This is a genomic window from Streptomyces sp. NPDC101165 (assembly GCF_044768135.1).
Taxonomy (GTDB): Bacteria; Actinomycetota; Actinomycetes; order Streptomycetales; family Streptomycetaceae; genus Streptomyces.
This window is the reverse complement of sequence record NZ_JBIWPG010000003.1, coordinates 208,806-436,875: the sequence shown is the minus strand read 5'-3', so window position 1 is coordinate 436,875 and position 228,070 is coordinate 208,806. Positions and strand designations below refer to the sequence as shown.

Sequence of the window (228,070 nt, the reverse complement as noted above, 5' to 3'; positions counted from 1 at the left end):
GCCGGGGCTTGATGTGCGCCGGCTTCAGCGGCTCGGTCAGCAGCGGGTTGGCCATGAGATAGATCTGGCCCGCCGCGAGGTAGTTGGCGGCGCGCCAGTGCGCGTCCAGGGTGCGCAGTTCCTCGTCGGTCGGTGCGGGGGCGTCCGGGTGGGCAGCCTGGGGCATGAGGACTCCGGAGATCATCGTCGGTTGATCGGCAAGTCTGCCGGGAATGTCAGGAAAGTTCGGGTACCACGGCGACCGGGCATGCCGCGTGGTGCAGCACCCCGTGGGCGACCCGGCCGAGCTGCGGGCCGAAGTGCCCCGGGCGGCGCCGGGCGCCCACGACCAGCAGGGCGGCATCGCGGGAGGCGGCCAGCAGGGCGTCGCGGGGACGGCCGGAGACGGTGCGCCGCAGCACCTCCAGGCCGATCGGGACGTCCCTCAGCGCCTCGTCCAGCGCCGGCGCGGCGTCCGACTCCCGCTCGCCGCTCCTGAGCAGGGTGCCGGTGACCCCATGGCGTGACACGTGGACGGCCTCCAGGGGTATCCCGCGCAGGCCGGCCTCCTCCGCGGCGAACCGCAGGGCCGCCGAACCCGCGGGCTTCTCGTCGACACCCAGGACGATCCGGCCGGGGGTCCCGGGGCGGACCTGGTCGTCGTCCCCGCAGCGCAGCACCACGACCGGGCAGTGCGCGTGCTCGGCCACCGTGACGCCGACCGAGCCGAGGATCGCCTCGGTCATGCCGCTGCGGCCTCGGTGCCCCAGGACCACCGCGAGCGCGGAGTGGCTCTCCCGCACCAGCGCCTGTTCCGGTTCCTCGGGCAGCACGTCGGTGCTGACGTGCACATCCGGTTGTCTGCGGTGGGCGCGCCGCTCGGCGGTCTCCACGATGTCCTCGGCCATCACCTGTTCGGACGGCCGCTCGGCGTTCCGGCCGAGGGAGGCGCCCTCGTAGCGTTCCCAGAGGGACGCGTACACCAGCCGCAGCGGTGTACGGCGCAGGGCCGCGTTGTCGGCCGCCCAGTCCACGGCCCTCAGGCTCGATTCGGAACCGTCCACGCCGACGACGAGGCGCATGGCCGCCACCTCCAGGTGAGGGGAATCGGATTCCAGCGTGGCCATGTGGGGCACGCGGGTGCAAGGGCCATTCGGCCCCCGCCGGTTCCCGAACGACCCTCGCGCGCGGGTCCGGCGGCCGGGCCGCCGGACCGGGCGGCCCCTGGCCGACGGCTCGGCGCCGGCACACGCTGGGAGTGGCAGGACCGTCCGCACGAGCCCGAGGGGAGTCACCATGTACGGCACCCCGTACATCGTCAGCGATGTCATGACCCACACGGTCGCCGCCGTCGGCCGGCGGGCCCCGTTCAAGGAGATCGTGCAGCTGATGCGGGACTGGCGGGTCAGCGCCCTGCCGGTGCTGGAGGGAGAGGGCCGGGTCGTCGGTGTGGTCTCCGAGGCCGACCTGCTGCCCAAGGAGGAGTTCCGGGACACTCCGGACGAGGGGTACGTCCGGCTGCGCCGCCCCTCCGACGTGGCCAAGGCCGACGCGCTCACCGCGGACGACCTGATGTCCTCCCCCGCGGTCACCGTCCGGCCGGGCGCCACGCTCGCCGAGGCCGCGCACGTGATGGCGCGGGCCGGGGTCAAACGGCTGCCCGTGGTGGACGAGGTCGGACTCCTCGAGGGTGTCGTCAGCCGCGCCGACCTGCTCAAGGTCTTCCTGCGGGCGGACGAGGAGATCGCCGAGCAGGTGCGGCACGAGGTCGTGTCCGAGCTGTTCCCGCCGCCGGGATCGGCCCTGCACGTGGAGGTGGAGGACGGCGTCGTGACGCTCGTCGGCCGCGTGCGGGACCCGGAGCTGGTTCCCGTGGCCGCGCGCCTGGTGCGGGCCGTCGAAGGGGTGGTGGACGTGGGGTTCGACCTGGCTCCCGACCGGGAGCACCGCACGAGTTCGCCCTGACCGCGCCCCGGCCTCAGGCCGTCCCGGGGCGCACGATCACCACCGGGCAGGTGGCGTGGTGCGTCACGTGCGAGCTGACGGAACCGAGCAGGGCGCGGGCGAAACCGCCCCGCCCCCGGCTCCCGACGACCAGGCACTCGGCACCCTCCGCGGCCCTGAGCAGGACGTCCGTGGGATTGCCGTGCACCACCAGCGGCCGCACCGAGGCGGCCGCCTCCGCGCCGAGTGCCTCGGTCAGTTCCCGCGTCATCCGCTGCCGGGCGTCATCCTCGTCGACGTCCATGTCCACCGCGGGCCCCGACCAGCCGTACAGGCCCGGCAGCTCCCAGGCGGCCACCGCGTCCACGGTGCCGTCGATCAGCCCGGCGTAGCGCACCGCCCAGCGCAGGGCCGCGTACGAGGACGGCGACCCGTCGACACCGGCCACGATCCGGGGCCGGGATTCCTCCGTGTCCATGCGTCCCACCTCTCTCGTGGCCAGAGCACCGGCCTCGCGCTTGGATCCCCCATGCCCCACGCTGCGGGAGGTCGCGCCGCACCGCCACAGCAGAGCAGCCGGGGGCATGACGGCCTCAGGGCAGCAGCCGCTGTTCCTTGGCCACCGCCACGGCGCCCGCCCGGGTGTCCACGCCGAGCTTGTCGTAGATGCGGCGCAGATGGGTCTTGACCGTGGCCTCGCTGATGTACAGGGCGCGGGCGATGGCGTGGTTGGGCAGGCCCTGGGCGAGGTGGGCGAGGATGTCGCGTTCGCGCGGGGTGAGGGCGGGACGGGGGTTGCGCAGACGGGACATGACGCGGTCGGCGACCGGCGGTGAGAGGGCGGGGCGGCCCTGGGCGGAGGCGTGGATCGCGGTGAAGAGGTCCTCGGCGCGCTCCGCCTTGAGCAGGTAGCCGGTGGCTCCGGCCTCGATGGCGCGGGTGACGTCCGCGTCGGTGTCGTACGTCGTCAGGACCAGGACGTGCGGGGCGGGGGTGAGGGCGCGCAGCCGACGGGTGGCCTCCACGCCGTCCATGCCCTCACCCAGCTGCAGGTCCATGAGCACCACGTCCGGCGTCGTCTTGCGGGCCAGCGCCAGCACCTCCTCGCCGCTGCCGGCCTCGCCGACGACCTCGATGTCCGGGGCGCTGTGCAGGAGGGCGAGCAGTCCGGCGCGTACGACGGCGTGGTCGTCGCAGACGAGGATACGGACGGGCGCCTTGGGGGCGGTCTCGGGTGTCCCGGTCATCTGGGCTCCAGCGGGATCGCGGCGGACAGGGCCGTACCCTCGCCCGGTGCCGACTCGATGGTCAGGGTGCCGCCCAGCTGGCGCAGGCGGGCGTGGATGGCGGGAAGGCCGTGGCCGCGGCCCTCGGCTTCCTGGACCGTCCCGGTGTCGAAGCCCCGGCCGTCGTCGGTCACGTCCAGGACGATCTGGTCGTCCAGACAGGTGAGGGTGAGGGTCGCCGTCGTGGCGGCCGCGTGTTCACGGACGTTGGCCAGGGCTCCCTGGGCGATGCGGAGCAGGGCGGACTCCACGGGGGCGGGCAGTGCCGCGGGCGGAGCGCCCTCCGTGTGGACGCGGACGGTGAGCGCCGGCGTCGTCTCGCGCTCGGCGACCGCGCGCAGCGCCTGGAGCAGGCCGCCGCCCTCGGCCAGGTCGGCCGGGGTCAGGTCGTGGACGAAGCGGCGGGCCTCGGCGAGGTTGCGTTCGGCGATCGACGCGGCCGTGCGGACGTGGTCGCGGGCGGTGTCCGGGGAGATGTCCCAGAGGCGGTCCGCGGCCTGCAGGAGCATGCGCTGGCTGGACAGGCCCTGGGCGAGGGTGTCGTGGATCTCCCGGGCCAGCCGCTCGCGTTCGGCGAGGGTGCCCTCGCGGCGCTCGGTGGCGGCGAGTTCGCGCCGGGTGCGGACCAGGTCGTCGATCAGGGCGTCGCGGCGGGCGGACTGGCGCTGCATGACCACGTAGACGGTGGTGGCCACGGCGGCCACGGCCGGGGGCGCGAGCAGCACGTTGGGGTCCGGCCAGCCCGCGAGGCTCAGCTGGGCCGCGACGGCCAGCGCGGTCAGCAGCGCCACCAGCGAAATCGCGGCGCGCGCGGGGAGGGTGCGCAGGCCGGTGTAGAAGAGCGGGACCGCGCACCAGGCGAAACTGGGCGCCAGGACCACGAGGAGCGCCCAGGTCGCCACCACCAGGCCCAGCCAGGCCAGTCGGCGCGGGGTGGGGCGGGTGCCGAGGGCCGGGCCGAGCACGTACAGCACCGCCAGCAGGGCGGAGAGCGCGATGATCCAGGGGGTGCGCGGACCCTCGGCGTGCCGGGCCAGGTAGCGGGCGAGGGACGCCGCCAGCAGCACGAAGAACGCGGTGTGCATGACGACGGTGAGGGCGCGGGTGTCGTCACGATCAGGCACGGCCACCGGAGAATCCTCCCTCGTCATCGCGCTGAGCTGGGCAAACACCCTCCATTGTTCCCTGGCCCGGCACGTTGGGGGTCATCCGATCGGATGACCCCCAAGGCAACCGGTCCGTCGACCTCCTCGGCCCGGATCCGGGCCGAGGATCGGTACGGGAGCGACTCCGCCCCCGAATCCGACCGCAGAGAGGCCCTTCCTGATGCCCAGCCGCAAGAAGCCGTCCAGTCGTACCCGCGTCCTCGTCGGCGGCGCCGTCCTCGCCCTGGCCGGTGCCGGTGTCGTCGGTACGGTCGCCGCCAGTGCCGCCGACTCCACGGGCACCACGCCCGCCGCCGCGTCCGCCCGGAGCGGCAATCTCACCGAGACCACGCACCTGACCCTCGACGCGGCCACGAAGGCGGCGCAGGCCGCGGTGGACGCCGCTGAGAAGGACGGCCGGCAGGTGTCGGTGGCCGTCGTCGACCGCAACGGGAACACCCTGGTCACCCTGCGCGGCGACGGCGCCGGACCGCAGTCGTACGAGTCCGCCGAGCGCAAGGCGTTCACCGCGGTGTCCTGGAACGCGCCCACGTCCGAGCTGGCCAAGCGGCTGGAGCAGGCGCCGAACCTGAAGGACATCCCGGGCACGCTGTTCCTCGGGGGCGGCGCCCCGGTGACCGCCAAGGGTGCCCCGGTCGCGGGCATCGGCGTCGCGGGCGCCCCGTCGGGCGACCTGGACGAGCGCTACGCCCAGGCGGGCGTGGCGGCGCTGGGCCGCTGACACACGCCCGGGACACCCGCCGTACGGTGCGGCTAGGGTCCGTGCGGTGAGTGACTACTACGACCTGTTCCTGGCCGTGGATCTCCGGCCGGATCTGCCCGAAGCGTTCCTGCGGGAACTTTCCTGGCTGGTCGGACGGGCCGGCCCGCCGCCGGCCTTCGAGTCGGCGGACTGGGCGGTCTGGGGCGATCCCTGGCAGGTGCTGGCCGGTGGGGAGGCGAGCCACTCCTTCGACGGGGCGGACACCTCCCTGCTGGTCAGGGCCGTGAACAGACAGGATGCGGACGGCGGGGTCCCGTGGGCCCTGACCGTCCGCGTCTGCATTCACGAGGACGAGTTCGGGGTGCTGATGGAGGTCCTGGAGTGGGTGCTCCGGGAGGCGGTCACGGAGGGCTGGGCGGGGTTCCTGCGTGACTCCGGGCCGGGGGACGTCCAGCACATCGTGCGTTCCCGGGCCGGGTTCGAGATCGTGGACATGCGCGCGGCCGGCCGGCAGATTCAGGTGTCCTGGGAGTAGGAACGCCGAAGGCGCCCGGGGCCGGCCCGTGCGGGGCCGGTCCGGACGCCTTCAGGGTTGTTGATCAGACGAGGTCGAACCGGTCGAGGTTCATGACCTTGCCGAACGCGGCCGCGAAGTCCTTGGCGAACTTCTCCTCGGCGTCGTCCGCGGCGTAGACCTCCGCGATGGCGCGCAGCTCGGAGTTCGAGCCGAAGACCAGGTCGGCACGGGTGCCGGTCCACTTGACCTCGCCGGTCGCGTCGTCGCGGCCCTCGAAGGTGGCCTGGTCCTCCGAGACGGACTTCCACGTCGTGCCCAGGTCGAGCAGGTTGACGAAGTAGTCGTTGGTCAGCTTGCCCGGGGCGTCGGTGAGGACGCCGTGCGAGGTCTGCTGGTGGTTGGCGCCGAGGACGCGCAGGCCGCCGACGAGGACGGTCATCTCGGGCGCGCTCAGACCCAGCAGGTTCGCCTTGTCGAGCAGCAGGTACTCGGCCGGCAGGCGGTTGCCCTTGCCCACGTAGTTGCGGAAGCCGTCGGCGGTGGGCTCCAGCGCGGCGAAGGACTCCGCGTCGGTGTGCTCCGCCGTGGCGTCCACACGGCCCGGCGTGAAGGGCACCTCGACGTCGTGACCGGCGTCCTTGGCGGACTTCTCCACGCCGGCGACGCCACCGAGGACGATCAGGTCGGCCAGGGAGACCTTCTTGGCGCCCGAGTTGAACTCCGCCTGGATGCCCTCCAGGACGCGCAGCACCTGGGCGAGCTGGTCGGGCTGGTTGACCTCCCAGCCGGCCTGCGGCTGCAGCCGGATGCGGGCGCCGTTGGCACCGCCGCGCTTGTCGCTGTTGCGGAACGTCGAGGCCGACGCCCAGGCGGTGGACACCAGCTGGGACACCGACAGGCCCGAGTCGAGCAGCTTGGCCTTCAGGGCCGCGACGTCGGCGGCGTCGATGACCTCGCCCTCGGCCTGCGGCAGCGGGTCCTGCCACAGCAGGGTCTCCGCGGGGACCTCCGGGCCGAGGTACAGCGACTTCGGACCCATGTCACGGTGGGTCAGCTTGTACCAGGCGCGGGCGAAGGCGTCCGCGAACTCCTCCGGGTTCTCGTAGAAGCGACGCGAGATCTGCTCGTAGATCGGGTCGAACTTCAGCGAGAGGTCGGTGGTGAGCATCGTCGGGAGGTGCGACTTCGACGCGTCGTGCGCGTCGGGGATGATCGCCTCGGCGTTCTTCGCCACCCACTGGTGGGCACCGGCCGGGCTCTGCGAGAGCTCGTACTCGTACTCGAAGAGGTTCTTGAAGAAGCCGTTGCTCCACCGGGTCGGCGTGGCGGTCCAGGTGACCTCCAGGCCCGACGTGATCGCGTCGCCGCCCTTGCCGGTGCCGTGGGTGCTCGCCCAGCCCAGGCCCTGCTGCTCGATCGGGGCGGCCTCGGGCTCGGGGCCGACGTTCTCGGCCGGGCCGGCGCCGTGGGTCTTGCCGAAGGTGTGCCCACCGGCGATGAGGGCGACGGTCTCCTCGTCGTTCATCGCCATACGGCGGAAGGTCTCACGGATGTCGCGGGCCGCGGCGATCGGGTCCGGGTTGCCGTTCGGGCCCTCCGGGTTGACGTAGATCAGGCCCATCTGGACCGCGCCGAGCGGGTTCTCCAGCTCGCGGTCGCCGGAGTAGCGCTGGTCGTCGAGCCAGATCTGCTCGGGACCCCAGTAGACGTCCTCCTCCGACTCCCACACGTCCGCACGGCCACCGCCGAAGCCGAAGGTCTCGAAGCCCATCGACTCCAGCGCCACGTTTCCGGCGAGGATCATGAGGTCGGCCCAGGACAGGCTCTTGCCGTACTTCTTCTTCACCGGCCACAGCAGACGGCGGGCCTTGTCGAGGTTGCCGTTGTCCGGCCAGCTGTTCAGGGGGGCGAAGCGCTGCTGGCCGGCGCCGGCGCCACCACGGCCGTCACTGATGCGGTACGTACCCGCGCTGTGCCAGGCCATACGGATCATCAGCGGGCCGTAGTTGCCGAAGTCGGCGGGCCACCAGTCCTGGGAGTCGGTGAGCACCTCGGCGATGTCCCGCTTCACGGCGGGGACGTCGAGGCTCTTGAAGGCCTCGGCGTAGTCGAACTCCTCACCGAGCGGGTTGGCCACGGCGGGGTTCTTGGCAAGGATCTTCAGGTTGAGCCGCTCCGGCCACCACTGGCGGTTCCCGCCGCCCTGGGTCGGGTGCGCGGCACGGTCGTGCGCGACCGGGCACTTCGCCTCGGCAGGGGTGTTCTCGGACATGGGGAATCCTTCCGAACTGAGGGGTTCACGGTGCTGCGGTAGCGGCGCTGGAACAGTCGGGGCACAGGCCCCAGTAGATGACCTCGGCCTCGTCGATCGAAAAGCCGCGGTCGTCGGCCGCGGTGAGACAGGGGGCGTGGCCGACCGCGCAGTCGACGTCTGCGACGACGCCGCACGACCGGCACACGAGGTGGTGGTGGTTGTCCCCGACGCGTCCCTCGAACCGGGCCGGGCTGCCGGGCGGTTCGATACGGCGTACGAGTCCGGCCGCGGTGAGCGCGTGGAGCGCCTCGTACACGGCCTGGACGGAGATGTGGCCCACACGGTCGCGTACGCCGGACGTGATCGCCTCGACATCGAGGTGATCGCCGTGGCGGACGGTCTCGAGCAGTGCGACACGCGCGGCCGTCACCCGCAGGCCGGCACCGCGTAGCTCCTCGGCGGTGGTCGGAGTCTGGGATGCGGTCATGACCCCGAACCTACCCTCATAAACACGAGAGATTCAAGAAAACGAACGATGCAATTCTGGCCACGTCTCGTCGGCCGGAGTTCGACCGGCGGGCACGGACGCATCATCCGGCCGCGAGCCCGGCACCGCCGCGCGCCGAGCCGAGGGGTCGCCCGAACGGGTGAGCGCGGTTCCGGAGCCTGTGTGTCAGCCGCGGGCCGCCTCCCTCGCGTACCGGCGGGCCAGGGCGTGGAAGGCCTCCTTGGGTTCCCAGTGCCGCGGGGAGACGGGGTCGAACGGACGGTCCTCGAGGGTCTTGGTGATGGCGTAGGTCGCCAGGTCGAGGTCGTGCCGGGGGTCGCAGGGGCGGTGCGGGGCGTCGAGGGCCACGAACTCGAAGGCCATCGCCGCGTACAGGTTCAGCGAGGAGAAGACGTCGAGGAGCCGCACGAGGTAGTCGGCCTGGGTGCGCTCGCTGCGGACCAGATCGCCCTTGATCTCCTCGGGGTGCTTGTCCTGGTCGATGATGTTCCAGCCCATGCCCCGGGTCTCGGGCGCGCCGACGTAGGCGCAGGTGCCGAACTCGGTGATCGCCAGCGGTTTGCCCCAGCGCAGGTAGCTGCGCAGCTCCCGTACATAGTCGGTACGGCGCGGGAAGTACGAGTAGTAGTCGATGCCGATGATGTCGAAGAGCCGCCAGTCGACCGTGTCCTCCTGGGCGGCCGCGTAGCTGAGCCGGCCGTGGAAGACGGAGCGGCCTACCGCGGCCGCCTTGGCCGTGAAGCGGTCCAGCAGGCGTTGCATCCTGACCGGGTCGACCTTGCCGTCCAGCAGGTTCTGGATGCGTTCGAAGACGGTGTCGCCCGGGACGATGCCGGGCACGAACAGCCAGAACTCGCAGCCCACGCTGAGGTCGACGCTCGCGCCCTGCCGGCGCAGCCGCTCCGCGAACCGGCCGGTCTCGGCGAGGTGGTCCAGGATGTCCCGTTCGGGAACGTCACCGAGGGTCGGCTGCAGCCATACGTGCATGCCTCGCTCGGCCGCCTCCGCGGCGGTGGCCGTGAGCCGCTCCACTCCGTCGCCGGTGACGTCCACGGTGTCCGCGTGCAGCTCGTCGCGGATGGCGCGGACGTCCTTGCGCATCCGCGCCGTACGGAAGCCGGTGGCCGGAGTCTCGCCCTTGCCGACGGTGTAGACGACACCCCGGTGCCGCAGTCCCTGCCGCCTCTCCCCCGCGTGGGCCGAGCCCGCGGTGAGCGCCGTCGCGGCGAGCCCGGCGGACGCCATCCCGGCGAGGAACTGTGCGCGGTTGATCCCTGGTTTCTTCTCCATACGGCCACCCTGTCGGGCGCGCACCCGCCGGCGCCGTCCCCCGATGGTCTACGCCGAGGAGCCGAAGGGAGCGGATCGGTCGGCGAAAGTCGCGGGGTGCGGAGCTTGGTGGCGCTGTCCTCTGTTCGGGGAGGACATGGTCAAGGGCGGCGGCTTCCGGGACCGTGGTGCGGGAGCCGGAGCCGGAAGATCATGCGGTCGACGCCCGGGCCGTCGTGGTCGCGGACGGGGCCGGTGACCGTGAAGCCCATCGCGGTGTGGAAGGCGATGGAGCGCTCGTTCTGCGGAGAGGTGATCGCCTTCACCTCGGTGCGGTGTTCGGCCGCGGCCATGGCGAAGAACCGCTCGTACAGACCGCGGGCCAGCCCTTCCCCGCGGGCCCGTGGCGCCACTCCCACGAAGTGGATGTACGCGGCATCGGGCGCCGACGGGGACAGCAGCCCGACCAGGAATCCGGTCAGACCGTCGCCGTCCTCGGCGACCAGGCTCGTGCGGTGGAAGTGGTCCAGGAACAGCCGGGGCAGAACCGAACGGATCGGTCGTTCCCACCACTCGTCCACCACCGCGACGATGCGGTCGTAGTCCTCGGGTTCGGCCTGCCGGACGTGCGCACCCCCGATCTCGACGCCACCGACTGACGGACGGCCGCCGACGCCGACCGGGCGGCCGCCACGGTGTTCGTCTTCGTCCTCGGCAGCGCCTTGGGCTCCGCCGCACTGGTCTCCCTCACCCGCCGCCTGAACATGGGGCGGCGGGGATGCCGAGGCGCAGCTGGCGGCCGCCATGACCCAGGCCGGCGAGATCGCGAGGGGCTTCCCGCGGCTGCGCGATCGCCTCGGCACGCAGGCCGCCGCCGACTACTCGGCGGCACCCGCGGGCACCTTCGCGTTCGGCCTCCGAAGCATCCTCGACGGCTTCGAGGCCAGCCTCGCCAACCGTACGGACGACACATACAACGCATAAGGCCCACCAGGTGGGAGACTCGGAGTCCGTCACGGGGGGGGCTCGAGGGGGGCTCTGGTGGATCTCGACGCCGTCGCCGACGAGCTGTACGGGCTGCGGCCGGAGGAGTTCGTCGCCGCCCGCGACCGGTATGCCGCGCAGGCCCGTACGTCCGGCGAGCGGGACCTCGCCAAGGAGATCGCCGCGTTGCGGCGCCCGAGCCCGGCCGCGTGGGCCGGCAATCTCCTGGTCCGCAGACTTCCCGGCGAGGTCCAGCCGCTGCTCGGACTCGGTGAGGAGCTGCGCCGGGCGCACCGCGAACTGGACGGTCCGCAGCTGCGCCTGCTCGCCCGCAGGCAGCGTGAGGTGATCGGTGCGCTCGGGCGCCAGGCGCGGCGGCTGGCCGCCGAGGCGGGTCATCCGGTCGGCGAGGGCGTTCAGCGCAAGGTCGAGGAGACCCTGCACGCCGTTCTCGCCGACCCACAGGCCGCCCGGGAGTGGGCGGCGGGCCGGCTGGTGAAGCCGCTCGGTGCCGCGATCGGGTTCCCGGAGGCGGACGAGGCCGCCGCCGGTCGCCGCCCCGCGCCCACGCCGAAGGCGAAGGCGATGCGACGCGGCGGTGGCGAGGAGCGGCGCCGGCAGCTCGCCGAGGCACGCACGGAGGCCCGGGACGCCGAGCGTGAGCTACGTGCCCTGCGGGAGAAGGCGGCGGCCGCCGACGCGGAGGCGGAGGAGGCCGCCCGGCGGTCGGCCGAGGCGGAGGAGCGGCTGCGGGAGCTGCGGGAGGAGGTACTGCGCGTCCAGGACGAGCAGGGGCAGGCCCGCGCCGATGAGCAGAACGCCCGTGAGCGGGCGCGGAGGGCCGACCGGGACGTACGCGAGGCCGGGCGCCGCGCCCGGGCAGCGGCCACCCGGGTCGAACGACTGACCGAGGACGCCGAGGACCAGGAGTCCCACGGCACCGGCTGGAACTCGCCACGCGAGGCGACTAGTTCACCGTGAACCCGCACGGCCCGCACCGATCCACGCGAGGGGCCGGAGCATTCACTCAAAAGGGTGCACAAGGTCCGACCGTCCGTGGCATACCGCGGGTTCCGTCGTTCGGCAGCAGTGTGATGTTTGCAACTTGATGTGATGGAGAGGGGGCGAACGGGCAACGCTCCCCTTCATGCCCCACGCGAACCTCCAGCGGCAGGTGATTGGATGAGCACGGCGACGACCCGGGTGCCCCGGACGCCGTCCGTACGAACCGATGCGTCCACAGCCTCGGCGAGATCCTCCCCGCCCGCCGCCATGTCCTCCCTCCCGTCCCTCACCGGGCTGCGCTGGGTCGCGGCGCTGCTGGTGTTCGGGCTGCACGTGAACAACTTCGGTTACTTCGGGGGCGGCGCCGGTCGCATCGTGACCTGGGCGTTCGGGGCCGGCGCCACGGGCGTGTCGTTCTTCTTCGTGCTGTCCGGTTTCGTGCTGACGTGGTCCGCGCGGCCGCGTGACCGTGCGCTCGCCTTCTGGCGGCGGCGCATCGCGCGGATCTACCCGGTGCACCTGGTCACCCTGGCCGTCGCGTTCGTCATGGCCTACACGCTGGCCCATCAGGCGAAGCCGACGCCCAAACAGGCGCTGGCCAACGTCTTCCTGCTGCACTCCTGGTGGCGCCCCTGGTGGCAGACGCTGAACCCGGTCAGCTGGTCGCTGGCCTGCGAGGCGTTCTTCTACGCGGCCTTCCCGCTGCTGATCCTGCTGCTGCGCCGGCTGGGCGCACGAGGCGCGACGGCGCTGGGCGGACTCTCGGTCGTGGCGGTACTGGTCCTGGCCTGGGCGGACGCACACCACTGGATGGACGAGTCGATCTACTCCCTGCCCGCCGCCCGGCTGCCGGAGTTCGTCCTGGGCGCCGTCACGGCCCGGCTGGTGCTGCTCGGCCGCTGGCGCGGGCCCGGCCTCGAGGCCTCGCTGGCCCTCGCGATCATCGGCTACTTCCTGGTCCCGCAGGTCACGCCCGGCTACTCCGCCACCGTCTGCACCATCGCCGGGTTCACTCTCCTCATCCCGGCCGCGGCGGTCGCGGACGTGTACGGGCTGCCCTCGCTGTGGCGGCACCGTCGGATGGTGCGACTGGGGGAACTGTCGTTCGCCTTCTACATGATTCACCTGCTGGTCCTGCGCGCGGGCACCAACCTGCTCGGCACGAAGCCGCACTTCGGGGTCCTGGCGGGCCTGGCGGTCACCACCGCCGCCTTCGCCCTCTCCCTCGGGCTGTCCTGGCTCCTGTACGAGGCGGTGGAAGGCCCGGCGAGACGCATGCTGTTGCGCCGCCGACGGACCGGCACCGGGTCCGCTTCACAGGGGGACGCTGCACCCTCCGGGCGTGAGGCTCCGGCGGCGCGTGACTGAGCTGGTCCGGACAGCCGTGCGCCGGTCCCTGTGGGAGGGACCGGCGCACGGGTTGGTGTCAGCCGTTGGTGCAGGTGTTGGCGAGGGCCGGGTTCAGCAGCCCGATGATGTCGATGGTGTCGCCGCACAGGTTGGCGTCGAGGTCGAGCGGGATCTGGATGACGTTGCCGGAGAGGACGCCGGGGCTGTCGGTGGCGACGCCGACCGGGTTCGGGTCGGCCGCGTGGGCGGCCGTCGTGCCGGTCAGGGCAAGGGCACCTGCGAGAACTGCTGTGGTAGCAAAGCTGCGGATACGCATGAGTTGCCTCACTGCTTGACGTAGGGACCCTTCCATCTCAGCGGCAGCGGACGACGGCCGCTCGCCCTGGTACGCCGTTCGGGACTACGGGAACTGGGTGACCTTCGAGGGGACGGTGTCCGTGCCCGAGGTGGGGGCTCCCGTGTTGTCGACGACGTGGGCGTACCGGCCCTTGCCGCCGAGGGAGATCACCAGCAGGTCGTGCATCTTGATGCCTGCCGTGGTCGGGACCTGGAAGCCGTGGGCCTGGACTATCGAGGGATCGGCCGTGTAGTTGCAGTAGCTGCCCAGCCCCCATGCCTCGTGCGTGGTGACGGAGTCCGCGACCTTGTAGGCCGCGTAGCCGACGATGCCGTCGTGGGTGATGGCGGCGGCGTTCGGGGCGTCGTACGCCTTCTCGTTCTGGAAGAAGATCGTCCGGCCGCGTTCTCCGTTCCAGTACACGTCGTACGTGTTGAAGTGTTCGACGAACAGGCCCGTGGCGAGGACGTCGTCGCCGTTGACGCGCAGGCCGTAGTCGGCGCGGTTGGTGTCCCAGCCGACGCCGCTGCCGTGGTCGGCGCGCCAGATCCAGGTGTGGTCGATGATGACGTCGTCGCTGTCGACCACCACGGAGTTGGTGGCGAGGCCGGGTCCGGCGCCGCCGATACGGACGAACACGTCCTGCATGGTGGTGGGATTGGCGGAGTGGTCGGCGGTGGAACCGGGGGCGCCGATCCGCAGGAGCGTGTCGGAGTTGACGGGGCCCGCGTCGATCAGGAATCCGGCCAGTCTGACTCCGTCGACGTCGGCCACGTGCATCGCGTCGATGCCGTTGTCCGGGACGAGAGTGGCGAGACCGAGGCCGAGGACGACGGTGTTGGCGCGGGCGACGTCGATGGTCCGGTCGAGGTGGTAGACGCCGGGCGTGAAGAGGAGGTTGAGCCCCTGGGCGAGGGCCTGGTTGACGGTGGCGGCGGTGGCGCCCGGCTTCACGACGTAGAACTGGTCCAGCGGGATCGAGGTGCCCGCGTCGGCCGGCCAGGAGACTCCGCGGACGTCGGTGCGCTTGGCCGGGACGAAGACCTTGTAGGTGGAGCCGTCCAGGTAGAGGAAGGGCTTCTCGCGCGAGACGGGTGTCGTGTCGAGGGTGGTGTACGGGCCGCTGTCGAAGTTGGTCGCCGGTGCGCCCTGGACGCCGGAGAAGGTCATGTTCCACACGCCGTTGGTCCAGCCGCCGACCGAGCTGTCGCGGGTGTACCACTGCTGCTGGGAGTAGGGGCCCACCGTGCCGTCGATCTTCGAGTCGGCGATGTAGCCGCCGGAGGCCCAGCCGTAGCCGTTCGGGGCGAGGTTGAGGCCGCCCTGGACATGAATACGGCGGAAGGGCGCCGCCTGGGCGACCGCCCAGCGGTCCGTGCCGTTGGACGGCTTGATGGCGAGGTTCTCCGCCGAACGCCAGAAGTTCTGGGTGGCGTTGCCGTTGAACCAGCCCGCGTCCACGGTGACGTCGCCGTTGATCTGGGTGTCGTCGGGGTTCAGGCCGAGACCGGAGATCGAGGTGTAGAAGCCCATCTGGGCGTTGATGCCGTTGTAGGTGCCGGGCTTGAGCAGGAACTGGTAGCGCCCGGTGCCGAACTGGCTGGACTCCTGCTGGGCGAAGACGTCGTCGAACTTCTTCTGGAGATCGGGGGTCGAGGGGTCGACGACGATCACGTTCGGGCCGAGGTCGCCGCCGCCCTGGACCGGCGGGGTGCCGGTGGAGCCGGTGTGTACGGCGACCTCCCAGAGCGAGTAGCCGTAGCCGGTGCCGCGTGCGGTGCCGTAGATCCGGACATAGCGGCCCGAGCCGCTGACGTCGTAGGAGGCGGTGCCGCCGCTCGCGCCGGTGACGCTCTTGAGGGTGCTCCAGCTCTGGCCGTCGGAGGAGGCCTGGATCTGGAAGTCCTTGCCGTACGCCGTCTCCCAGTTCAGGTCGACCTTGCACAGGTCCTTGACCGAGCCGAGGTCCACCCGGAGCCACTGCGGGTCGGAGGCCTGGCTGGACCAGCGGGTTCCGGTGTCACCGTCGAAGGCGGCGGAGGCGGGGGTGCCGGCGTTCTCGGTGGAGGAGGCGGTGGCCGGCCTGCCCTGTGCGGCGTTCGCGGTGCCGCAGGTGGGCTGGGTGGTGCCGCTCGTCGAGCCGAACACCTGGAACTCCCAGAGGGAGTAGCCCCATGGGGTCGCGCGGTGCACGCCCAGCATACGGACGTAGCGGCCCTGCCCGGACACGTCGAGGGTGTCGACGCCTCCGTCGGAGCCGGTGACGGACTTCAGGTCGGTCCAGCTGGTCCCGTCCGTGGATATCTGGACCTTGTAGTCCTTGCCGTAGGCGGTCTCCCAGTTCAGGACCACCTGGGTGACCGAGGCGGTGGCGCCCAGGTCGACCTGGAACCACTGGTCGTCGGCGGCGGCCGAGGACCAGCGGGTACCGGTGTCGCCGTCGACGGCCTTGGCCGCGGCGGTGCCCGCGTTCTCGGTGGAGGAGGCGGTGGCCGTCTTCCCCTGTGACAGCGGGGTGTCGGCCGCGGCGGCCGGTGGATGGGTGGTGGGCAGGGCGATCAGCGCTGCCGTGGTGGCGAGCGCGATGCCCAGGGATCTCAGTCTCACGTGGCGGCTCCATGCGGCTGCGGAGGTCAAGAAGCTGACCCCATGGCTTAGTTCATGTTTTGATTTAAGTGATGAACCAACTGGGCGGCAAGCCTTCGGAAGTCAAAACCTCCGAGGGCGTGCCGGGTCGCGCTACGCCTGCTGCCGCGTCTGGTTCCCGACCATCTCCAGCAGTGCGGCGTGCGTCTCCGGGTCGGCGGCCACGATCAGCCCGCCCGCGCCGGTGTGCAGGGGCTGGCCGTGGATGCCGGTGACCGTGCAGCCGGCGGCCCGGCACAGGGCGATGCCGGCGGAGAAGTGCACGCTGTCGCGCAGGTCGCCGTCGGTGACGTACGCGGCCCGGCGGCCGGCGGCCACCCAGGCGACCGCGAGGGTCGTGGAGACCACCCGGGGCCGGAACCGCCGCACGAACCCGGGGTCGGCCAGAAGGCGGACCGCCTGGAAGCCGGGGGCGTTGGGGAACGGCGGGTCGAGATTGACGTCCACCAGCTGCGAGTCGGGCGAGGGCACCAGCTCCTCGTCCCTGCCGTCGTCCCGGACCCGGGCCCGCTCCCCGTCGGTCCAGAACACCTCGCCGTTGAACGGGTCGGCCGTCGCGGCCGCCGTGATCTCGTCGCCCACCCGCAGGGCCACGTTCACCCCCACCAGCATGTTCCGCGCCGCGTAGTTGAGGGTGCCGCAGAGCGGGTCGACGAGCCAGCGGCGCCGCGCCGCCTCGGTGCCGGTGCTGCCGCTCTCCTCCCCCGTGACGGCGTCGTCGGGCCGCGCCTCGCGCAGCACCTCCAGAATGGCCTGCTCCGCCGCGAGGTCGGCCGCCGTCGCGAAGTCGCCGGCGGACTTGTCGAAGCGGGCGAGGGATTTCCCGTACATGTCGCGTACCACGTCCGCGCCCGCCCTGGCGGCCGCCAGGGCCAGGTGGGCGTCGGACACCCCGTTGTCGATCACCATGCGAGCAGGATAGGTCCCGGGCCCGCCGGGTCGGCGGGCCCGGAGTCGATCACCGCGTACGGGCCGGTCCGGTCGGGGTGAGGGACAGGGTCTGTTCGGCCGCGCCGCGGCCGCCACCGACGGAACTGCCGTTCGTGTCCGTCCAGTTGCGTGCCGGAGTGGTCTCGGCACGTCGGCCGGAGGTCCCGGACAGGGCGAGGACGAGACCGCTGTAGCGGTTGACGAGACGGTAGCCGCCGTCGGCGGAGGCGCAGCGGATCAGGAACCACTGCTGGCCGACGGTCGGCCCGCCGGCCGGTGCCGTGGTGACGGTCGGCCGGGCGCCCCAGGCACGGCCGGCGGTCGTGGCGGAGTCGACGCCCAGCAGACGGCCACTGGCGGCGTTGGCGAGGGTGAAGGCGCCGTCGCCGGTGGCGGTGAAGGTCCACGACTCCCGGGCGGAGCCGGTGGGGGACGCCACGGACGTCGTGCCGGCGCCGCCGGACGTCTGGGCGAGGACCCGGCCCGTGCCGCCGGTGATGCGGTAACGGCGGGTGGTGTCCACCGGTGACGCGGCGGGCCGGTCGGAGTCGATGGTGACGTCGACGTACTCGCCGGAGGAGTCGTGGGAGCAGCCGAAGGAGCAGTACGAGCGGAAGGTCCTGCCGACGACGGCGGAGCTGGTCCGGCCCGCCGGGTCGAGGAACCAGCGGTACCAGGACGCGTTGGTGTAGCCGCCGGTGTCGCCGATGAGGCGCCATTTCTGGGAGGCCAGGTCGTCGGTGGCGTAGAAGTACTGCGGTGAGTCGCCGCTCTGGTCGACGGCCTGCGGTTCGCCGATGTAGAGGCCGAGGTGGGCGTCGTAGGCGATGTTCATGACGAACAGCGGCGATGTCGGGGGCATCTTGCCGGCCGCGATCTGCTCGGCGGCGGTGCCGGTGTTGGCCGGGTCGTACTCGGCGGAGACGGGGGTGTAGCCGGTGGGGTGGTCGGCGTCGACGGGCACGATGTTGCTCTCCCGGCCGCCGGTGCCGGGCTGGGACCAGGAGCCATCGTACCACTTGCGCCAGGAGCCGGGCGCCATCTTGGCGGAGATCGGGGCGCGGGCCACGTGTTCGTAGAAGGCCTTCCAGCCGCCCTTCTTGTCCACGATCCGGGAGCCGTAATAGACGTAGAAGTACCCGGAGGCGGTGTCCGCGTAGAGGCGCTGGTCGCCGTCGCCGTAGGAGTACGTCTGGTTCGGGAAGGCCGTCGAGTCCGCGCGCCGCGTGCTGTACGGGGAGGTCAGGACGTGGTCCTTGATGGTCCAGGTGCGGCCGCGGTCGGTGGAGACGGCGTAGTCGATGGCGTCGTAGTGCAGTCCGTCCCCGAAGGGCTGCGGGGTGAACTCGTTGTGCACCAGGCCGTACCAGTCACCGGTGTCGGGGTCGACCCACACCCCGGACAGGTCGCAGTAGTTCTTCTGGGCGTAGCCGGAGCCGCTCGGGGCGTACGTCGCCTCGCGGCCGGTCGGGCTGTTGTTGCACCGCCAGGTGGTGTCGTCGTTGCGGTCGGCGGAGTTGGCCGGGTCGGCGGCCTTGCTCAGCGTCTTGTCGAACTTGGCGGTGTCGAAGTCCTTGCCGGTGTAGAAGTCCCAGGTGCGCGGGTCCTTGGCGCCGTAGAGGGCGGCGGACTGCTGATAGTGGAAGGTGCCGTCCTTGTCGGTGTACGGGGTGGCGGGGGTGTCCGTGGGGTGGGTGAACGGCACCGGTGTCCCGACGCCCACGCTGTAGCTCGCGTCGGTGGACGGGGGCGCGGCGGACGCCGGGGCCGGTGTGCCGCCGCCCAGGGTCAGGGCGGCGGCCGCGGCCAGGGCGCCGCCTGCTCTGCTCAACAGTCGCACGGGTGCTCCTTGTTGCCGAAGGGCCGGTTGCACCGGAACGATCCGGGCCCGGTGGTTGCTCCGGCAATGGACTCCCATGCTCCGCCTCTTGCACTTTCGCGGCGGCGCGCCGCTCAGCGCTCCCCGTCGACGCCGGCCGGGAGCGGTGTCTCCCAGGCCAGTTGGCGGATCAGCGCGTCGTCGACACGTGAGGCGCCGGGTGCCGCGGAATTGGTGCGTGAGGGGGTGTGGGTGCCGCGGGAGATGCCTCCGCTGACGATGATGTTGTGCTCGACGCGCGGGCGGCGGTGCTGCTCGTAGACGGTGAACGCGGTGCGCGGGTCGGGGGTGTCGCGCAGGGCCTTGGCCAGGACGACGGCGTCCTCGAGCGCCATCGAGGCGCCCTGCCCGGTGGCCGGGGAGGCCGCGTGGGCCGCGTCGCCGATGAGGAGTACTCGGCCCACGTGCCAGGGGGTGCCGAGCGGCATCTCGGCGGCGTTGACGACCATCGTGCGGTCGGCGCAGGCCGCGACGATGTCGCCGGCCGGACCGGCGTCCGCGCGCAGCAGGGGGAGCAGTTCCTCGCGCCGCTCGCCGGCCGCGCGGTACGCGGGACGGTCGGCGGGCAGCGGTTCGCCGGCGACGCGGGCGAACCAGTACGTCTCCCCCTCCGGCGAGACCGCGTACCCGAAGGCGGACTTGCTGCCGCGCACCATGGTGATGGCGCCGGTGTCCGCGGTCCCGGGAATGCCGTCCGTGTAGCCGTAGAAGACGCGCTGGCCCGCGTACCGGGGCTGTGCCGCGAGGTCTGCGACATGGCCGCGCACGGCCGAGTTGAGGCCGTCCGCGCCGATCAGCAGGTCTCCGGTGGCGGTGCTGCCGTCCGCGAAGTGCGCGGTGACGCCGTCGGGGCCGTCGTCCACGGACACCAGGCGGGCGCCGTGGACGACGGCCATGCCGCGCCGGGCCGCCTCCGCCTGCAGGACCGCGTTCAGCTCGCCTCGGCGCAGGCAGCGGTAGCGCAGGGCGGGGTCGTCCGCCCCGGCGAGCGGGGCGTGTGTCACCTCGGTGCCCGTGTGGTCGAGCAGGCGCAGCGAAGTCAGCGGAAAACCGACGGTCGTGACGGCGTCCGTGGCGTCGAGCTGGGCCAGGGCACGCATGCCGTTCGTCGCCAGGGTGAGAAAAGCGCCGATGTCCTCCGCGGTGTCGGGGTGCGCCTCGAAGAGGGCGACGTCGTGTCCGGCCTTCTGCAGGCCCAGCGCGGCCGCCGTGCCCGCGATTCCGCCGCCGATCACCAGTGTGCGTGCCATCGGATCCACCCCACCGTTCCGTTCCGGTACCTCGACCGGTGGCACAGGTACGCCATGAACGGCGGGGCGGGCAAGGACGCGGTGTCACATCCGGACGCGTCCTGGGGCCTGACCTGCGCCACGCCCCAACGGCCCGGACTCCTCGCTCACTTGGCGAGCTGCTGGTACATCGACGGGAGGTCCTGCGAGAGGACGGACTTGACCCAGCGGGTGGTGTCGTCGCCGAGCACCTCGTGCGCTCCGGACTCGATGCCGTCGAGGGCGGCCACCGCGATGTCGTGGGCATGCGCCTTCGGGGCGTCGAGTCCGGCCGTCATGTCGGTGTCCACGTACGCCATGTGAAGGCCCGTCACCTGGATACCGCGGGACTGGAGTTCCAGGCGGAGGCTGTTGGTCTGCGACCACAGGGCGGCCTTGGTGGAGCTGTAGCTGCTGCCGTCGGCGAGCCAGGACAGCGCGGAGTGGACGTTCAGGATGTGGCCGCCGCCGTTGCGCTCGATGACCGGCACGAAGGCGCGGGTGAGCAGCAGCGGGCCGTAGTAGTTGATCTCGAACTCGCGGCGCACGTCCTCCAGCGACGAGGTGAGCACCCGGGCGCCGGTCGAGATGCCCGCGTTGTTGATCAGCACGGTCACGTCCGGCGCCTGCTCGGCCAGGGCCGCCACCGAGGCGGGGTCGGTGACCTCCAGGGGCAGCGCGACGGCGTCGGGGTGGGTGACGGTGCGCGGGTCGCGGGCGGTGGCGTACACCTTCCCGGCTCCCCGCTCGTACAGCTCCTCGACGAGGGCCCTTCCGATGCCCCGGCTGCCGCCGGTGACGAGGACGACAGAGTTCTTGAGTGCGGTCACGACAGTCTCCAGACAGGTGAAACCGATCGGTTTCCAGCATCGTAAACCGATCGGTTTCCCGACTCAAGGCGGGACGGCTCAGGGGTGCGGGGTGGGCGACTCCCCGGTCAGGTCCGACAGGAGCCGGGCGACGGTCACCGTGGGGTCGTCCTTGTGGGCGTGCCAGCGGTCGAAGGTCTCGGCCGCGGCTTCGGCGAAGGTGCCGGGCAGTCCGGTGTCCCGCCAGGCCCGGGCGATCTCCCGCATCTCCGGCTCCCAGCGCCAGGCCCGGGGCCCGGCACTCGCCAGATGTTCCGGCCGCGCCAGCGGGGTGCCGGGCAGCAGGTGGGCCGCCAGGTCCAGCAGGTCGTCCAGCACGCCGTGGCCGTCGGCGAGGGCGCAGGCCTGGGCGGCCAGGGCATACGAGATCTTGTTGCAGGCGGCGAAGGCCAGCTTCAGCGCGGAGGCCCGCCCGATGGAGCCGTCCAGCGCGACCGGGGTGAGCAGCGTGCCGTCGAAAAGCGCCGAGACCTCCTCGACAGCCGCCGTGTCTCCCGAGAGGTAGAGCCTGGTCCGCCCGGCCGCACGGGGAGGCGGGCCGGTGATTCCGCCGTCCACCACGGTGACCCCGGCGCCCTGGAACAAGGCGCCGATCTCTGCCGCTGCCCGGGGGCTGATCGCGTTGGCATCGACGTAGATCCCCTGAAAGCCGGCGGCCGCGATCTGCCGGGCCACGTCGAGCGCGGCGGCCGGAGGACACACGCTCAGGACGACGTCGCACGTCGCTGCCAGCTCCGCCAGGCTGCCGGCCGGGCGCAGCCCGGCCTCGGCGGCCCGCTCCCGGGTGGCCGCCGAGCGCCCTTCCGGCACCCACCACACCCTTGCTCCCGCAATCACGGCCTGCGCCGCCACGCCCGCGCCCATGGCGCCCGGGTGCACGATCCCCACGTCTCGCCCAGTCATGCCGGGACCCTAACGCCCTTACGGGGCTTCGCTTTTCTCCAAAGCTCGACGAAATCCACCACCCCGCGTGTAGCGATCACGACCATCACGGGTACGCATGCCCGTATGGCGTTACGTCGATCACGATCGGGACGAACCAGGTTCGCGGCGGTCATCGCCGCTGTGGCACTCATCCTCGCGGGCTGTGAGAGCGCGGGCTCCTCCTCCGATCACGGGCGGCAGGAGCTGACCGTGGCGGCTCTGCCGCTCACCGACTCGGCGGCCCTCTATCTCGCCCGGGACCGGGGACTGTTCGCCAAGGAGGGCCTGGATGTGCGTATCCGGCCCGTCCAGCAGAGCATCCAGGCGCTGCCCGCACTGATCAAGGGCCAGGTGAGCGTGATCGCGAGCGCGAACTACGTCACCTACCTCCAGGCGTACGAGAAGGGCACCCTGGACCTGCGCATCCTCGCCGAGGGCGTCCGGATCGCCCCGCACATGATGGACGTCCTGGTGCCCAGGGACTCGGCGATCAGAACTCCGGCGGACCTCGCGGGCAAGAAGGTCGCCGTCGCCGTCCTCAACAACATCCAGTCGCTGACCCTGAACGCGATCCTCGACGCCAAGGGCGCCGGCCGGCCGGTCTACCGGCAGATCCTCTTCCCACAGATGGGCCCCGCCCTGCAGCAGGGCCAGGTGGACGCCGCCCACGCCGTCGAGCCCTTCGACAACGCGATCCAGGGCGAGTTGGGCGCCAGGGTGCTGCTGGACGGCGACTCACCGCCGGTGCAGGGGCTGCCGGCCAGCGGGTACATCACCACGCGGGACTTCGTGCAGAAGCACCCGAAGGCGGCAGCGGGCTTCAGGCACGCCATCGAGGCGGCCTCGAAGATCGCCGCCCGGGACCCCGGGGCCGTACGCGCCGAGCTGCCGAAGTACACCAAGGTGACCGCCGACCAGGCCAGGTCGATCCACCTGCCGACGTATCCGGTGACCGCGGACCCCGCGCAGCTGCGCCGTCTCGTCCGGCTCATGCGCGACCAGGGCCTGCTGAAGAAGGACGTCGACCCGGCGCCCCTGCTGGCCCGATGACACGGCGTCAGGAGTTCCTGCTCGGTGTCCTCGGCGCGGCTCTGGCCTTCGGCGCCTGCGAGGCGGTCAGCCGGGCCGGGATCGTCCGGCGCAGTTATCTGCCGCCCGCCTCCGAAGTCCTGGCCAGGGCTGCGCAGTTGGCGGGCGACGGGACGTTCCTCGACGGGATCGGGGCCACGCTGCGGGCCTGGGCACTGGGCCTCGGCCTCGCCTGCGCGATCGCCGTACCCCTGGGGCTGCTGCTGGGCACGGTACCGGTCCTGGAGGCCGCCGTGCGCGCGGTCGTGGAGTTCCTGCGGCCGTTGCCGTCCGTCGCCCTGATCCCGTTGGTGTCGCTGCTGCTCGGGTCGGGCACCGGTGCGGAGGTGACGCTGATCGCGTACGCGTCCGTGTGGCCGGTGCTGTTCAACACCGTCTACGGCCTCGCCGAGACCGATCCCCTGGCCAAGGACACCCTGCGGGCCTTCGGATTCGGGCGGTTGGGGGTGCTGCTGCGGGTGGAACTGCCGGGCACTGCCCCGTTCATCGCCGCCGGGGTGCGGATCTCCGCCGCGGTCGCCCTCATCCTGGCCGTCGCCTCGGAGATCCTCTCCGGGTTCGGCGAGGGGCTGGGCATCTTCATCGCCCAGGCGCAGACGGCCACGGACGGCACCCGGGACGTCCTGGCGGGCGTCCTGTGGGCGGGGACCCTCGGGCTGGTGATCAACGGTCTTCTGGTCGGCGCGGAGCGGCGGTTGTTCGCATGGACCCATGAACCCCGGGGCGAACTGCTGCGGTTCGGGACGGGACGGCAAGGGGCCGGCGCATGACGGCGGACGCACAGCTCGGCCGCCGGACCCTGCGCGGCTCGGCGACCCACCGGGCCCGGACCGCCGTCCCGTTCCTGCTGCGCTGGTCGGTACTGCTGCTCGCCGTAGCCTGCTGGGAGGCGGCCGCCCGCGCGCACGGCAGCGTGTACTTCCCGCCCCCGCTCCGCATCGCCCGCCACGCCCACGACCTGTGGTTCTCCGGGCCCGTCGGGCATCTCTTCCTCACCACGGCGGCCGTCGACAACATCCTGCCCAGCCTCGGCCGGATGACGGCCGGCTTCGTGCTCGCCGCCGTCGCCGGAATCCTGCTGGGCATCGCGGTGGGCCGCTCGCGGCGGGCGTACGCGCTGTGCAACCCGGTGCTCCAGTTCGCCCGGGCCGTCCCGCCGCCCGCACTGGTCCCGGTGTTCGCAGTCGTCTTCGACTTCGGTACACCGATGCAGGTGGCGTCGATCGCGTTCAGTGCCGTGTGGCCGGTGCTGGTCAACGCGGCGGAGGGCGCCCGGGCCACGGATCCGCTGCGGCTGGAGGTGGCGGCGGTGCTGCGGCTGACGGGACCGGAGCGGCTGTGGTTCCTCGTCCTGCCGTCCGCGCTGCCGAGGATCTTCGCCGGGCTCCGGCTGAGCCTGTCGCTGTGCCTGATCCTGATGGTCTTCTCGGAGCTGCTGCCGGGCACCGCCGACGGGATCGGCTTCACGCTCACCGACGCCCAGTCGCGTTCCGACCTGCTCACCGTGTGGGCCGCGCTGATGCTGCTCGGCGTCCTCGGGTATCTCCTCAACGCCGGGCTGCTCGCGGTCGAGAGGCGGATCGTCGGTCCAAGGAGGGCTTCGTGACGACAACGGTGCGCGACGCGGTGGTCCGGTTCCTGCGCGAGACCGGCATGACCACCGTCTTCGGCAATCCGGGCTCCACGGAACTGCGCATGTTCCGCGACTGGCCGGACGACTTCACGTATGTGCTCGGCCTGCAGGAGTCGACCGCCGTGGGCATGGCGGCCGGACACGCCCTCGGCACCCGGCGCGCGGCCTTCGTCAGCCTGCACTCGGCCGGCGGGGTGGGGCACGCGCTCGGCGCCGTCTTCAACGCCTTCCGCGACCGGGTGCCCCTGGTCGTCGTGGCGGGTCAGCAGGCCCGCTCACTGATCCAACTGCGGCCGTTCCTCGGCGCCGACGAACCGGCCCTGTTCCCGCGCCCGTACATGAAGTCCGCCCGCCAGCCGGAACGGGCCGAGGACGTGCCGGCCGTACTCGCCGAGGCGTACCGGATCGCGATGACGCCACCACGCGGCCCGGTCTTCGTCTCCGTGCCCGAGGACGACTGGGACCGGCCCGCCGAGCCCGTCGCGCCCCGCACGGTGCACTCCGCGTTCACGGCCGACCCGGACGCCCTCACCGCGCTCGCGGCCCGGCTCGACTCGTGCGCCCGCCCGGCTCTGGTGGTCGGCCCCGGTGTCGACGACGAGGACGCGCTGGAGGAGGTCCGGGCGCTGGCCGAGCGGATCCGCGCCGGGGTGTGGATCAGCCCCCTGTCCGGCCGCTCCGGGTTCCCGGAGTCCCACCCGCTGTTCCAGGGGTTCCTGCCCCCGGTCGCCGGGCCGCTGGCCGCGCGCCTGGCGCCGTACGACGTGGTGGTGGCCCTGGGCGCCCCGGTGTTCACCTACCACGTGACCGACGACGGGCCGCCTCTGGCGCCGGGCACCGACCTGTTCCACCTGGACTGCGATCCGGGCCAGGCGGCCTGGCTGCCCACCGGCACCAGCATCCTGACGACCCTGCGGCCCGCCCTGACCCGGCTCACGGAGCTGCTGAAGGAAACGGACCGCGACCCGCCGCCGCCCCGCCCCGCGCCTCCGGCCGCCCGCGCCGCCGAGCACATCACCCCGGAACTGTTCTTCGACCTGCTCGCCACCCGGCTGCCGCGCGACCGGGTGCTCGTCGAGGAGGCCCCCAGCCACCGCGACGCCCTGCACGCGCGCGTGCCCGTCGACCTGAGCGGCGGCTTCCTCACCACGGGCAGCGGCGCGCTCGGCTGGGGTCTGCCGCTGGCGGTGGGCCGCGCCCTCGCCGACCGGCGCCGGCTGGTGTGCGTGGTCGGTGACGGCTCGGCGCTCTACTCCGTGCAGGCGCTGTGGAGCGCGGCCCGGTACGCGGCGCCGGTCACCTACGTCCTCCTGGACAACGGCGGTTACGCGGCCGTCCGCGCGCTGGGCCGCCGGATCGGTGTGGAGCCCGTCCCCGGCACGGACATCGCCGACATCGACTTCGCGGCCCTCGCCGAGTCGTTCGGCTGCCCGGCGGCCCGCGCCGAGCACCCCGACGAGCTGCCGTCCGCCCTGGACCACGCCCTGGGCCGGGGCGACGACGCGGGCCCGTTCCTGCTCCGCCTGCGGGTGGCCGGCAGCTCGGGCACCCTGTACGAGCCCTGGGCCGGGTGACGGATGCTGCGCCTCGACTCGACGACCCGCCGCTTCGGCGACCATCTCGTGCTGGACCGCGTCGACCTCACCGTGCCCGCCGGCCAACTGCTGTGCGTGGTCGGGCCGTCGGGCTGCGGAAAGTCCACACTGCTGCGGACCATCGCGGGGCTGCTGCCCGCGGACGAGGGCACGATCACGATCGACGGCGCACCGGTGACCGGCGTGCCCGACCGGCTCGCGGTCGTGTTCCAGGAGTACGGCCGCTCGCTGCTGCCCTGGCTCACCGTTCGCGACAACGTGGCCCTGCCGCTGCGGCGCCGTGGCCTCGGCCGGGCCGCGCGGCACGCCGAGGCCGAGGCCATCCTGGAGCGCGTCGGCCTGCACGGGGTGGCCCGCCGGCATCCCCGGCAGCTCTCCGGCGGCATGCAGCAGCGCGTCGCCATCGCCCGCGCGCTGGTCTGCCGCCCCTCCCTGCTGCTCATGGACGAGCCGTTCGGCTCCCTGGACGCCCGAACCCGCGAGGACCTGGAGGACCTGCTCCTCGAAGTGCATCGTGCCGACGGCACGACCATCGTGTTCGTCACCCACGACATCGACGAGAGCGTGTACGTCGGCGACCGTGTCGTCGTCCTCTCCCCCGGCCCCGGCTCCCGCATCGTGCGCGACCTGCCGGTCGACCTGCCCGGCAGGCGCGACCAGATCAGCACGCGGAGCCTGCCCGGGTTCGTGGCGCTGCGCACGGAGGTGGGCCGGGCAGTGCGACAGGGCGACTGAGGCGGGGGCATCCTGGGAGGCGTACCGGGAGGCCGGGAGGTGTGTGGGCATGCGGTGGTGGGCCGGTGGGTGCGTGGTGGCCGCGGTCGTCGTGCTGGCGGGGTGCGGGGCGCCGGCCGGCGACGGGGCGGCGGGTACGGGGGCGTCCGGGAGCGGCTCACCACGGCCGTCCTCCCCGGCACGCGCCTCCGAATTGTCCGGCGGCGCGGCCACACCCACGGCGGCTTCCTCCGCGTCGGCCCGAAACTGCGCCGCCGGGCACGTGGAGGTCACCGTCTCCCCCGGTGACCGGGTCCGAGGGGTGTGTGTACGGCCCGGCACCGTGGTGACGCTGCTTCTGCGACCACGGCTGGACGACAAGCGGTGGACCGGCGTGATGAGTTCTGCGCCAGCCCTCTTCCTGGTCTCGGGCTGGCAGGTGGACCCGGACGGCACCGCGCACGCCACCCTGCGCTGTGCGGGCACCCGGGGCGGTGCCGCCCGGGTCACCGTCTCGGCGAAGGCGCCGGACGTGGCGGGTGCCCCGCGGGGCGTCTTCACGCTGGACGTGAACGTGGTGCCGTACACGCAGAACGGGTGACCCCCAGGGTCAGCGGGGTCACCCGTTCCGTGCTCGTCCGCGCCGCTCAGTCGAGGTCGCGGAGCCTGATGGTGTAGATGCCCCGGCCGTGGGTGGCCGCGTACAGGGTGCCGCCGTCGGGGCTCGTCTTCAGCTGGAGGACGGCGACGGCCGGGAGGTCGCCGACGCGCTGCCACGTCGTACGGCCAGGTGCCCGGTAGACGACGCCGAGGTCGGTGGCCACGGCGAGGCCGCCGTCCGCCGTCACCAGGGCGGAGTCGGTCGGCACGTCCGGGAGGTTCGCCGAGACGTCCTTCCAGGTGGTGCCGCCGTCCGTGGACTCGAAGACATGGCCGACGCCCGCGCCCGGACCCTCGGTCCAGTGCCGGGAGAAGCCGTTGACCGCGAGGAAGACGTGGTCGGCGTTCTTCGGGTCGACGGCGAAGCCGCTGAGGTAGCGGTTGGGTACGGTCCCGTCCACCGGCAGGGTGATGTCGTGCCAGCCGGTGCCGTCAGCGTTGCCTACGGCGATGCCACGGGCGAAGCCCTGGTTGTTGCACGGTCCGCACCAGGCGGCGTAGATCTTCCCGCCGGAGGCGGCGACGGCGGTCGCGACGCGTCCGGCGCCGAAGTCGTGCACGCTCGTCCACTCGGAGCCACTGCGGATGGCGTAGCCGTGGGTCTGCACCCAGATGTGGCGGCCGCCGGCGATCCAGGTGGAGCCGTTCTTCAGGTCCGTCGCGAGCGGGGCGATGAAGCGGGCCTCACTGGTGGCGTTGTCGGGCGGGGCGACGCCGTACGACGTGGCCTTGCTCGCGTCGGTGGTCCAGCTGCCGTCGTTGACCGCGCAGTTCTGGGTGACCTGGACGGCGAGGTACACGTACTCCTGGGCGATGTTGCAGCCGTTGGCGGGATCGGTCAGGGTGTCGCCGCCGTCGCCGCCGAAGTTGGAGCCCATCACCTTGTCATTGCCGCGCAGGACGGACTGGCCGTTGTCCTGCAGGCCGCCGGTGACGGACAAGCCGCCGTGGTCGAGGTCCTTGCCGATGCCGACGGAGTAGTACTGGAGGGTGTCGATGGTGCCGTCGTTGAGCGAGGTCCAGTCGGTGGCGTGGCCGGAGGCGTCCTGGGAGCCGTCGGCCGGGCGCTTGTAGACACCGCCGTCGTTGCCGACGTACACGAAGCTCTTGCCGTGGTAGCGGCCGATCGCGACGCCGTGCTGGTCGGAGTGGGTGGTCTGGTGGCAGTCGCCGGTCTGCTTGGCGGGGTCGATGCTCCAGCAGGAGAAGGTGAAGTTCCAGTACGGGCCGACGGTGGACCAGTTGGCGCCGCCGTCCTTGGTCTCGTAGACCTCCTCGAGACCGGCGTAGACGTGCTGCGGGTCGCTCGGGTCCACGGTGAGGAACTGGTTGTACCAGGCCTGGACGCCCGGCATGTAACCCGCGGAGGTCAGCGCCGAGTTGTCGGCGGCCAGTCCCTTGTAGTCGGCGATCTTCGTCCAGGGGCCGGTCGGAGAGCCGGACTTGGAGACGAAGATGCCTTCCAGACCGCTGTCCGGGTTGGTGTTCAGCTGCTCCGGAGACTGCTCGATGGCGTAGTAGCGGGAGCCGTCGGAGGAGCGGGCGAAGGTGACGTTGCCGACGTTGTCCGCGTCGCCGGGCAGGTCGCCGAGGCCGCCGGTGATCCGCGTCCAGGTGCCACCGGTCTCGGTGTAGAAGCCGTTGTAGTCGTCGCCGCTGCGCCATCCGACGGCCAGGACCACCTTGGACGGGTCCTTGGGGTCGATGGCGATGTCGTTGGCGATGTTCTTGTAGGGGGCGCTCGGGTCGCCGGCCTTGGCACCGCCCGGCAGATAGTCGGGGTTGGGCGCGAACTCCAGCTTCCAGGGGCCGCTCAGCTTCTTCGTGGAGTGGCTCCAGACGCCCTCGCTGGTGGCCGCCCACACCTTGCCGCCGCCGAAGCGCAGCTCGTGGATGGTGGTGCTCTCCAGTTCGTCGCCGCCGACCCGGCGGCGCGGGGAGAACGTGCCGTGGTGCGGGTGGGACAGGACGTAGACGCCGCTGCCGAGGTAGGCGTCCGCGTTGGTGGTGGCCTCGCCGGTGCCCAGCCACAGCCGGCCCGCGCCGTCGAGGGCGAGGGCGCCGGTGGACTGCGCGGGCAGCCGGTCGCTGATGGGCTGCCAGTGGCCGCCTCCGCTGCGCGAGCGCCAGACCCCGCCACCGGCGCTGCCCGCGTAGACGTATCCGCCGTCGTCGGCCGCGATCGCGGCCATCCGGCCGGTCACATTGCCCGAGCCGCCACTGGAGTTGGAGTCGATGTCGCGGTAGCGCGAGTCGTCGGAGTTGTACGGCAGGTCGGTGATGTTGCGCCACCTGCCGTCCGTGCTCGGCAGGTTCCGGAGGCCGCGCCAGGCGGCGCCGTACGCGCCCGGTGCGACGACACCGGGTGACGTGCGGGCCTCCGCGTACTGGTCGGCGCCCTCGGCGATCTCGTCGGCCTCGTTGCCGTCGTCGTCATCGGCCTTGAGGTGCGGCGACATGGCGCCCACCGACTGCACCCGCTCCTTCGCGAGTTGGCCGAGCGTACGGACTCCGAAGGGGCTGACGCCGCCGCGGCCGGAGGCGGCGGACTGGGGTATCGCGACGAGCGCGGCGGACGCGGTGAGCGCACAGACGGTGAACCACCGTCTTCTGCGGGTCGGCAAGGACAACGGGGACCTCCCAGAGGGGCATCGACTGCCGTCGCTGGAGACCCGACCACGCGGACGGGGAATCGTCCGCAACTTGACGCGCTTTTGACAAGAACCTGCCAGTAGATAACTGTCCGGCCCGCGATTTTCCAGCGCGGCGGACGCCGGACGGCGTCCCTCCGCGTCACTCCCCGCGACCTGCCGCGCCGGGCAGAGCCTGGGTACGCAGTCGGCCCGCCGTCTTCAGGAGACGGTCGGCGGGCTCGCGCAGCCGGGGATGGGCCAGGACCGTGTTGCGCAGGCCGCGCACCGGTCTGCGCCACAGCCGCTGCGCCAGGGCCACGGGGTGGGCGCGGGCGGCGAAGCCCTCGCCGACCCGCAGTTCACGGGTCTTGAGCCAGTCCTTGTACTCCTTCTCACCGCGCCCCAGGTCGACCAGGGTCACCCCGTTGCGGGCGGCGGCCTCGGCGGTCCTCAGGTGCATCATCAACCCGGGTGAGTAGTAGTGCAGTTCGGGGTCGTAGGCGGTGAACCAGGCCGCCAGGACCGTGCTGGAGCGCGGGCCGAAGTGGGCGGCGATCGGGCGGTCCCCGGCGTACAGCACGGACAGCACCCCGGTGAAGTGCTCCTCGCGGACATGGAAGAGGTGGTCCACCAGGTCCACGATCCAGGGCCGCGAGAACCGGTCCATGCGTCCCGTCCGGCGGTACTGGGCGGACTTCCACTCCATGAGCGTGCGCAGGGCCCGCGGGTCCCGCTCGTCGAACTCGAAGCGCACCTCGCCGATGTCCCGTCCGAGCCGGCGTTCCTTCTTCAGCGTCGTCTTGGCCAGCCCCGGGTAGGCGCCGCGCAGCCATTCCGCGTAGCCGCCGTCGCCGGGCTTCACATCGATCACCGGTGAGGCGAAGGTGCCGGTGACATGCGGGGCGAACGGCCGTTGTTCCTGGACGAGATGGTCGAACTCGAAGATGCTGAGCCCGCAGGCGCGCAGCAGGTCCGTGGCGTCCCAGGTGACGCCGGGCCGGTGCACCAGGGCCTGGCAGTCGGACAGCCCGAGTCCGATGGCCCGGCCGGTGCCCAAGGGCCCTTTCTCGTACGGGAAGAAGCCGACGGGTTCCCCGTCCTCCCGCAGGATCGCCACCCGCGCCCCGCTCCGCTGACGGCCCACCCCGATGGTGAACTCCGGTGCCAGGAACGGGTTGGCGTACTCGGGCGACTCGTCCATCGCCCGGTGCCAGGCGGCCCGCAGCGCGGAGGTCAGGTCACCGGGTCTGTGGATCGTGATCTCCACGTCAGCTCGACCGCCCTTCCGCCGGCTCCGCGAGTGATCTCTCCTGTACGGCGCAGGCCGGCACGGCGCGTGGAACACCGTGTGGACCATGGCTCATGGATCGCATGGGCGACCGCTCCCCCCATGACGCGCCGGGCGCGTCCTGCCATCTCTTCTGCTGACTCCGACTCCCCGCTGTGCGCCAGTGCTCAAACGTCGCGAAACCGTACGCACACTGTCAAGGGTGCCTCAGGCGACGGATGGTCCGCCATGGGTCCGCGGACATCCGTGACGAGTCAGGACGCATGAGGTGAACTGTGCGCCCCCTTGCCTCGGCCCGGCCGATGCTCCGAACGGTCCGCGCGCGCCGTCATGTCCTGGGTGCCGATCACCGACAGCAGTTCCAGCTGTGCGGCGCCCTCGGTGCCGGGCGGGGCGCTGAACCACAGCAGGCGCTGGCGGCCGTCCTCGCTGAACAGGTTGTGACAGTCGAGTTCGATGACGCCGAGCGCGGGATGGACGATCCGTTTGTGGTCGGTGCGGCGCAGGGCGACGTCCCGCTGCTCCCAGAGCGCGGCGAACTCCTCGCTGCGCAGGCGCAGTGCGGCCACCATGCGGGCGACCTCGGCGTCCTTGGCCCGGCGGGCGGCGACCGCCTGCAGGTCGGCGACGAAGACCCGGGAGTGGTGCGGGTGGTCCTCGACGGGGTAGACGGCGCGGGCGGCGGGGTCGGTGAACCAGCGGTAGACGAAGCTCGCCTCGGGACCCCGGGTGGCCGGGGGCGGGCCTAGGAGCGCCAGGGCGAGCGGGTTCTGGGCGAGGGTCTCGTGCAGGTCGTTGATGATCTGCGCGGGGGTGGTGGTGAGCCGGTCCAGCAGGCCGAGCAGGGCGGGCTGGGCGTGTGCCGCGGTGCTGTGGGCGGTCGGCACGGGCCGCTCGGCTAGGTGGAAGAGATGGTCGCGTTCGTCGCCGCTCAGCCGCAGGGCGCGGGCGAGGGCGGCCAGCACCTGTGCGGAGGGCTGGGCGCCGCGGCCGCGTTCCAGCTCGGTGTAGTAGTCGGCGGAGAGCCCGGCCAGCTGTGCGACCTCCTCGCGCCGCAGCCCGGGGACCCGGCGACGGGGCCCGGCGGGCAGGCCGACGTCGGCGGGACGGACCCGGTCACGGCGGGACTTCAGGAAGGCGGCGAGCTCCGAGTGGTTCACGTCCCCATGGTCACCCCTGCCACGGCGCGGAACCAGGGGTTGCCGACCCCAGGGTGAGGCGAGCCATGGCTGCCGCACGGACCGCGGCCCAGGCTGGAGGAGCAACCAGGAACCACCCCCTCCGGCCCTCAGGAGTTCCCATGTCCACGCAGGAAATCTCAGCCCCTCGTGTCGCCGTCGTCACCGGCGGCTCCCGCGGCATCGGCCGCGAGACGGTGACCCGGCTCGCCGCCGACGGCTACGCCGTGGTGGTCGGGTACGCGGGCAACCGCGACCTGGCCGAAGCCGCCGTCAAGGACGTCACCGCGGCCGGCGGCCGTGCGGTGGCCGTCCGGGCCGACGTCGCCGACGAAGGGCAGGTCGCCGAGCTGTTCGAGACGGCGGCCCGCGAGTTCGGCGGGGTCGACGTCGTGGTGCACGCGGCCGGCCGGATGTACCTCGCGCCGATCGCCGAGCTGGACCTGACGGAACTGGACGCCCTGCACCGCACCAACATCCGCGGCACCTTCGTGGTCGCCCGGCAGGCGGCCCGGACCCTGCGCCGGGGCGGCTCGTTCATCGCCTTCTCCACCTCCGTGGTGGGCCTGTCCTTCCCGGCCTACGGCGCCTACAGCGCCAGCAAGGGCGCGGTCGAGGCGATGACCATGGTGCTGGCCCGGGAGCTGCGCGGCCGGGACGTCACCGTGAACGCCGTCGCCCCCGGGCCCACGGCCACCGATCTGTTCCTGGACGGCAAGGACGAGGAGACCGTCGCCAAGCTGGCCGCCCAGCCCCCGCTGGAGCGGCTCGGCACGCCCGCCGACATCGCCGAGGTGGTGGCCTTCCTGGCCTCCCCGGCCGGTCACTGGGTCAACGGGCAGGTCGTACGCGCCAACGGCGGCATCGTCTGACCGCCCCTCGCCCTCCCCTGCTCTCCCCATCTCTGCGAGGAATCATGACCACCGACACCCCCCTGACCGTCCTGGTCACCGGCGCCTCCAGCGGATTCGGCGCGCTGACCGTGCGCGCGCTCGCCGACGCCGGTCACATCGTCCACGCGGGCATCCGGCAGACGACCACCCGCAACGCGCCTGCCGCGGCCGAACTGCACCGGTACGCAGCCGAGCACGGCGTGGCCCTGCACGCGGTCGACCTCGACGTCACCTCCCAGGACTCCGCCGACGCCGCCGTCGCCCGGGTCCTGGCCGCCGAGGGCCGCCTGGACGTGCTGGTGCACAACGCGGGCCACATGGTCACCGGGCCCGCCGAGGCCTTCACCCCCGAGCAACTGGCCCAGTTGTACGACGTCAACGTGCTCGGCGCGCAACGCGTCAACCGGGCCGCGCTGCCCCACCTGCGGGAGCGCGGCGAGGGCCTGCTGGTGTGGATCGGCAGCTCCAGCACCCGGGGCGGCTGCCCGCCGTTCCTGGCGCCGTACTTCGCCGCGAAGGCGGCGATGGACGCGCTGGCGGTCAGTTACGCCGCCGAGCTGGTCCGGTTCGGCATCGACACCGCGATCGTCGTCCCCGGCGCCTTCACCTCCGGGACCAACCACTTCGTGCACGCGGGCACGCCCGCCGACACCGGGCGCGCCACCGCCTACGACGAGCGCTACGGCTCCCTGCTGGCAGGCCTGGACCAGCGGCTCGGGGCGCTCGTCCCACCGGACGCGGACGTGGCCGAGGTCGCCGAGGCGATCGTACGTCTGGTGGACCTGCCCGCCGGCCGGCGGCCGCTGCGCACCCACGTCGACCCGAGCCGCGACGGCAGCGAGGTCGTGTCCGCAGTCGCCGACCGGATCCGCGTCGACTTCTTCCGCCGCGCCGGACTCGAGGACCTGCTCACCACGGGCAGCTCGCTCTGACACCCCGTCCACCAAGGAGATGCACCATGCCGTTCGCCAACTTCAAGGTCCCCGCCGGAAGCCTGGACGAGAAGCAGAAGGAGCTGATCGTCACCCGCACCACCGAGCTGTACGCCGAGATCTACGGAGAGCGCGCCCGCGCCACCACGATGGTCCTGGTCGAGGAGGTCACCGACGGCGGCTGGGGCATCGGGGGCGGTGTGCTGACCCTGGCCATGATCCAGGAGTCGTCCGAGGACTGACTGGCGCACCCTGCCCGGCGGCACCACAGTGGATCACCGTCCGCAGCACCAAGGCACCCACGAAAGGCGGTACTTCATGTCCCCCTCCGAGCCGGTCGTCCCGAAGCCCGGTGATCTGCTGGCCGTCATGCCGTTCGCGGCCGGGCTGGGCATCGAGCTGCGGGAGGCCACGGCCGAGCGCACCGTCGGGAGCCTGGCCTGGTCGCCGGACGTCTGTACGGCGGGCGGTGCGCTGCACGGCGGAGCGCTGATGGCGCTGGCGGACAGCGTCGGTGCCGTGTGCGCCTACCTCAACCTGCCCGAGGGGGCGTCCGGCACCTCGACGGTGGAGTCCAAGACCAACTTCCTGCGCGCGGTCACCAGCGGCCACGTCCGTGCCACGGCTCGCCCCCTGCACCTCGGCGGCACTCTGCTGGTGGTGCAGACGGACCTGCACGACGACCGGGACCGGCTGGTCGGGCAGACCACGCAGACCCAGATCGTGCTCCGGAAGAACACCGACTGAGCGTCACCGACACGAAGGCCGGCCCCTGCGGATGGCGGGGCCGGCCTTTGCCGTGCCCGGGCGTGATCCGCACCGCCGTATTGACATGAACCTGCGTCAACCCCGAGGCTTCGTGCGTGAAGTTGCTCGATTGAAGCTTGTTTCGAGCGCTTACACGCAGAAAGCGCAAGGACAGTCAATCCACGATGGTGCGATGGGAGCTGTTCCGCCGTGCGAAGAATCCGACACCGTGTGCCGTGGCCGGCCTGGGTTCCGCTGGGGCTGGCGACCGCCCTGGCCGGTACCGTGCTCACCGCCCCGGCACCCGCCGCGGCCGCCGCGGCCGCGGCCGGCGCCGTACTCGACTCCGCCCACAGCAGCGTCGACTGGCGGAGCCCGGTCTACGCCAAGGGCACCGGCGGCGGCCCCGAGAGCTGCCCCGGCGCGGCCGACGACCCCGACAGCAAGGTCTGCGACCGCTTCGACCTGACCGTCTCGGTGCCGGACGGCTACTGGGACGACAACCCCGAGGGCGGGGTACCGCTGTCGATCAAGTGGGAGAAGCCCTCCGACGACTTCGACCTGTACGTCTACGACGACCACGGCAAGCAGGTGGCGTCCAGCGCCGGCACCGCCGACCCCGAGGCCACGGTGATCCCGCGCGCGTCGGGGACGTACCACGTCCTGGTCGTGCCGTACGACGTGCACGACAACTCCTTCACGGGCACCGCCTATCTGCCCGCGACCACGGACGCCGGCGATCTCACGTCCTTCTCCGGCGGCGACGGGAGCTACACGATCGGCGCGGGCGGGCTCACCGCCCGCGCCGACTTCCTGACGGGAGGCCGACTCCGGCTCCAGGCGGACCCGTCGGGTTCGCCGAGCGATCCGGCCGGCACGGCCATCGTGCGCAAGCAGCCCGCGCCGCAGCGGAACACCTCGTCCTTCGACGCGGGCGACTACTACGGCATCCGCTCGCCCGAAGCCGTGCTGCGCGTGTACAAGAAGCCGCTGCGGTTCGGGCTGTACAAACCCGACAACCGCACCCGGATCTGGCAGGAGGACAAGCCCCTGCGCTGGTCCACCGGCGGGATGCGGCAGAGCCTCACGCGAGGTACGGACGAGCAGTTCTTCGGCGGCGGCGAGCAGAACGGCAGCTTCTCGCACCGCGGGCAGACCATGTACGTGGCCAACAGCTTCGACTGGAACGAGGGCGGCTACAACAACTCCCAGCCGTTCTACCTCTCCAGCGCGGGCTACGGCGCCTTCCGCAACACCTTCGCGCCGGGCGTGTACACCTTCGGCTCGCCGGTCACCACCGGGCAGCAGGAACGGCGCCTGGACGCCTACTACTTGCTCGGCGACGCGAAGCAGGTCATCGGGAAGTACACGGAGTTGGTGGGCAAGCCCTTCATGCCTCCGGTCTACGGTCTCGAACCCGGTGACTCGGACTGCTATCTGCACAACGCCAACCGGGGCGAGCGGCACACCCTGGACGCCCTGAAGATCGCCGACGGCTACACCGAGAACCAGATGCCGCTCGGCTGGATGCTGGTCAACGACGGCTACGGCTGCGGGTACGAGAACCTGGAGCAGACCGCCAAGGGTCTGCAGGACCACAACGCCCAGCTCGGCCTGTGGACCCAGGACGGCATCGACAAGCTCGCCGGCCAGGTCAAGGCCGGCCAGCGGGTGGCCAAGCTGGACGTGGCCTGGGTCGGCAACGGCTACAAGTTCGCGCTGGACGCGTGCGACGCGGCGAAGAAGGGGATCGAGGACAACAGCGACGCACGCGGCTTCGTGTGGCTGCCCGTCTCCTGGGCGGGCGCCCAGCGGTGCGGGGTGCTGTGGAGCGGCGACCAGAAGCTGTCCTGGGACTACATCCGCTGGCAGATCCCGACCTACGCCGGGGCGACCATGTCCGGCATCGCCTACAACACCGGTGACGTGGGCAGCATCTACCGGCACGACGCCAAGATGTACGCCCGGGACCTGCAGTGGAAGGCGTTCCTGCCGACCGTCATGACGATGGACGGCTGGGCGAGCGACATCACCACCGGCAAACCCGCCGACCAGCAGCCGTGGCGGGACGGGGAGCCGTACACCTCGGTCAACCGCAAGTACCTGCAGCTGAAGGAGCGGCTGCTGCCGTACATGTACACCCTGTCCGCCGAGGCGGCGAAGACGGGCGTGGGCGCAGTGCGCCCGCTGTGGCTGGAGTATCCGGACGACCCGGACACGCTGGGCGCGCAGGCCAAGTACGAGTTCCTGTCCGGCCGCGACTTCCTCGTCGCCCCGGTCTACCAGGACTCCGACAGGCGTGACGGCATCTACCTGCCCAAGGGCACCTGGACCGACTACTGGACCGGCCGCACCTACCAGGGTCCCACCACCCTGAACGGCTACCACGCGCCGCTCGACACGCTCCCGCTGTTCGTGCGTGAGGGTGCGATCGTCCCCATGTGGCCCAAGGGTACGACGAGTTGGCAGACCCGCGACCGGCACGAGCTGGACTGGGACCTGTATCCGTCCGCCCACGGCACCAGCCGCTACACGCTGTACGAGGACGACGGCGTGACCCGTGGCTTCGCCGAGGGCGCGGCCGCCACCCAGCGGGTGTCGGTGCGCGCCGGCACCAAGGGGACGACCGTCTCGGTCGGCGCGAGCAAGGGCGACTACGCGGGCAAGGTGGACACGCGGACGTACCGGTTCACCGTGCACGGCGACACGGCGCCCGACCACGTCTTCCTCGACGGGCGGCAACTGCCGGACTCCGCCTGGTCGTTCGACAGCGACAGCCGGGTGACGACCGTCCGCACCCCGAGCCTGCCGCTCGGCCGCGGCTTCACCCTTCGCCTCACATGAGGAGTATCGAGTAAAGAACTCGTATGGTCTAGTCCAAAGAGACCCTTTGGACTAGACCAACCCATTGACGTGACCGCATCAGCCCCCGGAGGCTGGGGCCCCTCCCCACCCCACACCCCTCTGGAGGCACGCAGTGAGACGTCTTCGGGCATGCCTGGGAGCGGCGGCCGCCGTCGGACTGGCCGCCGCGGGCACGACCGCGCTCTTCGCGGGCAACGCCTCGGGCGCGACCACCGCACTGAGCAACCGGTGGTACGCCGCAGCCCCATACCTGATGCCGCTGGACAACGACCCGCCGGACGCGGCCGCCATCATGGACGCCACCGACCTCAAGGCCTTCCAACTGGCCTTCATCCTCGCACCCAACGGCGGCGGCTGCTCCCCGACCTGGGGCGGCACGGCCGCGGTCTCCTCCGACACGGCGGTTCAGTCGGTCATCAACACCATCCGCGCCAAGGGCGGCGACGTCTCCGTCTCCATCGGCGGGTACGGCGGCACCAAGCTCGGCCAGGCCTGCTCGGACGCCGCGTCCACGGCGGCCGCGTACCAGCAGGTCATCACCAAGTACGGGCTGCACGCCATCGACTTCGACCTGGAGGAGCCGGAGTACGAGAACAGTGCGGCGATCAGGAACGAGATCGGCGCCGCGAAGATCCTGCAGCAGAACAACCCGGGTCTGTACGTGTCCGTGACCACGGCCGGCACGGCGGACGGCACCGGCTGGTTCGGCAAGCAGATGCTGCTGGAGGCCAAGTCGCAGGGGTTCACCCCGAACAACTTCTCCATCATGCCCTTCGACGGCGGCTTCAACGGTGCGGCGAGCCAGACCGGCGCGCTGACCAACTTCAACTCGATCCTGCAGTCGACCTTCGGCTGGGACCAGGCGACCGCCTACGCCCACGAGGGCTTCTCCGGCATGAACGGCCGCAGCGACACCGGCGAGTACTTCACCCAGGCCGACTTCCAGACCGTGCTGGACTACGCCACCAGTCACCACATGGACCGGTTCACCTTCTGGTCCCTCAACCGCGACCGCCAGTGCACGCCGGCCGACAACGGCGGCCGTACGTCGGGCACTTGCTCCAGCGTGACCCAGAACTCCTGGGACTTCGCGAAGTACTCGGTGAAGTTCGCCGGGGTCACCCCGCCGACCAACACGCCCACACCCACGCCCACTCCGACGCCGACCCCGACGTCCTGCAAGAGCGCCTGGAGTTCGACGGCGGTGTACACCTCCGGGAACGAGGTCTCGTACAACAAGCACAACTGGAAGGCCAAGTGGTGGACCCAGAACGAGGTGCCGGGCGCCTCCGAGTGGGGTCCGTGGCAGGACGAGGGCGCCTGCTGAACCTCTTGACGTGTCTGGTTCAGACCTCTAGGTTCACGGGTCACCGATGACCAAGGATGCGTTCAGCGTTCAGCATGCTGAACGACTCGACGGCTGAACGCCTGAACGCACCCTCCCGGCGGAAGGCCCCCACATGACCCGCTTCCGGCTCCTCGCGGCCACGACCGTCACGGGCTTCGCCCTCACCCTGACCGCCCTCGGCGGCAGCGCCGACGCGGCCGACCCGCACGTCGCACCCGGCGGCAACTTCGACCTGTCCACATGGCAGCTCCAGGAGCCGGTCGGCTCGCCCGGCTCCCCGACGACCGTCCCCTCGTCCCGGCTGCAGGGGGCGAACGGCTACCAGGACGCGTACTTCTACACCGACACCCGCGACGGAGCGATGACCTTCTGGGCGCCCGAGAAGGGCGTGACCACGCCGAACTCGAACTATGCCCGCTCCGAGCTGCGCGAGATGAACCGGGGCGGCAGCCCCGCCGACTGGCCGCTCGGCGGCTCGCACCGGATGAGCGCGACCCTGCGGGTGGTCTCGGTGACCAAGAACGTGTGCGTGGGCCAGATCCACCTCGGCTCCGGCGGCTCGTCCACCAAGCCGCTGCTGGAGCTGTACTACCACGCGAACGGCGACATCGTGCTCGGCACCGAGAACTCGCCGTCCGGCGGTCAGACCCCGCACACCGTGGGACACGTGTCGATCGGCAAGACGTGGAGCTACACCATCGCGATCTCCGGTGGGAACACCATCGAGCTCACCGTCGACGGCACCACCTCCCGCTACGGCATCCCGTCGTCGTTCTCGCCGTACAAGCAGTACTTCAAGGCGGGCTCCTACAACCAGTCCTCCTCGGACAGCACCACGAACGGGGCCCGCGTCGCCTTCTACGGGCTGACCGTCCGGCACGGGTGACACGCGGCGCGACCTGCGCGACTGGTGCAACCGGGCGGACGGTCGTAGCGTCGAGATGCACGCGGTCGGACACGGCACGACGGGTGGGAGCGACCATGCGCGGATCAGTGGTGGGAACGGCGGTCACCCTCGCGGCAGGGGCCCTGCTGACAGCGGCCATGACCACGGCCTCGGCGAGCCCGCCGGCCACGACACCGAAGGCGGATCCTCCGAAGCCCGTGCTGGTCGACTGCTTCTGGAACCGCCACGTCCGCCCGGCCGACTTCATCCTGGCCTGCGGCGACGGCAACAGCCGTCTGCTCGGGCTCCAGTGGTCGCATTGGGGCTCGCAGACGGCCACCGCCGCAGGCTTGAACGCGGTCAACGACTGCAAGCCGTACTGCGCGGCGGGCACCTTCCACTCGTACCGGGTGACCGTCCGGCTGGACCGCCCGCGGCCGTGGACGAAGCACCCGGACACCGAGCACTACACCCGGATGAGCCTCATCTACGAGGGTGCCCGGCCGGAAGGCTTCAAGCAGGTCATGACCTATCCCCTCTGGGACTGACCGCCCACGGCCCGTCACCCGCGCGGGCCGCTCGCGGCACCATGTCGTGGGCCGCGCGGGCGACCCCGCGGCCCGGCTCCCCTTCCCGGTGACCGGCACCCGGCCATCTTTGTGTGACCCCGCACTCCGGCGCCCCGCGCGCCGTACGAAGAGAGGTCACATGCCCCGACTCCCCCGCCCGGCCGGTGCGGCCGCGGCCGCGCTCGCGCTCGGCCTGATCGCGGCGGCGCCCGCCAGCGGCCACGAGCCGACCTTCACCTCGGTACGCGTCGTCGCCCACTTCGGCCTGGCCGCCGGACAGACGCCCGAGAACATCGCGCTCGATCCCGACGGCTCCGCCGACCTCACCTTCGCCCTCGCCCGGCAGGTCGCCCACGTGACGATCGACGGCGACACCCGGATCCTGGCGACCCTGCCGGCCGTGGACCATCCGAACACGCCCGTCGTGCACAGCGCCGTCGTCACCGGCATCGCCCGCGGATACGACGGCACGCTCTACGTCAACTACGCGACCGGCACCCGGGAGACCGGCATCTGGCGGATCCCGGCCGACGGCGGCGCGCCCCGGCAGATCGCCCAACTGCCGCCGGACGGACTGCCCAACGGACTCGCCCTCGACGGGCGCGACGGCATGCTCTACGCCGCCGACTCCGCGCTGGGCACCGTCTGGCGCGTCCCCCAGTCGGGCGGCACTCCCACGGTGTGGGCGCGGGACATGCGACTCGACCCGCGCACGGTGCCGCCCGGCTCCGGATACGGCGTCAACGGCATCAAGGTGCACCGCGGCGCGGTGTGGGTGTCCAACAGCGACCGCGGGACGCTGTTGCGCTTCCCGTTCGCCCCGGACGGCTCCGCGGGCCCGGTCGAGACGCGGGCCACCGGGCTCACCGGCATCGACGACTTCGCGTTCCCCGGGCACGGGAGCAGCGTGCTGGCCGCGCTGAACGGCTCGAGCGAGCTGGTCCTGGCGCGCCGCGACGGCACCCACTCGGTGGTCCTCACCCGTCAGGACGGGCTGTCCAACCCGACCTCGGTGGCCGTGCGCGGCCGGACCGTCTACGTGCCCGGCGCCGCGTACTCGACCAGGCGGGACCCGAATCTGCTCCTGGCCCGTCTGCGGCAGCTCTTCAACCGCTTCTAGCCCGCTGTGCGCTCGCCGCGGCCGGGTGCAGTGCCCCCGGCCGCGGCGAGCGGTGCCTCAGGCGATCTCGACCAGCAGGTCGCCGCCCTCCACCTGCTGGATCCGGTTGATGGCCAGCCGGGACACCCGGCCCGCCTTGGTCGCGGTGATCGTGGCCTCCATCTTCATCGCCTCGATGGTGGCGACCGTCGCGCCGGCCGCGACGTCGTCGCCCTCGGCGACCGCGAGCGTGACCACACCGGCGAACGGCGCCGCCACATGCCCCGGGTTCGCGCGGTCGGCCTTCTCGGTCACCGGCACGTCCGACGCGGCCGCCCGGTCACGGACCTGGATGGGCCGCAGCTGGCCGTTGAGCGAGGACATCACGGTGCGCATGCCGCGCTCGTCGGCCTCGCCGACCGCCTGCAGCTCGATCAGCAGCCGCACGCCCGGCTCCAGGTCGACGGCGTACTCCTTGGCGGGCCGCAGGCCGTAGAAGAAGGCCTTGCTGTCCAGGACGCTGGTGTCGCCGAAGCTCTGGCGGTGGGTGTCGAACTCGCGGGTCGGACCGGGGAACAGCAAACGGTTGAGGGTCGCCCGGGTCTCCTTCGCAAGACCGGCGCGGTCCTCGGCGGACAGTTCCGGGGCAGGCTTGGGCTCGCCGCGGCCCTGGAGGGCCTTGGTGCGGAACGGCTCGGGCCAGCCGCCGGGCGGGGTGCCCAGCTCGCCGCGCAGGAAGCCGATGACCGAGTCGGGGATGTCGAACCGGTCGGGGGTCGACTCGAAGTCCGCCGGGGAGACTCCGGCGCCCACCAGGTGCAGGGCGAGGTCGCCGACCACCTTGGACGACGGGGTGACCTTCACCAGGCGGCCCAGGATGCGGTCGGCGGCGGCATACATGGCCTCGATGTCCTCGAAGCGGTCGCCGAGGCCGAGGGCGACGGCCTGGGTGCGCAGGTTGGAGAGCTGGCCGCCGGGGATCTCGTGGTGGTAGACGCGTCCGGTCGGGGAGGCGAGGCCCGCCTCGAACGGGGCGTAGATCTTCCGGACGCCCTCCCAGTACGGCTCCAGGTCGCCGACGGCCTGGAGGTCGAGCCCGGTGGGCCGCTCGGAGTGGTCGGTGGCGGCGACCAGCGCGGACAGCGACGGCTGTGAGGTCGTACCGGCCATGGAGGCCACCGCGCCGTCCACCGCGTCCGCGCCCGCCTGGATCGCGGCGAGGTAGGTGGCGAGCTGGCCGCCCGCCGTGTCGTGCGTGTGCAGATGCACCGGCAGGTCGAACTCGCGGCGCAGCGCGGACACCAGCTTGGCGGCGGCCGGGGCGCGCAGCAGTCCGGCCATGTCCTTCACGGCGATGACATGGGCGCCGGCCTCGACGATCTGCTCGGCGAGGCGCAGGTAGTAGTCGAGGGTGTACAGCCGCTCGGCGGGGTCGTTGAGGTCGGCGGTGTAGCAGAGGGCGACCTCGGCGATCGCGGTGCCGGTCTCGCGTACGGCGTCGATGGCGGGCCGCATCTGGCCGACGTCGTTGAGGGCGTCGAAGATCCGGAAGATGTCGATGCCGGTGGCGGCGGCCTCCTGCACGAAGGCGTCGGTGACCTCGGTCGGGTACGGCGTGTAGCCGACGGTGTTGCGGCCGCGCAGCAGCATCTGGAGGCAGATGTTGGGGACGGCCTCGCGCAGGGCGGCCAGCCGCTCCCACGGGTCCTCGGCGAGGAAGCGCAGCGCCACGTCGTACGTCGCACCGCCCCAGCACTCCAGGGAGAGCAGCTCGGGCAGGGTGCGGGCGACGACCGGGGCGACGGCGAGCAGGTCCCTGGTGCGTACCCGGGTGGCGAGCAGCGACTGGTGGGCGTCGCGGAAGGTGGTGTCGGTGACGCCGATGGTCGGCGACTCGCGCAGGTGCCGGGCGAAGCCCTCGGGGCCGAGCTCGACCAGCCGCTGCCGGGAGCCGGCCGGGGGCTCGCCGGCGGGCAGCGGCGGCAGCTTGGTGACCGGGTCGAGCAGGTCGGGGCGCTTGCCGTGCGGCTTGTTGACGGTGACGTCGGCGAGGTAGGTGAGCAGCTTGGTGCCGCGGTCGGCGGAGCTGCGGGCGGTCAGCAGGTGCGGGCGCTGCTCGATGAAGGACGTGGTGACCCGCCCGGCCTGGAAGTCGGGGTCGTCCAGGACCGCCTGCAGGAACGGGATGTTGGTGGCCACGCCGCGGATGCGGAACTCGGCGACGGCACGCCGGGCACGCCCGATGGCGGCCCCGAAGTCACGGCCCCGGCAGGTGAGTTTGACCAGCATCGAGTCGAAGTGCGCGCTGATCTCCGTACCCGCGTGGGTGGTGCCGCCGTCGAGGCGGATGCCGGAGCCGCCGGGCGAGCGGTAGGCGCTGATCCGGCCGGTGTCCGGGCGGAAGCCGTTGGCCGGGTCCTCGGTGGTGATCCGGCACTGCAGGGCGGCGCCGCGCAGGGTGACGGTGTCCTGGGACAGGCCGAGGTCGGCGAGGTTCTGGCCGGAGGCGATGCGCAGCTGGGCCTGGACCAGGTCGACGTCGGTGACCTCCTCGGTGACCGTGTGCTCGACCTGGATGCGCGGGTTCATCTCGATGAAGACGTGGTTGCCTTCGGGGTCGAGGAGGAACTCGACGGTGCCCGCGTTGCGGTAGCCGATCTCGCGGGCGAAGCGCACGGCGTCGTCGCAGATCCGGTCCCGGAGCGCCGGGTCGAGGTTGGGTGCTGGCGCCAGTTCGATGACCTTCTGGTGGCGGCGCTGCAGCGAGCAGTCTCGCTCGAAGAGGTGAATGACGTTGCCCTCGCCGTCGGCGAGGATCTGCACCTCGATGTGGCGCGGGTCCACGACGGCCTTCTCCAGGAAGACGGTCGGGTCGCCGAACGCGGACGCTGCCTCGCGGGACGCGGCCTCGATGGACTCGCGCAGCTGGGCGGGGTCCTCCACCCGGCGCATACCGCGCCCGCCGCCGCCCGCGACCGCCTTGACGAAGACGGGGAAGCCGATCTCCTCGGCGGCGCGGACGAGTTCGTCGACGTCGGTGGAGGGCTCGGACGAGCCCAGCACGGGTACACCCGCCGCCCGGGCCGCGGCGACCGCGCGGGCCTTGTTGCCGGTCAGCTCCAGCGTGTGCGCGCTCGGCCCGACGAAGGTGATGCCCGCCTCCTCGCAGGCGCGGGCGAGTTCGGGGTTCTCGGACAGGAATCCGTAACCCGGGTAGACGGCGTCGGCGCCCGCCCGGCGAGCGGCGCCCACGATCTCCTCGACGGAGAGATAGGCCCGCACGGGATGTCCCGGTTCCCCGATCTCGTAGGCCTCGTCGGCTTTCAGCCGGTGCAGCGAGTTGCGGTCCTCGTGCGGGAACACGGCGACCGTGCGCGCACCGAGTTCATAGCCCGCCCGGAACGCGCGGATCGCGATCTCTCCACGGTTGGCGACCAGCACCTTGCGGAACATCCTGGATTCCCTTCAGCTGCCTGCCGGCGACGAACACCATGGTGTCAGCCATGCCTTGCCGTACGTCGCGGCAACATTAGGGGTTGCCCGCACGTGTCGAAGTGCGAAAAGCGTCACATTGACGTGGTCCGGACATGCCCGTGGGGGCCGCGGCCTCCCTCAGCAGGATGGGTCAGTCCAGGTGGCTCCTGTCTCGATGAGCGCCCAATACTCCTCGAAGGGGACGCGGTCCCCTTCCCCCACGGCAGGAAAGGCAACCAGATGTCACGTCGGGCACGTCGGGCGCTGTATCGAGTCCGTGCGGGTATATCCGCTCTCACCGCCGTCACCGCAATGGCGGCCGCGGCCCTGCTCCAGTCGCCGGTCGCGGCCGCGCAGTCCGGCCCGCGCGGTGGGGACGCCGGGCACGGCACGCCCCGGGCGAGCGGTGCCCCGTCGGGCATCAGCACCCTGGCCGACAAGCTGTCGAATCCGTGGGGCCTCTCCTTCCTCCCGAAGACGAAGAACGCGCTGGTGACGGAGCGCTACACGTCCGCGGTGCGGCTCCTCAAGTCCGACGGCTCCAAGAAGAAGGTGGGCACGGTACCGAACACGGTCTGGCCGGACCCCAACCCCGCGATGGCGGACGGCGGACTGCTGGGCGTGGCCCCCTCACCGACCTGGAACGGCACGACGGACAAGGACGTGTTCTTCGTCCACACGGTCGCCGACGGCACCCGGGTCGTGAAGATGCGCTTCGACGGCACTTCGCTCAGTGGCTACACCGTGGTGCTCAGCGGCATCAAGAGGGGCGGGGACCACAACGGCGGCACGATCGCCTTCGGCCCCGACGGATACCTGTACGTCACCACCGGCGATGCCCATCACAACAGCCTTTCGCAGGACAAGAACTCCCTCAACGGGAAGATCCTGCGCATCACCAAGAGCGGTGCCGCGGCGCCCGGCAACCCCTTCGGCAACCGCGTGTACATCTATGGTCTGCGCAACCCCGAGGGCCTCGCGTGGGACGCCCGGGGCAGGCTGTGGGGGGCCGACATCGGCCGTACCAAGTGGGACGAGCTCAACCTCCTCTCGAAAGGCAAGAACTACGGCTGGCCCACCTGCGAGGGAGCCTGCTCCACCGCGGGTATGACCAACCCCAAGAAGGTCTGGAAGCCGGAGGAGGGGGGCGTGCCCGCCCAGGTCGCGATCGTCGACAACGCCATCTACGTCACCACGCTGCTCGGGAAGCGACTGTGGCGGTTGCCGATCGACGCGACCGGCGTGGGCGTCGGCCCCGCGACGTCCTACTACACCGGTGCCTACGGGCGGCTGCGCGCGCTGGCCAAGGTGCCGGGCGCCGACCAGTTGTGGCTGGGCTCCAGCGGCAACGGCGAGAGCGGCGAGAGCAAGGACCGCATCCTCAAGGTCACCATCGGCTGACGTCGGCTCCCGGCACGCCGCCGGCCCGGTGCTCGAGGGCGGTCAGGGCGGCCTCGGGGGCGGGATGCGCCGACCGGGGGCGGTCCGGATGCGCGGGAACCGGTACCGGCGCGGCTTCCGCCGGAGCGGGCTCGGTGGTCCGTGCCACCGGCCACGAGCGCACGAAGGACCGCAGCCGCTCCCGACGGCCGTGCAGGAGGCCCAGCACGATCGAGACGCCCACCGCGATCAGGTGTTCGCGTCCGGCGAGGTTCGGCACCGCGACGGACTCCCACACCATCGAGCCGCCGGTCAGCGTGAACACCACGGGTGCGCGCCGGACGACCGCCAGATAGGTGAACAGGCCCACCACGGCCGCCGAGGGTCCGGTGTCGAGGACCTTGCCGCACTCGGGCGGGAGTCCGAACCCCCACCAGCCCGGGCCGAGCGCGATCATCAGGCGGGCGGCGAGCGTGCCCGCCAGGGTGGTGCCGTGGGCGAGCGCCAGGGTCCGGGCCCGGCCGAGGGCCAGTTCGGCGAGGGCGAAGGCGAGGAAGAGCTGGGTGATGCCCGCCCACACCGGCAGATCGAGCGCCGGGACGTACAGCGACACCGGGGTACGCAGCAGGGAAAGCCACAGCGGCAGGTCGGCCTTGACCCCGCCGAGCCGCTCGACCCACCACGCTCCGGTGGGGTGCTGCGCGACGTCGTGGAAGAAGACGACGCCGAACGCGGCGACGAACGCCAGTGACAGCCCCGACAGTCCGCGCCGGGCGAGCAGGCCCACCGGGTCGACGACGACGGCCTGCCACTCCCCCCGCAGCGTGCGCCAGGTGAACCGGGCGAGGCGTGCGAGCACGGCACGGACCCGGTCCGCGCGACCGGCGGTGCTCCCGTCAGCGCTCATGAGGCACGGCAGCCCGTCGCCCCTCGATCCCCCGTCACCCGCATCGCCCCCTCCACCCCGCTCCCCGCGCCTCGGCCGCGCGGGAATTTTGCCCACTTCCCACCTATTTCAGCCGACATCGCACTGATGTGCGGTTCTACCCTCTCCGCCTGGGCCGCCCCGTTCCGGCCGCTCACAGTTCAGCGAGCCCGCGGCCGGGGGTCAAGATCCCTCCGGCCTGCGCCGCAGTGACAAGAAACAGGCGCGCGCAAGGCAACCTGCCCGACTTCTGAACCATCGCCGACCGGGGAGGGCGGGTGCCCGTGGGGCCCCGATGCACCCGGCACCCGGCACCCGGGTCAACGCACAGGTTCGAGCGCCCACTTCGTGGAAACACACCTGAACCATCCAGATTCGATCACCAACTCTCGTATAGTGACCGCCAGTTCACTCTCGATAGTCGCTCCGCTTCCCGCCCACCCCTGCACGCCCCCTCTGCCGCGAGGACCACACCGGACCGATGACCGTGCCCACGCATCCCGGCGAACGACCTTCCCTCCGTACGCTCACCACCGCCCTCGCCGTGTCCGGCGCGCTGTCGGCGCTCGTGGTTCTCGCGGCCGTGTCGGCCGCGCCGCACTCGGTGCGCGCGCCGCTGGCCTGGGGTGGGGGTACGGCAGCGGTCGTGCTCTGTGCCGCGGTGGCCACGGCCGCCCACACCGGGCGCACCGCGCGCGGCACCCGGCGCAGGCTGGACAGCGCGACCCAGGAGATCGGCCGGCTTCTGCAGCAGCAGGCCCGCACGACCGAGGAGAACCGCCGGGAACAGCAGCGGCTCATCGACGAACTGGCGGCGCAGCAGGCGGAGTTCACAGCAGATCGGACTCGGCTCACCCAGGAGGGCGCGCAGGAGCTGGACCTGGTCCGCGGCGAGAACACCCGGCTGGCCGAGGAGTTGCGGCAGGCTCGGCGCGAGCGGGCCGCCGCGATCTCCGCGACCGCCAACGCGGCAGCCCGGATGCAGGCCCTCGCCACGGCGACCCTCGCCGATCTGCGGGCGATGGAGGACCGGCACACCGACGAGGACGTCCTGGCCGACCTCCTCCACCTGGACCACCGCACGGCCCAGGCCGGCCGGCTCGCCGACTCCGTCGCCGTCCTGACCGGGGCGCGTTCGGGGCGCAGGTGGGCGCGGCCCATAGGGATGGAGTCCCTGCTGCGCGGCGCGCTGGGCCGGATCGCCGGCTACCGGCGGGTGCGGGTCCACTCGGTCAGCGAGACCGCAGTCGCGGGACACGCGGCCGAGGGCGTGATGCACGCGCTCGCCGAACTCCTGGACAACGCGTCGAAGTTCTCGCCGCCGACGGCCGAAGTGCACGTCTATGTCGAGGAGGTGGCGGCCGGGGTCCTCGTGTCCGTGGAGGACAGCGGCCTGGTGATGGGGGACGTGCAGTTGCGTCGGGCCGAGCGGGCGGTCGCCGGTGACGTCGCCGAGCTGGGCGGCCTGACGGGGACCCGACTCGGGCTCGCCGTGGTCGGCCGGCTGGCCCGCAAGCACGGTCTGAAGGTGTCGTTCCGGCCGTCGGCGCGCGGCGGCACCGGCGTGCTGATGCTCATCCCGCAGGAGATCCTCATCGGCCCCGCCACACGTCCGGACGCCGGCCGGCCGGCCGGGCCGACGGTCACCGCGGGGCCCGCCCCGGTCCACGAGTCTCCCGCGCCTGCCGCGGGTGAGGGCCCGACCGGGCTGCCCAGACGGAGCCGCGGCCGCACCCTCGCCGAGGCCGAGGGCTCCCGCCCGGCGCCTCCGAGCACCGCGCCACGCCCCGCACCGGGCACCGACGAGGCCACGACCCGGGCCACCCGCTTCAGTGCCTTCCGGCAGGCCGTCCGCCCCGCTCCCGGGTCGGCCGACGAGCCCGAGCACAGCTCCCCCTCCTCCCACCCGCACGCGCACCCGGAAGGCGACGCCACCTCATGAACGGCCCGAGCACCGCCGACGAGACGCTCACCTGGCTCCTGGAGGGGCTGCTGGAGAGGACACCGGGGGCGCGGCACGCGCTCGTGCTGTCCCGCGACGGGTTAAGGCTGTGCCGGTCGCCGGAGTTGAGCCCGGACCGGGCCGACCAGCTCGCCGCGATCGCCGCCGGCATCCAGTCGCTGTCGCGCGGGGCGTCCGCCGAGTTCGGTGACGGCAGCGGAGGTGTCCGCTCGGCGATGACCGACTTCTACGGGGGCGTACTGTTCATCGTCGAGGCCGGCGCGGGCGCCCACCTGGCCGTCGTGACGACGGAGGAGGCCGACCCCGGGGTCGTCGGGCACCACATGACCGAACTGGTCGAGCAGCTCGGCGAGCACCTGACCGCCCGGCCCCGTACGTCATGAGCCGGCCCGGAAGGGACGACGCCCCAGACCGTCTCTACACCCTCACCCAGGGACGCAGCCGGACCGGCCCCGACAACCCCTTCGATCTGGTCACGCTGGTCGTCGCCGAGTCGGATCCGGTGGCCGGCATGCAGTCGGAGCACGCCGCGATCCTGCGGATGACCGCGTTCCCCGCTTCGGTGGTCGAGATCGCCGCCGAGCTGTGCCTGCCCGTCGGCATCACCAAGGTGCTGCTGTGCGACCTGCTGGCGGCGGGCCGCGTCAGCGCCCGTCATCCACGCCCGCCGGCCGTCACCGACCCCGACATCCTGGAGCAGGTGATCGTTGCACTCCGCAACCTCTGAACAGGAGTCCGTGTGATTCCCGACGCCGTCCCCCTGACGGGCCTCCGCTTCCAGACCGAACCGGCCCGCCTGTACCGGGAGATGCGGCGCGAGCACGGCACCGTGGTCCCCGTGCTGCTCGACGGCGGCGTGCCGGCCTGGCTGGTGCTCGGGTACCGCGAACTGCACCAGGTGACGGGCGACCCGGTGCTGTTCAGCCGGGACTCCGAGCTGTGGAACCAGTGGGCGAACATCCCGGACGACTGGCCGCTGCTGCCGATGATCGGCCACCGGCAGCCGTCGATCCTCTACACCGTCGGCGAACGGCACCGGCAGCGCGCCGCGATGATCAGCGACGCGCTGGAGGCGGTGGATCCCTCCGAACTGCGGGACCACGCCGAGCGGTTCGCGGACGAGCTGATCGACGCGGTCTGCGCCACGGGCGAGACCGATCTGGTCACGCACTACGCGGTGCTGCTGCCGGTACGCGTTCTCGCCCGTCTGTTCGGCTTCCCGGACGAGGACGGTCCGGGTCTGGTCACCGCCCTCAACGACATGATCGACGGGCGCGCACGGGCCCTCGCCGGCCAGGCTCATCTGGCCGCCTCCATGCGGCAGTTGGTCACCGACCGCAGGAAGGAGCCGACGGGTGACGCGGTCTCCCGGATGCTCGCCGACGGCGGCGGCTTCACCGACGAGGAGATCGCGCAGGACCTGATGGTGATGATGGCGGCCGGGCACCAGCCGTCCGCCGACTGGATCGGCAACTCGCTCCGGCTGATGCTCACCGACGACCGGTTCGCCGCCTCCCTGTTCGGCGGGCAGGGCAGCGTCGCCGAGGCGATGAACGAGGTGCTGTGGGAGGACACGCCCATGCAGAACGTGGCCGGCCGCTGGGCCGCTCGCGACACCCACCTCGGCGGCCGCCCGGTCCGGGCCGGCGATCTGCTGCTGCTCGGGCTGCAGGGCGCCAATTCCGATCCCCAGGTCCGTACCGACGCCTCCGCGCTGACCGGCGGGAACAGCGCGCACTTCTCGTTCGGCCACGGCGAGCACCGCTGCCCGTTCCCCGCGCAGGAGATCGCCGAGGTGATCGTGCGCACCGGCATCGAGGTCGTACTGGACCGGCTCCCGGACATCGACCTGGCGGTGCCCGCCGAGTCCCTCACCCGCCGTCACTCGCCCTGGCTCAGGGGACTGACCCGGCTGCCCGTCCGGTTCACGCCGGTACCCACCCTCTGATCCAGCGTCGCCCGGCCGACCCGCTGATCCGCCGGAATCCGCGGGGTGTCCCCGGGACCGGCGCAGTACCCCTGCCCCCTGCCCTGGGAGGCACACCTTGACTTCGCGTGCGCTCCAAGTCATAGCGTCGCAGACATCCCGGCACGCGAAGGTCGCGTCGCCCGGGCTCCCCCACGGGATGCCGGGTGACGGAATCCGTCGCTAGATGGATGAGGGCCTCCGTGCCGTACGGAACGACGATCACATGTGCAGGAAAGGCTGGGACACCTCATGCGACAGCGCAGTCTGCGGGATCTCCAGGTATCGGCCATCGGCCTCGGGTGCATGGGCATGTCGGCCTTCTACGGCACCACGGACCAGGACGAGGGCATCGCGACCATCCGGCGCGCCCTGGAGCTCGGCATCGACTTCCTCGACACCGCGCAGCTCTACGGCCCGCTCACCAACGAGTCGCTGGTCGGCGAGGCGATCCGGGGACACCGCGACGAGTACGTCATCGCCACCAAGTTCAACTACCGGATGGACAACGCCGTGCCGGGGGACATGAGCACGGTGGGCCGGCAGGACGGCTCGGCCGAGCACGTCCGCAGCTCCGTCCACGGGTCGCTGGAGCGGCTCGGCACGGACTACATCGACCTCTACTACCAGCACCGGGTCGACCCCGACGTGCCCATCGAGGAGACGGTCGGCGCCCTGGCCGAGCTGGTCGCCGAGGGCAAGGTGCGGCACATCGGGCTGAGCGAGGCGAGCGCGGACACCCTCCGGCGCGCCCACGCCGTCCACCCGATCACCGCCGTGCAGACCGAGTACTCGCTGTGGACGCGGGACCCCGAGGCCGAGGTGCTGCCGGTCTGCCGTGAACTCGGCATCGGCTTCGTCCCGTACTCCCCGCTCGGCCGCGGCTTCCTGGCCGGCCGTTTCTCCTCCCCCACCGAGCTGGACGAGAACGACTACCGGCGCACCAACCCCCGCTTCACGGACACCAACTTCGAGGCGAACCTCCGGCTGGCCGAGAAGGTGAAGGAGATCGCCGCGGAGAAGGACGTGACGCCCGCGCAGCTGGCCATCGCCTGGGTGCTGGCCCAGGGCGAGGACCTGGTCCCGATCCCGGGCACCAAGCGCCGTACCTACCTGGAGCAGAACGCGGCAGCGGCCGACATCGAACTGACCAAGGAGGACCTCGCCCGTATCGACGCCGAGCTGCCCGAGGCGGCGGGCGCGCGCTACGACGAGGCCGGGATGCGCTCGGTGAACCGCTAGCCGACCCGGCCGGCGGCACCACTGCCGCGGCGGCGCCTGGCGTAGCCGACGGTCAGGACGGCGAGCAGGGGACCCCACAGGATCAGGGGCGTGTAGCAGACGTAGAAGGAGACGGCCTCCCAGCCACCCACCTGGCTGGGGAAGTCGTCGGGGAGCTTCCCGCCCCGGATCGTCCGGCCCATGATCTGTGTGGTGAGGGTCAGCACCGTCCACAGCAGCGTCAGGACGGTGGCGCCGAGTGCGGCCGGGACCACGGCCGCGCTCACCGGGACCCGCCGGCCGCGCAGATACGGCACCCACCTCGGGAACACCTCGCCCCAGCGGGCGATCAACCCGAACGCGGTGAACGCGACGGCCTCGGAGAAGAGCGACAGGAACACGATGTAAACCCGCTCGCCGATCCCGATACCCGGGTCGAACACGGCCGGAAGGCGCCACAGGCCGGCGGGCAGGACGGTCAGTGGCACGGCGCAGGCGACGAGCCGCATCCTCCGGGAGACCCCCTCGACGGGTTCGTGGGCCGCCCGCCACGCGGCGCGGAGGCGTCCCGGGCGGGCTGTCGCGGGTTCGGGCGCGGTCGGTGGCGAGGGCATGCGTGGTCCTCGGGGTCAGGGGCCCGGCGGGCCCGTCCGGTATCGAAGATCGCAGCGGGGGCCCCGTCACGAATCGCGCTGCGGGCCGAACCCGCCTCCGCCGCGCGGCGGACAGGCTCGTCGCACCCGAGAACGAGGGAGCGGGCCGCCGCGGACCGACCGTGTGTCCGTCGTGACGTCCTGTTCCTGCTCCTCCACGTGCCGCGCGGCTCGTCCGGGAGCACGCTGGTAGGCATGAGGCTCCGGCAGAGGGGCGCGGGTGTGCAGCAGTCGTGGCAGTCGACGCATGCGCTGCTGCTGCTCCCCATCATGCTCATCGTGGTGATCACCGTGGTGGACATCCACTCCCCCGAGAACATCCACCTGGGCCCGGCCCTGGTCATCGCCCCGGCCCTCACACCGTCGTTCGCCGGGCCCCGGACCACGGCGTTCGTGGGGGCGCTGGCCCTGGCAGCCCAGACACTGATCGCCTTCCTCCACGGGGGGATCGCCACCTCGAACCACATCGTGCAGCTCGTCACCCTCACCGTGCTCTCGGTGATGTGCGTGGTCTACAGCGCGGTACGAGAGCGCCGCCAGGCCCAGCTGGCGCAGGTGCGCACGGTCGCCGAGGCCGCGCAGCACGTGCTGATGTGGCCGCTGCCCGAGCACATCGGCCCGCTGCGGATCGCCTCCCTCTACCTGGCCGCCGAGGACGAGGCACAGATCGGCGGTGACCTGTACGCGGCGACCCGCTGCGACGGCGCGGTGCGGGTGCTGATCGGCGACGTACGGGGCAAAGGGCTGCCGGCCATCGGAGAGGCGGCCCTGCTGCTCGGCGCGTTCCGGGAGAGCGCCCACCGGCACGTCGCGCTGGCGGACCTGGCCGCCGGTCTCGACCAGAGCATCAGCCGCTACGCCACCGAGCTGGAGACGGAGGAGGAGGCGGGTGAGCGCTTCGCCACCGTCCTGCTGGTGGAGATCCCGGACCAGGATCCGGTCACCCTGATGACCAGCTGCGGCCATCCTCCGCCGCTGCTGCTGAGCCCGGGGCACGCGGTCACGGTGCCGAGCCTGCACCCGTCGCCGCCCCTCGGCGTGCACGGGGACACCGATCACACGCTGGACGTGTTCTCCTTCGAGCCCGGTGACACGCTGCTGCTGTACACCGACGGTGTGGTGGAGGCCCGGGACGCGCGCGGGCGGTTCTATCCGCTGGCGGAGCGGGTCGCGCGGTGGACGGACGACAGTCCGGAAGCGCTGATGCACCATGTGCGGCGCGATCTGCTCGCCCACGTGGGCGGCCGACTCGACGACGACGCCGCCCTCATCGCCCTGCACCGCACACCCGTCGACCGCCGCCGCCACCACGGACGCGAGGGCACACGGCTGCTGACCCACGACTCCTAGGCCCTGCCGAGGTGTCGGTGCCGCACGCGTTCAACAGCCTTTGCGCCAATGTTCAGTTCCGGAGGTGGTCCGCCCCGGCCGGTCGTTGCGAGAATCTCGGGCGCCCCGAGAACAGGGAGTTCCGATGTCCGTACGACACCTGCTCGCCGGCCTCGCCCTGCTGCCGGCGCTCGCGTTCCCGGCCACCGCCGCGCAGGCGGCCCAGGCCGACCCGCCCGAGGCCCGCTTCGACCTCCAGGCCCACCGCGGCGGCATCGGCATGACCACCGAGGAGTCGCTGGAGGGCTTCGGCAAGGCGATGCGGCTCGGGGTGTCCACGCTGGAGCTGGACACCCACGTCACCAAGGACCTGAAGGTGGTCGTCAACCACGACCGGCAGATCAGCGGCGTCAAGTGCCGCGACACGGGCCCGGTCACGCCCGGCGACCCGATGTACCCGTATGTCGGCAAGTACATCAAGGATCTGACGCTGGCTCAGATCAAGACCCTGGACTGCGGCTATCAGCAGCTGCCCGGCTTCCCCGAGCAGGAGGTCGTCAAGGGCTTCCGGATGGTGGAGCTGAAGGACGTCCTGGACCTGGTCAAGAGCTACCACGCCAGGCAGGTCAAGCTGAACATCGAGACCAAGGTGGAGGCGGGCGCGCCCGAACAGACCGCGCCGCGCGAGGTGTTCGTCCGCCGCGTGTACGAGGAGATCCACCGTTCCGGCATCGAGCGGCAGGTCACCATCCAGTCCTTCGACTGGGGCGCGCTGAAGCTGATGCACCGGCTGGCTCCGCGCTGGCCGCTGGTGGCGCTGACGAACTACGACTTCCTGCAGGTGGGTCAACCGGGCGCGTCCCCGTGGCTCGGCGGGATCGACGCCGACGACTACGGCGGTGACTTCGTGAAGGCGGCCGCCACCATCGCCGGGGTCACGACGCTCTCCCCCAACTACGGCTTCCCGCAGAGCGGGAAGGTCGGCGACCCCGGCTTCCGCTTCTACTCGGACGCGGCGATGGTCACCGAGGCGCACGCCCGCGGCCTGAAGGTGGTCCCCTGGACCTGCGACGACCCGGCGACGGTGGCGGCGCTGATGGACTTCGGCGTCGACGGGATCATCACCAACTACCCCAACCACGTGCGGCAGATCATGGCCGACCGCGGGATGCGACTGCCCCGGCCGTACTACCCGCACGGCCGGTCCTGACCGGCCCGGAAAGCCGCGAGCCCCGCCCCGAGTGGGGGCGGGGCGGGACTGCGCCCGGCAGCCGGTCAGCGGGCCGGCTTGAGGTCGGTGATCTTCAGGGTCGTCAGGTCGGACCGGACGTCGATCCTGGTGACCTCGGCGTGGGGACCGTCGCCCCAGGTGAGGGTGACCCTGCTGGTGGCGTGGCCCGCGCCGGAGCCGGTGTAGGCGACCTTCCACTTGACCGGCACGTTCTGCGCGAACAGGATGCCGTCGGCGTGGTTCTTCTTCTCGTACGCGGCGACCTTCTTCTGGGCGGCGGAGGACAGGTAGAAGGCGCGCAGGGCCTTGGCGTCGGGGCCGGCCGCCGGGTCCTCGGTGGCCCAGACGGCGTCGATGTAGGCGCCGTAGAAGTCGGCCACGTGCTGGGTGACGTTGCGCGGGTCGCCCTGGGCGGAGGACACGGCGGCGGCACGCGGGGGGTGGCTCGCGCCGGAGCCGGCCAGGGCGGGCGTCACGGCGGCCAGGGAGAGCCCGGCGGTGAGGGCGACTGCGGTCAGGAGGGTCTTGCGGCGGCTTACGGACATTTTTCTCGTTCCCCCGGTTTCTTCGCGACCGGCCCGATCCCGGCCTTCGACGGACTTTAAGACCGCATTTCTCTCCGCCCGGTTCCGCTTCTCCAGAACTTCCTTCCCCGCATTTTCAGGTGCCTGACCCTTCGGCAAAGGTTGTGCCGAATTCCGGACCGCTTTCCCGTCTTTTTGGCCAGATCCGTTCAGGCCGTCGGCGGATTCCGCTCCTCGACCAGCCGGGCGAGGTGGTCGAGGGCCATCCGGGTGCCGAGTTCGTTGTCCTCGCGGGGAATGTCGTCCGGGATGCCCTCGTGCAGGATCTCGACGTCCGTCGCGCCGTCCGTCGCGGTGAGCGTCGTCGTCATGGTCATGGTGCCGCGCAGGGTCTCGTCGTCCGTCTCGAACGCGAAGACCTCGACGACCTGAACACCGGGGACGAGCCTGGCGAAGTGCCCGCGGTAGGTGTCCGTGCGCCCACCGGACTTGCCGGGGCCGGCCGGGTCGTCGTAGGTGAGGGAGACCCGGAAGGCACCGCCCTCGCGGGCCTCGAAGATGTGGACCCGGGCGGTCATGTTCTCGGGGACCCGCCAGGCGGCGAGGGCGTCCGGATCGACCAGCGCCCGGTAGACGGCCTCCGCCGGCGCCTGCACACGCCGGGTGACTCGCGTGGCGTACATGGCCTCACGCTACCGGCCGGGACGCGGCCCGGCCCGCCGTACGACAGGAACGGGGCCGGGGTCCGGGAGGTGGGTCGGACCCCGGTCCCGGGTCTTTCACGGCTTGCGGGCCACCGCGCCGTACATCGCGATGTCCTCGTCGCGGATGTCCTTCTCGCCGGTGCCGTCGGGGTGCCACTTGTGCACCTGGACGATGCCGGGTTCGACCAGGTCCAGGCCCGCGAAGAACTCGTGGGCCTCGTCGATGGTGCGCAGCCGCATCGGCATGTTGCGGGCCGCGTACTCGCGGGCGACCCGGCCCACCTCGTCGGGGGCGAACTCCGCGGTGCCGATGGACATGGCCAGGTGGCTGCCCGACGGCAGCGGCTCCAGCAGGCGACGGACGACGCCGATCGCGTCGTGCTCGTCCAGCATGAAGTGGACGAGCACGATCACGGTGAGGGCGACGGGCTTGTCCAGGTCGAGGGTGTCGCGCAGTTCCGGGGCCTGGAGGATGGCGGCCGGGTCGCGGAAGTCGGCCTCGATGTACGAGGTCCGACCCTCGGGCGCGCTGGCCAGCAGGCCCTGCGAGAGGGTGAGGACGATCGGGTCGTTGTCGACGTAGACGACCCGGGACTCGGGGGCCACCGTCTGGGCGATCTCGTGCAGGTTGGGCGAGGTCGGGATGCCGGTGCCGATGTCCAGGAACTGGCGCAGGCCCGCCTCCTCGGCGAGCCAGCGCACGGCACGGTTCATGAAGTCGCGGTTGGCGCGCATGTGGACCGGAAGCGCGGGCCACTCCCGGGACATGGCGTCGCCCGCCTCCTGGTCGGCGGGGTAGTAGTCCTTTCCGCCGAGGATGTAGTCGTAGATGCGGGCGGAGTGGGCGTTCTCGGTGTCGATGCGGTCGGCCGGCCATCCGTTGTCGGGCAACGCCGTGTCTCCCATTCGGGTCGGGGGCTACGGCCGCCTTCGAACTGCCGGCCCGGCCGGCGGCGGTCGGCACGGCCCGTCGCGTGCTGCGCGACCTGCTGGCCGCCTGGGGCGTCGCCGAACCCGTCCGGGACGACGCGGTCCTCGTCGCCTCGGAGCTGGTCACCAACGCGCTGGTGCACGCAGCCGGCGAACGGATCGTGTGCCGGGTGCGCGCCGCCGCGGACCGGGTCCGTCTCGAGGTCGAGGACCAGAACCGGGGTCCCGCCCGCCCCGCCCAACGGCAGTCCGGGCCCGACGACCAGAACGGACGCGGGCTCTTCCTGGTCGGCGCACTGAGCGCCGACCGGGGCATGACGCTCGCGCCCGACCGGCCCGCACGCATCGTCTGGGCCGACCTGACGACCACACCCGAACCCCCGGCCCCGGCCGGCCCCACACCATCCGAACCCCTCCCCCGGACCATCCCCCACTCGTCCGAAGGAGCCCCGCCCCATGCCCCTGCCGACCCCTGTCCCTGACCTGTCCGCCGACCCCTCCTGGACCCGGACCCGCCCGAAACCGGGTCCGGACGGCCCGGCCGAACGCCATCAACCGTGGGGAGCCGCATCCCCTCAGCCGTGAGCCGTCGGCCGCAGGCAACCACCCCCACCCGATTCCTCGGTAGATTCGCCCCGATGCGAGCCGTTCGCATCCGTCGGCGGGCCCGGCTCCCGTAAGGGTCCGGACCGTCCGCCACGCAGCGGTTCCATCGGGGGTTCCATGGTCTGGTCGCTCGTCCGCCGGAGCCGGGCCGTGTCCGGGCTCCCCATGCCCGGGCGGTGCGCGTCCGGCCGGCACGTCCTGGCCACCGAGCGGCTGTTGCTGTTCACGCCCCGGACGCACCTCGACGTGGCCGCGGCGCTCGCCGCCAGTGCGGATGCCGAGGCCCAGCGGTGGCTCGGCAACCATGCCGACCGGATCGCTCCCGACCCCGGCACCCGGCGCGCCCTGCTGGAGTGGCGGCCCGCCGGCGACGACGGCCGCCGCGTCCCCCGCGTGCTGGCGAAGCCCTTCACCCCCGACCCCGGCATCCCGGTGTTCCTGGTCTGTGTGCGCAGGGTCGACCTCAGCTATGCCGGAGGACTGCAACTGGAGCACCACACGGGCGAGGTGGGCGGCTGGCTGGCGCCGCGCTGCCGCGGGCAGGGCCTGGGCGCGGAGTTGTTCCGGGCCGGGGCGCTGCTCGCGCACACGCACTTCGGCATGACCCGGGTCCGCGCGGGCGCGGAGACCGGGAACACCGCGAGCCGGCGGGCCCTGACCCGGGCGGGCTTCGTCCCGGACGAGGGCCCGCCCCGGCACACCCTGCCCGACGGGCGCGTGGTCGAGTCCGTCTGGGTCCGCCACGACGCTTCGACGGCCACGCGCTGCGCCTGACCGTCCGGGAGCGTCTGCACCTCGGCCCTCGTCGACGCCGTAAAGGGGAGGCTACCGGGCGCGGGGATCGTCACCCGGCGGTGCGTCGGGCAGTACATGGAACCCGGACAGACCCTCGGGCTCCTCGGCCACGCCCGTGCAGTGGCTCACCCGGGCCGCCGGTGGGCCGTGGGCCGCCCAGCTCGCCATCTCGGCGACGACGTCGGGGCGCCCTTCGAAGACGGCTTCCACGTCGCCGTTGTAGAGGTTGCGCACCCATCCCGCCACTCCCCGTTCCTCGGCGAACCGGCGGCATGTGTCGCGGTAGAACACGCCCTGGACGCGGCCGCTGACGTGCACGTGCTGCCGTACGGTCATGCGTGTGGGCTCCCGTTCTCTCGCCGGCGTGCGGTGATGCGGCGCCGTTCCGGCCAGCGGACGTCGTAGGCCCAGCCGAGGCGCTCGAACCAGCGGATCAGACGGGCGCTGGCGTCGAGCTGGCCGGTGAGCACGCCGTGCCGGGCGCTGGTGGGGTCCGCGTGGTGGAGGTTGTGCCAGGACTCCCCGAAGGACAGCGGGGCCAGCCACCACACGTTGCCCGAGCGGTCCCGGCTGCGGAAGGGCTGGGAACCGGCCGCGTGGCAGATGGAGTTGATGGACCAGGTGACGTGGTGGACGAGGCAGATCCGCACCAGCCCGGCCCAGAAGAACGCGCTGAGCGCCCCCTGCCAGGACCCGGTCAGCGCCGCGCCGAGCACCGCGGGCAGCGCGACGGAGGCCAGGACCACGAGTCCGAAGCGCTTGGAGATCAGCATCAGCGTGCGGTCGCGGACCAGGTCGGGTGCGTAGGTGCGGGGCGAGGCGTGCTCGGTCTCGAACAGCCAGCCCAGGTGGGCGTAGAGCATGCCCTTGGCCAGGGCGCGGGGTGAGCGGCCGTACCGCCAGGGCGAGTGCGGGTCCCCGTCGCGGTCGGAGAAGCGGTGGTGCTTGCGGTGGTCGGCCACCCAGGTGAGCAGCGGGCCCTGTACGGCGAGGCTGCCGGCCAGGGCGAGGGCGATCCTGAGCGGCCGCCTGGCCTTGAAGGAACCGTGGGTGAAGTGCCGGTGGAAGCCGACGGTGACACCGAGTCCGCTGACGAGGTAGAAGACGACGGCGAGCACCAGGTCCGTGGGGCTCAGACCGTGCCGCCAGGCCAGCGGCACGGCGGCGAGGAGCGCCAGGAACGGTACGGCGACGAACACGCCGATCATGAGCTGCTCGCCGCTGGGCCAGGGCCGTGCTCTGCCGGCCAGCGGGGTGGATTCCGAGAACTCCGACAACAGGGGGACCTTTCGGCTCGGGGGCAGGTGCGCAGTGGCTGCTAGTCGACGGCGGTGAAGGCGAGCACGGCGTTCTGGCCGCCGAAGCCGAAGGAGTTGCTGACGGCGGCTCGTATCCGCTGCGGGCGGGGCGCCTTGGTGACGACGTCGAGGTCCATCGCCGGGTCGAGGGTGTCCAGGTTGGCGGTGGGCGGGATCAGCTGGTGGCGCAGGGTGAGCACGGTGCAGGCCGCCTCGATGGCGCCGGCGCCGCCGATGGCGTGCCCGATGGTGCCCTTGACGGCCGTGACGGGCGGGGGCCGGCGGAAGACCTGGTACAGCGCGTTGTGCTCGGCCGTGTCGCCCTGTGGGGTCGAGGTGCCGTGCGCGTTGACGTGGTCGACGTCCTCGGGAGCCAGGCCGGCGTCGGCGAGGGCGCCGCGGATGGCGCGGGCGGCGCCGTCGCCGTCCGGGTGCGGGGCGGTGAAGTGGTGGGCGTCGCAGGACGCGCCGAACCCGGAGAGCAGGGCCGCGGGCCGGGCGCTGCGGGCGCGGGCGTCCTCCACGCGTTCCAGGACGAGCACGGCGGCGCCCTCGCCGAGGACGAAACCGTCGCGGTCGCGGTCGAACGGCCGGGAGGCCTCGTGCGGGCTGTCGGCGCGGCGGGACAGGGCACGCATCTGGGCGAAGCAGGCCGCGGTCATCCGCAGCCGGGCCGACTCGCTGCCCCCGGCGAGGACGAGGTCGCAGGCACCGGACAGCAGCAGGTCCCGGGCCAGTCCGAGCGCGCTGGTGCCGGAGGCGCAGGCGGTGCTCACGACCATGTTGGGGCCCTGCGCACCGAGGTCGAGGGCGATCTCGGCGGCGGCCATGTTGGGGACGCTGCGCGGCAGCGCGAGCGGCGAGACGCGCTCCGGGGTGCTGTGGGCGAGCCGGTCGAACTCGGCCTGCCAGCCCTGCATGGACCCGGTACCGACCCCCATCACGACGCCGACGCGGGCCCCGTCCCAGCCGCCGGGCGTGAGCCGGGCGTCGGCGACGGCCTCCCGGGCGGCGAGCAGCGCGAAGGTGGTGAAGCGGTCCAGGCGGCGACTGAGCCGGTGCCCGAGCAGTCCGGCCGTGTCGAGGTCGGGCACCCGGCAGGAGAAGGCCACGGGCAGCCCGTCGAGGCCGGGGTCGGCGGTCGCGGTGGACTGTCCTGCGCACAGGCCGTCCCACGCCGCGTCGCGGCCGATCCCGGCCGGTGTGACCAGTCCCAGTCCGGTGACGGCCACGGGGGCGCGTCGCGCCGGGACGCGTGCTTTCACAAGCTGCATGAGCCGTGATTATCCGGTCCGAAAGCGGCCGTTCCGGGCTACGACAACTCGTTCGGCCCAGGACGGCGTCCCCTACCACCCGGATGTGCGAACGTCACTGACGAACGGTCACTGCCGGCGTCCGCACCGCGCACGACCAGGTGTCGGCGAGGGCGGTCTCCAGGTCGTCCAGCGGCCGGGGCGAGTCGGCCGGCGGGACGGCGGGGCCGATGTGGACGCGGGGGCGCCGGGCGGGGGCGGTGGCCTATCCGGCCGGCTGCTCGGCGTGCCTTCGGAGGAGACCCGGCGAGCGTCCATGTGCCCGATCGGGATCACCGGGGCCGCTGTACAGGGCGGGGCGGAAGACGCCGGGGTTCAGGAGGTCCGGGCGGGCGGTCGTGCGAGGCGTCGTAGCGGGTCGGGCCGGTCTCCCGGGTGGACGCGCACGCTGCGGCCCGTCGAGACCTGCGGCCTCTTCGACCTGGTGCACCGCAACCTGCTGGAGGACAAGGGTCGTTGCTCCGTCCTGCTCGGCCGGAGCGCGGCGGTCTGCCGGGGCCGCCGCGCGCTCTGAGCGGACCGGTCAGGCCCGCGAGTGGGCCAGCAACGCCTCGGCGGCGGTGCGCAGTTGCTTCGCCGCGGTGCCGCAGGCGGCCGCCTGCTGTTCCAGGGTGGGGCGGCTCCACTCGGGTGCCGCCGAGCAGGCGGACAGCTCGGACGCGGTGGCGAGCAGTCGTCGGGCGTAGCCGTCCATCAGGTCGGCGTCGGCGCGCAACCTGTGCGCCTGGTCGAGGAGTTCGTCGACCGACGGCAGGGTGCGGAGGGACTCGGTGACCATGATGGCTCCCACTGGCGGGTGTGCGTGCGGGGTCAGCGCGGCAGGACGGCGCCGGCGCTGCGGTGGAGGACGAACTGCGGGCAGGACAGCACGAAGAGCGGCCGGGCCGCGTCGATGCCGAGCCGGCGCAGCTGCCCGGCCATGGGTTCGGCCGCGGCGGTGTCCAGGCGCAGCCGCACCCCGGTTCCGGTGTGCAGCCGCAGCCGGCCGTGGGCCCGGACCAGGGTGCGCACGGTGCTCTCGCCGCGCCGGCCGTACAGGACCCAGTCCGCCTCGGGGCAGCGCAGGCCCCGGCCGAGCCGGCCCTTGACGGCCAGTCCGAGTCCCGGTGCGGTGACACCGAGGTCACGACTCATCAGTTCGGCCTCGGCAGCCATGGGGACCGCGGGCTGGCCCCAGATCTGCCGGGAGACGACGCGCGCCTCCTCGCTGCTGACGGCCAGGGAGAGGACGTAGCGGCCGGTGCGGCGCAGGTCGACGCGGCGCAGCAGATCGGCGGCGATGTCGTACGGGCGCGGCCGCCACAGGTCGTCCACCAGCACCGACAGGGCGATCTCGGCGTAGGGGCCGATCGTGGAACAGCGGTGCTCGTACAGGGACAGCACCGCGAGCGCCCGTCGGCCCAGCCGGCTCGGCACCATCCAGGTCAGGTCGGGCAGCAGGCCGCGCGCGGCCGCGGCATCGACGGCGAAGCAGAGGTGGGCCGCGGAGGAGTCGTAGTAGCGCACCGGGACGTCGACGGGCCCGGTCGTGGTGGGGAGTGACGTGGTGGGGACCGTGAGGAAGGGGTAGCCCTCGGGCGGGCGGGCACGGTCCTTGAGCCGGTAGGCCTGGGTGCGCACCACGGGACCGCGGTAGGGGGCGAGCGCCTCGTCGACGTCCTTGCGGGCCTCGGGGATGACGGTCCGCAGGTGCTCGATGTACTCGCGGAGCATGTGGCACAGCGGGAACTCGCGGGTGGGTCCGGTGTAGTCGACCTCGTACCGGTTGGGGTGCGGGTCGAAGGCGGAGCCGAGGTCCCGGCCGTCGAGGACGGGCACGATGTCGTGCTGGTTGGTGATGCCGGCGACCCAGGTGCGCGGGTCGGCGGGTTTCTTGTCGGCGACCGGAGATCCGACCGCGATCACGTGCGTGACCCGGTACCCGCGGCAGAACTCCTCGTCCTGCGCGAGGTTCATCAGCGCGACCCCGCCCTCGCCGTGTCCGATCAGGGCGAGGTCGGCGCCGCGCGGGATGCCGTGGTCCGTGAGGGCGAGCAGGATCGAGCGGGTGTGCGGCGAGTCGGCCCTGCAGAGGTTGCGCCAGGCACCGACGAAGTCCTGCGGGGAGTCGTTGCGGGGGCGGCCGGGCGCCATGCCGGGGGCCTGGACGACGTACCGGACGACGCCGTCGGGGCCGCGCACGTTCTGCACCAGGATCCGCCCGTTCGTGGACACGACCTCGATGTTGCGCAGGAAACCGAGGAGGGAGCCTTCGCTGGCTACGGTCTGCCGCTCCTGGTCGGACAGGTCGACGGCCTCGGCCGCTCCCTCGCCCTGGTCCGTGCCCGCGAGACGGACGGCGTTGATGCCGTGCACCGGAACGGCGGACCGGCCACGGCCGGCGGCCCGCGCCCAGCCGGTCTCGTCGTACTTGGGGTCCTCGTCCAGCAGGGCACGGATGGCGAGGAGTTCGGCCGTCAGCGGCGCGAGGCCGGACAGGGCACGCTGGGCGCCCTGGTCCCTGAACAGGGCACGCAGGGCTCGGACGGCCTCCGGGGCGCGGTCGGCGGTGACCGCGCCCAGCAGCCGGCGCATCCCCGGGTCGCGTGCCAACTCCGGGTGGTCGAACAGCACGGCGGCGATCCTCAGACGCAGGGCGGTGACGGCCACCAGCGCGGCCAGGCTCTCCCGGCCGAGCACCTCGCCGGCCGCGCCGAGCACATGGCCCATGCCCTTCGGCGCCGTGATCGCGGTCCCGCCGAGGCCGTCCTTGTTCGTCAGGGCCCGCAGCAACGCCCACCGGGCGGCGAGACCGGTACGGGGGCGGCGGCGCGCAGAGGCGGTCAGCGTCGGCGCGAACAGCGCGGCGCTGGTGCGTGTGGACACCTCGCGGATGCCTTCGGCGACGTCCACCACGTCCCGTGCGCACCGGCGCAGCAACTCCTCGGCGTCCTGCTCGTCCTGGGCGGTCCGTCCGCGTATGTGGCCGTCCGCTCCCATGCGACGCTCCCTCGGCTCGACGACGTTCGACGGTGCACGACCGCTCCTCGGGGACGCGGTCTCCCTCCTCATCGTCGGCCAGCGGCACCGCGCCCGCACCTTCATCCATCCAGGTAGAGGATGTGCGCCGGGTCCGGTATCGCCGTGTGCGCCGGTGCCGGGGCCGGATACCTCTCCTGCACAACCCCCGCACCTGCCCCGCTCCACTCACCGGCCCCTCTCCGCGGGAGGTGCGCCGCGACCACGTCCGCCCGACACCCGAACGGCCTACAGGCCCGCTCCCCCGGCACCGTCCCGGTCAGGCCTCGTCCATGAGCCCGGCAGCGACCGTGGCGCCCAGCTCCCAGCAGGCCTGTACATCGGCCTTGCCGGGTTCGCCGGTGACGGTCACCGCCTCGGTGGCGCGGCGCCAGCCGAGGCCGGTGGTGAGGGCCTCGATGGCGCGGACGGCGCCGGTGACGTCGTTGCCGCCGTGGACGTAGTAGCCGAAGGGCCGGCCCCGGGTCTCGTCCAGGCAGGGGTAGTAGACCTGGTCGAAGAAGTGCTTGAGGGCGCCGGACATGTACCCGAGGTTCGCCGGGGTGCCGAGGAGGTAGCCGTCGGCCTCCAGAACGTCGGAGGCGGTGGCGGACAGGGCGGCCCGGCGTACGACGCGGACGCCCTCGATCTCCGGTGTGGTCGCGCCGGAGACGACGGCCTCGAACATGGCCTGGCAGTTGGGCGAGGGGGTGTGATGCACGATCAGCAAGGTAGGCACGTTGCGAACCCTGCCCTGCGGGTGCCGCGGTCCGCAAACGGCACCCAGCGCGCGGCATTGTGGGCTGCGGGACGGGAGTGCGACGATGCCGGGCACCTGACGGGACACGGGAGGAGCGGTCTTGGGCGAGGACGAACAGCGGGCACCGGCAGCCGTGGTGTTCGACGCACTGGGTCTCGACTACGAGAAGGCGTTCGCGTCGTCCGAGGCGCACCGGGCCTCGCTCCTTTGGCTGCTGGACCGGCTGGAGCCGGGCAGCCGGGTGCTGGACGTGGGCAGCGGGACGGGACGGCCGACCGCGCAGACCCTCGCCGAGGCGGGGCACAGCGTGCTGGGCGTCGACGTCTCCCCGGTGATGGTCGACATCGCCGCCCGGCAGGTGCCCGAGGCCGAGTTCCGGCTCGCCGACATCCGTGAACTGCCGCTCCCGGAGCGCTCGTTCGACGCGGTGTGCGGGTACTTCTCGCTGCTGCAGATGTCCCGCGCGGAGCAGTCCGCCGTCGTGGGCCGCCTGGCGCGTGCACTGCGGCCCGGCGGGCTCGCGGTGCTGGCCACGGTGCCCCTCGACGTGGAGGCCGTCGAGGCGGTGTTCATGGGGCAGCCGGTGCGGGTGACGAGCTTCGCCGCCGAGGACTTCACGCGGCTGGTGACCGGGGCGGGTCTGACGGTCCTGTCCGAGGAGCACGCCACGTTCTCCCCGGCCCATCCCGACGCCGTACCCGAGCCGCATCTGTTCCTGCACTGCCGGCGGGACGGGGACTGAGCACGCCTTTTCACTGCCCCCCTTCTATTTGCGTACGGCTGTGTCGGTGCCCTCGGTTACAGTGGCCGCGCTCAACAGGAGGGGAGACGACGGTGCAGGTCAGGGTGGGGTCCGTGCGAGGCCGGGTGGTCCAGGCGGTGGTGCTGGCGGCGGTACTGGGAGGTTGCTCGCAGTCGCCGGACGGGGAGGCGAAGGCGTCGGGAAGCCCGTCGGCCGCCGGGAGCGCGGGGGCGAAGAGCGCGGTCGCGGCGCGCGGCGGCACCGTCGGCGCCGCCGGGTCGGCCTGCGAACTGCCCGTCAGCTTCGACATCGCCAAGAGCTGGAAGCCCAAGGGGATCGACGCCGAGAAGGAGCTGTCGAAGGCCTCGAAGGGCTCGGACGGCGACCTGGGCGGAGCAGTCGCCGACGCCTTCCTCCGCCAGGGTCCGGTCACCACCGCCTGTGAGATCGACGCCAAGCCCGCCGGCAAGATCGGTTTCCTGCGGGTGTGGACCGGCAAGCCCGGCGACGCCGACGCGCGCACCGTCCTGCGGCAGTTCGTCGCCGCCGAGGACAACACCGGCAAGGAGAAGTACCGCTCCTTCAGGACTGCCACCGGCCTGTCCGGTGTCGAGGTGGAGTACCTCTACACGAGCAAGCTGCTGGAGGAGACGAAGAAGGAGAGCGCCCTGGCGGTCTCCACGCCCGACGGCCCGGTCGTGCTGCACCTCGGCGGGATGGACACCGAGGAGCACAACGCGATGCTGCCGGCGTACGAACTCGCCAAGCAGACCCTGCGCGTCCTCTGACGGGCACCGCCGGGCGGGTTCTCAGTCCGGGGTCGTGGCCCGGCCCAGATACGTGAGCGGACCGGGGTCCGGGACCGGGATCTCGTGGAAGCCGAGCCGGTCGTAGAACGCTCGGGCGGCCGTGTTGACGGTGACCATGCCGAGGTGGACGGCCGGAACGCCCTGTGTGTGCAGGGCGTTCAGCAGTGTGTGCATCAACCGGCGGCCGTGTCCGCGCCCCTGCCAGGGCGGCAGCAGGTCGATGTGCAGGTGCGCGGGGTAGGCGGCGAGTTCGGGTACGAGCATGCGCTCCGGGCGGTGCAGAAGGCCGATCATCTCCTCGGTGGGCGTGCGGGGCTGCGCGGTGGGCTCCGGGTAGCGGTCGGCGAGCCGGGGGATCCAGGTCCGCCGGAAGTCCTTGACGAACCGCTCGGTGTCCGCCGTACCGACGACGTACCCCACCGCCCGTCCCTCGCCGTCGTCCAGGACGAAGGCTAGGTCCGGGTCGAGGTGGCAGTAGGGCTCGGCGAAGATCGACGGCATCAGGCACAGGTCCGGACAACGGGCGCGGGAGTCGCCGCCGTTGTGTGCGGTACGGACGCAGATGTCGGCGACCGCGTCGCGGTCGGTGGGGCGGTAGGGGCGGATCGCGGGGCGGGGGTCCGTGGGTGGCATGTGGACATCTTCATGCCTATGGGAGCGCTCCCACAAGCGGCCGACGCGCTCCGGACGACGTGCAGTGGCCGACACGCTCCGGACGACGGAACGGCGGCCGCACCGCTGGAGGGTGGGGCCGCCGTTCCGTCGTTCCGTGACGTGCCGTCAGTACCGCAGACGCTTGGCCCGAAGCAGCATGACGAGGCCGGACAGGGCGAGCAGCATGCCGATGGCCGCGGGCCACAGGTGTGCGCCGGTCTCGGCGAGGCCGCCCTGGACCGCCTGGGGTTCGGTCCGGTCGGCGGGCGGCTGCGCCTGTGCGGCCGGGGACTGGGCGGCCTGACCGGCGGCAGGGGTCTGGGTGGCCTGGCCGACCTCGCCGGCGCCCGAGTCGGACGGCGCGGTCGAGGCAGCCTTGTCGGCCTTCGCGGGAGCGGTCTGCTTGCCCTCGCTGTCCTGCTTGGTCCGGCCGTCCTGCTGGGAGGACCGGCTGTCGTGCGTGCCGGGCTTGTCGTGCTTGGTGGTGTTCGCCGGCGAGGTCGTCGTATAGGTCCTGGGCTCCTGCGTCGGGTCGGAGGAGGCCGGGGCGGGCTCGGCCGGGGCGCTCGTGGCAGGCTCGGCCGTGGCGCCGCCGGTGCCCGTGCCCGGGGCGTCCGTCGCACCGGTGTCGTCGCTCGGGCTCGGGGCCGTGGTGGCACCGGAGTCGTCACCGCCACGGGCTCCGCAGGTCCGGCCGGAGTTGATGCAGTCGACCATCTCGCGCATCAGGCCCTCGTCGAAGACGTTGATGAAGTCGCCGTGGTCGGTGACCGGCTTGTGCAGCTGCTCGGGGAAGGAGTCCACCGCGAACAACGGCACCGTCCGCCCGCCGTCGTTCAGGCTCGGGGCGGCGACGTCGTAGACGATGCGCTGGACCAGCTGCGGGATCGCCCGGAAGCCCTCGGGGCAGGAGCCGTCGGGGCCGGCGAAGGCCACGTGGGTGCGGTGGTTGGCGCTGTCGATGTTGCGGCCGTCCCAGCAGCTCTGGAAGCGGAAGGTGCGCACCACGTCGCTGCCGGACGGGCACAGCGGGTACTTGTCCTTCAGCTGCCGGTCCTCGAAACCGGTGCAGCTCCACGAGGCGTTGGCGTTGGTGGGGCCGTTGACGAAGGCCTTGGCGTCACCGGTGATGATGCGCAGCAGGCGCGGCATCTCGGTGACCTTGCCGCGCGGGCTGCCCACGAAGGTCAGCGTCACCTGCTTGGCCGTGACGATCTGGCCCGCGTTGCCCTCGGTGCCGCCGCCCGGGGAGCCGGCGTCCTGTTCCTGCTTGCCGTTCTGCAGCCGCAGCACCGGCCAGTAGTACGTGGACTTGTCGCCCTGGTCCACGCAGCTGGTCTCGGCTTTGGCCAGGTCCTCGTCGCTGGCGAAGGCGTTGTTGGACTGGTTGCCGATGTAGTCGTGGAAGTGGTGGGCGCCGTTGGAGACGCCGGGCGCGACGATCACGTTGTCGGAGTTGAACAGGCCGTTTGCGTTGACACCGCACTCGGAGGTGAACGTGCCGCGCGAGGCGTCGTCCTGCTGGGGCGGGTTCGGCACGTTCGGCTGTACGGAGGTGATGTCCGCGTAGTCGGAGGCGACAGGGCCGTTGCCGCCCTGGCCGGCACCGTTCTGGCCCTGGCCGGTGCCCTGTTGGGCTCCGTCGCTCGGGGCGGCGCTGCCCTGGCCGGCGTTGCCGGTGTCGCCGCCCGCGCCGTCCTGGGCGGGGCGCAGGGTGCAGGCGGCCAGGGATTCCAGTCCTTCGGGCCGGTCACCCACCTGGTCGATGGCGACGGCGATCCGCTCGATCGTGGCCGACCGCTTCTCCTTCAGCGGGTTCATGATGGGCTCGTCCGCGGCCGTGGGGTCCTGGCGGACGGAGTCGGCCGACGCCTGGAGTTGCTGGTAGGCGGCCGCGATCTGCTGGTCCAGCTGGGCGAGTTCGCGGTCGACGGCCTCACGTGCGCCGTCCGGCACCGTCGTCAGCTTGCTGCCGACGTCCGGGCAGTCGATCGTGGCCATGCCCGCGGAGCGGACCTGACCGGTCGCGTCGGTGCCGCTGCCCCCGCCCCATGTGCCCTCGGTGGCCGAGGCGTAGACATTCGCCGCGACGAGCCCGCCTCCGCCCAGCATCAGGGCGACCGCTGCGAAGGTCGCGCGTCGTGCACGGGTCGGGCGTCTGCGCGTGTTGCGTCCCACGGAAGTACCTCTGAGTCTGTCGAGCGGCTCGCATGGAAATCCCCCGCCCCATACGGATCCGAGCGCCCGAGTGTTCAGGCGTCCCGAGAATTCATCAGAATCTCATAGGCACCGCGCCACCCAGAGGGTGAGTCATCTCGAATGGCAAGACGAACATCACATATCCGTATCGGACATTACGCACTTCAACCTTCACACGGGCCACACAAATTGGCTAGGTTGACGACCAGGCCGCACGGCTCCCCCGGCGAACCGCGCCGGGCCGCGTGGCCTCCGCCGAATCCGGTGCACCGTGGAGTGCAGCCGGAGCCGGGGACCCGACCGACTTCGGGGTGAATCGGCCAACGCCTCTGCAGGCGACGGCCGTAGGGCACGCCTTCCGGAACCGACCGCCCGAACCCGACAGCTGACTCGGTAGGCGGAGCACGGAAGGAGTGCGTCCCTTCATGGCGACGGACAGCCGCGACGAGGTCCGGCAGCGGATCAACTCCCTCTACGACCGGGCCGAGGCCGATACGGGGAACTTCAACGCGACACGGGCCATGGCGGGGGCGACACGGACTCGTGGTGTTCCGCTGGCCAAGCGGCCGGACCGGCGCTCGGATCCGGCCCTCGACGAGGTGGCCAAGGAGTGGTTCGAAGGGGCGCGGGCCAAGCTCGGCCCGTCCGTACCCGCGGTCCTGCCGACGGACCGGATACCCGACCGGCGGGCCACCCCGGCCCGCTCCTCGGACCGAGCCGGCGGCGATCGCACCGGTGGTGACCGGGAGACACCGGGGCGGGGTCTGCCGGAGTTGCCCGTCGGCCCTTCGGGGCGGACGGGCGCCCGTGCGCTGCCGGAGCTGCCGAGTGGGGCCGCCGCCGAACCGACCGCTCGGCCCGTCCCCGAACTGACGAGCCGCGCCCTTCCCGAACTGACCAGCCGGGTCATGGAAGTAGCGGCCGACCGCACCGCCCTGGAACTCCCCGGCCGGGCCGCTGCCGAGCTGCCGAGCCGGGCCATGCTGGAACCGGCGGGCCGCACCTCGGCGCAGACAGCCGCATGGCCTCTTCCCGCCGCCCCGGCAACCCCGCAGCAGGAGCCCCGGGCACTGCCCGCCCCCGCCACCGGGTCCCGGCGGCCCGCCCCGGCGGTGTCCAAAGCGAAGAACCGGCGCAAACTCGCCGCGGCCCGGGACGTGTTGTCCCGCGGCCTCGCCCTGCGGGCCGCGGCCGCCGCGCCGGACGCCCTGGGCACCGCGTCGGGTCAGGCGCCGCAGCCGGCCGAGGACCAGTGGCGCCCACCGCAGTGGGCGGCACCCGGCGTGTTCCCGGCGCAGGAGACGGCCGGCGCACTCGGAGCGGCCGCACTTCCGGCCGGTACCGAGCCCTTCAGCCGTCCGGCCGCGACGGCCCCGCTCACCGACACGGGCTCCTTCGCCACACCGCTGCCTGCGGGCCTCCCGGCCGACACAGGGTCCTTCGCAGCGCCTCTTCCGGCCGACACCGGGGCTTTCGCCGTACCTCTTCCGACCGACACGGGGTCCTTCGCTGCACCGCTTCCGGTCGACACCGGGGCTTACGCCGGGCCCCTCCCGGCCGGCACCGGGGCTTTCACCGCACCCCTTCCGACCGACACCGGATCCTTCGCCGCACCCGCCATCGCCGACACCGGATCCTTCGCCGCGCCCCTCCCGACCGACACCGGATCCTTCGCTGCCCCCCTCCCGGCCGGCACCGGGGCTTTCACCGCACCCCTTCCGACCGGCACCGGATCCTTCGCCGCACCCGCCATCGCCGACACCGGATCCTTCGCCGCGCCGCTCACCGTCGACACCGGGGCCTTCGCGGCGCCCCACCCGACCGACACCGGCTCCTTCACCGCACCCGCCGCCACCTACAGCCCGCCCCCAGCCGCAGTCGCCCCCCTCCCCACCGACACCGGCTCCTTCACCTCGCCCATCACCGCCACCCCCACCACGACCGACACCGGCTCGTACGCACCAGTCACCCCCACCCCGCAGTCACCCCGCGCCCTGCGCGCCGAGAAGGCGATCGCCTTCGCTCGGGCGCAGATCGGGAAGCCGTGTGTGTGGGGTGCGACGGGGCCGGACTCGTACGACTGCTCCAGCCTCACCCAGGCGGCGTGGAAGGCGGCCGGGGTCACGCTGCCGCGGGCCGCACACCAGCAGGCGCTCGGGGGCGCGCCGGTCACGCTGGCCGCTCTCGAACCTGGTGACCTCGTCCTCTTCTTCGACGACGACCGGCATGTGGGCCTGCACACCGGCAACGGCATGATGATCCACGCGCCGGGCCCGGGGTCGTACATCTGCGAGGAGTCGATCTACGGGGCCGGGGAGGCGGCGATCCACCGGGTGATCCGGCCGGCGTGACGCGGCGGGCGGGCTCGACTCAGCCCGGTCGGCGGCGTCGCGCGCGCCAGCTCTCGTAGTGGTCGAGCAGGGTCTCCGCCACCGGCCGGTAGGTGAGCCCCAGTTCGTCGATGCCCCGGCGGTTGTCGACGCGGAAGCGGATGCCGAGGTGCTTGCGTATGTAGTCCTGGGTGAGGCCGAAGGAAGGGCCCAGGATGCGCACCGGCCAGTGCGGGAGCGCGGTGCGCGGCAGGCGCGGGTCGTAGGGGTGGCGGGTGCGGATGATGCGTGCCATCTCGTGGAACGACGTCATCGTCTCGGCCGCCACGATGTAGCGGCCCTTGGCCCCGGGGTTCTCGGCGGCCGCGATGTGCGCGTCGGCCACGTCCCGTACGTCGACCGTGGTGAAGCTGAAGTCGGGGGCGCCGTAGCAGAAGTAGCCCTTGAACAGCTCGTCGAGGAGGAAGAGGCTGCCGGACTCGGAGGCGGGGGTGAGGGACGGGCCCAGTATCAGGCCGGGGTTGACGGACACCATGCGCCAGCGGCCCTGTGCGGCCTCGGCGTCCCAGGCCGCGCGTTCGGCGACGGTCTTGGCGTAGTGGTAGGGGTTGTTCTCCGCCGTGCTGGTGGTGTTGAAGTACCTCTCGGACAGCACCTGGCCGTCCATGTGCAGGACGTCCGCGTAGTCACCGAACACCGCGCCCACGGTGGAGGTGAACACAAGGGTCCGGACCTGCGGGGTCCGCTCGATGCTCGCCAGCACGTTGCGGGTGCCGAGCAGCGCCGGGTCCACCACGTCCCGCCGGGCGTCGCTGATCCGCTCCGGCATGAGGAACGGCGAGGCCACATGGAAGACCACCGGGCAGCCACGGAACGCCTGGTCGAACGAACCCTCCTTCAGCAAGTCCGCCTCGAACACCGTCAGTTGGTTCGGAAACGCCTCCTGCATATCCCACAGCGGCCGCACCTTCGCCGCGTTCGCGGTGCTGCGTACAGTGGTGCGGACCTGGTAGCCACGCTCCAGCAGTCGCCGTACGAGACGGCTGCCGACGAAGCCGCTGCCGCCGGTCACCACGACGGTCGTCCCCCCGCGTCCGCCCACGCGCTCTCCTCCGCAAGAGGCCCCGGGCCGGCGCCCCCATAAGGGACCCCTGGGGAAGTCATAAGATCCACTTATGAGGTCATAGACCGGACCCGTGTACTAACTTAGGTCTGCCTTAGCCTAGGCTTCCCACTCGAGTATCTGATCACGCTCGAAGGGAACTGATCATGCCGCGCCCCCTGCGGGTAGCCATCGTCGGAGCCGGCCCCGCCGGGATCTACGCCGCCGACGCCCTGCTCAAGTCCGAGGTGGCCGCCGAACCCGGCGTCTCCATCGACCTCTTCGAGCGGATGCCCGCCCCGTTCGGTCTGATCCGCTACGGCGTGGCGCCCGACCACCCGCGCATCAAGGGCATCATCACCGCCCTGCACCAGGTGCTCGACAAGCCCCAGATCCGCCTGTTCGGCAACGTCGACTACCCGAACGACATCAGCCTGGACGACCTGCGTTCCTTCTACGACGCGGTGATCTTCTCCACGGGCGCGACGGCCGACCGGGATCTGCCGATCCCGGGCATCGAGCTGGACGGCTCGTACGGCGCCGCCGACTTCGTGTCCTGGTACGACGGCCACCCGGACGTGCCGCGCACCTGGCCGCTGGCGGCCGAGAAGGTCGCCGTGCTCGGCGTCGGCAACGTGGCGCTCGACGTGGCCCGGGTCCTCGCCAAGACGGCGGACGAGCTGCTGCCGACCGAGATACCCGCGAACGTCTACGACGGCCTGAAGGCGAACAAGGCCATGGAGATCCACGTCTTCGGCCGCCGTGGCCCGGCGCAGGCCAAGTTCAGCCCGATGGAGCTGCGCGAGCTGGACCACTCCCCCAACATCGAGGTCATCGTCGACCCCGAGGACATCGACTACGACGCGGGCTCGATCGAGACCCGGCGCGGCAACAAGCAGGCCGACATGGTCGCCAAGACCCTGGAGAACTGGGCGATCCGGGACGTCGGCGACCGGCCGCACAAGCTGTTCCTGCACTTCTTCGAGTCGCCCTCGGAGATCCTCGGCGAGGACGGCAGGGTGGTCGGCCTGCGCACCGAGCGCACCGCCCTCGACGGCACCGGCAACGTCAAGGGCACCGGCGAGTTCAAGGACTGGGACGTCACCGCGATCTACCGCGCCGTCGGCTACCTCTCCGACAAGCTGCCCAAGCTGCCGTGGGACATCGAGTCCGGCACGGTCCCGGACCAGGGCGGCCGGGTCATCGAGGAGAGCGGCAACCACCTCCCGTCGACGTACGTCACCGGCTGGATCCGGCGCGGTCCGGTCGGTCTGATCGGCCACACCAAGGGCGACGCCAACGAGACCGTGTCCAACCTGCTGGACGACTTCACGAACGGCCGTCTGCACACCCCGGACTCCCCCGCGCCGGAGTCCGTGGACGCGTTCCTCGCCGAGCGCGAGATCCGCTTCACCACCTGGGAGGGCTGGTACAAGCTGGACGCCGCCGAGCGGGCGCTGGGCGAGCCGCAGGGCCGCGGGCGCGTGAAGATCGTCGAGCGCGAGGACATGCTCCGGGAGAGCGGAGCCTGATTCCCGGGAGCACCTGGGAGGCTTCGGGAACGAGTCCAACGAGGCCTCCCAGGGCCCCTGTTAGGGTCCTGAGGTGTTCTCCCTGCGTGAGCCCCTCCTCTTCACCCGCCTGCGCGAGGCGCGCCGGGTCCTCGTCGCCGGTGCGGGCGGCGGTTTCGACGTCTACGCCGGACTGCCCCTGGCGTTCGCACTGCGGTCGGCCGGTGCGGAGGTCCACCTGGCCAACCTGTCCTTCTCCGCCCTGTACGGCCTGAGCCTGGACGCCTGGGTGGCGGAGGACGTCGCCGAAGTCCGCCCGGACACCCCGCTGCGCGGCGACTACTTCCCCGAGCGCGCGCTCGCCCGGTGGCTCGGGGAACAGGGGATGCCCGACACCGTGTACGCGTTTCCCCGTACGGGCGTCGAGCCGCTGCGCGCCGCCTACCGGGCGCTCCTCGATCATCTGGGCGGCGTGGACGCCGTCGTGCTGGTGGACGGCGGTACCGACATCCTGATGCGCGGGGACGAGCACGGGCTCGGCACGCCGGAGGAGGACATGGCGAGCCTGGCCGCCGTCGCCGGTCTCGACGAGGTCCCGCACCGGCTCGTGGCCTGCCTGGGTTTCGGGGTGGACGCCTACCACGGCGTCAACCACTCCCTGTTCCTGGAGAACCTGGCCGCCCTGGACCGCGAGGGCGCCTATCTGGGGGCGTTCTCGCTCCCCAGGGAGAGCGAGGAGGGCTCGCTCTATCTCGACGCGGTCGCGCATGCTCAGCAGTGCCACGAGAGCTACCCCAGCATCGTCCACGGCTCGGTCGCGGCCGCCGTGCGCGGGGATTTCGGCGACGTGCGGTTCACCGAGCGCACGCGGGACAGCGAGCTGTTCGTCAACCCGCTGATGTCCCTCTACTTCTGCGTGGACCTGCCCGCGCTGGCCCGTGCGAACCTCTACCTCGACCGGCTGGAGGGCACGATGCTGATGCGGCAGATCAGCTCGGTGATCGCCGGGTTCCGTGAGGAGCTGCCGCGTCAGCGGGCGCCCCGGGCGTTCCCGCACTGAGCCGGGGCGCGCCGGTCACGACAGGCCGGGCTCGGCCGCGACCAGGTCCCGGCGGCCGACCACCGCGAGCGTCACGGTCAGCAGGGCGAGCGCGGCCGTCTGCACGAGACCGCCGCCGAGGTAGGCGCCGGGCACGGGCAGCTGCAGCCAGGGGTAGAGAGCCGCGACCCGGACAGCCAGGATCAGCAGTCCGAGAGCGGCCAGGGCGAGCGCGCCGCCTGGCGTCGTACGGTCACCGCTCCGGGTCTGCCACAGGAGCCAGCCGAGCGCGCCCACGACGAAACAGCTCGCGGGGGCCCACGCCAGGTCGGGCAGGGCGGGCAGCACCACGACGGACGCCCCCATCACCACACAGGCGGTCATGAAGACCAGCCCGGGGGTGCCGACAGGGAGCCGGGCCGGTGGTGCGTCCCGGTGATGGGAGGCGCAGAGCGCGAGCGCCGGCAGCCAGGCCAGGAGCCCGAAGGAGGCGGCGAACGCCGGGTCCGCGGGGACCATGGCGCCCGTCAGCGGGCCGAGCAGCGGCCAGAGGGTGGGCAGCGCGGCGCACAGCGCGGCCGTGCGGGCGAGGCGACGGCGGTCGTGGAGGAGGGCGAAGTACGCGACCGTCCACAGCAGCGGAAGGGTCCACTGGGCGGCGGTGACCACCGCGGTGAGCAGCCCCTGGTCGGTGAACTGCGACAGGAACAGGTGCCGCCCCGAGCCGCCCCGGCCGACGGCCCAGGTCAGTTCGAGGACCAGCTCGACGACCCCCGCGGCCGCCTGGATCAGCACGGCGAACAGCGCGAAGAGCCGGACGGTCGAGCCGAGCAGGACGTAGCGGCGCGGCGCCCCGGGCGCTCCCAGCCGGCTGCGCACGGCGAGGGCCGCGATGCTCGCCACCTCGCCCGGGGTGGGCCGGCTCTGGTCCTGTGTGTCGCGGTCGACGTCCCACAGGTACGTCTCGACCATCTCCTCCTCCCGTTCACGCCGGTAGTAGGCGGGGAGCAGGCGCAGGACGGTGCGGTAGCGGGATTCCAGGAGCGTGGTCATGCGAAGCCTCCCGCGAGTCCGGGTGCCGTGGGGGGGTGGGGGGCGGTGTCGGCCGGTGCGGTGGCCCGGCGGCCCTCGGCGATGCGCCGCTTGGCGGCCCCGGCGCCGGCGGCCATGCGCTCCGCCTCCGCGTCGAGGGCCGCCACTCCGTCCTCGGTGAGCCGGTAGTAGCGCCGCAGGCGGCCCTGCTGCACCTCCTCCCGGTCCAGCACGATCAGTCCGTCGGCGGTCAGCCGGTCCAGTACCCCGTAGAGGGTGCCGACCCGCAACTGCACCTCCCCGTCGGACAGCTCCTCGACCTCGCGCAGGATGCCGTAGCCGTGCCGCGGCTGGTCGGCCAGCGCCGTGAGGACGAAGAACGCCGCTCGGGTCATGTTCCTCGATGCCATGCGAGCAGAATATATCGGCAGCCGATATATATCGAGCCACGGGTCGACGGGCGTGGCCGCCCTGCGCGAGACCCGACGGGCTCGCCGCACATGGTGAACGGGGCCTACCCCTAAGCGGATGGGAGGGCGGACCCCGTTCGACGGACAGTTTTCGGTACCGCAGGACGGTCCGGGGACGTGTGAACAGCGGTCACGTGATGTGTGCGGCGCGTACCCCGGGTGCGGGGCGCGCACCCCGTTCGCGGGGCGCGGGGCCGCGGCGGCGCGCCGCCTCCGGACCCCGCCCGGCGGGTACCGTGCCCGGGCGGTGATACTGGAACGCGCACCTGCCCCCATCAGCAGATTGGCCCATGTCGAACTCCGCCACCGACCGCGCCACCATCCCGCAGACCCTCTGGGCGGCCCGCGGCCGCCACACCGGTCCCGACACCGAGGACGTCGTCCGCCGCACCCTGCGTCGGCACAAGGAGAACGGGGACGTCGACGACTTCGCCGAGCCCCCGGTGACCGGGGAATCCCCCGAGGACTCCCCCGAACGGATCTTCGAGGCGCGCTGGCGGGCCGACGGCACCACGACCGTGCGGGCCCGGCTCACCCTCGTACCCCTGCAGGGCCGGCCCGAGGAGCGGCAGTGGACGCTCGTCGCGGAGGCGGAGCGTCCCTGGGACGAGGCGTGGCCCTCGCCGGCGACGCTGTTCTGGCCCGAGGCCGGACCGGCGGAGGGCGCCGACGGCGCCTGGGACCACCACCCCACCGTGGCGGGCCTGCGCTTCCGGCAGGTGAACGCGCTCCCCGAGGACGACAAGGAGATGCGGCGCCGGCTGCGGGACGCGGCCCGAGAGGCGTGGTGCGTGAACCTCGTGGTGCACGAGGCGATGACCCCGGACGAGCGCGGCCGGCTGCCGCTGGCCCGGCTGCTGCCGCCCGGACTGCGGCACCGCGTGCTGGAGCACCGGGCCGCGCCGCAGCAGCTGCGCGCCGTCAACTGGGCGCTGAAGGACCTCGGCGTCGAGGTGCCGCGCGGCGGCGCCGTACTGCTGCCCCCGGACCCCGCGCCGAAGGGCTACGACCGCCGGGAACACAGCGTGCGCACCGTCTTCCTCGACGGCTCCGAGCCGGCCGAACTCGTCGCGGCCCTGCGGCACTTCGCCGCCCTGCCCCGACCCCTGCCGCAGGGCGCCGCTGAGGCGCTGGCCGACCTGCGCGACCACTGGACCCTGCTGTCCCTCCAGGAGGAGCTGGAGCGCGAACGGCGGCTGGTCGCCATGTACGCCGAGGCGCTGGAGGCCATGACGAAGTCCCGGGACCTGTACCGGGAGGCCGCCGAGCAGGCCCACCAGGCCCTGGCCGCGTACCGCGACGCGCCCGTCCCGCACAGCTTGCCCCACCGGCAGGAGCGGCCCGGCGACCGGACGCCCTCCGCGCTGCAGCAGTTGACACGGACCTTCGAACGGCTGAAGTTCAGCACGAAGGGTTCGCGCCCGGACGCCTCCCCCGGTGGGGACGGCACGGACACCACCGACCCGGCGTGAGCCAGGAGGGACAGGAGGCCGCATGGATTCCACGACGACCCTGCTGGTGATCGTCGGCGTCGTCGCGGCGCTGCTGCTCGGCGTGGCCGTCTGGCTGCTGGTACGGCTGGTGCGCGCCCGGCGGACCCTGCAGCGGGCCGGGCTGCCCACGGGGCCGCGCTGGGTGTTCTGGGGCGCGATCCTGTATCTGGTGCTGCCCACCGACCTGCTGCCCGACCCGGTCTACCTGGACGACATCGCCGTCCTGCTCCTCGCGTTGCGCAGCCTGCGCACCGCCCGCACGCTGCCGCCCGGACCCACGGAGTACTGAACTTCCGCTGCGCGAGGGCAGGTTGCCGCATCATGGAGCGATGCAGCCCACGTTCACCGGGATCCCCGATCGGCCGGCCTCACCCGACGTCGCCGTGGTCGTCGACGTGATGCGCGCGTTCACCGTCGCCGCCTGGGCGTTCCGGCGCGGCGCGGAGAAGATCGTCTTCGCCGGTACACAGGAGGAGGCCCTGGAGCTGAAGGCCCGCCACCCGGGCTGGCTGGCCTTTCAGGACGGTCCGCCGGTGCCGGGGTTCGACCTGGCCAACTCGCCCGCCCGGCTGCGCTCGCTCGACGTGCGGGGTCGTACGGTCGTGCAGAAGACCACCGCCGGTACGGCCGGAGCGCTGGCGGTCGCGGACGCGCGGCTGCTGCTGTGCGCGAGCTTCCTGGTGGCCGGGGCGACCGCCGAGGTGCTGCGGCGCGCCCGGCCGGACACGGTGACCTTCGTCGTCACCGGGGACGGCGGACGGGCCGAGGAGGACCTGGCCTGCGCCCAGTACATCGCGGCCCGCACCGACTCGCCCACCGCCGATCCCGCGCCCTACCTGGACCGGGCCCGGCACTCCGACGCCGCCGCCCGGCTCGCGAAGGGCGTACGGCTCGGCTGGGAGGGTGTCCACCCCGAGGACGTTCCGATGTGCCTGGAGGCGAACACGTTCCCGTTCGCCATGACGGCGACCCGCATGGACGGCCGTCTGGTGCTGCGGCCGGTGGACGTGGGTGCGCAGGCCTGACCGGGCGCCGGTCCCACGCGGCTGCGGCGGCCCGATCCGACAGCCGTCGGCACGGGTACGGCAGCCCGGTCAGCCACCGTCGGCGCGGCTGGGGCGGCCCGCTCCGACACCCGTCGGAGCGACAAGGGCGGCCCGCTCCGAAACCCGTCGGCGCGGGTACGACGGCCGGGCTCAACACCCCACCGCTCGGCCACGACGACCTGACCCGCCACCCGTCAGCACAGCCACGACGGCGGGGCCCAACACGCCCCTGCACAGCCACAGCGGCCTGACCGCCCCCCCAGGCACAGCCACCGCGGCCGGCCCCAACACCCCTTCGCACAGCCACAGCGGCCTCGATCAACACTCCTCCGCATTGCGGTCGTCAGTCATCACGAGCGTGGCGAGCAGCACCGTCAGCGCCGCGACCGCGGCCGCCGCTGCCGCCGTACCCGCGAGCCACGGCGAGGCCAGGAGTGCGGACCGGAGCCAGGTCCGATCCTGGTGGCCGAGGGTGCCACCGAGTACCTGCACCGCGGCGAGCGCGGCCGTGACCAACAGCGTCACGGTGGCCGCGGCCAGCCGGACCGGTACCAGCCGCGTCGGCAGCGCGAGAGCCAGCAGGAGGCAGAGCCCCGAGACGGCCAGGGTCGCCTGCAGGACGGGTTGGGACAGGCCCTCCCAGTAGCGCGGCGCATGGGCCGCGCCGCAGAGCAACACCACCAGAGCGGCGACGCGGGCCAGCCGCAGAGGCGCCTTGGGAGACGCGCCGTCCGCAGTGCGCTCGCCGGTCTGCCGAGGCTTCGGGGCGGCCTCGTCCGGTGCCGGAACGGCGGTGGCGGGCTGCATGTCGACAGGCTCCGTGACCGCCTCCCGGACCATCGGCGCGGGCAGCGCCGTCCCGTGCGCGGGCCGCTCGGCGGCGAGGTGGGCGATCAGCTCGGCGAGTTCCTCGACGGGGCGACCGACGGCCACCGCCTCGACCGCGGCACGCACGCAGCGGGGCTCCACGGGGGTATGGCGCAGCAGTTCCATCAGCCGGGTGACCTCCTCCAGCGGGCGGCACTCGACGGCGGCGCGGATCGCCTCGTCGGCACTGCCGCTGGTGCGCGGCGGCCGGGTGAGAAGGGTGACCAGGCGGGTGACGTCCTCCACGGACCGGCCGACACCGGCGGCGCGCAGCGCTTCGGCGGTGGTCCGGGCGTGCTCGGGCCGGCGTTCCAGCAGGGTGATGAGCCGGACGACGTCCTCCAGGGGGCGGTCGGCGACAGCCGCGCGGACCAGACCGCGCAGGGGATCGCCGTAGGGGTCCTCCTCACGCGGGGCCTCGGGGCTGCTCCCCAGGAGCAGCTCGGGCCAGGGGTCGGGGTCCGGGGACGCTGTGGCGACCCCGGTGGCGGCCGGAGCGGGGGATATTCCGGAGGATTCGTCGGGACGGGGCGACGGAGAGCTGGTCATCTGGGCTCCAGAGGAAGGGTGCGGCCACACCGGCGCGCCGCGCGCGGCGCGGAATCACGCAGTCCGCAGCACGGAATCACGCAGTCCATTACTAGGAGCACGTACGCCGTCCCGCCACCCGGGTGCGGCACAGGTGTGAGGTGCGCGGCACCAGGTCCGTACGGGCCCTCCCCACGGCCGCGCCCCTGCAGTACCGTCTTCTCCCGCCCAGGTGCGTTACGCCACCGACGTGGCGCATTCTTGTGTCATCCACCCGGCGGTACGGGACGAGGTAGGGCCCATGGCTGGGAGCGGAGAGCCGGCGGTCCGTACGCGGGCGCGGCTGACCACGCTGCTGGTCGACGCCTCGACCGGCGCGCTCGGCGCGGCCGGGGCACGCGTGGCAGGCGTGTACCTGCGCTCCAGCACCCCGGGGCTGCTGCGCCTCGCGGTGCTCGTCGGGCTGCCCGGCCCGCTGTTCCGGCCCTGGTGGCGACTGCACGTCGGCCGGCCCTTCCCGGTGGCCGACGCCTACCGGCTCGGCGTCCAGGTGGTGCTGCCCAACGCCACGGAGACGATGCGCCGATATCCCCAGTTCGCGGCGGGGCTGCCTTTCCCCTTCGGGTCGGTGCACGTTCCCGTGCCGGGCGGGACCGAGCCCTTCGGAGTGCTCACCGTGCTGCGCCCCGCGGCGACGGACACCGTGGACGAGCTGCTGGACCGCGACCTGCTCACACGGCTCGCCGAGGGGCTGGGAGCCGAGCTGCTCGCTCTCGCCGACGGGGACGAGGCGGTCATCGCCTGGGACGGTGAACCCCATTGCGTACGGCCGCCCGCCACGCGGCCGGCACAGGCGCGCGTGGGGCGGTTCACCTGGGATCCGGAGACTTCGGCGGTGCACCCGGACGACCGGCTGTACGCGCTGCTCGGGCTGGATCCGGCCGAGTTCGAGGGGACCGGCCCGGCACTCGCGAACGCAGTGTCCCCGGCCGAGGCGCACCGGATCCTGGCCGCACTGCGCGAGACGGGCGCCGGGAAGCCGCCGGCCGCGCCCCTGAACGTGTGGTCGGAAGAAGGGACGCCTCGGCTCCTCGACCTGTCCCCGGCGACGGAGGCCCGCGAGGCGTCCCTGGTCGTCGGAACCGTCTTCGACCCCGGCCCGGGCGTCTCCGCGGACGGCGCGGCCGACATGCTGCCGCAAGGGGTGTTCTGCCTGGACCGGCTGGGTCTGCTCGTGTACGTCAACCCGGCCGCGGCGCGGATGGCGGGCCGGGAGCGGGCCTGGCTGCTCGGCCGTCCGCTGTGGGAGGCGATGCCGTGGCTGACCGGGCCGCCGTGCGACGACCATCTGCGCAGTGTGCTGCTGTCCCAGGAGCCGGTGCACGTGCACGTCCGGCGTCCGGCAGCCGGGCGTGCGGCAAGTGGTGACGGCGACTGGCTCGCCCTCTCGGTGCATCCCGGCCCGGACATCCTGACCTGCACGCTCGTCCCGGCCAGCCGTGTCGACGCGCCCGCTGCCCCCTCCCCCGAAGCCCCGGCCGAGGCGGAACCGCACACGCCGGAGGACTCGGTGCCCGGCGATCACTCGCTGACACCGCTGTACCGGCCCATCGCCCTCGCCATCGCGCTGACGGACGCCGTGACCGCCCGGCAGGTGTCGGCGGTCGTGATGCAGGAGCTGCTGCCCGCGTTCGGCGGCCGCCGACTGGCCATCTACCTGCTCCAGGACCGGCACCTGTACCTGGCCTGGGAGACCGGATTCCCGCAGGGCTTCCTCTCCCCCTTCGACGGCGTCGGCCTGGACGCGCACCTGCCCGGCGTGGAGACCCTCACGACCGGCCGCCCGATCTTCTTCGAGTCCATGCAGCAGCTGGCGGCCACCTACCCGGGCATACCCCTGGACGCCGAGGAGGGCGCCCGCGCCTTCCTGCCGCTGATCGCCTCCGGCCGGCCGGTCGGCTCCTGCATCCTCGGCTTCGACCGGCCCCGCAGCTTCAGCACGGAGGAGCAGACGGTCCTGACCGCGCTCGCCGGGCTGATCGCGCACGCGATGGAGAAGGCGCAGCGCTACGACACCGAGGCCGCGCTCGCCCGCGGCCTGCAGCAGGCCCTGCTGCCCCGGCGGCTGTCGGCGCACCCGCAGGTGGAGACGGCGGGCCGCTATCTGCCGGGCACTCAGGGCATGGACGTCGGTGGGGACTGGTACGACGTCGTCGAGGCCGGGGACGGGCTGGCGCTGGTCATCGGCGATGTGCAGGGGCACGGAGTGCAGGCGGCGGCCACCATGGGCCAGCTGCGCAGCGCCGTACGCGCCTTCGCGCTCGGCGACCGGCCGCCCGACGAGGTGCTGAGCGGCACGAACCACCTGCTCATCGATCTCGACCCGGGCCAGTTCGCCAGCTGCTGCTACGTCCGTCTCGACCCGGCCACCGGGCAGGCCCGGGTCGCCCGGGCGGGACATCCGCCGCCGCTGCTGCGCTGCCCCGACGGACGTACCCAGGTGCTGGACATCCCGGGCGGTGTCGTCCTCGGCGTGGATCCGTGCGCCCAGTACCCGGTGACCGACCTGCGGTTGGAACCGGAGGCGATCCTCGCCCTGTACACCGACGGCCTCGTGGAGCGGCCCGGCGCCGACATCGACGACGGCATCACCGCGCTGCGCCTCGCGCTGGCGAGGGCCGGCGGGGTCGCCGGACGGCGCGGCGGCCGGTCCCTGGCCGGGGTCGCCGACCGGATCACCGCCACCGCCCGGCACGCCACCGCCCGCCCCGACGACGTGGCGCTCCTGCTCGCCACCCGCCGTACCCCGCAGCGCCGGTGACCGGGGCCCGCCGCCGGAAGAGGCGGCTTTCACCTCGGGCGACGGCCTCGCCTGACGGGGCCGGGCAGTGTAGACATGGGCACATGGTGCGTCTGCCCGGCCGGTCCGAGACCCGGCCGCCCCGTCCTTCCGGGCAACCGCGCGCACCGCAGGGCCCGCGGAAGGACACTTCGGACGCGAACGGCGGCCGTCCGGGGGTGCTCCGGTCGGCGGTGACCGGGCGCAGCGTGGCCGGGCAGGTGTTCCTCCTCCAGGTGGTGATCGTGCTGCTGCTGGTCGTCTCGGCCGTGGTGGCACAGGTGCTCCAAGTGCAGCACGACAGCAGCAGAGAGGCCTACAACCGCTCCCTGGCCGTCGCCCAGACGTTCGCCAACGCGCCCGGCACGGCGGCCGCCCTGCGCTCCCCGGATCCGACGGCCGTCCTGCAGCCGAAGGCCGAGGCCGCCCGCAAGGGGTCGGACGTGGACTTCATCGTGGCGATGAACACCGACGGCATCCGCTACACCCACCCCAAGCCGGACCGCATCGGCAAGAAGTTCGTCGGGACCATCGCGCCGGCGGTGGCCGGGGGCACGGTCGTCGAGAAGATCCACGGGACGCTCGGCGAACTGGTGCAGGTCGTCGTACCGGTGAAGGACTCCGACGGCAAGGTGGTCGGCCTGGTCTCGTCCGGCATCACCACCGCGCACGTGGGCGGGGCCGCCGACCAGCAACTGCCCCTGCTGCTCGCGGCGGCCGCGGCGGCACTCGCGCTGGCCACCGGGGGCACGGCCCTGGTCAGCAGGCGTCTGTTGCGGCAGACGCACGGCCTCGGCCCGTACGAGATGACACGGATGTACGAGCACCACGACGCGGTGCTGCACGCCGTCCGGGAGGGCGTGCTCATCGTCGGCGGCGACGGCCGGCTGGTGCTCGCCAACGACGAGGCGCAGCGGCTGCTGAACCTGCCCGAGGACGCCGAGCAGCGTCATGTGCTGGAGCTGGGTCTGGACGACGACACGGCCGGGCTGCTCGCCTCCGGGCGGGTCGCCACGGACGAGGTGCACCTGGTAAAGGACCGGCTGCTGGCCATCAACCAGCGCCCCACCGACCTGCGCGGCGGCCCGGCCGGCAGCGTCACCACGCTGCGCGACTCCACGGAGCTGCGTGCCCTCTCGGGCCGCGCGGAGGTGACGCGCGAGCGGCTGAACATGCTGTACGACGCCGGCGTGGGCATCGGCACCAGCCTGGACGTGGCCCGCACGGCGCAGGAACTGGCGGAGCTGGCCGTGCCGCGGTTCGCGGACTTCGTCACCGTGGACCTGTTCGACCCGGTGCTGAACGGGGAGGAGCCGAGGCCCGGGACCGCGCTGCGCCGGGCGGCCTGCAGCGGCATCCGCACGGACGCCCCGCTGTATCCGGTGGGCGAGCGCATCCGGTTCGTGCCGACCTCGCCGCAGGCCCGGAGTCTGACGACCGGGCAGTCCGTGGTCGAGCCGGTGCTGCGGGAGGCGCCCGGCTGGCTCGCCCAGGACCTGGAGCGCACCGGGCAGATCGTGGCCTACGGCATCCACTCCCTGATCACCGTTCCGCTGCGGGCCGGCAGCCTGGTCCTCGGTCTGGCCAACTTCTATCGTTCGGAGAAGCCGCAGCCGTTCGACTCCGAGGAGCTGGCCCTCGCCGAGGAACTGGTCGCGCGGGCCGCCGTGTCCATCGACAACGCCCGCCGCTACACCCGTGAGCACAGCATGGCGGTGACCCTCCAGCGCAGCCTGCTGCCGCGCTCGATGCCGGAGCAGGGCGCCCTGGAGATCGCCTACCGCTATCTGCCGGCGCAGGCGGGGGTGGGCGGCGACTGGTTCGACGTACTGCCGCTGTCCGGCACCCGGGTGGCCATGGTGGTGGGGGACGTCGTGGGACACGGACTCCACGCGGCGGCGACGATGGGCCGGCTGCGCACGGCGGTGCACAACTTCTCCTCGCTCGATCTGCCGCCCGATGAACTCCTCGGGCTGCTGGACGAGTTGGTGGGCCGGATCGACCAGGACGAGACCCCGGCCGACGGCGCCGCCGCGGTCACCGGCGCGACCTGTCTGTACGCGGTGTACGACCCGGTGTCCCGGGTCTGCACGGTGGCCCGGGCCGGCCATCCGCCGCCCGCGCTGGTGCACCCCGACGGCCGTGTGGAGTTCCCGGACGTGCCCGCCGGTCCCCCGCTGGGCCTCGGCGGACTGCCGTTCGAGACCGCCGACCTGGAACTGGAGGAGGGCAGCCGCCTCGTCCTGTACACCGACGGCCTGGTGGAGGACCGTGAGCGGGACATCGACGAGGGCCTCGATCTGCTGCGCGACGCCCTCGGCCGGGCACCCGACGCCTCGCCCGAGGACACCTGCCGGGCGGTGCTCGACAGCCTCCCGAACCGGCCCAGCGACGACGTCGCGCTGATCGTGGCCCGGACCCGCGTGCTCGGCGCGGACCGGGTCGCCGAGTGGCAGGTGCCGTCGGATCCGGTGGCCGTCTCCGAGGTACGGGCCTCGGTCACCCGGCAGCTGGCCGAGTGGGACCTGGACGAGCTGTCGTTCACGACGGAACTGATCCTGAGCGAGCTGGTCACCAACGCCATCCGCTACGGACGCGGGCCGATCGGCGTACGGCTGCTGCGCGACCGCATGCTGATCTGCGAGGTCTCCGACCGCAGCACGACCTCCCCGCATCTGCGGTACGCGGCGACCACCGACGAGGGCGGCCGCGGCCTGTTCCTCGTCGCCCAGCTCGCCGAGCGCTGGGGCACCCGCTACACCCACAACGGCAAGATCATCTGGGCGGAGCAGCCGCTGCCCTGAGCTCCGGGAGTCCCTGGGCGGTGACCACCGGTGTGCGCCAGGGCGGTCAGCCCAGGGCACGGTCCAGGTTGAACGCGGCGCTGATGAGGGACAGGTGGGTGAACGCCTGCGGGAAGTTGCCCTGTTGCTCGCCGGTGCGGCCGATCTCCTCGGCGTACAGGCCGAGATGGTTGGCGTAGGTGAGCATCTTCTCGAAGGCCAGCCGGGCCTCGTCCAGCCGGCCGGCCCGGACCAGTGCCTCGACGTACCAGAAGGAGCAGATGGAGAAGGTGCCCTCGTCGCCGCGCAGCCCGTCGGGGCTGGCCTGCGGGTCGTAGCGGTAGACGAGGGAGTCGGAGACCAGGTCCTCGGAGAGGGCGTCCAGGGTGGACAGCCACTTGGGGTCGGTCGGCGCGATGAACTTGGCCAGCGGCATCATCAGCACCGAGGCGTCGAGCACGTCGGCGCCCTCGTACTGCACGAAGGCGTTACGGCGCTCCGACCAGCCGCGCTCCATGATCCGTCGGTAGATGGCGTCCCGGGCCTGGCGCCAGCGGCGATGGTCGGCGGGCAGCCCGCGGTGGGTGGCGAGGCGGATGGCCCGCTCGATGGCGACCCAGCACATCAGCCGCGAGTACAGGAAGTTCTTGCGGCCGCCGCGGGTCTCCCACACACCCTCGTCGGGCTGGTCCCAGTGGTCGCACACCCAGTTGACGAGGTGGCACACGTCGTCCCACTGGCCGCTGGAGATGGGCTCGGCCCACTTGTCGTAGAGGTAGATCGAGTCGATCAGGGCGCCGTAGATGTCCAGCTGGAGCTGGTCGGCGGCGGCGTTGCCGACCCGGACCGGGGCGGAGCCGAGGTGTCCCTCCAGGTGGGGCAGTTCGCGTTCGGGCAGGTCGGCACGGCCGTCGATGCCGTACATGATCTGCAGCGGGCCGGAGCCGTCGCCGCAGCCGGGGCTGATGTGTGTGGTCAGGAACTTCATGAAGGCCGCTGCCTCGCCGCTGAAGCCGAGCCTGAGCAGCGCGTAGACGGCGAAGGCGGCGTCGCGGACCCACACGTAGCGGTAGTCCCAGTTGCGCTCGCCGCCGAGCTGCTCGGGCAGGCTGGTGGTGGGCGCGGCGACGATGGCGCCGGTGGGGGCGTAGGTGAGGAGCTTGAGGGTGAGGGCGGAGCGGTGCACCATCTCGCGCCAGCGGCCCCGGTAGCGGGACTGGTGCAGCCAGCGCCGCCAGTAGGTGACGGTGGCGTTGAACTCGTGCTCGGCCTCGGCGTGGGCGCAGCCGCGGGGGGCCACCTCGGTGCCGGCCTGGTCCAGGGCCAGCACCGCCGTCTCGCCCTCGCTCAGCTTGAAGTCGGCCCGCGCGTCCCGGCCGTCGCACTCCACGACGACGGTGGAGGTGAGGGTGAGCGACAGCTTGGCGGACTCGAAGAAGACGAGGCCGTCCACGGTGCGCAGGGTGTGCGGTTCGGAGCCGTAGTCGAAGCGCGGGGCGATCAGCGCCCGGAAGGGCACGGTGCCGCGGACGCACACCACGCGCCGGATGAGCCGGTGCCGGCCCTCGACATGGGACTCGTCTCCGCCGACCGGCATGAAGTCCTGGACCTCGCCGACGCCGTCCTCGGTGAAGAACCGGGTGATCAGCACGTTGGTGTCCGGGAAGTAGAACTGTTTGGTGCGCGCCGGTACGGCGGCGGCCAGCTCGAAGCGGCCGCCGCGCTCGGCGTCGAGAATGCCCGCGAAGACGCTGGGTGCGTCGAAGGACGGGGAGCAGTACCAGTCGATCGTGCCGTTGGTGCCGACCAGGGCGACGCTGCGCAGATCACCGATGAGGCCGTGTTCGGCGATCGGCAGGTAGCGGGGGCTCCCGGACAGGTCCTGCGGGAAGGGGATCTCGGCCATCGCTCAGGGCCTCCCGGTGCGGTGTGCGGGCTGCATTCCAGCTCGGGCTGCATTCCAGCTTAGGGCCCGTCCGACAGTTCCCGTCGTCCGCCCGAAGGGCGGGCCCTGAGGGCGAGTGCTTCGGCGCCGGGCGGGCAGATGCCTGTCACGCCGGCGCCGCGGCGCCTTCCGGATGCAGGGTGCGCCGAGGCGCGGAATGGTGAGTGTGTGCCCCGTTCGGCGGCACCGGCACGGATGCGGTCATCCGGACCGAGGAGGAGGCATCATGTCGACATCCACACCCGAAGAGTCCCGTTCGTCCGACGACCACTGCACCCCGGACGCCCTGCTCCACTCCGCTCCGCCGAGGGACGTCACCGCGGAGGACCTGGTGATGGCGGCAGGCAGGGACGTCACTCCGGCGAACCTCGACTGGGCGCGCCGCAAGCTGGAGACCGAGGGCCAGGCAGCCGTGGAGAAGCTGCTGCCCTAGGGCGGTCCGGGGAATCCGAGGACACCAACGGGGAGGCGCCGGGCAGGGGCGCGCGGGCCGCAGGGCAGTGGGCCCGCCCGGCGCCCGGTGCTGCCCGCACGGCGGGCCGTGACCGTCGTCGCGCAGCCCGATGGCCGGCACGCGCTCAGGTCTGCCGGGTGCCGCCGCGTCCGTAGGCGGCGGCGAGGAGCAGCGCGGCGAGGGCGGTCAGGGCGGTGCCCTGCCAGCCGAGGGTGCTGAGCAGGGGTGCGGCGAGGCCGGTGCCGACGGCGCCGATCGTGAAGTACAGCACGAGGTAGACGCTGCTGAGGCTGCCGGAGCGTTGGGGGTCGAGGGCGATGACGCGGCTCTGGTTGGCGGCCTGGGCGGCGAAGCAGCCGGCGTCGCAGAGCGCGAGTCCGGCTGCCGTGACCGACGGGGTGTTCAGGCCGGTGACCAGGAGGGCGACTCCGGCCGCGGCGGCCGCCATGGAAGCGGTGATCACGGCGCGGGGGCCGTACCGGTCGGCGAGGCGTCCGGTGAGCGGGAGTGCGGCGAAGCCGAGGAGTCCGGCCAGGCTGTACAGCCCGATGGCGGTCGGGCCGAGGGAGTGGGGCGGCTGCGCCAGAGCCAGGGCCAGGGCGACCCAGACGAGGTTGAAGGCGAAGTACCACAGCCCGCCGGTGGCCGCCGCGCGGCGCAGCTGCGGATGGCGGCGCAGGAGTGGGGGAAGCGAGCCGAGGGTGGCGCGGTAGCTGCGGCGGGAGTGCGGCCGCTGCCGGGGCAGGAGCGTGGCGGCGGCGATCGCGCCGAGCACGGCGAGGGCGGCGAAGACGAGGAGCATCCGCCGCCAGCCGAGGACGTCGGCGAGGGTTCCCCCCGCCAGGCGGCTGAGCAGGATGCCGGCCGACATGCCGGCGGCCACGGTGGCGACGCCGGTTCCCCGGCTCCCGGGCGGGGCGTGCCGGCCCGCGATGCTCCCGGCCTGGGCCGCGACACTGGCGGCAGCGCCGATGAGCAGGTAGGCGGCCAGCAGCGCGACCGCGCCGGGTGCGTCCGCGGCGAGGGTGAGGGCGGCGGCCAGGGCGGTGAGCTGTGCGGCCACCAGGCGGTTGGGGGCGAGGTGGTCGGTGAGCGGGAGCAGGAGGGCGAAGCCGGTCATGCAGCCGGCGAGTGCGGCGGTCGGTACGAGGCCGATCACGGAGAGGGGGACGTCCAGGTCGGCGGCGACCGCGGTGAGCGCGGGCTGCAGGGCGTAGTTGTTGGCGATCGCCGTCCCGGCCATGGAGGCGAGGAGGAACGTGCCGCCTCGGGGAAGGGGGCCGGTCACGGCTGTGCGCCGCGGGTGAGGACGACGGCGTAGCGGCACTCGGCGTCGGTGGTGTTGGCGAAGACGCGCTCGGCGGGCTCGCCGAGTTCGATGGTGTCGCCCGCGTCGAGTTCATGGACCGTGTCGCCGTCGTGGAAGGTCAGATGGCCGTCGAGGACCCAGACGACCTGGCGTACGAAGGCGAAGGCCGCGGCCGGATACGGCACACGGGCACCGGCGGGCAGGCGGATCTCGGCGATCTCCGCGGGGAAGTGCGGGCCGGTGATCTGGCGGCGCCGGTAGCCGGTGCCGGGGTCGCGCCACTCGGGCGCGTCGCCGCGGCGGCGCACTCCTGCGACGCCGTCCGTGGAGCCCTGCGTTCCTTCTTCCTCCTGTGCGCCTTCGGCGAGGGCGAGCAGGGAGGCGACGCTGAGCTGGAAGGCGGCGGACAGCTTGCCGAGGACGACGGCGGTGGGGCTGCTCTCCCCGCGCTCGATCCTGCTGATCATGGCCTGGGAGACGCCGGAGGCGTCCGCGAGCTGGGCCAGGGTCCAGCGGCGGCGCTCCCGCTCGGTGCGGACGCGGGCCGCGATCTGCCCCACCAGAGGATCTACTATGTTGGACATGAATCCAATATACGAGAGAAGCCGGGCCGTGACGGTACGGGCGGCACACTCGGGCGACGCGGAGGCGATCCGCGCGATCCGCAACCACGCGGTCGAGCACTCGACGGCCCTGTGGACGCAGACCCCGCAGTCCCCCGCCGAGGGGGCGGCCTGGCTGGCCGCTCACCTGGAGCGCGGTTCGGCGTTCGTGGCCGAGGTGGAGGACGAGGTGGCCGGGTTCGCGGCCTTCGGCCCGTGGCGGAGCCTGGACGGGTACCGGCACACGGTGGAGGACTCGGTCTACGTCCGCGAGGACCGGCACGGGCTCGGCATCGGCTCCGCGCTGCTGGCCACCCTCGTCGCCGCTGCCCGTGCGGCCGGCCACCACGTCGTCATCGCCGACATCGAGGCCGGGAACACCGCGTCGATCAGGCTGCACGAGCGGTTCGGGTTCCACCACGTCGGAACGGTGCCGGAGGTCGGCACCAAGTTCGGCCGATGGCTCGACCTGGCCATCATGCGGCTGCCCCTCACCTGAGCCGGCGGCAGCCGCCACAGACGCGACTGAACGCCCACCCCGGAGGGCAGGCGCTCAGCTCGACGGATCAGGGCACCCGGGTACGGCCCATGGCTCCCTGCTCGTGCTAGGTCAGGGGACGAGCCGCACGATCTGCGGGTCGTGGTCGCTGGCCTGGTCGGAGAACTCGGCGTTGGTGTGGACGATGTCGTAGTCGTACAAGGACAGCGCCGGGCTGGTCAGGATGTGGTCCAGGACCTGGGAGTTGCCCTGGTACACGTAGGTGTAGCGCTCCCCGGCGGGCAGCGTGGCGGGGAGGTCGGTGAGGCCGGTGCCCGAGGTCAGGGTGGACAGGGTGCCGGAGAACTCGAAGTCGTTGAGGTCGCCGAGGACCACGACGCGGGCGCTGGGCTGGACGGCCAGCAGCTGCTTCACGAAGCCGTTGACCTGGGTGGCCTGCTGGGCGCGCTGGGTCTCCGAGCTGCGGGTGGGCGGCTGGACGCGGGCGTCGAGGGGCTGGTCGCCGCCCTTGGAGTTGAAGTGGTTGGCGATCACGAAGACCGTCTTGCCCTGGAAGGTGAACTCGCCGGCCAGCGGCTTGCGGCTGCTGTTCCAGGCGGAGTTGGTGGGGTTGATCCGGCCGGGCGAGTAGGACAGCGCCGCGGTGCCGCCGTTGTCGACCACGGACACCGCGTTGGTGGAGGTGCCGCCGGGGCGGTCGGTGAAGCCGACGCGCGCGGGGTTGTAGAGGAAGCCGACGCGGATGTTGCCGCCGGGCTCGCCGCCGTCCTGGTCGTCGACCGGGTTGATCTGACGGTAGGCGTAGGTCGGGCCGCCGGCCGCGGTGATGGCGTTGATCAGCTTGTTGTAGGTCTGGTCGGCGGCCACCACACCGTTGTCGGTGGGGCCGTTGTTGTCCTGGATCTCCTCCAGCGCCACGATGTCGGGCGAGGAGAGGTTGGTGACGATGCCCGCCGCGAGCCGGTCGAACTTGGACTGCGGGTCGGTCGGGTCGAGGTTCTCCACGTTGTACGTGGCGACGGCCAGCTCGCCGGCGTTCTGGGCGCGGGTCGTCTCGCGGGCGAGGTTGTTGTCGGTGAGCGCGCCCAGGGTGGTGGCCTGGATGGTGTAGCCGCCGAAGTTGTCGTAGTCGAGCGGGCCCACGGTGCTGCCGCCCAGGACGTCGCCGACGTCGGCGGCCGGGAAGGAGCCGGTCAGCGACATGACCTTCACCCGCCCGGTGTTCTGCGAGGTGTACGAACCGTAGACGGTGCCGCCGCGCGGGCTGGGATTCTCGGCCGGCTTGGCGGTGACGAACAGCTCGTTGTACGTGTTACTGGCTCCGACGACACGGGCGTCGTCGACCTGGACGCGCATGCCCTCCAGCGACTCGAACCGGTCGAGGGCGTAGGTGGCGGGGGCCAGGGTCTGGCTCTCGAGGTTGCCGCTGTTGGTGTAGGCGGCGGGGATCGAGGCGGCGTCGAGCACGAAGGGCGCGGGCAGCGGGTTGCCGGTCGAGGCGGTCGACTGGATCTGCGGCCCGGTCAGCTCGGTGAGCGACTGCCCGCCGGCCGAGGAGCCGCCGGGGTAGTACTCGGAGACCGTGCCCCGAACGGTGATCTTGTTGCCGACCTTGGTGGTGATCGAGGAGGACCCGGCGTACGCGAAGACGGCGTCGCTGGTGGCCGGGTTGCCGTCGCCGACCGGGTCCTGGATCCAGTAGCCGCGCGAGGAACCGGTGGTGCGGATCGCGGTGACGATCCCACTGACCGTCACCTGCTGGCCGCCGTAGGGGGACTTGCGCGTGTTGCCCTGCACGGCGGAGATGGTGACGGTCGCGGCCGACGCCGGTGCGGGCAATGCGAGCAGCGTGCCCGTCAGGGCGCCGGTGAGCGCGGTGGCCGTCAACAGGCTGATGCGCGAGGGACGGTGGGTTCTCGAACCAGACTTCATGAGGGTGCCTTTCGCGAGCGGTACGGACAGATCGCGAGCACCGCTCCGGGGCGTCTGGGGGAACGCGCCCTGGCGGCATGGAGGTTGTAGTGGCGCGAGGTTGCGACGCGGCAACCGGCAGGTGTTCCACGCGCGTCGGATGCGGACGGCCGGAGGCGTACGACGGTCGCGCGCCGGTCGCCGACATCCACGCACCCCCGCGGTGCCGCGGGCCTTCCGTGTGGTGCCCGGCGGCTGTCAGACTCCGGAAGATGCCCGACTTCGACATGCTCGTCATCGGATCCGGACCCGGCGGGCAGAAGGCCGCCATCGCCGCGGCCAAGCTCGGTCGCCGGGTCGCCGTCGTCGACCGCCCCGACATGCTCGGCGGGGTCTCCCTGCACACCGGCACCATCCCGTCCAAGACCCTGCGCGAGGCCGTGCTGTACCTGACCGGTCTCACCCAGCGCGACCTGTACGGGCAGAGCTATCGACTGAAGGAGGACATCACCGTCGCCGACCTGACCGCGCGCACCCGGCACGTGGTCGGCCGTGAGGTGGACGTCGTCCGCAGCCAGCTCTCCCGCAACCACGTGGCCGTCCACTCGGGCACCGGCCGGTTCACCGACCCGCACACCGTCGCCCTGCGCGACGAGGTCACCGGTCATGAACGGCTGCTGAGCGCCGAGCACATCGTCATCGCGACCGGCACCCGGCCGGCCCGCCCGGGCAGCGTGGCGTTCGACGGGCGCACGATCATGGATTCGGACAACGTGCTCTCGCTGGAGCGGGTGCCGCGCTCGATGGTGATCGTGGGCGCCGGTGTGATCGGCATGGAGTACGCCTCGATGTTCGCCGCGCTCGGCAGCAAGGTGACGGTCGTGGAGAAGCGGCCAGGGATGCTGGACCTGTGCGACGTCGAGGTCGCGGAGTCGCTCAAGTACCACCTGCGGGACCTCGCCGTCACCTTCCGGTTCGGGGAGACCGTCGCCGCCGTCGAGCGCCATGCCCGGGGCACGCTGACCGTGTTGGAGAGCGGCAAGAAGATCCCCGCCGACACGGTGATGTACTCGGCCGGCCGTCAGGGCCTGACCGCCGGGCTCGACCTGGACAGGGCGGGGCTGCGGGCGGACGCGCGCGGCCGGATCGAGGTGGACGAGCACTACCGCACCGAGGTGCCGCACATCTACGCCGTCGGTGACGTCATCGGCTTCCCGGCGCTCGCGGCGACCTCCATGGAGCAGGGCCGGGCGGCGGCGTACCACGCGTGCGGGGAACCGGTCGGGCAGATGCACGGCCTCCAGCCGATCGGGATCTACACGATTCCGGAGATCAGCTTCGTGGGCCGGACCGAGGACCAACTCACCGAGGACTGCGTCCCGTTCGAGGTGGGCGTCGCCCGCTACCGGGAGCTGGCCCGGGGCCAGATCATCGGGGACTCGCACGGCATGCTGAAGCTGCTGGTCTCCCCGGTGGACCGCACCCTGCTCGGCGTGCACTGCTTCGGCACCGGCGCCACCGAGCTGATTCACATCGGCCAGTCGGTGATGGGCTGCGGCGGCACGGTGGACTATCTGGTGGACGCGGTCTTCAACTACCCGACGCTGGCGGAGTCGTACAAAGTGGCCGCCCTGGACGCGACGAACCGGCTGCGCCAGATCGACCATCTCGCCGACTGAGAGGTATCAGAACAGGTCAGCGGACGTTACCGGTTGGTCATCTTGAAACGTCAATGAGTGACGCTATAGTCACACCCACACACGGTGACCGTCCGCCGACGCTCGGCAGCACGGTGTGTCCATCCACCCCCCGTTCTTCCTGGCCGGCTCCTGACCCGAGGCCATCCCTTCTCGGGTACGAGGCGGGTCCACCCCCCACCTGCACGCCGTAGGGCCGGGCGCCCGTGCGCCGTGCACAACCGGAAAGCGGCACGACCATGAGCAACAACAGGGGCAGAGGGCTGCAGGCCAATGTCCTCGGCACGTTCGACACCGTGGTGATGGCGGTCGCCGGCAGCGCACCGGCCTACTCGCTCGCCGCGACCACCGCCGTCCTGGTCGGCGCGGTGGGACTGGCCAGCCCGGCCGCCCTGCTGTACTGCGCGATACCCATGCTGGGCATAGCCCTGGCGTTCAGCTACCTCAGCCGGATCGACGTCAACGCGGGCGCCAGTTACTCCTGGGTGGGCCGCACCCTCCACCCGTTCCTGGGCTTCATCAGCGGGTGGGCGCTGGTGATCTCGGCGACCATCTTCATGGTGGCCGGTTCGCTGCCCGCCGGGTCGATGACGCTGGCCCTCTTCGACGACAAGCTCGCGGACGACACGGCGCTGTCCACGGTGGTCGGCGCGGCGTGGTTCCTCGTCATGCTGGGCGTGGTGCTCGGCGGGGCCCGGCTCACCGTCCGCGCGCAGCTGCTCATGTCCGGTGTGGAGCTGGGGATTCTGGCGCTGTTCGCGGTGCTCGCCGTCTTCCACACGGACAACGCCCGCGCCTTCGACTGGTCCTGGCTGGGCTTCTCCCACTTCGACGGGATGTCCGGGTTCGCGTCCGGTGCGCTGCTCGCCGCGTTCTACTACTGGGGCTGGGACGTCACCAGCAACCTCAGCGAGGAGACCCGCAACAGCCGTCGCACGACCGGACTCGCCGGCCTGATCGGGGTCGGCATCGTCTTCCTGCTGTTCGAGGTGTTCACCATCGCGGTGAACGTCATCCTGACCTCGAAGCAGATCGAGCAGAACGACGCCAACGTGCTCGCGGTGCTGGGCGAGGAGATCTGGCCGGGCTGGGGCGGCAAGCTGCTCATCGTGTCCGTGATGCTGTCCACCATCGCGACGCTGGAGACGACGCTCATCCAGGTCACGCGCTCGCTGTTCGCGATGGGCCGCGACCGTACGATGCCGACCGCGCTGGGCCGGGTGCACCGCACCTGGAACACGCCGTGGGTGGCGATCGTGGTGGTCGGCGGGGTCGCGCTGGCGATGTTCATCGCCTCCAACGCGCTCGGCTCGGTGGGCGAGATCCTCTCCGACGCGATCTCGGCGATCGGCCTGCAGATCGCCGTCTACTACGGCCTCGCCGGCCTCGCGGTGGTCGTCGCCTACCGCAAGATGCTGCTGAAGTCACCGGCCAACTTCCTGCTCGGCGGGCTGTGGCCGCTGTTCGGCGCCGTGTTCATGTTCTGGATCTTCGTCGAGTCGCTGGGCGAGCTGAACGGCGCCGCGATCGCGATCGGCATCGGCGGACTGGCCGTCGGGCTCGTCCCGATGCTCTGGTACTGGCGGCAGGGCAGCGACTACTACCGGCCCGCGAAGCTGGACGCGACCCGGACCGTGGAGGCGGAGTACGTTCCCGACGACGCCGGTGTGCCGTCCCGGCCGCACGAGGGTCTCCCCACCGACTTCTGAGGGAGATCCCGATGGCGCGAGACCGTTTCACGCCCGATTTCGACCCCGACTGCGGGGACGGGCGGCTCACCTCCGCCCGGCAGGACATCGTCATCGGCCGCTGGCAGGGCCTCAGGGACCTGCTGTGGGTCACCGGTGAGGACCGGACGCTGCGCGGCCACCGCGTACGGCTGCTGGCGCAGGCCTGCACGGGCAGTTCGACGGTGGAGTCGTGGCTGGCCGCCGAACCCGGCAACGCGGACGCGCAGGTGCTGCGCGCGGCGACGGAGACGGCCCGGGCGTTCCACCTGGCCATCTCCGCCGGGCGGGGTGTGCCGATCGACCGGGACCGTATCGACACCGCGGTCCTGGCCTGCCTGCGCGCCGCCGAGGCCTGCCCCGAGGACCCGACCCCGTGGGTGTCGCTGATCTCCGTCGCCCGGCTGTATCCGACGGGGGTACGGCGGCAGGAACTGGCCCGCTGGTGGGACGAGTTGCATCGGCGGGACCCGTTCAGCGTGGAGGGCCACCTGCAGGTCCTGCACTACTACTCCGCCCGCTGGCACGGCACGCACGGCCTGATGTACGACTTCGCCAGGGACGCGGCCGGAGTGGCACCGACCGGCTGCCCCCTGCCGGTACTGGTCCAGTACGCCCGGGTCGAGGAGTACCGCTACGCCCTCGACGCCGCCCGCGGCCGGCAGGGCTCGGTCGGCCTCGGCCAGCACTGGGACCACGACGGCGCGGTCAACGACGTACGGCGCACCTGGGAGCGCTGGGTGCGGGCCCGCCCGGACAGCAATCCGGCCCCGACCGAGCTGCGCGACCTCAACCACCTGGCGCACGCCGCCTGTCTGGCCGGCACGGCGGACGTCGCCGCGTCCGTGCTCCGACTGCTCGGCCACCGCGCCACCCGCACCCCGTGGTCGTTCACGGGCGATCCGGCCCAACAACTGACCAAGTGGCGCAAGGAGTTCGGGGTGCGGGCCTAGGTCCTGTCGTCAAACTCCCGTCTGCCCTGCGGGCGACGACGGGAGTTTGACGACAGGACCTGGACGCGGCTCCGGAGCAGGACGAGGCCGACCGCGGCCGCTCCGACCGCGGCGGAGCAGAGAATGCCGGCCGTCGTGTAGCCGAGGACGGTGAAGGTGACGAACGACAGGGCCGCGAGGGTGGCCAGGACGGCGCAGGTGCGGGGCAGGCCGCCCGCCGTCCAGGCCTCCTGGAGGAATTCGTTGGTGCGCCAGGCGTGGGCCGCGACGAGCACCACGGCCACGATCATGACGGTGGCGAGGACCGGGGAGAGACCGGACGTCCGGTGGAACACCGTGGGCCGCTCCGGCCCCTTCAACGCCAGCAGATGGTGGATCCCCTTGATCACCTCCACCGGGCCCAGCACCGCGAACACGCCACCGGCCACGCGGCCCCGCCACACCTTCCCACCGTTGCCCCGCCGCAGTGCGATCCATTCGAGGATGCCGCGCGGATTGATCAGCGCCACCCAGCCCATCACGGTGGCGCCCAGCCCCCACATCAGGTCGAACAGAGCAGAGCCCGGCGCCGACATCTGCTGCGAGGCGAGTGCGTACATCCCTGGTCCCTCCCGAAGCGCCGGCAGCGGAACACGCCGGCAGCGCAGTGTGACGCCGCACGGGAGCCGCGCACCACGGGTGACGTGGGGAATTGATGCGATCTTGACGGAGCGCAAGGGCCTGTCCGGTGTTGTCATCAGTGGTTGGGTCGGAGGCTGCGGATCCAGAGGAGTGCGGCACGGAGTTCGCGTCCGGCCTGGTAGCAGAGCCCTTGTCCCCCATGATCAGTCTCACATACGCCGGACACCCACGGACGGAAGGCTGAGCCATGCGGAAACTGATCTACGGCATGAACCTGACCCTGGACGGCTACATCGCCGCGGCAGGCGACGACATCGGCTGGAGCGGACCGCCGAGCCACGAGCTGTTCCAGTGGTGGCTCGACCACGAGCAGGCGAGTGGCCTGTCGCTGTATGGGCGCAAGCTGTGGGAGACGATGAGCTCCTACTGGCCGACCGGCGACCAGCAGCCCAACGCCACCCCGGCGGAGATCGAGTTCGCGCGGAACTGGCGGGACACGCCGAAGGTGGTGTTCTCCTCGACGGTCGACAAGGTCGACTGGAACACCCGCCTGGTCACCGGCGACGCGATCGCCGAGATCACCCGGCTCAAGGCCGAGGACGGCGGCCCAATGAACATCGGCGGCGCAACGCTCGCCGGGGCGGCCATGCGCGCCGGGCTGATCGACGAGTACGCGATCGTCGCCCATCCGGTCCTGGTGGGCGGCGGCACGCCGTTCTTCACCGCGCTGGACAGCTGGGTGAACCTGAACCTGGTGGAGACGCGGACGTTTCCCGGCGGCGTGGTCCTGACCAGGTACGAGACGAGGCGCTGAACAGCAGCACCCAACACGCTTCAGTCTCACGGTGATGTCGTAGCCCTAGTCCGCGGACCCCTCCGCCAGGCCGGCCGTCCACTTCTCCTCGATGCGACCCGCCTTCCACACCAGCAGGGCGATCGCCCAGGTGGCGAAGAACAGGCCGACGATGACGAAGCCGACCGTGTTGAGGTCGAGGCCCGAGATCCAGTCCCAGAACGCGCCGTGCAGGTCCAGCTCGTCGGCGAGCAGGCCGAGGAGTTCGACGGTGCCGATGACGAGGGCGACGGCGACGGACAGGCCCGTGATGGTGAGGTTGTAGTAGACCTTGCGAACCGGCTTGGAGAACGCCCAGCCGTAGGCGAAGTTCATGAACGAGCCGTCGATGGTGTCGAGCAGCGACATGCCCGCCGCGAAGAGGACGGGGAGGCAGAGGATCGCGTACCAGGGCAGGCCGGAGGCCGCGCCGGAACCGGCGAGGACCAGCAGGGCGATCTCGGTCGCCGTGTCGAAGCCGAGCCCGAACAGCAGGCCCAGCGGGTACATCTGCCACGGCTTGGTGATCGACCCCGTGACCCGGCCGAGGAGGCGGTTCATGAAGCCGCGGTTGTCGAGCTGCGCCTCCAGGGCGGCCTCGTCGAACCGGCCGGAGCGCATCTGCCGGAACACCTTCCAGATGCCGGCCAGGACGACGAGGTTGATCCCGGCGATGAGGTAGAGGAACGTGCCGGAGACCGTCGTACCGATGAGGCCGGTGACCTCGTGCAGCCGGGAGTTGTCGTCGCGGACCGGTCCGGCCAGGGCCTTCATGCCGAGGGAGAGCAGCAGGGTCAGGCCGAAGACGATGCTGGAGTGGCCGAGGGAGAACCAGAAGCCGACCGACAGTGGGCGCTGCCCCTCCCCCATCAGCTTGCGGGTGGTGTTGTCGATCGCCGCGATGTGGTCGGCGTCGAAGGCGTGCCGCATGCCGAGCGTGTAGGCGGTCACGCCGATGCCGATGCCGAAGGTCTCCGGTGTTCCGGCGGATCCGGTGCCGACGCCGAGGTGCGCCGGGGCGACGATCCCGACCAGCGTGCCCCAGCCGATCACGTGCAGCGCGAGCACGAAGGCGGCCATACCGCCGACCCTGGTCCACTCCTGCCGCGTCATGGAGCCACGGACGCGGTGCCAGGCCGAACGCGGTGCGTCGGCCTGAGCGGGGAGGGACGGAGCGGAACCAGGGGCGGCCGTCATGGGAGAGCGTGTTTCCTTCGGTGCAGCGGCTACGGCTGCGCTGCACAGCCTTGTGCCATCCTCCCGTAGTTGCAACTAATGTGCAGTAAAGCCCGCGGCAGGCCTTCCCCATGGGGAGGGAAAGGCCGTGGCCGAGGGGGCGGTCAGGTGGCGAGCAGGCCGCGGCCGAGCCAGTCCCGCCCGTCGCGCACGCCGGGCAGCGCGAAGAAGTAGCCGCCGCCCGTCGGGGAGATGTAGTCGACCAGGGGTTCGTCGATGAGCCGGGTCTGTACGGCCTCGAACTGCCGCTTGACGTCCTGCTGGTAGCAGCAGAAGGCCAGTCCCATGTCGAGGTTGCCCACCTTGTCCACGCCCCGGTCGTAGTTGTAGCCGCGGCGCAGGATGCGGGAGCCGTCGGTCTTCGTGGTGCGCGGGTTGGCGAGGCGGATATGGGCGTCCACCGGGATCGCGGTGCCGTGCGGGTCCTTGGTGTAGTCGGGGATGTCGGTCTCCTTGGCGCCGTCGAGCGGGGCGCCGGTGTCCTTGCGGCGGCCGAACATCTTCTCCTGCTCGGTCAGCGAGACCCGGTCCCAGAACTCCACGAGCATCCGGATGATCCGGATCACCAGGTAGCTGCCGCCCTTGGCCCAGTCCGGCTCGCCCTGGCCGTCGCCGACCCAGATCAGCCGGTCCGTCTCGCGGGCCGAGGTGACGTCCGGGTTGGCGATGCCGTCCTTGAAACCGAGCAGGTTGCGCTGGGCGCCGGTGGGGCGCGGTGCGTTCTGGAAGCCGTCGATGCGCCACTTGATCTGCAGGGCGCCGCGGGTGTGCCGGGCGATGTCGCGCAGGGCGTGCAGCACGGTGTCCTGGCTGTCGGCGCACAGCTGGAGGGACAGGTCGCCGTGGCACTCGGCCGCGTCGAGGTTGTCGTTCGGGAAGGTGCGCATCGGGGTCAGCCGGGCGGGCCTGGCCTTGGCGAGGCCGTAGCGGTCGTCGAAGAGGGAGGCGCCGACGCCGACCGTGACGGTCAGGGCGTCCGAGGGGACCTGCGGGCCGAGGATGCCGTTGTCGGAGGGCGGCGCGCCGACGCCGAGGTCGGTGGGGGTGCCGCCGGAGGTGAGGAAGCGGGCCCGTTCGGTGACGGTTCGCAGCAGGTCGGCCAGACCCTTGCGGTCGTCGGCGATGACGTCGAAGGAGACGAAGGTGGCCGCGGCCGGCGCCGGGGTGACGATGCCGGCCTGGTGGACGCCGTGGAAGGGGATCCTGGCGGCGCCGGCGGTGCTGTCCGCAGCCTGCGCGTCGGTCGTGCCGGTCCGACCGAGCGCGAGGCCGCCGCCGGCGAGGACCGCGCCCGCGGCCCCGGCGCCGAGGGCGGTACGGACGAAAGAACGGCGGCCGTGACCGGCGGGGCAGCCGCCCTGCGGGGCGGGCGTTTCGGCGGACGGCATGGGGGCGTTCCCTTCACTGCGGGTGGAGTCGGCGGGCGCGCGCTCGGCGCGGGCCGGGTCGGGGCGGACGGAGTCGGAACGGACCGTGTTCGCGGGCGCCGGCGCGGCGAGGCGGTCGGCGTCGGCAGGCGTCAACGGCGGATGCGGATGCCGGTGGTCGGCGGGCATCAGGCGGACTTCCGGATCTCCAGCAGGTCCGGCACCGGCGCGAGGTCCTCCAGGAGCTGGCCGGTGGCGCCGTTCAGTCGATGCCGAGCCGCCGCGTCGAGCCGGTCGACCGGCGTCCATCCCTCGCCGCGGTGCGCCGCGTCCAGGAGCTTCTGGAGCCGGGCGATGTCCGCGTCGACCGTCGGGAGCAGCCGGGGTGCCCGGCTGGTCAGCAGCGGCTGGAGGACGGTGAGCAGTTCGCGGGTGCCGGCGAGGTTGGCGTCGGCGGTGGCGAGGCCGGTGCCGCTGCCCTGGTCGGTGTCGCCGGTCAGCTCGAACTGAAGGGTGTTCTCCAGGATCTCGTGGGCGCGCAGCGGCAGGTCGCCGGGGTCGAACTCCTGGGTCGGGAAGGCCTTCCGCAGTCCCGCGGCCGCGTCGGCGAGCTGCTGGGCGGGCGCGCGCAGGTCCTTGGCCGGCTCCCCGTGCCACAGGCCGTGCTCCAGGCGCAGGAAGCCGGTGAAGTCCTTGTCCTGTACGCCGTTCGGCAGTCCGTCGGGCCGCCCGTCGATCTTCTGGTCGAAGTCCTCGAAGGTGCCGTAGGCGGCGCCGAGGGAGGCGTAGGTGCGGTGGGCGGTGAGCCAGTCGGTGCGGGCCCGGTCGAGGTGGCCGCCCTCGATGTCGTCGTCGAGGGTGCGGGTCTGGTTGACGAGGGTGGCCAGGCCCTGCTCGACGTAGGTCTTGTACGCCGTCAGGGGTGCGGCGAGGTCCTGTGCGGAGACGGGGACGACCGGCTTGGCCGCTCCGCCGCCGCTGACCCGTACCGCCTCGGACGTGACGGCCTTGCCGTCGGTCGGGACGCAGCGCCAGGCGTAGGTGCCGCCGGCGACGGTGGCGACGAGGTCGCGGGTGGTGCCGGGGGCCAGGCCCTCGATCTCGCCGTAGACCGCGCTGGTCGACGGGTCGATCAGGTAGACCTCGGAGGTCTTGCCGCCGGTGTTGTGCATCTGGAAGGTCTGCCGGCCGGGCTTGGGGGCGGTGAAGCCCTTGCCGCACTCGGTCTCGGAGACGGCGACGGTCTGGTCGCCGGCGGGCTTGGGCCGGGACAGGGCGACGACGAGTCCGGCGAGCACGGCGGGTACGGCGACCACGGCGGCCGGGATCACCCACACGGGCCGGCGCCGCTGCGGGCGGGCCGCCTCGGGCTCGGGCGCGGACCGCTCGGCGGCCGGCTTCGGGGCGGTTGCGCGGACCCCGCGGACGAACAGGGTCATCACCACGACGAGGTAGGCGACATAGGCAACGACCTGCAGCCACGTCATGGTCGGGGTCAGGTTGAACACGCCCTGGACCAGGGTGCCGTACCAGGAGCCGGCGTCGACGCTGCCGGCGAGGTCGACCGCGTAGGCGGTGCCGCCGGGCAGGACCCCGCCCTCCTGGAGGTCGCGCAGGCCGTAACCGAGGACTCCGGCCGCGATGACGATGAGGACGGCGCCGGTGGCGGTGAAGAACCTGGTCAGGTTGATCTTCAGGACCCGGCGGTACAGGCCCCGGCACAGGCCCGCCGCGAGGACCAGGCCGATGGCGGCGCCGGTCAGCGGTCCGGCCGACTCGCCGGCCGCCCGGGCGGTGGTCCACAGGAACAGGGCCGTCTCCAGGCCCTCGCGACCGACGGCGAGGAAGGAGGTGAGGACCAGCATCCCGGAGCCCATCGCCAGCGCGCCGGTGACCTTCTCCCTCAGCTCACCCGAGAGGCTGCGGGCCGAACGGCGCATCCAGAACACCATGGCGGTGACGAACGCGACGGCGATCACGCTGAGGGTGCCACCGAACGCCTCCTGGGCGGTCGCCGACAGGGACGCGGCCGTGAAGGTGAGGACCGCGCCGAAGCTCATCGCCACGGCGATCGCGGCCAGGACACCCGTCCACACCTGCGGCAGCCGCGAGCGCGCCTCGGCCCGCACGAGTGTGGCGATGAGGATGGAGACGATGAGTCCGGCTTCGAGTCCCTCCCTCAGTCCGATCAGGAAACTCGGAAACGCGTCGTCCCACATGCCCTGCGACCCTCCCAACTTAGTGAAGGCATGCCTTACCTTCGTGGACCATCATGACTACAGGGGTGTAGTCAGTCAGTCATGAAGCGGCAATAGACGGGCAAAGCCCGGGAACTATGCACACACTCGAATCGTCTACAGTTCGGTAGACGGTCTACACATGTGTAGTCGGAAGCAGCCGAGTCACAAGCAAACGAGGAAAGGGCGTGCGGCGATGGCCACTCCCTCAGACCTGTCGTCGCAGCTCGCGGTCAACGTGCTCGACGCGCACTCCCTGCTGGCCGCCTTCGGGGTGATCGGCGTCGGGGTGGTGCTGTTCGCCGAGACGGGCCTGCTGATCGGCTTCTTCCTGCCCGGCGACTCCCTGCTGTTCACGGCGGGGCTGCTGTGCACGGGAGCGTCCGACCGGGGTGTGCACCTCTCGCTCGGGCCGCTGCTGGCCGCCGCGGCCGTCGGCGCACTCGCGGGTTCGCAGTGCGGATACCTGCTCGGCCGCAAGGCGGGCGGTGCCCTGCTGGCCCGCAGCCGGTCGGCCCGGCTGCAAGAGGGCGCGCAACGCGCCGAGGAGCTGCTGGAGCGATACGGACACGCGAAGGCGATCGTGCTGGCCCGCTTCGTGCCGGTGGTGCGGACGGTGCTGAACCCGATGGCCGGCGCACTGGGCGTGCCGGCCCGGACGTTCACCCTCTGGCAGGTGGCGGGCGGGCTGGTGTGGAGCCTCGGCCTCACCCTGGCCGGATACGCGCTGGGCTCCTCGATCCCGAACGTGGACAAGTACCTGCTGCCGGTGATCGCGCTGATCGTCCTCGTGTCGCTCGTCCCGCTCGCCGCCGAGGTGCTGCGCTCCCGCAGGGCTGCCAAGGAGGCGCGCGGATGATCCTTGCGCTCACGGGCTCGTCGGTCGACGGGCCGCTCTACCGGGACGTGGTGGATCTCGCCCACCGCTCCCCCGGCCGGCTGGACGGCGTCGTCACGGTGTGGTCGACGTACGGGCTGGCGGTGTTCGCCCTGCTCATGGTCGTGGGCTGGTGGCGGGCCCGCAGGGTCGACGCCACGGCGGGCTTGACGGCGCTGTCCGTCCCGGTGGCGGTGCTGGTGGCCTTCGGCGCGGATGCCGGGCTGAAGGCGCTGGTCCGGGAGGACCGACCCTGCCGGGGCCTGCCCTTCCACACCCTGGAGGCGTGTCCGGCGCCGGGTGACTGGTCGTTCCCCAGCAATCACACCGCGATCGCGGTCGCCGCGGCGGTCGCCCTGTTCTTCGTCTCCCGCCGGCTGGGGCTCCTCGCCTCCGGGTTCGCCGTGGCCATGGCGGCCTCCCGGGTCTGGGTGGGCGTCCACTATCCGCACGACGTCCTCGTGGGAGCTCTCGTCGGAGGCCTGGTCGCCTTCCTGGTGATGACCGTGCTCCGGCACCGGCCGCGGGGACTGGCCGGACGGCTGGCGGCGACCAGAGTGCGTCCCCTGCTGGTGTCATGAACGGCAAGACCCTTGCGGCACTGGCGGGCAGCCTCGCGCTCAGCGCCTGGGCGGCGTTCGGCGTGCTGGCGCTGGCCGTCCACGGCCGGCACGGCGCCCCGCTGTTCTTCGACCACGGCCTGCTGACCTGGTCCGTCGGCCACCGGCCGCCGATGGCCGTCGCCGTCACCCGCGGACTGACCGCCACCGGCACCGGAGTCTTCCCGTACGCGGTGGTCGTCCTGGCCGGGCTGCTGACGGGCCGCAGCCGGCGGCAGCGGCTGGTCGGCGCGCTGCTCATGGCCGCCTGCCTCGCCACCGGCCAGGCCGCGCGGTACGGCGTCATGGAGCTGTTCCGCCGGGCCCGCCCGCCCTCCTACGACTGGCAGACCCACGCCTCCGGCTGGTCGTTCCCGTCGGGGCACGCCACCACGGCGGCCCTGACCGCAGGTCTGGTGATCCTGGCGCTGTGCCTGCGCGCCCCGTACGGCCGCATACCGCTCTGCCTCGCGGTCGCCTGCTGGGGGGCGGGGGTGGGCCTGACCCGGGTCTTCCTCGGCGTGCACTGGTTCACCGACGTGCTCGGCGGCTGGCTGTTCGCCATCGGCTGGCTCGGCCTGTGGCTGTGCGCGGCGGCCTGGTGGCTGGCCCCGCGCCTGAGCACCGCCCCTGCCAGCGGTACCGGCGAGCCGGGCCCGGAGCAAACGCGTCCTGATGTGACCTGAGGGCCCAGGGTCAGGCGGCGTGCGGGCCGTCCGGGCGGCCGCTGCGCTGCTGGACCATCTCGCGGCTCAGCTCCTCGGTCTCGGCCTCGGGCAGCCGCTCGAAGCCGTCCTCGGTGATGGCCGAGACCACCGGGAAGATACGGCGGTTCAGGTCGGGGCCACCGGTGGCCGAGTCGTCGTCGGCGGCGTCGTACAGCGCCTGGAGCGCGGCCAGGGCGGCCTCCCGGCGGGTGAGGTCCGGCCGGAACAGCTTCTTCAGGGCGCCCCGGGCGTACGGGGAGCCGGAGCCCTCGGCGTGGAAGTGCCGTTTCTCGTACAGGCCGCCGGCCGCGTCGAAGGAGAAGATGCGGCCGCGGCCGCCCTCGGGTGCGGTGGTGTCGTAACCGGCGAGCAGCGGGACGACGGCGAGGCCCTGCATGGCCTGGGCGAGGTTCTGCCGGATCATGGCCGCCAGGCGGGTCGCCTTGGCGCCCAGGGACATCCGCGTGCCCTCGATCTTCTCGAAGTGTGTGAGTTCGACCTGGTAGAGCCGCACCATGTCGAGCGCGAGGCCGACGGTTCCGGCGAAGGCGACGGCCGTGTGGTCGTCGGCCGGGTGCACCTTCTCCAGGTCGCGCTGGGCGATGAGGTTACCCATGGTGGCCCGGCGGTCGCCGGCGATCAGCACGCCGTCGCGGAAGGTGAGGGCGAGCACCGTGGTGCCGTGCGGGATGCTGCCGGGCGCGGCGCGGACCCCGTCGGGGAACGGTGGAGCGGTGGGCAGCAGGCCGGGCCGGTGTGCGGCCAGGAACTCGGTGAAGGACGAGCTGCCCGGCCTGAAGAACTCCTCCGCCGGCCGCCCCGCGATGTGACCATCCGTCATGCCGTTCCCCCTCCTGTGCCGCCAGGCCCCTTTCGTCTCCTACCTGGCGCGGGCGTCCGGGAAACTCCCGCCCGCTCACAGGGCCTTGCGCCGGACGAGCACCGCCAGCACGACGAGGCCCGGGAGCAGCGGCAGCCATACGGTGAGCAGCCGGTAGCCGAGTACGGCGGAGGCCGCGGTCGCGGCGGGCGCGCCGGACACGGTCAGCGCGAGGGCGAGGGCGGCGTCGAGGGAGCCGAGCCCGCCCGGGGTGGGCAGCAGGGCGGCCGCGCAGCTGGCAGCGAGGTACAGCAGGACCACCTGGAGCGGGGGCAGGGGCAGCTGGACGGCCTGGGCGACGGAGACGAGCACCAGGGAGTGCAGGGCGGCGAAGGCCAGCGAGCCGCCCCACAGGGCGGCGGCACGGGCCGGGCAGGCGTGCACGGTACGGATGTCGGCCAGCACGCACGCCAGCGCGCGGCGGCAGCGCGGGCGCAGCGGACCGGCCAGGACCGCGACGAGCAGGGCGGCGGCGCCGAGCACGGCGGCGACCGCGGCCGGGGAGACGTGCGGGACGCGCAGCAGGCCCGGGCAGAGCGGGGCGAGCGCCGCGATCATGGCGAGACGGACGACGGCGCCGGCGGTGGCCTTGACGGCGAGGGCACCGGCCGAGCGGCCCGCCGGCAGCCCGCAGCGCATCAGGAAGCGCAGGTTCACCGCGCCGGCGCCGAGCCCGGCGGGCAGCAGGTGGTTGGCGGCGGAGGCGGCGAACTGGGCGGCGAGCAGCCGCGGTCCGGGCAGCCGCCGGGCGACCGCGCCCTGCTGGGCGAGCGCCGAGGCCGCCCAGGTGCCGACGGCCGCCACCGCGCCGAGCAGCAGCCACCCCTCGTCGGCGACGGCCAGCCGCAGCGCCCCGGTCTCCACCGTCGGCCAGTGCCGCCGGGCCACGTAGGCCGCGCCCAGCAGGACCGTGAGGCAGGCCAGCGTGTGCCAGTAGGCATGGCGGCGGCCTACGGCGAGGTCCGCGGGAGCGGTCAGCAGCGGGCCGGCGCCCGGGTGCAGCGCGTCCTGGGGTGCCTCCTGTACGGCGTGCTGGGTCATCGGCCGCCTCCCCCGTGTCTGCCACGGCGCCAGGTCATGAACCGGCCTCCGGTACGGCGTAGTAGAGGCGCAGTCCGTCGAACGGCACGGAGGGCCAGGAGCGGGCGTACCGCGGTGGCCGGGAGCCCGCAGGCACCAGGGCGGCGACCGGGGTGTGGCGCGCGGTGCGGGTGATGGCCTGTGCCGTGCTGTTGGCGTTGTGCCCGGTCGTCGCCGCCGAGGAACAGCCGGCGTAGAACGCCACCGGGATGGCCTCGTGCCCGGTGACCAGACAGGGCGGGCGGACGCCCAGCCCGTGCAGGGCGGCGGCGGTGCGGGACCAGTCGTGGTGGGCGGCGGTGGTGCGGTCCACGGCGCGGGTCAGGACGGTGAATTGCACCGCGAGGTGGGCGGCGAGCCCGAGCGCCAGCAGGGCGACGACCACCGGCCGCCAGGCACGGGCGGGCGCGGTCACCAGATGGACGAGCGCGACGGCGACGGGGATCGACAGCAGGGCGTAGGCGGGGAGCAGGAAGCGGGGTGCCGCGTAGCCGATCAGGAACAGGTAGGGGACGGCGGCCGTGGCCGCGCAGGCGGATGCCAGCAGGGTGGGCGCCGTGCGCCGGGCCCGGACCGCGACCGTGAGGCCGAGCGCGGCGAGCACGGGCAGCACGAACCACCAGACGGTGACCACCGGGTTGGGCAGCGCTCCCGTGCACGGCCGGCACAGTGCCCGTCCGCCGAGGCTGCGCAACTGGTCGACGACGGCGAAGTGCAGGCCGAGTCCGCCCTGGATCGCGGAGGCGTCGGCGAGACGCTGGGCGAGGCCGCCGTAGCTGACGTACGCCTCGATCACCCACTCGAGCGCTCCGGCGGCGAGCCCGGTGAGAAGGACGACGAGGGGCCGCCAGTGGTGGCGCAGCAGGCCGAGGGCGAGGAGCGGCAAGGTGACCCAGACGGCGTCCACGGGGCGCATCCAGGCCATCAGCGCCGCGCTCGCGCCCAGGCCCCACAGTGCGGCACGGTCGGCCCGGTCGGTGCGGGCGCGCAGGAAGCAGGCCACGGCGGCGAGGGCCCCGACGGCCACCCAGTAGTTGGGCATGGCCTGGGGACCGTAGAACAGGGTCACCCACAGGGAGGCGAACAGGGCTCCGGCGAGGGCGAGCACCGGGACGGGGAACAGGCCACGCCAGGCGCGCAGGGCCAGGAACAGGGCGAGGCCGGACAGGAGCGCGAGGTAGACCCGCAGGAGCGCGGTCGAGGAGGACCAGGCGGCGACGGGCGCGACCAGCAGGGAGACACCCCGTGCGCGGGGTGCGCTGAAGAAGGCCGCCGGAATGTGTCCGCTGACCTGGCTGACGTACACCGTCTCGTCCCAGCCGAGGCCCATGCCGGGCCGGACCAGGAGCAGTTGGGCCAGCGTGAAGGCCGCCGCGACGGCCGCGAGCGGCCACCAGGCGCGGGCCCGTCCGGCGTCGGCGGACGGGCGGCGCGAGCGCTCGCGCCGGGCCGCGTCGGCTGTGGCGTGTGCGCTGCCGATCATGATCACCCCTTTTCCCCCTACAGCTCGTAGGGTCGACTTGCACCCTACAGCCCGTAGGACCGAGACCCGGGATCGGGGAAAACACCGACAAACTAACGCGGATCGCAGACCCGTGTCGGGCGAACAGGGCCATCCGGCTGACGGCACTACGCGCTGTAAGGTTGGGGGATGGCTGGCACAGGGTCCCGCAGCGGGGCGGAGCGGCGCAGCGCCGGGGCGCTGGAGAGCGAGGTGCTGGCCGCACTCTGGGCCACCGAGCGGCCGCTGACTCCGGCGGAGATCCAGGCCGAGATCGGCGGCGGGCTCGCCTACAACACCGTGCACACCATCCTCAAACGCCTGTACGACAAGGGCTTGGTGCTGCGGGACGCCGACGGGCGGCGCGGCGCGTACCGTCCCGCGAAGAACGCGGCGCAGCTGACCGCCGAGGCGATGCACGAGGCCCTGGACCGGGGCCCGGACCCGATCGCGGCGCTCCAGCAGTTCGTGACCGGCCTGCGCCCCGAGGAGGAGCGGGCGCTGCGGGAACTGCTCGCCGGAGGCGGCGCATGAGATTCGACGTCTACACCCCGCTGCTGTTGTCGCTGCTGCTGTCCGGCGTCGCGCCGGTGATCGGCGGCCGGGTGGCGCCCGCGCTCGCGGCGCGCGTGCTGACGTCGGCGGCCGTACTGACCGCCGCTGCCACGACCTGGACGCTGGTGCTGCTGGCGGCCGCGCTGGTCGGGGACGCGCCGCCGGTGGTGCGGGAGGCCCGCGAGGACGGGCGTCGGCTGGTGGATCCGGTGCCCGAGGTGATCGGCGTCGCCGCGGCGGTGGCGCTCGCCGTCGTCGTGTGGCGGGTGCACCGGGCGGTGCGCGCCGAGCGGCGCACCCGGCGGGCGCTGCGGCGGCTGTGCGCGGGGCAGCCCGCGGACACGGAGCTGATCGTCGCCGCCTCCGAGGTGCCGCAGGCTTTCGCGATTCCGGGCCGGCCGGGCCGGATCCTGGTCACCTCGGCGATGCTGGGCGCGCTCGCGCCGGACGAGCGGCGGGTGCTGCTCGCCCACGAGCGCGCGCATCTGACCCACCGGCACGGGCCTCTGGTGACCGCGACCACCCTGGCCGTGGCGGCCAACCCGCTGCTCGCACCGGTCCGTTCGGCCGTGGTCTTCCTCGTGGAACGCTGGGCGGACGAGCAGGCGGCGACCGCCGTCGGGGACCGGCGGACCACCGCCCGCGCTCTGGCCCGGGCCGCCCTCACCGCCGGACGGGCCCGCCCGGCGTGCACCCTGAACTTCACCGACCGCGCGATCTCCCGCCGGATCGCGGCGCTCCAGACAAGCCCGCCCCCGCAACTGTGGGCCGCCGCGGTGGCCGTCCTCGCCCTGGGCACCCTCGCCGCCCTGCTCGCCGCCGACGCGACGAGCGACCTGCTCGGTCTGCTGTCCGGGATGCTGAACTGACGCTCACCCGGCGTTCGGCGCCCGGTGCAGGGGCTGCTCGGGGTCCGGGCGGGGGCCGACCGGGGGTACGGAGCGGACGGCCGGCTCGTCGGTGCTCACCCGCAGTGCCTCCCCGTGGTGCTGGAGCGTGAGCGGCTCCCCCTCCAGCAGCGTGTACGTCGCCTTGTCCGCACCGATCTCCACCCTGACGCGACGGCCGCGGAACTGGAGGCTGAAGGCGAGGCGGCGCAGCCGCTCGGGCAGGCGCGGCGCGAACCGCAGCCCCTCGCCGTCGCGGCGCAGTCCGCCGAAGCCCGCGACCAGCGCCATCCAGGTCCCGGCCAGCGAGGCGATGTGCAGTCCGTCCCGGGTGTTGTGCTCCAGGTCCTCCAGGTCCATCAGGGCCGCCTCGGCCGTGTAGTCGTAGGCGAGCCGCAGATGGCCCGCCTGGGCGGCGATGACGGCCTGGCAGCAGGCGGACAGCGACGAGTCGCGTACGGTCAGCGGCTCGTAGTAGGCGAAGTTGCGGGCCACCTGCTCGTCGTCGAAACGGTCGCCGCACGTGTACATGGCCAGCACCAGGTCGGCCTGCTTGACGACCTGTTTGCGGTAGAGGTCGAAGTAGGGGAAGTTCAGCAGCAGCGGGTACTGCTCGGGGCGGGTGTGCGCGAAGTCCCAGCGCTGGTAGCGGGTGAATCCGGCGTGCTGCTCGTGGACGCCAAGGTCGTCGTTGTAGGGGATGTGCACGGCCTCGGCGGCGTCGCGCCAGGCCGCGCTCTCCTCCGCGTCCACGCCCAGGCGCTCCGCTTCGCGCGGGTGCCGTTCGACGGCATCGGCGGCGGCGAGCAGGTTCTGGCGGGCCATCAGGTTGGTGTACGTGTTGTCGTCGGCCACCGCGCTGTACTCGTCGGGGCCGGTGACGCCGTCGATGTGGAAGACCCCGCGCTGGTCGTGGTGGCCGAGCGAGCGCCACAGGCGGGCGGTCTCCACCAGCAGCTCCACTCCCGCCTCCCGCTCGAAACGGGTGTCGCCGGTGGCCTCGAGGTAGCGGACGACCGCGTCGGCGATGTCGGCGTTCACATGGAAGGCCGCGGTCCCGGCCGGCCAGTACGCCGAGCCCTCCGCGCCCTGGATGGTCCGCCAGGGGAATGCGGCCCCGCCGAGCCCCAGTTGGGCAGCGCGCTCGCGAGCCTCGTCGAGGGTGTTGTACCGCCAGCGCAGCGCCTCGGCGACTGCCTCGGGTGCGGTGTGGGTGAGGACGGGCAGCACGAACATCTCGCTGTCCCAGAAGGCGTGCCCGTCGTAGCCGGAGCCGGTCAGGCCCTTGGCGGGTATCGCCCGCTGCTCGGCGCGGGCCCCGGCCTGCAGGACGTGGAAGAGGGCGAACCGCACGGCCTGCTGGATCTCCTCGTCGCCGTCCACCTCGACGTCCGCGCCGGACCAGAAGTCGTCCAAGTAGGCGCGCTGGTCGTCCAGGAGCCCCTGCCAGCCGTCGTGCGCGGCGGCCGCGAGGGCGGCGTCGACCTGGTCGGCCATCGCGGGCAGCGAGCGGGTGCCGGACCAGCCGTGGGCGACCAGCTTCTCCACCCGCAGCGTCTGACCCGGCTCCAGGACGGAGGTGACGGTGAGCCGCGCGACGTCGCCGCCGCTCTCGCTGCGGCTCGTGGTGCGCTCGGGACCGGTGACCACGTGGTCGGCGGCCACGGCCACCCGCAGGCCGCTGCGCCGGGTGCGGTGCACCAGCCGCAGCCGGTTGCCGACGGCGAGGTCGTCCTCCCGCTCCAGCGGCGACTGCAGCGCCATCGCGGCGCGCGGGTCGCCGTTCGAACCGGGCAGCTGTTCGTTGGCGACCAGCTCCGACTGGATCACCACCCGGCTGCGGCGGCCGACGGCCTCCACCTCGTACGCCACCGCGGCCACCGCCCGCTGGGTCAGCGACACCAGCCGGGTCGAGCGGACCCGGACCGTGGAGCCGGCCGGGGACGTCCACTCGACGGTCCGCTCCAGCACTCCGCGGCGCAGGTCCAGGACCCGCTCGTGGGCGACGAGCCGGCCGTAGCGCAGGTCGAACGGCTCGTCGTCCACCAGGAGCCGCAGGATCTTGCCGTTGGTGACGTTGATGACCGTCTGCCCGGACTCCGGATAGCCGTAGCCGGCCTCCGCGTACGGCAGCGGATGCACCTCGTGCACCCCGTTGAGGTAGCTGCCGGGCAGGCCGTGCGGTTCGCCCTCGTCCAGGTTGCCGCGCCAGCCGACGTGGCCGTTGGACAGCGCGAACACCGACTCGCTCTGGGCGAGGACGTCGAGGTTCAGGTCCGTCTCGCGCACGGCCCACGGCTCGACCGTGTACGACCGGTGGGTGATCACTGCTTGCCTCCCAGTTCGGCGAGATCCTTGACGACGATGCTCGCGCCGTGTGCGTACAGGGCGTCGGTCTGTCCGACCCGGTCGACGCCGACGACGTGTCCGAAGCCGCCCGAGCGGCCCGCGTCCATGCCGGCCAGCGCGTCCTCGAAGACGGCCGCTTGCGCCGGCTCGACGCCCAGGTCGTGGGCGGCGGCCAGGAAGGTGTCGGGGTGCGGCTTGCCCGGCAGGTTCCGCTCGGCGGCGACCACGCCGTCGATGCGGACGTCGAAGAAGTGCTCGGCGCCGACGGCCCGCAGCACGTCCCGGCAGTTGGCACTGGAGGAGACGATCGCGGTGCGCAGGCCCTGCGCGCGGACGGCCTCCAGATAGCGCAGGGTGCCCTCGTAGGCCTCCACACCGCCGGTGCGGATCCGCTCCAGCAGCAGGTCGTTCTTGCGGTTGCCGAGGCCGTGCACGGTGCGGGCGTCGGGCGGGTCGTCGGGGCCGCCCTCGGGCAGGTGGATGCGGCGCGAGTCGAGGAAGGAACGGACCCCGTCGGCGCGCGGGCGTCCGTCGACGTACTCGTCGTAGTCGGCGATCTCGTCGAACGGCCGCGCCTGCGGGCCCTCGTACTCGCGCAGGAACGCGTCGAACGTCTCCTTCCAGGCGGCCGCGTGCACGACGGCCGTCTTGGTGACGACCCCGTCGAGGTCGAACAGACAGGCCAGGATGGTGTCGGGCAGACCGAGCTGAGTCATACCCAGCACCTTTCCCCATGGAGTGCGCTCCAGTGGGTGGCGAGCGCCACACGAGCCAGACTTTCGAACCTTCCGGCCCGACTCTCACCGTCGTCGCCGCGGTGACACACTCTGCTGTGTGCCGCTGACCTTCGACGACCTCCTCACCCGCGCCCGTGCCCTCGCCGGGGGCGGGCGGCGCGCGATCCTCGGGATCGCGGGCGGCCCGGGCTCGGGAAAGACGACGCTGGCCGAGCAGCTGGTACGCGCCCTGAACGCCGACGGGCCGCCCTGGGTGGCGCACGTCCCCATGGACGGCTTCCATCTGGCCGACGTCGAGCTGGACCGGCTCGGCCGCCGCGACCGCAAGGGTGCGCCGGACACCTTCGACGCCGCCGGGTACGCGGCGCTGCTGCGGCGGCTGCGCGAGGAGACCGGCGAGGTGGTGTACGCGCCCGGGTTCGAGCGGGTCCTGGAGCAGCCGATCGCGGGCGCGATCCCGGTGCCGCCGACGGCGCGGCTGGTGGTGACGGAGGGCAACTACCTGCTGCTGGCGGAGGGTTCGTGGGCGCGGGTGCGGCTGTGCCTGGACGAGGTGTGGTACTGCGAGCTCGACGAGCCGGAGCGGATCCGGCGGCTGGTCGCCCGGCACGAGGAGTTCGGCAAGGAGCGCGAGGCGGCCGTGTCCTGGGTCCTGGGGACGGACCAGCGCAACGCCGAGCTGATCGCCACGACGCGGGACCGGGCGGACCTGGTCGTGCCGCCCGGCGCGCTGCCCTAGGTCCTGGCTCGGACGCTCAGCGTGAGCACGGGTTCGCCGGCGGCATCGCCCGCCGGATCCCCGAGCACCGCGGTGAACGCCTCGGTGCGTACCGTCAGCCCCTGCTCGTCGCTGTCGAAGGCGGGTGAGAAGGAGCCGCCGGGCCCGTAGCGCACCGCGAACACGTGCAGGCCCTCCGGAGCGCCCGGTGCCGGGTCGGCCTCCAGCGCGGTGGAGCCGACCAGGTGGCGCCAGCCCTCGTCGGGGTTGCCGTAGCCGCGCGGGTCGGCCGCGAGTGCGAACGCCGCCTGTTCCTGGGTGAGTTCGGCGCGGGCGTCGAAGTGGTCGGGGCCCGGGTCCGCGGGATGCGTCAGGCGCAGCCCGCCCGCGGCGGCGACCTGGCCCTCGGCGACGCGGCGCACCCGGTCGCCGTCGTCGGCGGCGTACGGCAGCCCGGACAGCAGGTACGGCGCCCCGTCGAGCCGTTCCACGGCGACCGTCACCCACAGGCTGGTGCCGTCGGTGACGTACAGCGACCGCACATGGCGCAGCACATGGTCGCGGCCGACGACCGGTTTGGTGACCAGCTTGGCCGCGAGCCCGTCGGCGCTGACGTCGCGGACGCGCACCTCGCCCATGGGGCGGCACAGCAGGAAGCCGTCCGTGACCGGGCCGAACCCGTGCTGGCGGCGCACTGCGGCGGGCAGGTAGTAGGTGCCGGCCGCCTCGACGAGCGAGGGAGTCATGCGGCTGTCGAAGGCGACGGAGACCGTGCCGGAGCGCAGCTGGTGGCGGGCGGGTGCGGTCGACGGGACGCGGTGCCAGCGGGTGGTGTCCTGGATCTGCCAGACCAGCATGAAGGCGAAGTGCCCGTCGATGCGGCCGTCGCGCTGGACCGCGTGCCGTCCCGTGGGGGTACCTCCCACGCCCTTTGGGCAGTGGGGGAGGGTGTCGCCCCGGTAGCGGCCCAGGTCCGCGCCGATGCGTGCGCTGAAGTAGCGCAGGCCCAGGACGGATTCGAACCCGGAGTGCTGCTCGCTGTAGCGGGGGCCGCCGTTGTCGAAGCCGCCGCTCGTCAGACGGGCGTCGATGTAGCGGGCGAGCGCCTCTCCGTCCTCGGCGAACACCTCCTCGCCGCTGACCCGGTGGGCCTGGGCGAGGAAGGAGAGCGAGATCGGGCCGTAGTTGTTGTCGTACGCACCGCCGTGCTCGGGCGGCAGCAGGGCGCCCCGGTCGCGGACCCGGTGGGCGCGGATCTCGTCGGAGTACAGGGCGAGCGCGCGGGCGCGCACCTGGTCCCCCTGCGCGTCGGGGAGATGGCGGGCCAGCATCAGGCCGCCGACCACACAGCCGATGGCCTGGTTGCCCGCCTCCTGCGGGTTGAAGAAGGTCGCCTCGGTCAGCCGGCGCCAGTAGCCGTGGGCCAACTCCGTGAGCTCGGTGCGCTGTTCGTCGTCCAGGAGGCCGTCGGCCGCGTCGAGGACGTTGACCGCCTGGAGCAGCGCCCACACCGTGCTCGGCCAGTCACCGATGGGGTGGGCGCCCGCTTCCAGCACGTAACGGGCGTACGGCAGGCCCGAGTCGGTGGTGCGGAGGTTCGGGTAGCCGGGGTTGTCGTCGGTGTAGACACGCTCGCGCAGATGGAAGGCGAGACTGCGGCGCACCGCTTCCGGCAGCCGGGGGTCCCGGCCGCGCTGCCAGGCGAGGGCGAGCAGGGAGGTGATGCCGAGGGAGGTGTCGCCGATGTCGTCGCCCGCGTCGGGGTGTTCCAGGTTGCCCTCGGGGGTGAGGCGGGACAGGGCCTGCTCGGTGACGTCGGCGAGGACCGCGTCGTACGCCTCGGGGGTGTCCGGGAGGTCGTGCAACGGGCCGCGCTGGTGAGGGAGATGCACGGGTGGATCAGCCCTTCATGCCGGAGGTCGCCATGCCTTCCACCAGCCTCTTCTGGAAGATGAGGAAGCAGATGAGCGTGGGCGCAAGCGCGATGGTCGACATGGCGAACATTGCGCCGTACGAGGAGCCGCTCGTCTGGTCCAGGAACAGGGTCAGCCCGAGCGGGACCGTGAACGTGTCGTTCTGCTGGAGGTAGACGAGCTGGTGCAGGAAGTCGTCGTACGTCCAGATGAAGGTGAAGATCGTGGTGGTGATCAGGGCCGGCTTCATCAGCGGCAGGATGATCTTCCAGTAGATCTGCAGGGGGTTGGCGCCGTCCATCATGGCCGCCTGGTCCAGCTCGCGCGGGATGGAACGGATGAACTGGACCATCAGGAAGATGAAGAACGCGTCCGTGGCCAGGAACTTCGGCACGATCAGCGGGAGGTAGGTGTTGATCCAGGTCAGGTTGTAGAAGATCGTGTACTGCGGGATCAGGACGGCCTGCGTGGGCAGCATCAGCGTGCCGAGCATCAGTCCGAACCAGATCTTCTTGCCCCGGAACTCGAAGCGCGCGAACGCGTAGGCGGCCAGCGAGCAGGAGATGATGTTTCCGATCACCGCGCCGATCGTGACGATCAGCGAGTTGGTGATGTAGAGGGAGAAGGAGTTGCCGGAGCCGCTCCAGCCCTCGGAGTAGTTCTGCGGGTGCAGCCGGTCCGGGATCAGCCCGGGGTGGGTGAAGATCTCGGTGTCGGGCTTGAGCGAGCTGCTCAGCATCCACAGCAACGGGTACAGCATGACGACCGCGACGCCGATGAGCACGGTGTGGAGGAAGATGCGGCGGGTGCCGGTGGCCGAGCGGAGCTTCTGCAGCGGCGACGTCGAGGGGCGGGGCGGGGTGATGGCGGACATGGGGGGTGAGGACTCCTCGCTCAGGCGTCGAATTGGACTCTGACGACGTCAGTCGTCGTAATGCACCCAGTAGCGGCCGGCGACGAAGTTGACCGCCGTGAAGCCGGCGATGACCAGGAACAGCACCCAGGCCAGCGCCGAGGCGTACCCCATCTGCAGGTCGGTGAAGCCCTTCTTGTACAGGTAGAGGGAGTACAGCATGGTCGAGTTGAGCGGTCCCCCGGTGCCGTTGCTGATCACAAAGGCGGGGGTGAACGTCTTGAACGCGTCGATGATCTGCAGGACCACGTTGAAGAAGACGATCGGCGTGAGCAGCGGAAGGGTGATCCGGAAGAACCGGGTGACGGGCCGGGCGCCGTCGATCGCCGCCGCCCCTACACGTCCTTCGGCAGCTGTTTGAGTCCGGCGAGGAAGATGACCATCGGTGTGCCGAACTGCCAGACGGCGAGCAGGACGAGCGTGTAGAGCGCGGAGTCGGGGCTGGAGATCCAGTCCTGGCCCTTGATGCCGAACCAGCCGAGGAAGTCGTTGAACAGGCCGTCGCCGCCGAAGACCTGGCGCCACACGATGGCGATGGCCACCGCTCCGCCCAGCAGCGAGGGCAGATAGAAGGCGGCCCGGTACAGGCCCATGCCCTTCAGGTCCCGGTTGAGGAGCATCGCCACGCCGAGCGCGAGCGCCAGCTTCAGCGGCACGGAGACGAGGACGTACAGCAGGGTGGCGTGCACCGAGTCCCAGAACACCGGGTCGTCGGTGAACATGTGCGAGTAGTTCTCGGTGCCGACCCACTTGGCGGACGAGAGCAGGTCGAAGTCCGTGAACGACAGGTACAGCGAGTCCAGCATCGGGTAGATCGTCAGGCCGAACAGGCCGACGAACCAGGGGGCCAGGAAGAGGTACGGCCACCTGCCCCCGCCGCGCCGTCTGGCGGCGCGCCGGCGCATCCGTTCCCGCTCGCACTGGTCGGCGGGGATCGCCGGCGCCTCCCCCACGACCTCGTCGGTCTTGGTGGTGGTCATGCTCATCTTCTCCCTGCCCCTCTCCCGGTGCCTGACTGTGCTGGGGCGGGCGGTCAGCCCGCGAGGATCGACTGCGCCTGGTCGAAGAACTCGCTCAGCTGTGCCTTGATGGTCTTCTTGCCGAAGGCGACCGCCAGGTTGGACTGGAACAGCAGGTCCCAGATCTGGTCCGCGCCCTTGGGCGGGGGCACCGGCGCGGGCAGCGCGCCCGCGGCCTTGGAGACCCGCTGGGAGATGTAGTCGGCGTTCGCCATGTTCAGCTTGTCGGTCTCGGTCAGCCCGCCGGAGATCAGCGAACGGGCCTTCTCGGTCGGCGGGATGCCGCGCAGCAGCTGCATGTCCTTGATGGCGGTGGCGTCCTGGGCGAAGAAGTCCATGATCTTCACCGAGTCGGCGATCTGCTTGCCGGCCTTGGTGGCGCTCAGCAGCACACCGCCGTTGACGAAGTTGCCCTCGCGGGCGCCGGACCAGTCGCCCTGCGGGGTGGGCAGGAAGTCCAGCTGGGCGTCGGTGATCGAGCCGCCGGCGCCGTAGACACCGGAGTCGAAGGTGAACAGGGCCTTGCCGATGACCACCGCGTTCTTGGTGAGGTCGTTGTGCGCGGCCGAGGTGACAGCGGGCGGCGGGCAGGCGTGGTCCCGCCGCATCCCGGCCCAGAACTCCCACCACTCCTGCAGGGTGTCGGCGGTGAAGCCGAGCTTCTTGCCGTCGTCGGAGAAGAACTGCCGGCCCTTCTCTCGGGCGAAGATCTCGAAGCACTGGAGGGTGGAGCCGCCGCCGTCGTCGACGCCGTACTGCTTGCCGCCGCTCTTCTTGTAGACGTCGGTCGCGATCTTCTTCAGGTCGTTCCAGGTCCACTCGCGGTCGGGCAGCTTCAGGCCGAGCTGCTCCAGGCCGGAGCGGTTGACGGTGAGCTGGTTGACGCCGATGCCGGACGGGACGCCGTACAGCTTGCCGTCGACGGTGCCGGCGGCCAGGAGCGTCTTGGAGAAGCCGGTCAGGTCCAGGGACTTGCCGACGTAGGAGTCGAGCGGGGCGAGGATGCCCTTGCGGGCGTACTGCGCGACCAGCGCGGTGTCCATCTGCAGCAGGTCGGGGGCGCTGCCGCCGGCGACCTGGGTGTTGAACTTGTCGAAGTAGCCGTCGTAGCCCTGGTAACGGGTCTCGATCTCGATCTTCGAGTTCTTCTTCTCGAAGTAGGCGAGGGCCTTCTTGTACGCGGCGTGCCGGTCGTCGCTGCCCCACCAGGTCATGGTCAGCTTGCCGCTGTCGCTGCCCGCCCCGGTGCCGCCGGCACAGGCGGCGAGGGTGGGGCCGAGCGCGCCGGCGACGGCCAGTCCGCTCGCGGTGCGGAAGAGGGTTCTGCGCGAGATCTGGTGACCCACCGGGTCCTCCCTGAAGGTGCGTGACGGATCCCGGAGCCGGTCAACTCGGCTCGGGCGCCTTGGTGTTGGAATCGCTTTCCGGTACGCGGCCTCGCCCGGCCGCGCACCCCTGACGGGTGCGGTCCCCGGCCCTGACGGCCGTTGCCCAGCGAGCACGCCCTCGCGTGGCTGCCGTACGTCACGTACGGTCGGGACGCCCACCCTCGAGCCGGGGTCCCGCCCGGCTTAGAAAGCGCTTGTCCGGACATTGGCAGACCGAGTCGGAGGCCGTCAATCCTTCGCCCGCACGGCCTCGGTCACGGTTTGGACTCCGCGTGCGATCGCGAGCCCGGCCGCGCCGGTGACGGTGCCGAGGTCCCCGACCGTGCTGCTGACCACCTCGGTGGGCCAGCTCAGCCGCTCCAGTTCGGCCCGGACACCGGGCAGGAGCTGCGGGTCGGCGCCGGTGCTGCCGCCGAGCACGATCAGTCCGGGATCCAGCACGGCGGCCACGGCGGCGGCGAGCCGGCCCACGTCGGCGGCATGGCGGGCGACGACGGCGCGGGCCGTCGCCCGGCCCTCGGCGGCGAGGGCGAAGAGCTGCTCGGTGGTGCGGGGGCGCGGGCCGTCGGCGGACTGCCAGGCCTCCGCGGCCCGGTGCAGCAGGGAGTGCGCTCCGACGTACTCCTCCAGGGCCTCGCGGCGCGGCTCGCGGTCGTCGTCCCAGGGGTAGGGCAGCCGGGCCAGCTCGCCCGCGGCGCCGTTCGCTCCGCGCAGCACCCGGCCGCCGACGACGATGCCGAGGCCGACGCCCACGCCGATCCGCAGATAGCCGAAGGTGTGGCGGCCGCGGGCGGCGCCCTCGTGCAGCTCGGCGAGCGCCGCGCAGTTCACGTTGTTCTCGAGGTGGACGGGGACACCGGGCGGCAGTGCGACGGCCATCGCGTCGTAGGCGGGCCCGGCCTTGGCGGTCGCGGGCCGCATGCCGGTGCCCTCGTGGTCCTGTGCGGTGACGTCGCCGACGGCGACGACGATGGTGCGCAGCGGGGCGTCTGCGGGCAGCGCGGCGAGGGTCTCGCGTACGGCGTCTGCGGCATCGGCCCGGGAGGTGGTGGCCTCGGCGAGCAGGCTGCCGTCGAGGGCGCAGCCGCGTACCCGCGTGCGGTCGGGGCCGAGGTCCACGGCGAGCACGGTCCCGGCGGCCGGGCCGAGGCGGTAGACGGCGGCGGTGCGGCCGGTGCCGCTGGAGGCCGTACCGGAGTGGGCGGCGAGCCCCGCGGCCTCCAGCTCGGCCACGGCTGCGGAGACCGTCGGTTTCGAAAGTCCCGCGTCGGCCGCCAGCCTGGGGCGGGTGGCGGTGCCGGCCGCGGCCAGGACGGCGAACACCGCGCGGGCGCTCTCGCTCAGGATCATGCTCTCCCCCAGATTCGAGCCGCAGTCTGCTGGTGAGGGCGCCGGGATTGCGTGCCTCTTGACGCACTCTACTTCGTTAGTTAATTTCCTAACGAACTCCACGGTACTCGCCTGCCGTGACCGCAGCCGAAGCCCGTCCCGGGGCTTCCCGACACCTTCTGCAGCCGTTCATCCCGGCGCGGTTCGCCCGCCGTCGCAGCACAGCACCAGGGAGCACGGCCCCTGCAGCACAGCTCCCTGCGGACGACGAAAGAGGATCCGTGCAGGACGTTCCGCATCCCCTCGTGGTCGGGATCGACGTGGGCGGCACCAAGACCCATCTCCGGGCACTGGCCGGGGGCGAACTGGTCGCCGACCGCGTCCGTTCCAGCAGCGGCTGGCGGCCGCACGCCCCGGCCGCCGCCGCGGCCTGGCTGGCGGCACTGCTCGACGACGCCCTGCCGGCCGGTCTCCGCCCGGCCGCCCTCGCCGTGGGCGGGCACGCCTGCGAGACACCACGCCAGTGCGCCGCGATCCGGGCCGCCCTGGGCGACGTCCTGGACGCGCCCGCGCTGATCGTCGGCGACGCCGAACTCCTCGTCCCCGCCGCCGGGCTGGAGAAGGGGGTCGGTCTGGTCGCGGGCACCGGCTCGGTCGCGGTCGGCCGCGCGGCGGACGGCGCCCCGGTGCAGGTCGGCGGCTGGGGCGCGGCCCTCGGCGACGAGGGCGGCTCGGCCGGGCTGGTCCGGGAGGCCGCACGGGCCTGCTGGGCCGCCCACGACCGCGGCGCCGCGCCCGACGCGCTGGCCTCCGCACTGCTCGCCGCGTTCGGCGTGCCCGAAGTGCCCGCGCTCGGCGCGGCGTTGGAGGGCGCCACGGACGTCTCCGCCGAGTGGGGCCGGCACGCCCCGGTCCTCTTCTCGGCCGCAGAAGCGGGCTCCGGGCTCGCCCGCGACGTGATAGCGGCCGGGGGCCGCTCCCTCGCCGCGCTCGTGGTCCGGCTCGCCGACCGCGGCCTCGCCGTGGACGACGTGGTGGTCGCGGGCAGCACAGTCCTCGCCCAGCCGCTCCTGTACGACGCCTTCACGGCCGCGCTCGCCGCCGCCCTGCCCGACGCACGGCCGCACCCGTTGCGGGTGCCGCCCGTCAACGGGGCGGTGGCGCTGGGGCGTTCGATCCTGTGAACGGCACGCCCCGCATTCACCTGCCCCACACGCCCGCGTCGCCGGGGACTCCCCGACGGGACACGACCCCGCCCTAGATATTCACTCGTTCAACTTCTTTCCCACGGGATCGCACAATCCGGCACATCGCGGCCGGGCGTCCCGGCCGCGCGCGCCGGGCGGTCCCGTGGGCCACTCCCCGGCCGTCGTCCGGCCGAAGAACTCCAGAGAGGCACACGCATGCCGTCACCCGCCGGGCTCCGCTCCTCCTCGCCGGCCCGTGGAACCGCCCTGGGCCGACGCGGTTTCCTCAAGACCTCGCTGGGCGCGTCGGCGGGCGTGCTCGTCGCACCGACCTTCGCCGCGTGGCTGTCCGCCGCCGACGCCAAGGCCGCTACCGTCCCCGCTGCGTTCGTCGACGACTACCGGACCAACGTCCTCGCCAACCTCACCCCCGAGACCAACGCGGTGGTCCGGATCCTCGGCGGCTTCGCCCAGGTGTGGAAGACCGGCTCGGCCTGGAACACCGGTACCCCGCTGCGCCCCGAGGTACTGCGCGCCAACATGCTCTACTGCGCCCGGACCACCACCGAGCGCACCGACGCGCAGGCGAAGGAGGCGTTCGTCTACGACCGCCAGCACCAGAGCTACGCGATGATCGCCGGCCTCGGCCCGCTGGCCGACCTCTACCGGGCGGGCGCCAGGGCGGTCACCTCGATCACCGGCGCACCCGACGGCACCCCGGCGACCACCGTCAGCGACGCGGTGCCCGCGAACGCCCCGGCCGGCTCGGCCCTCGGCGCCGGTGCCCACGACTCCGCGCTCGGCAAGGTCGCCGAACTGGTCGACACCGTGCGCGGTCCGTACGCCTCCGGCAACCCGGCCAAGTACGCCTACCAGTACCCGCGTCCGTGGCGCATGAACGCGGACAGCGAGGTCGTCGACACCGGCGCGAAGGACGCGCTCGGCTACCCGGTGTACGAGTCCGACGTGGTGGTCGCCCCGCAGTTGCTGCGGCAGCGCGGCACCTCACCGGCCGACGACGGCGGATTCCCGAGCGGCCACACCAACGCCTTCCACCTGGCCGCCCTCGCCTACGCGTACGCGGTGCCCGAGCGGTTCCAGGAGCTGGTGACGCGCGCCTTCGAGCTGAGCCACACCCGGATCGTGGCGGGCATGCACCACACCGTCGACGTCATCGGCGGCCGCGTCATGGCCACCGCGCTGGCCGCTGCCACCCTCGCCGACCCGGCCAACGCCGGGCTGAAGGCCGCCGCCCGCGCCCAGGCCCTCGCCCACTTCACCGCGCAGACCGGCACCACCGCCGACACCCTGTACGCCTACGCGCACCAGGACACCGACCCGTACGCCGACCGGGACGCCAACGCCCGTTCGGTCCGGCCCCGGTTGACGTACGTGCTCACCCGGCAGGGCCACAGCGCGCCGCTGACCGTGCCGAAGGGCGCCGAGGTGCTGTTGGAGACCCGGCTGCCGTACCTGGACGCGGACCAGCGTCGCGAGGTGCTGCGCACCACCGGGCTGCCCGCCGGATACGTGCTGCTCGACGGCGCCGAGCAGTGGGGGCGGCTGGACCTGTTCGCCGCCGCCGACGGTTACGGCGCCTTCGACTCCGACGTCACCGTCACCCTGGACGCGGCCGCCGGCGGTTTCTCGGCGGCCGACAGCTGGCGCAACGACATCGACGGGTGCGGCGGCCTGGCCAAGCGGGGCACCGGCACGCTGACGCTGAGCGGCCGCAACCGGTACACGGGCGGGACGGTGCTGAAGTCCGGTGCGCTGACGGCCGGTTCCGAGGACGCCCTCGGCCACGGGGACGTGCGGGTCTCGGGCGGCACCCTGCGGGTCGACGAGCGGCTGCGGGTGCGGGGCGGGTACGCCCAGGACTCCGGCACCCTGAAGGTCACCCTGTGCACGGGCCACAAGGCGCCACTGACCGTGAAGCACCTGGCGGTACTGGGCCGTTCGGCCGTGCTGTCGCTGCGACTGGACACCGAGCGGCCGCCGGCCGCGGGCAGCATGCTGCCGGTGCTCGACGTGCCCCGGCTGCGCGGGCAGTTCGACCGCGTGGAGGTGAACTCCGACGTGCTGCGGGCCGTACCCGTGTACACGGCAGAAGGTCTGTCGGTACGACTCGTGAAGCGGTGACGCCCCGGTGGCGGGAGCGGTGCGACAGTAGGGCCATGATCCGGCTTCGGCGACAGGGCCCGGCTCCCGCCACCGCACGGCCGGTGCCACCGTGGGGCGGATGATGGCGCGCGCACAGCACACGGCCCAGGTCCTCGTAGCCGAGGCCCCCGCGGACGACGGCCCCCGGCGGCGTACGGCCCGGGACCGGCTGTACGCCGGGCTGCGCCGCCGGCGGCGGTGGCTGGTGCCGCTCCTGGTGGCACTGCTGCTGGCCCAGATGGCCGCCGCGATGGTCACCACGGCGGTCCGGCAGACGCCCACCATCGACGAACCCGTGTACGTGGCAACGGCCACCGACTATGTGCGTGAGCACCGGGTGCGGTACAACCCCGAGCACCCGCCGCTCGGCAAGTTGCTGATCGCGGCCGGGGTGGCGGTGGCGGACCCGCACTACGACCCGTCGTACACCGGCACCCAGGGCGAGGTGGGCCGGCATCTGCTGTACGAGTCGGGCAACGATCCATGGCGGCTGATGCTGTGGGCACGGCTGCCGGTGATCGCGCTGACCCTGCTGTTCGCGCTGGTGGTGTTCGCGTTCGCGCATGAGCTGACGGGTTCGGCGGGCGGGCTGGCGGCGCTCGCGCTGTACGCCTTCTCGCCGGACGTGATCGCGCACGGCTCGCTGGCCACGCTGGACGTGCCGGCGGCCGGGTTCGTGCTGACGTCCGTCTGGCTGGTGTGGCGGGCCCGGGACCGGCCCCGGTTGTATCTGCCGCTCTCCGGGGCGGCCCTCGGGGCGGCGGTGGCGACGAAGATGAGCGCGCTGCCGGCGATCCCCGTGGTGATGCTGCTCGCGGTGGTGTCGGTGGGGGCGGCCCGGCGGGGTGCCGAGCGGCGCCGGAAGGCGCTCCTGGGGCTCGCGGGGGCGGCGGTCGTGGCGCTGGTGGCGGTCGCCGTCGTGTGGGGCACGTATCTGGCGGTCGATCCCCTGCTGCGGTTCACACCCGCCGAGCCGGTGCCGGCCGTGCACGGGCTGCGCGGGCGCGTGACGGACCTGCTGCCGTTGCCGGAGGCGTACCGGGCGGGGATGCGGGTGCAGTTCGGGCTGGAGGACTACCCCTGGCAGGGCTATCTGTTCGGGCGTCTGTACACGGGATCGCTCTGGTACTACCTGCCCGTCGCCCTGCTGGTGAAGACACCGCTCGGGCTGCTCGCGCTGGGCGCGGCCGGTGCCGTGGCCGTACTGACGGTGCGACGGCTTCGGCCCGCCGCACCGTATCTGCTGCTGCCGCCCGCGGTGCTGCTGGCGGCGGCGATGACGGGTTCGCGGGACTTCGGGACCCGGTACGCATTGTTCGTGCCGGTGTTCCTCGCGGTGGCGGGAGCGTGCGTGCGCGCGCTGCGATGGCGCTGGTCGGGTGTGCTGACGGGGCTCCTGGTGCTGTGGGTGGCGGTGAGTTCGCTGCGCACGTTCCCGTACTACCTGCCGTACGCCAACGAGGCGTTCGGCGGGCCGGCCAACACCCACCGGCTGCTGCACGACTCCAACGTGGACTGGGGCCAGGACCTCGGCCGGCTCGCCGACCGGCTCCGGCAGCGGTACCCGGGCGAGCGGGTGTGGCTGGTCTACAAGGGCAGCGGCGTGCCGTCGTACTACGGCATCCGTGCCGTCGATCCGCGCACGGTGCCGCCCGGCCGGGTGCACGGACTGCTCGTCGTGTCGGACTCCGCGGTGGCCAAGGCACGTGGTCGATTGGCTGAATTGATCGAGTCAAGCCGCCCAGTCGATCAAGTGGGTCATTCGATCACCTTGTATCGGCGGTGAGCCTGCCTGCCCGTCACAGCCCCTGGTCATGACGGTCGGTGAGCTATGTTGAGTGGTCGTGGGAGACAAAGAAGAAGGGTCGGCGCCCTCGCCGCAGCAGGCACGCGCCCAGGCATCAGCGATCACCTCGGGCAAGACCGCGCCGGAGGCCGGGGCCGCACCGACCTCCCAGCTCAGGGAACTCTTCGACGGCCCCCGGCTGTCCCCGGGCCAGCGTCGCGTCGCCCAGTACCTGATCGAGCACATCACCGAGGCGGCGTTCCTGTCGATCACCGAGCTGGCGGACCGGGTGGGCGTCAGCCAGCCCTCCGTGACCCGCTTCGCGGCCGCCGTCGGCTTCAGCGGCTACCCGGCGCTGCGGGAGAAGCTCCAGTCGATCGCACTGAGCACGCTGGCGGGCGGGCCCGGCGAGGTGGACCGCGCCAACGAGCTCCAGGCGGCCGTCGACGCCGAGATCCAGAACCTGGAGAACATGCGCCGCGACTTCGCCGACCCCGACCGGGTGATCCAGGTCGGCCGCGCGCTGTCCCGCTCCACCCCGCTGACCGTGCTGGGACTGCGCATCTCCGTGTCGCTGGCCGAGTACTTCGGCTATGCCGCCCGCCGCATCCATCCCGACGTACGGCTGGTGACGCGCGGCGGCAGCGTGGCCTACGACGCGCTGCTGCAGTCGCGCGAGGCCGGCGGCACCTGGGTGCTGGCGTTCGCCATGCCCCGGCACGCACAGGAGACGCTCACGGCGCTCCGGGTCGCACGCGAGGCGGGCCTGAAGGTTGCCCTGATCACCGACCTGGCGCTCGGCCCGCTGGCCGACGAGGCCGACGTCACCTTCGCCACCGGCACCGGCTCCCGCCTGGTCTTCGACTCCTACGCGGCGCCCGGAGTGATGGCCGCGGCCCTGCTGCAGGCCATGACCGACGCCGATCCGGAGCGCACGCAGGCCCGCCTGGAGAAGTACGAACAGGTCGCCGACCAGCAGCAGTTCTTCCTGAAGGACTGAACCTTCCGGCCGCGGGAGACCCTTCCCGCAGTTCTTCCTGTCATCCGCACCCCGCACGGGGATCTTTCGCCGTCAGAGGATCATTCAACGCATATCCCGCATGAATGTTTTCATACGTCTTGCAAACCCGTCGGTATATATAAATACTGCTCACGGATCTCGCCCGGTCGACTTTGGGCTCGTTCCACACCTGCGGGACTCACCGCTCGCACACCGCCCCGAGAAAGCCGACGGACCGCCCATGCGCACGCAAGCACTCCAGCCGCGCAGGTCCTCCGCGCCCGGGGCCCCCGCACGGACACCCTCTGCCGCCGTCCCCTACCCACGTCGGCGATCAGGGTGTTCGGTGGCGCACCGCCCAGGCGATGCGCCCGTGGCGGCCCCGGCCATCCCCTAGGCCGGGGCCGCCCCAAACCGTCGGACCACCCTCACGACGCCGCACACCGGAAGCGATTGCCCATGTCCTTGACCACCACCACGCGCCTCAGCCCCGACTGGCCCTGCCAGGTCAAGATGCCCGGCAGCTACGACTGGGAACGCTCGGCGGCCAAGTGGCTGCGCGAGCTGGTCCCGGCGCGCTACGCCAGCTACCCGACGCTGATCCGGCACCCCGTCCTGCTCGCCCGGCATGCGCAGATCCAGGTCCAGCAGGAGATCCGGGTGGCCCGGACGGCTCTGCAGACCGCGCGGGCCGAGCTGCCCGTCCTCGGCCTGCCCGAGTCGGTCATCGAGCACACGATCAAGCTGTACGCGGCCGAGGTGCTCCAGCTGCAGCACATCGCGCGCAGCGTCCGTGCGGTCAGCGAGGCGCTGGCAGCCCGCGGCATGCCTCGCTGAAGCACGGCGCCGGCCTTCGTCGGTCAGCTCTGCCGTCGCCGGTCGTCGCCGTGTCGTCGGTCGTCACGGTGCCGTCAGTCGTCGTTGCGGTGTCGCCAGTACCAGCAGACGCCTACGGCCAGGGCCAGCAGGAGGACGGCGGGCACTAGCAGGCCCGGGATGCGGGAGCCGGTCATCGGCGTGGCCTTCGGTCGTGGTGCGAGGTGCGCCCGGCGGCGGGCCGCAGGGTGAGGCCCATGGTGGGGCCTGCCGGCCGGTCGTCCACGATGTTTTTCCGAGGCGTTGCCCGATGTTCGAGCCCGGCTGCTCAGCCGCCGACGTCGAGGCTCGTCCGGGATTCCAGTGCGCGGCGCGTGTCGTTGCCGTAGACGCCTGTCTCGTCGCCGCTGATGCCGTACCAGAGCTGGAAGCGGGCCACGGCCGCCGTGAGGACGGCGTCGTAGGTGCCGCTGGTCGAGCCGTCCCGGTAGATGTCGGGAACGCGCAACAGGCGCTGCTGCAGATCGGCGACCTGTGGGCCGGTGTCGCCCTGCCGGAGGGTGCCCGCGCCGTCGGGGTCGGCGGCCGGGGTGGTGGCAGGCGCGGCCGGCGTGGTGGCGGGCGCGACCGGAGCGGTGGTCGTCGGTGTGGTCGTGGTGGTGTGGGACGGCTGTGGGCTCGCGTCCGCCTCCTGTCGCGTGGGGAGCAGGAGGGCGCAGCCGAAGCCGACCACCGCGGCCGCTCCGACGGCCACGGCGACGGCGCCACGGCGGGTCCCCGCGGCCGAGCGGCGGGTGCCGTTCCGCGGGGTCTGCCGGGTGGCCGGGAAGGGGGGCAGTTCCTGGGTGTCGTCCTCGGTGACGGATGTCCGGGGCGCGCCGGCACCGGACAGGGGTGCCGTGCCGAAGGACTCGAAGGACTCGAAGGTCTCGCGCTCCGGGAGCATCTCGCGCATCAGCTCCGCGAGGGCGTCGAAGCGGCGCAGTCGTACGACTCGGACGGGTTCGAGGACCGGTCCGGGGTGCGGCTGTTCAGGGTCGGGCGGTGTCGGCACCCTGCTCTCCTTCCGTCCCGTGCGTACGGGATCCGCGGTCCCCGTGCTGAGATACGGCGCACACGGCGCACCCGTTCAGCCCCACCCCTCTCCCCCTCTCCCCTAAACGCTCGAAACGCTCAACTCGATAAGAAGCATTGAGTGTTTGAGCGAGTGCATGCTAGAAACCGCCGTCATGACGGCTCCTTGGTCACGTCGTGGTTTCCTGACCGCTTCCGCGGGCACCGCTGCCGCCCTGGGGCTCGGCACCCGGGCGTTCGCGGCCTCGGACGAGTTCGCGACGCTGCGCGCGAAGTGGCGCACCCTGATCCTCGGCGAGGGCTTCGACCCGACCGCCGAACCGTTCACGTCCCGGCTCGCCGACCTGGGCGCCACGGCGCGCGGGCTGCTCGCCACGATGGCCCCGGCCACCGGCTCGCTCTGGCCCGACCTGGTGTACGCCGACCCGGACACCGACCAGGAGTCCTACAGCTACTCGGGCAACATGAACGCCAGTTGCACCCGGCTGAACACGCTCGCGCAGGCCAACAGCCACGACCAGCAGGGCGTGGCCGTGCCCTCGCTCGGCTTCACCGGCGTGAACTTCTGGTTCGGCGGAACGGTCGGAACGCTCACCGCGAGCGATCCGTGCAGCGTGATGATCACCGAGAAGGACGACGGCACCGCGGTGCTCGCGGTGAGCGAACCGATGCGCATGCGCACAAGTCTGACCCTGACCTGGCGGCGGCCGGTCGCGACGGTGGCGTCCGCGCCGGCCACGGTCACCTCGGCGACGACCGGCTCCGCGCTGACCCTGGCCTTCGGGGATCTGACCGCGACGGCGGGCGCGACGCAGCGGATCACCGTCAGGCTGGGGTGAGCGCGCCCTGGACGAAGCGGCTCAGGGACGCCGTCAGCGCGGTGACGAAGGCGTCCCGGGCCTCCTCCGGGAGGGTGTCCAGGGACAGGTAGGGGTTGAGGTCCTCCAGCTCGACCAGGAGCAGCTCGCCGTCCGGCGCACGGCAGGCGTCCACCCGCTGGACGCCGTGGCCGAGCCCGTTCCAGTCGATGAAGTGGCGGGCGAACTCCAGGTCGGCGGCGGTGGCGGCGTACGGCCGCAGCTCCCAGCGGCGCGCCGGGTCGGGTGCGTAGAGGGCGTACTGGAAGTCGTCGTCGACGAAGTAGAAGGACACCTCGTAGGCGAAGTCGACGCACGGCTGGACGAGGACGGTGCCGTCGGTGAGGCCGGCGACGCCGGCGGCGGGCAGGATCCGCAGGCCGAGGGAGTCGGCGCCGATCTTGGGCTTCACCACGTAGCGCTCGGCCACCGGCAGCTTGTGCAGGTCCTCGGCGCGGTCGACGGTGGGGATGACCGGGAAACCGGCGGCGCTCAGGTCGAGCAGGTACTGCTTGCCGGCCATGTCCGCCTTGCCGCTGAGCGGGTTGTACACCAGGGTGCCGCTGTCGAGCGCACGCGCGCGGAAGGCTTCGTACTCCTTCTGGTAGCCGAGGACGGGCCCGCTGTTGCGCACGACGACCGCGTCGTAGGCGTCCATCAGCGCGGCCGCGTCCAGCGGATGGCACAGGGCGAGGTCGAAGTGCTCACGCAGCCGCGAGGTCAGGAAGACGTCCTCGTCGCCGTAACGGCGCCCGTTGGCCGGGTACGCCAGGTCGGTGACGTAGAGGACGCGGGGACGTGCGGCGGACATGCGGATCTCCTCGAACAGCTGGGGTGCAGAAAGGTTACGTCCAGGGGTGGCCGCTCCCGTCCCCGGCCCGGCCCTCCGTACAATTTGAGGCCGAACGATCTCCCGTGGCCGGGATCCGGCCGTGGGTGTCCCGCTCAGCGACCCGAGGAGCGCCCGTGCCCGGCCAGCGATCCATCACCGAAGCCGAACGGCTCGCGTCCGCGAAGCTCGGCGGCGTCCCGATCCGCCGGGAGCAGATGGCGGCCGTGGCCAACATCTACCGGGCCGCCTCCGCGGTGCGGCAGCACCTGGAGAACTCGGTGCTGCGCGGCTCCGACCTGACCTGGACCGCGTTCGTCGTGCTCTGGGTGGTCTGGGTGTGGGGCGAGTCGGAGACCCGGCACGTGGCGGAGGAGGCCGGGATCTCCAAGGGCACGCTCACCGGCGTGGCGCGCACGCTGGAGTCGCGCGGGCTCATCGGCCGGGCCGGGCATCCGGACGACGGGCGGCTGGTGCTGCTGAGCCTCACCGACAAGGGCGAGGATCTGATGCAGCGGGTCTTCCCGCAGTTCAACGAGGAGGAGGCGTTCGTCACCGCCGGCCTGAGCGACGCCGAGTGCCGCAGCCTCGCGGAGGGGCTGCGGCGGGTCGTCCTGCAGGTCGAGGAGCACGGCGAGGAGCGCCGCCGGGAGCTGCTCGGCGGGGCCGAGCCGGCACCCCGGCGCAGTGGGCGGCGCGCCAGGAACTGACCGGTGGTCACAGGCGGGTACGGGCGGCGCTCACCAGGGCGTCGAACAGGCCCTGCTGGGCGGGGTCTTCGTGTGCCGTGTCCTCGGGGTGCCACTGCACGGCGGTGAACCAGCCCCGGGCGCCCGGGAGTTCGAGCCCTTCGACGGTGCCGTCGGCGGCGGTGGCCGTGACGGTCAGGCTCTGGCCCGGGCGGTCCACTCGCTGGTGGTGGTAGCAGGAGGCGTCCGTCTTCTCGGCGCCGGTGGCTTCCTCGAGCAGGGTGCCGCGCCGGATCCGTACCGGGTGCACGAGGTGCCGGTGTTCGTGTTCCGGGCCGCCCATGTCCTGTTCCAGGCTGCCGCCGAGGGCCACGTTGACGACCTGCAGTCCCCGGCAGACGGCCAGCAGGGGCAGGCCCGCGTCGAGGGCGTGGCGGGCGACCCGGAGGTCGAAGGTGTCCTGCAGTTCGTCCACGTCGTAGACGCTGTCGTGGGTGGTGGCGGCGCCGTAGCGGTGCGGGGCGAGGTCGCCGCCGCCGGGGAGCAGGACGCCGTCGAAGCGGGCGAGCCGGGCGGCGACGTCGCTCTCGGCGGGGTGGATGCCCGCGGGTTCTCCGCCGGCCCGCCAGACGGCCTCGATCAGGGCGCGGGCGTTGACCTCGGCGGCGTACCGCAGCGCGGAGGTGGTCGCGGAGAAGCGGGCGGGTACGGCGATCAGCGGGCGGTGGGTCACAGCTGGATCCAGGTCGTCTTGAGCTCGGTGTACTTCTCCAGGGCGTGCGCGGACTTGTCGCGGCCGTTGCCGGACTGCTTCATGCCGCCGAAGGGGACGGTCAGGTCGCCCTCCTCGTAGCAGTTGACCCAGACCGTGCCCGCCTTCAGCTGCCGCGAGACCCGGTGCGCGGTGGACAGGTCGGAGGTCCACAGGCCGGCGGCGAGGCCGTAATCGGTGGCGTTGGCGAGCCGTACCGCCTCGTCGAGGTCGTCGAAGGTGAGGACGGCGAGCACGGGGCCGAAGATCTCCTCGCGGGCCAGCCGCATCCCGGGGCCGACGCGGTCGAAGACGGTGGGGCTGAGGTAGCTGCCGCCGGTCTCGGCGAGGGCGCGGGCGCCGCCGGTGCGCAGGCGGGCGCCCTCGGCGCCAGCGGTGGTGACGTGGTCCAGGACACGGTCCAGGTGGGCTTCGCCGACGAGGGCGCCCATCTCGGTGGCGGGGTCGAGCGGGTCGCCGACGCGAAGTTCCCGGGCCCTTCGTACGACGGCCTCGGTGACGCGCTCGGCGATCGAGGAGTGCACGAGGAGCCGGGAGGGCGCGGTGCACATCTCGCCCTGGTTGAAGAAGATGCCCCAGGCCGCGGTGGCGGCCGCGCGGTCGAGGTCGGGTGCGTCGGGCAGGACGATGTTGGGGGACTTGCCGCCGAGTTCGAGCCAGACCCGCTTGAGGTTGGAGTCGGCGGAGTAGCGCAGGAAGTGACGGCCGACGGCGGTGGAGCCGGTGAAGGCGAGGACGTCGACGTCCGGGTGCAGGCCGATCGCGCGGCCCGCGGTGGGGCCGTCGCCAGTGACGATGTTGAGCACACCCGGGGGCAGTCCCGCCTCGGTGCCGATCCGGCCGAGCAGCAGCGCCGACAGCGGGGAGGACTCGGACGGCTTCAGGACGACCGTGCAGCCGGCCGCGAGTGCCGGGGCCACCTTCCAACTCGCCAGCGTGAGCGGGAAGTTCCAGGGGACGACCGCGCCGACCACGCCCGCCGGTTCGCGGGTGACGAGGGCGAGGGCGTCGGGGGCGGTGTGCGGGGACTCGTCGGTGAGCTTGTCGGCCAGCTGGCCGTACCAGCGGAAGGTGTTGATCGCGGCGCGCAGTTCGATGGCGTACGCGTCGGTGATCGGCTTGCCCATCTCCAGGGTGACGGTGAGGGCGAGCTTCTCCCGCTGTTCTTCGAGGAGTTCGGCGATACGGAGCAGCACGCGGCCGCGTTCGGCGGGTGCCAGGCGCGGCCAGGGGCCGGAGTCGAAGGCGCGGCGGGCAGCGGCGACCGCGTGGTCGACCTCGGCCTGCCGCGCGTCGGCGACTTCGGTGAGGATCTGTCCGTCGCGGGGCGAGACGACGGCGAAGGTCGTCCCTCCCCCGGGTTCGTCGGTCCCGTCGATGTGGTGCAGCGCGGGCAGGTCGAGGGTCTTGGCCCGGCGCAGCAGTTCGTCATGGGTGACGTCCGGCATGGTGTTCCTGTCCAGGGTAGGGGGCCCGGCCCCTGACGGAGCCGGGCCCGACGGGGTGCGTCAACGGTCAGCGGTGGGCCGGGAGTGGACCACGCGCGCGGTCCCGGCGCCCAGGAGCAGCACCGCGGGTACGGCCGCGACGAGCCAGGTGGCGGTGGTGGCGTCGCCGCCGATGAGGGTCGTGAAGTTGGCGAGGACCACCCAGATCACGGCGGCGATGCCGAGGGCACCGAGGGACGGGGCGATCAGGGTGTTCCAGCGCCGGGTGTCGAGGCGCTCGCGGCGGAAGAAGACGATCACGGAGACCGAGGTCAGGAAGTACAGGAGCATGCAGGCGAGGACGCCCACGCCGCTGAGCCAGGAGAAGAGGGTGAGGACCGGGTCCTTGCCCGCGAGGGCGAACGGGATCACCAGCAGCACCGCGATCACCGTCTGCACGATGCCCGCCGCCCACGGCGAGTGCCGCTTGTTGAGCGAGCGCAGCCCGCGGGGCAGCAGGCCCTCGCGGCTGAGGGAGAACAGGTAGCGGTTGGCGGAGTTGTGGAAGGCGAGGATGCCGGCGAACAGGGAGGTGCCCAGCAGGACGGGCAGCACGTCGTCGGCCCAGCCGCCGAAGAGCTGCGCGATGGGCGCGAAGACGAACACGGTGGCGTCGCCGCCCGCCAGCGCCTTGCCCGCCGCCCCGGTGACCTTCGTGGCGCCGTACGAGGAGACGAGCATCCACGAGGTGAAGGCGAAGAAGCCGGTCACCACGGCGACCGACAGGTAGGTCGCCCGGGGCACCGTCCGGTGCGGCCGGCGGGCCTCCTCGCCGTAGATCGCGGTGGCCTCGAAGCCGAACATGGACGCGACGGCGAACATCAGGGCCACGCCCGGGGCGCCCTGCAGGACGGCACTCGGGGAGAAGGTGTCGGCGACACCGAGGCCCTCGGGGCCACCGCCCTTGAACAGGGTGACGAGGGCGAAGGCGAGCAGGATGCTGAACTCGGCCAGCACGAACACGGCGAGCACCTTGGCGCCGAGCTCGATTCCTGCGGCGCCGAGCGCCTGGACGACGACCATGGTCACCAGGGCCCACACCCACCAGGCGAGGTGCACGCCGGCGTAGTGCTCGACCAGGCCGGCGACCGTGAAGCCGTACAGGCCGTACATCGCGGCCTGGACCGTGCAGTACGCGAAGAGGGCCACGGCGGCGCTGCCGCTGCCGGTGGTCCGGCCGAGGCCCTTGCCGATGTAGGTGTAGAAGGCGCCCGCGTTCACCACGTGCCGGCCCATGGCCACGAATCCCACCGAGAACAGCAGGATCACCGCGCCCGCGACGGCGTAGGCGGCCGGGGCCCCGGGTCCGTTGCCCACGGCGACGGCGATCGGGACGGCGCCGGCGATGCCGGTGAGCGGCGCCTGGGCGGAGAGGACGAAGAAGAGGATGCCCAGGACTCCCAGGGCGTTGCGCTTGAGGGTTCCTGCCGGCTGTGGGGCCTCTCCGGCCCGGGGCGCTGCGTCGACCGTCTGACTGTCCACTCGGATCACCTGCTGAGGAGGGGAGGGAGGTTTTGTTTTGAGCCAAACGAGTTGCCTCATGGTGAGCTGGAACTATCCATCTGGCAAGGGGTGCGGGCGGGGAATTTACGGTCCGGAAACCGCCTGTGGGATCGCATGAGAGACCCCCCGCCGCAACCGCGACGGGGGGTTCCCTACCGGGCACGCTCAGTCGCCGTCCGGGGGCCGCTCGCCCAGGTCGCGCAGGAGGGACCGCAGCTCGGCGAGGCAGGCCTCGGTGTCCGCGCGGTCGGCGATGCCGGTCAGCTGGTGCAGGACGAGACCGTCCAGGGCGGCGAAGACCAGCCGGTTGAAGGCCGGGCTCACCCCGGGCGGCAGGATCCGGTCCAGCTCGCGCTGCGAGGCACCGAAGTACTCGGCGTACAGCTCACGCACCTGCGGCAGCAGCTCGGGGCGGCGGCGGGCCTCCAGCAGCAGCTCGTACTGGTACGCCTGCCCGTCCGCGTCCTCCTCCACCATGTCCGTGAGACCGGCGACGAAGTCGTCGGGGCGGCCGGTGCCGGGTTCCAGGAGGCTGCTGCTGAGGCTGGTGCGGATCGCGTAGGCCAGGGACTCCTCGATGAGCGCGTCCCGGGACCCGAAGTGGTGCACGACCAGACCGTGGGTGACGCCCGCCTCCTCGGCGACCGCACGGTAGGTCAGGTGACGCAGACCCCGGCGCCCGACGACCCGCACGGCGGCCCTGAGCAGCGCCTCACGGCCCTCGCCGTAACCGAGCCGCTTGCGGGAGGGCGGGCGGCGTTCCTGCGAGGTCCCGGCGGATTCGGTCATGGCGGTGACCATACCCGCCGCCCGCGCCGCGCAGGGGCCGCGGTTCACCGCCGTGGCGGCCTGACGCCGCGGAACTCCCAGTCGCCGCCCAGCGCGGTGGACAGCACCTCCTCGGACTCGGTGGGCTGCGCGCCGACGTCGGTCCGGACCGGAGCGGGCCCGGTGACGACGTGGTTGGTGAGCCGGCCGAGGCCCTCGACCTCCACCTCCACGACGTCGCCGGGCCGCACGGGCCGCGAGTTGGCGGGCGTGCCGGACAGCAGCACGTCACCGGGGTACAGGGTGATGGTGCGGGCGATGTCGGCGACGAGGTAGTGCATGTCCCACTTCATCTCGTCGGTCGAACCGTCCTGGACGACCTCGCCGTTGACGTGGGTCCGCAGCCGCTTGCCGTGGAAGTCCCAGTCGGTGACCAGGCCCGGGCCGAGCGGGCACAGGGTGTCGGAGCCCTTGACCCGGAGCATGGAGCCCGCGTCGGTGTCCCGGAAGTCGTGCAGGCCGTAGTCGTTGGCGACCGTGTAGCCCGCGATGTACTCCCCCGCCTCGGCGGGCGAGATGTTACGGGCCGTCCTCCCGATGACAATCGCCACCTCACCCTCGTAGTTCAGCCACTTGCAGCCCTCGGGCCGGACGATCGCGCCCCGGTGGGAGTTGAGGGAGGAGGTCGGCTTGTGGAAGTAGGTCGGGGTGTCGGGGAGCTCGATGCGGAACTCCTCCACGCGGCTGCGGTGGTTGAGGTGGACGGCGATGATCTTGGAGGGGACCACCGGGGGCAGGTGCGTGGCGTCCTCGGTCTTGACGCGGCGGCCGTCACCTGCGACGAGTTCCGCTCCGTCGACGGTGACCTGGACGGCGGCGCCGTCGAGGAGGATGCGGCGGTATTCGGGCATGGCGGTTCTCCTAGACGCGGCTGTGCGGGGTACGCGGGGACGGTGCGGCGGGCCGGCCGGTGCCGGTCCAGCCGGCGGCCGGGCGGTCGAACCAGAGGTGCACCTGGCCGGTGCCGACGGAGTTCTCGTACTCGCCGTACTGGCGGGCCCTGGCGACGCAGGCCTGCTCGCCGAGGGCGCCGGCCATCATCAGGTAGTGGAAGAACTTCGCCTCGGGCTTGAACCTCCAGAACTCGTCCATGGTGTCGAGGACCTTGTCGTGGCGGCCCTCCTTGAACCAGGCGATGCGCTCGTAGTCCGCCTCCCGGGCCTGAGGCGTGCGGATGTGCACCGGGTCGCTGGACTCGTGGTCGCGCAGCTCGCGCAGTGGCCAGAAGGTGTGTGAGAGCGCACCAGAGGCGATGAGCAGCACCCGGCGCCCCGGAGTGGCGGCGATGCCGTCGGCGAGGGCCCGCCCGAGCCTGAGATGGTCCTCCATGTCGCCGGTCTGGCAGACGCCGATCGTCACCCACCGCTTGTCCGGCAGGCCCTCTCCGAGGAACTTCCAGAGGTTGATGGTGGCGTAGTAGATCGGCAGGTGGTCGTCCTCGATCGGAGTGATCCACGTGCCGTGCTGGTCGGCGAACCGCGCCACGTTGTGGGCGAGTTCGGGATCGCCGGGAAAGTCGTACGGCATCCGGCACATGCCGCGCGGCAGCTCCTCGGAGGTGAAGAGCCCGGCCCGGCGCTGCTGGGCGGCGACGACGAACTCGACGGTGGTCGCCCAGTGCGAGTCGAGAACGACGACGGTGTCGTATTCGTTGGCGGCATCCCGCTCGAAGACGTCCTTGCGGAGCTGCTGCAGGCCGGTGACGAGGGTGATCTCCTTGCCCTCGTTCAGCTCCAGCCGGTCGGCCTCCGGCAGCACGATGGTGGGGACGTGGGCGAGCAGCCCCGCCCCGACGATCTCACCCATGGTCCTTCCATCCCTTCGGGGCGGTGACGGTGTTCTTCAGGTCGCAGTAGAAGTCGAAACTCCAGGTCCCGCCCTCGCGTCCGACACCGGAGAGGCGGGAGCCGCCGAAGGGTGCCTGCAGGTCGCGCACGAAGAAGCAGTTGACCCAGACGGTGCCGGCGACGAGCCGCGCGGTGACGCGCTCGGAGCGCGCCCGGTCGCCCGTGGCGACGGTGGCGGCGAGGCCGAAGCGGGTGTCGTCGGCGAGCCGGACGGCCTCGTCCTCGGTGGCGAAGGTCTGCAGGGTCAGGACGGGCCCGAAGACCTCCTCCTGCACGATCTCCGAGTCCTGGGCGACGTCGGTGAGGAGCGTCGGCGCGTAGTACCGGCCGTCGTGCGGGTGCCCGCCGATGACGGCACGGGCGCCCGCCTCGATCGCCCGCCGCACGAACCCGTCGATCTTCGCCAGCTGGCGGGGGTGGATGTTGGGCCCGATGTCGGTGCCCTCGTCACGCGGATCCCCCTGCGTGAGCCGTCCGGCCTTCTCCACGAAGCGCCGGGTGAACTCCTCGGCGACCGACTCCTCGACGAGGATCCGCGTGGCGGCGAGGCACACCTGCCCGGCGTTGTCGTACTGCTCCACGGCGAGGTCGACGGCGAGGTCGAGGTCGGCGTCCGCGAACACCAACAACGGTGACTTGCCACCGAGTTCAAGACTGAGCGGGGTCAGGTTGGCGGCGGCCGAGGCGGCGATACGGCGAGCGGTGGGCACGGAACCGGTGAAGCTGATCCGGCGCACGTCCGGGTGCGAGGTGAGCGCGTCCCCGATCTCGGCTCCGTAACCCTGCACGACGTTCAGCACCCCGGCCGGCAGCCCTGCCTCGGCGGCGATGTCGGCGAGCAGCGAGGCGGTCAACGGAGACCACTCGGCGGGCTTGAGAACCACGGTGTTGCCCGCGGCGAGAGCCGGGGCGACCTTCCAGGTGGCCAGCATCAGCGGGGCGTTCCACGGCGTGATCAGCACACAGGGGCCGGCCGGGTCCCAGCTGACGTGGTTGCTGTGCCCCCGCGTCTCGAAGTCCTCGTGGTCGAGCCGGAGCAGCCAGTCCGCGAAGAACCGGAAGTTGTGGGCGACGCGGGGCATGACGCCCCTGCGGTGCGAGCGCAGCAGAGCACCGTTGTCGGTGGTCTCCACGACGGCCAGCTCTTCGATCCGCTTCTCGACACCGTCGGCGACGGCGTGCAGGATCCGGGCGCGCTCGGCACGGGAGGTGGCGGCCCAGGCGGGGAAGGCGGCCTTGGCGGCGACAATGGCGGCTTCGGCCTCGGCTGGGCCGCCGCGGGCGATCTCGCCGAGGGCGGTGCCGTCTATGGGCGAGTGATCGGTGAAGGTGTCACCGGAGGCGATCCGTTGGCCACCAATCCAGTGCCGGGTGTCGATGGAAACACCGGAGACTGTGATTTTGTCGGACATGAGCAAGGGTTCCAATCTGAACACAGGGAAGGCGACTTACCCAGGGGCACGGGGAACTGCGCGACCAGCCACGACGAACCCGCAGCCGACCGGGAACCTCACTCGCCAGACGCCCCCGACGTACCGGACTCGAGCAGCCGACCGCCGTCCCAGACCACCCCGACCTGCCGGTAGTACGCAGCGATCGGTTCACGAATCTCCAGCCGCGCCAACTCCTCCGTCGGCGCCTCGAACAACTCCAACTCGGCCTCACCGACCCACGGTTGCCCACCCTCGAAGGAAGCGGCTCCCGACTCGATCAGCTCGTCCAGCGCCAGCCCCTTGCCCTTCTCGATCGAGGGCAGCCACCGGTGATGGACCATGGGGTGCCCGTTGACGAACCCATTCGTGTCCGACGGCTCCCGCAGAGTCACCACGGCCTGGGCCAACCGCCGATCAGCGGCAGCGAGTGTCGCCCCAAAACGTGCCCCCGCCTCGATCCGGGGAGCGGGCCCGTACGGATGCGGCCGCGTCTGGTGAATGGACCCGAGTTTCTTCGGATACCCCTGGTGCAGCCCCCGCGCGATCGCGAAGTCCTTGTCCACCCAGATGTACACGCACCGCGAGTACGTCTGCCCCCGGTACGTGCAGCGGACGACCGCGAAGGCCTCCTTGTACTGCGCCAGCACCGGATCGAGCAGCTGCGAGCCCGACTGGGAGCAGGACTGCCAGTCGGCCCAGATCAGGGCGACCGCGCCTGGGTCCTCGTCGGCCAACTCCAGTGGCTCGGGCAGCAGTTCACGCACTCGTGCGGGATCCGTGCGGTATTCGACGGTGAGCAGGTCGCCGGAGTAACCCCAGGGCGGCTCGGGGATCAGCGACGAGGCACCCGTCGCCGTCTTGGGGTGGAAGTAACCGCGGACACTGGTCACTTGAGGCTCCTTACGCGGTGAGGGCGGGCTGCTTCAGCAGTTCGGCGCGGTAGCGGGCGGCGGCGGACACGGCGCCGGGGCCGCCGAGCGCGACGACGCCGACCAGGCGGCCGTCGCGGTGGTAGCCGGCGAGGAGGTCGCCGTCGGTGTCGCCGTCGAGGACCCGGACGTCGGCGAGGCCGAGCGCGGGCGCGCCGAAGGACTGCAGCCGGAAGTCGTGCTGGTCGCTCCAGAAGGTGGGCAGCGGCGCGAACGGCGCCGGCTCCGGCTCACCGCCGACGAGATGGGCGACCAGGGCCTTCGCGGCCTGCTTCGCGGTGTCCGTGGGGATGGACCAGTGCTCGACCCGGCGGGGTACGCCGTCGTAGCGGGCGTTGGGGAAGCGGGCGACGTCACCGACGGCCACGACCTCCGGGCGGCCGCCGACCCGCAGCAGCTCGTCCGTGAGGACACCGTCGGTCAGGTCGAGGCCGTTCCCGTCCAGCCACTCGGTGTTGGCGATCGAACCGATCGATTCGACCACGACGTCCGCCGGTACGACCGAGCCGTCGTCCAGCACCACGCCGGTGACCGTTCGATCGCCCTCGAAGCCGTGGACACCGGTGCCGAGCCGGAACCGTACGCCCCGTGCCTCGTGCCGCTGCAGCAGCGACCGGGCGAGCAGCTCACCGAGCGGGCCGACCATGGGCAGGGGCAGCGGGTCGACGACGGTCACTTCGGCGACGCCGAGTCCGACCGCGGTGGCGGCGACCTCGCAGCCGATGAACCCGGCGCCGACCACGACCACCCGGGCGCCGGGCCGGGTCAGCGCCTCGCGCAGACCCTGGGCGTCGGCGAGGGTGCGGACCGTGTGCCGGCCGGTGAGCGGGCCGGGGCAGCGCAGCCGGCGGGGCCGCATGCCGGTGGCGACGACCAGGCCGTCGTACGGGAGCACCTCGCCGCCGTCGAGTTCCAGGGTCCGCTCGTCGAGCCGGGCCGCGACGGCCCTGCGGCCGAGGCGCCATTCGACGTCGGCGACGCTCGCCCGGGGGCGGAAGGCCAGCGACTCGAAGGGCGCCTTGCCCGCGAGGACCTCCTTGGAGAGCGGCGGGCGGTTGTAGGGCATGTGGGACTCGTCCCCGACCAGGGTGATCGCCCCGGTCCAGCCGGCCGCACGCAGTTGTTCGGCGGCGCGCAGGCCGGCCATGGACGCGCCGGCGACGAGGATGCGACCGCTCATGGGTCAGTCCTCGATCCGGATGGCCTGCAGCGGGCAGACGTCGGCGGCTTCCTCGACCTCGTCACGCAGGGCGTCGTCGGGGTCGCTGACGTAGGCGAGGCGCCCGTCGGTGTCGAGCTGGAAGACGTCGGGTGCCGCGAAGACGCACTGGCCGTGGTCCTGGCACTTGTTCATGTCGACGACGACCTTCATGGCCGGTCCTCCTGAGGGTGAGGGCGTCGAGGCGGAGTGAAGGGGGAGAAGTGGGGCCCGTCCGGCTCAGGAAGGGCCCCGGCCAACGGGGTGCGGTGACCGCACCCCGAACTCGTTTGGCTTCAAACAAGGTAGGCAGGCACCACCCCCTGGTCAATACCTATCCGGATGGATAAATTCTTGCCGCGGAAACCTTGCGGTCCGGCATGACGCTGCCTACCGTTTGGCTTCAAACAACATGCCCGGGGCTGCCCGGGAGCCGCCCCGCACGGGCCCCTCCCCCGCCGCGTCCCGGCCTTCTCTGCCACGCCACCCGCCTCCCGGACAGCGCGTCCCGGAGGTGCCCGACGTCCGCCCCAGGAGACAACGGTGAGCGCTCATGACATCCAGGAAGTCCGCCGCCACATGGACCGGCTCGCCGCCGACGGCATCGACGTCGTCCGGGTGACCTATCCCGATCTGATCGGCACCGAGCGGGCGCGCGACGTCCTGTCGGCGGAGCTGCCCCGGGCCGTGGAGCACGGGCTGGCCTTCTGCCGGGCCGTCTACCACACCAGCCCTCAGGGCGACGTGGTCCCGGTGAGCGGCGGTCTGGACGCGGGGCTGCCCGACATCGCCGTACGACCGGACCTCGACACGCTGACCGCGCTGCCGTGGGAGCCCGGCGTCGCGACCTGTCTCGCGGAGATCGTCGACCCGGCCACCGGGTCTGCGGCGCCCGAATCGCCCCGCGATCTGCTGCGCACGGTCCTGGAGCGGTGCCGGGAGCACGGGCTGCGCCCGGTCGTCGGACCGGAGCTGGAGTACTACCTGTGCGAACCGGACCCCGCCGGAGGCTGGCGCCGCTACGCCCGCGACCCCGGTGTCGTGTACACCGCCGGCCTGCGCGCCGACCCCGACAACCACCTGCTGCGCACCCTGCGCCAGGTGCGTGATCTGAACATCGGGGTGATCAGCGGAAACCACGAGTTCGACGGCGGTCAGTTCGAGATCAACCTGATCCATTCGGACGCCCTGTCGGCAGCCGACCGCTCCTTCCGCTTCAAGGCCGCGATCAAGGAGCTGGCCCGCCGGGAGGGCAGGCTGGCCACCTTCATGGCCAAGCCGTTCAACGACTCCGGCGGCTCCGGCTTCCACCTGCACCTGTCCTGCGACGACGTCGACGACCGCAACGCCTTCGACGACCCCTCGGGCTCGTACGGCCTGTCCACCACCGCCCGCCGGGCCGTGGCCGGCGTCCTCGCCCATGCCCCGGCGCTCGCGGCACTGCTCAATCCGACGGTGAACTCGTACAAGCGCTTCGGCCCGGACACCCTCGCCCCCTGGCTGATCGACTGGGGGCTGGACAACCGCAGCGCCATGGTCCGCATCCCGCCGGAGCGGGGCAGCGGCGCCCGCCTGGAGCTGCGGCTGGGCGACGCGAGCGCCAACCCGTACCTCGCGATCGCCGGCACGATCGCCGCCGCCCTGCTGGGCGTCCTGGCCGGAGAGGAACCACCCGCCCCGCTGGAGGGCTACGGCTACGACACCGCCAGGTCGGCGCTGCTGCCGGCGACCCTGTCCGACGCCCTGGACGCGCTGGAGGCGGACACCGCCCTGGCCGAGATCCTCGGCAAGGACTTCACCACGTCCTTCCTCTCCTACAAGCGCAACGAGGTCGAGCGCTTCCAACGGTTCGTCACCGACTGGGAGTTCACCGAGTACGCCTACCACCTGTGAACCGAGGAGCCACCGATGACCACCGAGACCCCGACCGCCGCCGCGAGCGAGCCGATGCCCCTGGCGGACGTCGACCTCGCCGATCTCGACCACTTCACCGACGGCATCACCCCGTGGCGCATGTTCCACACGCTGCGCCACGAGGACCCGGTGCACTGGCAGCCGGAGGAGGCGCCCAACTCCGGTTTCTGGGCGGTCACCCGGCACGCCGACATCGCCCGGGTCGACCGGGACGCCCGGACGTTCACCTCGACCCGGTTCGTCAACCTGGAGGAGCTGGACGACGACCAGATCAAGAAGCGGGCCTCCATCCTGGAGCTGGACGGCGTCCGCCACCGTGCGCTGCGCAGCCTGATCCAGCGGCAGTTCGGCGCGAGCGTCATCAACAGCTACTCCGACTTCCTGCGCGGCCTGACGGCGAAGACCCTGGACGCGGCGCTCGCCAAGGGCAGCTTCGACTTCGTCGCGGATGTCTCCGCCGACTTCCCCATCAACGTGCTGGCCCGCCTGCTGGACGTGCCGCCGGAGGACAACCAGCAGCTCATCGACTGGGGCAACCGCATCATCGGCAACACCGACCCCGACTACGCGGACGTCCTGCTGCACAGCGAGGAGAGCGAGAAGTACCGCGACCTGCCGTTCCGTTCCCCCGCCTCGCTCGAAGTCTTCGAGTACGGACGGGAGCTGGCCCGGCAGCGGCGCGGCAAGGACGGCACCGACCTGGTGTCCAGGCTGGTCAACACCACCCCGCGCGACGGTGTCCCGCTCTCCGCGCAGGACTTCGACAACTACTTCCTGCTCCTGGTGGTGGCCGGCAACGAGACGACCCGGCACACCATCACCCACTCGATGCTGGCCCTCCTCCAGCACTCCGAGCAGCTCGCCCGCCTCCGGGACGATCCCTCCCTGATCCCGACGGCCGTCGAGGAGTTCCTGCGCTGGGCCTCCCCCGTCTACCACTTCCGCCGCACCGCGACCCGCGACGTCGAGCTCGGCGGCAAGCGGATCAGGGAGGGCGACAAGGTCGTCATGTGGTACGCCTCCGGCAACCGCGACGAGGAGGTCTTCGGCAACCCGTACGCGTTCGACGTGGCCCGGCAGGACAACGACCACGTCACCTTCGGCAAGGGCAGCCCGCACCTGTGTCTCGGCAACCTGCTCGCCCGCACCGAGATCCGGATCATGTTCGAGGAACTGATCCCGCGCCTCGCGGACATCCGCCTGACCGGTGACGTCCCGCGGGTGCGCTCGAACTTCGTCAACGGCATCAAGAAGCTGCCGGTGGAGGTCACCCTCGCCTGACGGCGGGCGGCCTCACAGTCCCGCCGCCCACAGCTCCTCCCGGTCGATCCCCGAAAGGCCCCGGCGCACCGTGCGCCGGGGCGCCTTCCCGATCGGCGTGTACGACGGGACGGCGAGCACCCTGCAGCCGGCCGCCTCGGCCGCCGTGACCCCGGTGGGCGAGTCCTCGACCGCGAGACAGGCGGCGGGGTCCACGCCGAGGGCCCGGGCTGCGGCGAGGTAGGGGTCGGCAGCCGGTTTGGTGCGGGGCGTCTCGCCCTCGGCGAGGGTCGTACGGAACCTGTCGGCGCCCAGCACCTTGAGCGCGGCGTCCACGACGGGCCGCGCGGACGCCGAGACCAGCGCCATGGGAAGGTCCAACTCCGCAATTGTGTCGAGGAGTTCGAGAGCGCCCGGGAGCGGGGCGGCCTCCTGCTGAACCGTCTCCAGGAACCGTGCGTCGAGGTGCTCCGCGAGGTCCCGCGGGTCGGCGCCGGTCAGACGGTGCAGATGCCGGGCGGTGTCCGCGGTGGACCGGCCGAGGGCGTCGAAGAGGTCGTCGATGCCGATCCCGGGCACCCGCTCCCGGACCGTGCGCAGCCACAGCGACTCGGTGTCGACGAGCGTGCCGTCCATGTCGAGGAGTACGGCGTGCGGCTCGGCCGCGAAGGGGTGGCCGTCCAGGGTCCAGTGCCGGTCGGGGTGCCGGCCCAGGGCGGCGAAGACCTGTGCGGCGACGTCGGCGTGCCGTACCCGCGGGGGTGCCTGGCCGATACCGGGGCCGGCCGCCGCCAGCCAGGCCGTGCGCTCCTCGGCGGAGCGGCCGCCGTGGCCGCCCGCGTCGACGTGACCGTGGTCGGTGACCACCAGGTACGTCCACTCCTCCTCGGCGAACGTGCGGCGGGCACGGACGGCCGCGAGCAGCCTGCCCACGCGGGCGTCGGCGCGGCGGACCGACGCCTCGTAGGCCGCCCCGCAGCCGAGGACGTGCGCGGTCTCGTCGGGCGCGCCGAGATGGACGAAGGACGCCTCGACGTCCTCCTCGGCGAGGATCTGCGCGGCGGCCTCGGTGATCCGTTCGTCGCAGTCCTCCCAGGCCTCGGGGGTGTCGGCCTCCGGAGCGGCGAACACCGTCCGGGACGCCGCCCGGAACAGGGGTCCGCCGTCGCGCGGCTGCAGCAGGGGCCGCCAGCCTGCGGCGACGAAGGTGCGCCGGCCGTCGTGGTGGTCGAGGCGGGTGGCGAAGTCGGGGAAGACGTCGAGGCGGTGGCCGCCGAAGTCGTTGCTCCACACTCCGTGTTTGGCGGGGCTCACTCCGGTGACGACCGTCGCCCAGCAGGGTCCGGACATGGTGGGCGTGTCGTCCGCGACCTCCACGGGCGTGAGGAATCCCTCGGCGGCGAGGGCGTCGAGGTGCGGCGTGGGCTGGCGGTGCAGTACGTCGAGACGTACACCGTCGATGCCGACGACGAGGACGCGGCGTGCGGCGACGGGCATGGCGCTCCTTACGGTCGATCAGGCGGACCGGGACAGCTCGTCCGGTCCTACTCCATAAGCGAACGGAAGGCCCTGGGCGTAACGCGCCACCTCGTCGGTGGCCCAGTCGGCCATGCGGCCCGGCTCGTTGCCGAGGGAGCCGGCGATGCGCGGGGTCAACAACACGTTCGGCAGGGTGTACAGGGGTGAGTCGGCCGGCGGTACGTCCGGTTCGGTGACGTCGAGGACCGCGGTCGCCCTCGGTGCCGCTCGGGATCTCGGTGAACCTGACCTTGATGTCCTTGTGCGTCCTGTTGAACGCCTCGACCGTCGACTTGGCGCCGAGCGTCCAGGTCCAGTAGTCGATGGTCACCGGCTTGCCGTCGGACGCGGAGCCGGTCGAACCGCCGCTGCCGCCACAGGCGGTGGCGAGCAGGCCGAGGGCGGCGACGGCGGCGGTTGCGGCGATACGGAACGATCGTGACGTACGCGTCATGGCACGGCTCCTACGAGACCTCGTACGGGAAGAGGCGGTCGCAGGACAGCTTTGTGCGCAGCCGATCAACGTCAAGAGCGTTCGCGCAAGATAATCAAAACGATCGCTATTCGATCGCTTCGCTCACCCTGCACTGCTCGATGGCGTCAGCGGGTGTCGGGAGGCGCCAGGAGGCCTCAGGAGGCGCTTCCGGTGGGTGGCGTGCCCCCGCACGACGAGCGGATCCGCAGCTCGGGGAGCAGGTCGAGGTGCTGCCGGGGGCTGGGCCGCTCCCCCGTCGCCCGCTCGGCGAGGCAGCGCAGCAGAAGCTTCGCGGCGAGGTCGCCCACCGCGTGCTTCGGTGGGGCGACGGCGGTGAGGGGCACGTCGGCGAGGCCCGCGACCTCGTCGTCGTAGGCGATGAGCGCGAGGTCGTCGGGCACCCGCACGCCGCGCGCCTGGAGCCGGGGCACGAGCACGATGGCGTCCTCGTCGCTGTGCACCAGGGCCGCGGTGACGCCGCGTTCGCGGACCGCCTTGACGAGGTAGTCGACGGAGGCGTCGTAGTCGCCGTGTTCCCGCACGCTCGGGGCGCCTTCGTCGACGTCGATGCCGCGCGAGCGTACGGCCGCCTGGAAGCCGGCGCCGATCTGGACGGCGTGCGGGCCCTCCTGGAGGACGGCGGTGATCCGGCGATGCCCGAGGGCGGCGAAGTGACCGACGGCCAGGGCGGCGCCGTGGGCGCGGTCGGTGCGGACCCGGTCGAGGTCGGCCGCGGGGTTGCCGGGCAGGGCGGAGCGCTCCACCAGGACGGTGGGCACCTCGCACTCCATGAGCCACTTCTCCTGCCCGTCCTCGGGAACGCCGCCGAACCGGCTGGGCGCCACCAGCAGCCCCTGGGCACCGCCCGCGACCAGGTGTTCCGCCTGCACGGAGTCCTCGGTGTCGACGTAGCCGGAGACGCCGAGGACCAGCCGTCCACCCTGGGCGCCGACGGCCTCGCGGGCACCGCGCACGATGTCGGCGAAGATGTAGTTCGTGGTCGGCACGATCATTCCGATCACGGCGCCCCCGGCGGGCTCCGGTCGCGGCTCGGGGGCGGCGGCGGTGTCGCCGGGCCAGACCACCGCGCCGTGCAGCCGCTGCACCCGGCCCTGCGCCGCCAGGGTCTCCGCGTCGCGCCGCAACGTGACCGCCGAGACACCGAGTTCGGCCGCCAGTTCGGCGACGCGGAGGCTGCCCCGCTCCCGGACGAGTTCGAGCACCCGCTCGTGGCGCTGGTCGACGTGCAGTCGCATGGGGCTCCCCCTGGAACAGTGATCCCGAGTCACTCACTCTACGCTCACAATCGTATCGATCGTTTCCAATCAATTCGATCGCTCCGATGTTCGGAGAGGAGACCTCAGAGCACTCAGTTCCCCCATACTTGCCCTTCTGCTGCACTGAGTGTCATGAAACCGGGCCGGGTGCTACGTTCCCGTTCATGAGCTCCAGCAGCGCGGCGCCGACCGCGAAGCCGCCGATGCGGGACGCCCTGGTCGCGGCGGCCTTCCAGCTCTTCCTGGAACGCGGGTACGAACAGACCACCGTGGACGACATCGTGGCGCTGGCCGGGGTCGGCCGCCGCTCGTTCTTCCGCTACTTCCCCTCGAAGGAGGACGTGGTCTTCCCCGACCACGAGCGCTGCCTGGCCGACATGACCGCGTTCCTCGCCGCGAGCGACGAGGCGGACGAACCGGTCCGGCGGGTGTGCGACGCGGCCCGGCTGGTGCTGCGGATGTACGCGGAGAACCCGACCTTCTCCGTACAGCGCTACCGGCTCACCAAGAAGGTGCCCGGGCTGCGCGCCTACGAGCTGTCCGTGGTCTGGCGCTACGAGCGCGCGCTCGCCGAGTATCTGCGCGGGCGGTTCGCCGGGCAGCACGACGGGACACTGCACGCCGACGTGATCGCCGCCGCCGTCGTCGCCGCGCACAACAACGCCCTGCGCTCCTGGCTGCGTTCGGACGGCGAGGGCGACGCGGGCACGGCGGTGGACCATGCCCTGGGATACGTCCAGGCCGTCTTCGCCCCCTCGGCACATCCACGCCCCACCCCGGCCGGCGAGCACCCCGACGTCAGGCACTCCGATGTCACGCGCCCGGAAGGCGCGCACCCGGAAATGGCGCACCTCGACATCGAGCACCCCGACGACGTGGTCGTCCTCGTCACACGCCGGGACGCACCGCTGTGGCGGGTGGTGCAGGAGTTCGAGTCGGCCGTCGGCCGCGCCTGACCCGCACCACCTGGGACCCCTGACACAAAGCCTCCGCAGATTTGGGGTACGGAGTGCCTTTACGAGTGACACTGAGTGCCATACTCTGTCGGCGTGCACGGTGGCACGGCAACCGGGCACACACGCGTGCGGTTCACTCCGGGCGCGTGGGATTCCGGCCGAGGGCAGGGAGTTGACCAGCGTGTACCACCACTCAGCGAGCGCCACGATTCCGGCGGCAGGCTCCGCGGGGGCGGGTCTCCTCGACCCCGCCGTCGCGGACTCCAAGGACGCCATCGTCTTCCAGCGCTGCACCTGGTGCGGCACGGCGATGTACCACCGGCTGCTGTGTCCTGTGTGCCAGGGCAGCGAGCTGCGCACGGAGCGCAGCGAGGGCGCCGGGACGGTGCGCCACTCCACCGTGGTGCACCGCAACACTCCCGCGGCGCGCAACGTGTCGCTGATCGAGATGGCCGAGGGGTTCGTCGTACGGGGCCGGGTCATGGGGCCGCCCGTCGGCATCCACAGCGGGGACCGGGTACGGCTGTCCACGACCAAGGACCCGGTCCGGGGCGAGCCGGTCTTCCAGCTGATCGACGAGCCGTACCGCGCCTGGACCTGAGGCCGCCCCGGCCGCGATCCCGCGGCCTGCGCGAAGATGCCCCCATGAACATGGCATCGGCATCGGAACCGACCTCCGCATCGGAATCGGAGCAGGTGAGCGCGGCGATCGAGGGTGAGCTCGCGCTCATGGACCCTCGCGTGCGCTCCTCTCGGGACCTGACCCGGCAGTGGCTCGACCCGGAGTTCGTCGAGGTCGGCGCCTCAGGAACGCGATGGACGCTGCAGGACATCCTGGCCGCGCTGCCGGACCTGGCGGGCAGCACGGACGAGGGCCCCCGTTACGAGCCTTCGGAGATGAGCGGGGTCCTGCTGGCTCCGGGTCTGGTGCATCTGACGTACGAGACCGTGCTCGACGGGCGTCACGCGCGCCGCAGTTCGCTGTGGCGCCGGCGGGACGCGCGGTCGGGCTGGCGGATGTACTACCACCAGGCCACCCCGGTGCCGTCCCCGGCCGGATAGTCACACCTCTCCCAAGTCACGTGCGGCGGGCGGAAGTTGCCGTTCTCCCGGACCGCTGACCCATCGTTGCCGTGCGCCGGACTGCAGGCCGCGCGATGTGATCCACCACTTGCCCTTCACAGGCAACCCACAGTGTCTCCTTCCCGTCCTCCCGGGACGAGGGGCGCCCGGGACCGCCGGGACGCCCGAGGACGGGGTCAGAGGAGGAACTGTGGTCCGTGCCCGGCGCATATGGGTCACCGCCGCCGCGTTGCTCGCGGTGGCGGGCGCATCCCCAGGGGCGGCAGTCGCACAGGGGCAACCATCGTCACAGTCGGCGGCGTTGATCGCAGCGGCCGACGGGAAGCTGCCGCCAGGGTGGGGGATCACCGGCGGCCGGTCGGGGTCGCGGCAGCTGGTGTGGCGGTCGGACCGGCCGGTGCCCATGGGGGACTCGCGCGTGGAATTCCGGGCGGGCGGACGCCTCTTGGGGCTTCCGCAGCCGGCCAAGGACGGACGCACCTTCCGGCTGCCGATCGACGGGCAGCACGCCGGCGAGCTGGGCGGGCTGCAAGTCTGGTCCGGCGGACGGCGACTGGACGGCAAGGCCGCCGTCCCGACCGGATCCGCGGTGCAGCCGCCGGCACCGCTGCCGGCCAACTCCGTGGACCCGGGCAAGCCCGGTTCGTACCGCACCAAGACCGGTGAGTACAGCCTGAAGTCGGTCCGGCTGCCGGGCTTCTCCGCCCCGGTGGAGATGCGCGCGGTGGTCGTCGCCCCCACCGGCGCCCATGGCCCGCGCCCGCTCGCGCTGTTCCTGCACGGCCGCCACTTCACCTGCTACAAGGGCCAGGACATCACCGGCGACTGGCCCTGCCCGGCCGGGACGAAGGCGGTGCCGAGCCACCGCGGTTACCTGCGCGACCAGAAGCTGCTGGCCTCCCAGGGCTATGTGACCGTGTCGATCTCCGCGAACGGCATCAACGGCCAGGACGGGAACGCCGAGGACGGCGGCGCGCAGGCGCGTTCGTCCCTGGTGCGGCTGCACCTGGCTCAGTGGGCCGACTGGGCCGCGCACCCCGAGACCGCCCCGCAGGTCGTGCAGGACGCGCCCCGCGCCGACCTGTCCCGCGTCCTGCTGGTCGGGCACTCGCGCGGCGGCGAGGGCGTCGACCGGGCCGCTATGGACAGCCTGTACCCGCCGCCCGCCGCCCAGGACGGCTACCACGGGCCGGTGCGCTGGACGATCCGCGGTCTGGTCCTCATCGGCCCCACCGTGTTCGGCCAGAACCCGGTGCCCGACGTGCCGTCCGTGTCGGTCCTGCCGGGCTGCGACGGTGACGTCTCCGACCTCCAGGGCGAGATGTACGTCGACGGCACGCGTGGGGTGAGCCGCGGTGCCGCACTGCACAGCGCGGTGTACGTCATCGGCGCCAACCACAACTTCTTCAACTCCGAGTGGACGCCGGGGCAGGCCACCGCGCCCGCCCAGGACGACTTCTCGGACGATCCGCAGCACCCCGATCCGGTGTGCGGCAAGCGGGCCGCGACCCGGCTGACCGCCGACCAGCAGCACCGGGCCGGTTCGACCTACATCGCGGCCGCCGCACGGCTGTTCCTCGCCGGTGACGACAAGGTGCGGCCGCTGCTGGACGGTTCCGGCAAGCGGGCGCCGTCGGCGGACCCGGCGCGGGTCCTCAGCCATGCGGTGGGCGGGCGCCGTGACGCCGGGTTCCTGCCGGACGGCGGGGTGTCCGTGACGGGCGCCAAGCTGTGCGCGGCGGTCGACCCCTCCCCGGCCAAGGCCTGCCTGGGCCAGGGTGCCAAGGGAAGCTCTCCGCACTTCGTGCAGTGGGAGACCGACCGCGAACCCGGCCGGCACGCGATCGCGCTGCACTGGACCCACGCGGGCACCCCGGCACGGGTGGCGGTGAAGGACCCGGTCTCGTTGGCCGGTGACAAGGCGCTCGCGCTGCGGCTGTTCGTGCCGCCGAACTCCCGGGGCACGCGCCTGGACGTGTCCGTCACCGACGCCTCCGGCCGCACGGCGGTCCTCGGCAAGGTGAAGGTCGACGGGCTGCCGGGCAGCGAGAGCACCGCGTCCTACTGGGCGCGGGAGATCCGGGTGCCGCTGACGGCGGCCACGCGCGCCGGGCTCGACCTGCATCAGGTCAAGTCTCTTGTGCTGACCCCCCGTTCGGGCTCCGGCCGGGCCTGGCTGATGGACGCGTGGGGCTGGCGGCCCGGTCTGCCGGCGGTGAAGGCGGCCGGTCTGCCGCGCGTGGACGTCGGCCGTACGACCGTCGACGAGGGCGACTCCGGCACCCGCACCTACCGGGTTCCGGTCGAGGTGTCGGGGCAGGGCAGCGGACAGGTCCGGGTGTACGTCTTCGACCCGGCCACCGGCAAGGTCACGAACCGGCTGGTCACCGTGCGTCCCGGCGGTCACGACATCGACGTGCCGGTCGAGGTGAAGGGCAACACGCGCTACGGCCAGGACGTGTCGTACGACATCAGCGTCAAGGCGGTCCGCGGCGCGGTCGTCGGCTCGTACCGGGGCGGGATCACCGTGCACGAAGACGACCCGGCGCCCAAGATGACCGTCACCCCCGTCGCCGACAAGGTGTCCGAGGGGAAGGCCCTGAAGTGGCGGGTCTCGCTGTCCGAGGCCGTCGACGTGGACATGAGCGCGTTCTTCCTGGCGGTGGCGCCCGACGGGGCCGAGCTGTCCACCAAGGACGTGTCCGCGCGCTGGCTGCGGGACCATACGGGTGTCTCGCCGGACCCGGAGCGGCCGCTGTCCAAGCTGCCGGGCGGCCTCTACCTGTGGGTGGGCATCCCGGCGGGCAAGACCAGTGCGGACATCACCATTCCCACGGTCAAGGACCGGGTGCGGGAGTCCGCGGAGTCGGTGCGGTTCCAGCAGATCGACGACCAGACCGGCAAACCGCAGCCCGGTGGCCTGGAGTTGAACGGCTCGGTGCTCGACGCGTCGTAGCCGCCTGGAACCCCTGTCGTAGCCGCCTGAAGCCCTGAGGAAGCAGCAGCCTCCTCAGGGCTTCGGCGTCACCCGGATCCCGACCGTGCCCTCCAGCCCGCGCCGCAGCCGGCTGCCCAGCAGGGTGAGCCGTCCGACGATGCCGTACTTGCGGGCGATGAGGGTGCGGTAGCGGGCGGTGGTGGCCGCGTCGGCGATCTCGGCGGTGGCCGGGACCTGGGCGCCGGTGGGATTGCCGCGCAGGTCGCAGGGGCCGACGAGGACGTCGGCGCGCCGGCGGATGCGCTTGACCTTCCAGCTGTCGCCCGCCGTCCACACGCCCAGGGCGTCTCCGTCCCGGATCACCCACACCGGCGTCGCGACGGGGGTGCCGTCCTTGCGGTAGCTGGTGACCAGCAGGTACTTGCCGGAGCCGAGCCGGTCCAGCTGCGTGTCGTCCATTCCGGCAGTGTAGGAGGCCGCGCGCCCCTCGTTCAGGCCAGGGCCGCCGCCATCCGCCGTACCCCCTCCGTGAGGATCTCCGGAGAGGTCGCCAGGTTCAGGCGCACGTACCCGGCGCCGCCGGTGCCGAAGCGCACGCCGGGGCTGAGGGCGACCCGGCCGCGGTCGAGGAACACCTCGGCGGGGTCGTCGCCGAGGCCGAGCGCACGGCAGTCGAGCCAGGCCAGATAGGTGGCCTCGGCGGGACACGGGCGGACGGCCGGCAGATGCTCGGCGAGCAGGTCGGTCAGCAGGCGCCGGTTGGCGTGGAGGCCGGTCAGCAGGGCGTCCAGCCATTCGATGCCCTCGTTCAGGGCGGCGGTGTGGGCGATGACGCCGAGGTGGCTGGGTCCGTGGCTGACCTCCTCGGGCAGCCGCGCGAGGTCGGCGGCGGCGCCGGTTCCGGCGACGGCCAGCGCGGCCTTGAGTCCGGCCAGGTTCCAGCCCTTGGACGCCGACATCAGCGACAGGCCGCGCTCGGCGCCGGGCACGCTCAGGTACGGCACGTAGGTGACACCGGGGGCGACGAGCGGGGCGTGGATCTCGTCCGCGACGACACGGACGCCGTACCGCTCGGCGAGGTCGGCCACGACGGCCAGTTCGGCGGCGGTGTGCACGGTGCCGGTGGGGTTGTGCGGGCTGCACAGCAGGAACGCGGCCCGGCCGCCGCCCGCGGTCGCCGCCCGGAACGTCGCCGCCAGCCGATCGAGGTCGATGCGCAGGTCGGCACCGAGCCGGGCCTCGACCACGCGGCGGTCCATGTGGCTCACGAACTGGTAGAACGGCGGATACACGGGCGCGTTCACGATCACCGGATCCCCTGGACCGGTGACCAGTTTGAGCATCTCGACCACACCGAGCATCACGTCCGGAACGATCGCGGTGTGCTCCACGGCGATCCCGTGCCAGTTCCAGCGCTTGGCGGCGAACCCGGCCAGCGCTTCGGCGTAGGCGGTGCCGGCGGGGTAGCCGGTGTCCCCGAGGGCGAGCGCGTCGGTGACGGCCCGGACGACCGGCTCGGCGAGGGGTACGTCCATCTCGGCCACCCACAGCGGCAGCACGTCCTCGGGGTAGGCGCGCCACTTCATGCTCGTACGACGTCGCAGCCGCTCCAGGCCGAGGACGCGCAGCGGGTCGGGTTCGCCGGGTGTGTCGTGCGGGATGCTGGTCATGGGGCTCAAGATAGGCGGCTGCGGCGCGACCGGAAACGGGGCGAGCCGGGCGGGCGGGGCGGCCGAGGGCCGCTTCCCGGAGGCCGCCCGCGGCACGTCGGGCTCGGACGGGGAGAACGTCACCGGCGGGACCACGGACGTGTTCGCGCACCCGAGCGTGACGCTGCCGGTGGACCGGGCCGGAGTCGGTGTGGGGCGACGCGCGCAACCGGTCCCGGCCCGGTCCGGACGCGGAAAGCCCGGGACGTGCGGCACAGATCAACTCGGGCGTCTAGATTGCGTCTTGAATGGCGCACCTCTCTTCAGGCATCCAGGAGCTGAACCCACGTGACCGACAACCCGGCAGCCACCAACGACGTGGCCGTGTCGCTGCGCGCCCGTATCAACACCAGCCAGCCGCACACGGCCCGGATATGGAACTACTGGCTCGGCGGCAAGGACAACTACGAGGTCGACCGCGCGGCCGGCGACCAGATCCGCCGGCTCCACCCGGGTATCGGGGAGTACGCGCGCGCCGACCGGCTGTTCCTGGGCCGGGCGGTACGCCACCTGGTCGGCGAGCTCGGCATCCGCCAGTTCCTGGACATCGGCACCGGGCTGCCCACCGCCGACAACACGCACGAGGTCGCCCAGCGGGTCGCCCCGGACGCCCGGATCGTGTACGTCGACAACGACCCGCTCGTCCTCGCGCACGCCCGCGCCCTGCTCACCAGCACGCCCGAGGGCCGGACCGACTACCTGGACGAGGACCTGCGCAACGTCGACGCGATCCTCGAACACGCCTCGAAGACGCTGGACTTCAGCCGGCCGGTGGCACTGATGCTGCTCGGCGTGGTCATCTTCATCGGCGACGACGAGGACCCGTACGGCCTGGTGCGGCAGCTGACGGACCGGCTGCCGTCGGGCAGCCACCTGGTGCTGTCGCACACCATCACCAGCCCGTCGATGCCGGACGTGGACGAGGCGGTCAAGTTCTGGAACGAGCACGGCACTCCGAAGCTGACCCAGCGCACGCCCGAGGACGTCACCCGTTTCTTCGACGGTCTCGAACTGCTGGAGCCGGGCGTGGTGTCCTGCTCGCGCTGGCGCCCGGAGGACGGCGACGGCACCGAGCCGGAGGAGGTCGCCATGTTCGGCGGGGTGGCGCGCAAGGCCTGACGGCGCCTCGCGTGAGCCGGCGGCGGGTGCGGGTCGAGAAGATCACCGCCGCCGGTGAACACCACCGGGCCGGGCCACGTACTCAAGGTCGGGCGCTCGACGACCGGAGGGCCCCGTGGTGCCGGTAGGGGTATCGCGCGTTCGGGTTCGGGAGCCATGCATGAGGCACGCACGACGACGGGTCGTCCGGCGAGTGACACGCCTGGCGGCGGTCGGCGGACTCCTCCTGGGAGGTGCGATGGTCGCCCAGGCGGCCATGGCGAGCGAGACTCCCCCGGCGTCCGCCAGGACGCTCAGCTCGGCCGGGACGGCCGGTGACACGGGCGCCGCGCTGGTGGCGAAGCTCGGCGCGGCGCGGACGGCGGGCAGCTGGATCGGCGGCGACGGGCGGCCCGTCGTAGCGGTGACCGACGCGCAGGCGGCGCAGACGGTACGCCGTGCGGGGGCCCGGGCGAAGGTTGTGTCGCACAGCATGAACGAGCTGAAGTCGGCCACGACGACCCTGCGTTCGGCGCCCCGTGTGGCGGGCACCGCCTGGTCGATGGACTACCGGACCAACCGGATCGTGGTGCAGGCCGACCGCACGGTGTCGGCCGACGACTGGTCCCGGATGACCCAAGTCGCCGCGCGGATAGGCACGTTCGTGCACATGGAGCGCACGAAGGGCACGTTCACCACGCGGCTGAACGGGGCGCAGCCGATCCTGTCGACGGGCGGCCGCTGCTCGGCGGGCTTCAACGTGAGCAACGGGCAGAGCGACTTCATCCTCACCGCCGGCCACTGCGGGCCCGCCGGATCGATCTGGTTCGCCGACAACCAGGGCAACCAGCAGCTGGGCAAGACGGTCACCAGCAACTTCCCCGGCAACGACTTCTCGCTCGTCCAGTACAACTCCGGCAAGGCCGGCGAGGGTGCCGACGTGGTCGCGATCGGCGGCGGCAAGGGCGTGCGGATCACCGGTGCGGCCGATCCGACGGTCGGGCAGCGGGTGTTCCGCAGCGGCAGCACCAGCGGGCTGCACGACGGCCAGGTGACCGGGCTGAACTCGACCGTGAACTATCCCGAGGGCACGGTCACCGGACTCGTCGAGACCAACGTGTGCGCCGAACCGGGCGACAGCGGCGGCCCGCTGTTCTCCGAGGGCGTCGCGCTGGGCGTCACCTCGGGCGGCAACGGGGACTGCAAGACGGGCGGGACGACGTTCTTCCAGCCGATCACCAAGGCGATGGCGGCGCTGAACGTCCGGCTCCTCGTGTCGGCGCAGAACGCGGGCGGCGCCCAGGGCGCGGCACCCTCCCCGGCGCAGTCCGCCGTAGCCGGCCAGGGTGCGGTCGCGCCGAGCGCGGCCTCGCCCGGTTCCTCGGCGCCGGTCACGGCCGCCGCACAGGGTGAGACGCTGCTGGCAAAGCTGACGGACACCCGGAACGTCGGTCCCGGGCTGCTGGTCATCGCGGGGAGTCTGATCGCGCTGGTCGCGACCCGCTACATCCGTGCCGAGCAGGACCGCAAGGCGTACCAGCGGTACTACTCGGCGACGTGGGGCTGACGGGCGAGTTCAGGCCGCCTGGTGCGGCTGCGGGGCCGCCGCGGCCCACTCCATCACGAGGCGCTGGTACTCCGCGCGCTGCTCGGTGGTCAGTGTCCCGCCCGACCGGCGCCACAAGGCCCTGATCTCCTCGTTGACCTCGTCGGCCGATCGCTCGGAGACGGCTTCAACAGTGGTGGACATGTTGTGAAGCATATGCCGGGCGACGTGAAGGCGCTGTGAGTAAGTACACCTGATACGGACATTCCGGACCGTGTTACTCGTCACGTCAATATGTCAAGTGGCGGCGGGAGTTCACGCCCGGTCCGCGCCGAGCACGAGGACCTGGATCGCCAACACCGCCGCTCCGCGCGCCCAGTCGTGGAAGTCGGAGATCTTGGTCTCCAGGCCGACCGGAGCGGCCTGCGGGTGCCGGTGGGCGGCGATGGTGTCGCGCACCGCGTCCCCCGCCACATCCATGAGGCCGACGCCTTCTCCGGCGAGCAGGATCTTCTGCGGCATCGCGAAGTTGGCGATCTGTGCGACCAGAGTGCCCAGGGCCCGGGCGGCCTCGTCGATCACCCGCGAGGCCATGGGCTCGTCCGCGGCCGCAGCGGCGAGGATCTCCTCGTAGGTGGCGTCCTGGCCGGTGGCGGCGCGGATCTGGTAGCGAATGCTGGGGATGCCGAGCAGGGACACGGCGCTGCCGCGCTCGCCGTCCGGGGTGAGCGGGCCGTTGGGGTTGATGATCAGGTGCCGGCCGAAGCCGCGGTCCTCCTCGGCATAGGGCACCCGCTTGCCGCCGAGCACGAGCCCGTAGCCGAAGCCCGCGCCGATGGTCAGGACGACGAACCGGTCGAGGCCGCGCCCGGCGCCGAACCAGGTCTCGGCCTCGACGAGGGCGGCCACGTCGTTCTCCACGACCACCGGCAGCCCGGTGCGCTCCTGGACCAGCTCGCCGAGCGGAACGTTCCGCCACCCCAGGAAGGGCGACTCCCCGACCACCGCACGCTCACGCACCAGCCCGCCCACGCCGATGCCGATGCCCGCGAGGGCCGGGTGGCGCGCGGCCGGTTCGGCGGTCATCTCCGCCAGCAGGTCGGCGACGGCAGCGGGGTCGTGGCCGGTCAGTGGCCGGTCGAGGCGGGCGACGACCTCGCTGCGCAGCGTGGTGACGACGCCGTAGACCATGTCCTCGGTGATCTTGAAGCCGAGGAAGGAGCGGGACTCGGCGACGACGTCGAGCGGCTGCGAGGGCCGACCCTGGCGCGTCTGGGCCGGGGCACCCGCCTCGGGCACCTCCACCAGCAGGCCGGACTCGATCAGCGGCTTGGTCAGCCGGGTGAGGCTGCCCTGCGAGAGATCCAGCCGACGGGCCAGCTCGGTGCGGGACAGCGGGCCGTGCACCAGGACCTCGATCGCCACGGAGCGTTCCCCCGGGCTCAGCGCACCCTGCCGGGCATCGTCGCGCACGAGTCCGCGCGGCAGGGCGGGGTCCGGCTGGAGATCCCCGACTTCGGGGACGCGCCGGACAACTGAGGGCGGCTCAGGTGCCCGGCTTGCGGCCGTACACGAAGACGTCGTCGCCCGTCTTCAGCAACGACCAGTACTTCTTGGCCTCCGTCGTGGTCATGTTGACGCAGCCGTGGGAGCCCGGCGGGTTCCACATGCTGAGGTTCACGGAGTGGAAGGCCTGGCCGCCGTCGAAGAACTGGCTGTAGGGCATCGGCACGTCGTAGATGTCCGAGACGTGGTCGATGTCCCGCCAGTAGATCTTCTTCAGGCCGGTACGGGTCTCGTACCCGTTCCGTCCGGTGCGCACCGGCACGGGCCCGTAGACGAGCCTGTTGCCGTCCTGGATCCAGCTCAGCTGGAGCGAGAGGTTCACGCAGGCGATACGGCCCTTGTTCACCGGGCACTTGCCGTCCTTGTTCGGGTTGTTCCCGACGGCCTTCTGCTTGTTCATCAGGTCCATCACGCCCCAGGTGACGGGCCCGGCGTAGCCGATGGCGGGTGTGATGCCGTGCTTGTTCTGGAAGGCCTGGATGGCCCTGCAGTCGGTGGAGGACTGCTTTCCGTCGACCGGGCGGCCGAGGAACTTCTCCACCTGCTTCTGGTACGGCCCCGCCTGCGTGGTGCAGCTCGCGGCCTGGGCCGGTGCCGCGGTGAAGGCAAGCGTGAGCGGCGCCACCAGTGCGGTGACGCCGAGTGCGACGACACCTCGTCTGCGTATGTCCCCCATGTCGACCCCTTCCCCTTCTCCCCTGTGTTCCCAGGGCCTCCCCCGGGTGGTCCCCTTCGGATTCCCGTGCTCTCGGCCTACTAGACCTGCCGCCCGAGCCGACGGTTGTAGTTCCGGCCACGCTGTGACGGAACGGTGAACTTCGTCGCCGCTTCGTCGCCGCGCGGAGGCCGGGTCAGGCGGTTTCGGGGCTCCCCGAGCACGCGCGCAAGAGGCCCACCGCCCGCGTCAGCGTCTCCTCCGTCGCCGTGAACGGCAGGCGCAGGTGGCGGACGAGGGTGGTGCGGTCGACGGCGAAGTGCGGGCCCGGGGTCACGGCGAGTCCGTGTGCGGCGGCCCGGGCCGCGAGGTCGGTGGCGCTCGTGCCCGCGCCGAGGCGCAGCCACAGGGTGAGGCCGCCGTCCGGGACGGTGTACGTCCATCCGGTCTCGGTGAGCAGGCCGGCGAGGTGGTCGCGCTGGGCGCGCAGCCGGTCGCGGCGGTCGGCGAGGAGGTCCGGGAGCGGTGCGCCGAGGAGTTCGGCGGCGATGAGCTGCTCCAGCGGGGGCGGGGAGAGCTGAGCCTGGAGCGGGCTCAGCCGCAGCTGTCGTACGAGGTCCGCGCTCGCCCTGATCCAGCCGACCCTGAGGCCGCTCCACAGGGTCTTGCTCGCCGAGCCGATCTGGATCACCCGGGCCCCGGCGAGGTGGGGTTCGGTGCCGGGCGGTGTCCTCAGGTCCAGGTCGCGCATCGTCTCGTCGGCGAGGAGGGTCATCCCGTACCGGTCGGCGAGGGCGGCGATCGCACGGCGCGTCGCTGCGTCCATGTGGGCGCCGGTCGGGTTGTGGAAGTCGGGCATCAGGTAGGCGAGTCGGGGACCGTGGCGGCGTACGGCGTCCGTGAGGCGGGCGGTGTCCCAGCCGTCGGGTGCCGTGACGGGGACGGCCAGCAGGCGGGTGCGGCGGGCCCGCAGGACGGCGAGGGCGCCGGGGTAGCTGGGGTTCTCCACGACGACGGGCGACCGGCGGTCGGTGTGGAGGTGGTCGAGGAGCAGGGTGAGGGCGGCCTGGGCGCCCGCGGTGACGAGGATCTGCTCCGGGCGGGTGGCGAGCCCGGCGCGGGTGTAGCGGTCGGCGAGCAGTTCGCGCAGGCGGGGCAGGCCGGCGCCGGTGACGCCGGAGTCGACGAGCAGGGCGGCGCTGCGTTCGGCGGCGTGGGCGAGGGCGGTGCGGAAGGCCTCGTGGGGTGCGGCGGTGACGGCGAGGGTGAGGTCGAGGTCGGCGCCCGGGGCGCCGCCCCGGTCCTGGGACCAGGGCGTGGTGCGCTCGGTGAGCCGGGCGGGCAGGCGGACGACGCTGCCGCTGCCGTGCCGGGTGGCGAGCCAGCCGTCGTCGCGCAGCAGGGTCAGCGCGGCCACCACCGTGCCACGGCTCAGGTGCAGGGTGCGGGCGAGTTCCCGCTCCGAGGGCAGCCGGGAGCCGGCCGGGAGCCGCCCGTCGACGACCGCCTCGCGCACCGCCGTGGCGAGGGAGCGGGCGCGCGGGCCGGGCCGGGCACGCCAGTCATCGAGCGCGGCGACGAAACCTGTGTTCACTGGTCCAGTTTCGCTCAAGTGGACCAGTTGTACGGCTCGCGTCGGGCCTACGCTGCGGCTCATGCACCCCACACTCGCCGACGATCTCGCCCGGCTTCCCGAACTCCTGCAGTCCGCCCGTGACTTCGCCGCCGATGAGGTCGCGGGCCTGGCCGAGCGGCCGGTCGCCGCACCCGGTCGGCCGCCCGGGCGTGCGCCCCTCCCGGACGAGGGCGCGGGCGGCGCGGGCGCCCTCGCGCGGTTCGCCGAGCGATGGGCGCCGGGCTTTTCCGGTTCGGCCGGGCCCCGCTACCTGGGCTTCGTCACCGGCGGCGCGACCCCCGCGTCGGTCGCCGGGGACTGGCTGACCTCCGCGTTCGACCAGAACGTGTCCGGGGCGGTCGGTTCCTGGGCGGCGGAGCTGGAGCGGGAGACCGTGGCGTGGCTGCGCGAGCTGTTCGGGCTGGGCGAGGCGCACAGCGGGGCGTTCGTGACCGGAGCGACGGTGTCCAACACGGTCGGTCTTGCGATCGCCCGCGAGTGGCTCGGCGAGCGGCTCGGGGTGGACGTCTCCCGGGCGGGGGCCGCCGCGCTCGGCCCGGTCGACGTGCTCTCCGGCAGTCCGCACTCCAGCGTGGTGAAGGCCCTGTCGGTGCTGGGCATCGGCCGGGACCGGCTGCGGCGGGTGCCGCTGCTGCCGGGCAACCGGGAGGCCGTGGACGTGGCCGCGCTGGACACCGCACTGGCGGGGCTGGGCGGGCGGCCCGCGATCGTCGTCGCGAACGCGGGGACCGTGGACACCGTCGACTTCGACGACCTGCGGGCGATCGCCGCGTTGAAGGAGCGCCACGAGTTCTGGCTGCACGTGGACGCCGCGTTCGGCGGCTTCGCCGCCCTCTCCCCCGAGTACGCCGCTCTGGTCGACGGGCTGGACGCGGCCGACTCGGTCTGCGTGGACCTGCACAAGTGGCTCAACGTGCCCTATGACGCGGCCGTCCAGTTCACCCGCCGCCGCGACCTCCAGGTCGCCGTGTTCCACAACGCCTCGCCGTACCTGGGCCTGCCCACCGGCGAGCCCGACTTCCTGCACCTCACCCCGGAGAACTCCCGGCGGCTGCGCGCCCTGCCGGCCTGGTTCTCCCTGGCGGCCTACGGCCGGGCCGGGCACCGCGAGATCGTCGAGCGGAACGTGGCCCTCGCCCGCCGGCTGGGCGAGGGCGTCGACGCCCTGCCGGGCCTGCGCCTGCCGGCCCCGGTCCGGCTCAACGTCGTCTGCTTCACGCTCGCCGAGGAGAAGCCGGCGCAGGAGCGGGTGGCCGCGCTGGCGCGGGCGGTCGCCGAGTCCGGGGAGGCGTTCCTGACGCCGACCGTGTACGGCGGGGTGCCCGCGCTGCGGGCCGCGTTCAGCAACTGGCGCACCACCGAGGCCGACGTCCGCCGCGTCCTGGACGTGCTCACGACGGCTTCCGGCTGACGGCTCAGGACTGTTCGAGGGCGGTGCGGAACCCGGTCTGCACGGCCGTCGGGCCGAGTCGGCGCAGCGCGGCCGCGGTCCGCTCCGCCTCGGTCCCGTCCCGGTCGTTCACGGGCACCCGCCCGCCCTCCTCGGCGAGCCGCCGGGCGGTGGCGGCGCCGGTGACGAGAACTCCCTGTCCTGTGACGCGCTTGAGCTCGGTCGTGGGGTGGCCGTAGGTCCGTACGGGCTCGGTTTCACCGGTATCCGGTCACGTCCGCCGGCTTGCCCGGGTCCTGCACCTCGACCAGGTACCGCCAGGCGTCGGGACGGCTGCCGTCGAGGTCGGTGAACCCGTACTCCCGGGCGAGGCCGCCGCTGGAGAGGGACTGCCCGTTGAAGCGGGCCACCTCGGGGTCGCCGGCCAGCGCGGCGACGGCGCGGCCGACGAAGCGGGGGGTCTCGGAGATGGCGAAGTGCGGTTCGCGGTCGAGGGCGTCGCGCCAGTTGTCCTCGCGTACACCGAAGGCGTCGAGCATGATCTCCGAGCGCAGCCAGCCGGGGGTCAGCGCGAGGGCGGTGGCGCCGCGCGGGCCGAGTTCGTGGCCGAGCGCGAAGGCCATGCGCAGCACGGAGGCCTTGGCGAGGTCGTAGAAGAGGTTCACGCGGTAGGTGTCGCGGTTGTACTCGGCGGTGCCGTCGGTGACCTCCACGACCAGTCCGCCCGGGTGGCGCAGCAGGAGCGGCAGCGCGAAGTGGCTGGTGACGGCGTGCGTTTCGACCGCGAGCCGGAGCAGCCGGAGCCCGTTGTCGAGGTCGTGCTCCCACACCGGCGTGTCCCACTCGAAGAGCTTCTCGCCGCCCCAGATGTCGTTGACGAGGAGATCCAGGCGGCCCTGTTCGTCGGCGATGCGGTCCACGAGGGCCCGCACCGCGGACTTGTCCAGGTGATCGACGGGGACGGCGACGCCGTGTCCGCCCGCCGCCGAGACGAGATCGGCGGTGTCCTCGACGGTCTCGGGGCGGTCGTACTCGGAGCGGTGGGCTCGGGTGCTGCGTCCGGTGACGTAGACGGTGGCGCCGGCCGCGCCGAGTTCCACGGCGATGCCTCGCCCCGCGCCCCGGGTCGCCCCCGCGACCAGCGCTACCTTGCCTTCCAGCGGCCCTGCCATGTCCGACCTCCCGTGCGGTACGACTCTCGTCGTCGTCCACTCTCACGGCAATGCCGGACATCTCCTGTCGCCTTTTCTCAGCGGTGCAGTCCGGTCAGTGCCCGCGTGCGATCCACTCCTCCAGGTGGGGTGCCTCGGCGCCGATCGTGGTGGAGTCGCCGTGTCCGGTGAGGACCTTGGTCTCCGGCGGGAGAGTGAGGAGCCGGTCGCGGATGGACTCGATGATCGTCGGGAAGTGGGAGTACGAGCGTCCCGTGGCGCCGGGGCCGCCCTGGAAGAGGGTGTCGCCACTGAAGACGACGCCGAGCCCGGGGTCGTACAGGCAGACGGCGCCGGGGGCGTGGCCCGGGGTGTGCAGAACCGTCAGGTCGGCGCCGGCGGCCTCGATGACCTGGCCGTCGTCGAGATGGCGGTCGGGGTCGCGGTGGGGGTGGGTGAGCTTCCACAGCGGCAGGTCGTCCGGGTGGAGCCAGATGGTGGCGCCGGTGAGGTCGGCGAGGGCGGGGGCCGCGTCGATGTGGTCGTTGTGGGCGTGGGTGCACAGGATGGCGGTGAGCCGGCGGTCGCCGACGGCGCGGGCGATGGCCTCGGCGTCGTGGGCGGCGTCGATGACGACCACCTCGTGGTCGTCGCCGACGATCCACACGTTGTTGTCGACGTCCCAGGTGCCGCCGTCGAGGGTGAACTGGCCGGAGGTGACGAGGCGTTCGATGCGGGCGGTCATCACAGCACCACCACCGAGCGCAGCACGTCGCCCTGGTGCATCCGCTCGAACGCCTTCTCCACCTCGTCGAGTTGGATGGTCTCGGTGACGAACGCGTCCAGCGGCAGGCGGCCCTGGAGATGGAGGTCGATCAGCATCGGGAAGTCCCGGGAGGGCAGACAGTCCCCGTACCAGCTGGACTTGAGCGCGCCGCCGCGCCCGAAGACGTCCAGCAGCGGCAGTTCGAGCTTCATCTCGGGGGTGGGGACGCCGACGAGGACGACGGTGCCGGCCAGATCGCGGGCGTAGAAGGCCTGCTTGTACGTCTCGGGACGGCCGACCGCCTCGATGACGACGTCGGCGCCGAAGCCGCCGGTCAGCTCTCGGATCGCCTCGACCGGGTCGGTCTCCTTGGAGTTGACCGTGTGGGTGGCGCCCAGCGTGCGGGCCTTCTCCAGCTTGCGGTCGTCGATGTCCACGGCGATGATCCGGGCCGCGCCGGCGAGGTTCGACCCGGCGATGGCCGCGTCACCGACGCCACCGCAGCCGATGACGGCGACCGAGTCGCCGCGGCCGACGCCCCCGGTGTTGATGGCGGCGCCGATGCCGGCCATCACGCCGCAGCCGAGCAGCCCGGCCACGGCCGGGGAGACGGCCGGGTCGACCTTGGTGCACTGTCCGGCCGCGACCAGCGTCTTCTCGGCGAACGCGCCGATGCCGAGGGCCGGCGACAGCTCCGTGCCGTCGGTCAGGGTCATCTTCTGCTTCGCGTTGTGGGTGTTGAAGCAGTACCAGGGGCGGCCGCGCAGGCAGGCCCGGCAATTTCCGCACACAGCACGCCAGTTGAGGACGACGAAGTCACCGGGCGCCACATCGGTGACCCCCTCGCCGACCGACTCCACCACGCCGGCGGCCTCGTGGCCGAGCAGGAAGGGGAACTCGTCCGAGATGCCGCCCTGTTTGTAGTGCAGATCGGTGTGACAGACACCGCAGGCCTGGACGCGTACGACGGCTTCGCCGGGTCCCGGGTCCGGGACCACGATCGTCTCGACCCGTACGGGCTCGTCCTTCCCCGGTGCGATCACGCCGCGTACTTCCTGCGCCATGGCCTGGCCCCTTTTCCTCGATGTGCCTTCGGAGCCGACCCTACGCGCGAGGGCCCGTCGACGGCATGGACCACGACGGCGACAGTGGATCTTTCGGCCGTCGCCGCGTGGTCCGGGCGGGCAGCGGTGAGGGCCGTCCCGGGCGGGACGGCCCTCGGGTGCGTGGGGGGGCTCAGGCCTGGACGGCGGGCAGCAGACCGGTCACGGGCGCGACGAGGTCGGTGAGCTGGTGCAGCTCGTTCAGCCGCTGCAGTTCGCTGACCTGGTTCAGCGGGCGGAGTTGGTCCGAGACCCGCGGGATCTGCCCCTGGTGCTGTGCGGGGATGTCGCTGACGGCGAGCGAGTCCACCATGGTCATCGGGTTGATCCGCCCGGAGTTCGATGCGCTCGCGTCGGCCGCGTTCGCCAGCGGAGCGGCGAGGCCCGTGACGCCGACGGCCAGACCGACGGCGGCGACGATACGTCGTGTTGAGATCATGCCCTCAGCAACGGCGGCGGGCCCGGCCCGGACACGGCCCCCGGCCGCCGCTCACCCGTCAGGCGGACCGCCTCGGCTGCGCTTGCCGTTGCCGCCGGGGCGGAGGACTCTCGGAGGTGGGGCCCGTGCGGCCTGTTCCCGCCGGGCCATGGGCGCCTTAAGGAGGTCACCATGGGCGCTGCGACAGGCTCCACCTTCGACACCGAGACACTGCGCCGGGGCATAGAAGGGAACACCGGGAACACCCTGCTCGCCCTCTACGCGGACGACGCCGAGATCCGCATCATCGACCGCAACACCCAGCCAAGTCATCCCAAGGTCCTGCACGGTCGGCGCGAGATAGCCGAGCTGCTCGACGACGTCTACAGCCGCGACATGACGCACAAGCTGGACCACTGCGTCATCCAGGGCGATCGTGCCGCCTTCTCCGAGTCCTGCGAGTACGAGGACGGCACGCGGGTCCTCGCCGAGTCCATGATCACCCTGCGTGACGGGAAGATCGCCGAACAGATTCTGATCCAGGCATGGGACGAGTAGGGAGAAGGGTCGCGAGGGTCCAGGTCACCTCCCGGCTGACCTGGACCTTCTCGGCCCGGGCGACGTTGGGCCGGGCACGTCCCCGCTCTCGGCTGCCAGGACCAGTTTCCGCAACAGGTCTGCAAGTGTCCGCCGCTCTTCTTCGGTCAGTGCTGCGAGCAGCGCACCCTCACCCGCGTCCTCCGCTGCCGCATGCGCCTCGAATGCGGCGTGCCCGGCCCCGGTGAGCCGTACCCGCACCCGCCTGCGGTCACCGGTCTCGTGGGTACGGGTGATCAGCCCGGCCTCCTCGACGGCCCCGAGCCGAGCCGACAGCGCTCCCCGGGTCAGGCCGAGCCGTTCGGCGAGCAGCGAGGGACTCGACTCGTACGGCGGCCCGGACCTGCGCAGCATCAACAGCACCTTGTACTGCCAGTACTTGAGGCCGTCGGAGTCCAGCACGTCCCGGCGGGCCTGGCCGGTGCGCCGGCCGAGGATCGCCAGCCTCGCGATGATCGCCTCCTTGACCGGGTCCAGCCAGTCCAGCTCGCGCGCCCAGACGGCCACGTGCCGGTCCACCGAGTCCTGCACTGTCTGCCTCCCGCAGTGGTTTTCTTGTGGATCATTTTTCGCCCAACTACTTTGCCCGGCATGACCTCTGCAGCGCACGCATTTGTTGATGTCGATGAACTCCTCCGAGCCACACGTGAGTTGAGCGTCGCTGGCCGCTGGGAGCGGGCCGCACGGCTGCTCGACGCGGCCGCCACCGACGATCCCGCCGCCCGTGCACGGATCACCCGGGCCGCGGCCGAAGTCGCCCTGGACCGCGACTGGTTCGCGGGGACGGACACCGCGGCCGAGCGGCTCGAGGCGGCGGAGAAGGAGTTCCCGGACGGCGACTGGGACACCGGCTTCCTCCGGCTCAGGCACAGCTACGGCCGGCTGCTCCTGGTCGACGGCACCCTGCGCATCGGCCCGGACGGCAAGGACCCCGAGGCGCTCGCCGCGCTCCTCGACCGGGCGCGGGAGCTGCACGACAGCGCCCCGGACGAGGTGCGGCGGGGCTGGGCGGCGATGTACCGGGGGCTGATCACGGAGAACCACTTCGCCGAGCGGGCGGCCGCCGCCGGACACTACACGGCCGCGCTGCGCGCCGGAGAGGCCGGCGTGGACGGTCTGCTGGCCCGCGAGGCGCTGCGGCATCTCGGCGACCAGGACCACGACGCCGGTGACGGCGAGCGGGCCGGGGAGCGCTGGCGGCGAGCCACCGCGCTGGGCGCCCGGGCAGGCACGGTGCCGGGCACCCTCTCCCAGCAGTTGCTGCTGGCCGTGCTGGCCCGGGACGCGGGCGACGAGGCGGGCGCCGTCGCGCTGGCGGCGGAGATCGTCCGCTGGGCCGGTGCGATCGGCGCGGACCGGCTGGCCGCCCAGGCGGACGCCTTCCTCGCCGGGGCGGATCCCACGGCACCCGGGCCCACGGACGCGGACTGAGCGCCGCCCGCACTCTCGGTTAGGCTGTGGGCGGGCCGTGACTGGCGCTGAGGTGGAGTACCACCGGGGAGCGGCCCGTGGAGCATGCCGCGCGCCTGGGCGATGAAGGTCAACCCAGCTCAGGAGCGCAGATGACACAGGCCCGGCTCATGGACGGCACCGCCCTCGCCCGCCGCATCGTCGAGGAGACCGCGAAGAAGGCCGCCGATCTCACCGAGCGGACGGGCAGCACGCCCTGTCTGGCCACGGTGCTGGTCGGCGAGGACCCGGCGTCCGTCACCTACGTCCGCATGAAGCAGAACCGCTGCCGCAAGGCCGGCATCGAGTCCCGGCACGTGGCGCTGCCCGCCGCCACGACCACCGCCGAACTCGTCGGCACCCTGCGGGAGTTGTCGGCCGATCCGACCGTGCACGGCATTCTGCTCCAGCACCCGGTGGGCGACCACATCGACGAGCGGGCCGCGTTCGAGGCGATCGCGCCGGAGAAGGACGTCGACGGTGTCACCTTCGCCTCGTTCGCCACGATGAGCTTCGGCCTGCCGGGCTTCGTCTCCTGCACGCCCGGCGGCATCATCCGGCTGCTCGACGAGTACGACGTCGACCCGGCCGGGAAGCGGGCCGTGGTGGTGGGCCGCAGCGCGATCCTCGGCAAGCCGGTGGGCATGCTGCTGCTGGCCCGGGACGCGACCGTGACGTACTGCCACTCGCGCACCCGGGACCTGTCGGCCGCGGTCCGCGAGGCGGACATCGTGGTCGCCGCCGTGGGCCGGCCGCGTCTCATCCGGGGCCAGGACATCAAGCCGGGCGCGGTCGTCGTCGACGCGGGCTACAACGCGGGGAACGTCGGCGACGTCGACTTCGACTCGGCCGTGGAGCGGGCCTCCCTGATCACGCCGGTGCCGGGCGGTGTCGGCCCGATGACGATCGCCACGCTGCTGGAGCAGACCGTCGACGGCGCCGCCCGGCAGCTCGGGGTGTGATCAGCGCATCCAGGCGCGGTACTCCATGACGTCCCCGGCCTTCACCCGGTACGCGCGCTCGGCCCGGGTGAAGGTGGTCTCCATGCCGAGCACGGCGCCGGTGCGCGGTTCCAGGATCAGCATGTGGCGGACGCCCCGGGTGTCGTACACGTACGCATGACCGGGGCGGCCCAGGCGGTCGGTCACCTCACCGGCCGGCCGCACCCCCTCGGCCTCGGCGAACAGCCGGACGAGGGCCGCCGACTCGCGGGCGCCCAGGGTCCAGTGGTCGAGCAGTTCCCCGACGGCGTCGAACAGTTCGGCGGTCTTCAGCGGGGCCGTGCTGCGGTTGATCTCGGGCCGGACGATCTCGGTGAGGTAGGCCCGCAGACGCGCCGCGGTGTGCGGCGGGGTTCCCTCGGGCGGGACGTCGCTCCACATCGGCGGGTACGTCGTCCGGCTGACCACATGACCGTCCGCCACCTCGTGCGGGTCGTCGCCCTCGTCGGTGAGGACCGGGCGGCCCGGCCTGCGCGGGTCGGTCGCCACGACCAGTTCGGTGTGGCTGTCGTCCGACCGCCAGCGCACCACCCGCTCCTCCGGGACGGTGACGGGGTGCTTGCCGTCGCTCATGCCGAGGCTCCACGACTGCACGTGTGTGCCCTTGCGCAGGCGCGGTGAGCCGCCCGACGCGGCCGCGTCGGCCAGGGCGACCATCTCCTTGAGGGGGACGGGCGTGGAGTGCAGGCGGACGGTCAGCGGGCGCGGCGCGGCGACGGCCCGCGGTGTGCTCGGACCGCCGAGCACGGCGTTGACTGCGACCACCAGGACGACGGCGGTGGCGGCGAGACCCCAGACCAGCCGGGCGCGCGGGGTACGGCCGGGGAGCGCCGGAAGCAGCCGGAGACGGCGCCGTCGGCGGTCCTCGTGCAGCAGCTGCTCCAACTGCCGCTCGGCGCGGTGGTCCAGCGGCCCGTCGCCGAAGTGAGGGGCGTCGGTCGGCACCGGGTTGGCGCGGCGGAGGAGTTCGAGTTCGTCAGCCATGTCGGTGGTCCTCGCAGAGGGTCGCTTCGGCGGGGGCGGGCAGGGCTGCCGCGGCGGGCCGCATCCGGTCGATCTCGGCTCTCAGCCGGCGCCGGGCCCGGTGCAGGCGCATGACCGCCGCCCGTCTGCCGCAGCCGAGGGCCACCGCGATCTCCTCGGCGTCGAGTTCCTCCCATGCCGCGAGGCGCAGCACTTCCTGGTCCGCCGGGGAGAGCCGGGCCAGCGCCTCGTGCACCCAGGCGCCGGGGGCCTCCATGTCGGGGCTGTCCACGATGTGCCGGCCGTGCGCCGCCTCGTCGTTGCCCAGCCGGTCCACCAGCCGGCGCCGCCGTCCGTAGCCGCGTACCGCGTTGGCCAGGCAGTTGCGTGCCACCCCGTACAGCCAGGGCAGCGGCGCCTCGGGCAGGTCGGACCGGCGGCGCCAGGCCACCGTGAACACCTCCGCCACCACTTCCTCCACCTCGTCGGCCGGCCCCTGCAGTCGCCTGGCGACATAGCGGCTGACCGCCCAGTAGTGCTCGCGATAGGCAGCGGCGAAGATCTCGTCGTTGCTCATGTTCGGTACGTGTCCGGCACCCCCCGGATCGTCACACCCTTCTTCCGTGATGCTCGTCGCGCCGTCCGAGTGTGACCGACGGGCCGGGCGCGGACACAGGCGGGGCGTGAAGAGGATCAGAGACATCAGGGCCGTGCGGTGGCTGACGACCACCGATCACAAGACGATCGGAACGCTCTACTTGGTCACAGCGTTCGCGTTCTTCCTGATCGGTGGTGTGATGGCGCTGCTCATGCGCGCCGAGCTGGCCCGTCCGGGCCTGCAGATCATGTCGAACGAGCAGTTCAACCAGGCGTTCACGATGCACGGCACGATCATGCTGCTGATGTTCGCGACGCCGCTGTTCGCCGGTTTCGCGAACTGGATCATGCCGCTGCAGATCGGCGCGCCCGACGTGGCGTTCCCGCGGCTGAACATGTTCGCCTACTGGCTCTACCTGTTCGGCTCGCTCATCGCGGTGGGCGGCTTCCTCACCCCGCAGGGGGCGGCCGACTTCGGCTGGTTCGCCTACTCCCCGCTGTCGGACGCGGTCCGCTCGCCGGGCATCGGCGCCGACATGTGGATCATGGGTCTGGCCTTCTCCGGCTTCGGCACCATCCTCGGCGCGGTCAACTTCATCACCACGATCATCTGCATGCGTGCCCCGGGCATGACCATGTTCCGCATGCCGATCTTCGTGTGGAACGTGCTGCTGACGGGTGTGCTCGTCCTGCTGGCCTTCCCGGTGCTGGCGGCCGCGCTGTTCGCCCTGGAGGCGGACCGCAAGTTCGGCGCCCATGTATTCGACGCCGCGAACGGGGGAGCCCTGCTGTGGCAACACCTCTTCTGGTTCTTCGGCCATCCAGAGGTGTACATCATCGCGCTGCCGTTCTTCGGCATCATCTCCGAGGTCATCCCGGTCTTCTCGCGTAAGCCGATGTTCGGCTACATGGGTCTGATCGCGGCCACCATCTCCATCGCCGGTCTGTCCGTGACGGTGTGGGCCCACCACATGTACGTCACCGGCGGTGTGCTGCTGCCGTTCTTCTCCTTCATGACGTTCCTGATCGCCGTACCGACCGGTGTGAAGTTCTTCAACTGGATCGGAACCATGTGGCGCGGCAGCCTCTCCTTCGAGACGCCGATGCTGTGGGCGACGGGCTTCCTGGTGACGTTCGTGTTCGGTGGCCTGACCGGGGTGATGCTGGCCTCGCCGCCGCTGGACTTCCCGACCTCCGACACCTATTTCGTGGTGGCCCACTTCCACTACGTCATCTTCGGCACGGTCGTCTTCGCCATGTTCTCCGGCTTCCACTTCTGGTGGCCGAAGTGGACCGGCAGGATGCTGGACGAGCGCCTCGGCAAGATCACGTTCTGGACCCTGTTCATCGGCTTCCACGGCACGTTCCTCGTGCAGCACTGGCTGGGCGTCAACGGCATGCAGCGCCGGATCCCCGACTATCTGGCGGTCGAAGGGCTCACCACGCTCAACACGGTCTCGACGATCTTCTCGTTCCTGCTCGGCGCGTCCATGCTCCCGTTCTTCTACAACGTCTGGAAGACGGCCAAGTACGGCGAGAAGGTCGAGACCGACGACCCCTGGGGCTACGGCCGTTCCCTCGAGTGGGCGACCTCCTGCCCGCCGCCCCGGCACAACTTCCTCTCCCTCCCGCAGATCCGCAGCGAATCCCCGGCGTTCGACCTGCACCATCCGCGGGTCGGGCGGCAGGAGCGGGAGCTGACCGCGCGATGAGCACGGGAGAGGAACGGGCGCTCGTCCAGGAGATCGAGGGCCATCTGCTGCTCGCCGCCGCACGGGAGGAGGGCCGTACGGCGGCGGCCCGTGCGGCCGCCCGGCTCGGCTGGCTCACCGACACCCAACGGGACGATCTGGAGCGGCTCTTCGAGACGGAGTACCTGGCCCTGTCCCGCACCTCGTGGCGGCGCACCGCCGAACGCGCCGAGGAGCTGCGGCACACCTACGAGGCCAGGTACCGGGCGCTGCGGCAGCGGCTGGTGGCCTGGTGCGTGCTGGGCTGCGCCCTGCCGGCGGCGACGAGCCTGCTGGTGCTCGCCGCCGCCTAGGCCGCGGTGTCAGGTCCGGGACCACCTCTGGTTGTCGCCGCCGTTGCAGGCCCACAGCACCAGGGACGTGCCGTTGCCGGTGCCGCCGTTGTACGCGTCCAGGCACAGGCCCGCGTGGACGTTGGTGATCGTGCCGTCGGCGTTCACGTTCCACTGCTGGTTGCTCTGGCCGTTGCAGTCCCAGATCACCACCTTGGTGCCGTTGGTGGTGCCGAGGTTGTAGGCGTCGAGGCACTTGTCGCCGTAGACCACGAGTTCCTTGCGGGAGGTGTAGGTCCAGTCCTGATTGGCGCCACCGTTGCAGTCCCACAGTTCGGCCTGGGTGCCGTTGGTGATCGTGTTGTCGTAGACGTCGGCGCAGCGGCCGGACTGCTTGCCGGCGAGCAGGGTGCCACTGGTGCCGGGGACGGGTCTCACCGTGAGGGTGCCCAGGGTGGGACCGCCGGTCAGGGTCAGGGAGTTGCTGGATCCCTTGGTGAGGTGCACCTGGGCCGAGACCGTGCCCGGGGTGGATCCGGTGGGCGGGAAGGAGACGGTGGTCGCGGTCTGCCCGTTGACCTGGAGCGTGCCGGTGACGGCGGTGGACGCCGTGTTGGTGTAGGCGAGGTCGACCACGTCCAGGCCGGTGCCCGCCGCACCGACGCCGGTGTACTTGCCGGTGGACGTGGTGCTGTAGCCGCTGCTCGCCGCCTCGGTGCCGGTCACCTTGAGCATCACCGAGCCGCCCGCGGGGACGCTGGTGGTGTAACTCGTCGCGTAGGAGCCGAGGTTCTGCTGCGCCCACAGGTCGCGGACGCTCGCCACGGCACCGGTGAGGCCGAGGTCGGACCAGCGGACGGTGATGTCCTTGGCGGACGAGGTGCGGTTGAGGAGCACGACGGCCCGGTTCCCGGTGCCGGTGAGGACCTTGCCGTACACCTGCAGGCCCGTCGTGTCCTCGGCGACCTTGACGCCCTGGAGGCCGCGCGGGTCCTGGTCGACGGCGATGACGTCCGGGTTCTTGAGGACGGCGGCCGTCTCGCTCGACATGGTGGTGAGGTCGTTGCCGGCCAGGAGCGGGGCGCCGGAGATCGCCCACAGGGACATGTGGGTGCGGTTCTGCGCGGCGGTGAAGCCGGGCATGCCGACCATCAGCATGTCGGGGTCGTTGTAGTAGCCCGTGTGCTGTGCGGCCGGGTGCAGGGCCTGGTCGAAGTTGGACAGCATGTCGGTCTGCGAAGGCGCGTTGCCGTAGTAGACGATGTCCGTGCTGGTCCGCCACATGGGGGCGAGGCCCGGCGCCCAGTTCCAGGGGTTCTTCTTGCCCCAGTTGCAGGCCGAGAGGGTCAGCGGGCGGCCGGTGGTGGCGGTGGCCCTGGTGACGGCGGAGCTGATCGCCTTGTACGTGGTCGCCGCGTCCAGCCCTTCGGCGTCACCGCCGCACCAGTCGACCTTCACGAAGTCGAAACCCCACGTGGAGAACTGCAGCATGTCCTGGTCGTAGTGGCCCTCGCTGCCGGTGTTCGCGGCGGCGGGGCGGCCGGTCGGGTAGTAGTAGCCGCAGCCGTTCTTGCCCGCGTCGGTGTAGATGCCGGCCTTCAGACCCTTGCTGTGGATGTAGTCGGCGATGGCGCTCATGCCGCCGGGCCACTCGGAGGTGTCGACGGTGATGTTGCCGGCACTGTCCCGGGTGCCCTGCCACCAGCCCTCGTCGATGTTGACGTACTGGTATCCGGCGGCGGGGAGTCCGGCCGAGACGAACGCGTCGACCTGCTGCTTGACGACGCTGTGGTCGATCTTCGCGGCGAAGCTGTTCCAGGAGGCCCAGCCCATGGGGGCGGTGGGGACGGACACCTGACGGGTGGTCGCCGCCTGCGCCGGGCCCGGCTGGGCGAACAGGAGGGCGGCGGCCGCGGTCAGGGCGAGGACCAGGGCGCGTACGGCGGCGGTTCTGCAGCGTCTTGCGAGACCGGGTGGGGGGTACATCGGCTCCTCCGCGTGCGGGACGGCATACATCGGCGATCGAGATTTCGAACAAGGATCGGCTAACCGAACATACTGCGCGCCGACCGTAGAGCCGCCCCGGGGTGAAGTCAACGGATGCGGCAGGCGTGAAGTCGTCGGGCGCGCCGGGTCGTTGGGCCGCTGTACGGCGCGGCGCCGCCATACTGGCCGCCATGCGGGTTGCCATCATGACGGCGGGATCCCGGGGCGACGTGGCCCCTTACACCGGCCTCGGGTACCGGCTCGGCCGCGCCGGGCACGAGGTCACCCTGGTCACACACGGCTGCTTCGAGCCGCTGGTGGCGGGTTCCGGGGTGCGGTTCCACGCGCTGCCGGTCGATCCGCGCGCGGAGCTGGAGTCACCGCGGGGCCGGGGGCTGCACCGCAGCACCAGCGGCGCCGGGAAGCTGGTGCGGGTGGTCGAGCTGGCCCGGCGGCTGGTGGGGCGGATGACCGACGACCTGGTGGCGGCGGCACGGCAGAGCGATGTGCTGCTGCTGTCGGCCTCGCTGGCACCGCTCGGGCACGCCATCGCCGAGGGGCTGCGACTGCCGAGCATGGGCCTCTACCTGCAACCCCTCGCCCCCACCCAGGAGTTCGCCCCTCCGGTGCTCGGTGGTGGCACGTTCGGGGCTCCGACCAACCGGCTCGCCGGGCACGGAGTGAACCTCGCCGTGGAGCACGTCTTCGCCGCGACCGTGCCTGCGGTCCGCGCCCGCCTCGGGCTGCCGCCGGTCGGCACCGGCCCCGCCCGGCGTGCCCGGGAGCGGCGGCTCTGGCCGGTGCACCACGGCTTCAGCCCGCTGGTGGTGCCCAGACCCCGGGACTGGCGGCCGGGCCTGGACGTGTGCGGCTACTGGTGGCCGTACGATTCCGAGAATGAACTCCCTTACAAACTACGGGAGTTCCTCGACGCCGGTCCGCCGCCGGTGTTCGTCGGGCTGGGCAGCGCCACCGTGCCGGACGCCCGTCGGCTGAGCGCACAGGTCGTGGCGGCGCTGCGGCGGGCCGGGCTGCGTGGGGTGATCCAGCGCGGCTGGGGCGGCCTCGCGGCGGACGGCGACGACATGCTGACCATCGGCGAGGTGGCGCACTCGGCGCTCTTCCCGCGGACGGCCGCCGTGGTCCACCACGCCGGGGCGGGCACGACCGCGGCGGGCCTGCGTGCCGGGGTGCCGGCCGTGCCGGTCCCGATCCAGTTCGACGAGGGGTTCTGGTCCGCCCGGCTGGTGTCGCTGGGCGTCGCCCCGGCCGCCGTACCGCTGCGCCGGCTGACCGTCGGCGCCCTGTCCACGGCGCTGCTCCGGGCGACACGCGAGGCGTCGTACGCCGAGCGGGCCCGAGCGCTCGGCGCGCGGATCCGTGCGGAGGACGGGGTGACGCCGGTGCTGGACGCGGTGAACGCACTGGGCGGCTGATCCTCAGCCGGCGGTGAGTACCATCCGGAAGCGGGCGGCGCCGGCGAGCATCTTCTGGAAGGCCTCGTCCGCGCGGTCCAGCGGCACTGGCTCGATCATCGGGCGGATGCCGTGCAGGGCGCTGAACGCCATGGTGTCCTCGACGTCCTGCGCGGTGCCGGACGGGTGGCCGCGGACGATCCGTCCGCTCATCAGCAGCTGGACCGGGGTGATGCCCATCGGTTCGACGTCCGCTCCGATGACCACCAGCTCGCCGCGGTGGGCGAGGCCGTCCACGGTGGACGTGATGGCCTCGGAGTTCCCGGCGGTGGCGAGGACGACCTTGGCGCCGCCGAGGGACTGCAGCGCCTCGGCGACCGGGGTGCCTGAGGTGCTGTCGACGTAGTGGTGGGCGCCGAGCTGTTTGGCGAAGTCGGCCTTGTCGGGGCCGCGGGCGATCGCCACGGTCTCGAAGCCCATCGCGACCGCGTACTGCACCCCGAGGTGCCCGAGGCCACCGAGGCCGAGCACGGCCACCAGGTCCCCCGACCGGGCGGCGCTGCGCCGCAGCCCGTTGTACGTGGTCACGCCCGCGCAGGCCATGGGCCCGGCGTCGCTCGCGGACAGCCCCTCGGGGATCCGGGCCAGGGCGTCGACGGGCGCGATCACCTTCTCGCCGAAGCCTCCGTCGTACGCCCATCCCGGGACCTTCAGGTTCTGGCACACGACAAAGTCGCCCTCACGGCAGGGCACGCAGTGGCCGCAGCTGCCGCCGAACCATCCGACGGCCACCCGGTCGCCCACCCGCCAGCCGCGCTCATGGGCCTCCGGGCCCAGCTCCTCGATCTGCCCGGCGATCTCGTGCCCGGGTACTTCCGGGAACCTCACGCCCGGTAGTCCCGCGTTCCAGAAGATGGCGTCGCTGTGGCAGATCCCGCAGGCCTCCACGGCGATCCGCACCTCGCCGGGCCCGGGCTGCGGCACCTCCCGCTCGGTCAGCTCGAACGTGCCGCCCGGGGCGGTCACCTGCGCGACTCGGTAGGTACTCATGCGTCACTCCGGAGAACGGGTACGTAGGCCCCCCGGTCCAGCAGACCAGCTCCGGGCCGATCGCGCGCGTCGAACCCCGTGCGCCCTGCGAGCACACCCCCGATGAACTGGGGAAACGTGCCTCGGCCGGACCGAACCGGCCGGTCAGGCAGCCTCGGGGCGCCAGCCCTCCGGGCGCAGGATGCCCAGCAGTTGGCGGACGAGTTCGTCGACGACCTCGTCCAGGCTCGCGTCCACCCAGCCGGCGCTCCAGTCGTGCAGCAGACCGTTGACGCTGCCGATGAAGGCCGTGGCCGCGAGGCGGTAGTCGCGCGGTGCCGCCTCCCCGCGGGCGACCGCCGCATCGGCCTCGGAGCGGATCAGGTCGACCCAGCGGGCCCGGCGGGCCAGCCGCTGCTCCTCCAGGCGGGCGCTGACGCCGATGATCTCCACGAAGGCGATCCGGATGCGGCGCGGGTCGGAGGTGACGTCACGGGCGTAGGCGTGGAACAGCACGGCGACCCGCTCGGCCAGCGGCAGCCCCTCGGCCGCCGCGAGCGCGTCCAGCACCGCCTGTTCCGCCCAGCGGTTGACCTCCAGGTGCAGCGCGGCGAGGACGTCCTCCAGGGTGCGGAACTCCTCGTAGAACTGGCGGGTGGACAGACCCGCGGCCTGGCTCAGCGCGGCGACCGTCGTGGCGCGGAAGCCCGGGCTGTCACCGAACGTCTGCAGTGCCGCGGCCAGGAACCGGCGGCGCCGGTCGGCCTGCCGTTCCTCGGCGGACCTGCCGCCGTAGCGGCCCGTCGGCGCCTTGAGCCTCCCCGTCACGCTTCCCCCTCCGTCACCCACCGATGACCAATCTTGTCGTGCACACATCTTGTCGAGAAGGGTGCCCCCTCCTTACTTTTCAGTAAGTTCACTGTGAATCCAACCGTGTTCAGATTTCCCCGAGGAAAGAGAGCAGTCATGCCTGCCTCCAGAACCAGGCACCTTTGCTCCGTGGCCGCCGCCCTCGTCCTGACCGTCGCCGGCCCGGCGACCGCCGCCTCCGCGGCTTCGTCCGACGCCGCGGATCTGCGCGAGGTGCTGTTCGTGGGCAACAACTGGGACGGCACCGCCGATGTCATCAAGTCCTCCGGCGACTTCGCGAAGGTCGGCCGGATCAACGTCATCCCGGACAAGGACCAGCGGATGGCGGCGATCAACGCGGACCCCATCAAGTGGATCTACTTCATGGCGATCCGCAACAGCGTCGGCGAGGGCCACGACCAGTTCGCCGACGACATGTACTCCACACCCGACGGCAGGTCGGTCGTGGTCTCCCGCCCGAGCTTCGCCGACGTCGTCTCCATCGACCTGGCCACCGGGAAGATCAACTGGCGTTTCCCGGTGGCCGGTTACCGAGCGGACCACATGGCCGTCTCGCCGGACGGCACCCGGGTCGCCGTGTCCGCCTCCACCGCGAACACCGTGCACGTGCTGGACATCGACACGGGCAAGCAGCTGGGGTCGTTCGCGACCGGCGACAAGCCGCACGAGAACATCTTCACCAAGGACGGCAAGTACATCTGGAACATGGCCATCGGGGACGTCAACACCGCCCTGGACGACCCGGCCTGGGACTGGACGAAGGGCGACCGGCACATCACGGTCGTGGACGCGACCACGTACAAGCAGGTCAAGGTCATCGACATGCGTCAGCGGCTGGACGCGATCGGGCTGAAGGACTTCTCGGACGCCGTGCGCCCGGCCGTCTTCTCCCCCGACGAGTCGAAGCTGTACTTCCAGGTGTCGTTCTTCAACGGATTCCTGGAGTACGACGTGGCCTCCGACAAGATCACCCGGGTCAAGACGCTGCCGAAGAACCCGGCGACCAGCGAGGACCGCACCACCTGGGTCAACGACTCGCGCCACCACGGCATCTCGATGAACCCCGCGGGCACCAAGCTGTGCGTCGCGGGCACCATGGACGACTACGCCACGGTGGTGGACCGGGCCACCCTCCAGGAGGGCACGCTGGTCCCGGCGTCCAAGCCGTACTGGGCCACGGTCAGCGGCGACGGCAAGGACTGCATCGTCTCCGAGAGCGGCGCCGACCAGGTCACGGCGATCGACTTCGCCACCGGCCGGAAGGTGACGTCGATCCCGGTCGGCGACCATCCGCAGCGCGTCCGGCTGGGGCATGTGCAGGCCGACTGGAACGGTCCCGCCGGAAGTTGAGCCGCTGTTGTACGGCCTCCGGGGTGCCCCCACTCACTCCGGAGGCCGTGACGCCGTCAGAAGTGCGCCTTCGCCCAGGAGGCCAGCTCGGAGCCGGCGGCGCTCAGCAGGTCCGCCGAGGGCGCCGTGGCCCCGTTGGTCACCAGGGCGTAGTGCAGGACGCCGGAGTCCGCGTCGGTCAGCAGCAGTCGGCGGCTGCCGGTGCCGCCCGGCTCGGGGGCCACGCCCACCGGGGTCTGCGCGGTGTACGCGGGCGGTGCGTAGGCCGTGCCCAGGTCGGAGACGACGGTGGTCGCCGAGGTGGGGAAGGACGCCGGCAGGTGCAGTTCGGTCGGTGCGGTGCCGCTGCCGGAGCGCCACACCAGCAGCCCGTACTGGCCCGAGCCCACCAGCCGCGCCACGTTCGGCAGCGAACTCGGGACCGGGTTCCAGGTCAGGGTCGCCGAGCCGTCCCGGGAGCGGTCCTCGTAGGTGAAGGCGAGCGTCGAACCGGCGGTGGCGCTCGGGTAGACACGGTCGAGCAGCCGCGCGTCCTGACGGAGGGTCGCGTTCCCGGAGTCGTCGAGCTTCACGGCGGACAGATCCTCGTCGTTCCAGGCGTCGCCGGAGGTGAGGACCTTGCCGGGGTTGCCGTTCATCAGCTCGTGGTGGCGGCCGTTGTAGAGGTCCCACTGCCACTGCGAGCCGGACAGCACCGGACCGGACGCGGCCGGGTTCGTCCACCAACTCGCGCCGGGAACACGTGAGTCGAGCGCCTGGTACATCGCCTTGAGCACGGTGGGCGCCTTGTCGGACACCGTGCCGGACAGCGGGTGCCCGAACTCGCTGACCACGGCCGCGGTCCCGGCGGCCGAGGCACGGTCGCGGACGGTGCCGAAGTCGGAGGCGTACTGGCCGTCGGCCGCCTTGCCCCACATCAGGATGCCGGAGATGGCCTTCTGGTCGTAGAAGTGGGTGTTGAAGACATAGCGCGGGCCGAGCGTGCCCGCGTCCAGCAGTCCGCCCTCCTGCTTCTGGGTGGAGATGTTCGCGTTCCAGAAGAGGTTGGGCTCGAGGAAGGCGGGCTTGTCCTGCCAGCCGGCGGCGTCCATACGGGCCCGGAACTTCACGTAGAACGGCCAGAGCAGGTCGCGTTCCCAGGTGCGGGAGGTCTGCCCGGAGTCGTAGCTGCCCGCGTGCGGCTCGTTGTACGGGTCGAAGCCGACGACGCCCGCGAACTCGTCGTCGGTGAGGTGCTGCCGGAGGTAGGCCATGGCCGTCCGGGCCGTGGCGAGGAAGGCGTCCTGCAGACCGTAGCTGTTGTGCCAGAAGTCGTACTGCGCCTTCTGCACAGCCGCGTTCTGGGTGATGTTCTGACCCCAGAAGAGGCAGATCCCGCAGGACTCCTTGGGGTAACTTCCGGCGTCCACCGCCCACTCGGGGGCGCCGTCGCCCGTGTACCAGCTGCCGGTGTTGAAAAGGTGGCGGGAGTAGAGGTCCTGGTGGAAGTCGGGGTAGACCCGGATGCCCGCGTCCAGGAAGGCGCGCATCTGCTCGGTCACCGCGGCCAGGTAGGCGGTGTCCACCCGGCCTCGCGCGGGTTCGGCGTGCGCCCAGGAGAGCAGGAAACGGACCGCGTTGCCGCCGCCGAGGGCCCGCAGCGCGGTCGCCGACCTGCGGGCGTCGGCGACCGACGCGAAGGGCAGGCCGCCGTTCTCCTCCAGTTTGGTCTCGCCGGAGACGTTGTAGCCGCGCAGCACGACCTCGCGGCCCTGGCCGTCGGTGAAGCGGCCGTTCTGGACGGTGAGCGGGGTGCCGTCGAACCAGAGCGAGTCGGAGGGAGAGGCAGGGGTGGCGGCGGTGGCGGGCGGGGCACCCGCCACCGTCAGGAGTCCGCAGAGGACGACCAGGACAAGAAAGAGACGCGCCCTGATGGTGGACATGTACACCACAGTCCGGGGATGCCGGGACAGCGTCAATACTACTGACTCAGAAGTAAGTTGACTCTCAGTCAGCTCAACCGTCTCAGTCGCCGACCCTGCGGGTGACGTTCAGCAGGTACTCCTTCCGGTTGAGCGGGTTGTGGTCGGTGCGCGGGCGCTCGGGCAGCGGGCCGCGGGTGACCGGTGCGTAGTGGGCGAAGGCGGACTCCAGCTCGCCCTCGCCCCGGGTCAGCCCCGGCAGCCGCTGCTCCAGTTCATGGACCCGGGCGGCGGGCACGGCGCCCGCCAGGACACCTTCCCGCCCGTGCGCCTCGGCGCTTTCCGCCACCGCGCCCAGCCGGGCCAGCACCGGCAGCAGGGCGCCCAGCGTGTCCGCCGGGGCCTCGATGCGGAAGCGGTGCATCGGCTCGTACACCTGGGTGCCCGCCCGGCGCAGCGCCTCGATCAGGACGAGCGGGGTCAGACCGCGGAAGTCGTAGCCGGTGCTCGACATGCTCTTGTCGAAACCCTGGTGGGCATGGCTCTGCCGGGGCGAGTAGCCGGAGTGGGTCATGGTGACGGTGCAGTCGGGGATCTGCCAGCCGTGCAGGCCCTGGCCGAGCGTCTCGCGGACGGTGTCCTCGACGGCCTTGAAGAAGGCGTACGGCATGGAGCCCAGCTCGACCTCGAGCCGGAACCGCACGCCGGAGCCGGGCGGGGCGGGGTCGACACGCAGGCCGACGGTGGCCAGGAAGGGGTTGGGGTCCTTCTTGTTGAACTCCACGGCCTGCCCGGCACCGACCGGCCGCTCGATGCACAGGGTGGTGGTCTCCCGGAAGGTGACGTCCAGGCCGTACTCGTCGGCGAGGGTGGCCTGGATGACCTCCTTCTGCACCTCGCCGTAGAGGGAGACCGAGGTCTCCCCCCGCAGCTCGTCGTGGCGGACGCCGATGAGCGGGTCCTGTTCGGCCAGCTGGGTGAGCGCGAGGTGCAGGGAGCGCCGGTCCGTACCGGCCCCCGGGGCGACGACGGTCTCCAGGGTGGGCGGCGCGAAGTGGTGCTCGTACACCCGCCCCGGCACACCGATCGCGTCACCGATCCGGATGCCACCGAGTCCCCACACCTTGGCGATCCGCCCGGCGCCGACACGGTCCTGCCGGAGGTCGGTGCCGTTCTCGAAGACGGCGAGTGCGGTGACCCGCCCCTCCGCCCGAGCGCCCTTGCCCTCCTTGCCCTCCTTGCGGCCGACCCCGCCCGCCTCGTGACCGTCCCCGAACAGAACCCGCTCGCGCACGCGCAGCACGCCGGAGAGGATCCGCGCGTAGGCGATCTTCTCCCCCGCCGGTCCCCGCTCGACCTTGAACACCGTGCCGGACAGGGGGCCGTCCGGGTCGCCGGAGGCGGTGGGCAGCAGGCGTTCGATGCCGGCGATCAGCTCGGGCACGCCGGCGCCTGTGATGGCGGAGCCGAAGTAGACCGGGTGGACCAGGGCCCGTCGGGTCTGGGTGGCGAGGGCGCCGTGGAGGCGGGTGTCGCAGACGTCGCCCGCCACGTAGGCGCGGAGCACGTCGTCGTCGTGGTCGGCGAGCGTGTCCAGGGCGGCCGGGAGCAGACGGGGCACGAAGCGGGCGTCGCGGGTGCCGAGCGCGGCGGCCGTCCCCATGGGCACGAGCGGTACGGCCAGCCTGCGGGCCAGATCGCGCAGGACCGCCTCCTCACGGGCGCCCCGCCGGTCGATCTTGTTGACGAACACGAGGGTGGGGATGCGCAGCCGGCGCAGGGTCCGCATCAGCACCCTGGTCTGCGCCTGGACGCCCTCGACGGCCGAGACGACCAGGACCGCGCCGTCCAGCACACCGAGCACCCGCTCCACCTCGGCGATGAAGTCCGGGTGACCGGGGGTGTCGATGAGGTTGACGGTGACCGAGTCGAGCGGGAACGACACGACGGCCGACTTGATGGTGATCCCGCGCTGCCGCTCCAGCGCGAGGGTGTCCGTCCGGGTGCTGCCGTCGTCGACGCTGCCGACCTCGTCGGTGACTCCGGCCGCGTGCAGCAGCCGTTCGGTCAGGCTGGTCTTACCGGCGTCTACGTGCGCGAGAATTCCGAGATTGAGCAGATGCACTGAGCGTGATGTCCTTCGGCATGGGTGGGATTCCTTCCTGGGTGGACATGCACGCAGTGCGCATCGGTGGTCCTCTCTGGGTGACGTCGGGTCAGGGGAAGTGCAGCAGGGCCGCTCCTTGACAGCAATGGATTAATGTTCAACAAAAGCCCCGCCGCAGCACTCGCCGCCTCCAGAGCACGGCCATAGAGTGACGTACATCACGTCGATCTGGCTGATTCTCGCTCCTGCCCGCACGGTCTGGAGGGCACATGACCCACATCAAGGTGAACGTGGACGGCACGGCGTACGAGGACGACGTCGAACCCCGTCTGCTCCTGGCCCACTACCTGCGCGACCGCCTCGGCCTGACCGGCACCCCGATCGGCTGCGACACCTCGAACTGCGGCGCGTGCACGGTCGACCTGGACGGGGCGACCGTCAAGAGCTGCTCGGTGCTGGCCGTGCAGGCGGACGGCGGCACGGTGACCACCGTCCAGGGGCTGGCCAAGGACGGCGAGTGGACCGCGCTGCAGCACGCCTTCCACGAGCGGCACGCTCTCCAGTGCGGCTACTGCACCCCCGGGATGATCATGGCGGCGCGCGACCTGCTGCGCGAGAACCCGCACCCCACCTCGGAGGAGGTCCGGGAGGCCCTGGAGGGCAACCTGTGCCGGTGCACCGGCTACCAGAACATCGTCCGCGCGGTGCTCGCCGCCTCCGGGCAGCAGCTCCCCGAGGAGGCCAGGGCATGACCGATCAGGCCGTAGAACACGAGGTGGGCCGGCCCCGGCTGCGCAAGGAGGACGCCCACCTGGTCACGGGCCAGACCAACTGGACCGACAACATCCAGGTCGCCGGACTGCTGCACCTGGCCGTCCTGCGCAGCCCGATGGCCCACGCCCGGGTCACCCGCGTCGACGTGTCCCCCGCCCTGGAACGCCCCGGTGTCGTCGCGGCGTTCAGCGGCGCCGACCTCGCCGAGGGGATGGGCTCCCTGCCCTGCGCCTGGCCGGTGACCGAGGACATCGTGCACCCCGACCACCCGCCGATCGCCGTCGACGAGGTCCGCTACGCCGGTGACCCGGTGGCGGTCGTGGTGGCCCGCGACCGGTACGCGGCCGCCGACGCGCTGGAGGCCGTCGAGGTCGACTACGAGCCGCTGCCGCCGGTCCTGGACCTGGAGGCCGCGCTGGCGGACGGCGCCCCGCTGGTCCACTCCGACAAGGGCACCAACCGCTGCTACACCTGGCCGCTGGCCACCGGCGAGAACTTCGAGTCGGTCCGGCAGCGCGCCGACGTCACGCTCAAGCGCCGCTACCACCAGCAGCGGCTCATCCCCAACGCCATGGAGCCACGCGCGGTCGTCGTCACCCCGCTCGCCGCCTCCGGCGAGTACACCGTCTATTCGGCGACCCAGATCCCGCACATCCTGCGGATCATGCTCGCCGTGGTCACCGGGATCCCCGAGCAGAAGCTGCGCGTGGTCGCCCCGGACGTGGGCGGCGGCTTCGGCTCCAAGCTCCAGGTGTACGGCGAGGAGGCCCTCGCGCTCGCCGTCGCACGCAAGCTCGGCCGTCCGGTGAAGTGGACCGAGTCCCGCTCCGAGGGCTACCTCGCCACCCACCACGGCCGCGGCATGATCCAGGACGTGGAGATCGCCGCCACCCGGGACGGCAAGCTCCTCGGTCTGAAGGCCGACCTGCTCGTCGACATGGGCGCCTACCTCATGCTCGTCACTCCGGGTATCCCGATCCTCGGCGCCTTCATGTACCCGGGGATCTACAAGATGGACGCCTACGAGTTCAACTGCACCGGCGTCTTCACGACCCGCACGCCCACCGACGCCTACCGCGGCGCCGGACGCCCGGAGGCGACGTTCGCCATCGAGCGGATCATGGACGAGCTGGCCGCCGAACTCGGCCTGGACCCGGTGGAGGTACGGCGCCGGAACTGGATCCGGCACGAGGAGTTCCCGTACACCTCGATCGCCGGGCTGACCTACGACAGCGGCAACTACGAGGCGGCGACCGAGAAGGCGCTGGCCCTGTTCGGGTACGACGACCTGCGCGCCGAGCAGCAGAAGCGCATCGAACGCGGCGACCCCGTACGCCTCGGCATCGGCGTGTCGACGTACACCGAGATGTGCGGGCTCGCGCCGAGCCGGGTGCTGCGCGACCTGCGGTACGCGGCCGGCGGCTGGGAGGCGGCGAGCATCCGCATGCTGCCCACCGGCAAGGTCGAGGTGGTCACCGGCACCAGCCCGCACGGGCAGGGCCACGAGACCTGCTGGAGCCAGATCGCGGCCGACGTGCTGGGCGTGCCGTTCGAGGACGTCGAGGTGGTGCACGGCGACACCCTGGCCGCCCCGCAGGGCATGGACACCTACGGCTCGCGGTCGCTGGCCGTCGGCGGCGAGGCCGTGCACCGGGCGGCGACGAAGGTGGTCGAGAAGGCACGGAAGGTCGCCGCGCATCTGCTGGAGGCGAGCGAGCAGGACCTGGAGTTCACGAACGGCGTGTTCTCGGTGAAGGGCTCCCCGGAGGCGCAGAAGACCATCCAGGAGATCGCCTTCGAGACGTTCACCTCGCACGATCTGCCCGACGGCGTCGAGCCGACCATCAACGCCGAGACCCTGGTCGACCCGGAGAACTTCTCCTATCCGCACGGCACCCACCTGTGCGCGGTAGAGATCGACACGGAGACCGGGCAGACGCGGATCAGGTCGTACGTCTGCGTCGACGACGTCGGCCGGGTCGTCAACCCGATGATCGTCGAGGGCCAGGTGCACGGCGGTATCGCACAGGGCATCGCGCAGGCGCTGTACGAGGAGGCCGTGTACGACGACGAGGGCAACCTCGTCTCCGGCACGATGGCCGACTACCTCGTGCCGTCGGCGGCGGACCTGCCGGAGTTCGTGACCGACCGGACGGAGACGCCGGCGTCCTCGAACGCCATGGGGGTCAAGGGAGTCGGCGAGGCCGGGACGATCGCGTCGACGCCGGCCGTGGTCAACGCCGTGGTGGACGCGCTCAGGCTGCTGGGCGTGCACGACGTGCGGATGCCCTGCACCCCCGAGCGGGTGTGGCGAGCGGTGAAGGAGGCGTCGGCATGATTCCCCCGGTGTTCGAGTACGCCCGTCCGACCAGCGTCGACGAGGCGGTGCGCGCGCTCGCGGACGCGGGCGAGGAGGCGAAGGTGCTGGCCGGCGGGCAGAGCCTGCTGCCGCTGCTGCGGCTGCGGCTCGCCTTCCCGGAGCTGGTCGTGGACGTGGGCCGGATCCCGGAGCTGCGCGGGGTCCGTGAGGACGGCGACACGCTCGTCATCGGCGCGCTGACCACGCACCACGACGTCATCCGTGACCCGCTGGTGCGCCGGCACGCCGGTCTGCTCGCGGAGGCGACGGCCACCGTCGCCGACCCCGCGGTACGGCACCGGGGCACCCTGGGCGGCTCGCTCGCGCACGCCGACCCCGCCGGCGACCTGCCCGCGGTGATGCTGGCGATGGACGGCGAGATGGTCGTCGCCGGGCCGGACGGGCGCCGGACGATCCCGGCCCGGGACTTCTTCGTCGACTACCTCCAGTCGGCCCTGGCCCCCGACGAACTCCTGGTGGAGGTGCGGGTGCCGAAGGCGGACGGCTGGGGCTTCCACTACGAGAAGTTCCACCGGGTCGCGCAGGCCTGGGCGATCGTCGGCGTCGCGGCGCTCGTACGGCGCGACGACGGACGGATCGCCGAGGCGCGCATCGGACTCACCAACATGGGCGCGACCCCGCTGCGGGCCACGGCGGCCGAGGAGGCGCTGTCCGGTGCCGACGGTCCCGAGGCCGTGGCGCGGGCCGCCGAGACGGCGGCCGAGGGCACCCGGCCGTCGCAGGACCTGTCGGCCTCGCCCGAGTACCGGGAGCACCTCGCGCGGGTGCTGACCAGGCGGGCGGTGCTGACCGCCGGCGGAATGGGGTGAGCGCCGATCACCTGGATGGACGACCCGGAGCAGGTGCGGGCCCGCCTGGAGGAGACGGGGTACCTCGTCGACGAAGGGCTGGGCATCACCTGCTTCCTGGCACTGAGGCTGCACCGGCCGCTCTTCTGCGAGGGCGACGCGGGCGTGGGCAAGACTGCGCTCGCGACCGCCCTGGCCGAAGCGCTCGACGCGCCGCTGATCCGTCTGCAGTGCCACGAGGGCATCGACGCCTCCCAGGCCCTGTACGACTGGGACTTCCCGCGCCAGCTGCTGCACCTGAGGGCCGCCGAGGCGGCCGGTGTCCAGGACGCGGACCGTCTGGAGAGCGAGCTGTACGACCGGCGCTTCCTCATCGCCCGGCCGTTGCTGCTGGCGTTGCAGACGCAGCCGTCGGTGCTGCTGGTCGACGAGATCGACCGGGCCGACGACGAGTTCGAGGCGTTCCTGCTGGAGCTGCTCTCCGAGTACTCCGTCACGATCCCGGAGCTGGGCACGCTGCGGGCCGAGGAGCCGCCGGTGGTCGTGCTGACCTCGAACCGGACCCGGGAGGTGCACGACGCGCTGAAGCGGCGGTGCCTGTACCACTGGTTCGACCATCCCTCCTTCGCCCGCGAACTGGCCATCGTGCGCACCCGGTTGCCGCAGGTGTCGGCGCGGCTGGCCGAGCAGGTCACCGCGCTGGTGCAGGCGTTGCGGGGCGCGGACCTGCTGAAGCCGCCCGGGGTGGCCGAGACGATCGACTGGGCCGAGGCCCTCGACGCGCTGGGCGCCGGCGAGGTGGACGCGGAACTGGCCGTGGCGACGCTGGGCTCGGCGCTGAAGTACCGGGAGGACGTGGACCGGGCAAAGGCGCTCGACCTCACGGCGGTCCTGGCGACGCGGGGGACGTGAGCGCCATGGCCGGACCGGGACGCAGGGGAAACGGGACTTCGGGGACCGGGGGCGGGAATCGGCCTCCCGGCGGACCGGAGGACGTGACCCTCGTCGGTCCGGCGACGCCCGGCACGAGCGGACCCACCGGTGCCGGGGACCTGCCCTCGGGCGGACCGGGGGGTGTGCCGGCCGGGACGGGCGGGGCCGCGGGGGCGGATGCCGTGCTGCTCGGGTTCGTGCGGGCGGTGCGGGCCGCGGGGGTCGACGCGAGCACCGAGCGGGCGTACGCCTTCCTGCGTGCCGTGGACGTGGTGCGGCCCGGGGTGCGGGCCGACGTGTACTGGGCGGGGCGGGCGACGCTGTGCGGCGGCCACGACGATCTGGAGCGGTACGAGAGGGTGTTCGCCGCCTACTTCGGCCCGTCGGGCGAGCCCGCCCGGCAGGTGGTGCGGCACGCTCCCCCGCCCCGGCTGCGACTCGTCGTGCGGGACGCGCCGGCCGGGAGCCGCGCCCCGGGCGAGAGCGAGCCTGCCGGGCCGCCGACGGCTGCCCTCGCCAGTGCCACCGAGGTGCTGCGGCACCGCGACGTCGCCGAGCTGGACGCCGCCGATCGGGCCCATCTCAACCGGCTGCTGGCCGCGTTCGCGCTGTCCGGGCAGACCCGGCGCTCCGCGCGGCGGCGTCCGGCCCGGCGCGGGGACGTCGACCCGCGCCGCACCGTACGGGAACTGCTGCGGCGGGGCGGTGAGCCGGCCCGGCTGCGGCGGCACGCGCGCGTGGACCGGCCCCGCCGGATCGTGCTGCTCGTCGACGTGAGCGGGTCGATGGCGCCGTACGCCGACGCCCTGCTCAGGTTCGCGCACGCCGCGGTGCGCGGGGGCCGTACCGAGGTGTTCACGATCGGCACCCGGCTGACCCGGGTGACCCGGGAACTCTCGCACCGCGACCCGGACCTGTCGATGGCCGCGCTGGCGGAGGCCGTCCCCGACTGGCGCGGCGGGACCCGGCTGGGCGAGCTGCTGCGCGAGTTCCTCAACCGCTGGGGGCAGCGCGGCATGGCGCGCGGCGCGGTCGTCGTCCTGCTCTCGGACGGCTGGGAGCGCGATGATCCGGAGCTGCTCGGCGCGCAGATGCGCCGACTGCACGGGCTGGCGCACCGGGTGGTGTGGGCGAACCCGCGCAAGGCACGCCCGGGTTACGCGCCCCTCGCGGCCGGGATGGCGGCGGCCCTGCCCAGCGTGGACGACTTCGTCGAGGGGCACAGCCTTGCGGCGCTGGAGCGGCTGGCCGCGGTGGTGCGCGGGGCGGAGACCGAGAGGGTCCCGGTGGTCCGGGTGAGAGGAGCGGAGCGTGCGTGAGATTCTGCCGGCGCTGGAGCGCTGGTACGCGGCCCGGATCCCGTTCGGTCTGGCGACGGTCGTCGCGGTCAGCCGCAGCGCGCCGCGCGGGCCCGGCGCCGCCATGGCGGTGGGGTCGGACGACGAGGTCGTGGGAAGCGTGTCCGGGGGCTGCGTGGAGGGGGCGGTGTTCGAGCTCGCGCAGGAAGTGGTGGCGAGCGGCGAGGCCCGGCTGGAGAGCTTCGGGTACAGCGACGAGGACGCGTTCGCGGTCGGACTGACCTGCGGCGGCGAGATCACCCTGCTGGTACGGCCGGTGACGCCCGAGACCGACCCGGCGTTCGGGGCGGTCGCCGGGTCCGTCGCCGCGGGTGAGCCCGTGACCGTGGCCACGGTGGTCGACGGGCCCGCCCCGCGCGGGGCCACGCTGGCCGTCTGGCCGGGCACCGAGGCCGGCACGCTCGGCACGGCCGGGCTCGACGTCGCGGTCACCGCCGACGCGCGCGGCGAACTCGCCCTCGGCGCCTCGGTGCTCAGGCACTACGGGCCGCGCGGCGAGCGCCGCGAGGACGCCGTCACCGTGTTCCTGCAGTCGTTCGCACCGCCGCCGCGCATGCTGGTCTTCGGCGCGATCGACTACGCGGCCTCGGTGGCCCGCATCGGCGACTTCCTCGGCTACCGGGTCACCGTGTGCGACGCCCGCCCGGTCTTCGCCACGCCCAAGCGCTTCCCGGCGGGCGTGGAGGTCGTCGTCGAATGGCCGCACCGCTACCTCGGGAGCACCGAGACCGACGAGCGCACGGTGATCTGCGTCCTCACCCACGACCCGAAGTTCGACGTGCCGCTGCTCGAGGAGGCACTGCGCCGACCGGCCGCCTACATCGGGGCGATGGGCAGCCGTCGTACCCACGACGAACGGCGCGCTCGGCTGACCGAGGCCGGTCTCACCGAGGCCGAGCTGTCCCGGCTGCGCTCGCCGCTCGGGCTCGACCTCGGCGCCCGTACGCCCGAGGAGGTCGCCGTGTCCGTCGCCGCCGAGATCGTCGCCCTGCGCTGGGGCGGCAGCGGCGCGCCCCTGACCACGACTGCGGGGGCCATCCACCCACGTGCCACAGCCTGAGTGCGAGGAGGAAGTCATGGAGCTGCACCACGAGTTCACCGTCCCCGTCGGGGTCGACGACGCCTGGCCCGCGCTCCTCGACATCGAACGCGTCGCGCCCTGCCTGCCGGGCGCGGTGGTGGAGGAGTACGACGGCAGGACCGTGACCGGCTCGGTGAAGGTCAAGGTCGGCCCGGTCACCCTGACCTACCGGGGCACCGCGGTCTTCGAGGAGCAGGACGAGGCGGCGCACCGGATGGTGCTCGTGGCGAGCGGCCGGGAGACCCGGGGGCAGGGCACCGCGCGGGCGACGGTCACCGGCACGCTGAGCGGGCGCGACGGCGGTACGGCCGTGTCGGTGCGGACCGATCTGACGGTGACCGGGCGCCCCGCGCAGTTCGGCCGCGGCCTCCTGTCGGAGGTGGGCGACCGTCTGGTGGGCCAGTTCGCCACCTGCCTCGCCCAGCGGCTGACCGAGCGCCCCGCGCAGATCACCGACACCGACGAGCGACAGGAACCGCCCGCCGAGGAGGAAGCGGCCGAGCCGCTCGACCTTCTGCGAGCGGCCGCGGTACCGGTGGCCAAGCGAGCCGCGGAGGCGGCCGTGGTGCTCGCCGTGCTGGTGATGGTCGCCGCGGGGGCGCGGCGGTGCAGGCGGGCCCTGCACCGGTAGTCGCCGGCCCGCCTCCCGACGGGGCTCAGGCACCCTCGGCCACCAGCGCGTGCAGATGCTCGTCGTGCCAGCCGTCGGCGTGCAGCAGGGAGGAGCGCATCGTGCCCTCGAAGGCGTAGCCGGCCTTCTCCGCGACGCGGCAGGACGCCGGGTTGCCTAGCGCGTGGCACAGCCGCAGACGGTGCAGGCCGAGGTCGTCCAGCGCCCACCGGCTCAGCCGCCGGGCCGCCTCGACGACGATGCCGCCGCCGCGCGACTCGGGCAGCACCCAGTACATGATCTCGGCGTTGCCGCCCGCCAGACTGACGTCGTGGAACCCGGCGAGCCCCAGGGGCGGGCCGCCGGGCCGGGCGATCGCCCAGACGGCACCGGTCTCGGTGCGCCACCGCTCGTGCATGCGCTCGATCCGGGCCCGGGCCTCGTCACGGGTGCGGACGGAGAACAGGTTCCACAGCTGGATCGCCGGGTCCGACCCGGCGGTGAGCAGCGCGTCGGCGTCGGCGTCGTCGGTGCGCCAGGGCCGCAGCTCCAGACCGCCCGGGAGTTCGAGTACGGGCTGGTCGCGCTCGGCCATGCTTCCCGCGGGTACGACGTCGGGTATGTCGTAGTCGGAGATCATCGACGCATCGTGCCACAGGCCCGCTACCGCCGGGGCAGCCGCCGCAGAGTGACGTCGGTGAGGGCGCCGTCGGCGAGCGTCGCCGTGAGGTAGGTGCAGTGCGGCTGGCGGCGGCGGTCGGTCGGGGAGCCGGGGTTGAGCAGCCGCAGTCCGCCGGGGGCGACGGTGTCCCAGGGGATGTGGCTGTGGCCGAAGACCAGCACGTCCAGGTCGGGGAAGCGGGCGGCACAGCGGGCCTCGCGTCCCTGCGCGGCGCCGGTCTCGTGCACCACGCCGAAGCGCAGGCCGCCCAGTTCGGCGTACGCCACCTCGGGGAGCCGGGCCCGCAGCTCGGGGCCGTCGTTGTTGCCGTACACGCCGATCAGCCGGCGGCTGCGGCTCTCCAGCAGGTCGAGGGTGGCGGTGTCGACCCAGTCCCCGGCGTGGAACACGACGTCCGCGTGCGGGAGTTCGGCGAGCAGCTGGGCGGGGAGCCGCTCGGCGCGCTTGGGGAGGTGGGTGTCCGACATCAACAGGAGGCGCACCCCACCAGCCTAGGCAGCGATGCGGATCGAGGGGCGCGACCCGGCCGTCCTCCGGAGCTTCAGGTGAAAGAGAGAGAAACAGATCTTCAGGTAAGGCTGAACAGTTTGCACTGGACAGTCTCGGCTGACGGTTCTACGCTGGCGGCATGGCTCACATCTCGGACTCCGCCGCCCGCACCGCGCGCGACCTGCGCGTGGTGTTCAGCCGGCTGCGACGCCGTATCCGCGAGGTCGCGCAGGACTCCGACCTGACCCCGTCGCAGGAGTCGGCACTCTCTCTCGTCGGCAAGCACGGCGCGGCCACGGCCAGCGCCCTGGCCGCCGCGGAGGGCGTGCGGCCCCAGTCGATGGCGACCACGCTGGCCGCCCTGGAGCAGCACGACCTGATCCGGCGTGCCCCGGACCCCGACGACGGCCGCCGCCAGCTGGTCACCCTGACCGAGGCCGGCCGGGCCCGGGTCGAGGGCAACAAGCAGCTGCGTGAGGAGTGGCTGGCGCGCGCCTTCGAGGACCGCTACACCGAGGAGGAGCGGCAGACGGTCCTGAGCGCCCTTGAGCTGCTGGAACGGCTCTCGCAGCCGTGACACCGAGACCCGCCCCGCGCACCCGGCGGAACGCCCGCCCCTCCCCGGCCGGTCACCCGGCCGGCCCACTCCCCCGAAAGGCCTGATCGACCCATGTCCGTCAGCACCCTCGACCCCCGTACCGCGCTCGTCGTGATCGACCTGCAGAGCGGCATCGTGGGCATGCCCACCCAGCCGCACGCCGCCGCGGACGTGGTGGCCCGTACGACCGAACTCGCCGACGCCTTCCGGGCCCGCGACCTGCCCGTGGTCCTGGTCCGGGTCTCCTTCGCAGCCGACTGGGCGGACGCCGTTCCCGGCCGGACCGAGCGCCAGGCGCGCGGTCTCGCCTTCCCGGAGGGCTGGGACGTCATCGTCGACGAACTGTCAGGACACCCCGGCGACATCCACGTCACCAAGCACAACTGGAGCGCCCTGCACGGCACCGACCTGGACGTCCAGCTGCGCCGCCGTGGTGTCACCCAGATCGTGCTGACCGGCATCGCCACCAGCATCGGTGTCGAGTCCACCGCCCGCGACGCCTACGCCCACGGCTACCACGTCACCCTCGCCACCGACGCGATGGCCGACAGCGACGCCGAGGCACACCGGGGCAGCGTGGAGCGGATCTTCCCGCGGCTCGGCGAGAGCGGTACGACGGCGGAGATCCTGGAGCTCCTCGCCAAGACCCACGCCTGACCGCCCAGTTGAGGCATTCCTTGTGCGGGCGGACGTCCGCCCGCGCAAGGGCCCGGGTTAACATTCGGCCACGCGCACCGTGCCACCCAGGCGACGGAAAGCGAACCAAGGGGGCTTGGAAGCCGGATGCCGGTCAAGGTCAGCGTCGTCGTACCTGTGTACAACCCCGGGCCGTACATCGAAGACTGCATCGCCTCGCTGCTGCGACAGTCGCTGCCCCCCGAAGAGTTCGAGGTCCTCTTCGTCGACGACGGCTCCACCGACGCCACCCCGGCGCGGCTGGACGCGCTCGCCGCCGAGCACCCGCACATCAGGGTCGTCCACCAGGAGAACTCCGGCTGGTCCGGCAAGCCCCGCAACGTGGGCATCGACGCCTCCCGGGGCGAGTTCGTGATGTTCGTCGACAACGACGACCACCTCGGCGACGAGGCCCTGGAGCGGATGTACGAGTACGGGGTCGCCCACAAGGCCGACGTGATCGTCGGCAAGATGGCCGGGAAGGGCCGCCCGGTGCCGGTGGAGCTGTTCCGCCGCAACCACCCGTACGCCACGGTGGACAACGCGCCGCTGATCGACAGCCTCACCCCGCACAAGATGCTCCGGCGCTCCTTCCTGGACCGCACGGAGCTCAGGTTTCCCGAGGGCCGGCGGCGCCTCGAGGACCACGTCTTCATCACCGAGGCCTACCTGCGCGCCGACAACGTGTCGGTGCTGAGCGACTACGTCTGCTACTACCACGTCAAACGCGACGACGCCGCCAACGCAGGCGTCCAGCGCTTCGAGCCGGCCGGCTACTTCAAGAACCTCCGCGAGGCCCTGGACGTCGTCGAGCGGTACACCGAGCCTGGGCCGCTGCGCGACAGGCTGCTGCGCCGCTGGCTGCGGGTGGAGATGGTCGAGCGGATGAGCGGGCCCCGGCTGCTGGCGCTGCCGGACGACTACCGGCGGGAGCTGTTCCGGGAGATGCACGCGGTGGTCGGGGAGCGTTTCGGCCCCGGCGTCGCGCCCGGGCTGCGGCCGGGCGGGCGGGTCGTCGCCGCGCTGATCCGGGACGACCGGTACGACGACCTGGTCGCCTACGCCGAGTGGGAGGCCGGTGTCCGGCCCAAGGCCGCCCCGACGGGCGTCGAGTGGCAGGACGGGACCCTGCGGGTGCGGTTCAGCGCCGAGTTCACCGATGCCGACGGCCCGCTGGCCGTCCGCCCCGACGGGCCGCGGCCCCCGGCGGACGGTGCGCCCGCCGACCTCGCCGAGGCGGTGTCCTGGCTGGCCGCGGCCGCCGACGAGGGCTTCGAGGAGGCGACCGCCGACCTGATCCTGCGCGACCGGGAGACCGCCGCCTCCTTCTTCCAGCCCGTGGAGGTCACCCGGGAACGCGTGGCGGCCGGGGACGGCCGGACCCGGCTGGTGCTGCGCGGCACGGCCACCGTCGACCCCGCCGCGGCGGCGGGCGGCGCCCCGCTGCACGGCGGGCTGTGGGACGCCTACGTCCGGGTCGGCCTCGGCGGCTGGACCAAGGAATGCCGGCTGGGCCCCGCCCCGGCGCAGGGACTTGCGCTGCCGCCCGCCGGTCTGGTCGCCGACCGGGTCGTGCTGCCGTACTGGACGAAGCAGTACCGCAACCTCTCCCTGGACGTCGACCGCGCCGTCAGGTCGCTGGGCCTGCACCGGCTCACCCCGGCGGACGCGGCCGTCTCCGACACCGAGGTGCTGACCGTCGCGCTGCCGTTGTACGTCCCGGACACCACCGAGGTCCTGGTGCGGCTGAAGGACAGCACCTCGCGCCGCAGCTTCGACCGGGGCTCCGCGCTGACCCCCGCGAACGGCGCGCGCTCGCTGCTCGAGGTGCGGGTGCCGGTGCCGCTCCTGAGGAACGCCAGGTGGCGGGCGGCACTCGTGCTGCCCCGGGGCGGCGGGCAGGAGCGTGCGCTCGTGCTGCCCCTGCTGTTGAAGGTGGGCCGCAGGCCCGGTGCCGTGGAGGTGACACCCACGGCACCGCCCGGTCTCCCGCAGCGGCTGCTGCGCGCGGCACGGCGTGTGCTGGGAGCCCTGCTGAAGAAGACGACCGGGAGGGTGTGACGGAGTGCGGCAGCTGGGCATGGCGGACACCTGGGTGCTGGAGCCCAAGGTGTTCCCGGACGAGCGGGGCAGCTTCCACGAGTGGTACCGGGGCGGGGAGTTCCGGGAGGCCACCGGTTACGACCTCACGCTCGCCCAGGCCAACTGCTCGGTGTCCCGGCGGGGCGTGCTGCGCGGCGTCCACTTCGCCGACGTACCGCCCGGGCAGGCCAAGTACCTCACCTGCGTGCGCGGTGCCGTCCTGGACGTCGTGGTGGACATCCGCGTCGGCTCGCCCACGTTCGGGCAGTGGGAGGCCGTACGCCTCGACGACGAGAACCGGCGCGCCGTGTTCCTCGCGGAGGGCCTCGGGCACGCCTTCATGGCGCTGACCGACGACGCCACCTTCGTGTACCTGTGCTCGGCCGGGTACGCGCCCGAGCGCGAGCACACCGTGCACCCCCTCGATCCCGAGCTGGGCATCGCCTGGCCGGCCGGCATCGAGCCGGTGCTGTCGGCCAAGGACGCCGAGGCGCCCACCCTCACCGAGGCGGAGCGGTCCGGGCTGCTGCCCACCTACGCGGACTGCTCCGCCCACTACGAGCGGCTGCGCGGCCGGTAGGCCGGGTTCAGCGATCGGCGCCGTACGGGGACACCGCGCGGCGCAGCTGCTCCCAGCCTCGGGAACGCCCGGTCCCACGGTTGCGGGCCGCGACCAGCGGCTTCCAGAAGCCCGCGCCGAGGAACTCCTCCGGCTCGACGGCCGTGGTGCGCCCCAGGACGGACTCGGGGACCTTCTGCGGGTCGGGGACCTCGAACTCCGCGACGATCTCGTCGTACTTGTCCTTGAGCACGGTGTTCTCGGGGTCGGCGCCGAAGACCACCAGCTGGCCGGTGGGCGCGGTGTCGACCAGGACCGTCACCAGGTCGGGGCGGTGGCGGTGCAGGATCTCGACGAGCTTGTAGACGTCCCCGGTCCAGGCGTTGGTGTGCCGGTCGCGGGCGGCCTCGTCGACGTTGCGCGGCAGCATGTCGTCGAAGACGATCACGCCGGCCCAGTCGGAGTGCCGCTCGATGTTGATGAAGTCCCGCAGCGCGTACTCGAACAGGTGCATGCCGTCGATGAACGACAGGTCCAGCGTGGTGCGCTTCCAGTAGCCGAAGGGGCTGCGGTTGCGGGCCAGGTTGCGCAGCGGGTGGCGGCCGCCCCTGAGGTGCGCGAGGGGATTGTCACGGGCGAAGAAGTCGTCGCTGGTCGCCTTCGCCAGGTGCACGTCGCAGCGGATCTCCGTGACCACCTTGAACGCCGGGTCGATCGCGATGCTGGGCACCCGGGACAGGGTCAGGCTGCGGCCGTCGTTGACGCCGATCTCCAGGTAGTTGCGGTTCGCGGTGACCTTGTGGAGCTCCCGCAGGAACTCGTGCCGTTTCACTGGGACATCTCCTTGCGGATGAGAGGCAGGGCTTCGGACAGAGCGGACCGCCAGTCCCGCGGCGGTGCCAGACCGGCCTCGCGCCACCGGGCGTGCCCGAGGGCGCTGTAGGCGGGTCGGGGCGCGGGCCGGGTGAAGGACCGGCTGTCGGTGGGGCGCACCCGGTCCGGGTCGGCGCCGGCCAGCCGGAACACCTCGCGGGCCAGCTCGTACCAGCTGCACTCGCCGGAACCGGTGGCGTGGAAGACGCCGTGCGCGGCGGTGGCGCCCAGGTCCGCGATCCGGGCGGCCACGTCGGCGCTCCAGGTCGGCTGACCGCGCTGGTCGTCGACGACGTCGACGGTGTCGCGGCGGGCCTCCAGTTCGAGCATCGTGCGCACGAAGTTGCGGCCGTGGACGCCGTACAGCCAGGCGGTGCGCACCACCACCGCGCCGCCCGGGAGTTCGGCCAGCACGGCCCGCTCCCCGGCGAGCTTGGTGCGGCCGTAGGCGGTGCGCGGGGCCGGCGGGTGGTCCTCCGGGTAGGGGGTCATGGGGGTCCCCCCTGCTCGAGCGGAGCCGAGAGCTCGGGGGAGGATCTCGCCGGAGAAGACGTAGTCGGTGGAGACGTGGATCAGACGGGCGCCGTGCTCGGCGCAGGCGCGGGCGAGCAGCCGGGGGCCGTCGCCGTTGACGCACAGGGCGCGAGCCTCGTCGGTCTCGGCGTCGTCCACTGCCGTGTAGGCGGCACAGTTGACGACGACGTCGGGGCGGTGGGCGTCGAACGCGCGCCGCACGGCGCCGGGTTCGGTGATGTCGAGCGCCGCCCGGTCGAGTCCGGTGACGTGCTCGCCACGGTCCAGCAGCTCCTGCACGGTGTCCTGGCCGAGCATCCCGCCCGCGCCGGTGACCAGCCACTTCATCGTGCACCCTGCTTCTTCAGGGGCTCCCACCAGGCGCGGTTGTCCCGGTACCAGGCGACCGTGTCGGCGAGCCCGGTGGTGAAGTCGCGGCGCGGGCGGTAGCCGAGTTCGTCGCGGGCCTTGCTCCAGTCGACCGAGTAGCGCAGGTCGTGCCCCTTGCGGTCGCTCACGTACGCGACCCGGTCCCAGCCGGCCCCGCACGCGTCCAGGAGCAGGCCGGTCAGGTCCCGGTTGCTCAGCTCGGTACCACCGCCGATGTTGTACACCGCACCGGACCGGCCCCTGGTGCGCACCAGGTCGACGCCCTGGCAGTGGTCGTCGACGTGCAGCCAGTCGCGGACGTTGCGCCCGTCGCCGTACAGCGGGACGTCCAGGCCGTCCAGGAGGTTGGTGACGAAGAGCGGGATCACCTTCTCCGGGAACTGGTGCGGACCGTAGTTGTTCGAGCAGCGGGTGACCCGGACGTCCAGGCCGTGGGTGCGGTGATAGGCCAGGGCCAGCAGGTCGGAGGACGCCTTCGAGGCCGAGTACGGGGAGTTGGGCGCGAGGGGGTGCGTCTCGGGCCAGGAGCCGGACTCGATGGAGCCGTAGACCTCGTCGGTGGAGATGTGCACGAACGGGCCGACCCCGTACCGCAGCGCCGCGTCCAGCAGGGTCTGCGTCCCCACCACGTTGGTCAGGACGAACTCCCCCGCCCCCGCGATGGACCGGTCGACATGCGACTCGGCGGCGAAATGCACCACCTGGTCGGCCTCCGCCATCAGCTTGTCCACCAGCCCCGCGTCACAGATGTCGCCCCGGACGAAGTCGAGCCGGGGATGACCGGAAGGGAGGTTGGTCGGCGTGCCCGCGTAGGTGAGCTTGTCCAGCACCGTGATGCGGGGCGCGTCGGGCGAGTCGTCGGCGAGGAGCGTGCGGACGTACGTGGAGCCGATGAACCCGGCGGCGCCGGTGACGAGGAGGTTCATGAACGGATCTGCACCTTGCTGTGGTCTCCGAGAACCAGACGGTGGGCGCTGGGCACTCCGGCCGCCGGAGTGACCTCGACGTGCCGGCCGATCAGCGAGGACTCGATCCGGCCCACCCCGGCGATCGAGGAGTCCCGCAGCACGATGGAGAACTCCAGTTCACTGTCGGTGATCCGGCAGTTCTCCGCGATCGAGGTGAAGGGGCCGACGTAGGAGTCGCTGACGACGGTGCCGGCTCCTATGACGGCCGGGCCGACGATCCGGGAGTGGGTGATCCGCGCGCCCTCCTCGATCACCACCCGGCCGACGGTCTCCGACACCGCGTCCACCTCGCCGTCGATGCGCCGCTGCACGCCTTCGAGGACGGTCCGGTTGACCTCCAGCATGTCGCCGACGTTGCCGGTGTCCTTCCAGTAGCCCTCGATGACGGTGGAGCGCACGTCGGCCCGCGTGTCGATGAGCTGCTGGAGGGCGTGGGTGATCTCCAGCTCGCCCCGCCAGGACGGGCCGACGGCGCGTACGGCCTCGTGGATCGCCGGCGAGAACAGGTAGACGCCGACGAGCGCGAGGTCGCTCTTGGGGTGCTCCGGCTTCTCCTCCAGGCCGATCACCTGGCCGTCCGCGTCGAGTTCGGCGACGCCGAAGGAGCGCGGGTCGGGGACGTGGGTGAGGAGGATCTGGGCGTCGGGGCGGCTGGCCCGGAACTCGTCGACGAGGGCGCGGATGCCGCCGACGACGAAGTTGTCCCCGAGGTACATCACGAAGTCGTCGTCACCGAGGAAGTCCCGGGCGATCAGCACCGCGTGGGCGAGTCCGAGGGGGCGCTCCTGGGGGATGTAGGTGACGTCGAGGCCGAATTTCGCCCCGTCGCCGACCGCCTCCTCGATCTCCGCCGCGGTGTCTCCGACGATCATCCCGACCTGGGTGATCCCCGCTTCGGCGAGGGATTCGAGGCCGTAGAACAGCACGGGCTTGTTGGCCACCGGCACCAGCTGTTTCGCCGAGGTGTGCGTGATGGGGCGCAGTCGGGTACCGGCTCCGCCGGAGAGGACCAGAGCCTTCATTGGCCATACCCTAACGGCGATCGTCCGGATCGGACCTTCGTTTGTCCTACTGGTTTGTCACGGCGGTGTGGCTCTGGTGCCGTCGGCGGTTCATGTGGTGTCCATGCGGTACCGTCACCGGCGATGACGGAACTACCCGATATGTCGGACACCAGAAAGATCGTCGCGCGGTACACGGCCCCCGCCCCACGGCCCGGCCGGACCCTGCTGCGCTGGGTCGGCACGACCGACCACAAGGTGATCGGCCGCCTCTACATGGTCACGGCGTTCTGTTTCTTTCTCCTCGCCGGACTGCTGGCCCTCGCGATGCGCGCCGAACTGGCCCGGCCGGGGCTGCAGTTCCTGACCGAGCAGGGCTACAACGAGTTCTTCACCGTCCACGGCACGATCATGATGCTGCTGTTCGCGACGCCGATGTTCGCCGGGTTCACCAACGCCGTGATGCCGCTGCAGATCGGCGCGCCGGACGTGGCCTTCCCGCGGCTGAACGCGCTGTCGTACTGGATGTACCTGTTCGGCGGGCTGATGGTGGTGTCCGGGTTCCTGGTGCCGGGCGGTGCGGCCGCGTTCGGCTGGTTCGCGTACGCGCCGCTGAACAGCGCCTACTTCTCCCCCGGCGCGGGCGGCGACCTGTGGACGATGGGGCTGGTGGTGACCGGTGTGTCGACGACGCTGGGCGCGGTCAACTTCATCGCGACGATCGTGTGCCTGCGCGCGCCGGGCATGACCATGTTCCGGATGCCGATGTTCACCTGGAACGTGCTGTTCACCTCGATCCTGGTGCTGCCCGCGTTCCCGGTGCTGACGGCGGACCTGCTGGTGCTGGAGTCGGACCGGAAGTTCGGCTCGCAGGTCTTCGACGCGGCGAACGGGGGCGCTGTGCTGTGGCAGCACCTGTTCTGGTTCTTCGGGCATCCGGAGGTCTACATCGTGGCGCTGCCGTTCTTCGGGATCATCTCCGAGATCATTCCGGTGTTCTCCCGCAAGCCGCTCTTCGGCTATCTGCCGATGATCGGGGCGACGATCGCGATCACCATGCTGTCGGCAGTGGTGTGGGCGCATCACATGTTCGCGACCGGCGCGGTGTTGCTGCCGTTCTTCGCCATCATGTCGTTCCTGATCGCCGTGCCCACGGGCATCAAGTTCTTCGCGTGGATCGGGACGATGGTCCGCGGGTCCGTCTCGTTCGAGACGCCGATGCTGTGGTCGCTGGGGTTCCTGGTGACCTTCCTGCTGGGCGGGTTGAGCGGGGTGCTGATCGCCTCGCCGCCGCTGGACTTCCACCTCACCGACTCGTACTTCATCGTCGCGCATCTGCACTACGTGCTGTTCGGGACGGTGGTGTTCGCGATGTTCGCCGGCTTCTACTTCTGGTGGCCGAAGTTCACCGGGAAGATGCTGGACGAGCGGCTCGGGAAACTGCACTTCTGGCTGCTGTTCCCCTCGTTCCAGCTGACCTTCTTCGTGCAGCACTGGCTCGGCGAGGAGGGGATGCCCCGCCGGTACGCGGACTATCTGCCCTCGGACGGCTTCACGCTGCTCAACACCCTGTCGTCGGTGGGCGCGTTCCTGCTCGGCCTCTCCACGCTGCCGTTCCTCTACAACGTCTGGCGCACCTCCACGACGGCCGGGAAGGTCACCGAGGACGACCCGTGGGGGTGGGGCCGGGGCCTGGAGTGGGCGACGTCCTGCCCGCCACCGCGCCACAACTTCCTGGCACTGCCCCGGGTGCGGTCGGAGTCGCCGGCCTTCGACCTGCATCATCCGGAGGTCGCGCAGATGGCCGAGGGCACCGAGCGGAAGGGCCTGCGATGAAGGCCGAGGCGTTGCTGTTCGGCGGGGTGGCCCTGTTCTTCGGCGGGTCCGCCGCCCTGTACGGGGTGTGGTCCCAGGACGACACGGGCACGACCGTGCTGGTCGTGGCCTGCGGTATGGCGGCGCTGGACGCCTTCTTCTACCTGATCCAGTACCGGCGCCGCGGCAGTCGGGCGCAGGACCGCAAGGACGCGGAGGTGGTGGACGGGGCCGGTCCGGTGGCGTTCTTCCCGCACGAGAGCCCGTGGCCCATCGTCACCGCGCTCGGGTTCGCGGTGGCGGCGACCGGCGTGGTCTTCGGGCTCTGGCTGTTCCTCATCGGTCTGGGTGTTCTGGCGCGCGGGGTTTTCGGGATGGTGTTCCAGTACGTGCACCGGTGAGCGGCCTGCGCGGCGCGCCGGGCCGGAACCGCTCGACGGGCTCGTGGCCGCTCTGGTAGCCGCCGGTCACGCTCTGGCGGATCTCGCCGGTGGACACGCCCTCGGCGAGGCGCGCGCACTCGGCCTCCGTCAGCGCCCGGCACAGCCAGCGGGTCACCACGAAGGCAAGGACCGGCGCGACCACGAGGGCTACACGCAGCACCCAGGTCAGGGCGTTGACGGAGATGCGGAAGGTCTGGGCGATGATGTCGTTGCCGCCGGCCAGCAGCAGGACGGCGTAGAAGACGGTGCCCGCCACGCCGAGGCCGGTGCGGACGGGGCGCTCGCGCGGCCGGTCGCACAGGTGCTGCTCGTACTGCCACTCCCCCGTCAGGCGCTGCTCCACGAACGGGTAGGCGTACAGCACGGTGAAGAGCAGCCCGGGCAGGACGACCGCCGGGAGCAGCACGTTCCACATGAGGGTGTGTCCGGCGACATTGGTCTCCCACGGCGGCACCAGCCGCAGGGCCCCCTCCAGGAAGCCGACGTACCAGTCGGGCTGGGAGCCGGTGGAGACCACGTCGGGGCGGTAGGGGCCGTAGTTCCAGATCGGGTTGACCTGGGCGAGGCCGGACAGCAGCACGAGCACGCCGGAGACGGTCATGGACAGACCCACGGTGAGGGCGGTGAAGTGCGGGAGGAGCGGCTTGCCGACCGCGTTGCGGTTGCTGCGGCGGGGGCCGCGCCACTGAGTGTGCTTCAGGTAGAACACCAGGGTCAGATGCACCGTCACCAGGCCGATGAGCGCGCCCGGGAGCAGCAGGATGTGCACCGGGTAGAGCCGCGTGATGATGTCGTGCCCCGGGTACTGGCCGCCGAAGACGAAGAAGGCGACGTACGTGCCGACCACCGGGAGGGACAGCATGATGCCCTCCGCGATGCGCAGGCCGGTGCCGGAGAGCAGGTCGTCGGGGAGCGAGTAGCCGGCGAAGCCCTCGGCGAGCGCCAGGACGAACAGGGTGAGCCCGATCGCCCAGTTCAGCTCGCGGGGCCGGCGGAAGGCCCCGGTGAAGAAGATCCGCAGCATGTGCAGACCGATCGCGGCGACGAACACGAGCGCGGCCCAGTGGTGGGCCTGCCGGATGAGCAGTCCGCCGCGCACGTCGAAGCTGATGCGCAGGGTGGAGTCGAAGGCCGCCGACATGAGCACGCCCTGCAGCGGCTCGTAGGAGCCGTGGTAGACGACCTCGCGCATCTCCGGCTGGAAGAAGAAGGTCAGCCACACGCCGGTCAGGATCAGCACGAGGAGGCTGTAGAGGGCGATTTCGCCGAGCAGGAAGGACCAGTGCTCGGGGAACGCCTTGCGCAGCAGCTGCCCGCCCTCCAGGAGGGGCAGCCGTGCGTCCGCCGCGTCCGCGAGCCGCTCGGCGCGGCGGCCGGCTCGGCTCATGTGTCCTCGGCTGCCGCCGCCCGCTCCACCTCGGCCTCCACCTCGGCACGCGGGCGGTCCGCCTCCCTGGCGTAGTCGCTCACCGCGGTCTGCACGTCCCGCGCGAGCTCCCGCCAGGCGCGCAGGGCCGTCTCGTAGGTGTCCGACTGCGCGCCCGTCATCCCGCGCTCGGCGGGCGGACCGTAGGTGTCGCGCAGTTCCTCGACCATGCGGTGCGCCGCGTCGGCCGCGCGCTGCTTCTCCACCAGTTCTTCGAAGGTGTGTGCCACGACAGCAGACCCTAGGCACGGCGGGCCTGTGGGCTCCTCCGACCTGCCGGGAGGGGCCCCGACCGGTACCCGAGTGGCCGTCAGGTCTCGGGGACGAGGTCGGCCCACACCTGTTTGCCGCCGCTGACCGGCACCGTCCCCCAGTTCTCCGACACCGCCTCCACGAGCAGGATGCCGCGGCCGCCGGTGGCCTCCCAGCCGACGTTGGTGTTCTTGACGGGGCTGCGTGGCGAGGTGTCGGCGACGGCGAGCCGCAGCCGGTGGTTGACCAGGCTGAGGTCGAGACGGACCTGGCCGTCGGTGTGCACCAGGGCGTTGGTGACCAGCTCGGAGACGACCAGGAGGGCCGCGTCCATGGTGCCGGACGAGACGCCCCAGGTGCGCAGCGTGCGCCGGGTGAAGCGGCGGGCGTGCCGGACAGCTTCGGGGACCCGCCACACGGTCCAGGTCTCGCGCAGCGGGCGTACGGCCATGCCGTCGTAGCGCATCAGCAGCAGGGCGACGTCGTCGCCGCGGTGGGCGCCGGTGAGCAGGGCGTCGGCGACGAGGCCGAGGTGGCCGGGGTCGGCGGCGGCGAGTTCGCCCGTGAGCCGCTCCAGGCCCACGTCGATGTCGGTCTCGGCGGACTCCACCAGACCGTCGGTGGTGAGCGCGAGGATGGTGCCGGGCTGGAGGCGGAGCGGGGTGATCGGGAACTCGGCCCGGTTGAGCACACCGAGCGGCGGGCCGCCCTCGGCCTCGACGATCTCGGTGGAGCCGTCCGGGTGGCGCAGCACCGGCGGCAGATGACCGGCACGCACGCACCAGGCGGTGCCCTGCTCCATGTCGACGTCGACGTAGCAGCAGGTGGCGAAGAGGTCGGTCTCCATGTCCAGCAGCAGCCGGTTGGCGTGCGCGACGACCACGTCCGGGGTGTGGCCCTCGGCGGCGTAGGCACGCAGGGCGGTGCGCATCTGGCCCATCAGGGTGGCGGCGCCCGCGTTGTGGCCCTGGACGTCGCCGATGACGAAGGCCACGTGGTTGTCGGCGAGCGGGATCACGTCGTACCAGTCGCCGCCGACCTCGAGCCCCGCGGTGGTGGGCAGGTACCGGGCGACGGCGACCGCGCCGGGCAGCCGGGGCAGGCGCCGGGGCAGCAGGGTGCGCTGGAGCATGCCGACGAGTTCGTGCTCGGCGTCGAAGGCGTGGGCGCGCAGCAGGGCCTGCCCGGCGAGGCCGGCGGAGGCGGTGAGCAGGGCGCGCTCGTCGGGGGCGAACTCGTGCGGCTGGTCCCAGCCGACCAGGCAGGCGCCGGCCATGCGGCCGCCCGCCGGCAGCGGCAGCACGGCCAGGCCGCCGGGGCCGACGCCGGCGAGGGCGGGCTCCAGCGGGGAGCCTGCGGGCCAGATCCGGGCGCGGCCCTCGCGCAGGGCGGCGGCGAGGGTGGGCATGGCGCGCACCGGCGCGTCGGGCCATTCGGTGCGCCACTCGGAGCGCCACAGCTCGGGCCAGGCCTCGGGTTCGGGCGGGTCGAGGACGGTGACGACGAGGCGGTCGTTCTCCAGCTCGGCGAGGGCGATGCGGTCGGCCTTGAGGGGTTTGCGCAGGGCGTCGACGACGGCCTTGCCGACGTCCTTGACGGTGCCGGCCATGGCGAGGGCGGCGGCCAGCCGCTGCACGCGGGCCACGTCGGTGACGCCGGAGCGCACGGTGGAGGCGTCCGCGACGGTGCCGACGAGCCGGGCCGGGCGCCCCTCGCCGCCGGGCAGCAGCCGGCCGCTGAGCCGCAGCCACCTGGGCGGTCCGGCGGGCTGCAGAGCGCGGAACTCCAGCTCGCGGTCGCCGATGGACATGTGGTCGGCCTCGACCACCGACATCAGTGCGGGCAGGTCCTCGGGCACGGTGCGGGCGAGCAGCGTCTCCACCTTGCCGTCGAACGCGTCCCGGCCGATCCCGAAGAGGCGCAGGATCTCGTCGCCGACCTCGACCCGGCCGGTGTCCATGGCCAGGCTGAACGCGTCGCCGGGCAGCTCACCGGTGTCGGCGCCCGGACCGGTCGGCAGGGGCACGGCGACCGCCCGGGCGATCAGCTGCAGGCAGGCGCGGTCGTCGGTACCGAAGCCGCCGGGGTGCTCGCTGACGGCGAGCAGACAGCCGCTGCCGGCCGGGCCGAGCGGCAGCGCACCGACGGAGAACTCGGCCGACGGCGTGCGGCGCGCGTCGGCGCAGTCGGCCAGCTCGTCCGGGCCGAGCCATCGGGGCCGCCCGGTGCGGTGGGCCTCGGCGACCGGGGAGCCGCCCGTGGCCGGATAGCCGTCGCGCAGGCCGTACAGCGTGCGGGGCAGACCCGCCGACTCGGTCAGACACAGCAAGGAGGGGTCGTCGCCGGGCACGTAGACGCCCACGAACGCCGCCCCGGCGAACACGAGTGCCTGTTCGAGGACCCGGCGCAGCCGGTCGGGAGAGGCGGGCACGGCGATGAGTGTTTCAAGGGCGATTTCGGCACGCTCGGCTCTCGTTCTGCGCACCGCAGCACCCTCACTGGCCACTTGGCCATTACAGCGCGTATGAGCCGCCTGCGCAGCCCCTGTGAAGGCTTCGCGTGCCGTCTGTGGAGACGTGGCTCGAAAGATGCCGAACACATCTTTACCCATGCGTTCCGCACGGTGATCTCGTGACAGCCGTGACTGTCCGCGACCGTCTGCCTGCTGCGAGTGTCTACCCGGTCAACCGAAGGAGGGGGCGGGAGACGTATGGACAAGCGGTACGAGGTGTACGCGCTGGCCGACGGGCACTTCTACGACACGCCCGACCGGCTCTCGACGGGCGGGAGCGAGTCCGCGCCGCTGTTCCCGACGGCGCGCCGCGCGGTCCCCGACGGCTGGCACACGGCGCGCACCGGCGACTGGCTGACGCTGACCCCGCTCGGCGGGGACGGCGAGCCGCTCCCGTCCCCGGCCCAGGGCTGGAAGATCCACTCCTCGGCGACGGCGGCCGACGCGGAGCGGATCGCCGGGATCGTGTGGGACTACTGCATGCCGCGCCGCATCCCGTTCAAGTTCGTGCCGGCCCCGCATCTGCTGCACCTGCGCAACGCCAAGTACGCGGGCCGCGACACCAGTGGCAAGTTCGTCACCGTCTACCCCGCCGACGAGGAACAGCTGCACGAGGTGCTGCGCGAGCTGGGCGCGCTGCTGGAGGGCTGCGAGGGGCCGTACGTCCTGACCGACCTGCGCTGGCACGACGGTCCGCTCTACATCCGCTACGGCGCCTTCGCGCGCCGGTTCGTCGTCGACGAGCGCGGTTCGCTGGTCCTGGCCGTGACCGACGGCGAGGGGCGGCTGGTCCCGGACCGGCGGGCACCGTCCTTCCAGGTGCCCGAGTGGGTCACGCTGCCGGAGTTCCTGCGTCCGCACCTGGCGGCACGCAACACCACGACGGTGGGCGAGCTGCCGTACCGCATCGAGAAGGCGCTGCACTTCTCCAACGGCGGCGGGGTGTACGTCGGCACGGACACCCGGGACGGGCGCCGGGTGGTGCTGAAGGAGGGGCGTCCGCACGCGGGGCTCGCCGCCGACGGGGCGGACGCGGTGGAACGGCTGGCGCGGGAGAAGGCCGCGCTGGAGCGGGTCGCCGGGACGGGTGTGGTGCCGGAGGTGCGGGACTGGTTCACGCTCGGCGACCACCGGTTCCTGGTGATGGACTTCCTCGAGGGCCGCCCGCTCAACTCGTTCTTCGCCGAACGGCATCCGCTGCTCACGGCCGACCCGGATCCGGCGAAGGTCGCCTCGTACACGGCGTGGGCGCTGCGCATCCACCGGGCGGTGGAGCGGGCGGTGGCGGCGGTGCACGCGCGCGGGCTGGTCTTCCACGACCTGCACGTCTTCAACGTCATGGTCGCGCCGGACGACGAGACGGTGTACCTCATCGACTTCGAGGCGGCCGCCCCGGTCGCGGAGAACGGCCGGCAGACGGTGGCCCACCCGGGCTTCTTCGCCCCGCCGGACCGCCGGGGCATCGACGTCGACCGGTATGCGCTGGCCTGTCTGCGCCTGGCCCTGTTCCTGCCGGTGACCACGCTGTTCGTGGTGGACCGCGGCAAGGCGGCCCATCTGGCGGACGTCATCGCGGAGCAATTCCCGGACGTACCGCGCGCCTTCCTGGACGAGGCGGTCGCGGAGATCACCCGGGACACCGCGGGCGGGCCCGCCCGTCGGACGTCCGCTCCGCCGGTGGTGCCGGGCGACTGGCCCTACAGCCGGGACTCCATGGTCAAGGCGATCCTCGCCGCCGCGACCCCGGAACGCGACGACCGGCTCTTCCCGGGCGACATCGCCCAGTTCTCCGACGGCGGCGGTCTCGGACTCGCGCACGGCACGGCCGGGGTGCTGTACGCGCTGGAGGTGTCCGGCGCCGGCCGGTACGACGAGGGCGAGCGCTGGCTGCTGGACCACACCGCCCCGCCGCCGCCCGGCACCCCGCTCGGCCTGTACGACGGTCTCGCGGGCGTGGCGCTGGTCCTGGACCGGCTCGGCCACCGGCAGCGGGCGCTGGAGCTGATCGGCGGCGTGCTGCGGGAGAACTGGCGCAACCTCTCCTCCGACCTGCACGGCGGCCTCGCCGGACTCGGCCTGGTCCTCGGCCATCTGGCCGCCGTGACCGGGGAGCCGGCGCTGCGCGATCGTGCCGCCGAGGCCGCCGAGATCCTCGTACGACGCCTCGCCGAACCGGTCCCGGACCCGCCCCGGCGGCGGGCCGGGCTGCTGCGGGGCGCGAGCGGGCCCGCGCTGTTCCTGCTGCGGCGGTACCAGGAGACCGGTGAACCCCGGCTGCTGGCGGCGGCGGCCGAGGCACTCCGGCGCGACCTGGCCTGCTGCGTCGTCCAGAAGGCGAGCGGCGCCCTGGAGGTGGACGAGGGCTGGCGGACGCTGCCGTATGTCGGCGACGGGAGCGTGGGGATCGGGCTGGTCCTCGACGACTACCTGGCGCAGGCGGGCGGCGCTCTCATCGAATCGGCCGACGCCACAAGGGAGTTCGAGCGGGCCCGGGCGGGCATCCTGACCGCCGCCACCTCCCGTTTCTACGCACAGCCCGGTCTGTTCCAGGGTCGCGCCGGCATGGTGCTGCACCTCGCCCGGAGCACCGCCCCGGGCGCCGGCTTGGAGCGGCTCGCGCAGCAGATCGACGGGCTCGGCTGGCCGGCGATGGCCTATCAGGGCCAACTCGCCTTCCCCGGGCACCAGATGATGCGGCTCTCCATGGACCTCGCCACCGGAACGGCAGGCTGCCTGCTCGCGCTCGCGGCGGCCCACGACGCCGGGCGCACCGCGCACCTGCCGTTCCTTCCGCCGCCACCGGCGGCCCCCACCCGCGGCTCCGCGACCTGACGGAGTCGTGACACAACCCCGTCCCCAATGAAGGGAAAGGACACGATCATGGCACTTCTCGACCTGCAGACCCTGGAGTCCGACGAGCTGTCCCACACCGGCGCGAGCACGGTGAGCCTGCTCTCCTGCGTCTCGGCGGCGAGCATCCTGCTCTGTCTCTGACCGGGCCGGTGAGTCCACGGCTCCGGGCAGCCCTCTTCCCCGTCCGGGAGGGGGCTGCCCGGAGCCTTCCCGTCCGCCCCGACGCGAGGCCGCAGCCGATGACGCCCTCCCCCGAAGCTCCCGCTCGTCTGCCGCGTGCCGTGCTCCGGCACGGCGGCGCCCGCTGCGCGGCCCTGTGCGCCGTGAGCACGGCCGCCTCGGCCGCCGGACTGCTGCTGCCCGCCGCGCTCGGCCGGACCCTCGACCTGCTGCTCGCCCACGCTCCGGCAACCCGCTGGGTGGCCTGCTGCGCGGGCCTGGTGCTGCTGATCGCCGTACTGGACGGATGCGCGGGCGTGCTCACCGGCACGGTCGACGCCAAGTCCACCGCGTGGCTGCGCCGCCGGGTCACCGGGCAGGTGCTGGCCCTGGGCCCGCGCGCGGGCGCCCGGTTCGGCGCCGGGGACCTGGTGGCCCGGCTGGTCGGCAACGCCGCGCAGGCGGGGACGGCGCCGGCCGCGGTGGCCGCGCTGGTCGCCGCGCTCGCCGGGCCGGTCGGGGGCGTGGTGGCGCTCGGCGTCATCGACCCGTGGCTGGCGGCGGTGTTCCTCGCCGGTGCGCCGGTACTGGCGCTGCTGCTGCGGGCCTTCGCGCGGGACACCTCGGCGTGCGTGGCCGACTACCAGCGGGTGCAGGGGCGGATGGCGGCCGCTCTCACGGAGGCGGTCGGCGGCTTCCGCACCATCCGGGCCGCGGCCGCGGAGGACCGCGAGACGGCCCGGATCCTCGCACCGCTGCCCGAACTGTCCCACGCCGGGCACCGCATGTGGCGGGTGCAGGGGCGGGCCGCCGCACAGGCGGTCACCGTGGCACCGCTGCTGAACCTGGGCGTGGTCGCGGTGGCCGGGCTGCTGCTCGTCCACCATCGCCTGTCCGTGGGCGAGGTGCTGGCCGCCTCCCGGTACGCGGTCCTCGCCACGGGAGTCGGCGTGCTGGTCGGACAACTCGCCGCGCTCGCCCGGGCCCGAGCGGCGACCGGACGGCTCGCCGAGGTGCTGGCGGAACCGGCGCCCGGGTACGGCACCCGAGGGCTGCCGTCCGGCGCCGGGCAGCTGGAGCTGCGCGGCGTGACGGCGGGCCGGGGCGGCCGCACCGTCCTGGCCGGCGTGGACCTGCTCGTCCCCGGCGGCACGACCCTCGCCGTGGTCGGCCGCTCCGGCACGGGCAAGTCCCTGCTGGCCGAACTCGCCGGCCGACTCGCCGACCCGGACGCGGGCGAGGTCCTGCTCGACGGGATCCCCCTGCGCGACCTCGGCCACGCCGACCTGCGCGGCGCGGTCTCCTACGCCTTCGAACGCCCCGCCCTGCTGGGCACGACCGTCGAGGACGCCATCGCGTTCGGGCTCACCAGGCCCTCCCCCGACCGGATCCGGTCGGCAGCGCGCACGGCCCACGCCGACGGCTTCGTCCGCCGCCTGCCCGACGGCTACGCCACCCGCTGCGCCGACGCGCCCCGCTCCGGCGGCGAGTCCCAGCGTCTGGGCCTCGCCCGCGCCTTCGCCCACGGCGGCCGCCTGCTGATCCTCGACGACGCCCTCTCCAGCCTCGACACGGTCACCGAACACCGGATCGCCCAGTCCCTGATGGCCCCGGGAACGGGCCCGACCCGTCTGCTGATCGCCCACCGCACGGCCACGGCGGCCCGCGCCGACGCCGTCGCCTGGCTGGACGGGGGCCGGATACGAGCGGTGGGCCCCCACGCCGAGCTGTGGCGGGACGCGGAGTACCGGGCGGTGTTCGGGGCATGACCGCGCGGGCAGGTGTCCTGGAGGCGGTACGGACGCGATGGCGGGTGCTGGTCCGGCTCGGGCTCTGGTCGGTCCTGGAGGCCGGGCAGACCTTCCTGGCCGGCTATGCGCTGGCCCGGGCGCTGGACGACGGGTTCCTCGGCGGGGACACACGGGTCGGTCTGCTGTGGCTCGGCGCGGCCGGGCTCGCGGTGGGCGCCGGGGCGTACGGGACCGGGCGGGTGTACGGCGTGGTCGCCGCGCTGGTCGAGCCGGTCCGGGACCGCCTCGTGGCAGGGGTGGTCGGGCGCGGGGTGCGGGAGGCGGACGCCGGGGCGCTGTCCGGGCTCACCCAGCAGGTGGAGATCGCCCGGGACACGCTGGCCGGACTGGTGCTGGTCTCCCGCTCCTTCCTGTTCACCGTCGCCGGCGCGCTGGTCGGCCTGTTCTCGCTGGCCCCCCTGCTGCTGACGGTCGTCGTGCCCCCACTGCTGGCCGGACTCTGCATGTTCGCGGCGACGCTGCGACCGCTGGCCCGGCGTCAGGAGGCCTTCCTCGCCGCCGACGAAGCGCTGGCCGAGCAGCTGGGTGCGGTGTGCCCGGGGCTGCGGGACGTCACGGCCGCCGGTGCCGAGGCGCAGACGGCGGCCGCCGTCGCGGAGTCGGTCGACGCGGAACAGCGGGCCGCCCGCGCCCTGGCCCGCTGGAGCGTGGCCCGGGTGGCCGCGCTCGCGGTGGGCGGCGAGCTGCCGGTGGTCCTGCTGCTCGCCACCGCGCCCTGGCTGCTCCGCCACGACGTGACGCCGGGTGCGCTGGTGGGCGCCCTCGCCTACGTCACCCAGTCCCTGCTCCCGGCCCTCCAGAACCTCGTCCACGGCCTGGGCACCAGCGGGTCCCGGCTCACGGTCGTCCTACGGCGTCTGGCGCCACCTACGGTCTCCGGGGAACGGCGGCGCGAGGACCGGAGCGAGTCCCCCCGGACCGCGGGAACTCCACCACCCGCCGCCCCCGCCCTGGCCCTCACCTCCGTCACCTTCGCCTACGGCCCCGCGAGCGAGCCCGTCCTCGACGGACTCGACCTCATGGTCCCGGCGGGGTCGCACCTCGCCGTCGTAGGGCCGAGCGGAATCGGCAAGTCGACGCTCACGGGGCTCGTCGCCGGGCTGCTGGACGCACGGGAGGGGGCGATCCGGGTGTACGGGCACGCCGTTCCGGGAGCGGAAGCGGCCGCCTCCCGCGTGCTGATCCCGCAGGAGGCGTACGTCCATGGCGGGACCCTCGCCGAGAACCTGGGCCTCTTCCGCCGGGATTCGGTGCCGGAGGCGGAGCTGCTGGCCGCTGCCGAGGCGGTCGGGCTGACGCCGCTGCTGCGCGCGCTGGGCGGGCCCGGGGGCAGGGTCGATCCGGGCGCGCTCTCGGCGGGCGAGCGGCAGCTGATCGCGTTGACCCGGGCCTATCTGTCACCCGCGCCGCTCGCCCTGCTGGACGAGGCGACCTGTCATCTGGACCCGGCGGCAGAGGCACGGGCCGAGCAGGCGTTCGCGGCGCGGCCGGGCGGCACCCTCGTGGTCGTCGCCCACCGCATCAGCTCGGCCCGCCGCGCCGACCGCGTCCTGGTGCTGGACGGCCCGCGCACCGCCTGCGGCACCCACGACGAACTGCTGCGGACCTCGGACCTGTACCGGGACCTGGTCGGCGGCTGGACGGCGCGGCCCACCGCACCGGTCCGGTGATCACACCCATCCCTCGCCCCGGGATATCCGGATCGCGTCGACGCGGTTGCGCGCCCCGGTCTTGCGGGTGATCGCCGCCATGTAGTTGCGCACCGTGCCGTGGGACAGGTGCAGGCTGCCGGCGATCTCCGCGACGGACGCCCCGCCGGCCGCCAGGGACAGCACGCTCAGCTCGCGTCTGGTGAGCGGCATCTGCGCCGCTTTGAGGAAGCCGAAGCCCAGCGACGCATCGACGAAACGTTCCCTCTCCGCGACGCAGCGGATCGCGCGTACCAGCCGCTCCGGTGAGCCCCCCTTGTCGACGAAGCCGAGCGCGCCCGCCTCGGCAGCCCGCTTCAGCAGCCCGGGCCGATTAGCACTCGCAAGCACCACCAGCGCCGGCGGCCGGCCGCCCCTGCCGGGCGGGCACAGGTCGCCGAGCGGCGGCACGCCATGGCCGTCGGCGCAGTCCAGGTCCGCCGCGCACACGTCCGGGCACCCGGACCGTACCCGCGCGGCCGCGCCACGCCAGGGTGTGTCCTCCACGTACAGGCCAGACTCCTCCCGTAACCACTCGGCCAGAACCGATCGCACCAGACACGCGTCGTGCACCAGCAGTACCCGGATCAATGCCCGCCCCTCCAGTCGGCCGCACTTCGCCCCGTATCGCCGGGCTCTCGTCTTCAGGTGTTCCGCGCGTGCCCCATTCTTGGACGCGTTCGCCGTTCGCGGGCGCGCAGAATCGGCCATCAAGGTGCGCGGGGGCGCACGCACGGCGCCCTTGTGCCGCCGCACGCTTCGGGTGCGGAGGCATGATCCCGTCCCGACGGGGTATCCGCAGGCTCCCGGGGCGACCGGGCTCCCGCGCAGGTCACGGCTGCGGCCGCAGGCGTGCGCAGGGCGCTCGCCGTGCGCCGCACGCCCCCGCGAGGCAGCCTTGACCCCGAGACGCGACGCGCGGCCCTGCGAGGAGGTGGTCGGCGTGTCCGACGGGCCGGGGCCGGCACAGCCACAGACAGTCGACAGGACTCAGGTCGGCCGACCGCTGCTGTCCATCGCGCTGGCCTCGATGCTCGAGGACGTGCACGCGCACTCCGGCGCGGTGTACCTGCTCAGGCCCGACGAGCCGGTCCTGGAGATGGCGGTGATGGCGGGCATGCCCCGCGCGTTCGCGGCGCCGTGGGAGCGGGTCGGGCTGAGCGCGCCGATCCCGGTGGCGGACGCGGTGCGCGAGCGGCGGCTGGTGTGGGTGGGCGGCGAGGAGCAGATGGCGCGCTGCTATCCGCGGATCTCGGTGGTGCTGCCGTACCCGTTCGCGCTGGCCGCGCTGCCGGTGGCGACGGCCGGGACCGTGTACGGCGCCGTGTTCGTGACCTGGCCCGGTGCGCATCCGTCGGAGCTGTCCGACCGGGAGCGCGAGAATCTGACGGCGGCCTGCGAGCGGCTGGCCCTGCGGCTGGAGCGGGCCGCCGCGGAGAACCGGCCGATCGGCCCCGAGGTCGACCTGTTGGCGACGCCGCTGTCGGGCGTGTCGGACACGCTGGGGTCGGTGGAGGCGGCGCGGATGGTGTCCCGGCTGCCGTACGGGCTGGTGTCGCTGGACCTGCACGGCCGGATCGTCTTCGTCAACACGGCCGCCGCCGACCTGCTCGGGCGACCCGCCGGGGAGCTGCTAGGCATCCTGCCGTGGGTGTCCGTGCCGTGGCTGAACGACCCGATGTACGAGGACCGGTACCGGGCCGCGCTGATCAGCCAGCAGGTGACGTCGTTCGTGGCGCTGCGCCCTCCCGGCGAGTGGCTGTCGTTCCGGATGTATCCGAGCGAGACCGGGCTGAGCGTGCGGATCAGCCGGGCGCGGGCAGTGGCGGAGATGGCGCGGGAGGTGCCGCGGACGGGGCCGGGGCCCTCGCGGCTGGTGACCATCACTCAGGTGCTGAGCCTGGCCGCGGCGCTGACCGAGGCGGTGGGGGTGCAGGACGTGGTGCAGTTGGTGTGGGACGAGGTCGCCCCGTCGGTCGGCTGCCAGGCGCTGGTGATCCTCGCTGCGCAGGCGGGGCGGCTGCACGTGCTCGGGCACCGCGGGTACGCGGACCCGTATGTGGTGGAGCGCTTCGACGGCCTGCCGCTGAGCGAACGCACCCCGGGCACCCAGGCCTTGAACAGCGGGGTGCCGGCGTTCTTCGACTCGTGGGAACAGATGGCGCGGCTGTACCCGAACCGGCCCCCGGACGGGTTCGCGTCCTGGGCGTATGTGCCGCTGGTGGCGTCCGGTCGGCCGGTGGGCACGTGTGTGCTGGCGTACACCGACCCGCATGTCTTCCTCGCCGACGAGCGGGCGGTCCTCACCAGCCTCGGCGGTCTGATCGCGCAGGCGCTGGCGCGCGCCCAGCTGTACGACGCCAAGCACCGGCTGGCGCAGGGGCTGCAGGAGTCGCTGCTGCCGCGCACGCTGGCGGCGCTGCCCGGCATCGAGGCGGCCGCCCGCTATCTGCCGGCCACTCAGGGCATGGAGATCGGCGGCGACTTCTATGACCTCGTGCCGACCCGGCCGCTGGCCGCGGCGGTGATCGGGGACGTCCAGGGGCACAACGTCACGGCGGCCGCGCTGATGGGGCAGATCCGCACCGGGGTACGGGCGTACACCACGGTGGGTCAGGCGCCGCAGGACGTGATGAGCAGCACCAACCGGCTGCTCATCGACCTGGGCGCCGACCTGTTCGCCAGCTGCCTCTACCTACGGCTCGACCCGGCACAGGGCCAGGCCGTGATGGCACGCGCCGGGCATCCGCCACCGCTGCTGCGGCGCCCGGACGGGCAGGTGCGGGTGCTGGACCTCGCCGGCGGCCCACTGCTCGGGATCGACGCGTCGGCCACGTACCCGACGACCGAGGTGTCCCTGGTCCCGGGCTCGGTCCTCGCCCTCTACACGGACGGTCTCGTGGAGTCTCCCGATGTGGACATCGAGGACTCCCTGGTCGACCTCGGCGCGCTGCTCGCCGAAGCCGGCGACCAGCCGCTGGAGGACCTGGCCGACGAACTCGTACGGCACAGCGCGGCGGCGCGGGAGCGGGTGGACGACGTGGCGGTCCTGCTGCTGCGGGCCCGCGAGGACCGGTGAGCCGCCGGGCCCGACGACCGTGGTCCGGCCCTCCCGCCGGAGGGCCGGACCGCCCCTGCCGACCGGAACCGCGGCGGGCCGGTCAGGGATTCCCGGGCCGGCTCGACCGGTCCCGTGGCACGGGCGGCTCGGCAGGTCCCATCGCCGGGGCGGCTCAGCCGGTCCCATCGCCGGGCAGCTCCGCCGGTCCCATCGCGTGGACGGCCCACCGGGTCCCACTGCGGGGCGGCTTGGCCGGGCCCATCGAGAGGCCGGACCGCCGGATCCCGGTGCGGGACGGCCCGGCGGTCCAGCCGAAAAGCCAGCCCGCCGGATCCCGCTGAGCGACGGCTTGGCCGGTCACGTCGCGAGGCCGCCCACCGGATCCCGATGCGGGGGCGGGACGGCCCGGCGGCCCAGCCGAAAGGCCAGCCTGCCGGATCCCGATGAGCGACAGCTCAGCCGGTCACAGCAAAAGGCCGCCGATCGGATCCCCGTGCGGGATGGCTCGGCGGTCCAGTCGACGGGGCGGACCGCCGGATCCCGATGAGCGACAGCCCCGCGGCCCAGCCGAAAGCCGGCCCACCAGATCCCGGTGAACAACGGCCCGGCGGCCCAGCCGAAAGGCTGGACCGCCGGATCCCGCTGGAGGAGGGTCAGTGACTGTCGGTCAGGGACGACGACCCGTCGCCCGTGCCGGCGCCGGACTGGTCCCCGGTGCCGGTGCCTGCGCCGGACTGGTCCCCGGTGCCGGTGCCCGCGCCGGACTGGTCCCCGGTGCCCGTGCCTGCGCCGGACTGGTCCCCGGTGCCCGTGCCCTCGCCGGTGCCGCTCTGGTCGCCCGCCGAGGCGGACGGGTCGGCGGAGCCACCGATCTGGTCGCCGCCCGCCTGGTCACCGGCCCCCGCCTGGTCCCCGGCCGAGGCCGACGGGTCGGCGGTGCCGGCCTGGTCGCCCGCACCCGCCTGGCCGCCCGCGCCGTTGCCGCCGTCGCCGAGGGTGGCGCCGGTGGCCTGCAGGGCGGCGGTGACCGGCTGGAAGAAGGTCTCGCCGCCGCTGGTGCAGTCACCACTGCCGCCGGAGGTGAGGCCGACCGCGCCGCCGTCCTGGGTGAACAGGGAGCCGCCGCTGTCGCCGGGCTCGGCGCAGACGTTGGTCTGGATGAGGCCGTTGACGGTGTCGACGCCGTTCGGGTCGGTCTCGCTCTGGAAGTTGACGGTGGCGTCGAGGCCCGTCACCTGGCCGTTGTGCAGCCCGGTGGTGGAGCCCATCCGGAACACGGTCTCGCCGACGGTGGCGTCCTGGGCCTGGGTGATCTGTACGGTCTGGCCGTTGCCGGCGTTGACCTCGCTGGGCGCCTGGGTGGTGGCGTCGTTGTACTTCACGAGGGAGAAGTCGTTGCCCGGGAACTTGGCCTGGTCCACGGTGGCGATGGGCTGGCCGTTCTGGGAGTCGGACCAGTCCTTGGCGGCGACCCCGCAGTGACCGGCCGTCAGGAAGGCGGGGCTGCCGTCCGAGGCCTTGACGTTGAAGCCGAGGGAGCAGCGCACGTTGCCGCCCTGCACCTGGGAGAAGATGGCGTCGCCGCCGGAGACGAAGGTCTTGAAGCTGCCGGCGGACTTCTTGAGGGTCGCCATGCCGGAGCCGAGGCTCTGCACGGTCGACTGGAGCCGGTTCCACTTGGCGCCGGTGACGCTGGAGTCGGCGGTCACCGCGACCTTGTTGGTGCGCGGGTCCACGGCCCAGGCGGTGCCCGGGATGGTCGCCTTGGTCTTCAGCGTCCGTGCCGCGGCCTTGAGTTCGGAGGTGCTGTTCTCGACCTGGCGGACGGCCGCGCCGGCCTTCTCCGCCTGCTGGACGATGTTGTTGTCGCCGCTGACCACGTTGACGACCAGCTGCTTCTTGCCGCTGTCGTAGTAGGACCCGGCGATGGCGTCACCGAGCGCCTTCTGCAGCTGCGCGGCGAGATCCGAGGCGTCCGAGGCCTTCAGGGTCTTCGCGGTGCCGGCGGCGCCCGCCGCGTTGTTCTGGTCCTGCGACGCGTTGGCGTTGGGCAGCAGGAGGGCCGCCGCTCCGAGCGCCGCGACACCGCCCACCGCTATCGCGGCCTTGCGCTTGGGCATTCGCTTGTGACTCAAAATTCTCGACCTCCTGGGGACGGGGGTCTGCCGCTGTCGGGCAGTTGATCGGGGGGCGCCTGGATGGCTGTAGGTACGGGCGGCTCATGCGGTGCGTTCAATTCCGTTCGCCAACTTCCGCCCCGTGGAGTCGAATCAGCCACGCTCCGCGTGTCGCGCCGAGCGGCCGGGAAGAATCACCCATATGACGATGACCACCGCCGAAGCCGACAAGATCCTCTCCGCCAACTTCGCCCCCTGGGTGCTCGACCTCGGACTGTCCGTCCAGGCCCTGGGCGAGGACCGCGCGATCCTGCGTCTGCCCTGGTCGGAGCGGCTGGCCCGGGAGGGCGGCGCACTGTCGGGGCAGGCGCTCATGGCGGCCGCCGACACGGCGACGGTGATCGCGGTCTCGGCCGCACGGGGCGGCTTCGTGCCGATGACGACCGTCCAGCAGTCGACGTCCTTCCAGCGGGCGGTGACCGGTTCGGATGTCCTGATCGAAGCGGTCCTGACCAAGCTGGGCCGGCGGATGGCGTTCGCGGACGTCACGCTGACCGACGCCGCGTCAGGTGCGCTCGCGGCCCGCGCCGGCACGGTCTATGCGCTGATGGGCTGACACGCCTGTGCCACTGATGCGCTGACGCGTCTCTGTACCGACGGACCGACACGCTCAGCCACCGATCGGTAGCGTTCCGTTCCGATCATTTACCGGAATCCCCGCTTCAGGGAATCTGCACATTGAATACTCAACCAAGTCACTGACGCCCCCGGTTCTGCACATCCGTGCGCCCCCCGGCACGCCTTTGGCGCCGAGTGCCGGATTCGCCGCCCGGCGGACAAGGGCCGGGGTGAGGCGATGCGGTGCGGCATGTGAAGGAGTCGCCGACAAGCCGTGCGCGCGCCTGCACGGTTGGGGCTCCGGCTGAGGCAAGTGCGCTGGTGAGAGGCCTGGTTGATTGGAAGCCCGGCCCGCGTGCGTGCTTTGATCCATCGCACCGCGGGGGTCCCCCGGGCTCCCGGGCACGGGGGTTCCGGCACCCGCGGTCGCGGCCGTCGTCTGTCCCCAGAGGGGGCCGCTTCCCCCCTTGTGAAATATCCATACGAAGGGAAGTTCCACCATGAACTCCACCCCCCAGGTTGAGACCGTCGAGATCTCGGACGCCGAGCTGGACAACGTCTCCGGCGGCCTTTCCGTGAACGCCCTGAACACCGTGACCGGCGCCGTCAACGGCGTCGCCCCGGTTTCCGGCGCTGTCGACACGGTCGTCGGCACCGTCGAGGGTGTCACCGGCCTGAACGTGGCCCCGGTCACCGGCCTGGTCGCCGGTCTCTGATCGCACCTCGGTGTCACCGAAGTCCCGGAGCCGTCCCACGGCTCCGGGACTCTCGGGTGCCCGTGGGTGCCCCCAGCAGGTCGTAACGATGTCTCTCCTCGGGTGAGGGAAGTTCCGTGCAGTTCCGCCAACAGGCCCTCGCCAAGCTCCAGTCGCCGGAGGAGCTGGACCTTCCGGTGCGGCTGGCCCGCCCCCAGGGCTGGCTCGCGCTCGGCGTCACCGTCGTCGTCATGGCCGCGGCCTCCGTATGGGCGGTGACCGGCTCGGTCACCTCCACGGTGAGCGCGCAGGCCGTCCTCACCCACGGGCAGGGCAGCTATCTGCTGCAGAGCCCCGTGGCCGGCCAGGTCACGGCCGTACTCGCCGAACAGGGCGAACGGCTGCCCGCGAACGCCCCCGTCCTCAAGGTGCGCACGAGTCAGGGCGATTCCGTGGTCCGCACGGTCGCCGCGGGCCGCGTCACCGCGCTCGCCGCCACCATCGGCCAGATCATCCAGACCGGTGCGAACATCGCGGCGGTGGAGAAGGTCGCCCACGCCTCCGATCCGCTGTACGCCACCGTCTACGTCCCCGCCGAGAACGCCGCCGCCATCCCGGCACACGCCGCCGTGGACCTCACCGTGTCCTCGGTGCCGACCCAGCAGTACGGCGTGCTGCGCGGGCATGTGAAGTCGGTGGACCGGACCGCCCAGTCCGCCCAGTCGATCGCCGCGTTCCTCGGGGACAGCCAGCTGGGCGAGCAGTTCACGAAGAAGGGCCGCCCGGTGGCGGTCCTGGTCGCGCTCGACAGCTCGTCCGGCACGAAGAGCGGCTTCCGGTGGTCCTCGGCCGACGGGCCGCCGTACAAGCTCGACTCCATGACCCTCGCCTCCGGTTCGATCCGGCTGGCCGACCAGCGTCCCGTCGATTGGCTGCTGCCGTGAGCACCACTCAGGAAACCCGCGGCCGCAGACGGGCCGCCCCGGCCCGGCGCCCGGTCCCCAAGTCCCGCGGCCGCGCGGTCCGTACGCCGACCGTGCTCCAGATGGAGGCCGTCGAGTGCGGCGCCGCCTCCCTCGCGATGGTCCTCGGCCACCACGGCCGGCACGTCCCGCTGGAGGAGCTGCGCATCGCCTGCGGTGTCTCCCGCGACGGCTCGCGCGCCAGCAACCTGCTGAAGGCGGCCCGTAGTTACGGCCTGACCGCCAAGGGCATGCAGATGGACCTGGCCGCGCTCGCCGAGGTGACGGCACCGGCCGTCCTCTTCTGGGAGTTCAACCACTACGTCGTCTACGACGGCATGGGCCGCCGCTTCGGCCGGCGCGGGGTGTACATCAACGACCCCGCGAAGGGCCGCCGGTTCGTGCCCATGGAGGAGTTCGACGGCAGCTTCACCGGTGTCGTGCTCGTGATGGAGCCCGGCGACGGCTTCACCAAGGGCGGCCGCAAGGCCGGCGTGCTCGGCGCGATGCCGGCCCGGCTGCGCGGCACCGCGGGCACCCTGCCCGCCGCCGTGCTGGCCAGCCTGCTGCTGGTGGCGGTGGGCGCCGCGATGCCCGCGCTCAGCCGTACCTACATCGACATGTTCCTCATCGGCGGCCAGACCTCGCTGCTCGGCGTGCTGTTCGCCTCGATGGCCACCTGTGTCCTGCTCACCCTGATGCTGACCTGGCTCCAGCAGGCCAACCTGCTGCACGGCCGGATCATCTCCTCCACCCTCTCCAGCGCCCGGTTCCTGCGCCATCTGCTGCGGCTGCCGGTCACGTTCTTCTCCCAGCGCAGCCCGGCCGACCTGGTGCAGCGGCTGCAGTCCAACGACCAGGTCGCCGAGACCCTGGCCCGCGACCTCGCGGCGGCCGGCGTGGACGCGATCGTGGTCGTGCTGTACGCCGTGCTGCTGTACACCTACGACCCGCAACTGACGTTCGTCGGTATCGGCGTGGCCCTGCTCAACGTGGTGGCGATGCGGCTGGTCGTACGGCTGCGCGCGACCCGTACGGCGAAGCTGCGCGCGGACACCGCACGGCTCACCAACACGTCGTACACCGGTCTCCAGCTGATCGAGACGATGAAGGCGACCGGCGGCGAGGACGGCTACTTCCGCAAGTGGGCGGGGCAGCACGCCACCACGCTGGAGGAGCAGCAGCGGCTCGGCGTGCCGAGCGCCTGGCTGGGGGTGGTCGCGCCGACGCTCGCCACGCTCAACAGCGCGCTCATCCTGTGGATCGGCGGAATGCGGGCGGTCGAGGGGCACATCTCGGTCGGCCTGCTGGTCGCCTTCCAGGCGCTGGTCACCCGTTTCACGGCGCCGCTCACCCGGCTCAACGGCGTGGCGGGCCGCATCCAGGACTTCGCCGCCGACGTGGCCCGGCTGAAGGACGTGGAGAACTTCCAGGCCGACCCGCTCTACGCCCGCCCCGGCGGCGCCGACTCCACGCGGCGGCTGCACGGGCACGTCGAGCTGGAGAACGTCACCTTCGGCTACAGCCCGCTGGACAAACCGCTGCTGACCGGGTTCGACCTGACCGTGGGCCCCGGGCAGCAGGTGGCGCTGGTGGGCGGCTCGGGCAGTGGCAAGTCGACGGTGTCCCGGCTGATCTCGGGTCTGTACGCGCCCTGGGACGGCGTGATCCGCATCGACGGCCGTCGCCTCGAGGACATCCCGCGCGGCGCGCTCGCCTCCTCGGTCTCCTTCGTGGACCAGGACGTGTTCCTCTTCGAGGGCTCGGTCCGCGACAACGTGACCCTGTGGGACCCGTCGGTCCCGGACGAGGCCGTGGTCGAGGCGCTGCGGGACGCGGCCCTGTACGACGTGGTGATGCGCCGCCCCGGCGGCGTCCACAGCAAGGTCGAGCAGGACGGCCGGAACTTCTCCGGCGGGCAGCGTCAGCGCCTGGAGATCGCCCGGGCGTTGGTGCGGCGGCCCAGCATCCTCGTGCTGGACGAGGTGACCAGCGCGCTGGACGCGGAGACCGAGCTGGTCGTGATGGACAACCTGCGCCGGCGCGGCTGCGCCTGCGTGGTGATCGCCCACCGGCTGAGCACCGTCCGCGACAGCGACGAGATCGTGGTGCTCCAGCACGGCACGGTCGTCGAGCGCGGGCGGCACGAGGAGCTGGTGGCGCACGGCGGCACGTACGCCGCACTGGTCAGGGAGCGGTGAGATGACGACTGTTCAGGAGGGGTACGAAGGCGATCTCGTGCTCGGCGCGCTGGGGTCCATGGGCACGCGCGTCGACTGCGCGGGCCTCAACCGGCTGGACCTGGAAGGCCCGCAGGTGCTGTGGCTGGTCGCGGCCGGAGCCCTGGACCTGTTCGCGGTGGACGCCGCCCAGCAGGGCCACTGGCACCACCTCGGCCGGCTGGAGGCGGGCGCGCTGTTGCTCGGCCCGGTCGCCGGACCGCAGCACACCCTGGTCGCGCGCCCGGCGCGGGACTGCGTGGTGCACCGGATCAACCTGCGCGAGCTGTACCAGCCGGCCCACACCCAGACGTGGTCGTACGACGAGTACGGCAACCCGCAGTACGTGCCCCCGGCGTCGAGCCCGCTGGAGTACGCGGTCGCGCTGGGCGTCGGCCGTGGCCTGTCCGTCCTCTTCCAGGCCCCGATGGCCGAGGAGCGGTCCGCCGCACAGGGGGGTGCCCCCGCGGGAGCTCGTTCGAGCGTGGGGGACGACGACGACGTGTTCTGGATGCAGGTGCCGCCGGGCAGCGTGCAGTACGGCTCCCTGTACGGTGCGGAGGCCGCCGCCGACCTGCTGATGGACCCGGCGCTGTGGCAGAGCATGGTCGACCAGCAGTACCGGCTGCTGACCGCGCTGGACCGGTGGATCGAGCAGCTGGAGCGCACGCACGAGACGCGTACGGCCGCCGGTATCAAGGCCGGTGAGGCGGTCCGCGCCCAGGCCGACCAGACCCTGCTCGCCTCCATCGGCAAGCGCTCGGCCCGGCGGACGACGGCTGCGGACGCCGACGCGAGCTACGCGGCCTGCAAGCTGGTCGCCGAGGCGGCCGGGATCACCCTGGCCGAGCCCGCGCAGAGCGGCACCGAGAGCGAACGCCTCGACCCGGTCGAGCGGGTGGCCCTGGCCTCCAGGGTGCGCACCCGGGCCGTCCGCCTGGACGGACGCTGGTGGCGGGAGAACGTGGGCCCGCTGGTCGGGCACCGGGCGCTGTCCGGGGCGCCGGTCGCGCTGCTGTGGCGGCGCGGCGGCTATGTGGCTGTGCACCCGGGCACCGGACGCGAGACGCCGATCGAGAAGGCGAACGCGGAGGAGTTCGAGCCGCGCGCGGTGATGTTCTACCGGCCGCTGCCCGAGCGGGGGCTCAGCCCGCTCGGTCTGCTCCGGTTCAGCCTGCACGGCACCCGCGGGGACCTGCTGAACCTGATGCTCGCCGGGCTGGTGACGGTGGCGATCGGCGCACTGGTGCCGATCGCCACGGGCAAGGTGCTCGGCGAGTACGTGCCCAGGGCCCAGACGGGCCTGATCGTCCAGGTCTGTCTGGCGGTGATGATCAGCGGGGTCGTGTCGGCCGCGTTCACCCTGCTGGAGAACCTGACCATCCTGCGTCTGGAGGGCCGTATCGAGTCGGCGCTCCAGCCGGCCGTCTGGGACCGGCTGCTCAGGCTCCCGACCCGGTTCTTCACCCAGCGCTCCACCGGTGAACTCGCCAGTGCCGCCATGGGCATCAGCGCGATCCGGCGGCTGCTGGCGGGCGTCGGCCCGGTGGTCGCGCAGTCGGTGACGGTCGGTGCGATGAACCTCGGTCTGCTGCTCTGGTACAGCGTGCCCATGGCGCTCGCGGCGATCGGCATGCTCGTCCTCATCGCGGCCGTGTTCCTGGGACTCGGGCTGTGGCAGGTGCGCTGGCAGCGCCGTCTCGTGACGCTCGGCAACAAGCTGAACAACCAGGCGTTCCAGACGCTGCGCGGCCTGCCCAAGCTACGGGTCGCGGCGGCGGAGAACTACGCCTACGCCGCCTGGGCCGGGGAGTTCGCGCGCAGCCGGGAACTCCAGCAGAAGGTCGGCCGGATCAAGAACCTGACCACCGTGCTGGGCGCGGTCTATCTGCCGGTGTGCACCCTGCTGATGTTCATGCTGCTGGCCGGTCCGGCCAGGGGCGCGATGTCGGCGGCGGCCTTCCTCACCTTCAACACGTCGGTGACGATGGTGCTGACCTCGGTCACCCAGCTCACGGGTTCCTTCGTCTCGGCGGTGGCCGCGCTGCCGCTGTTCGAGGAGATCAAGCCGGTCCTGGACGCCACGCCCGAGGTGCGCACGGCGAGCACCCGGCCGGGTCCGCTGTCCGGCGCGGTGGAGGCCCGCCGGCTGTCCTTCCGGTACGCCGACGACGGCCCGCTCGTCCTGGACGACGTGTCGTTCGCCGTACGCCCGGGCGAGTTCGTGGCGGTCGTCGGCCCCAGCGGCTGCGGCAAGTCCACGCTGCTGCGGCTGCTCATCGGCTTCGACAAGCCGGTCTCGGGCAGCGTCCTGTACGACGGGCAGGACCTGGCCGCCCTCGACCGGTCGGCGGTGCGCCGGCAGTGCGGGGTCGTGCTCCAGCATGCGCAGCCGTTCACCGGCTCCATCCTGGACGTCATCTGCGGCACGGAGCCGTACGCGCCGGAGGAGGCGATGGCGGCGGCCGAGATGGCGGGGCTCGCGGAGGACATCAAGCGCATGCCCATGGGCCTGCACACGATCGTCGCGGGCAACGGCGCGATCTCCGGCGGGCAGCGGCAGCGCCTGATGATCGCCCAGGCGCTGATCCGGCGCCCGCGCATCCTGTTCTTCGACGAGGCGACCAGCGCCCTCGACAACGACACGCAGCGCATCGTCATCGAGAGCACCCGGGGGCTCAACGCCACGCGCATCGTCATCGCCCACCGCCTGTCCACGGTGCTGGACGCGGACCGGGTCGTCGTCATGGAGGACGGCAAGGTCATCCAGCAGGGCCCGCCCGCGCAGCTGCTCGCGGACACCGGGGGGCGGCTGCACGAGCTGGTGCGCAGACAGCTGACGTAGGGCGTCCGGCGCCGGTGGCCGGGTCGCCGCGCCGGTCCTCCCGGGCGACCATGGTTCCCGGGGGCAGCACGGGAGACGCTCATGACGGACACCGAGGTACTGATCGCCGGGGCGGGCCCGGTCGGCCTGACCGCCGCCCTCGAACTGAGCAGGCGGGGTGTCGGCTGCCGGCTCGTCGACAGGCTTCCGGAGCGGTTGCCGTACGCCAAGGCGGTCGGGATCCAGCCGAGGACGCTGGAGGTCTGGGACCGGACGGGCGTGGCCCGTGCGGCCCTTGACGCGGCCGTCCCGCTGCGCGGACAGCTCACGTACGTGAACGGCGCCGAACAGGGGCGCATGGAGCTGTCGCTGCCGCCGGAGGTGCCGTACGGGTTCGCGGCGCTGCCGCAGTACGAGACCGAGCGCATCCTCGAAGAGCGCCTGGCCTGCTACGGCGGGCACATCGAGCGCGGCACGGAGCTGCTGTCCTTCACCCAGGACGCCGACGGTGTCACCAGCCGGCTGCGCACTGCGGCCGGCGGGGAGTTGGAGGTCCGCTCCCTCTTCCTGGTCGGCTGCGACGGCGCGCACAGCGTCGTGCGCAAGACGCTGGGGCTCTCCTTCGAGGGCGGGGCGCTGCCGGAGGAGTACATGCTCGCGGACGTGGAGGTGGACTGGGACCTGGCACCGGGATGGACCGTGCGCTCGATGCACCGCACTCCCGACGGAGCGGTGGACGACGTACTCGTGTGCATCCCGCTGCCCGGCCGGTGCCGCTACCGCATGTCCATGCGGGTGCCGCCGGAACTCTCGCAGCAGGACCGGGCGGAGGCGGGGGACGCGGTCGCCCACGGCCTGGACACGGGGCGCGCTCCGCGCCCGGAGCACATCCAGGCGGTCCTGGACCGGCTGTCCCCCTGGCCGACGACCGCGTCGGCGATGCGCTGGTCGTCGGTGTTCCGCATCAGCCATCGCATCGTGGACCGCTACGGCGAGGGCCGGGTCTTCGTGGCGGGCGACGCCGCGCACATCCATCCGCCGACCGGTGCCCAGGGCATGAACACCGGGATCCAGGACGCCTACAACCTGGGGTGGAAGCTGGCTCTCGCGACGCGGGGCATCGCCCGCCCGGGGCTGCTGGAGAGCTATCACGCCGAGCGCAAACCGGTCGGGGACGAAGTGGTGGGCCGCACCCTGCGGCACGCGGCACAGGGCGTCCAGGCCGACCCGGACGATCCCGTGACCGTGGGGCTGCGGGAGGCACAGTTGCTGGTCGCCTACCCGGACAGTCCGCTGGTCGAGCCCGGCGCGGGGGGGGCGCCGCCCCCCCCCCCCCCCCGGGGGGGGGGGGGGGGCCGGGGGGGGGGGGGGGGGGCCCCCCCCCGCCGCACGCCCCCCGCGCGGGCGAGGCCGA

Annotated in this window: 197 protein-coding genes, 3 pseudogenes and 2 riboswitches (1 of these 202 running past the window's edge); of the genes and pseudogenes, 101 read left to right on the top strand and 99 right to left on the bottom strand. The window is 72.4% G+C overall.

What is annotated here, in order from left to right; genetic code table 11:
- Together ACIRVH_RS08595 and ACIRVH_RS08590 are read right to left on the bottom strand one after the other, a co-directional pair.
- Positions 1-166 carry the beginning of a phosphoketolase gene (locus ACIRVH_RS08595; RefSeq protein ID WP_403949673.1) on the bottom strand. Its footprint begins 2,216 nt before the window's first position, so 166 of the gene's 2,382 nt are visible here — the first part of the coding sequence; its start codon is at positions 164-166; the stop codon falls past the left edge of the window.
- 49 nt (positions 167-215) lie between these two features.
- Complete coding sequence (locus ACIRVH_RS08590) at positions 216-1,061, bottom strand: universal stress protein (RefSeq protein WP_403949671.1); 846 nt, start codon at positions 1,059-1,061, stop codon at positions 216-218.
- 214 nt (positions 1,062-1,275) lie between these two features.
- On the opposite strand from ACIRVH_RS08590, the gene ACIRVH_RS08585 reads away from it, so the two are divergent.
- Positions 1,276-1,944, top strand: coding sequence for a CBS domain-containing protein (locus tag ACIRVH_RS08585; protein WP_403949669.1), 669 nt, complete (start codon positions 1,276-1,278; stop codon positions 1,942-1,944).
- 13 nt (positions 1,945-1,957) lie between these two features.
- Here ACIRVH_RS08585 and ACIRVH_RS08580 read toward each other — a convergent pair whose 3' ends face one another.
- The 3 genes from ACIRVH_RS08580 to ACIRVH_RS08570 all read right to left on the bottom strand — a co-directional run bounded on the left by ACIRVH_RS08580 (position 1,958) and on the right by ACIRVH_RS08570 (position 4,360).
- Positions 1,958-2,401 carry a universal stress protein gene (locus ACIRVH_RS08580; protein ID WP_403949667.1) on the bottom strand — a complete coding sequence of 148 codons (444 nt, stop codon included), beginning with the start codon at positions 2,399-2,401 and terminating at the stop codon, positions 1,958-1,960.
- Positions 2,402-2,516: 115 nt separating this feature from the next.
- Positions 2,517-3,170, bottom strand: a complete 654-nt coding sequence (locus tag ACIRVH_RS08575) for a response regulator (RefSeq protein ID WP_403949664.1) — start codon at positions 3,168-3,170, stop codon at positions 2,517-2,519.
- Positions 3,167-4,360 carry a sensor histidine kinase gene (locus tag ACIRVH_RS08570; protein ID WP_403949662.1) on the bottom strand — a complete coding sequence of 398 codons (1,194 nt, stop codon included), beginning with the start codon at positions 4,358-4,360 and terminating at the stop codon, positions 3,167-3,169. Before ACIRVH_RS08570 ends, ACIRVH_RS08575 begins: the two co-directional genes overlap by 4 nt.
- Positions 4,361-4,535: 175 nt before the next feature.
- Between ACIRVH_RS08570 and ACIRVH_RS08565 the strand changes: the two genes are divergently transcribed.
- Both ACIRVH_RS08565 and ACIRVH_RS08560 read left to right on the top strand, forming a co-directional pair.
- Positions 4,536-5,096 (top strand): heme-binding protein, encoded by a 561-nt coding sequence (locus tag ACIRVH_RS08565; RefSeq protein WP_403949659.1) that lies wholly within the window; start codon positions 4,536-4,538, stop codon positions 5,094-5,096.
- Between the two features lie 46 nt (positions 5,097-5,142).
- Entirely contained in the window at positions 5,143-5,613 is a 471-nt protein-coding gene (locus tag ACIRVH_RS08560; RefSeq protein ID WP_403949657.1) for a hypothetical protein, read from the top strand.
- A 64-nt stretch (positions 5,614-5,677) separates the two neighbouring features.
- On the opposite strand, the gene katG is transcribed toward ACIRVH_RS08560, so the two are convergent.
- From katG to ACIRVH_RS08540, 4 genes are all read right to left on the bottom strand, one after another.
- On the bottom strand, positions 5,678-7,867 hold the full coding sequence (gene katG / locus ACIRVH_RS08555; RefSeq protein WP_403949655.1) for a catalase/peroxidase HPI: 2,190 nt from the start codon (positions 7,865-7,867) through the stop codon (positions 5,678-5,680).
- 25 nt (positions 7,868-7,892) lie between these two features.
- Positions 7,893-8,336: a Fur family transcriptional regulator gene (locus tag ACIRVH_RS08550; RefSeq protein ID WP_145882408.1), complete on the bottom strand. Its 444-nt coding sequence runs from the start codon at positions 8,334-8,336 to the stop codon at positions 7,893-7,895.
- 186 nt (positions 8,337-8,522) lie between these two features.
- Positions 8,523-9,647 (bottom strand): abortive phage infection protein, encoded by a 1,125-nt coding sequence (locus tag ACIRVH_RS08545; protein ID WP_403949653.1) that lies wholly within the window; start codon positions 9,645-9,647, stop codon positions 8,523-8,525.
- Positions 9,648-9,787: 140 nt separating this feature from the next.
- Positions 9,788-10,432 (bottom strand): GNAT family N-acetyltransferase, encoded by a 645-nt coding sequence (locus ACIRVH_RS08540; protein WP_403949650.1) that lies wholly within the window; start codon positions 10,430-10,432, stop codon positions 9,788-9,790.
- On the opposite strand from ACIRVH_RS08540, the gene ACIRVH_RS08535 reads away from it, so the two are divergent.
- The 3 genes from ACIRVH_RS08535 (at position 10,431) to ACIRVH_RS08525 (ending at position 12,983) form a co-directional block, all read left to right on the top strand.
- A complete protein-coding gene (locus tag ACIRVH_RS08535; RefSeq protein WP_403949648.1) occupies positions 10,431-10,610 on the top strand; it encodes a hypothetical protein in 180 nt (59 codons plus the stop codon). The genes ACIRVH_RS08540 and ACIRVH_RS08535 overlap by 2 nt on opposite strands.
- 57 nt (positions 10,611-10,667) lie before the next feature.
- Complete coding sequence (locus ACIRVH_RS08530) at positions 10,668-11,591, top strand: hypothetical protein (protein WP_403949645.1); 924 nt, start codon at positions 10,668-10,670, stop codon at positions 11,589-11,591.
- 201 nt (positions 11,592-11,792) lie between these two features.
- Complete coding sequence (locus ACIRVH_RS08525; protein WP_403949642.1) at positions 11,793-12,983, top strand: acyltransferase family protein; 1,191 nt, start codon at positions 11,793-11,795, stop codon at positions 12,981-12,983.
- A gap of 58 nt (positions 12,984-13,041) precedes the next feature.
- On the opposite strand, the gene ACIRVH_RS08520 is transcribed toward ACIRVH_RS08525, so the two are convergent.
- The 7 genes from ACIRVH_RS08520 to ACIRVH_RS08490 form a co-directional block, all read right to left on the bottom strand.
- The gene (locus ACIRVH_RS08520) at positions 13,042-13,281 is read right to left on the bottom strand and encodes a chaplin (RefSeq protein ID WP_403949640.1); all 240 of its coding nucleotides are present in this window, start codon (positions 13,279-13,281) and stop codon (positions 13,042-13,044) included.
- A gap of 84 nt (positions 13,282-13,365) precedes the next feature.
- Positions 13,366-15,909, bottom strand: coding sequence for a discoidin domain-containing protein (locus ACIRVH_RS08515; RefSeq protein WP_403949637.1), 2,544 nt, complete (start codon positions 15,907-15,909; stop codon positions 13,366-13,368).
- A 132-nt stretch (positions 15,910-16,041) separates the two neighbouring features.
- A complete protein-coding gene (locus ACIRVH_RS08510) occupies positions 16,042-16,857 on the bottom strand; it encodes an inositol monophosphatase family protein (protein ID WP_403949634.1) in 816 nt (271 codons plus the stop codon).
- A gap of 49 nt (positions 16,858-16,906) precedes the next feature.
- Positions 16,907-18,718 carry an RICIN domain-containing protein gene (locus ACIRVH_RS08505; protein ID WP_403949631.1) on the bottom strand — a complete coding sequence of 604 codons (1,812 nt, stop codon included), beginning with the start codon at positions 18,716-18,718 and terminating at the stop codon, positions 16,907-16,909.
- A gap of 113 nt (positions 18,719-18,831) precedes the next feature.
- Positions 18,832-20,007, bottom strand: coding sequence for an FAD-dependent oxidoreductase (locus tag ACIRVH_RS08500; protein ID WP_403949628.1), 1,176 nt, complete (start codon positions 20,005-20,007; stop codon positions 18,832-18,834).
- Between the two features lie 146 nt (positions 20,008-20,153).
- Complete coding sequence (locus tag ACIRVH_RS08495; protein ID WP_403949625.1) at positions 20,154-20,855, bottom strand: SDR family oxidoreductase; 702 nt, start codon at positions 20,853-20,855, stop codon at positions 20,154-20,156.
- Positions 20,856-20,933: 78 nt separating this feature from the next.
- Positions 20,934-21,797: a DUF1932 domain-containing protein gene (locus ACIRVH_RS08490; protein WP_403949623.1), complete on the bottom strand. Its 864-nt coding sequence runs from the start codon at positions 21,795-21,797 to the stop codon at positions 20,934-20,936.
- A 162-nt stretch (positions 21,798-21,959) separates the two neighbouring features.
- On the opposite strand from ACIRVH_RS08490, the gene ACIRVH_RS08485 reads away from it, so the two are divergent.
- From ACIRVH_RS08485 to ACIRVH_RS08460, 6 genes are read left to right on the top strand one after another with little or no spacing between them, the layout of a single operon-like run.
- A complete protein-coding gene (locus ACIRVH_RS08485) occupies positions 21,960-22,868 on the top strand; it encodes an ABC transporter substrate-binding protein (RefSeq protein WP_403949620.1) in 909 nt (302 codons plus the stop codon).
- A complete protein-coding gene (locus ACIRVH_RS08480) occupies positions 22,865-23,677 on the top strand; it encodes an ABC transporter permease (RefSeq protein ID WP_403949618.1) in 813 nt (270 codons plus the stop codon). The genes ACIRVH_RS08485 and ACIRVH_RS08480 overlap by 4 nt, the downstream gene beginning before the upstream one ends.
- Complete coding sequence (locus ACIRVH_RS08475) at positions 23,674-24,513, top strand: ABC transporter permease (protein WP_403949615.1); 840 nt, start codon at positions 23,674-23,676, stop codon at positions 24,511-24,513. Before ACIRVH_RS08480 ends, ACIRVH_RS08475 begins: the two co-directional genes overlap by 4 nt.
- Positions 24,510-26,114 carry a benzoylformate decarboxylase gene (gene mdlC / locus ACIRVH_RS08470; RefSeq protein WP_403949613.1) on the top strand — a complete coding sequence of 535 codons (1,605 nt, stop codon included), beginning with the start codon at positions 24,510-24,512 and terminating at the stop codon, positions 26,112-26,114. Before ACIRVH_RS08475 ends, mdlC begins: the two co-directional genes overlap by 4 nt.
- A gap of 3 nt (positions 26,115-26,117) precedes the next feature.
- Positions 26,118-26,870: an ABC transporter ATP-binding protein gene (locus ACIRVH_RS08465; protein WP_403949611.1), complete on the top strand. Its 753-nt coding sequence runs from the start codon at positions 26,118-26,120 to the stop codon at positions 26,868-26,870.
- Positions 26,871-26,919: 49 nt separating this feature from the next.
- Positions 26,920-27,450, top strand: a complete 531-nt coding sequence (locus ACIRVH_RS08460; protein WP_403949609.1) for a hypothetical protein — start codon at positions 26,920-26,922, stop codon at positions 27,448-27,450.
- A gap of 46 nt (positions 27,451-27,496) precedes the next feature.
- Here the strand turns inward: ACIRVH_RS08460 and ACIRVH_RS08455 are convergent, their stop codons facing one another.
- The 3 genes from ACIRVH_RS08455 to ACIRVH_RS08445 all read right to left on the bottom strand — a co-directional run bounded on the left by ACIRVH_RS08455 (position 27,497) and on the right by ACIRVH_RS08445 (position 32,590).
- Positions 27,497-30,139, bottom strand: a complete 2,643-nt coding sequence (locus ACIRVH_RS08455) for a WD40/YVTN/BNR-like repeat-containing protein (protein ID WP_403949606.1) — start codon at positions 30,137-30,139, stop codon at positions 27,497-27,499.
- A gap of 163 nt (positions 30,140-30,302) precedes the next feature.
- The gene (locus tag ACIRVH_RS08450; protein ID WP_403949605.1) at positions 30,303-31,409 is read right to left on the bottom strand and encodes a GNAT family N-acetyltransferase; all 1,107 of its coding nucleotides are present in this window, start codon (positions 31,407-31,409) and stop codon (positions 30,303-30,305) included.
- A 275-nt stretch (positions 31,410-31,684) separates the two neighbouring features.
- A complete protein-coding gene (locus ACIRVH_RS08445; protein ID WP_403949602.1) occupies positions 31,685-32,590 on the bottom strand; it encodes a helix-turn-helix transcriptional regulator in 906 nt (301 codons plus the stop codon).
- A gap of 140 nt (positions 32,591-32,730) precedes the next feature.
- Here ACIRVH_RS08445 and ACIRVH_RS08440 point away from each other — a divergent pair, with 140 nt between their 5' ends.
- From ACIRVH_RS08440 to ACIRVH_RS08400, 9 genes are all read left to right on the top strand, one after another.
- Complete coding sequence (locus ACIRVH_RS08440; RefSeq protein WP_403949600.1) at positions 32,731-33,480, top strand: SDR family oxidoreductase; 750 nt, start codon at positions 32,731-32,733, stop codon at positions 33,478-33,480.
- 44 nt (positions 33,481-33,524) lie between these two features.
- Positions 33,525-34,433, top strand: a complete 909-nt coding sequence (locus ACIRVH_RS08435; RefSeq protein WP_403949598.1) for an SDR family oxidoreductase — start codon at positions 33,525-33,527, stop codon at positions 34,431-34,433.
- A gap of 26 nt (positions 34,434-34,459) precedes the next feature.
- The gene (locus tag ACIRVH_RS08430) at positions 34,460-34,675 is read left to right on the top strand and encodes a tautomerase family protein (RefSeq protein WP_403949595.1); all 216 of its coding nucleotides are present in this window, start codon (positions 34,460-34,462) and stop codon (positions 34,673-34,675) included.
- Positions 34,676-34,751: 76 nt separating this feature from the next.
- Positions 34,752-35,180, top strand: a complete 429-nt coding sequence (locus ACIRVH_RS08425) for a PaaI family thioesterase (RefSeq protein ID WP_403949592.1) — start codon at positions 34,752-34,754, stop codon at positions 35,178-35,180.
- 681 nt (positions 35,181-35,861) lie between these two features.
- The gene (locus ACIRVH_RS08420; protein ID WP_403949957.1) at positions 35,862-38,024 is read left to right on the top strand and encodes a TIM-barrel domain-containing protein; all 2,163 of its coding nucleotides are present in this window, start codon (positions 35,862-35,864) and stop codon (positions 38,022-38,024) included.
- A 133-nt stretch (positions 38,025-38,157) separates the two neighbouring features.
- Complete coding sequence (locus tag ACIRVH_RS08415; RefSeq protein WP_403949589.1) at positions 38,158-39,372, top strand: carbohydrate-binding protein; 1,215 nt, start codon at positions 38,158-38,160, stop codon at positions 39,370-39,372.
- A gap of 133 nt (positions 39,373-39,505) precedes the next feature.
- Positions 39,506-40,279 (top strand): polysaccharide lyase family 7 protein, encoded by a 774-nt coding sequence (locus ACIRVH_RS08410; RefSeq protein WP_403949586.1) that lies wholly within the window; start codon positions 39,506-39,508, stop codon positions 40,277-40,279.
- A 95-nt stretch (positions 40,280-40,374) separates the two neighbouring features.
- Entirely contained in the window at positions 40,375-40,827 is a 453-nt protein-coding gene (locus ACIRVH_RS08405) for a hypothetical protein (RefSeq protein WP_403949583.1), read from the top strand.
- Between the two features lie 160 nt (positions 40,828-40,987).
- On the top strand, positions 40,988-41,968 hold the full coding sequence (locus ACIRVH_RS08400) for a hypothetical protein (RefSeq protein WP_403949581.1): 981 nt from the start codon (positions 40,988-40,990) through the stop codon (positions 41,966-41,968).
- Between the two features lie 57 nt (positions 41,969-42,025).
- Here ACIRVH_RS08400 and ACIRVH_RS08395 read toward each other — a convergent pair whose 3' ends face one another.
- Positions 42,026-45,400 (bottom strand): pyruvate carboxylase, encoded by a 3,375-nt coding sequence (locus ACIRVH_RS08395; protein WP_403949578.1) that lies wholly within the window; start codon positions 45,398-45,400, stop codon positions 42,026-42,028.
- Positions 45,401-45,661: 261 nt separating this feature from the next.
- Here ACIRVH_RS08395 and ACIRVH_RS08390 point away from each other — a divergent pair, with 261 nt between their 5' ends.
- A complete protein-coding gene (locus tag ACIRVH_RS08390) occupies positions 45,662-46,822 on the top strand; it encodes a PQQ-dependent sugar dehydrogenase (protein ID WP_403949576.1) in 1,161 nt (386 codons plus the stop codon).
- Here the strand turns inward: ACIRVH_RS08390 and ACIRVH_RS08385 are convergent.
- A complete protein-coding gene (locus tag ACIRVH_RS08385; protein WP_403949574.1) occupies positions 46,809-47,708 on the bottom strand; it encodes a hypothetical protein in 900 nt (299 codons plus the stop codon). The genes ACIRVH_RS08390 and ACIRVH_RS08385 overlap by 14 nt on opposite strands.
- Positions 47,709-48,207: 499 nt before the next feature.
- On the opposite strand from ACIRVH_RS08385, the gene ACIRVH_RS08380 reads away from it, so the two are divergent.
- The 5 genes from ACIRVH_RS08380 to ACIRVH_RS08360 all read left to right on the top strand — a co-directional run bounded on the left by ACIRVH_RS08380 (position 48,208) and on the right by ACIRVH_RS08360 (position 52,897).
- Positions 48,208-49,668 (top strand): ATP-binding protein, encoded by a 1,461-nt coding sequence (locus ACIRVH_RS08380; RefSeq protein WP_403949573.1) that lies wholly within the window; start codon positions 48,208-48,210, stop codon positions 49,666-49,668.
- Positions 49,665-50,072: a roadblock/LC7 domain-containing protein gene (locus tag ACIRVH_RS08375; protein ID WP_403949571.1), complete on the top strand. Its 408-nt coding sequence runs from the start codon at positions 49,665-49,667 to the stop codon at positions 50,070-50,072. Before ACIRVH_RS08380 ends, ACIRVH_RS08375 begins: the two co-directional genes overlap by 4 nt.
- Positions 50,069-50,416 (top strand): DUF742 domain-containing protein, encoded by a 348-nt coding sequence (locus tag ACIRVH_RS08370; RefSeq protein WP_403949569.1) that lies wholly within the window; start codon positions 50,069-50,071, stop codon positions 50,414-50,416. The genes ACIRVH_RS08375 and ACIRVH_RS08370 overlap by 4 nt, the downstream gene beginning before the upstream one ends.
- A gap of 12 nt (positions 50,417-50,428) precedes the next feature.
- Complete coding sequence (locus ACIRVH_RS08365; RefSeq protein ID WP_403949566.1) at positions 50,429-51,637, top strand: cytochrome P450; 1,209 nt, start codon at positions 50,429-50,431, stop codon at positions 51,635-51,637.
- A 270-nt stretch (positions 51,638-51,907) separates the two neighbouring features.
- Positions 51,908-52,897: an aldo/keto reductase gene (locus ACIRVH_RS08360; protein ID WP_403949563.1), complete on the top strand. Its 990-nt coding sequence runs from the start codon at positions 51,908-51,910 to the stop codon at positions 52,895-52,897.
- Here ACIRVH_RS08360 and ACIRVH_RS08355 read toward each other — a convergent pair.
- Positions 52,894-53,490 (bottom strand): hypothetical protein, encoded by a 597-nt coding sequence (locus ACIRVH_RS08355; protein WP_403949561.1) that lies wholly within the window; start codon positions 53,488-53,490, stop codon positions 52,894-52,896. The two genes, ACIRVH_RS08360 and ACIRVH_RS08355, sit on opposite strands and share 4 nt — an antisense overlap.
- 234 nt (positions 53,491-53,724) lie before the next feature.
- Here ACIRVH_RS08355 and ACIRVH_RS08350 point away from each other — a divergent pair, with 234 nt between their 5' ends.
- Positions 53,725-54,879 (top strand): PP2C family protein-serine/threonine phosphatase, encoded by a 1,155-nt coding sequence (locus ACIRVH_RS08350; RefSeq protein WP_403949558.1) that lies wholly within the window; start codon positions 53,725-53,727, stop codon positions 54,877-54,879.
- Between the two features lie 124 nt (positions 54,880-55,003).
- Positions 55,004-56,068 carry a glycerophosphodiester phosphodiesterase family protein gene (locus ACIRVH_RS08345; protein ID WP_403949556.1) on the top strand — a complete coding sequence of 355 codons (1,065 nt, stop codon included), beginning with the start codon at positions 55,004-55,006 and terminating at the stop codon, positions 56,066-56,068.
- A 65-nt stretch (positions 56,069-56,133) separates the two neighbouring features.
- Here the strand turns inward: ACIRVH_RS08345 and ACIRVH_RS08340 are convergent, their stop codons facing one another.
- From ACIRVH_RS08340 to ACIRVH_RS08330, 3 genes are all read right to left on the bottom strand, one after another.
- On the bottom strand, positions 56,134-56,634 hold the full coding sequence (locus ACIRVH_RS08340; RefSeq protein ID WP_403949554.1) for a hypothetical protein: 501 nt from the start codon (positions 56,632-56,634) through the stop codon (positions 56,134-56,136).
- Between the two features lie 188 nt (positions 56,635-56,822).
- Complete coding sequence (locus ACIRVH_RS08335; RefSeq protein ID WP_403949551.1) at positions 56,823-57,296, bottom strand: SRPBCC domain-containing protein; 474 nt, start codon at positions 57,294-57,296, stop codon at positions 56,823-56,825.
- A 96-nt stretch (positions 57,297-57,392) separates the two neighbouring features.
- Complete coding sequence (locus ACIRVH_RS08330) at positions 57,393-58,208, bottom strand: SAM-dependent methyltransferase (RefSeq protein ID WP_403949548.1); 816 nt, start codon at positions 58,206-58,208, stop codon at positions 57,393-57,395.
- Here ACIRVH_RS08330 and ACIRVH_RS08325 point away from each other — a divergent pair.
- Together ACIRVH_RS08325 and ACIRVH_RS08320 are read left to right on the top strand one after the other, a co-directional pair.
- Complete coding sequence (locus ACIRVH_RS08325) at positions 58,193-58,729, top strand: ATP-binding protein (RefSeq protein WP_403949954.1); 537 nt, start codon at positions 58,193-58,195, stop codon at positions 58,727-58,729. The genes ACIRVH_RS08330 and ACIRVH_RS08325 overlap by 16 nt on opposite strands.
- Positions 58,730-59,003: 274 nt before the next feature.
- Entirely contained in the window at positions 59,004-59,627 is a 624-nt protein-coding gene (locus tag ACIRVH_RS08320) for a GNAT family N-acetyltransferase (protein WP_403949546.1), read from the top strand.
- A gap of 51 nt (positions 59,628-59,678) precedes the next feature.
- On the opposite strand, the gene ACIRVH_RS08315 is transcribed toward ACIRVH_RS08320, so the two are convergent.
- From ACIRVH_RS08315 to ACIRVH_RS08290, 6 genes are all read right to left on the bottom strand, one after another.
- Positions 59,679-59,984, bottom strand: a complete 306-nt coding sequence (locus tag ACIRVH_RS08315) for an acylphosphatase (RefSeq protein ID WP_403949544.1) — start codon at positions 59,982-59,984, stop codon at positions 59,679-59,681.
- Positions 59,981-60,925, bottom strand: coding sequence for an acyl-CoA desaturase (locus ACIRVH_RS08310; protein WP_403949541.1), 945 nt, complete (start codon positions 60,923-60,925; stop codon positions 59,981-59,983). Before ACIRVH_RS08310 ends, ACIRVH_RS08315 begins: the two co-directional genes overlap by 4 nt.
- Positions 60,926-60,966: 41 nt before the next feature.
- Positions 60,967-62,220 carry a beta-ketoacyl-[acyl-carrier-protein] synthase family protein gene (locus tag ACIRVH_RS08305; RefSeq protein WP_403949538.1) on the bottom strand — a complete coding sequence of 418 codons (1,254 nt, stop codon included), beginning with the start codon at positions 62,218-62,220 and terminating at the stop codon, positions 60,967-60,969.
- A gap of 562 nt (positions 62,221-62,782) precedes the next feature.
- Entirely contained in the window at positions 62,783-63,037 is a 255-nt protein-coding gene (locus ACIRVH_RS08300) for a hypothetical protein (protein WP_403949536.1), read from the bottom strand.
- A gap of 32 nt (positions 63,038-63,069) precedes the next feature.
- On the bottom strand, positions 63,070-65,238 hold the full coding sequence (locus ACIRVH_RS08295; RefSeq protein ID WP_403949534.1) for a hypothetical protein: 2,169 nt from the start codon (positions 65,236-65,238) through the stop codon (positions 63,070-63,072).
- Between the two features lie 298 nt (positions 65,239-65,536).
- Positions 65,537-65,995 carry a flavodoxin family protein gene (locus ACIRVH_RS08290; protein WP_403949531.1) on the bottom strand — a complete coding sequence of 153 codons (459 nt, stop codon included), beginning with the start codon at positions 65,993-65,995 and terminating at the stop codon, positions 65,537-65,539.
- 121 nt (positions 65,996-66,116) lie between these two features.
- Between ACIRVH_RS08290 and ACIRVH_RS08285 the strand changes: the two genes are divergently transcribed.
- Both ACIRVH_RS08285 and ACIRVH_RS08280 read left to right on the top strand, forming a co-directional pair.
- Positions 66,117-66,758, top strand: coding sequence for a class I SAM-dependent methyltransferase (locus ACIRVH_RS08285; protein WP_403949529.1), 642 nt, complete (start codon positions 66,117-66,119; stop codon positions 66,756-66,758).
- A gap of 92 nt (positions 66,759-66,850) precedes the next feature.
- Positions 66,851-67,546: a lipoprotein gene (locus ACIRVH_RS08280; RefSeq protein ID WP_403949526.1), complete on the top strand. Its 696-nt coding sequence runs from the start codon at positions 66,851-66,853 to the stop codon at positions 67,544-67,546.
- 21 nt (positions 67,547-67,567) lie between these two features.
- Here ACIRVH_RS08280 and ACIRVH_RS08275 read toward each other — a convergent pair whose 3' ends face one another.
- The gene (locus tag ACIRVH_RS08275; RefSeq protein ID WP_403949523.1) at positions 67,568-68,200 is read right to left on the bottom strand and encodes a GNAT family N-acetyltransferase; all 633 of its coding nucleotides are present in this window, start codon (positions 68,198-68,200) and stop codon (positions 67,568-67,570) included.
- Positions 68,201-68,347: 147 nt separating this feature from the next.
- Positions 68,348-70,333, bottom strand: a complete 1,986-nt coding sequence (locus tag ACIRVH_RS08270; protein WP_403949951.1) for a DUF1996 domain-containing protein — start codon at positions 70,331-70,333, stop codon at positions 68,348-68,350.
- A 330-nt stretch (positions 70,334-70,663) separates the two neighbouring features.
- Positions 70,664-70,835, top strand: a riboswitch (cyclic di-AMP (ydaO/yuaA leader).
- A 10-nt stretch (positions 70,836-70,845) separates the two neighbouring features.
- On the opposite strand from ACIRVH_RS08270, the gene ACIRVH_RS08265 reads away from it, so the two are divergent.
- Positions 70,846-72,771: an NlpC/P60 family protein gene (locus ACIRVH_RS08265; RefSeq protein ID WP_403949520.1), complete on the top strand. Its 1,926-nt coding sequence runs from the start codon at positions 70,846-70,848 to the stop codon at positions 72,769-72,771.
- A gap of 19 nt (positions 72,772-72,790) precedes the next feature.
- Here the strand turns inward: ACIRVH_RS08265 and ACIRVH_RS08260 are convergent, their stop codons facing one another.
- Positions 72,791-73,852 carry an NAD-dependent epimerase/dehydratase family protein gene (locus ACIRVH_RS08260; protein ID WP_403949518.1) on the bottom strand — a complete coding sequence of 354 codons (1,062 nt, stop codon included), beginning with the start codon at positions 73,850-73,852 and terminating at the stop codon, positions 72,791-72,793.
- Positions 73,853-74,019: 167 nt separating this feature from the next.
- Here ACIRVH_RS08260 and ACIRVH_RS08255 point away from each other — a divergent pair, with 167 nt between their 5' ends.
- Together ACIRVH_RS08255 and ACIRVH_RS08250 are read left to right on the top strand one after the other, a co-directional pair.
- Positions 74,020-75,384 carry an FAD-dependent oxidoreductase gene (locus ACIRVH_RS08255; protein ID WP_403949516.1) on the top strand — a complete coding sequence of 455 codons (1,365 nt, stop codon included), beginning with the start codon at positions 74,020-74,022 and terminating at the stop codon, positions 75,382-75,384.
- 73 nt (positions 75,385-75,457) lie between these two features.
- Positions 75,458-76,423 carry a DUF1152 domain-containing protein gene (locus ACIRVH_RS08250; RefSeq protein ID WP_403949515.1) on the top strand — a complete coding sequence of 322 codons (966 nt, stop codon included), beginning with the start codon at positions 75,458-75,460 and terminating at the stop codon, positions 76,421-76,423.
- Positions 76,424-76,438: 15 nt separating this feature from the next.
- Here the strand turns inward: ACIRVH_RS08250 and ACIRVH_RS08245 are convergent, their stop codons facing one another.
- On the bottom strand, positions 76,439-77,455 hold the full coding sequence (locus ACIRVH_RS08245) for a hypothetical protein (RefSeq protein ID WP_403949512.1): 1,017 nt from the start codon (positions 77,453-77,455) through the stop codon (positions 76,439-76,441).
- The gene (locus tag ACIRVH_RS08240; RefSeq protein WP_403949948.1) at positions 77,452-77,829 is read right to left on the bottom strand and encodes a PadR family transcriptional regulator; all 378 of its coding nucleotides are present in this window, start codon (positions 77,827-77,829) and stop codon (positions 77,452-77,454) included. The genes ACIRVH_RS08245 and ACIRVH_RS08240 overlap by 4 nt, the downstream gene beginning before the upstream one ends.
- Before the next feature lie 365 nt (positions 77,830-78,194).
- Between ACIRVH_RS08240 and ACIRVH_RS08235 the strand changes: the two genes are divergently transcribed.
- The 3 genes from ACIRVH_RS08235 to ACIRVH_RS08225 are packed head-to-tail and all read left to right on the top strand — an operon-like array spanning position 78,195 to position 80,422.
- Positions 78,195-79,376 carry a hypothetical protein gene (locus ACIRVH_RS08235; RefSeq protein WP_403949510.1) on the top strand — a complete coding sequence of 394 codons (1,182 nt, stop codon included), beginning with the start codon at positions 78,195-78,197 and terminating at the stop codon, positions 79,374-79,376.
- Between the two features lie 22 nt (positions 79,377-79,398).
- Positions 79,399-79,686, top strand: coding sequence for a YkvA family protein (locus ACIRVH_RS08230; protein ID WP_403949508.1), 288 nt, complete (start codon positions 79,399-79,401; stop codon positions 79,684-79,686).
- A 40-nt stretch (positions 79,687-79,726) separates the two neighbouring features.
- Positions 79,727-80,422: a 2-phosphosulfolactate phosphatase gene (locus ACIRVH_RS08225; RefSeq protein WP_403949506.1), complete on the top strand. Its 696-nt coding sequence runs from the start codon at positions 79,727-79,729 to the stop codon at positions 80,420-80,422.
- Between the two features lie 339 nt (positions 80,423-80,761).
- Here ACIRVH_RS08225 and ACIRVH_RS08220 read toward each other — a convergent pair whose 3' ends face one another.
- A complete protein-coding gene (locus tag ACIRVH_RS08220; protein ID WP_403949503.1) occupies positions 80,762-81,859 on the bottom strand; it encodes a hypothetical protein in 1,098 nt (365 codons plus the stop codon).
- Positions 81,860-82,139: 280 nt separating this feature from the next.
- On the opposite strand from ACIRVH_RS08220, the gene ACIRVH_RS08215 reads away from it, so the two are divergent.
- Positions 82,140-84,659 (top strand): SpoIIE family protein phosphatase, encoded by a 2,520-nt coding sequence (locus ACIRVH_RS08215; protein WP_403949501.1) that lies wholly within the window; start codon positions 82,140-82,142, stop codon positions 84,657-84,659.
- Positions 84,660-84,742: 83 nt separating this feature from the next.
- On the top strand, positions 84,743-87,481 hold the full coding sequence (locus ACIRVH_RS08210; protein ID WP_403949498.1) for a SpoIIE family protein phosphatase: 2,739 nt from the start codon (positions 84,743-84,745) through the stop codon (positions 87,479-87,481).
- A gap of 46 nt (positions 87,482-87,527) precedes the next feature.
- On the opposite strand, the gene ACIRVH_RS08205 is transcribed toward ACIRVH_RS08210, so the two are convergent.
- Positions 87,528-89,366: a glycoside hydrolase family 15 protein gene (locus ACIRVH_RS08205; protein ID WP_403949496.1), complete on the bottom strand. Its 1,839-nt coding sequence runs from the start codon at positions 89,364-89,366 to the stop codon at positions 87,528-87,530.
- Between the two features lie 265 nt (positions 89,367-89,631).
- Here ACIRVH_RS08205 and ACIRVH_RS08200 point away from each other — a divergent pair, with 265 nt between their 5' ends.
- Positions 89,632-89,838: a hypothetical protein gene (locus tag ACIRVH_RS08200; protein ID WP_393478091.1), complete on the top strand. Its 207-nt coding sequence runs from the start codon at positions 89,632-89,634 to the stop codon at positions 89,836-89,838.
- Between the two features lie 145 nt (positions 89,839-89,983).
- Here ACIRVH_RS08200 and ACIRVH_RS08195 read toward each other — a convergent pair whose 3' ends face one another.
- Together ACIRVH_RS08195 and ACIRVH_RS08190 are read right to left on the bottom strand one after the other, a co-directional pair.
- A complete protein-coding gene (locus ACIRVH_RS08195; RefSeq protein ID WP_403949493.1) occupies positions 89,984-91,147 on the bottom strand; it encodes an MFS transporter in 1,164 nt (387 codons plus the stop codon).
- Complete coding sequence (locus ACIRVH_RS08190; RefSeq protein ID WP_403949490.1) at positions 91,144-91,752, bottom strand: helix-turn-helix domain-containing protein; 609 nt, start codon at positions 91,750-91,752, stop codon at positions 91,144-91,146. Before ACIRVH_RS08190 ends, ACIRVH_RS08195 begins: the two co-directional genes overlap by 4 nt.
- On the opposite strand from ACIRVH_RS08190, the gene ACIRVH_RS08185 reads away from it, so the two are divergent.
- Complete coding sequence (locus ACIRVH_RS08185) at positions 91,751-92,269, top strand: GNAT family N-acetyltransferase (protein WP_403949488.1); 519 nt, start codon at positions 91,751-91,753, stop codon at positions 92,267-92,269. The genes ACIRVH_RS08190 and ACIRVH_RS08185 overlap by 2 nt on opposite strands.
- A gap of 111 nt (positions 92,270-92,380) precedes the next feature.
- Here the strand turns inward: ACIRVH_RS08185 and ACIRVH_RS08180 are convergent, their stop codons facing one another.
- Positions 92,381-94,201 carry an endonuclease/exonuclease/phosphatase family protein gene (locus ACIRVH_RS08180; RefSeq protein WP_403949486.1) on the bottom strand — a complete coding sequence of 607 codons (1,821 nt, stop codon included), beginning with the start codon at positions 94,199-94,201 and terminating at the stop codon, positions 92,381-92,383.
- Between the two features lie 251 nt (positions 94,202-94,452).
- Here ACIRVH_RS08180 and sthA point away from each other — a divergent pair, with 251 nt between their 5' ends.
- From sthA to ACIRVH_RS08165, 3 genes are all read left to right on the top strand, one after another.
- Positions 94,453-95,859 carry a Si-specific NAD(P)(+) transhydrogenase gene (gene sthA, locus ACIRVH_RS08175; protein WP_403949483.1) on the top strand — a complete coding sequence of 469 codons (1,407 nt, stop codon included), beginning with the start codon at positions 94,453-94,455 and terminating at the stop codon, positions 95,857-95,859.
- Between the two features lie 257 nt (positions 95,860-96,116).
- Positions 96,117-97,586 (top strand): APC family permease, encoded by a 1,470-nt coding sequence (locus ACIRVH_RS08170; protein ID WP_403949481.1) that lies wholly within the window; start codon positions 96,117-96,119, stop codon positions 97,584-97,586.
- Between the two features lie 11 nt (positions 97,587-97,597).
- The gene (locus tag ACIRVH_RS08165; protein WP_403949478.1) at positions 97,598-98,557 is read left to right on the top strand and encodes a hypothetical protein; all 960 of its coding nucleotides are present in this window, start codon (positions 97,598-97,600) and stop codon (positions 98,555-98,557) included.
- Here ACIRVH_RS08165 and ACIRVH_RS08160 read toward each other — a convergent pair.
- On the bottom strand, positions 98,554-99,156 hold the full coding sequence (locus ACIRVH_RS08160; RefSeq protein WP_403949476.1) for a hypothetical protein: 603 nt from the start codon (positions 99,154-99,156) through the stop codon (positions 98,554-98,556). The two genes, ACIRVH_RS08165 and ACIRVH_RS08160, sit on opposite strands and share 4 nt — an antisense overlap.
- Positions 99,157-99,425: 269 nt before the next feature.
- Here ACIRVH_RS08160 and ACIRVH_RS08155 point away from each other — a divergent pair, with 269 nt between their 5' ends.
- Positions 99,426-99,992, top strand: a complete 567-nt coding sequence (locus ACIRVH_RS08155; RefSeq protein WP_403949474.1) for a dihydrofolate reductase family protein — start codon at positions 99,426-99,428, stop codon at positions 99,990-99,992.
- 45 nt (positions 99,993-100,037) lie between these two features.
- Here ACIRVH_RS08155 and ACIRVH_RS08150 read toward each other — a convergent pair whose 3' ends face one another.
- From ACIRVH_RS08150 to efeU, 3 genes are all read right to left on the bottom strand, one after another.
- Positions 100,038-101,207, bottom strand: a complete 1,170-nt coding sequence (locus tag ACIRVH_RS08150; protein ID WP_403949471.1) for a HoxN/HupN/NixA family nickel/cobalt transporter — start codon at positions 101,205-101,207, stop codon at positions 100,038-100,040.
- Positions 101,208-101,350: 143 nt separating this feature from the next.
- On the bottom strand, positions 101,351-102,634 hold the full coding sequence (efeB, locus tag ACIRVH_RS08145) for an iron uptake transporter deferrochelatase/peroxidase subunit (protein WP_403949945.1): 1,284 nt from the start codon (positions 102,632-102,634) through the stop codon (positions 101,351-101,353).
- A gap of 167 nt (positions 102,635-102,801) precedes the next feature.
- Positions 102,802-104,832 (bottom strand): iron uptake transporter permease EfeU, encoded by a 2,031-nt coding sequence (efeU, locus tag ACIRVH_RS08140; protein ID WP_403949468.1) that lies wholly within the window; start codon positions 104,830-104,832, stop codon positions 102,802-102,804.
- Positions 104,833-105,046: 214 nt separating this feature from the next.
- On the opposite strand from efeU, the gene ACIRVH_RS08135 reads away from it, so the two are divergent.
- Genes ACIRVH_RS08135 through ACIRVH_RS08125 form a run of 3 tightly spaced genes read left to right on the top strand, consistent with a single transcriptional unit; the run spans position 105,047 to position 107,012 of the window.
- Entirely contained in the window at positions 105,047-105,709 is a 663-nt protein-coding gene (locus ACIRVH_RS08135) for a DedA family protein (RefSeq protein ID WP_403949467.1), read from the top strand.
- Positions 105,706-106,308, top strand: a complete 603-nt coding sequence (locus ACIRVH_RS08130; RefSeq protein WP_403949464.1) for a phosphatase PAP2 family protein — start codon at positions 105,706-105,708, stop codon at positions 106,306-106,308. The genes ACIRVH_RS08135 and ACIRVH_RS08130 overlap by 4 nt, the downstream gene beginning before the upstream one ends.
- Entirely contained in the window at positions 106,305-107,012 is a 708-nt protein-coding gene (locus ACIRVH_RS08125) for a phosphatase PAP2 family protein (protein ID WP_403949462.1), read from the top strand. Before ACIRVH_RS08130 ends, ACIRVH_RS08125 begins: the two co-directional genes overlap by 4 nt.
- A 10-nt stretch (positions 107,013-107,022) precedes the next feature.
- Here ACIRVH_RS08125 and prcB read toward each other — a convergent pair whose 3' ends face one another.
- The 3 genes from prcB to ACIRVH_RS08110 all read right to left on the bottom strand — a co-directional run bounded on the left by prcB (position 107,023) and on the right by ACIRVH_RS08110 (position 110,476).
- The gene (prcB, locus tag ACIRVH_RS08120; RefSeq protein WP_403949459.1) at positions 107,023-107,874 is read right to left on the bottom strand and encodes a proteasome subunit beta; all 852 of its coding nucleotides are present in this window, start codon (positions 107,872-107,874) and stop codon (positions 107,023-107,025) included.
- A 75-nt stretch (positions 107,875-107,949) separates the two neighbouring features.
- A complete protein-coding gene (locus ACIRVH_RS08115; RefSeq protein WP_403949942.1) occupies positions 107,950-108,891 on the bottom strand; it encodes a lysylphosphatidylglycerol synthase domain-containing protein in 942 nt (313 codons plus the stop codon).
- A gap of 97 nt (positions 108,892-108,988) precedes the next feature.
- Positions 108,989-110,476 carry a hypothetical protein gene (locus ACIRVH_RS08110; protein ID WP_403949457.1) on the bottom strand — a complete coding sequence of 496 codons (1,488 nt, stop codon included), beginning with the start codon at positions 110,474-110,476 and terminating at the stop codon, positions 108,989-108,991.
- Between the two features lie 168 nt (positions 110,477-110,644).
- On the opposite strand from ACIRVH_RS08110, the gene ACIRVH_RS08105 reads away from it, so the two are divergent.
- Entirely contained in the window at positions 110,645-111,028 is a 384-nt protein-coding gene (locus tag ACIRVH_RS08105) for a BlaI/MecI/CopY family transcriptional regulator (RefSeq protein ID WP_403949455.1), read from the top strand.
- Positions 111,025-111,918 (top strand): M56 family metallopeptidase, encoded by an 894-nt coding sequence (locus ACIRVH_RS08100; protein ID WP_403949452.1) that lies wholly within the window; start codon positions 111,025-111,027, stop codon positions 111,916-111,918. The genes ACIRVH_RS08105 and ACIRVH_RS08100 overlap by 4 nt, the downstream gene beginning before the upstream one ends.
- 3 nt (positions 111,919-111,921) lie before the next feature.
- Here ACIRVH_RS08100 and ACIRVH_RS08095 read toward each other — a convergent pair whose 3' ends face one another.
- On the bottom strand, positions 111,922-114,264 hold the full coding sequence (locus ACIRVH_RS08095) for a glycoside hydrolase family 65 protein (RefSeq protein ID WP_403949451.1): 2,343 nt from the start codon (positions 114,262-114,264) through the stop codon (positions 111,922-111,924).
- Positions 114,261-115,001 (bottom strand): beta-phosphoglucomutase family hydrolase, encoded by a 741-nt coding sequence (locus tag ACIRVH_RS08090; RefSeq protein ID WP_403949448.1) that lies wholly within the window; start codon positions 114,999-115,001, stop codon positions 114,261-114,263. The genes ACIRVH_RS08095 and ACIRVH_RS08090 overlap by 4 nt, the downstream gene beginning before the upstream one ends.
- Before the next feature lie 118 nt (positions 115,002-115,119).
- Here ACIRVH_RS08090 and ACIRVH_RS08085 point away from each other — a divergent pair, with 118 nt between their 5' ends.
- Positions 115,120-115,761: a nucleoside/nucleotide kinase family protein gene (locus ACIRVH_RS08085; protein WP_403949445.1), complete on the top strand. Its 642-nt coding sequence runs from the start codon at positions 115,120-115,122 to the stop codon at positions 115,759-115,761.
- On the opposite strand, the gene ACIRVH_RS08080 is transcribed toward ACIRVH_RS08085, so the two are convergent.
- From ACIRVH_RS08080 to ACIRVH_RS08060, 5 genes and pseudogenes are all read right to left on the bottom strand, one after another.
- A complete protein-coding gene (locus ACIRVH_RS08080) occupies positions 115,758-117,632 on the bottom strand; it encodes a hypothetical protein (RefSeq protein WP_403949443.1) in 1,875 nt (624 codons plus the stop codon). The genes ACIRVH_RS08085 and ACIRVH_RS08080 overlap by 4 nt on opposite strands.
- Positions 117,633-117,639: 7 nt before the next feature.
- Positions 117,640-118,527 (bottom strand): carbohydrate ABC transporter permease, encoded by an 888-nt coding sequence (locus ACIRVH_RS08075; protein ID WP_403949441.1) that lies wholly within the window; start codon positions 118,525-118,527, stop codon positions 117,640-117,642.
- Positions 118,528-118,575: 48 nt separating this feature from the next.
- Positions 118,576-119,546, bottom strand: a pseudogene (locus ACIRVH_RS08070) (carbohydrate ABC transporter permease).
- A gap of 53 nt (positions 119,547-119,599) precedes the next feature.
- A complete protein-coding gene (locus tag ACIRVH_RS08065) occupies positions 119,600-120,931 on the bottom strand; it encodes an ABC transporter substrate-binding protein (RefSeq protein WP_403949439.1) in 1,332 nt (443 codons plus the stop codon).
- Between the two features lie 270 nt (positions 120,932-121,201).
- Positions 121,202-122,323 carry an ROK family protein gene (locus ACIRVH_RS08060; protein ID WP_403949436.1) on the bottom strand — a complete coding sequence of 374 codons (1,122 nt, stop codon included), beginning with the start codon at positions 122,321-122,323 and terminating at the stop codon, positions 121,202-121,204.
- Between the two features lie 260 nt (positions 122,324-122,583).
- Here ACIRVH_RS08060 and ACIRVH_RS08055 point away from each other — a divergent pair, with 260 nt between their 5' ends.
- The 5 genes from ACIRVH_RS08055 to ACIRVH_RS08035 all read left to right on the top strand — a co-directional run bounded on the left by ACIRVH_RS08055 (position 122,584) and on the right by ACIRVH_RS08035 (position 129,275).
- Positions 122,584-123,486 carry a BadF/BadG/BcrA/BcrD ATPase family protein gene (locus tag ACIRVH_RS08055; protein WP_403949433.1) on the top strand — a complete coding sequence of 301 codons (903 nt, stop codon included), beginning with the start codon at positions 122,584-122,586 and terminating at the stop codon, positions 123,484-123,486.
- A 219-nt stretch (positions 123,487-123,705) separates the two neighbouring features.
- Entirely contained in the window at positions 123,706-125,631 is a 1,926-nt protein-coding gene (locus ACIRVH_RS08050; protein ID WP_403949430.1) for a phosphatase PAP2 family protein, read from the top strand.
- Positions 125,632-125,731: 100 nt separating this feature from the next.
- The gene (locus ACIRVH_RS08045) at positions 125,732-127,438 is read left to right on the top strand and encodes a phospholipid carrier-dependent glycosyltransferase (RefSeq protein ID WP_403949429.1); all 1,707 of its coding nucleotides are present in this window, start codon (positions 125,732-125,734) and stop codon (positions 127,436-127,438) included.
- 52 nt (positions 127,439-127,490) lie between these two features.
- A complete protein-coding gene (locus ACIRVH_RS08040; RefSeq protein ID WP_389172670.1) occupies positions 127,491-128,438 on the top strand; it encodes a MurR/RpiR family transcriptional regulator in 948 nt (315 codons plus the stop codon).
- A gap of 459 nt (positions 128,439-128,897) precedes the next feature.
- The gene (locus ACIRVH_RS08035) at positions 128,898-129,275 is read left to right on the top strand and encodes a hypothetical protein (RefSeq protein WP_403949426.1); all 378 of its coding nucleotides are present in this window, start codon (positions 128,898-128,900) and stop codon (positions 129,273-129,275) included.
- 307 nt (positions 129,276-129,582) lie between these two features.
- On the opposite strand, the gene ACIRVH_RS08030 is transcribed toward ACIRVH_RS08035, so the two are convergent.
- Positions 129,583-130,308, bottom strand: a complete 726-nt coding sequence (locus tag ACIRVH_RS08030) for a peptidoglycan-binding protein (RefSeq protein WP_403949423.1) — start codon at positions 130,306-130,308, stop codon at positions 129,583-129,585.
- A 523-nt stretch (positions 130,309-130,831) separates the two neighbouring features.
- Between ACIRVH_RS08030 and ACIRVH_RS08025 the strand changes: the two are divergent.
- Positions 130,832-131,167, top strand: a pseudogene (locus tag ACIRVH_RS08025) (polysaccharide lyase beta-sandwich domain-containing protein); the annotation flags it as partial.
- Here the strand turns inward: ACIRVH_RS08025 and ACIRVH_RS08020 are convergent.
- Entirely contained in the window at positions 131,154-131,996 is an 843-nt protein-coding gene (locus ACIRVH_RS08020) for a hypothetical protein (RefSeq protein ID WP_403949420.1), read from the bottom strand. The pseudogene ACIRVH_RS08025 and the gene ACIRVH_RS08020 sit on opposite strands and share 14 nt — an antisense overlap.
- Before the next feature lie 155 nt (positions 131,997-132,151).
- Here ACIRVH_RS08020 and ACIRVH_RS08015 point away from each other — a divergent pair, with 155 nt between their 5' ends.
- Positions 132,152-132,724, top strand: a complete 573-nt coding sequence (locus ACIRVH_RS08015) for a MarR family winged helix-turn-helix transcriptional regulator (RefSeq protein WP_403949418.1) — start codon at positions 132,152-132,154, stop codon at positions 132,722-132,724.
- A gap of 7 nt (positions 132,725-132,731) precedes the next feature.
- On the opposite strand, the gene ACIRVH_RS08010 is transcribed toward ACIRVH_RS08015, so the two are convergent.
- From ACIRVH_RS08010 to ACIRVH_RS07965, 10 genes are all read right to left on the bottom strand, one after another.
- Positions 132,732-133,436, bottom strand: coding sequence for a gamma-glutamyl-gamma-aminobutyrate hydrolase family protein (locus tag ACIRVH_RS08010; protein ID WP_403949417.1), 705 nt, complete (start codon positions 133,434-133,436; stop codon positions 132,732-132,734).
- Positions 133,433-134,923: an aldehyde dehydrogenase gene (locus tag ACIRVH_RS08005; RefSeq protein WP_403949414.1), complete on the bottom strand. Its 1,491-nt coding sequence runs from the start codon at positions 134,921-134,923 to the stop codon at positions 133,433-133,435. The genes ACIRVH_RS08010 and ACIRVH_RS08005 overlap by 4 nt, the downstream gene beginning before the upstream one ends.
- Before the next feature lie 60 nt (positions 134,924-134,983).
- A complete protein-coding gene (locus ACIRVH_RS08000; protein WP_403949411.1) occupies positions 134,984-136,444 on the bottom strand; it encodes an APC family permease in 1,461 nt (486 codons plus the stop codon).
- 186 nt (positions 136,445-136,630) lie between these two features.
- A complete protein-coding gene (locus tag ACIRVH_RS07995; RefSeq protein ID WP_403949408.1) occupies positions 136,631-137,254 on the bottom strand; it encodes a TetR/AcrR family transcriptional regulator in 624 nt (207 codons plus the stop codon).
- A gap of 44 nt (positions 137,255-137,298) precedes the next feature.
- On the bottom strand, positions 137,299-138,144 hold the full coding sequence (locus ACIRVH_RS07990; RefSeq protein WP_403949406.1) for a fumarylacetoacetate hydrolase family protein: 846 nt from the start codon (positions 138,142-138,144) through the stop codon (positions 137,299-137,301).
- Between the two features lie 10 nt (positions 138,145-138,154).
- Entirely contained in the window at positions 138,155-139,099 is a 945-nt protein-coding gene (locus tag ACIRVH_RS07985; protein WP_403949403.1) for a 3,4-dihydroxyphenylacetate 2,3-dioxygenase, read from the bottom strand.
- Positions 139,092-140,552, bottom strand: a complete 1,461-nt coding sequence (locus ACIRVH_RS07980) for an aldehyde dehydrogenase (RefSeq protein ID WP_403949400.1) — start codon at positions 140,550-140,552, stop codon at positions 139,092-139,094. The genes ACIRVH_RS07985 and ACIRVH_RS07980 overlap by 8 nt, the downstream gene beginning before the upstream one ends.
- A 98-nt stretch (positions 140,553-140,650) precedes the next feature.
- Positions 140,651-141,463 (bottom strand): acetoacetate decarboxylase family protein, encoded by an 813-nt coding sequence (locus ACIRVH_RS07975; RefSeq protein ID WP_403949397.1) that lies wholly within the window; start codon positions 141,461-141,463, stop codon positions 140,651-140,653.
- Positions 141,464-141,473: 10 nt separating this feature from the next.
- On the bottom strand, positions 141,474-142,682 hold the full coding sequence (locus ACIRVH_RS07970; RefSeq protein WP_403949394.1) for an NAD(P)/FAD-dependent oxidoreductase: 1,209 nt from the start codon (positions 142,680-142,682) through the stop codon (positions 141,474-141,476).
- Positions 142,683-142,685: 3 nt separating this feature from the next.
- Positions 142,686-142,874: a ferredoxin gene (locus tag ACIRVH_RS07965; RefSeq protein ID WP_386577475.1), complete on the bottom strand. Its 189-nt coding sequence runs from the start codon at positions 142,872-142,874 to the stop codon at positions 142,686-142,688.
- Positions 142,875-143,243: 369 nt separating this feature from the next.
- On the opposite strand from ACIRVH_RS07965, the gene ACIRVH_RS07960 reads away from it, so the two are divergent.
- Entirely contained in the window at positions 143,244-144,593 is a 1,350-nt protein-coding gene (locus ACIRVH_RS07960; protein WP_403949391.1) for a glutamine synthetase family protein, read from the top strand.
- 15 nt (positions 144,594-144,608) lie between these two features.
- Positions 144,609-145,895: a cytochrome P450 gene (locus tag ACIRVH_RS07955; protein WP_403949389.1), complete on the top strand. Its 1,287-nt coding sequence runs from the start codon at positions 144,609-144,611 to the stop codon at positions 145,893-145,895.
- 12 nt (positions 145,896-145,907) lie between these two features.
- Here the strand turns inward: ACIRVH_RS07955 and ACIRVH_RS07950 are convergent, their stop codons facing one another.
- The 3 genes and pseudogenes from ACIRVH_RS07950 to ACIRVH_RS07940 form a co-directional block, all read right to left on the bottom strand.
- Positions 145,908-147,371, bottom strand: a complete 1,464-nt coding sequence (locus ACIRVH_RS07950; RefSeq protein ID WP_403949387.1) for an HAD-IA family hydrolase — start codon at positions 147,369-147,371, stop codon at positions 145,908-145,910.
- 18 nt (positions 147,372-147,389) lie between these two features.
- Positions 147,390-147,611 (bottom strand): annotated as a pseudogene (locus ACIRVH_RS07945) (hydroxyacid dehydrogenase); the annotation flags it as partial.
- 411 nt (positions 147,612-148,022) lie between these two features.
- On the bottom strand, positions 148,023-149,123 hold the full coding sequence (locus ACIRVH_RS07940) for a substrate-binding domain-containing protein (RefSeq protein ID WP_403949386.1): 1,101 nt from the start codon (positions 149,121-149,123) through the stop codon (positions 148,023-148,025).
- Positions 149,124-149,308: 185 nt separating this feature from the next.
- Here ACIRVH_RS07940 and ACIRVH_RS07935 point away from each other — a divergent pair, with 185 nt between their 5' ends.
- The 4 genes from ACIRVH_RS07935 to ACIRVH_RS07920 all read left to right on the top strand — a co-directional run bounded on the left by ACIRVH_RS07935 (position 149,309) and on the right by ACIRVH_RS07920 (position 154,139).
- On the top strand, positions 149,309-150,100 hold the full coding sequence (locus ACIRVH_RS07935) for a TetR family transcriptional regulator (protein ID WP_403949383.1): 792 nt from the start codon (positions 149,309-149,311) through the stop codon (positions 150,098-150,100).
- Positions 150,101-150,281: 181 nt separating this feature from the next.
- A complete protein-coding gene (locus ACIRVH_RS07930) occupies positions 150,282-150,701 on the top strand; it encodes a Zn-ribbon domain-containing OB-fold protein (protein ID WP_403949381.1) in 420 nt (139 codons plus the stop codon).
- Between the two features lie 44 nt (positions 150,702-150,745).
- Positions 150,746-151,162 (top strand): DUF4440 domain-containing protein, encoded by a 417-nt coding sequence (locus tag ACIRVH_RS07925; protein ID WP_403949378.1) that lies wholly within the window; start codon positions 150,746-150,748, stop codon positions 151,160-151,162.
- 211 nt (positions 151,163-151,373) lie between these two features.
- Positions 151,374-154,139: an alpha/beta hydrolase family protein gene (locus ACIRVH_RS07920; RefSeq protein WP_403949375.1), complete on the top strand. Its 2,766-nt coding sequence runs from the start codon at positions 151,374-151,376 to the stop codon at positions 154,137-154,139.
- Between the two features lie 54 nt (positions 154,140-154,193).
- Here ACIRVH_RS07920 and ACIRVH_RS07915 read toward each other — a convergent pair whose 3' ends face one another.
- Both ACIRVH_RS07915 and ACIRVH_RS07910 read right to left on the bottom strand, forming a co-directional pair.
- Positions 154,194-154,580: a PPOX class F420-dependent oxidoreductase gene (locus ACIRVH_RS07915; protein ID WP_403949373.1), complete on the bottom strand. Its 387-nt coding sequence runs from the start codon at positions 154,578-154,580 to the stop codon at positions 154,194-154,196.
- Positions 154,581-154,612: 32 nt separating this feature from the next.
- Positions 154,613-155,791 (bottom strand): MalY/PatB family protein, encoded by a 1,179-nt coding sequence (locus ACIRVH_RS07910; protein WP_403949371.1) that lies wholly within the window; start codon positions 155,789-155,791, stop codon positions 154,613-154,615.
- Between the two features lie 327 nt (positions 155,792-156,118).
- On the opposite strand from ACIRVH_RS07910, the gene ACIRVH_RS07905 reads away from it, so the two are divergent.
- Together ACIRVH_RS07905 and ACIRVH_RS07900 are read left to right on the top strand one after the other, a co-directional pair.
- Positions 156,119-156,949 carry an SAM-dependent methyltransferase gene (locus tag ACIRVH_RS07905; protein WP_403949368.1) on the top strand — a complete coding sequence of 277 codons (831 nt, stop codon included), beginning with the start codon at positions 156,119-156,121 and terminating at the stop codon, positions 156,947-156,949.
- Positions 156,950-157,109: 160 nt separating this feature from the next.
- Positions 157,110-158,495 (top strand): S1 family peptidase, encoded by a 1,386-nt coding sequence (locus ACIRVH_RS07900; RefSeq protein ID WP_403949367.1) that lies wholly within the window; start codon positions 157,110-157,112, stop codon positions 158,493-158,495.
- Positions 158,496-158,504: 9 nt separating this feature from the next.
- Here the strand turns inward: ACIRVH_RS07900 and ACIRVH_RS07895 are convergent, their stop codons facing one another.
- Both ACIRVH_RS07895 and ACIRVH_RS07890 read right to left on the bottom strand, forming a co-directional pair.
- Positions 158,505-158,690, bottom strand: coding sequence for a hypothetical protein (locus tag ACIRVH_RS07895; RefSeq protein WP_403949365.1), 186 nt, complete (start codon positions 158,688-158,690; stop codon positions 158,505-158,507).
- Between the two features lie 99 nt (positions 158,691-158,789).
- Positions 158,790-159,899 (bottom strand): ROK family protein, encoded by a 1,110-nt coding sequence (locus ACIRVH_RS07890; RefSeq protein ID WP_403949362.1) that lies wholly within the window; start codon positions 159,897-159,899, stop codon positions 158,790-158,792.
- Here ACIRVH_RS07890 and ACIRVH_RS07885 point away from each other — a divergent pair.
- On the top strand, positions 159,876-160,013 hold the full coding sequence (locus ACIRVH_RS07885; RefSeq protein ID WP_403949970.1) for a hypothetical protein: 138 nt from the start codon (positions 159,876-159,878) through the stop codon (positions 160,011-160,013). The genes ACIRVH_RS07890 and ACIRVH_RS07885 overlap by 24 nt on opposite strands.
- A gap of 7 nt (positions 160,014-160,020) precedes the next feature.
- Here ACIRVH_RS07885 and ACIRVH_RS07880 read toward each other — a convergent pair whose 3' ends face one another.
- Together ACIRVH_RS07880 and ACIRVH_RS07875 are read right to left on the bottom strand one after the other, a co-directional pair.
- Entirely contained in the window at positions 160,021-160,716 is a 696-nt protein-coding gene (locus ACIRVH_RS07880; protein ID WP_403949360.1) for a L,D-transpeptidase, read from the bottom strand.
- 175 nt (positions 160,717-160,891) lie between these two features.
- A complete protein-coding gene (locus tag ACIRVH_RS07875; RefSeq protein ID WP_403949358.1) occupies positions 160,892-162,289 on the bottom strand; it encodes a PLP-dependent aminotransferase family protein in 1,398 nt (465 codons plus the stop codon).
- Positions 162,290-162,350: 61 nt separating this feature from the next.
- Here ACIRVH_RS07875 and ACIRVH_RS07870 point away from each other — a divergent pair, with 61 nt between their 5' ends.
- Positions 162,351-163,742: a pyridoxal phosphate-dependent decarboxylase family protein gene (locus ACIRVH_RS07870; protein ID WP_403949356.1), complete on the top strand. Its 1,392-nt coding sequence runs from the start codon at positions 162,351-162,353 to the stop codon at positions 163,740-163,742.
- Between the two features lie 236 nt (positions 163,743-163,978).
- On the opposite strand, the gene ACIRVH_RS07865 is transcribed toward ACIRVH_RS07870, so the two are convergent.
- From ACIRVH_RS07865 to ACIRVH_RS07850, 4 genes are all read right to left on the bottom strand, one after another.
- Complete coding sequence (locus ACIRVH_RS07865; protein WP_403949353.1) at positions 163,979-164,893, bottom strand: SDR family oxidoreductase; 915 nt, start codon at positions 164,891-164,893, stop codon at positions 163,979-163,981.
- Between the two features lie 94 nt (positions 164,894-164,987).
- Positions 164,988-165,617: an MBL fold metallo-hydrolase gene (locus ACIRVH_RS07860; protein ID WP_403949350.1), complete on the bottom strand. Its 630-nt coding sequence runs from the start codon at positions 165,615-165,617 to the stop codon at positions 164,988-164,990.
- On the bottom strand, positions 165,617-166,702 hold the full coding sequence (locus tag ACIRVH_RS07855; RefSeq protein ID WP_403949348.1) for an S-(hydroxymethyl)mycothiol dehydrogenase: 1,086 nt from the start codon (positions 166,700-166,702) through the stop codon (positions 165,617-165,619). The genes ACIRVH_RS07860 and ACIRVH_RS07855 overlap by 1 nt, the downstream gene beginning before the upstream one ends.
- Before the next feature lie 172 nt (positions 166,703-166,874).
- Positions 166,875-167,180 carry a hypothetical protein gene (locus ACIRVH_RS07850; protein WP_403949345.1) on the bottom strand — a complete coding sequence of 102 codons (306 nt, stop codon included), beginning with the start codon at positions 167,178-167,180 and terminating at the stop codon, positions 166,875-166,877.
- Positions 167,181-167,351: 171 nt separating this feature from the next.
- On the opposite strand from ACIRVH_RS07850, the gene ACIRVH_RS07845 reads away from it, so the two are divergent.
- On the top strand, positions 167,352-167,717 hold the full coding sequence (locus ACIRVH_RS07845) for a nuclear transport factor 2 family protein (RefSeq protein ID WP_403949342.1): 366 nt from the start codon (positions 167,352-167,354) through the stop codon (positions 167,715-167,717).
- A gap of 24 nt (positions 167,718-167,741) precedes the next feature.
- Here ACIRVH_RS07845 and ACIRVH_RS07840 read toward each other — a convergent pair whose 3' ends face one another.
- Positions 167,742-168,287: a MarR family winged helix-turn-helix transcriptional regulator gene (locus tag ACIRVH_RS07840; protein ID WP_403949339.1), complete on the bottom strand. Its 546-nt coding sequence runs from the start codon at positions 168,285-168,287 to the stop codon at positions 167,742-167,744.
- Positions 168,288-168,407: 120 nt separating this feature from the next.
- On the opposite strand from ACIRVH_RS07840, the gene ACIRVH_RS07835 reads away from it, so the two are divergent.
- Positions 168,408-169,187: a hypothetical protein gene (locus ACIRVH_RS07835; RefSeq protein WP_403949337.1), complete on the top strand. Its 780-nt coding sequence runs from the start codon at positions 168,408-168,410 to the stop codon at positions 169,185-169,187.
- 27 nt (positions 169,188-169,214) lie between these two features.
- Positions 169,215-169,295: riboswitch (ZMP/ZTP riboswitch) on the top strand.
- Positions 169,296-169,318: 23 nt separating this feature from the next.
- Entirely contained in the window at positions 169,319-170,167 is an 849-nt protein-coding gene (locus ACIRVH_RS07830; RefSeq protein WP_403949335.1) for a bifunctional 5,10-methylenetetrahydrofolate dehydrogenase/5,10-methenyltetrahydrofolate cyclohydrolase, read from the top strand.
- On the opposite strand, the gene ACIRVH_RS07825 is transcribed toward ACIRVH_RS07830, so the two are convergent.
- Both ACIRVH_RS07825 and ACIRVH_RS07820 read right to left on the bottom strand, forming a co-directional pair.
- Positions 170,168-171,190 (bottom strand): CU044_5270 family protein, encoded by a 1,023-nt coding sequence (locus tag ACIRVH_RS07825; protein ID WP_403949333.1) that lies wholly within the window; start codon positions 171,188-171,190, stop codon positions 170,168-170,170.
- Complete coding sequence (locus tag ACIRVH_RS07820) at positions 171,183-171,746, bottom strand: RNA polymerase sigma factor (RefSeq protein ID WP_403949331.1); 564 nt, start codon at positions 171,744-171,746, stop codon at positions 171,183-171,185. The genes ACIRVH_RS07825 and ACIRVH_RS07820 overlap by 8 nt, the downstream gene beginning before the upstream one ends.
- A gap of 106 nt (positions 171,747-171,852) precedes the next feature.
- On the opposite strand from ACIRVH_RS07820, the gene ctaD (ACIRVH_RS07815) reads away from it, so the two are divergent.
- Positions 171,853-173,478: a cytochrome c oxidase subunit I gene (gene ctaD / locus ACIRVH_RS07815; RefSeq protein ID WP_403949330.1), complete on the top strand. Its 1,626-nt coding sequence runs from the start codon at positions 171,853-171,855 to the stop codon at positions 173,476-173,478.
- Positions 173,475-173,810 (top strand): hypothetical protein, encoded by a 336-nt coding sequence (locus ACIRVH_RS07810; protein ID WP_403949327.1) that lies wholly within the window; start codon positions 173,475-173,477, stop codon positions 173,808-173,810. Before ctaD (ACIRVH_RS07815) ends, ACIRVH_RS07810 begins: the two co-directional genes overlap by 4 nt.
- A 9-nt stretch (positions 173,811-173,819) precedes the next feature.
- Here ACIRVH_RS07810 and ACIRVH_RS07805 read toward each other — a convergent pair whose 3' ends face one another.
- Positions 173,820-175,775, bottom strand: a complete 1,956-nt coding sequence (locus tag ACIRVH_RS07805; protein WP_403949324.1) for a ricin-type beta-trefoil lectin domain protein — start codon at positions 175,773-175,775, stop codon at positions 173,820-173,822.
- Positions 175,776-175,981: 206 nt separating this feature from the next.
- Between ACIRVH_RS07805 and ACIRVH_RS07800 the strand changes: the two genes are divergently transcribed.
- Complete coding sequence (locus tag ACIRVH_RS07800; RefSeq protein ID WP_403949939.1) at positions 175,982-177,211, top strand: glycosyltransferase; 1,230 nt, start codon at positions 175,982-175,984, stop codon at positions 177,209-177,211.
- A 3-nt stretch (positions 177,212-177,214) separates the two neighbouring features.
- Here ACIRVH_RS07800 and ACIRVH_RS07795 read toward each other — a convergent pair whose 3' ends face one another.
- Positions 177,215-178,240, bottom strand: coding sequence for an alcohol dehydrogenase (locus ACIRVH_RS07795; RefSeq protein WP_403949321.1), 1,026 nt, complete (start codon positions 178,238-178,240; stop codon positions 177,215-177,217).
- 144 nt (positions 178,241-178,384) lie between these two features.
- The gene (locus ACIRVH_RS07790; protein ID WP_403949319.1) at positions 178,385-179,047 is read right to left on the bottom strand and encodes a TetR/AcrR family transcriptional regulator; all 663 of its coding nucleotides are present in this window, start codon (positions 179,045-179,047) and stop codon (positions 178,385-178,387) included.
- Positions 179,048-179,185: 138 nt separating this feature from the next.
- On the opposite strand from ACIRVH_RS07790, the gene ACIRVH_RS07785 reads away from it, so the two are divergent.
- Positions 179,186-180,439, top strand: a complete 1,254-nt coding sequence (locus tag ACIRVH_RS07785; protein WP_403949316.1) for a YncE family protein — start codon at positions 179,186-179,188, stop codon at positions 180,437-180,439.
- A 56-nt stretch (positions 180,440-180,495) separates the two neighbouring features.
- Here ACIRVH_RS07785 and ACIRVH_RS07780 read toward each other — a convergent pair whose 3' ends face one another.
- Positions 180,496-182,361, bottom strand: coding sequence for a cellulase family glycosylhydrolase (locus ACIRVH_RS07780; protein ID WP_403949313.1), 1,866 nt, complete (start codon positions 182,359-182,361; stop codon positions 180,496-180,498).
- Between the two features lie 82 nt (positions 182,362-182,443).
- Positions 182,444-184,465, bottom strand: a complete 2,022-nt coding sequence (locus ACIRVH_RS07775) for a GTP-binding protein (protein WP_403949311.1) — start codon at positions 184,463-184,465, stop codon at positions 182,444-182,446.
- 251 nt (positions 184,466-184,716) lie between these two features.
- On the opposite strand from ACIRVH_RS07775, the gene ACIRVH_RS07770 reads away from it, so the two are divergent.
- The 7 genes from ACIRVH_RS07770 to ACIRVH_RS07740 are packed head-to-tail and all read left to right on the top strand — an operon-like array spanning position 184,717 to position 192,392.
- A complete protein-coding gene (locus ACIRVH_RS07770) occupies positions 184,717-185,199 on the top strand; it encodes a (2Fe-2S)-binding protein (RefSeq protein ID WP_403949308.1) in 483 nt (160 codons plus the stop codon).
- A complete protein-coding gene (locus ACIRVH_RS07765; RefSeq protein WP_403949306.1) occupies positions 185,196-187,559 on the top strand; it encodes a xanthine dehydrogenase family protein molybdopterin-binding subunit in 2,364 nt (787 codons plus the stop codon). Before ACIRVH_RS07770 ends, ACIRVH_RS07765 begins: the two co-directional genes overlap by 4 nt.
- Positions 187,556-188,410: an FAD binding domain-containing protein gene (locus ACIRVH_RS07760; RefSeq protein ID WP_403949304.1), complete on the top strand. Its 855-nt coding sequence runs from the start codon at positions 187,556-187,558 to the stop codon at positions 188,408-188,410. Before ACIRVH_RS07765 ends, ACIRVH_RS07760 begins: the two co-directional genes overlap by 4 nt.
- Positions 188,411-188,425: 15 nt before the next feature.
- Positions 188,426-189,301 (top strand): AAA family ATPase, encoded by an 876-nt coding sequence (locus ACIRVH_RS07755; protein ID WP_403949301.1) that lies wholly within the window; start codon positions 188,426-188,428, stop codon positions 189,299-189,301.
- Positions 189,302-189,306: 5 nt separating this feature from the next.
- Positions 189,307-190,641: a VWA domain-containing protein gene (locus ACIRVH_RS07750; RefSeq protein WP_403949299.1), complete on the top strand. Its 1,335-nt coding sequence runs from the start codon at positions 189,307-189,309 to the stop codon at positions 190,639-190,641.
- Positions 190,634-191,740 carry an XdhC family protein gene (locus ACIRVH_RS07745; protein ID WP_403949296.1) on the top strand — a complete coding sequence of 369 codons (1,107 nt, stop codon included), beginning with the start codon at positions 190,634-190,636 and terminating at the stop codon, positions 191,738-191,740. The genes ACIRVH_RS07750 and ACIRVH_RS07745 overlap by 8 nt, the downstream gene beginning before the upstream one ends.
- Positions 191,741-191,756: 16 nt before the next feature.
- The gene (locus ACIRVH_RS07740) at positions 191,757-192,392 is read left to right on the top strand and encodes an SRPBCC family protein (RefSeq protein ID WP_403949293.1); all 636 of its coding nucleotides are present in this window, start codon (positions 191,757-191,759) and stop codon (positions 192,390-192,392) included.
- Between the two features lie 25 nt (positions 192,393-192,417).
- Here ACIRVH_RS07740 and ACIRVH_RS07735 read toward each other — a convergent pair whose 3' ends face one another.
- Positions 192,418-193,011 (bottom strand): GNAT family N-acetyltransferase, encoded by a 594-nt coding sequence (locus ACIRVH_RS07735; protein WP_403949291.1) that lies wholly within the window; start codon positions 193,009-193,011, stop codon positions 192,418-192,420.
- A gap of 23 nt (positions 193,012-193,034) precedes the next feature.
- A complete protein-coding gene (locus ACIRVH_RS07730; protein WP_403949288.1) occupies positions 193,035-193,535 on the bottom strand; it encodes a metallophosphoesterase family protein in 501 nt (166 codons plus the stop codon).
- Positions 193,536-193,681: 146 nt separating this feature from the next.
- Between ACIRVH_RS07730 and ACIRVH_RS07725 the strand changes: the two genes are divergently transcribed.
- The 4 genes from ACIRVH_RS07725 (at position 193,682) to rfbC (ending at position 197,477) form a co-directional block, all read left to right on the top strand.
- Positions 193,682-194,119, top strand: a complete 438-nt coding sequence (locus tag ACIRVH_RS07725; RefSeq protein ID WP_403949285.1) for a MarR family winged helix-turn-helix transcriptional regulator — start codon at positions 193,682-193,684, stop codon at positions 194,117-194,119.
- 93 nt (positions 194,120-194,212) lie between these two features.
- The gene (locus ACIRVH_RS07720) at positions 194,213-194,797 is read left to right on the top strand and encodes a hydrolase (protein WP_403949283.1); all 585 of its coding nucleotides are present in this window, start codon (positions 194,213-194,215) and stop codon (positions 194,795-194,797) included.
- 126 nt (positions 194,798-194,923) lie between these two features.
- Entirely contained in the window at positions 194,924-196,876 is a 1,953-nt protein-coding gene (locus tag ACIRVH_RS07715; RefSeq protein WP_403949280.1) for a glycosyltransferase family 2 protein, read from the top strand.
- 19 nt (positions 196,877-196,895) lie between these two features.
- Positions 196,896-197,477, top strand: coding sequence for a dTDP-4-dehydrorhamnose 3,5-epimerase (gene rfbC, locus ACIRVH_RS07710; protein ID WP_403949936.1), 582 nt, complete (start codon positions 196,896-196,898; stop codon positions 197,475-197,477).
- Between the two features lie 7 nt (positions 197,478-197,484).
- Here rfbC and ACIRVH_RS07705 read toward each other — a convergent pair whose 3' ends face one another.
- Genes ACIRVH_RS07705 through ACIRVH_RS07690 form a run of 4 tightly spaced genes read right to left on the bottom strand, consistent with a single transcriptional unit; the run spans position 197,485 to position 201,222 of the window.
- Complete coding sequence (locus ACIRVH_RS07705; RefSeq protein WP_403949278.1) at positions 197,485-198,288, bottom strand: class I SAM-dependent methyltransferase; 804 nt, start codon at positions 198,286-198,288, stop codon at positions 197,485-197,487.
- Positions 198,285-199,190 (bottom strand): dTDP-4-dehydrorhamnose reductase, encoded by a 906-nt coding sequence (gene rfbD / locus ACIRVH_RS07700; RefSeq protein ID WP_403949275.1) that lies wholly within the window; start codon positions 199,188-199,190, stop codon positions 198,285-198,287. Before rfbD ends, ACIRVH_RS07705 begins: the two co-directional genes overlap by 4 nt.
- Complete coding sequence (rfbB, locus tag ACIRVH_RS07695) at positions 199,187-200,158, bottom strand: dTDP-glucose 4,6-dehydratase (RefSeq protein WP_403949274.1); 972 nt, start codon at positions 200,156-200,158, stop codon at positions 199,187-199,189. The genes rfbD and rfbB overlap by 4 nt, the downstream gene beginning before the upstream one ends.
- Positions 200,155-201,222, bottom strand: a complete 1,068-nt coding sequence (locus tag ACIRVH_RS07690) for a glucose-1-phosphate thymidylyltransferase (protein WP_403949271.1) — start codon at positions 201,220-201,222, stop codon at positions 200,155-200,157. Before ACIRVH_RS07690 ends, rfbB begins: the two co-directional genes overlap by 4 nt.
- A gap of 141 nt (positions 201,223-201,363) precedes the next feature.
- Here ACIRVH_RS07690 and ctaD (ACIRVH_RS07685) point away from each other — a divergent pair, with 141 nt between their 5' ends.
- Positions 201,364-203,037, top strand: a complete 1,674-nt coding sequence (gene ctaD, locus ACIRVH_RS07685) for a cytochrome c oxidase subunit I (protein WP_403949268.1) — start codon at positions 201,364-201,366, stop codon at positions 203,035-203,037.
- Positions 203,034-203,417, top strand: a complete 384-nt coding sequence (locus ACIRVH_RS07680) for a cytochrome c oxidase subunit 4 (RefSeq protein ID WP_403949265.1) — start codon at positions 203,034-203,036, stop codon at positions 203,415-203,417. Before ctaD (ACIRVH_RS07685) ends, ACIRVH_RS07680 begins: the two co-directional genes overlap by 4 nt.
- On the opposite strand, the gene ACIRVH_RS07675 is transcribed toward ACIRVH_RS07680, so the two are convergent.
- From ACIRVH_RS07675 to ACIRVH_RS07665, 3 genes are all read right to left on the bottom strand, one after another.
- Positions 203,353-204,846: a cytochrome bc complex cytochrome b subunit gene (locus ACIRVH_RS07675; protein ID WP_403949263.1), complete on the bottom strand. Its 1,494-nt coding sequence runs from the start codon at positions 204,844-204,846 to the stop codon at positions 203,353-203,355. The genes ACIRVH_RS07680 and ACIRVH_RS07675 overlap by 65 nt on opposite strands.
- On the bottom strand, positions 204,843-205,115 hold the full coding sequence (locus ACIRVH_RS07670) for a hypothetical protein (RefSeq protein WP_403949261.1): 273 nt from the start codon (positions 205,113-205,115) through the stop codon (positions 204,843-204,845). Before ACIRVH_RS07670 ends, ACIRVH_RS07675 begins: the two co-directional genes overlap by 4 nt.
- 80 nt (positions 205,116-205,195) lie before the next feature.
- A complete protein-coding gene (locus ACIRVH_RS07665) occupies positions 205,196-207,643 on the bottom strand; it encodes a SpoIIE family protein phosphatase (RefSeq protein ID WP_403949258.1) in 2,448 nt (815 codons plus the stop codon).
- Between the two features lie 204 nt (positions 207,644-207,847).
- Between ACIRVH_RS07665 and lanKC the strand changes: the two genes are divergently transcribed.
- The 4 genes from lanKC (at position 207,848) to ACIRVH_RS07645 (ending at position 214,142) form a co-directional block, all read left to right on the top strand.
- Positions 207,848-210,481 (top strand): class III lanthionine synthetase LanKC, encoded by a 2,634-nt coding sequence (gene lanKC, locus ACIRVH_RS07660; protein ID WP_403949256.1) that lies wholly within the window; start codon positions 207,848-207,850, stop codon positions 210,479-210,481.
- A 48-nt stretch (positions 210,482-210,529) separates the two neighbouring features.
- Positions 210,530-210,643, top strand: a complete 114-nt coding sequence (locus ACIRVH_RS07655; protein ID WP_094222020.1) for a SapB/AmfS family lanthipeptide — start codon at positions 210,530-210,532, stop codon at positions 210,641-210,643.
- Between the two features lie 98 nt (positions 210,644-210,741).
- Positions 210,742-212,430 (top strand): ABC transporter ATP-binding protein, encoded by a 1,689-nt coding sequence (locus ACIRVH_RS07650; RefSeq protein ID WP_403949253.1) that lies wholly within the window; start codon positions 210,742-210,744, stop codon positions 212,428-212,430.
- The gene (locus ACIRVH_RS07645) at positions 212,427-214,142 is read left to right on the top strand and encodes an ATP-binding cassette domain-containing protein (protein WP_403949251.1); all 1,716 of its coding nucleotides are present in this window, start codon (positions 212,427-212,429) and stop codon (positions 214,140-214,142) included. Before ACIRVH_RS07650 ends, ACIRVH_RS07645 begins: the two co-directional genes overlap by 4 nt.
- Here the strand turns inward: ACIRVH_RS07645 and ACIRVH_RS07640 are convergent, their stop codons facing one another.
- Positions 214,143-214,751 (bottom strand): LuxR C-terminal-related transcriptional regulator, encoded by a 609-nt coding sequence (locus ACIRVH_RS07640; RefSeq protein ID WP_403949248.1) that lies wholly within the window; start codon positions 214,749-214,751, stop codon positions 214,143-214,145.
- Positions 214,752-215,094: 343 nt separating this feature from the next.
- Here ACIRVH_RS07640 and ACIRVH_RS07635 point away from each other — a divergent pair, with 343 nt between their 5' ends.
- Positions 215,095-217,239 (top strand): SpoIIE family protein phosphatase, encoded by a 2,145-nt coding sequence (locus tag ACIRVH_RS07635; protein WP_403949934.1) that lies wholly within the window; start codon positions 215,095-215,097, stop codon positions 217,237-217,239.
- A gap of 635 nt (positions 217,240-217,874) precedes the next feature.
- On the opposite strand, the gene ACIRVH_RS07630 is transcribed toward ACIRVH_RS07635, so the two are convergent.
- Positions 217,875-219,341, bottom strand: a complete 1,467-nt coding sequence (locus ACIRVH_RS07630) for a S1 family peptidase (protein WP_403949245.1) — start codon at positions 219,339-219,341, stop codon at positions 217,875-217,877.
- 199 nt (positions 219,342-219,540) lie between these two features.
- Here ACIRVH_RS07630 and ACIRVH_RS07625 point away from each other — a divergent pair, with 199 nt between their 5' ends.
- The 6 genes from ACIRVH_RS07625 to ACIRVH_RS07600 form a co-directional block, all read left to right on the top strand.
- Positions 219,541-219,954: a PaaI family thioesterase gene (locus ACIRVH_RS07625; RefSeq protein WP_403949242.1), complete on the top strand. Its 414-nt coding sequence runs from the start codon at positions 219,541-219,543 to the stop codon at positions 219,952-219,954.
- A gap of 502 nt (positions 219,955-220,456) precedes the next feature.
- Entirely contained in the window at positions 220,457-220,672 is a 216-nt protein-coding gene (locus ACIRVH_RS07620; RefSeq protein ID WP_403949239.1) for a type A2 lantipeptide, read from the top strand.
- Positions 220,673-220,788: 116 nt separating this feature from the next.
- On the top strand, positions 220,789-221,595 hold the full coding sequence (locus ACIRVH_RS07615; protein WP_403949237.1) for an HlyD family efflux transporter periplasmic adaptor subunit: 807 nt from the start codon (positions 220,789-220,791) through the stop codon (positions 221,593-221,595).
- Positions 221,592-223,814, top strand: coding sequence for an NHLP family bacteriocin export ABC transporter peptidase/permease/ATPase subunit (locus tag ACIRVH_RS07610; protein ID WP_403949234.1), 2,223 nt, complete (start codon positions 221,592-221,594; stop codon positions 223,812-223,814). The genes ACIRVH_RS07615 and ACIRVH_RS07610 overlap by 4 nt, the downstream gene beginning before the upstream one ends.
- A 1-nt stretch (position 223,815) precedes the next feature.
- Entirely contained in the window at positions 223,816-226,677 is a 2,862-nt protein-coding gene (locus tag ACIRVH_RS07605; protein ID WP_403949231.1) for an NHLP bacteriocin export ABC transporter permease/ATPase subunit, read from the top strand.
- 81 nt (positions 226,678-226,758) lie between these two features.
- Positions 226,759-228,070: FAD-dependent monooxygenase (locus ACIRVH_RS07600; protein WP_403949228.1), on the top strand; the 1,312-nt coding region annotated here is incomplete at its 3' end.

Coding starts and splice junctions, on each gene's coding strand:
- ACIRVH_RS08525 (WP_403949642.1), top strand. CDS start 11,793: ATGAGCACGGCGACGACCCGGGTGCCCCGGACGCCGTCCGTACGAACC.
- ACIRVH_RS08405 (WP_403949583.1), top strand. CDS start 40,375: ATGCGCGGATCAGTGGTGGGAACGGCGGTCACCCTCGCGGCAGGGGCC.
- ACIRVH_RS07825 (WP_403949333.1), bottom strand. CDS start 171,190: ATGGCTGACGAACTCGAACTCCTCCGCCGCGCCAACCCGGTGCCGACC.
- ACIRVH_RS07755 (WP_403949301.1), top strand. CDS start 188,426: ATGGACGACCCGGAGCAGGTGCGGGCCCGCCTGGAGGAGACGGGGTAC.
- ACIRVH_RS08255 (WP_403949516.1), top strand. CDS start 74,020: ATGCCGCGCCCCCTGCGGGTAGCCATCGTCGGAGCCGGCCCCGCCGGG.
- lanKC (WP_403949256.1), top strand. CDS start 207,848: ATGGACAAGCGGTACGAGGTGTACGCGCTGGCCGACGGGCACTTCTAC.
- ACIRVH_RS08305 (WP_403949538.1), bottom strand. CDS start 62,220: ATGCAGCTTGTGAAAGCACGCGTCCCGGCGCGACGCGCCCCCGTGGCC.
- ACIRVH_RS08570 (WP_403949662.1), bottom strand. CDS start 4,360: ATGACGAGGGAGGATTCTCCGGTGGCCGTGCCTGATCGTGACGACACC.
- ACIRVH_RS08580 (WP_403949667.1), bottom strand. CDS start 2,401: ATGGACACGGAGGAATCCCGGCCCCGGATCGTGGCCGGTGTCGACGGG.
- prcB (WP_403949459.1), bottom strand. CDS start 107,874: ATGACGGATGGTCACATCGCGGGGCGGCCGGCGGAGGAGTTCTTCAGG.
- ACIRVH_RS07965 (WP_386577475.1), bottom strand. CDS start 142,874: ATGAAGGTCGTCGTCGACATGAACAAGTGCCAGGACCACGGCCAGTGC.
- ACIRVH_RS08170 (WP_403949481.1), top strand. CDS start 96,117: ATGAGCAACAACAGGGGCAGAGGGCTGCAGGCCAATGTCCTCGGCACG.
- ACIRVH_RS08300 (WP_403949536.1), bottom strand. CDS start 63,037: ATGGTCACCGAGTCCCTCCGCACCCTGCCGTCGGTCGACGAACTCCTC.
- ACIRVH_RS08380 (WP_403949573.1), top strand. CDS start 48,208: ATGACCGTGCCCACGCATCCCGGCGAACGACCTTCCCTCCGTACGCTC.
- ACIRVH_RS07620 (WP_403949239.1), top strand. CDS start 220,457: ATGAACTCCACCCCCCAGGTTGAGACCGTCGAGATCTCGGACGCCGAG.
- ACIRVH_RS07860 (WP_403949350.1), bottom strand. CDS start 165,617: ATGACCGCCCGCATCGAACGCCTCGTCACCTCCGGCCAGTTCACCCTC.
- ACIRVH_RS07770 (WP_403949308.1), top strand. CDS start 184,717: ATGACCCACATCAAGGTGAACGTGGACGGCACGGCGTACGAGGACGAC.
- ACIRVH_RS08060 (WP_403949436.1), bottom strand. CDS start 122,323: ATGATCCTGAGCGAGAGCGCCCGCGCGGTGTTCGCCGTCCTGGCCGCG.
- ACIRVH_RS07925 (WP_403949378.1), top strand. CDS start 150,746: ATGAACATGGCATCGGCATCGGAACCGACCTCCGCATCGGAATCGGAG.
- ACIRVH_RS07750 (WP_403949299.1), top strand. CDS start 189,307: ATGGCCGGACCGGGACGCAGGGGAAACGGGACTTCGGGGACCGGGGGC.
- ACIRVH_RS08020 (WP_403949420.1), bottom strand. CDS start 131,996: ATGTCCGCCGCACGTCCCCGCGTCCTCTACGTCACCGACCTGGCGTAC.
- ACIRVH_RS08360 (WP_403949563.1), top strand. CDS start 51,908: ATGCGACAGCGCAGTCTGCGGGATCTCCAGGTATCGGCCATCGGCCTC.
- ACIRVH_RS07765 (WP_403949306.1), top strand. CDS start 185,196: ATGACCGATCAGGCCGTAGAACACGAGGTGGGCCGGCCCCGGCTGCGC.
- ACIRVH_RS08400 (WP_403949581.1), top strand. CDS start 40,988: ATGCCCCGACTCCCCCGCCCGGCCGGTGCGGCCGCGGCCGCGCTCGCG.
- ACIRVH_RS07895 (WP_403949365.1), bottom strand. CDS start 158,690: ATGCTTCACAACATGTCCACCACTGTTGAAGCCGTCTCCGAGCGATCG.
- ACIRVH_RS07675 (WP_403949263.1), bottom strand. CDS start 204,846: ATGAGCCGAGCCGGCCGCCGCGCCGAGCGGCTCGCGGACGCGGCGGAC.
- ACIRVH_RS07795 (WP_403949321.1), bottom strand. CDS start 178,240: ATGAGTACCTACCGAGTCGCGCAGGTGACCGCCCCGGGCGGCACGTTC.
- ctaD (WP_403949268.1), top strand. CDS start 201,364: ATGTCGGACACCAGAAAGATCGTCGCGCGGTACACGGCCCCCGCCCCA.
- ACIRVH_RS07780 (WP_403949313.1), bottom strand. CDS start 182,361: ATGTCCACCATCAGGGCGCGTCTCTTTCTTGTCCTGGTCGTCCTCTGC.
- ACIRVH_RS07850 (WP_403949345.1), bottom strand. CDS start 167,180: ATGATCTCAACACGACGTATCGTCGCCGCCGTCGGTCTGGCCGTCGGC.
- ACIRVH_RS07785 (WP_403949316.1), top strand. CDS start 179,186: ATGCCTGCCTCCAGAACCAGGCACCTTTGCTCCGTGGCCGCCGCCCTC.
- ACIRVH_RS08540 (WP_403949650.1), bottom strand. CDS start 10,432: ATGGCGGCCGCCAGCTGCGCCTCGGCATCCCCGCCGCCCCATGTTCAG.
- ACIRVH_RS07810 (WP_403949327.1), top strand. CDS start 173,475: ATGAGCACGGGAGAGGAACGGGCGCTCGTCCAGGAGATCGAGGGCCAT.
- ACIRVH_RS07955 (WP_403949389.1), top strand. CDS start 144,609: ATGACCACCGAGACCCCGACCGCCGCCGCGAGCGAGCCGATGCCCCTG.
- ACIRVH_RS08265 (WP_403949520.1), top strand. CDS start 70,846: ATGGCGACGGACAGCCGCGACGAGGTCCGGCAGCGGATCAACTCCCTC.
- ACIRVH_RS07800 (WP_403949939.1), top strand. CDS start 175,982: ATGACGGCGGGATCCCGGGGCGACGTGGCCCCTTACACCGGCCTCGGG.
- ACIRVH_RS07725 (WP_403949285.1), top strand. CDS start 193,682: ATGGCTCACATCTCGGACTCCGCCGCCCGCACCGCGCGCGACCTGCGC.
- ACIRVH_RS08220 (WP_403949503.1), bottom strand. CDS start 81,859: ATGACCAGCTCTCCGTCGCCCCGTCCCGACGAATCCTCCGGAATATCC.
- ACIRVH_RS07985 (WP_403949403.1), bottom strand. CDS start 139,099: ATGGGTGAGATCGTCGGGGCGGGGCTGCTCGCCCACGTCCCCACCATC.
- ACIRVH_RS07645 (WP_403949251.1), top strand. CDS start 212,427: ATGACCGCGCGGGCAGGTGTCCTGGAGGCGGTACGGACGCGATGGCGG.
- ACIRVH_RS07880 (WP_403949360.1), bottom strand. CDS start 160,716: ATGGGGGACATACGCAGACGAGGTGTCGTCGCACTCGGCGTCACCGCA.
- katG (WP_403949655.1), bottom strand. CDS start 7,867: ATGTCCGAGAACACCCCTGCCGAGGCGAAGTGCCCGGTCGCGCACGAC.
- ACIRVH_RS08185 (WP_403949488.1), top strand. CDS start 91,751: ATGAATCCAATATACGAGAGAAGCCGGGCCGTGACGGTACGGGCGGCA.
- ACIRVH_RS08345 (WP_403949556.1), top strand. CDS start 55,004: ATGTCCGTACGACACCTGCTCGCCGGCCTCGCCCTGCTGCCGGCGCTC.
- ACIRVH_RS07940 (WP_403949386.1), bottom strand. CDS start 149,123: ATGCGACTGCACGTCGACCAGCGCCACGAGCGGGTGCTCGAACTCGTC.
- ACIRVH_RS08410 (WP_403949586.1), top strand. CDS start 39,506: ATGACCCGCTTCCGGCTCCTCGCGGCCACGACCGTCACGGGCTTCGCC.
- ACIRVH_RS07970 (WP_403949394.1), bottom strand. CDS start 142,682: ATGAGCGGTCGCATCCTCGTCGCCGGCGCGTCCATGGCCGGCCTGCGC.
- ACIRVH_RS07855 (WP_403949348.1), bottom strand. CDS start 166,702: ATGGCGCAGGAAGTACGCGGCGTGATCGCACCGGGGAAGGACGAGCCC.
- ACIRVH_RS08045 (WP_403949429.1), top strand. CDS start 125,732: ATGATGGCGCGCGCACAGCACACGGCCCAGGTCCTCGTAGCCGAGGCC.
- ACIRVH_RS08105 (WP_403949455.1), top strand. CDS start 110,645: ATGGCTGGCACAGGGTCCCGCAGCGGGGCGGAGCGGCGCAGCGCCGGG.
- ACIRVH_RS08550 (WP_145882408.1), bottom strand. CDS start 8,336: ATGACCGCATCCCAGACTCCGACCACCGCCGAGGAGCTACGCGGTGCC.
- ACIRVH_RS07680 (WP_403949265.1), top strand. CDS start 203,034: ATGAAGGCCGAGGCGTTGCTGTTCGGCGGGGTGGCCCTGTTCTTCGGC.
- ACIRVH_RS08210 (WP_403949498.1), top strand. CDS start 84,743: ATGGTGCGTCTGCCCGGCCGGTCCGAGACCCGGCCGCCCCGTCCTTCC.
- ACIRVH_RS08520 (WP_403949640.1), bottom strand. CDS start 13,281: ATGCGTATCCGCAGCTTTGCTACCACAGCAGTTCTCGCAGGTGCCCTT.
- ACIRVH_RS07655 (WP_094222020.1), top strand. CDS start 210,530: ATGGCACTTCTCGACCTGCAGACCCTGGAGTCCGACGAGCTGTCCCAC.
- ACIRVH_RS07650 (WP_403949253.1), top strand. CDS start 210,742: ATGACGCCCTCCCCCGAAGCTCCCGCTCGTCTGCCGCGTGCCGTGCTC.
- ACIRVH_RS08510 (WP_403949634.1), bottom strand. CDS start 16,857: ATGGTGATCGACAACGGGGTGTCCGACGCCCACCTGGCCCTGGCGGCC.
- ACIRVH_RS07740 (WP_403949293.1), top strand. CDS start 191,757: ATGGAGCTGCACCACGAGTTCACCGTCCCCGTCGGGGTCGACGACGCC.
- ACIRVH_RS08375 (WP_403949571.1), top strand. CDS start 49,665: ATGAACGGCCCGAGCACCGCCGACGAGACGCTCACCTGGCTCCTGGAG.
- ACIRVH_RS08130 (WP_403949464.1), top strand. CDS start 105,706: ATGATCCTTGCGCTCACGGGCTCGTCGGTCGACGGGCCGCTCTACCGG.
- ACIRVH_RS07910 (WP_403949371.1), bottom strand. CDS start 155,791: ATGACCAGCATCCCGCACGACACACCCGGCGAACCCGACCCGCTGCGC.
- ACIRVH_RS07805 (WP_403949324.1), bottom strand. CDS start 175,775: ATGTACCCCCCACCCGGTCTCGCAAGACGCTGCAGAACCGCCGCCGTA.
- ACIRVH_RS08235 (WP_403949510.1), top strand. CDS start 78,195: ATGTCGAACTCCGCCACCGACCGCGCCACCATCCCGCAGACCCTCTGG.
- ACIRVH_RS08355 (WP_403949561.1), bottom strand. CDS start 53,490: ATGCCCTCGCCACCGACCGCGCCCGAACCCGCGACAGCCCGCCCGGGA.
- ACIRVH_RS07980 (WP_403949400.1), bottom strand. CDS start 140,552: ATGTCCGACAAAATCACAGTCTCCGGTGTTTCCATCGACACCCGGCAC.
- ACIRVH_RS08240 (WP_403949948.1), bottom strand. CDS start 77,829: ATGACCCGAGCGGCGTTCTTCGTCCTCACGGCGCTGGCCGACCAGCCG.
- ACIRVH_RS08545 (WP_403949653.1), bottom strand. CDS start 9,647: ATGGAGAAGAAACCAGGGATCAACCGCGCACAGTTCCTCGCCGGGATG.
- ACIRVH_RS08490 (WP_403949623.1), bottom strand. CDS start 21,797: ATGACTGGGCGAGACGTGGGGATCGTGCACCCGGGCGCCATGGGCGCG.
- ACIRVH_RS07735 (WP_403949291.1), bottom strand. CDS start 193,011: ATGATCTCCGACTACGACATACCCGACGTCGTACCCGCGGGAAGCATG.
- ACIRVH_RS07990 (WP_403949406.1), bottom strand. CDS start 138,144: ATGCCCGAATACCGCCGCATCCTCCTCGACGGCGCCGCCGTCCAGGTC.
- ACIRVH_RS07820 (WP_403949331.1), bottom strand. CDS start 171,746: ATGAGCAACGACGAGATCTTCGCCGCTGCCTATCGCGAGCACTACTGG.
- ACIRVH_RS08370 (WP_403949569.1), top strand. CDS start 50,069: ATGAGCCGGCCCGGAAGGGACGACGCCCCAGACCGTCTCTACACCCTC.
- ACIRVH_RS08480 (WP_403949618.1), top strand. CDS start 22,865: ATGACACGGCGTCAGGAGTTCCTGCTCGGTGTCCTCGGCGCGGCTCTG.
- ACIRVH_RS08205 (WP_403949496.1), bottom strand. CDS start 89,366: ATGGCCGAGATCCCCTTCCCGCAGGACCTGTCCGGGAGCCCCCGCTAC.
- ACIRVH_RS08350 (WP_403949558.1), top strand. CDS start 53,725: ATGAGGCTCCGGCAGAGGGGCGCGGGTGTGCAGCAGTCGTGGCAGTCG.
- ACIRVH_RS08125 (WP_403949462.1), top strand. CDS start 106,305: ATGAACGGCAAGACCCTTGCGGCACTGGCGGGCAGCCTCGCGCTCAGC.
- ACIRVH_RS08150 (WP_403949471.1), bottom strand. CDS start 101,207: ATGACGGCCGCCCCTGGTTCCGCTCCGTCCCTCCCCGCTCAGGCCGAC.
- ACIRVH_RS08465 (WP_403949611.1), top strand. CDS start 26,118: ATGCTGCGCCTCGACTCGACGACCCGCCGCTTCGGCGACCATCTCGTG.
- ACIRVH_RS08340 (WP_403949554.1), bottom strand. CDS start 56,634: ATGTCCGTAAGCCGCCGCAAGACCCTCCTGACCGCAGTCGCCCTCACC.
- ACIRVH_RS08135 (WP_403949467.1), top strand. CDS start 105,047: ATGGCCACTCCCTCAGACCTGTCGTCGCAGCTCGCGGTCAACGTGCTC.
- ACIRVH_RS08390 (WP_403949576.1), top strand. CDS start 45,662: ATGTCACGTCGGGCACGTCGGGCGCTGTATCGAGTCCGTGCGGGTATA.
- ACIRVH_RS07760 (WP_403949304.1), top strand. CDS start 187,556: ATGATTCCCCCGGTGTTCGAGTACGCCCGTCCGACCAGCGTCGACGAG.
- efeB (WP_403949945.1), bottom strand. CDS start 102,634: ATGCCGTCCGCCGAAACGCCCGCCCCGCAGGGCGGCTGCCCCGCCGGT.
- ACIRVH_RS08165 (WP_403949478.1), top strand. CDS start 97,598: ATGGCGCGAGACCGTTTCACGCCCGATTTCGACCCCGACTGCGGGGAC.
- ACIRVH_RS07845 (WP_403949342.1), top strand. CDS start 167,352: ATGGGCGCTGCGACAGGCTCCACCTTCGACACCGAGACACTGCGCCGG.
- ACIRVH_RS08110 (WP_403949457.1), bottom strand. CDS start 110,476: ATGATCGGCAGCGCACACGCCACAGCCGACGCGGCCCGGCGCGAGCGC.
- sthA (WP_403949483.1), top strand. CDS start 94,453: ATGCCCGACTTCGACATGCTCGTCATCGGATCCGGACCCGGCGGGCAG.
- ACIRVH_RS08050 (WP_403949430.1), top strand. CDS start 123,706: ATGCCGTCACCCGCCGGGCTCCGCTCCTCCTCGCCGGCCCGTGGAACC.
- rfbC (WP_403949936.1), top strand. CDS start 196,896: ATGGCGGACACCTGGGTGCTGGAGCCCAAGGTGTTCCCGGACGAGCGG.
- ACIRVH_RS07915 (WP_403949373.1), bottom strand. CDS start 154,580: ATGGACGACACGCAGCTGGACCGGCTCGGCTCCGGCAAGTACCTGCTG.
- ACIRVH_RS08585 (WP_403949669.1), top strand. CDS start 1,276: ATGTACGGCACCCCGTACATCGTCAGCGATGTCATGACCCACACGGTC.
- rfbD (WP_403949275.1), bottom strand. CDS start 199,190: ATGAAGTGGCTGGTCACCGGCGCGGGCGGGATGCTCGGCCAGGACACC.
- ACIRVH_RS08230 (WP_403949508.1), top strand. CDS start 79,399: ATGGATTCCACGACGACCCTGCTGGTGATCGTCGGCGTCGTCGCGGCG.
- ACIRVH_RS08215 (WP_403949501.1), top strand. CDS start 82,140: ATGGCTGGGAGCGGAGAGCCGGCGGTCCGTACGCGGGCGCGGCTGACC.
- ACIRVH_RS07950 (WP_403949387.1), bottom strand. CDS start 147,371: ATGCCCGTCGCCGCACGCCGCGTCCTCGTCGTCGGCATCGACGGTGTA.
- ACIRVH_RS08155 (WP_403949474.1), top strand. CDS start 99,426: ATGCGGAAACTGATCTACGGCATGAACCTGACCCTGGACGGCTACATC.
- ACIRVH_RS08295 (WP_403949534.1), bottom strand. CDS start 65,238: ATGGGAGCGGACGGCCACATACGCGGACGGACCGCCCAGGACGAGCAG.
- ACIRVH_RS07865 (WP_403949353.1), bottom strand. CDS start 164,893: ATGGCAGGGCCGCTGGAAGGCAAGGTAGCGCTGGTCGCGGGGGCGACC.
- ACIRVH_RS07870 (WP_403949356.1), top strand. CDS start 162,351: ATGCACCCCACACTCGCCGACGATCTCGCCCGGCTTCCCGAACTCCTG.
- ACIRVH_RS08500 (WP_403949628.1), bottom strand. CDS start 20,007: ATGGCACGCACACTGGTGATCGGCGGCGGAATCGCGGGCACGGCGGCC.
- ACIRVH_RS07900 (WP_403949367.1), top strand. CDS start 157,110: ATGAGGCACGCACGACGACGGGTCGTCCGGCGAGTGACACGCCTGGCG.
- ACIRVH_RS08425 (WP_403949592.1), top strand. CDS start 34,752: ATGTCCCCCTCCGAGCCGGTCGTCCCGAAGCCCGGTGATCTGCTGGCC.
- efeU (WP_403949468.1), bottom strand. CDS start 104,832: ATGTGGGACGACGCGTTTCCGAGTTTCCTGATCGGACTGAGGGAGGGA.
- ACIRVH_RS08270 (WP_403949951.1), bottom strand. CDS start 70,333: ATGCTGGGCGGAGGCGGGCTCGTCGCGGCGAATGTCTACGCCTCGGCC.
- ACIRVH_RS08435 (WP_403949598.1), top strand. CDS start 33,525: ATGACCACCGACACCCCCCTGACCGTCCTGGTCACCGGCGCCTCCAGC.
- ACIRVH_RS07935 (WP_403949383.1), top strand. CDS start 149,309: ATGAGCTCCAGCAGCGCGGCGCCGACCGCGAAGCCGCCGATGCGGGAC.
- ACIRVH_RS07605 (WP_403949231.1), top strand. CDS start 223,816: ATGACGACTGTTCAGGAGGGGTACGAAGGCGATCTCGTGCTCGGCGCG.
- ACIRVH_RS08475 (WP_403949615.1), top strand. CDS start 23,674: ATGACGGCGGACGCACAGCTCGGCCGCCGGACCCTGCGCGGCTCGGCG.
- ACIRVH_RS08535 (WP_403949648.1), top strand. CDS start 10,431: ATGACCCAGGCCGGCGAGATCGCGAGGGGCTTCCCGCGGCTGCGCGAT.
- ACIRVH_RS08335 (WP_403949551.1), bottom strand. CDS start 57,296: ATGTACGCCACGCGAGTCACCCGGCGTGTGCAGGCGCCGGCGGAGGCC.
- ACIRVH_RS08575 (WP_403949664.1), bottom strand. CDS start 3,170: ATGACCGGGACACCCGAGACCGCCCCCAAGGCGCCCGTCCGTATCCTC.
- ACIRVH_RS07720 (WP_403949283.1), top strand. CDS start 194,213: ATGTCCGTCAGCACCCTCGACCCCCGTACCGCGCTCGTCGTGATCGAC.
- ACIRVH_RS08160 (WP_403949476.1), bottom strand. CDS start 99,156: ATGTACGCACTCGCCTCGCAGCAGATGTCGGCGCCGGGCTCTGCTCTG.
- ACIRVH_RS07625 (WP_403949242.1), top strand. CDS start 219,541: ATGACGATGACCACCGCCGAAGCCGACAAGATCCTCTCCGCCAACTTC.
- ACIRVH_RS08315 (WP_403949544.1), bottom strand. CDS start 59,984: ATGACCGTACGGCAGCACGTGCACGTCAGCGGCCGCGTCCAGGGCGTG.
- ACIRVH_RS08385 (WP_403949574.1), bottom strand. CDS start 47,708: ATGAGCGCTGACGGGAGCACCGCCGGTCGCGCGGACCGGGTCCGTGCC.
- ACIRVH_RS07715 (WP_403949280.1), top strand. CDS start 194,924: ATGCCGGTCAAGGTCAGCGTCGTCGTACCTGTGTACAACCCCGGGCCG.
- ACIRVH_RS08245 (WP_403949512.1), bottom strand. CDS start 77,455: ATGACCACGCTCCTGGAATCCCGCTACCGCACCGTCCTGCGCCTGCTC.
- ACIRVH_RS08460 (WP_403949609.1), top strand. CDS start 26,920: ATGCGGTGGTGGGCCGGTGGGTGCGTGGTGGCCGCGGTCGTCGTGCTG.
- ACIRVH_RS08090 (WP_403949448.1), bottom strand. CDS start 115,001: ATGACTCAGCTCGGTCTGCCCGACACCATCCTGGCCTGTCTGTTCGAC.
- ACIRVH_RS07995 (WP_403949408.1), bottom strand. CDS start 137,254: ATGACCGAATCCGCCGGGACCTCGCAGGAACGCCGCCCGCCCTCCCGC.
- ACIRVH_RS08590 (WP_403949671.1), bottom strand. CDS start 1,061: ATGCGCCTCGTCGTCGGCGTGGACGGTTCCGAATCGAGCCTGAGGGCC.
- ACIRVH_RS08180 (WP_403949486.1), bottom strand. CDS start 94,201: ATGAAGTCTGGTTCGAGAACCCACCGTCCCTCGCGCATCAGCCTGTTG.
- ACIRVH_RS08035 (WP_403949426.1), top strand. CDS start 128,898: ATGTCCTTGACCACCACCACGCGCCTCAGCCCCGACTGGCCCTGCCAG.
- ACIRVH_RS08395 (WP_403949578.1), bottom strand. CDS start 45,400: ATGTTCCGCAAGGTGCTGGTCGCCAACCGTGGAGAGATCGCGATCCGC.
- ACIRVH_RS08100 (WP_403949452.1), top strand. CDS start 111,025: ATGAGATTCGACGTCTACACCCCGCTGCTGTTGTCGCTGCTGCTGTCC.
- ACIRVH_RS08190 (WP_403949490.1), bottom strand. CDS start 91,752: ATGTCCAACATAGTAGATCCTCTGGTGGGGCAGATCGCGGCCCGCGTC.
- ACIRVH_RS08225 (WP_403949506.1), top strand. CDS start 79,727: ATGCAGCCCACGTTCACCGGGATCCCCGATCGGCCGGCCTCACCCGAC.
- ACIRVH_RS08200 (WP_393478091.1), top strand. CDS start 89,632: ATGTCGACATCCACACCCGAAGAGTCCCGTTCGTCCGACGACCACTGC.
- ACIRVH_RS07630 (WP_403949245.1), bottom strand. CDS start 219,341: ATGCCCAAGCGCAAGGCCGCGATAGCGGTGGGCGGTGTCGCGGCGCTC.
- ACIRVH_RS08430 (WP_403949595.1), top strand. CDS start 34,460: ATGCCGTTCGCCAACTTCAAGGTCCCCGCCGGAAGCCTGGACGAGAAG.
- ACIRVH_RS08440 (WP_403949600.1), top strand. CDS start 32,731: ATGTCCACGCAGGAAATCTCAGCCCCTCGTGTCGCCGTCGTCACCGGC.
- ACIRVH_RS07690 (WP_403949271.1), bottom strand. CDS start 201,222: ATGAAGGCTCTGGTCCTCTCCGGCGGAGCCGGTACCCGACTGCGCCCC.
- ACIRVH_RS07830 (WP_403949335.1), top strand. CDS start 169,319: ATGACACAGGCCCGGCTCATGGACGGCACCGCCCTCGCCCGCCGCATC.
- ACIRVH_RS08005 (WP_403949414.1), bottom strand. CDS start 134,923: ATGCCGGACGTCACCCATGACGAACTGCTGCGCCGGGCCAAGACCCTC.
- ACIRVH_RS08275 (WP_403949523.1), bottom strand. CDS start 68,200: ATGCCACCCACGGACCCCCGCCCCGCGATCCGCCCCTACCGCCCCACC.
- ACIRVH_RS08075 (WP_403949441.1), bottom strand. CDS start 118,527: ATGTCCGCCATCACCCCGCCCCGCCCCTCGACGTCGCCGCTGCAGAAG.
- rfbB (WP_403949274.1), bottom strand. CDS start 200,158: ATGAACCTCCTCGTCACCGGCGCCGCCGGGTTCATCGGCTCCACGTAC.
- ACIRVH_RS08565 (WP_403949659.1), top strand. CDS start 4,536: ATGCCCAGCCGCAAGAAGCCGTCCAGTCGTACCCGCGTCCTCGTCGGC.